The sequence below is a fragment of the Mesorhizobium sp. B2-3-4 genome (assembly GCF_006442315.1).
Classification (GTDB): Bacteria; Pseudomonadota; Alphaproteobacteria; order Rhizobiales; family Rhizobiaceae; genus Mesorhizobium.
In genome coordinates, this window is the sequence record NZ_VFVY01000002.1 from 227,197 (window position 1) to 455,527 (window position 228,331).

205 protein-coding genes and 3 pseudogenes (2 of these 208 running past the window's edge) are annotated in these 228,331 nt (G+C 64.4%); 107 read left to right on the top strand and 101 right to left on the bottom strand.

What is annotated here, in order from left to right:
- Window positions 1-107: the 3' portion of a catalase/peroxidase HPI gene (katG, locus tag FJ967_RS04750; protein ID WP_140730543.1), read on the top strand. The gene continues 2,092 nt to the left of window position 1, outside the view; the window shows 107 of its 2,199 coding nt (coding positions 2,093-2,199); its start codon lies off the left edge, out of view; its stop codon occupies window positions 105-107.
- Between the two features lie 74 nt (window positions 108-181).
- Here the strand turns inward: katG and FJ967_RS04755 are convergent, their stop codons facing one another.
- Window positions 182-859: an MIP family channel protein gene (locus FJ967_RS04755; RefSeq protein WP_140730544.1), complete on the bottom strand. Its 678-nt coding sequence runs from the start codon at window positions 857-859 to the stop codon at window positions 182-184.
- 317 nt (window positions 860-1,176) lie between these two features.
- Between FJ967_RS04755 and FJ967_RS04760 the strand changes: the two genes are divergently transcribed.
- The 7 genes and pseudogenes from FJ967_RS04760 to FJ967_RS33285 all read left to right on the top strand — a co-directional run bounded on the left by FJ967_RS04760 (window position 1,177) and on the right by FJ967_RS33285 (window position 6,984).
- On the top strand, window positions 1,177-2,466 hold the full coding sequence (locus FJ967_RS04760; protein WP_140730545.1) for an RsmB/NOP family class I SAM-dependent RNA methyltransferase: 1,290 nt from the start codon (window positions 1,177-1,179) through the stop codon (window positions 2,464-2,466).
- 72 nt (window positions 2,467-2,538) lie between these two features.
- On the top strand, window positions 2,539-2,991 hold the full coding sequence (locus FJ967_RS04765; RefSeq protein WP_246675173.1) for a TspO/MBR family protein: 453 nt from the start codon (window positions 2,539-2,541) through the stop codon (window positions 2,989-2,991).
- Window positions 2,992-3,089: 98 nt separating this feature from the next.
- Window positions 3,090-3,548 carry a PaaI family thioesterase gene (locus FJ967_RS04770; RefSeq protein WP_027146613.1) on the top strand — a complete coding sequence of 153 codons (459 nt, stop codon included), beginning with the start codon at window positions 3,090-3,092 and terminating at the stop codon, window positions 3,546-3,548.
- Between the two features lie 106 nt (window positions 3,549-3,654).
- A complete protein-coding gene (locus tag FJ967_RS04775) occupies window positions 3,655-4,323 on the top strand; it encodes a 5'-methylthioadenosine/S-adenosylhomocysteine nucleosidase (protein WP_140730546.1) in 669 nt (222 codons plus the stop codon).
- Window positions 4,324-4,378: 55 nt separating this feature from the next.
- Window positions 4,379-5,941, top strand: coding sequence for a glutamine-hydrolyzing GMP synthase (guaA, locus tag FJ967_RS04780; protein WP_140730547.1), 1,563 nt, complete (start codon window positions 4,379-4,381; stop codon window positions 5,939-5,941).
- Window positions 5,942-6,106: 165 nt separating this feature from the next.
- Window positions 6,107-6,421, top strand: a pseudogene (locus tag FJ967_RS04785) (aldehyde dehydrogenase family protein); the annotation flags it as partial.
- A gap of 233 nt (window positions 6,422-6,654) precedes the next feature.
- Window positions 6,655-6,984, top strand: coding sequence for a hypothetical protein (locus tag FJ967_RS33285; RefSeq protein WP_181175669.1), 330 nt, complete (start codon window positions 6,655-6,657; stop codon window positions 6,982-6,984).
- Window positions 6,985-6,991: 7 nt separating this feature from the next.
- Here the strand turns inward: FJ967_RS33285 and FJ967_RS04795 are convergent, their stop codons facing one another.
- The 10 genes from FJ967_RS04795 to FJ967_RS33915 all read right to left on the bottom strand — a co-directional run bounded on the left by FJ967_RS04795 (window position 6,992) and on the right by FJ967_RS33915 (window position 15,904).
- Window positions 6,992-7,807: an IclR family transcriptional regulator gene (locus FJ967_RS04795; protein WP_140730550.1), complete on the bottom strand. Its 816-nt coding sequence runs from the start codon at window positions 7,805-7,807 to the stop codon at window positions 6,992-6,994.
- Window positions 7,808-7,910: 103 nt separating this feature from the next.
- Entirely contained in the window at window positions 7,911-8,942 is a 1,032-nt protein-coding gene (locus tag FJ967_RS04800) for a histone deacetylase family protein (protein ID WP_140730551.1), read from the bottom strand.
- Window positions 8,943-8,982: 40 nt separating this feature from the next.
- Window positions 8,983-9,333: a cupin domain-containing protein gene (locus FJ967_RS04805; protein ID WP_140730552.1), complete on the bottom strand. Its 351-nt coding sequence runs from the start codon at window positions 9,331-9,333 to the stop codon at window positions 8,983-8,985.
- Window positions 9,334-9,382: 49 nt separating this feature from the next.
- Window positions 9,383-10,288, bottom strand: a complete 906-nt coding sequence (locus FJ967_RS04810) for a DUF6282 family protein (protein WP_140730553.1) — start codon at window positions 10,286-10,288, stop codon at window positions 9,383-9,385.
- A gap of 15 nt (window positions 10,289-10,303) precedes the next feature.
- Window positions 10,304-11,362, bottom strand: a complete 1,059-nt coding sequence (locus FJ967_RS04815) for a dihydroorotate dehydrogenase (protein ID WP_140730554.1) — start codon at window positions 11,360-11,362, stop codon at window positions 10,304-10,306.
- Window positions 11,363-11,428: 66 nt separating this feature from the next.
- Entirely contained in the window at window positions 11,429-12,793 is a 1,365-nt protein-coding gene (locus FJ967_RS04820) for an aminotransferase (RefSeq protein WP_140730555.1), read from the bottom strand.
- A 76-nt stretch (window positions 12,794-12,869) separates the two neighbouring features.
- Window positions 12,870-13,226: a nuclear transport factor 2 family protein gene (locus tag FJ967_RS04825; protein WP_140730556.1), complete on the bottom strand. Its 357-nt coding sequence runs from the start codon at window positions 13,224-13,226 to the stop codon at window positions 12,870-12,872.
- A gap of 36 nt (window positions 13,227-13,262) precedes the next feature.
- Window positions 13,263-14,690, bottom strand: coding sequence for an NAD-dependent succinate-semialdehyde dehydrogenase (locus tag FJ967_RS04830; RefSeq protein WP_140730557.1), 1,428 nt, complete (start codon window positions 14,688-14,690; stop codon window positions 13,263-13,265).
- 238 nt (window positions 14,691-14,928) lie between these two features.
- Window positions 14,929-15,759: an IclR family transcriptional regulator gene (locus FJ967_RS04835; RefSeq protein WP_140730558.1), complete on the bottom strand. Its 831-nt coding sequence runs from the start codon at window positions 15,757-15,759 to the stop codon at window positions 14,929-14,931.
- A gap of 10 nt (window positions 15,760-15,769) precedes the next feature.
- Complete coding sequence (locus tag FJ967_RS33915) at window positions 15,770-15,904, bottom strand: hypothetical protein (RefSeq protein WP_281405672.1); 135 nt, start codon at window positions 15,902-15,904, stop codon at window positions 15,770-15,772.
- Window positions 15,905-16,257: 353 nt separating this feature from the next.
- On the opposite strand from FJ967_RS33915, the gene FJ967_RS04840 reads away from it, so the two are divergent.
- From FJ967_RS04840 to FJ967_RS04870, 7 genes and pseudogenes are all read left to right on the top strand, one after another.
- A complete protein-coding gene (locus FJ967_RS04840; RefSeq protein WP_348643064.1) occupies window positions 16,258-17,367 on the top strand; it encodes an ABC transporter ATP-binding protein in 1,110 nt (369 codons plus the stop codon).
- Window positions 17,368-17,421: 54 nt separating this feature from the next.
- On the top strand, window positions 17,422-18,462 hold the full coding sequence (locus FJ967_RS04845; protein ID WP_181175670.1) for an ABC transporter substrate-binding protein: 1,041 nt from the start codon (window positions 17,422-17,424) through the stop codon (window positions 18,460-18,462).
- Window positions 18,463-18,616: 154 nt separating this feature from the next.
- The gene (locus tag FJ967_RS04850) at window positions 18,617-19,777 is read left to right on the top strand and encodes an ABC transporter permease (RefSeq protein WP_181175671.1); all 1,161 of its coding nucleotides are present in this window, start codon (window positions 18,617-18,619) and stop codon (window positions 19,775-19,777) included.
- Window positions 19,778-19,782: 5 nt separating this feature from the next.
- A complete protein-coding gene (locus FJ967_RS04855; protein WP_140730561.1) occupies window positions 19,783-20,604 on the top strand; it encodes an ABC transporter permease in 822 nt (273 codons plus the stop codon).
- Window positions 20,605-20,849: 245 nt separating this feature from the next.
- Entirely contained in the window at window positions 20,850-21,773 is a 924-nt protein-coding gene (locus FJ967_RS04860) for an AraC family transcriptional regulator (protein ID WP_181175672.1), read from the top strand.
- A gap of 303 nt (window positions 21,774-22,076) precedes the next feature.
- A complete protein-coding gene (locus FJ967_RS04865) occupies window positions 22,077-33,446 on the top strand; it encodes an autotransporter-associated beta strand repeat-containing protein (RefSeq protein ID WP_181175673.1) in 11,370 nt (3,789 codons plus the stop codon).
- A gap of 496 nt (window positions 33,447-33,942) precedes the next feature.
- Window positions 33,943-34,707, top strand: a pseudogene (locus FJ967_RS04870) (HlyD family type I secretion periplasmic adaptor subunit); the annotation flags it as partial.
- A gap of 163 nt (window positions 34,708-34,870) precedes the next feature.
- On the opposite strand, the gene FJ967_RS04875 reads toward FJ967_RS04870, so the two are convergent.
- Entirely contained in the window at window positions 34,871-35,860 is a 990-nt protein-coding gene (locus FJ967_RS04875) for a GlxA family transcriptional regulator (protein ID WP_140730564.1), read from the bottom strand.
- 283 nt (window positions 35,861-36,143) lie between these two features.
- Between FJ967_RS04875 and FJ967_RS04880 the strand changes: the two genes are divergently transcribed.
- The gene (locus tag FJ967_RS04880) at window positions 36,144-36,308 is read left to right on the top strand and encodes a hypothetical protein (protein WP_140730565.1); all 165 of its coding nucleotides are present in this window, start codon (window positions 36,144-36,146) and stop codon (window positions 36,306-36,308) included.
- Between the two features lie 20 nt (window positions 36,309-36,328).
- Here the strand turns inward: FJ967_RS04880 and FJ967_RS04885 are convergent, their stop codons facing one another.
- From FJ967_RS04885 to FJ967_RS04910, 6 genes are all read right to left on the bottom strand, one after another.
- Complete coding sequence (locus FJ967_RS04885; protein ID WP_140730566.1) at window positions 36,329-36,610, bottom strand: hypothetical protein; 282 nt, start codon at window positions 36,608-36,610, stop codon at window positions 36,329-36,331.
- 64 nt (window positions 36,611-36,674) lie between these two features.
- Window positions 36,675-36,992 carry a plasmid stabilization protein gene (locus tag FJ967_RS04890; protein WP_140730822.1) on the bottom strand — a complete coding sequence of 106 codons (318 nt, stop codon included), beginning with the start codon at window positions 36,990-36,992 and terminating at the stop codon, window positions 36,675-36,677.
- Between the two features lie 118 nt (window positions 36,993-37,110).
- Complete coding sequence (locus FJ967_RS04895) at window positions 37,111-37,296, bottom strand: hypothetical protein (RefSeq protein WP_140730567.1); 186 nt, start codon at window positions 37,294-37,296, stop codon at window positions 37,111-37,113.
- Between the two features lie 18 nt (window positions 37,297-37,314).
- Window positions 37,315-39,027 carry an HAD-IIB family hydrolase gene (locus FJ967_RS04900; RefSeq protein ID WP_140730568.1) on the bottom strand — a complete coding sequence of 571 codons (1,713 nt, stop codon included), beginning with the start codon at window positions 39,025-39,027 and terminating at the stop codon, window positions 37,315-37,317.
- 10 nt (window positions 39,028-39,037) lie between these two features.
- On the bottom strand, window positions 39,038-40,009 hold the full coding sequence (locus FJ967_RS04905) for an SDR family oxidoreductase (protein WP_140730569.1): 972 nt from the start codon (window positions 40,007-40,009) through the stop codon (window positions 39,038-39,040).
- Window positions 40,010-40,043: 34 nt separating this feature from the next.
- Complete coding sequence (locus FJ967_RS04910) at window positions 40,044-40,364, bottom strand: hypothetical protein (RefSeq protein WP_140730570.1); 321 nt, start codon at window positions 40,362-40,364, stop codon at window positions 40,044-40,046.
- A 161-nt stretch (window positions 40,365-40,525) separates the two neighbouring features.
- Here FJ967_RS04910 and FJ967_RS04915 point away from each other — a divergent pair, with 161 nt between their 5' ends.
- From FJ967_RS04915 to fghA, 6 genes are all read left to right on the top strand, one after another.
- Window positions 40,526-41,245 carry a Crp/Fnr family transcriptional regulator gene (locus FJ967_RS04915; RefSeq protein ID WP_140730571.1) on the top strand — a complete coding sequence of 240 codons (720 nt, stop codon included), beginning with the start codon at window positions 40,526-40,528 and terminating at the stop codon, window positions 41,243-41,245.
- Window positions 41,246-41,406: 161 nt separating this feature from the next.
- The gene (locus FJ967_RS04920; RefSeq protein ID WP_140730572.1) at window positions 41,407-41,697 is read left to right on the top strand and encodes a metalloregulator ArsR/SmtB family transcription factor; all 291 of its coding nucleotides are present in this window, start codon (window positions 41,407-41,409) and stop codon (window positions 41,695-41,697) included.
- 33 nt (window positions 41,698-41,730) lie between these two features.
- Window positions 41,731-42,846, top strand: a complete 1,116-nt coding sequence (locus FJ967_RS04925; protein ID WP_140730573.1) for an alkene reductase — start codon at window positions 41,731-41,733, stop codon at window positions 42,844-42,846.
- Between the two features lie 44 nt (window positions 42,847-42,890).
- Entirely contained in the window at window positions 42,891-44,216 is a 1,326-nt protein-coding gene (locus FJ967_RS04930) for an LLM class flavin-dependent oxidoreductase (protein ID WP_140730574.1), read from the top strand.
- Window positions 44,217-44,411: 195 nt separating this feature from the next.
- Window positions 44,412-44,972, top strand: coding sequence for an FMN reductase (msuE, locus tag FJ967_RS04935; RefSeq protein WP_140730575.1), 561 nt, complete (start codon window positions 44,412-44,414; stop codon window positions 44,970-44,972).
- Between the two features lie 163 nt (window positions 44,973-45,135).
- Window positions 45,136-45,972 (top strand): S-formylglutathione hydrolase, encoded by an 837-nt coding sequence (gene fghA / locus FJ967_RS04940; RefSeq protein ID WP_140730823.1) that lies wholly within the window; start codon window positions 45,136-45,138, stop codon window positions 45,970-45,972.
- A 61-nt stretch (window positions 45,973-46,033) separates the two neighbouring features.
- Here fghA and FJ967_RS04945 read toward each other — a convergent pair whose 3' ends face one another.
- The 6 genes from FJ967_RS04945 to FJ967_RS04970 form a co-directional block, all read right to left on the bottom strand.
- On the bottom strand, window positions 46,034-46,966 hold the full coding sequence (locus FJ967_RS04945; protein WP_140730576.1) for a nucleoside hydrolase: 933 nt from the start codon (window positions 46,964-46,966) through the stop codon (window positions 46,034-46,036).
- Between the two features lie 11 nt (window positions 46,967-46,977).
- Window positions 46,978-47,991: a nucleoside hydrolase gene (locus FJ967_RS04950; protein ID WP_140730577.1), complete on the bottom strand. Its 1,014-nt coding sequence runs from the start codon at window positions 47,989-47,991 to the stop codon at window positions 46,978-46,980.
- A 10-nt stretch (window positions 47,992-48,001) separates the two neighbouring features.
- Window positions 48,002-48,988, bottom strand: coding sequence for an ABC transporter permease (locus FJ967_RS04955; RefSeq protein ID WP_140730578.1), 987 nt, complete (start codon window positions 48,986-48,988; stop codon window positions 48,002-48,004).
- The gene (locus FJ967_RS04960; protein WP_140730579.1) at window positions 48,976-50,016 is read right to left on the bottom strand and encodes an ABC transporter permease; all 1,041 of its coding nucleotides are present in this window, start codon (window positions 50,014-50,016) and stop codon (window positions 48,976-48,978) included. The genes FJ967_RS04955 and FJ967_RS04960 overlap by 13 nt, the downstream gene beginning before the upstream one ends.
- Entirely contained in the window at window positions 50,013-51,533 is a 1,521-nt protein-coding gene (locus FJ967_RS04965) for an ABC transporter ATP-binding protein (RefSeq protein ID WP_246675174.1), read from the bottom strand. The genes FJ967_RS04960 and FJ967_RS04965 overlap by 4 nt, the downstream gene beginning before the upstream one ends.
- A 152-nt stretch (window positions 51,534-51,685) precedes the next feature.
- Window positions 51,686-52,690, bottom strand: a complete 1,005-nt coding sequence (locus FJ967_RS04970; protein ID WP_140730581.1) for a BMP family ABC transporter substrate-binding protein — start codon at window positions 52,688-52,690, stop codon at window positions 51,686-51,688.
- A gap of 254 nt (window positions 52,691-52,944) precedes the next feature.
- Here FJ967_RS04970 and FJ967_RS04975 point away from each other — a divergent pair, with 254 nt between their 5' ends.
- Complete coding sequence (locus tag FJ967_RS04975; protein ID WP_140730582.1) at window positions 52,945-53,529, top strand: amino acid synthesis family protein; 585 nt, start codon at window positions 52,945-52,947, stop codon at window positions 53,527-53,529.
- Window positions 53,526-54,110 (top strand): amino acid synthesis family protein, encoded by a 585-nt coding sequence (locus FJ967_RS04980; RefSeq protein WP_140730583.1) that lies wholly within the window; start codon window positions 53,526-53,528, stop codon window positions 54,108-54,110. The genes FJ967_RS04975 and FJ967_RS04980 overlap by 4 nt, the downstream gene beginning before the upstream one ends.
- Window positions 54,111-54,166: 56 nt before the next feature.
- On the opposite strand, the gene FJ967_RS04985 is transcribed toward FJ967_RS04980, so the two are convergent.
- The 3 genes from FJ967_RS04985 to FJ967_RS04995 are packed head-to-tail and all read right to left on the bottom strand — an operon-like array spanning window position 54,167 to window position 56,634.
- Entirely contained in the window at window positions 54,167-55,360 is a 1,194-nt protein-coding gene (locus tag FJ967_RS04985; RefSeq protein ID WP_140730584.1) for an amidohydrolase family protein, read from the bottom strand.
- Window positions 55,361-55,400: 40 nt separating this feature from the next.
- A complete protein-coding gene (locus FJ967_RS04990; RefSeq protein ID WP_140730585.1) occupies window positions 55,401-55,946 on the bottom strand; it encodes a MarR family winged helix-turn-helix transcriptional regulator in 546 nt (181 codons plus the stop codon).
- A 43-nt stretch (window positions 55,947-55,989) separates the two neighbouring features.
- Complete coding sequence (locus FJ967_RS04995; protein ID WP_140730824.1) at window positions 55,990-56,634, bottom strand: isochorismatase family cysteine hydrolase; 645 nt, start codon at window positions 56,632-56,634, stop codon at window positions 55,990-55,992.
- Between the two features lie 234 nt (window positions 56,635-56,868).
- On the opposite strand from FJ967_RS04995, the gene FJ967_RS05000 reads away from it, so the two are divergent.
- Window positions 56,869-57,723 carry an NAD(P)-dependent oxidoreductase gene (locus FJ967_RS05000; protein ID WP_140730586.1) on the top strand — a complete coding sequence of 285 codons (855 nt, stop codon included), beginning with the start codon at window positions 56,869-56,871 and terminating at the stop codon, window positions 57,721-57,723.
- On the top strand, window positions 57,720-58,526 hold the full coding sequence (locus FJ967_RS05005) for an SDR family NAD(P)-dependent oxidoreductase (RefSeq protein WP_140730587.1): 807 nt from the start codon (window positions 57,720-57,722) through the stop codon (window positions 58,524-58,526). Before FJ967_RS05000 ends, FJ967_RS05005 begins: the two co-directional genes overlap by 4 nt.
- Here FJ967_RS05005 and FJ967_RS05010 read toward each other — a convergent pair.
- The 7 genes from FJ967_RS05010 to FJ967_RS05040 all read right to left on the bottom strand — a co-directional run bounded on the left by FJ967_RS05010 (window position 58,523) and on the right by FJ967_RS05040 (window position 66,544).
- Window positions 58,523-59,593: a Gfo/Idh/MocA family oxidoreductase gene (locus FJ967_RS05010; protein ID WP_140730588.1), complete on the bottom strand. Its 1,071-nt coding sequence runs from the start codon at window positions 59,591-59,593 to the stop codon at window positions 58,523-58,525. The genes FJ967_RS05005 and FJ967_RS05010 overlap by 4 nt on opposite strands.
- A 1-nt stretch (window position 59,594) precedes the next feature.
- Window positions 59,595-60,485, bottom strand: coding sequence for a carbohydrate ABC transporter permease (locus FJ967_RS05015; protein WP_140730589.1), 891 nt, complete (start codon window positions 60,483-60,485; stop codon window positions 59,595-59,597).
- Window positions 60,485-61,417 (bottom strand): sugar ABC transporter permease, encoded by a 933-nt coding sequence (locus FJ967_RS05020; RefSeq protein WP_140730590.1) that lies wholly within the window; start codon window positions 61,415-61,417, stop codon window positions 60,485-60,487. Before FJ967_RS05020 ends, FJ967_RS05015 begins: the two co-directional genes overlap by 1 nt.
- Window positions 61,414-62,352, bottom strand: a complete 939-nt coding sequence (locus FJ967_RS05025; protein WP_140730591.1) for a sugar phosphate isomerase/epimerase — start codon at window positions 62,350-62,352, stop codon at window positions 61,414-61,416. Before FJ967_RS05025 ends, FJ967_RS05020 begins: the two co-directional genes overlap by 4 nt.
- A 94-nt stretch (window positions 62,353-62,446) precedes the next feature.
- Window positions 62,447-63,799: an extracellular solute-binding protein gene (locus tag FJ967_RS05030; RefSeq protein WP_140730592.1), complete on the bottom strand. Its 1,353-nt coding sequence runs from the start codon at window positions 63,797-63,799 to the stop codon at window positions 62,447-62,449.
- Between the two features lie 273 nt (window positions 63,800-64,072).
- On the bottom strand, window positions 64,073-65,350 hold the full coding sequence (locus tag FJ967_RS05035) for an FAD-binding oxidoreductase (RefSeq protein WP_140730593.1): 1,278 nt from the start codon (window positions 65,348-65,350) through the stop codon (window positions 64,073-64,075).
- Window positions 65,351-65,440: 90 nt separating this feature from the next.
- Window positions 65,441-66,544 carry a histidinol-phosphate transaminase gene (locus tag FJ967_RS05040; protein ID WP_140730594.1) on the bottom strand — a complete coding sequence of 368 codons (1,104 nt, stop codon included), beginning with the start codon at window positions 66,542-66,544 and terminating at the stop codon, window positions 65,441-65,443.
- A 162-nt stretch (window positions 66,545-66,706) separates the two neighbouring features.
- Here FJ967_RS05040 and FJ967_RS05045 point away from each other — a divergent pair, with 162 nt between their 5' ends.
- The 8 genes from FJ967_RS05045 to FJ967_RS05080 all read left to right on the top strand — a co-directional run bounded on the left by FJ967_RS05045 (window position 66,707) and on the right by FJ967_RS05080 (window position 75,016).
- Window positions 66,707-67,480, top strand: coding sequence for a glucose 1-dehydrogenase (locus FJ967_RS05045; RefSeq protein ID WP_140730595.1), 774 nt, complete (start codon window positions 66,707-66,709; stop codon window positions 67,478-67,480).
- A gap of 85 nt (window positions 67,481-67,565) precedes the next feature.
- Window positions 67,566-68,888: a histidinol dehydrogenase gene (hisD, locus tag FJ967_RS05050; RefSeq protein WP_140730596.1), complete on the top strand. Its 1,323-nt coding sequence runs from the start codon at window positions 67,566-67,568 to the stop codon at window positions 68,886-68,888.
- Between the two features lie 14 nt (window positions 68,889-68,902).
- On the top strand, window positions 68,903-69,928 hold the full coding sequence (locus tag FJ967_RS05055; protein WP_140730597.1) for a zinc-binding dehydrogenase: 1,026 nt from the start codon (window positions 68,903-68,905) through the stop codon (window positions 69,926-69,928).
- Window positions 69,929-69,960: 32 nt separating this feature from the next.
- A complete protein-coding gene (gene hutC / locus FJ967_RS05060) occupies window positions 69,961-70,692 on the top strand; it encodes a histidine utilization repressor (protein ID WP_140730598.1) in 732 nt (243 codons plus the stop codon).
- Between the two features lie 107 nt (window positions 70,693-70,799).
- Complete coding sequence (locus tag FJ967_RS05065) at window positions 70,800-72,092, top strand: hypothetical protein (RefSeq protein ID WP_140730599.1); 1,293 nt, start codon at window positions 70,800-70,802, stop codon at window positions 72,090-72,092.
- A 238-nt stretch (window positions 72,093-72,330) separates the two neighbouring features.
- Complete coding sequence (locus tag FJ967_RS05070) at window positions 72,331-73,341, top strand: ABC transporter substrate-binding protein (RefSeq protein ID WP_140730600.1); 1,011 nt, start codon at window positions 72,331-72,333, stop codon at window positions 73,339-73,341.
- Window positions 73,342-73,368: 27 nt separating this feature from the next.
- Window positions 73,369-74,223 (top strand): ABC transporter permease, encoded by an 855-nt coding sequence (locus tag FJ967_RS05075; protein ID WP_348643065.1) that lies wholly within the window; start codon window positions 73,369-73,371, stop codon window positions 74,221-74,223.
- Between the two features lie 10 nt (window positions 74,224-74,233).
- Window positions 74,234-75,016 carry an ABC transporter ATP-binding protein gene (locus FJ967_RS05080; RefSeq protein ID WP_140730601.1) on the top strand — a complete coding sequence of 261 codons (783 nt, stop codon included), beginning with the start codon at window positions 74,234-74,236 and terminating at the stop codon, window positions 75,014-75,016.
- Between the two features lie 72 nt (window positions 75,017-75,088).
- Here the strand turns inward: FJ967_RS05080 and FJ967_RS05085 are convergent, their stop codons facing one another.
- Entirely contained in the window at window positions 75,089-75,424 is a 336-nt protein-coding gene (locus FJ967_RS05085; protein WP_140730602.1) for a hypothetical protein, read from the bottom strand.
- A 111-nt stretch (window positions 75,425-75,535) separates the two neighbouring features.
- Window positions 75,536-75,871 carry a hypothetical protein gene (locus FJ967_RS05090; protein WP_140730603.1) on the bottom strand — a complete coding sequence of 112 codons (336 nt, stop codon included), beginning with the start codon at window positions 75,869-75,871 and terminating at the stop codon, window positions 75,536-75,538.
- A gap of 329 nt (window positions 75,872-76,200) precedes the next feature.
- Between FJ967_RS05090 and FJ967_RS05095 the strand changes: the two genes are divergently transcribed.
- A complete protein-coding gene (locus FJ967_RS05095; RefSeq protein WP_246675175.1) occupies window positions 76,201-77,625 on the top strand; it encodes a DHA2 family efflux MFS transporter permease subunit in 1,425 nt (474 codons plus the stop codon).
- Between the two features lie 22 nt (window positions 77,626-77,647).
- On the opposite strand, the gene FJ967_RS05100 is transcribed toward FJ967_RS05095, so the two are convergent.
- On the bottom strand, window positions 77,648-79,540 hold the full coding sequence (locus tag FJ967_RS05100; protein ID WP_140730605.1) for an ABC transporter ATP-binding protein: 1,893 nt from the start codon (window positions 79,538-79,540) through the stop codon (window positions 77,648-77,650).
- The gene (locus FJ967_RS05105; protein ID WP_140730606.1) at window positions 79,540-81,393 is read right to left on the bottom strand and encodes an ABC transporter ATP-binding protein; all 1,854 of its coding nucleotides are present in this window, start codon (window positions 81,391-81,393) and stop codon (window positions 79,540-79,542) included. Before FJ967_RS05105 ends, FJ967_RS05100 begins: the two co-directional genes overlap by 1 nt.
- A gap of 85 nt (window positions 81,394-81,478) precedes the next feature.
- On the opposite strand from FJ967_RS05105, the gene FJ967_RS05110 reads away from it, so the two are divergent.
- Together FJ967_RS05110 and FJ967_RS05115 are read left to right on the top strand one after the other, a co-directional pair.
- The gene (locus tag FJ967_RS05110) at window positions 81,479-81,796 is read left to right on the top strand and encodes an FAD-dependent oxidoreductase (protein ID WP_246675176.1); all 318 of its coding nucleotides are present in this window, start codon (window positions 81,479-81,481) and stop codon (window positions 81,794-81,796) included.
- Between the two features lie 113 nt (window positions 81,797-81,909).
- A pseudogene (locus tag FJ967_RS05115) lies at window positions 81,910-83,085 on the top strand (2-hydroxyacid dehydrogenase); the annotation flags it as partial.
- A 236-nt stretch (window positions 83,086-83,321) separates the two neighbouring features.
- On the opposite strand, the gene FJ967_RS05120 reads toward FJ967_RS05115, so the two are convergent.
- The 6 genes from FJ967_RS05120 to FJ967_RS05145 all read right to left on the bottom strand — a co-directional run bounded on the left by FJ967_RS05120 (window position 83,322) and on the right by FJ967_RS05145 (window position 91,002).
- Window positions 83,322-84,383 carry an alpha/beta hydrolase gene (locus FJ967_RS05120; protein WP_140730608.1) on the bottom strand — a complete coding sequence of 354 codons (1,062 nt, stop codon included), beginning with the start codon at window positions 84,381-84,383 and terminating at the stop codon, window positions 83,322-83,324.
- Between the two features lie 344 nt (window positions 84,384-84,727).
- The gene (gene hutH, locus FJ967_RS05125) at window positions 84,728-86,224 is read right to left on the bottom strand and encodes a histidine ammonia-lyase (RefSeq protein WP_140730609.1); all 1,497 of its coding nucleotides are present in this window, start codon (window positions 86,222-86,224) and stop codon (window positions 84,728-84,730) included.
- A 134-nt stretch (window positions 86,225-86,358) separates the two neighbouring features.
- A complete protein-coding gene (locus FJ967_RS05130; protein ID WP_140730610.1) occupies window positions 86,359-87,462 on the bottom strand; it encodes an alcohol dehydrogenase family protein in 1,104 nt (367 codons plus the stop codon).
- Window positions 87,463-87,471: 9 nt separating this feature from the next.
- Window positions 87,472-88,851, bottom strand: coding sequence for an aspartate aminotransferase family protein (locus tag FJ967_RS05135; RefSeq protein WP_140730611.1), 1,380 nt, complete (start codon window positions 88,849-88,851; stop codon window positions 87,472-87,474).
- Between the two features lie 36 nt (window positions 88,852-88,887).
- Window positions 88,888-90,381, bottom strand: coding sequence for an NAD-dependent succinate-semialdehyde dehydrogenase (locus FJ967_RS05140; RefSeq protein WP_140730612.1), 1,494 nt, complete (start codon window positions 90,379-90,381; stop codon window positions 88,888-88,890).
- A gap of 129 nt (window positions 90,382-90,510) precedes the next feature.
- On the bottom strand, window positions 90,511-91,002 hold the full coding sequence (locus tag FJ967_RS05145; RefSeq protein WP_140730613.1) for an Lrp/AsnC family transcriptional regulator: 492 nt from the start codon (window positions 91,000-91,002) through the stop codon (window positions 90,511-90,513).
- Window positions 91,003-91,085: 83 nt separating this feature from the next.
- Between FJ967_RS05145 and FJ967_RS05150 the strand changes: the two genes are divergently transcribed.
- From FJ967_RS05150 to doeB, 10 genes are all read left to right on the top strand, one after another.
- Complete coding sequence (locus FJ967_RS05150; RefSeq protein WP_140730614.1) at window positions 91,086-92,471, top strand: PLP-dependent aminotransferase family protein; 1,386 nt, start codon at window positions 91,086-91,088, stop codon at window positions 92,469-92,471.
- Between the two features lie 125 nt (window positions 92,472-92,596).
- The gene (gene ehuA, locus FJ967_RS05155; protein ID WP_140730615.1) at window positions 92,597-93,388 is read left to right on the top strand and encodes an ectoine/hydroxyectoine ABC transporter ATP-binding protein EhuA; all 792 of its coding nucleotides are present in this window, start codon (window positions 92,597-92,599) and stop codon (window positions 93,386-93,388) included.
- 70 nt (window positions 93,389-93,458) lie between these two features.
- Window positions 93,459-94,310 (top strand): ectoine/hydroxyectoine ABC transporter substrate-binding protein EhuB, encoded by an 852-nt coding sequence (gene ehuB, locus FJ967_RS05160; RefSeq protein ID WP_140730616.1) that lies wholly within the window; start codon window positions 93,459-93,461, stop codon window positions 94,308-94,310.
- 215 nt (window positions 94,311-94,525) lie between these two features.
- Complete coding sequence (ehuC, locus tag FJ967_RS05165; protein WP_140730617.1) at window positions 94,526-95,185, top strand: ectoine/hydroxyectoine ABC transporter permease subunit EhuC; 660 nt, start codon at window positions 94,526-94,528, stop codon at window positions 95,183-95,185.
- A complete protein-coding gene (gene ehuD, locus FJ967_RS05170; RefSeq protein WP_140730618.1) occupies window positions 95,185-95,844 on the top strand; it encodes an ectoine/hydroxyectoine ABC transporter permease subunit EhuD in 660 nt (219 codons plus the stop codon). Before ehuC ends, ehuD begins: the two co-directional genes overlap by 1 nt.
- 3 nt (window positions 95,845-95,847) lie before the next feature.
- A complete protein-coding gene (gene eutA / locus FJ967_RS05175; RefSeq protein ID WP_140730619.1) occupies window positions 95,848-96,627 on the top strand; it encodes an ectoine utilization protein EutA in 780 nt (259 codons plus the stop codon).
- Between the two features lie 5 nt (window positions 96,628-96,632).
- Window positions 96,633-97,625: a hydroxyectoine utilization dehydratase EutB gene (eutB, locus tag FJ967_RS05180; protein WP_140730620.1), complete on the top strand. Its 993-nt coding sequence runs from the start codon at window positions 96,633-96,635 to the stop codon at window positions 97,623-97,625.
- Window positions 97,622-98,614: a cyclodeaminase gene (locus tag FJ967_RS05185; protein WP_140730621.1), complete on the top strand. Its 993-nt coding sequence runs from the start codon at window positions 97,622-97,624 to the stop codon at window positions 98,612-98,614. Before eutB ends, FJ967_RS05185 begins: the two co-directional genes overlap by 4 nt.
- A 39-nt stretch (window positions 98,615-98,653) precedes the next feature.
- The gene (gene doeA / locus FJ967_RS05190; RefSeq protein ID WP_140730622.1) at window positions 98,654-99,832 is read left to right on the top strand and encodes an ectoine hydrolase DoeA; all 1,179 of its coding nucleotides are present in this window, start codon (window positions 98,654-98,656) and stop codon (window positions 99,830-99,832) included.
- A 5-nt stretch (window positions 99,833-99,837) separates the two neighbouring features.
- The gene (gene doeB, locus FJ967_RS05195) at window positions 99,838-100,842 is read left to right on the top strand and encodes a N(2)-acetyl-L-2,4-diaminobutanoate deacetylase DoeB (protein WP_140730623.1); all 1,005 of its coding nucleotides are present in this window, start codon (window positions 99,838-99,840) and stop codon (window positions 100,840-100,842) included.
- Window positions 100,843-100,849: 7 nt separating this feature from the next.
- On the opposite strand, the gene FJ967_RS05200 is transcribed toward doeB, so the two are convergent.
- Window positions 100,850-101,824 (bottom strand): GlxA family transcriptional regulator, encoded by a 975-nt coding sequence (locus FJ967_RS05200; protein WP_140730624.1) that lies wholly within the window; start codon window positions 101,822-101,824, stop codon window positions 100,850-100,852.
- 117 nt (window positions 101,825-101,941) lie between these two features.
- On the opposite strand from FJ967_RS05200, the gene FJ967_RS05205 reads away from it, so the two are divergent.
- From FJ967_RS05205 to FJ967_RS05220, 4 genes are all read left to right on the top strand, one after another.
- Window positions 101,942-102,580 (top strand): HD domain-containing protein, encoded by a 639-nt coding sequence (locus FJ967_RS05205; protein ID WP_140730625.1) that lies wholly within the window; start codon window positions 101,942-101,944, stop codon window positions 102,578-102,580.
- 96 nt (window positions 102,581-102,676) lie between these two features.
- The gene (locus FJ967_RS05210) at window positions 102,677-103,354 is read left to right on the top strand and encodes a GntR family transcriptional regulator (protein ID WP_246675177.1); all 678 of its coding nucleotides are present in this window, start codon (window positions 102,677-102,679) and stop codon (window positions 103,352-103,354) included.
- A 109-nt stretch (window positions 103,355-103,463) separates the two neighbouring features.
- The gene (locus FJ967_RS05215) at window positions 103,464-104,258 is read left to right on the top strand and encodes a DeoR/GlpR family DNA-binding transcription regulator (protein WP_140730626.1); all 795 of its coding nucleotides are present in this window, start codon (window positions 103,464-103,466) and stop codon (window positions 104,256-104,258) included.
- A 76-nt stretch (window positions 104,259-104,334) separates the two neighbouring features.
- Entirely contained in the window at window positions 104,335-106,812 is a 2,478-nt protein-coding gene (locus tag FJ967_RS05220; RefSeq protein WP_140730627.1) for an FAD-dependent oxidoreductase, read from the top strand.
- On the opposite strand, the gene FJ967_RS05225 is transcribed toward FJ967_RS05220, so the two are convergent.
- Window positions 106,809-107,678, bottom strand: coding sequence for a LysR substrate-binding domain-containing protein (locus tag FJ967_RS05225; RefSeq protein ID WP_140730628.1), 870 nt, complete (start codon window positions 107,676-107,678; stop codon window positions 106,809-106,811). The two genes, FJ967_RS05220 and FJ967_RS05225, sit on opposite strands and share 4 nt — an antisense overlap.
- Before the next feature lie 274 nt (window positions 107,679-107,952).
- Between FJ967_RS05225 and FJ967_RS05230 the strand changes: the two genes are divergently transcribed.
- The 9 genes from FJ967_RS05230 (at window position 107,953) to FJ967_RS05270 (ending at window position 118,671) form a co-directional block, all read left to right on the top strand.
- Window positions 107,953-109,152 (top strand): 2-aminoethylphosphonate--pyruvate transaminase, encoded by a 1,200-nt coding sequence (locus FJ967_RS05230; protein WP_140730827.1) that lies wholly within the window; start codon window positions 107,953-107,955, stop codon window positions 109,150-109,152.
- A gap of 24 nt (window positions 109,153-109,176) precedes the next feature.
- Entirely contained in the window at window positions 109,177-110,436 is a 1,260-nt protein-coding gene (gene phnA, locus FJ967_RS05235; protein ID WP_140730629.1) for a phosphonoacetate hydrolase, read from the top strand.
- A 219-nt stretch (window positions 110,437-110,655) separates the two neighbouring features.
- On the top strand, window positions 110,656-112,113 hold the full coding sequence (phnY, locus tag FJ967_RS05240; RefSeq protein ID WP_140730630.1) for a phosphonoacetaldehyde dehydrogenase: 1,458 nt from the start codon (window positions 110,656-110,658) through the stop codon (window positions 112,111-112,113).
- 70 nt (window positions 112,114-112,183) lie between these two features.
- Entirely contained in the window at window positions 112,184-113,542 is a 1,359-nt protein-coding gene (locus FJ967_RS05245; protein WP_140730631.1) for an aspartate aminotransferase family protein, read from the top strand.
- Window positions 113,543-113,545: 3 nt separating this feature from the next.
- A complete protein-coding gene (locus FJ967_RS05250) occupies window positions 113,546-114,556 on the top strand; it encodes an NAD(P)-dependent oxidoreductase (protein ID WP_140730632.1) in 1,011 nt (336 codons plus the stop codon).
- Between the two features lie 255 nt (window positions 114,557-114,811).
- Window positions 114,812-115,840 (top strand): 2-aminoethylphosphonate ABC transporter substrate-binding protein, encoded by a 1,029-nt coding sequence (locus tag FJ967_RS05255; protein ID WP_140730633.1) that lies wholly within the window; start codon window positions 114,812-114,814, stop codon window positions 115,838-115,840.
- A gap of 32 nt (window positions 115,841-115,872) precedes the next feature.
- Window positions 115,873-117,018, top strand: a complete 1,146-nt coding sequence (locus tag FJ967_RS05260) for an ATP-binding cassette domain-containing protein (protein ID WP_140730634.1) — start codon at window positions 115,873-115,875, stop codon at window positions 117,016-117,018.
- Entirely contained in the window at window positions 117,011-117,871 is an 861-nt protein-coding gene (locus FJ967_RS05265; RefSeq protein ID WP_140730635.1) for a 2-aminoethylphosphonate ABC transporter permease subunit, read from the top strand. Before FJ967_RS05260 ends, FJ967_RS05265 begins: the two co-directional genes overlap by 8 nt.
- Before the next feature lie 2 nt (window positions 117,872-117,873).
- Window positions 117,874-118,671: an ABC transporter permease subunit gene (locus FJ967_RS05270; protein ID WP_140730636.1), complete on the top strand. Its 798-nt coding sequence runs from the start codon at window positions 117,874-117,876 to the stop codon at window positions 118,669-118,671.
- A gap of 1 nt (window position 118,672) precedes the next feature.
- Here FJ967_RS05270 and FJ967_RS05275 read toward each other — a convergent pair whose 3' ends face one another.
- From FJ967_RS05275 to FJ967_RS05310, 8 genes are all read right to left on the bottom strand, one after another.
- Window positions 118,673-119,125 (bottom strand): MaoC/PaaZ C-terminal domain-containing protein, encoded by a 453-nt coding sequence (locus tag FJ967_RS05275; protein ID WP_140730637.1) that lies wholly within the window; start codon window positions 119,123-119,125, stop codon window positions 118,673-118,675.
- Between the two features lie 8 nt (window positions 119,126-119,133).
- Entirely contained in the window at window positions 119,134-120,210 is a 1,077-nt protein-coding gene (locus FJ967_RS05280) for a Gfo/Idh/MocA family oxidoreductase (RefSeq protein ID WP_140730638.1), read from the bottom strand.
- The gene (locus tag FJ967_RS05285) at window positions 120,203-120,532 is read right to left on the bottom strand and encodes an L-rhamnose mutarotase (RefSeq protein WP_140730639.1); all 330 of its coding nucleotides are present in this window, start codon (window positions 120,530-120,532) and stop codon (window positions 120,203-120,205) included. Before FJ967_RS05285 ends, FJ967_RS05280 begins: the two co-directional genes overlap by 8 nt.
- 9 nt (window positions 120,533-120,541) lie before the next feature.
- Window positions 120,542-121,654, bottom strand: a complete 1,113-nt coding sequence (locus FJ967_RS05290) for a mandelate racemase/muconate lactonizing enzyme family protein (RefSeq protein WP_140730640.1) — start codon at window positions 121,652-121,654, stop codon at window positions 120,542-120,544.
- A gap of 5 nt (window positions 121,655-121,659) precedes the next feature.
- On the bottom strand, window positions 121,660-122,757 hold the full coding sequence (ugpC, locus tag FJ967_RS05295) for a sn-glycerol-3-phosphate ABC transporter ATP-binding protein UgpC (protein ID WP_140730641.1): 1,098 nt from the start codon (window positions 122,755-122,757) through the stop codon (window positions 121,660-121,662).
- Between the two features lie 4 nt (window positions 122,758-122,761).
- On the bottom strand, window positions 122,762-123,628 hold the full coding sequence (locus FJ967_RS05300; protein WP_140730642.1) for a carbohydrate ABC transporter permease: 867 nt from the start codon (window positions 123,626-123,628) through the stop codon (window positions 122,762-122,764).
- Window positions 123,628-124,524, bottom strand: a complete 897-nt coding sequence (locus FJ967_RS05305; protein ID WP_140730643.1) for a sugar ABC transporter permease — start codon at window positions 124,522-124,524, stop codon at window positions 123,628-123,630. Before FJ967_RS05305 ends, FJ967_RS05300 begins: the two co-directional genes overlap by 1 nt.
- A 123-nt stretch (window positions 124,525-124,647) precedes the next feature.
- Window positions 124,648-125,967: a sugar ABC transporter substrate-binding protein gene (locus FJ967_RS05310; RefSeq protein ID WP_140730644.1), complete on the bottom strand. Its 1,320-nt coding sequence runs from the start codon at window positions 125,965-125,967 to the stop codon at window positions 124,648-124,650.
- Between the two features lie 168 nt (window positions 125,968-126,135).
- Between FJ967_RS05310 and FJ967_RS05315 the strand changes: the two genes are divergently transcribed.
- Complete coding sequence (locus FJ967_RS05315) at window positions 126,136-126,921, top strand: IclR family transcriptional regulator (RefSeq protein ID WP_140730645.1); 786 nt, start codon at window positions 126,136-126,138, stop codon at window positions 126,919-126,921.
- 65 nt (window positions 126,922-126,986) lie between these two features.
- Window positions 126,987-127,826 (top strand): amidohydrolase, encoded by an 840-nt coding sequence (locus tag FJ967_RS05320; RefSeq protein ID WP_140730646.1) that lies wholly within the window; start codon window positions 126,987-126,989, stop codon window positions 127,824-127,826.
- A gap of 5 nt (window positions 127,827-127,831) precedes the next feature.
- Here FJ967_RS05320 and FJ967_RS05325 read toward each other — a convergent pair whose 3' ends face one another.
- From FJ967_RS05325 to FJ967_RS05335, 3 genes are read right to left on the bottom strand one after another with little or no spacing between them, the layout of a single operon-like run.
- Complete coding sequence (locus FJ967_RS05325; protein WP_140730828.1) at window positions 127,832-128,953, bottom strand: extracellular solute-binding protein; 1,122 nt, start codon at window positions 128,951-128,953, stop codon at window positions 127,832-127,834.
- A 14-nt stretch (window positions 128,954-128,967) separates the two neighbouring features.
- Complete coding sequence (locus tag FJ967_RS05330; RefSeq protein ID WP_140730647.1) at window positions 128,968-130,128, bottom strand: CaiB/BaiF CoA-transferase family protein; 1,161 nt, start codon at window positions 130,126-130,128, stop codon at window positions 128,968-128,970.
- 2 nt (window positions 130,129-130,130) lie between these two features.
- Window positions 130,131-130,682, bottom strand: a complete 552-nt coding sequence (locus FJ967_RS05335; RefSeq protein ID WP_140730648.1) for a MaoC family dehydratase — start codon at window positions 130,680-130,682, stop codon at window positions 130,131-130,133.
- A 201-nt stretch (window positions 130,683-130,883) separates the two neighbouring features.
- Here FJ967_RS05335 and FJ967_RS05340 point away from each other — a divergent pair, with 201 nt between their 5' ends.
- Window positions 130,884-131,981, top strand: coding sequence for a lactonase family protein (locus tag FJ967_RS05340; RefSeq protein WP_140730649.1), 1,098 nt, complete (start codon window positions 130,884-130,886; stop codon window positions 131,979-131,981).
- A gap of 21 nt (window positions 131,982-132,002) precedes the next feature.
- Here FJ967_RS05340 and FJ967_RS05345 read toward each other — a convergent pair whose 3' ends face one another.
- The 3 genes from FJ967_RS05345 to FJ967_RS05355 all read right to left on the bottom strand — a co-directional run bounded on the left by FJ967_RS05345 (window position 132,003) and on the right by FJ967_RS05355 (window position 134,607).
- On the bottom strand, window positions 132,003-132,995 hold the full coding sequence (locus tag FJ967_RS05345) for a Tim44 domain-containing protein (protein ID WP_140730650.1): 993 nt from the start codon (window positions 132,993-132,995) through the stop codon (window positions 132,003-132,005).
- A 65-nt stretch (window positions 132,996-133,060) separates the two neighbouring features.
- The gene (locus FJ967_RS05350) at window positions 133,061-133,360 is read right to left on the bottom strand and encodes a zf-TFIIB domain-containing protein (protein ID WP_140730651.1); all 300 of its coding nucleotides are present in this window, start codon (window positions 133,358-133,360) and stop codon (window positions 133,061-133,063) included.
- A 257-nt stretch (window positions 133,361-133,617) separates the two neighbouring features.
- Window positions 133,618-134,607 (bottom strand): zinc-dependent alcohol dehydrogenase family protein, encoded by a 990-nt coding sequence (locus FJ967_RS05355; RefSeq protein WP_140730652.1) that lies wholly within the window; start codon window positions 134,605-134,607, stop codon window positions 133,618-133,620.
- A 101-nt stretch (window positions 134,608-134,708) separates the two neighbouring features.
- Here FJ967_RS05355 and FJ967_RS05360 point away from each other — a divergent pair, with 101 nt between their 5' ends.
- Window positions 134,709-135,611 carry a LysR family transcriptional regulator gene (locus tag FJ967_RS05360; RefSeq protein ID WP_140730653.1) on the top strand — a complete coding sequence of 301 codons (903 nt, stop codon included), beginning with the start codon at window positions 134,709-134,711 and terminating at the stop codon, window positions 135,609-135,611.
- 17 nt (window positions 135,612-135,628) lie between these two features.
- Here the strand turns inward: FJ967_RS05360 and FJ967_RS05365 are convergent, their stop codons facing one another.
- The 7 genes from FJ967_RS05365 to FJ967_RS05395 form a co-directional block, all read right to left on the bottom strand.
- Window positions 135,629-137,656, bottom strand: a complete 2,028-nt coding sequence (locus FJ967_RS05365) for a CocE/NonD family hydrolase (RefSeq protein WP_140730654.1) — start codon at window positions 137,654-137,656, stop codon at window positions 135,629-135,631.
- 47 nt (window positions 137,657-137,703) lie between these two features.
- The gene (locus tag FJ967_RS05370; RefSeq protein WP_140730655.1) at window positions 137,704-138,681 is read right to left on the bottom strand and encodes an ABC transporter ATP-binding protein; all 978 of its coding nucleotides are present in this window, start codon (window positions 138,679-138,681) and stop codon (window positions 137,704-137,706) included.
- On the bottom strand, window positions 138,678-139,661 hold the full coding sequence (locus tag FJ967_RS05375) for an ABC transporter ATP-binding protein (RefSeq protein ID WP_140730656.1): 984 nt from the start codon (window positions 139,659-139,661) through the stop codon (window positions 138,678-138,680). The genes FJ967_RS05370 and FJ967_RS05375 overlap by 4 nt, the downstream gene beginning before the upstream one ends.
- Window positions 139,658-140,548, bottom strand: coding sequence for an ABC transporter permease (locus tag FJ967_RS05380; protein ID WP_348643067.1), 891 nt, complete (start codon window positions 140,546-140,548; stop codon window positions 139,658-139,660). Before FJ967_RS05380 ends, FJ967_RS05375 begins: the two co-directional genes overlap by 4 nt.
- Window positions 140,526-141,473: an ABC transporter permease gene (locus tag FJ967_RS05385; protein ID WP_140730657.1), complete on the bottom strand. Its 948-nt coding sequence runs from the start codon at window positions 141,471-141,473 to the stop codon at window positions 140,526-140,528. Before FJ967_RS05385 ends, FJ967_RS05380 begins: the two co-directional genes overlap by 23 nt.
- A 52-nt stretch (window positions 141,474-141,525) precedes the next feature.
- Window positions 141,526-143,085 (bottom strand): ABC transporter substrate-binding protein, encoded by a 1,560-nt coding sequence (locus tag FJ967_RS05390; protein ID WP_140730658.1) that lies wholly within the window; start codon window positions 143,083-143,085, stop codon window positions 141,526-141,528.
- Window positions 143,086-143,351: 266 nt separating this feature from the next.
- The gene (locus FJ967_RS05395; protein WP_140730659.1) at window positions 143,352-144,344 is read right to left on the bottom strand and encodes a membrane dipeptidase; all 993 of its coding nucleotides are present in this window, start codon (window positions 144,342-144,344) and stop codon (window positions 143,352-143,354) included.
- Window positions 144,345-144,575: 231 nt separating this feature from the next.
- Here FJ967_RS05395 and FJ967_RS05400 point away from each other — a divergent pair, with 231 nt between their 5' ends.
- Both FJ967_RS05400 and FJ967_RS05405 read left to right on the top strand, forming a co-directional pair.
- Window positions 144,576-146,573, top strand: coding sequence for a S9 family peptidase (locus FJ967_RS05400; RefSeq protein ID WP_140730660.1), 1,998 nt, complete (start codon window positions 144,576-144,578; stop codon window positions 146,571-146,573).
- Window positions 146,573-147,838: an FAD-binding oxidoreductase gene (locus FJ967_RS05405; protein WP_140730661.1), complete on the top strand. Its 1,266-nt coding sequence runs from the start codon at window positions 146,573-146,575 to the stop codon at window positions 147,836-147,838. Before FJ967_RS05400 ends, FJ967_RS05405 begins: the two co-directional genes overlap by 1 nt.
- On the opposite strand, the gene FJ967_RS05410 is transcribed toward FJ967_RS05405, so the two are convergent.
- Window positions 147,839-148,732, bottom strand: coding sequence for a LysR family transcriptional regulator (locus FJ967_RS05410; RefSeq protein ID WP_140730662.1), 894 nt, complete (start codon window positions 148,730-148,732; stop codon window positions 147,839-147,841).
- A gap of 123 nt (window positions 148,733-148,855) precedes the next feature.
- On the opposite strand from FJ967_RS05410, the gene FJ967_RS05415 reads away from it, so the two are divergent.
- The gene (locus FJ967_RS05415; RefSeq protein WP_181175674.1) at window positions 148,856-150,193 is read left to right on the top strand and encodes an aromatic ring-hydroxylating dioxygenase subunit alpha; all 1,338 of its coding nucleotides are present in this window, start codon (window positions 148,856-148,858) and stop codon (window positions 150,191-150,193) included.
- A 90-nt stretch (window positions 150,194-150,283) separates the two neighbouring features.
- On the top strand, window positions 150,284-151,930 hold the full coding sequence (locus tag FJ967_RS05420; protein ID WP_140730664.1) for an acetolactate synthase large subunit: 1,647 nt from the start codon (window positions 150,284-150,286) through the stop codon (window positions 151,928-151,930).
- Window positions 151,931-151,967: 37 nt separating this feature from the next.
- Here the strand turns inward: FJ967_RS05420 and FJ967_RS05425 are convergent, their stop codons facing one another.
- From FJ967_RS05425 to FJ967_RS05460, 8 genes are all read right to left on the bottom strand, one after another.
- Window positions 151,968-153,116: a substrate-binding protein gene (locus FJ967_RS05425; RefSeq protein ID WP_246675180.1), complete on the bottom strand. Its 1,149-nt coding sequence runs from the start codon at window positions 153,114-153,116 to the stop codon at window positions 151,968-151,970.
- Window positions 153,117-153,214: 98 nt separating this feature from the next.
- The gene (locus FJ967_RS05430; RefSeq protein ID WP_140730666.1) at window positions 153,215-153,916 is read right to left on the bottom strand and encodes an ABC transporter ATP-binding protein; all 702 of its coding nucleotides are present in this window, start codon (window positions 153,914-153,916) and stop codon (window positions 153,215-153,217) included.
- A gap of 2 nt (window positions 153,917-153,918) precedes the next feature.
- Window positions 153,919-154,623 carry an ATP-binding cassette domain-containing protein gene (locus tag FJ967_RS05435; RefSeq protein WP_140730667.1) on the bottom strand — a complete coding sequence of 235 codons (705 nt, stop codon included), beginning with the start codon at window positions 154,621-154,623 and terminating at the stop codon, window positions 153,919-153,921.
- The gene (locus tag FJ967_RS05440; RefSeq protein ID WP_140730668.1) at window positions 154,620-155,606 is read right to left on the bottom strand and encodes a branched-chain amino acid ABC transporter permease; all 987 of its coding nucleotides are present in this window, start codon (window positions 155,604-155,606) and stop codon (window positions 154,620-154,622) included. The genes FJ967_RS05435 and FJ967_RS05440 overlap by 4 nt, the downstream gene beginning before the upstream one ends.
- Window positions 155,603-156,520, bottom strand: coding sequence for an urea ABC transporter permease subunit UrtB (gene urtB / locus FJ967_RS05445; RefSeq protein WP_246675181.1), 918 nt, complete (start codon window positions 156,518-156,520; stop codon window positions 155,603-155,605). The genes FJ967_RS05440 and urtB overlap by 4 nt, the downstream gene beginning before the upstream one ends.
- Window positions 156,465-157,586, bottom strand: coding sequence for a class II histone deacetylase (locus tag FJ967_RS05450; protein WP_140730669.1), 1,122 nt, complete (start codon window positions 157,584-157,586; stop codon window positions 156,465-156,467). The genes urtB and FJ967_RS05450 overlap by 56 nt, the downstream gene beginning before the upstream one ends.
- Window positions 157,587-157,669: 83 nt before the next feature.
- The gene (locus FJ967_RS05455) at window positions 157,670-160,384 is read right to left on the bottom strand and encodes a LuxR C-terminal-related transcriptional regulator (protein WP_140730670.1); all 2,715 of its coding nucleotides are present in this window, start codon (window positions 160,382-160,384) and stop codon (window positions 157,670-157,672) included.
- Window positions 160,381-161,028 (bottom strand): GNAT family N-acetyltransferase, encoded by a 648-nt coding sequence (locus FJ967_RS05460; RefSeq protein WP_140730671.1) that lies wholly within the window; start codon window positions 161,026-161,028, stop codon window positions 160,381-160,383. Before FJ967_RS05460 ends, FJ967_RS05455 begins: the two co-directional genes overlap by 4 nt.
- 177 nt (window positions 161,029-161,205) lie before the next feature.
- Between FJ967_RS05460 and FJ967_RS05465 the strand changes: the two genes are divergently transcribed.
- From FJ967_RS05465 to FJ967_RS05485, 5 genes are all read left to right on the top strand, one after another.
- Entirely contained in the window at window positions 161,206-162,507 is a 1,302-nt protein-coding gene (locus FJ967_RS05465; protein WP_181175675.1) for an ArgE/DapE family deacylase, read from the top strand.
- The gene (locus tag FJ967_RS05470; RefSeq protein ID WP_140730672.1) at window positions 162,504-163,562 is read left to right on the top strand and encodes a phosphotransferase; all 1,059 of its coding nucleotides are present in this window, start codon (window positions 162,504-162,506) and stop codon (window positions 163,560-163,562) included. Before FJ967_RS05465 ends, FJ967_RS05470 begins: the two co-directional genes overlap by 4 nt.
- A gap of 84 nt (window positions 163,563-163,646) precedes the next feature.
- Window positions 163,647-164,897, top strand: coding sequence for an aspartate aminotransferase family protein (locus FJ967_RS05475; RefSeq protein ID WP_246675189.1), 1,251 nt, complete (start codon window positions 163,647-163,649; stop codon window positions 164,895-164,897).
- Entirely contained in the window at window positions 164,891-165,544 is a 654-nt protein-coding gene (locus FJ967_RS05480) for a GntR family transcriptional regulator (protein WP_140730674.1), read from the top strand. The genes FJ967_RS05475 and FJ967_RS05480 overlap by 7 nt, the downstream gene beginning before the upstream one ends.
- Before the next feature lie 18 nt (window positions 165,545-165,562).
- Window positions 165,563-166,966, top strand: a complete 1,404-nt coding sequence (locus tag FJ967_RS05485; protein WP_140730675.1) for an FAD-binding oxidoreductase — start codon at window positions 165,563-165,565, stop codon at window positions 166,964-166,966.
- 16 nt (window positions 166,967-166,982) lie between these two features.
- Here FJ967_RS05485 and FJ967_RS05490 read toward each other — a convergent pair whose 3' ends face one another.
- From FJ967_RS05490 to FJ967_RS05525, 8 genes are all read right to left on the bottom strand, one after another.
- A complete protein-coding gene (locus FJ967_RS05490; protein WP_140730676.1) occupies window positions 166,983-167,783 on the bottom strand; it encodes an ABC transporter permease in 801 nt (266 codons plus the stop codon).
- The gene (locus FJ967_RS05495; protein WP_140730677.1) at window positions 167,780-168,652 is read right to left on the bottom strand and encodes an ABC transporter permease; all 873 of its coding nucleotides are present in this window, start codon (window positions 168,650-168,652) and stop codon (window positions 167,780-167,782) included. Before FJ967_RS05495 ends, FJ967_RS05490 begins: the two co-directional genes overlap by 4 nt.
- On the bottom strand, window positions 168,649-169,752 hold the full coding sequence (locus FJ967_RS05500; protein ID WP_140730678.1) for an ABC transporter ATP-binding protein: 1,104 nt from the start codon (window positions 169,750-169,752) through the stop codon (window positions 168,649-168,651). Before FJ967_RS05500 ends, FJ967_RS05495 begins: the two co-directional genes overlap by 4 nt.
- A gap of 74 nt (window positions 169,753-169,826) precedes the next feature.
- Entirely contained in the window at window positions 169,827-170,852 is a 1,026-nt protein-coding gene (locus tag FJ967_RS05505; protein ID WP_140730679.1) for an ABC transporter substrate-binding protein, read from the bottom strand.
- Between the two features lie 53 nt (window positions 170,853-170,905).
- A complete protein-coding gene (gene araD1, locus FJ967_RS05510; protein WP_140730680.1) occupies window positions 170,906-171,904 on the bottom strand; it encodes an AraD1 family protein in 999 nt (332 codons plus the stop codon).
- A 33-nt stretch (window positions 171,905-171,937) separates the two neighbouring features.
- Window positions 171,938-172,717 (bottom strand): SDR family oxidoreductase, encoded by a 780-nt coding sequence (locus FJ967_RS05515; protein WP_140730681.1) that lies wholly within the window; start codon window positions 172,715-172,717, stop codon window positions 171,938-171,940.
- Window positions 172,718-172,728: 11 nt separating this feature from the next.
- Window positions 172,729-174,456, bottom strand: a complete 1,728-nt coding sequence (locus tag FJ967_RS05520) for an IlvD/Edd family dehydratase (protein WP_140730682.1) — start codon at window positions 174,454-174,456, stop codon at window positions 172,729-172,731.
- Window positions 174,453-175,244 (bottom strand): FadR/GntR family transcriptional regulator, encoded by a 792-nt coding sequence (locus FJ967_RS05525; RefSeq protein WP_181175676.1) that lies wholly within the window; start codon window positions 175,242-175,244, stop codon window positions 174,453-174,455. The genes FJ967_RS05520 and FJ967_RS05525 overlap by 4 nt, the downstream gene beginning before the upstream one ends.
- Window positions 175,245-175,305: 61 nt before the next feature.
- On the opposite strand from FJ967_RS05525, the gene FJ967_RS05530 reads away from it, so the two are divergent.
- Complete coding sequence (locus FJ967_RS05530; RefSeq protein ID WP_140730683.1) at window positions 175,306-176,235, top strand: aldose 1-epimerase; 930 nt, start codon at window positions 175,306-175,308, stop codon at window positions 176,233-176,235.
- 31 nt (window positions 176,236-176,266) lie between these two features.
- Here FJ967_RS05530 and FJ967_RS05535 read toward each other — a convergent pair whose 3' ends face one another.
- The 8 genes from FJ967_RS05535 to pcaQ all read right to left on the bottom strand — a co-directional run bounded on the left by FJ967_RS05535 (window position 176,267) and on the right by pcaQ (window position 184,349).
- Window positions 176,267-177,712, bottom strand: coding sequence for an aldehyde dehydrogenase (locus tag FJ967_RS05535; RefSeq protein ID WP_140730684.1), 1,446 nt, complete (start codon window positions 177,710-177,712; stop codon window positions 176,267-176,269).
- A gap of 41 nt (window positions 177,713-177,753) precedes the next feature.
- Entirely contained in the window at window positions 177,754-178,539 is a 786-nt protein-coding gene (locus FJ967_RS05540) for a coniferyl-alcohol dehydrogenase (protein WP_140730685.1), read from the bottom strand.
- 2 nt (window positions 178,540-178,541) lie between these two features.
- Complete coding sequence (locus FJ967_RS05545; RefSeq protein WP_140730686.1) at window positions 178,542-179,603, bottom strand: branched-chain amino acid ABC transporter permease; 1,062 nt, start codon at window positions 179,601-179,603, stop codon at window positions 178,542-178,544.
- The gene (locus FJ967_RS05550; RefSeq protein WP_140730687.1) at window positions 179,600-180,496 is read right to left on the bottom strand and encodes a branched-chain amino acid ABC transporter permease; all 897 of its coding nucleotides are present in this window, start codon (window positions 180,494-180,496) and stop codon (window positions 179,600-179,602) included. The genes FJ967_RS05545 and FJ967_RS05550 overlap by 4 nt, the downstream gene beginning before the upstream one ends.
- Entirely contained in the window at window positions 180,493-181,215 is a 723-nt protein-coding gene (locus FJ967_RS05555; RefSeq protein ID WP_140730688.1) for an ABC transporter ATP-binding protein, read from the bottom strand. The genes FJ967_RS05550 and FJ967_RS05555 overlap by 4 nt, the downstream gene beginning before the upstream one ends.
- Complete coding sequence (locus FJ967_RS05560) at window positions 181,212-181,952, bottom strand: ABC transporter ATP-binding protein (protein WP_140730689.1); 741 nt, start codon at window positions 181,950-181,952, stop codon at window positions 181,212-181,214. The genes FJ967_RS05555 and FJ967_RS05560 overlap by 4 nt, the downstream gene beginning before the upstream one ends.
- Window positions 181,953-181,975: 23 nt before the next feature.
- Window positions 181,976-183,292 carry an ABC transporter substrate-binding protein gene (locus tag FJ967_RS05565; protein WP_246675182.1) on the bottom strand — a complete coding sequence of 439 codons (1,317 nt, stop codon included), beginning with the start codon at window positions 183,290-183,292 and terminating at the stop codon, window positions 181,976-181,978.
- Window positions 183,293-183,431: 139 nt separating this feature from the next.
- A complete protein-coding gene (gene pcaQ, locus FJ967_RS05570) occupies window positions 183,432-184,349 on the bottom strand; it encodes a pca operon transcription factor PcaQ (protein ID WP_140730690.1) in 918 nt (305 codons plus the stop codon).
- A 93-nt stretch (window positions 184,350-184,442) separates the two neighbouring features.
- Between pcaQ and pcaD the strand changes: the two genes are divergently transcribed.
- The 6 genes from pcaD to pobA are packed head-to-tail and all read left to right on the top strand — an operon-like array spanning window position 184,443 to window position 189,250.
- On the top strand, window positions 184,443-185,255 hold the full coding sequence (gene pcaD, locus FJ967_RS05575; RefSeq protein WP_140730691.1) for a 3-oxoadipate enol-lactonase: 813 nt from the start codon (window positions 184,443-184,445) through the stop codon (window positions 185,253-185,255).
- A complete protein-coding gene (gene pcaC, locus FJ967_RS05580; RefSeq protein ID WP_140730692.1) occupies window positions 185,248-185,655 on the top strand; it encodes a 4-carboxymuconolactone decarboxylase in 408 nt (135 codons plus the stop codon). The genes pcaD and pcaC overlap by 8 nt, the downstream gene beginning before the upstream one ends.
- Window positions 185,645-186,400: a protocatechuate 3,4-dioxygenase subunit beta gene (pcaH, locus tag FJ967_RS05585; RefSeq protein WP_140730693.1), complete on the top strand. Its 756-nt coding sequence runs from the start codon at window positions 185,645-185,647 to the stop codon at window positions 186,398-186,400. Before pcaC ends, pcaH begins: the two co-directional genes overlap by 11 nt.
- Window positions 186,400-187,014, top strand: coding sequence for a protocatechuate 3,4-dioxygenase subunit alpha (pcaG, locus tag FJ967_RS05590; protein ID WP_140730694.1), 615 nt, complete (start codon window positions 186,400-186,402; stop codon window positions 187,012-187,014). Before pcaH ends, pcaG begins: the two co-directional genes overlap by 1 nt.
- An 11-nt stretch (window positions 187,015-187,025) precedes the next feature.
- Entirely contained in the window at window positions 187,026-188,078 is a 1,053-nt protein-coding gene (locus FJ967_RS05595) for a 3-carboxy-cis,cis-muconate cycloisomerase (protein WP_140730695.1), read from the top strand.
- Window positions 188,078-189,250: a 4-hydroxybenzoate 3-monooxygenase gene (gene pobA, locus FJ967_RS05600; protein WP_140730696.1), complete on the top strand. Its 1,173-nt coding sequence runs from the start codon at window positions 188,078-188,080 to the stop codon at window positions 189,248-189,250. Before FJ967_RS05595 ends, pobA begins: the two co-directional genes overlap by 1 nt.
- A 97-nt stretch (window positions 189,251-189,347) precedes the next feature.
- On the opposite strand, the gene FJ967_RS05605 is transcribed toward pobA, so the two are convergent.
- Genes FJ967_RS05605 through FJ967_RS05615 form a run of 3 tightly spaced genes read right to left on the bottom strand, consistent with a single transcriptional unit; the run spans window position 189,348 to window position 192,390 of the window.
- Window positions 189,348-190,211, bottom strand: a complete 864-nt coding sequence (locus FJ967_RS05605) for a carbohydrate ABC transporter permease (protein WP_140730697.1) — start codon at window positions 190,209-190,211, stop codon at window positions 189,348-189,350.
- Window positions 190,208-191,098: a sugar ABC transporter permease gene (locus tag FJ967_RS05610; RefSeq protein ID WP_140730698.1), complete on the bottom strand. Its 891-nt coding sequence runs from the start codon at window positions 191,096-191,098 to the stop codon at window positions 190,208-190,210. The genes FJ967_RS05605 and FJ967_RS05610 overlap by 4 nt, the downstream gene beginning before the upstream one ends.
- A complete protein-coding gene (locus FJ967_RS05615) occupies window positions 191,098-192,390 on the bottom strand; it encodes a sugar ABC transporter substrate-binding protein (RefSeq protein ID WP_140730699.1) in 1,293 nt (430 codons plus the stop codon). Before FJ967_RS05615 ends, FJ967_RS05610 begins: the two co-directional genes overlap by 1 nt.
- Window positions 192,391-192,715: 325 nt before the next feature.
- Here FJ967_RS05615 and FJ967_RS05620 point away from each other — a divergent pair, with 325 nt between their 5' ends.
- The 7 genes from FJ967_RS05620 to FJ967_RS05650 are packed head-to-tail and all read left to right on the top strand — an operon-like array spanning window position 192,716 to window position 199,005.
- Window positions 192,716-193,987 (top strand): extracellular solute-binding protein, encoded by a 1,272-nt coding sequence (locus tag FJ967_RS05620; RefSeq protein ID WP_140730700.1) that lies wholly within the window; start codon window positions 192,716-192,718, stop codon window positions 193,985-193,987.
- A gap of 24 nt (window positions 193,988-194,011) precedes the next feature.
- Entirely contained in the window at window positions 194,012-194,944 is a 933-nt protein-coding gene (locus FJ967_RS05625) for a sugar ABC transporter permease (RefSeq protein WP_140730701.1), read from the top strand.
- The gene (locus FJ967_RS05630) at window positions 194,941-195,798 is read left to right on the top strand and encodes a carbohydrate ABC transporter permease (RefSeq protein WP_140730702.1); all 858 of its coding nucleotides are present in this window, start codon (window positions 194,941-194,943) and stop codon (window positions 195,796-195,798) included. The genes FJ967_RS05625 and FJ967_RS05630 overlap by 4 nt, the downstream gene beginning before the upstream one ends.
- The gene (locus tag FJ967_RS05635; protein ID WP_140730703.1) at window positions 195,795-196,535 is read left to right on the top strand and encodes a PIG-L family deacetylase; all 741 of its coding nucleotides are present in this window, start codon (window positions 195,795-195,797) and stop codon (window positions 196,533-196,535) included. Before FJ967_RS05630 ends, FJ967_RS05635 begins: the two co-directional genes overlap by 4 nt.
- Window positions 196,532-197,407 (top strand): ROK family protein, encoded by an 876-nt coding sequence (locus tag FJ967_RS05640; RefSeq protein WP_140730704.1) that lies wholly within the window; start codon window positions 196,532-196,534, stop codon window positions 197,405-197,407. Before FJ967_RS05635 ends, FJ967_RS05640 begins: the two co-directional genes overlap by 4 nt.
- A complete protein-coding gene (locus tag FJ967_RS05645) occupies window positions 197,404-198,174 on the top strand; it encodes a GntR family transcriptional regulator (RefSeq protein WP_140730705.1) in 771 nt (256 codons plus the stop codon). The genes FJ967_RS05640 and FJ967_RS05645 overlap by 4 nt, the downstream gene beginning before the upstream one ends.
- A gap of 39 nt (window positions 198,175-198,213) precedes the next feature.
- Window positions 198,214-199,005 carry an SIS domain-containing protein gene (locus tag FJ967_RS05650; protein WP_140730706.1) on the top strand — a complete coding sequence of 264 codons (792 nt, stop codon included), beginning with the start codon at window positions 198,214-198,216 and terminating at the stop codon, window positions 199,003-199,005.
- Window positions 199,006-199,068: 63 nt separating this feature from the next.
- On the opposite strand, the gene FJ967_RS05655 is transcribed toward FJ967_RS05650, so the two are convergent.
- Window positions 199,069-199,740 carry an FCD domain-containing protein gene (locus FJ967_RS05655; protein WP_140730707.1) on the bottom strand — a complete coding sequence of 224 codons (672 nt, stop codon included), beginning with the start codon at window positions 199,738-199,740 and terminating at the stop codon, window positions 199,069-199,071.
- Window positions 199,741-199,963: 223 nt separating this feature from the next.
- On the opposite strand from FJ967_RS05655, the gene FJ967_RS05660 reads away from it, so the two are divergent.
- The 11 genes from FJ967_RS05660 to FJ967_RS05715 all read left to right on the top strand — a co-directional run bounded on the left by FJ967_RS05660 (window position 199,964) and on the right by FJ967_RS05715 (window position 213,894).
- Window positions 199,964-200,842 carry a fumarylacetoacetate hydrolase family protein gene (locus FJ967_RS05660; RefSeq protein ID WP_140730708.1) on the top strand — a complete coding sequence of 293 codons (879 nt, stop codon included), beginning with the start codon at window positions 199,964-199,966 and terminating at the stop codon, window positions 200,840-200,842.
- A complete protein-coding gene (locus tag FJ967_RS05665) occupies window positions 200,839-201,618 on the top strand; it encodes an alpha/beta fold hydrolase (RefSeq protein WP_140730709.1) in 780 nt (259 codons plus the stop codon). Before FJ967_RS05660 ends, FJ967_RS05665 begins: the two co-directional genes overlap by 4 nt.
- Window positions 201,619-201,671: 53 nt before the next feature.
- Window positions 201,672-203,000, top strand: coding sequence for an amidohydrolase family protein (locus tag FJ967_RS05670; RefSeq protein ID WP_140730710.1), 1,329 nt, complete (start codon window positions 201,672-201,674; stop codon window positions 202,998-203,000).
- 41 nt (window positions 203,001-203,041) lie between these two features.
- Complete coding sequence (locus tag FJ967_RS05675; protein WP_181175684.1) at window positions 203,042-204,043, top strand: branched-chain amino acid ABC transporter permease; 1,002 nt, start codon at window positions 203,042-203,044, stop codon at window positions 204,041-204,043.
- Window positions 204,040-205,065, top strand: coding sequence for a branched-chain amino acid ABC transporter permease (locus FJ967_RS05680; RefSeq protein WP_140730712.1), 1,026 nt, complete (start codon window positions 204,040-204,042; stop codon window positions 205,063-205,065). Before FJ967_RS05675 ends, FJ967_RS05680 begins: the two co-directional genes overlap by 4 nt.
- 49 nt (window positions 205,066-205,114) lie before the next feature.
- Complete coding sequence (locus FJ967_RS05685) at window positions 205,115-206,362, top strand: ABC transporter substrate-binding protein (protein ID WP_140730713.1); 1,248 nt, start codon at window positions 205,115-205,117, stop codon at window positions 206,360-206,362.
- A 25-nt stretch (window positions 206,363-206,387) separates the two neighbouring features.
- Entirely contained in the window at window positions 206,388-207,173 is a 786-nt protein-coding gene (locus FJ967_RS05690; RefSeq protein ID WP_140730714.1) for an ABC transporter ATP-binding protein, read from the top strand.
- Window positions 207,174-207,213: 40 nt separating this feature from the next.
- Window positions 207,214-209,397 (top strand): ABC transporter permease, encoded by a 2,184-nt coding sequence (locus FJ967_RS05695; RefSeq protein WP_181175677.1) that lies wholly within the window; start codon window positions 207,214-207,216, stop codon window positions 209,395-209,397.
- Window positions 209,398-209,486: 89 nt separating this feature from the next.
- Window positions 209,487-211,676 (top strand): flotillin family protein, encoded by a 2,190-nt coding sequence (locus tag FJ967_RS05700; protein WP_140730716.1) that lies wholly within the window; start codon window positions 209,487-209,489, stop codon window positions 211,674-211,676.
- A gap of 252 nt (window positions 211,677-211,928) precedes the next feature.
- Window positions 211,929-212,366, top strand: coding sequence for an SRPBCC family protein (locus FJ967_RS05710; protein WP_140730718.1), 438 nt, complete (start codon window positions 211,929-211,931; stop codon window positions 212,364-212,366).
- Between the two features lie 10 nt (window positions 212,367-212,376).
- Window positions 212,377-213,894: a zinc-binding dehydrogenase gene (locus FJ967_RS05715; RefSeq protein WP_140730719.1), complete on the top strand. Its 1,518-nt coding sequence runs from the start codon at window positions 212,377-212,379 to the stop codon at window positions 213,892-213,894.
- A gap of 8 nt (window positions 213,895-213,902) precedes the next feature.
- On the opposite strand, the gene FJ967_RS05720 is transcribed toward FJ967_RS05715, so the two are convergent.
- Both FJ967_RS05720 and FJ967_RS05725 read right to left on the bottom strand, forming a co-directional pair.
- Entirely contained in the window at window positions 213,903-215,186 is a 1,284-nt protein-coding gene (locus tag FJ967_RS05720; RefSeq protein ID WP_140730720.1) for a D-tagatose-bisphosphate aldolase, class II, non-catalytic subunit, read from the bottom strand.
- On the bottom strand, window positions 215,183-216,136 hold the full coding sequence (locus FJ967_RS05725; protein WP_140730721.1) for a sugar kinase: 954 nt from the start codon (window positions 216,134-216,136) through the stop codon (window positions 215,183-215,185). The genes FJ967_RS05720 and FJ967_RS05725 overlap by 4 nt, the downstream gene beginning before the upstream one ends.
- 242 nt (window positions 216,137-216,378) lie before the next feature.
- Between FJ967_RS05725 and FJ967_RS05730 the strand changes: the two genes are divergently transcribed.
- On the top strand, window positions 216,379-217,413 hold the full coding sequence (locus tag FJ967_RS05730; protein ID WP_140730722.1) for a LacI family DNA-binding transcriptional regulator: 1,035 nt from the start codon (window positions 216,379-216,381) through the stop codon (window positions 217,411-217,413).
- Here FJ967_RS05730 and FJ967_RS05735 read toward each other — a convergent pair.
- From FJ967_RS05735 to FJ967_RS05745, 3 genes are all read right to left on the bottom strand, one after another.
- Window positions 217,401-218,351: an alpha/beta hydrolase gene (locus FJ967_RS05735; protein WP_140730834.1), complete on the bottom strand. Its 951-nt coding sequence runs from the start codon at window positions 218,349-218,351 to the stop codon at window positions 217,401-217,403. The genes FJ967_RS05730 and FJ967_RS05735 overlap by 13 nt on opposite strands.
- 23 nt (window positions 218,352-218,374) lie before the next feature.
- On the bottom strand, window positions 218,375-219,523 hold the full coding sequence (locus FJ967_RS05740; protein ID WP_140730723.1) for a Gfo/Idh/MocA family oxidoreductase: 1,149 nt from the start codon (window positions 219,521-219,523) through the stop codon (window positions 218,375-218,377).
- Between the two features lie 230 nt (window positions 219,524-219,753).
- Window positions 219,754-220,515, bottom strand: coding sequence for a DeoR/GlpR family DNA-binding transcription regulator (locus tag FJ967_RS05745; protein ID WP_140730724.1), 762 nt, complete (start codon window positions 220,513-220,515; stop codon window positions 219,754-219,756).
- Between the two features lie 162 nt (window positions 220,516-220,677).
- Here FJ967_RS05745 and FJ967_RS05750 point away from each other — a divergent pair, with 162 nt between their 5' ends.
- From FJ967_RS05750 to FJ967_RS05785, 8 genes are all read left to right on the top strand, one after another.
- Window positions 220,678-221,478 carry a class I fructose-bisphosphate aldolase gene (locus FJ967_RS05750; RefSeq protein ID WP_140730725.1) on the top strand — a complete coding sequence of 267 codons (801 nt, stop codon included), beginning with the start codon at window positions 220,678-220,680 and terminating at the stop codon, window positions 221,476-221,478.
- A 3-nt stretch (window positions 221,479-221,481) separates the two neighbouring features.
- A complete protein-coding gene (locus tag FJ967_RS05755; protein WP_140730726.1) occupies window positions 221,482-222,465 on the top strand; it encodes a PfkB family carbohydrate kinase in 984 nt (327 codons plus the stop codon).
- Window positions 222,466-222,521: 56 nt separating this feature from the next.
- Entirely contained in the window at window positions 222,522-223,667 is a 1,146-nt protein-coding gene (locus tag FJ967_RS05760; protein ID WP_140730727.1) for an ABC transporter ATP-binding protein, read from the top strand.
- Between the two features lie 113 nt (window positions 223,668-223,780).
- Entirely contained in the window at window positions 223,781-225,028 is a 1,248-nt protein-coding gene (locus tag FJ967_RS05765; RefSeq protein WP_140730728.1) for a sugar ABC transporter substrate-binding protein, read from the top strand.
- 138 nt (window positions 225,029-225,166) lie between these two features.
- Window positions 225,167-226,063, top strand: a complete 897-nt coding sequence (locus FJ967_RS05770) for a sugar ABC transporter permease (RefSeq protein WP_140730729.1) — start codon at window positions 225,167-225,169, stop codon at window positions 226,061-226,063.
- 5 nt (window positions 226,064-226,068) lie between these two features.
- Window positions 226,069-226,911, top strand: a complete 843-nt coding sequence (locus FJ967_RS05775) for a carbohydrate ABC transporter permease (protein ID WP_140730730.1) — start codon at window positions 226,069-226,071, stop codon at window positions 226,909-226,911.
- A gap of 63 nt (window positions 226,912-226,974) precedes the next feature.
- Entirely contained in the window at window positions 226,975-227,796 is an 822-nt protein-coding gene (locus FJ967_RS05780; protein WP_140730731.1) for a sugar phosphate isomerase/epimerase, read from the top strand.
- Between the two features lie 4 nt (window positions 227,797-227,800).
- A protein-coding gene (locus tag FJ967_RS05785; protein WP_140730732.1) for a Gfo/Idh/MocA family oxidoreductase crosses the window boundary here: on the top strand, window positions 227,801-228,331 show its start. Its footprint extends 546 nt past the window's final position; the window shows 531 of its 1,077 coding nt (coding positions 1-531); it begins with the start codon at window positions 227,801-227,803; its stop codon lies off the right edge, out of view.

Consider the following 228,331-nt stretch of genomic DNA (forward strand, 5'->3'; position numbering starts at 1 on the left):
CGCTGGCCGAAGTCTACGGTTCGACCGACGCCAAGGCGAAATTCACCAGGGATTTCGTCGCGGCATGGACCAAGGTGATGAACGCGGATCGCTTCGACATCGCCTGATCGCGGCGAAGCTCCCCACCCAAGAAAAAGGCGCGGGCCTGGCCCGCGCCTTTTTTGCGTGAAGGCTTTCGAGATCAGTCCTTTTCGAAGACGCGCGCCTTGGCGACGACGCCGGCAATGGCGCCGCCGATCAGCGGTGCGACGATGAACAGCCAGAGCTGGCTGATCGCGACGCCGCCCGAAAACAGCGCCGGGCCGATGGAGCGCGCCGGATTGACCGAGGTGCCGGTGACCGGGATCATGGCGAAATGGATGCCGGCCAGCGTCAGGCCGATGACCAGCCCGGCAAACGCCGTCGAGTGCTTCTCGGCGGTAACGCCAAGGATAACCGTGACGAAGGTGAAGGTGCCGATCAGTTCCCACAGGAATGCCGAACTCATGCCCCATTTCGTCTCGTCCCAGCCATTGGCGCCGAAGCCGCCGGTGTGGCCGCCGGCCTGGCCCGATACGATGATCCACAATGCCAGGGAGGCCAGGATGGCGCCGATGATCTGCGCGATCCAGTAGGGGATGACGTCCTTTGCCGGCAGCCGGCCGGCGAGGAACACGCCGAGCGTCACAGCGGGGTTGAGATGGGCGCCCGAAATCGGGCCGATCGCATAGGCCGCCGCGATAAGGCCGATGCCGAATGCCAGGCCGATGCCTTCCTGGCCGAGCGGCAGCGCGCCGCCGAAGCCGCCCGTCACCACGGACGCCGTACCGATGAACACCAACAGAAATGTGCCTAGAACTTCCGCCAGATAAGTCTTCATTGCCCTCTCCTCGTGACGATCCGCCGGTCCACGTTTCCTGTGCCGCGAATCATGGCGGCAAGAGTATTCCCAACGGAAAAGCTTGGAAAGCACAGCTGTAGCGCCACATGCCGTGCTTGCGGTCGCGAGTTTTGAACATTAGAGACCTTTCATCTATTGGTTGATCTGCTTTTCCGGGTCGGGGAGTTTTATTGGTCCGCCAGCTCCACCGCCTGGTCGGCATTGCCTGGCCGTTGTGCGGCGGAGCGGGGTTCAATCCGGACGTGAAAGGCTCTAAGAGCAGGCTCTGGGATGTGCTCGATTTGATGGAATGACGAATGCGACTGGGCGGACGGCTGGCTGCGGCCATCGAAGTGCTGGAGGACATCGGTCGGCGTCACCGGCCGGTGGCCGATGCGCTGAAGGATTGGGGCCTGTCCCACCGCTTCGCCGGCGGCGGTGATCGCGCCGCGATCGGCAACATCGTCTACGACGCGCTGCGCCACAAGCGATCCGCGGGCTGGTTGCTGGGCGAGGATACGCCGCGTGCCATCGGCTTCGGCGCGCTGCTGCTCGAATGGAGCCAGACGGCGCAGTCGCTCAATGCCGCGCTCGAAGGCGACAAGTTCGCGCCGCCGCTTCTCAGCGCCACGGAACTCCAGGCCATCGCCGAACGCCGGCTTGCCGAAGCACCGCTTGCGGTTCGCGCCGACATTCCCGATTGGTGCGAAGCACTTTTCGAACGGGCCTTCGGCGAGACATGGGTCGAGGAGGGCGCCGCGCTCGCCACCCGCCCGCCGCTCGACATCCGGGTCAACACGCTGCAGGCCGATCGCGCCAAAGTGCTGGCCGAACTGGCCCAGACAGGTGCCAACGCCTCGGAGATCGTACCCTACGGCATCCGCATCCCACCGATCGACGGCGACGGCAGGCATCCCAACGTCCAGGCCGAGCCGGCTTTCCAGAAGGGCTGGTTCGAGGTCCAGGACGAGGGCTCGCAAATCGCGGCGGCGCTCGCGGGAGCAACGGCCGGCATGCAGGTGCTCGATTTCTGCGCCGGCGCCGGCGGCAAGACGCTGGCGCTGTCGGCGGCGATGGGCAATCACGGTCAAATCTTCGCCCATGATGCCGAAAAGGCGCGGCTGGCGCCGATCTTCGACCGCATTCGCCGCTCGGAAAACCGCAACGTGCAGATCGCCTCCAAGCCGTCCGAGCTTGCCCCGCTCGTCAATCACATGGACATCGTGCTGGTCGATGCGCCCTGCACCGGCAGCGGCACCTGGCGGCGGCGTCCCGACGCCAAATGGCGTCTGACGCAGAGGCAGCTCGACGCCCGCAAGGGCGAACAGTCGGCGATTCTCGATGCCGCGAAGGCCTATGTCAAACCCGGTGGCCTGCTCGTCTACATCACCTGCTCCGTGTTCGACGAGGAGAATGGTGAACAGGTCGCTGCGTTTGGCCGGAGGCATGGCGATTTTGCCCCGCTCGATCATCGCCAGCTCTGGGACAGTCATTTCCCGGGCCATGCCGCGGCGATGCGGATCGGTGGCCTTGGCGGCATCTCGCTTTCGCCGGCGCTGAGCGGCACTGACGGGTTCTACTTCTGCGCCATGCGCCGGAAGAATTGACGCTGCCGTTGACAGGTGACGGCAGCGCCCCAGTTGCAGATGCGCGGCGTTGCGCCGCCATGGGGCAAATTCTTGCAAAGATATCCGTCGCTTCTGCTTTTTCTGGTGCTGGTGCTGGGTGGCGGCCTGCTGATCGGCTACGCGACGCTGCCGGGCGCCTGGTACGCATCGCTGGCCAAGCCTCCCTTCAATCCGCCCAACTGGGTCTTCGCGCCGGCCTGGACGCTGCTCTATGTGCTGATCGCCGTGGCTGGCTGGCGGACCTGGCAGCGGGAGCCGGCAGGCGTCGCGATGAAGATCTGGGGCGCCCAGCTCGTGCTGAATTTCCTATGGTCGCCGACCTTCTTCGGCGCAAAAATGATGGCGCCGGCCCTGGTCGTCATTTTGCTGCTTCTGGCCGCCATCGCGCTGTTCATCGCCAGCGCCTGGAACCGCGACCGGCTCGCCGCCTTGCTGTTCGTGCCCTACGCGGCATGGGTGGCCTTCGCCACCGTTCTCAATGCCTCGCTGCTTTTGTTGAATTAGGACGTCTCCATGCTGTTTTGTTGCAGTGCAGCAAAAGCATTTGCCTGTCGCCCACGGCTCTGCAATAAGCTTTTCCGGCAAAAATGAAGGCGACGGCGATGGCAGCAAAGATCGTACCGGCTCCAGACTACGAGGATCGCGTCAGAGCGTCGTTCGCGCGCCAGCAGGCAATGGCGACGATCGGTGCCGAACTGACCCTGGTCACCCCTGGCATCATCGAGATCGAGATGCCCTATTCGGCGGCACTGACGCAGCAGCATGGTTTTCTGCATGCCGGCGTCATTTCGACGGCGCTGGACTCGGCTTGTGGCTATGCGGCGTTCTCGCTCATGCCTGAGAATTCCGGGGTGCTGACCATCGAGTTCAAGGTCAACCTGTTGGCGCCGGGCCGGGGCGAGCGTTTTCTCTTTCGCGGCTCGGTCACCAAACCTGGCCGCACCATCATCGTTGCCGACGGCCAGGCCTATGCCTTCGCCGCCGACGGCGAGGCCAAGCTGATCGCGACCATGACCGGGACGATGATGACGATGGTTGGACGCGACGGGATAGCGGGGTGAGTGACCGGTTCGCCACAGACGAATGCATCGTGCCGGTGGCACGATGCAAGGCCACGAACCGGCGGCCCCCCGGCCTGGAGCGTAACGCAAGCAGCAGAGGATCGCCATGACCGGCAACGTGGTGCGCATTGGCGGCAAGGACGTCCTTTTTGTCATGGCGGCGCAGGCTGAATATGGCCCGCATCTGCAGCGGCTGTTCACGCCGCTGATGATGGGCGTCGGCCCGGTCGAAGCGGGGGTCAGGCTCGGTGCGGAGCTTTCCTGGCTGAAGTCGCAAAAGGCGTTGCCGGATCTGGTGGTCTCGCTCGGCTCCGCCGGCAGCCGGACCTTGGAACAGACCGAAATCTACCAGGCTGTCTCGGTGAGTTATCGCGACATCGACGCCTCGCCGCTTGGCTTCGAGAAAGGCGCCACACCGTTTCTCGACCTGCCGGTGACCGTGCCGCTGCCGTTTCGCATTCCCGATATCAAGCAGGCGACGCTGTCGACCGGCGGCGCGGTCATCACCGGCGCGGCCTATGATGCGATTTCAGCAGATATGGTCGACATGGAGACCTTCGCCTGCCTGCGCGCCTGCCACCTCTTCGATGTGCCTCTGATCGGACTGCGCGGTATTTCCGACGGCGCGGCTGATCTCAGGCATGTCGGCGACTGGACCGAATATCTGCATGTCATCGACGAGAAGCTGGCCGATGCCGTGACGCGCCTCGAACAGGCGATCGGGTCGGGGACGCTGCGGGCGGCTTCGTCCAACGATCAGCCCAGGCCTCTGTGAAAGTCAGGCACGGCAACCCATTGCGCCGACTCGTTTCTTTCTCTAAAGGCTCGCCATGACGACAGCCAATCACCCCGATACAGTCCTGATTGTCGATTTCGGCAGCCAGTTTACGCAGCTCATCGCCCGCCGCATCCGCGAAGCCGGCGTGTTTTCCGAGATCGTGCCGTTCCAATCGGCCGAAGCGGCGTTCAAGCGCATCAATCCGAAAGCCGTGATCCTGTCCGGCGGCCCCGCGTCGACCGGCGACGTCGGCAGCCCGCGCGCGCCACAGGTCGTCTTCGACGCCGGCGTACCGGTGCTCGGCATCTGCTACGGCCAGATGGCCATGTGCGTACAGATGGGCGGCGTCGCCGAAAGCTCAAACCACCGCGAATTCGGCCGCGCCTTCGTCGAGATCGAGAAGGACAGCCCGCTGTTCGAGGGCCTCTGGGCGACCGGCCAGCGTCATCAGGTGTGGATGAGCCATGGCGACCGTGTCATCGCCCTGCCGCCGGGTTTTCAGGTGTTCGGCAAGTCGGAAAGCTCGCCCTTCGCCATCTTCGGCAATGTCGAGCGCAAGATGTACGGCATCATGTTCCACCCCGAGGTGGTGCACACGCCCGACGGCGCCAGGTTGCTGAGGAACTTCGTCCACAACATCGCCGGCATCGAAGGCGACTGGACGATGCGCGCCTATCGCGAACACGCGGTCGAGGCGATCCGCAAACAGGTCGGCACGGGCAAGGTCATCTGCGCGCTGTCAGGCGGCGTGGATTCGTCCGTCGCGGCGCTGCTGATCCACGAGGCGGTCGGCGATCAGCTCACCTGCATCCTGGTCGACCATGGCCTGATGCGCAAGGACGAGGCGGCCGGCGTGGTGGCGATGTTCCGCCAGCATTACAATCTGCCGCTGATCCTGGTCGATGCTTCGGACAAGTTCATCTCGCAGCTGGAAGGTGAATCGGATCCCGAGAAGAAGCGCAAGACAATCGGCCGGCTGTTCATCGAGGTCTTCGAGGAAGAGGCGAAGAAACTCGGCGGCGCCGATTTCCTGGCGCAGGGCACGCTCTACCCCGATGTCATCGAGAGCGTCTCTTTCACCGGCGGTCCGTCGGTGACGATCAAGTCGCACCACAATGTCGGCGGCCTGCCCGAGCGCATGAACATGCAACTGGTCGAGCCGCTGCGCGAGCTGTTCAAGGACGAGGTGAGGGCGCTGGGCAAGGAACTCGGCCTGCCCGACAGCTTCATCGGCCGCCATCCCTTCCCGGGTCCTGGCCTTGCCATCCGCTGCCCCGGCGGCATCTCGCGCGAGAAGCTCGACATCCTGCGTGAAGCCGACGCCATCTATCTCGATGAGATCCGCAAGGCCGGCCTCTACGATGCCATCTGGCAGGCCTTCGCCGTGCTTTTGCCGGTGCAGACGGTGGGTGTGATGGGCGATGGCCGCACCTACGAATTCGTCTGCGCGCTGCGCGCCGTGACTTCCGTCGATGGCATGACGGCCGATTTCTACCACTACGACATGGCCTTCCTGGGTGCCGCCGCCACGCGCATCATCAATGAAGTGCGCGGCATCAACCGCGTCGTCTACGACGTGACCTCGAAGCCTCCCGGCACAATAGAGTGGGAGTAGGGGAAGGCGGCGGCAGGCTGCGACGGCGATTTGCTTGCCGTGCCGTTTCTACTCACACTTCGCCAGACGCTTTCCCTCTGAACGGCAGGTTCGATCTGCGCCCAGGTCGCGGTTCATGGAAAGCCGTTTCAAAGGGCGATAGGGCTCTGGCGTAGGACGGCGTGCGAGGGTGTCGTGCTTGGCCCGCTCATCGATGCGCCGGCGCTCGCCAAGGTCGAGGAACATATCGCCGACGCCGTCGCCAAAGGCGCCAGCATTGTCCAGGTGGCCGGCGGCACCTTCTATGAAGCAACCGTCCTGGCAGACGTGCCCCCGACATGTTCGTGGCCAGGGAAGAAACGTTCGGCCCCGCTCGCTCCGCTGTTCCGCCTCAAGGATGAGGCGGATGTCATCGCCCAGGCCAACGACACCGAGTTCGGCCTCGCCTCTTACTTCTGCGCCAAAGACCTGTCGCGAGCGTTCCGCGTCCCCTTGGCGGTCCACGTCGGCACCGGCTGCGAAGATCTGTGTTTGGGTGGCGCCGGCAAGCACCTGAGGCCGTCTGAACGTTGACTTGCTTTGCTCTTAGTTGTATCAGAAAAAACCTCGTTTTGTTATACAAAACGACAGCGTGCCGACCATACGCTGCGGCGTGCCGGAACCCGGACGTATCGGCCAAGGATCGTCGGTCAGGTGACCACTATGTCCGGCTGTTCTCGGGAGCGCTGAGAGGAATGTACATTGATTACCAGCATTTGCTCTCAGGCCACGCGCCGTCGCTGCGGTTTGGACCGCTAACCGCTTCCCGCATCGACGGGCTCCTCGCGCGCGCAAAAGGCTGCGTGGTCGGTCGGCAATGCGGCCGGCCCTTTGTCGACATCAATGTCGATGGCGCGCCGCACCGCGTGGTGTTCGATCGCGACGCGGATCTGGAGCTGCTCCTTGCCGCAATAGAGGCAGGCGCAATCCCGCTGCATCGCGATCGCGAAGTTGTCGCTGCGGTGCTTGGTGTAGGCGCTGTCTTGGTCCTGGCGGTCGCGCTCGCCGTCTGGCTGCGACCCTGACCCGCCTTCACGAGGCGGCCGATTGCACGCGTCTGCGCGCGTCGATGGCGCCGCGGTCGTAGCCAAGATTCCAGGAAATGCGCAGACTGGCCTTGAGCAGAGCCTCGATCTGAGCCTGGTCTGGCGCCGGCTTGATGTTTTGAACCGAGCCGACAATGGCTACCGTGCCTGCAACATCCCCCATGCGATCGAGGATCGGAGCCGCCACCGCATTGATGCCGAACGTCTCCTCGTTGGGCGCGGTGATGAACCCTTGCACCCGCGCTTGCTCCAGCTCGGCCTCCAGTTTCGCCGCATCGATGATGGTGTGATCGGTCAGGCGGGTGAGGCCCTGGCGAAGCACATGCTGAAGCAGCGAACGGTTGCTGAAGGCGAGCGCAACCTTGCCCTGGGCGGTGCCGTGCAGGATCAACTCGCTGCCCTGCCTGACGCCGATCTCAAGATTGGATTTCCCGAACACCGTGCGCAGCACGACCAGCGACCGGTTGCGCAAAGCCGAGACGACGACGGTCTCGCCGATCTCGTCGCGCAAAGCGGCGACCGCGTCGGACGAGGCTGTCAGCAACTCGATGCGGCCGGCGGCAACCTGACCGATGAGATAGGACCGGGTGCCGAGCTTGTAACGGGCCGAGACCGCGTTCTGATCGACATAGCCGCGCTCGACCAGTGTCTGCAGATGCCGGAAGACCGTTCCCTTGGTCGTGCCGAGCAGGGCTGCCAGCTCGCTCACCCCAACTTCGCCAGGCGCCGCGGCTACCGCTTCGAGCACGTCGAAGGCAAGCTGGACCGATTTCACGCCACTGTCAGACCGTGCCGTCGTCATGTCTTTACCGCCTTCAGTCCTGCGCACCGGCTTTGCCGGCTTGAAGTATTCGTCTCCCGTGCTACCGCGACGTCTCCTCTAACACAAGGTTCCGCAACCGGCCCTACTTCACGGTTGCCGCGAACACCGACAACACCGCGCGCAGCGCATTGCCCACCTGGGATACGGTATAGCCGCCTTCCTGGACGAGCACAGTCGGCAGCCGCAGCGCGGCCAGGCGGCGGGCGATCTCGACGAACCCCTCGGAAGTGACGTTCAGCGAACCCAGTATGTCGCTCTCGTGCGCGTCGAGTCCGAGCGAGACGACGAGGAAGCCGGCATCGAACCGCCTTATCCGCTCAATGGCGATGTCGAGCGCGCACAGATAGTCCGTGTCGCCCGAGCCGATCTTCAGCGGCAGGTTGAGGTTGAAACCTTCGCCCTTGCCGCTCCCCACCTCGTCGGCATGGCCGGTGAAGAAGGGGTAGGTCATCTCGGGGTCGCTGTGCAGCGAGGTGAAGAAGACATCGTCGCGGTCGTAGAAGATGTGCTGGGTGCCGTTGCCGTGATGGACGTCGACGTCGATCACCGCGACCCGGGCGTGCCGGGTTCGGCCCACAATGGCGGCGATGGCCGCGTTGTTGAGGAAACAGAAGCCTTGGCCCATATCGGCATGGGCATGGTGCCCAGACGGCCGGCACAGCGCATAGGCGACGGGCTCGCCGGACAGCACCAGGCTTGCCGCATGGGCCGCGCTCGAGGCTGAGCCAAGCGCTGCGCCCCAGGTCTGCGCCGTCAGCGGCGAAACCATGTCGCCCAGATAATATCCGGCCTGGCCGAGATAGTGCTGGGGCAGGCGCGCCGGAAAATGCCGCGTCGGGTAGATGTTGGGCATCAGCGACGTCACGCCCGGCATCATCTGCGGCCAGCGGCCGGGCGCCTCAGTGAGGAACTCGAGATAGCCGGGCTCATGGACGCTTTTCAGGAGCGGGTCGACGACGACAGGCGGCTCGATCAGATCCAGCCCCATCTCAAGCGCCACCGCGATAAACGCTTCCAGCCGCTCCGGCGTGTCCTGGCTTTCGACGAGTTGGCCGCGGAAGAAGACCGGCGCGGATTTGTATCCGCGCTGCAACGAAGAAACGACGGCGCGCATGATCTACCTCTTCGACGAAACGGGCGGCTAGTTGGGGACGTCAGTCGTTCTTCGGCACCGGCGCGTATTGCGGCCGCGCCGGTGTGAAGACGTCGATGTTGATGACCTCTTCGTTTCCGACGACGACGGCGTGGTGCATCACGTTCGGAGGGATGGCGATCAGGCTGCCCGGCCCCAGGCGCTGGACGTCGTCGCCGACATGGAAATCCACAGTCCCGGAGACGATGTAGGCGATCTGCTCGTAGACGTGCTTGTGGGGCCTCGGCTCATGGTCGGGTTGCAGCCGGTGCATGGCGATGGTGGCGCTGTTGCCGGAGAACGCCTTCTGCTCCACGCCGTTGCGGATCGTCTTCCACTCGATCGCGTTCCAATCGATGCCGTGGATGGTCATGTCAGCGTCCTTTCCCTTGTGTGTGCCTGGACCTGCCGGCGGGGTTCGCTCATGCGTCGAGACCGACGAAACGGGCCGCATTGTCGGCCGTCATCTTGCGCACATCAGCTTCGGAGTAGCCGAGCTTGAGCAGCAGTGCTGCGATCTGGCGCATGCCCTCGACCGGCGTCGGATTGTTGTTCTGGCCGAGGTCGGAGCCGAAGAAGGTGTTGTCGACGCCGGCGGCGGATATCACCTGCTTCAGATGATCCTCGTCGAAGAGATAGAAGGTCGAGGGAACGAACATGCAGATGGAATGCTCGATCATCACCCCCATGGCGACGAGGGCGCTGACCTGATCCATGGATGCACTGTTCACATAGGTGGGATGGTTCAGGAAGAGCCGCGTGACGCCACGCTTTTTGGCCTCTTCGTAAAAGGGAAAGGCTTCATCGATGTGATGGTGGCCGGCGGAGACGCATGCGTCGGCTTCCGCGATCAGGTCGAGAATGGCCTTGACCTCGTCCAGCACGACGCCCTGGCCGTCGATCAGGCGCAGGCCTGCCGCCTCGACCGTCTTCTTGGTGTTTTCGGGAAATTTGCCCTTCAGTTCCTTGGCGGTCTTGATGATGTGGTTCTCGGCATGCGCCGTCGGCATCCACACGATCCGTGCGCCCTGCTTCAGCGCGTAGTCGACCGCTGACGGATTGAAGCCGCCCAGCGGGTGGTTGAGCACGATGGCGCTCAGCACTTTCGTGTTCTTGCCCATATTGTTGTTGAGCAACGTCGCGATCGGCATGGTCGGATAGTAGTGATCCTTGAGCAGGATCGCCCGCATCCCGGCTTCGTCGGCGGCGCGCAGCGCTTCGATATGGTCGATCTTGCGTGGATGCAGCGAGGGGCCTGAATGGATGTGGAGGTCGACGGCTCCCTTGATGAGCGCGTCGATCCGCGTCTGGTCAATCTCTGTGGTCATGTCGTTGCTCCTCTATCATTCGCTCGCGAGCGGAGCGGGTATGTAGTCGCGCCAGCGCTCGTCGAGCTCCGGCATGTCGGCAAAGCGCTTGCGGGCGTCGGCGGCACGGCCGACGAGGTCGCGGGCGGATTGCGATTTCGCGTCGCAATAGGCATCGAGATCGGCGACGGCCTGGGACAGCACCTGCCAGCCGCGCAGCATCACTTCCGAGGCCATGCCGACGGCCGAGGCCCCGGCCAGCATCATGCGTGCCACGTCGGCTCCATTGGTGGCGCCGTTGATGCCGATCAGGTCGCGTCCGGCGCCGAGCGCGGCGCGTGAATTGGCAAGCCAGTGACAGGTCAGCGGCAGGTTCCAGCAGCCGCCGATGCCTGCGCTGGTGGAGAGGAGAGGGGCCTGGCTTTCGAGATCCGGCAGCATGCCCAGCGCACGTCCCGCCATGACCACGCTGTCGGCGCCGCTGGCGAAGGCGGAGGCTGCAAGGTCCGGCACGCGCTCGCTTTGGCCGGTGATCTTGATCCAGACCGGAATATCGAGCGCGTCGGTCATCATCTTGGTCAACGCCGCCACCCGCTCTGGCGACAGCACCGTGGAGACCGCGCCTTTCGCGGCCTCGCTGGCGTAAGGCGTTCCGATGTTGAACTCGAGCACGCGCAGCCCCGCCGCTTCGATGCGCCGCGCCATGTCCAGCGCCGGTTCTTCCGCCGCAAGGATGATCGAGGGCACGTAGAGGCAATCGTGCCCGCGCGCCAGCAGATCCATGGCGACGGATTGCGCCAGCCAGGCGTCGAAATCCATCGGCGGCAATCCCGAGCGCGACAGCACCGTGGTACCGGCCGGCGCCGACGGGCCCCATGGCACTTCGGACCAGCCGGGACCGAGGGCGACATATTCGGCGCGGCGCAATTGCGACTTCGCCGGCTGCGACTCGTTGATCGACTTGCCGACCACGGCGCCCGCCCCGGCCAGGATCGCGGAGCGTATTCCCGCCGCCTCGATGAGGTGCTCACCCGGCGCCGCGATGACCGGGTTCTTCAGCGTGGTCCTGCCGACCTGAACGCGAAGGTCCGCCACCGCGTCACCTCGTCCGGCAAGACGCCAGGGCGCGGCGCTGACTGCGTAGGTTGGCTGGTCCGCCGTTCATTGCGCCTGCTCCGGTTCGGTGATGCGGCCGAGCGTCGCTTCCAGCGCGTCGAGCACCTGCGCGAGTTCTGCGTCGCTGACGATCAGCGGCGGTGCGACGACAAGCGTGTCGCCCAGCGCGCGCAACAGAACGCCTTGCGCCTGGAGGTCGGCGGCAATCCTGGCGCCCAGCCTGCCGGGCTTTTCGAACGGCGTCCTGGCGGTCTTGTCGGCGACGAACTCCAGTGCGCCCATCAGTCCGACACCGCGGACCTCGCCGACCAGCGGGTGATCGCGGAAGCGGCGCAGGCCGTCCTGCAACTGCGCCTGGCGGGCACGGACCGTGCCGACAATGTCGATCTCGTCATAGATGGCGAGCGTCTCCAGCGCGACGGCCGCGCCGACCGGATGGCCGCCATAGGTGTAGCCATGGCCGAAACCGCCGAACTCAGCGGTGCGGTCCGCCAGCACCTGGTAGATCCGGTCGCTGATCATCAGCGCGGAAATCGGGAAATAGGAGGCTGAAAGCCCCTTGGCGCAAGTCAGCATGTCGGGTTTCATCCCGACGGTCTGCGAGCCCCAGTAATTGCCGGTGCGGCCAAAGCCGCAGATCACCTCGTCGGCGACCAGCAGGATATCGTGCCTGGCCAGGACGGGCTGGAGCAGCTCGAAATAACCGTCGGGCGGCGGAACGACGCCGCCGGTGCCCATCACCGGCTCGGCGAAGAACGCGGCAATCGTGTCGGCGCCCTCGCGCTCGATCGTCGCCTCGATTTCCGCCACCAGGCGGGCGGCGAAATCCCGTTCGCTCTCGCCGGCGGCCGCGCCCCGCCAATGGTGCGGCCGCGAGACGTGGATGAACGTATCCATCGGCAGCCCGAAGCCGCGATGCATGTTGGGCAGGCCGGTCAGGCTGGCCGAGGCGATCGTGCTGCCGTGGTAGCTTCCCTGCCGGGACAGGATCTTGCGGCGCTGCTCGTTGCCCTTGGCGGCGTGGTAATACCAGGAAAGCTTGATCGCCGTGTCGACGGCCTCGGAGCCTGACGTCTGGAAGATCACCTTCGACATTGGAGACGGCGCCTTCTCGATCAGGCGGCTGGCCAGTTCGATGACCGGCGGCGTCGAACGATGCGCGAAGGTCTGCTGGTAGGGCATCGCCAGAAGCTGACGATGCGCGGCATCGGCCAGGCGTCGGTTCGAGAAACCGAGCGATGCGCACCAAAGCCCCGAGACACCTTCGATGTACCAGCGGCCGTCGGTGTCCTGCACCCGCACGCCATCGCCCTGCTGAATGATCAGCGGCCCGAATTCCTCATGCCGTCGGAAATTGGTCTGCGGATGCAGATGAGTGGCAATGTCACGGTCGCGGAGCAGATTGGTCATCGTTCAATCCTACAAAACGATGTCACTTAATACGAAACATAATATGGCTGCAACTCTTTTCCATAAGGCCAGGTCCTCAGAAGGTCTTGCGGTAGGAATCCTTGAGGGTGATCAGCCCGTCGCGAAACGCATAAAGGTCTATGCCGCGGATCGTCTTGGTCGTGCCGTCCGGCATGCGTTTGTCGATCGACCATTCCATCAATCCGACCTCGCCATGTGGGAAGAAGCGCCCGCACAGCAGGGGGGAGATGGTGGCGTCCGCAAAGATTTCGGCCAGTTTCGCCCGGATCGCCGGCTTGCCGGCATAGGTCGTCCCCGGTTCGGGGCCGATCGCAGCGGCATAGACCGCGTCGTCGGAAAAGCAGTTCATGCAGCCATCGAGGTCTCGCGCCGACCAGCGCTCGCCGAACTGCGTCATCAGGGCCAGGCTCATCCTATCTCCTCGGATTGTGGTTCCGGCGCGCTTGCTTCAGGCGTTCAGCTGGCTGACGAACTTCGTCGTCAGATAGGCCTGGATGCCTTCCGATCCGCCCTCGCTGCCATGGCCGGAATCCTTGATGCCGCCGAACGGCGTCTCCGGCGCAGCGAGCCCGAAATGGTTGATCGAGACCATCCCGGCCTCGATGCCGCGCATCAGCCGGTCGGTGCGGTCCACGCGTCGCGAGAAGGCGAAGGCGGCCAGCCCGAAAGGCAGGCGGTTGGATTCGGCGATAGCCTCATCGACTTCGGAAAAGCGGTTGACGATCGCGATCGGCCCAAACGGCTCGTCGTTCATGATGCGTGCCGAGAGCGGGACATTGGTCAGCACGGTCGGCTCGAAGAAGAAACCTTCATTGCCGATGCGTTTGCCGCCGGCGCGCAGTTGGCCGCCTGCCTCGACCGCATCGCGCACGAAGCCTGCCATGGCGTCGAGCCGGCGTGCGTGGGCGAGCGGCCCCATCTGGACGCCTTCGCTGGCTCCGTCGCCGACCTTCAGCTTGCCGGCGCCGGCGACGAAGGCCTCGACAAAGGCATCGAAAATGCCGTCCTGGACCAGGAAGCGGGTCGGTGCGGCGCAGACCTGCCCGGCATTGCGGAATTTGAGCGCAACGCCGGTGGCGCTGACGGCGCCGGGATCTGCGTCGTCGCAGACGATGAACGGAGCATGGCCGCCCAATTCCATGGTCGTCCGCTTGAGGTGGCGCGCCGACAGTTCGCCCAGATGACGGCCGACAGGCACCGAGCCGGTGAAGGAAACCTTGCGGATGACGGTCGACGCGATCAGGTGCTGCGATATTTCCGCGGGAACGCCAAATACAAGATTGAGCACGCCTGCCGGAACGCCGGCTTCTTCGAAGCACTTGACCAGTTCGATCACGCTGCTCGGCGTCTCTTCGGGCGCCTTGGCGATGATGGAGCAGCCAGCCGCCAGCGCGCCGGCGATCTTGCGCACGATCTGCCCGATGGGAAAATTCCAGGGCGAGAAGGCCGCAACCGGTCCGACCGGCTCCGGCAGCACCATCTGCAAGATGCCGGGTGCGCGCGCCGGGATCACTCGGCCGTAAGCGCGCCGTCCTTCTTCCGCGTACCAGTCGATATGATCTCCGGCGCCCCGGGCCTCCATCAACGCTTCCGGCAGCGGCTTGCCTTGCTCGCGCGTGACGGCGCGGGCGACGGTCTCGGCGCGCTCCCGGGTAAGGGTCGCCGCCCGGCGCAGGATGTTGGCGCGCTCGTATGCCGAAACGCGGCTCCAATTGCGAAAGCCTTGTTCGGCTCCGGCCAGCGCCGCGTCGAGGTCCGCCGTCTCGGCAAAGGTGACCTCGCCGATGGTTTCTCCATTTGCCGGGTTGAGGATTTGTCCCCTGCGGTTGCCCGAGCCTGCGGACCATTTTCCGTTGATGAAGAGATGTGCCGACATGCGATCCGTTCCGCTTGAGATGACATCGTTCGGGAACGGCCGCTCGCGGCCGCGGCAGCGGCCGGAGACCGCGCCGGTTTCCGTCAGTGTGTCCAGGATTGGCGGCGCCAGTCGCCTCCGATGATGGGCCGGACACTAGCCGCGATCACATGGTTCGTCAATATTTTTGGAACGTAATACGAAACGACGTTACGTATTGCGAAATAAACGGCAGTGTTGAAGGATCGTGGTCGGTGCCTCAGCTCGTCCCCTTGTGCGCCGTTGCGCGACCGCCGCGCGTCTCGAAGGGAAGGTGCCCGACATAGCCGAGGTTCCACGAAATCCTTTGTGCCGCGCGCAGCACCGCCTCGATCTGAGCGGGCGTCGGCTCGCGGCCGATATTCTGGATCGAACCGACGATGGCGATCGAGCCGACGGTTTTACCGGAACCGTCCATCACCGGCGCCGCCAGCGCGCTGATGCCGAGCAGCATTTCTTCGGCCGCGGCCGCATAGCCTCGCCCACGCACCAGGTCCAACTGCCGTTCGAGTTCATCGATGTCGGTCACCGTATGCGGCGTCAGGCCGGCAAGGCCCCGTCGCCGCAATTGCTTCATGAGGCCCTGGCTGTCGAAGGCCAGCACCGCCTTGCCCTGGGCCGTGGCGTGGGGTTCGAGCATGCTGCCGACCCTTACGCCGATCTCCAGCGGCGACTTGCCGATCATCGTGTTCATCACGATGTTGCCGCGGTTGCTGAGGCTGGAGATCACCACGGTCTCGCCGGTTTCGTCACGCAGCGACCGCATCGCATCCTGGGAGCCGGCAATGATGTCGACTCGTTCGGCAGCCGCGCGGCCGATCAGATAGGTTCGGGCTCCAACGCGGTAGCGCTGTGTCGACGCGTTCTGGATGAGATAGCCGCGCTCGACCAGCGTCTGCAGATGGCGAAAGACCGTTCCCTTCGTCGTCTGCAGCTTGTTGGCAAGTTCACTGACGCCGATCTCTCCGGTCTCGAAGGCAACCGCCTCAAGCACCTCGAGCGCCAGGTGCACGGATTTCACGCCAAGCTTTTGATCGTCGGATTGGGTCACGGTGTCCCCTTCATTGCGCGGGCATCCGGATTGTTCCCGGTGGCCCTTCAGCTGAAACAGGTCCGGCAAGCGTCACGGCGTTCCAGGAAATATCGGTCGCTTCGCGGTTGCCGGTCGCGCGTGTTTCCGGATCGCCGCGCGCCATGGCAAATCCTTTCAGCCCTGATTTGCAATGGCCGTCGGTGTTTTTCCGTCGCGACATGGGCAATGCTCTCGAAATTCCGCTTACGCACAGTATGGCCGTGGTGCCCGTGGAGCCGCCCGGCCTCTGCAATTCGTCTCGTTGTAAGATACAGTGTTTCTCTTGACAATACGATATGGCCGATCATAGAAAGAGCCTCAACTTGGATTGGAATGGCCCGTCAGGGGAGATCGTGCCTTGATCCCAATGGCTCATCGGTGTGATGGCAGGGCTGATGTCCCGCGGTCGGTGGAGGCGTCGTCGAAGGTGCCGTCAACCGGCGCGACCTGCGAGACTTCTGAAGGGGAGGCGTAAGAGTGGTGCATGCTCGCGGCGATGCCGCCCCGCAAAGGAGTTTCGTCGAATTCGCGGGCGTCCAGAAGAGCTACGGCAGTATGAAGGTCGTGACAGACCTCAACCTTGGTATCGAGCGCGGCGAGTTCGTCACCCTGCTCGGGCCGTCCGGTTCGGGCAAGACGACGTGCCTGATGATGCTGGCCGGTTTCGAAAATCTGTCGGGCGGCGATATCTTGCTGGACGGCGCCTCGATAGGCTCGATGCCGCCGCAGAAGCGCAACATCGGCATGGTGTTCCAGAGCTATGCGCTGTTCCCGCACATGACGATCGCGGAGAACATCGCATTCCCGCTGCAGGCGCGCGGCATCGGCAAGTCCGAGACGGCCGAACGGGTGGCCAAGGCATTGGCGATGATCCGCCTCGATAGTTTCGGCGGGCGCCTGCCGGGGCAGCTCTCGGGCGGCCAGCAGCAGCGAGTGGCGCTCGCCCGCGCGCTGGTGTTCGAGCCGAGCCTGGTGCTGATGGATGAGCCGCTCGGCGCGCTCGACAAGCAGCTGCGCGAGGAGATGCAGTACGAAATCATGCACATCCAGCAGCGGCTTGGGGTCACCGTGGTCTACGTGACCCACGACCAGACCGAAGCGCTGACCATGTCCAGCCGCGTGGCGGTGTTCAATGGCGGCAAGATCCAGCAGCTGGGGCCGCCGAAGCAGATCTACGAGGAGCCGGCCAACAGTTTCGTCGCCCGCTTCATCGGCGAGAACAACAGGCTGAACGGCACGGTGCGGACCATGGACGGCGGCGCCTGCACGGTCGACGTGGGCGACGGCCAGAACATCCGTGCTGCCGCCATCAACGTCTCGGCGGTGGGGGAGCCGACCATGCTGTCCATCCGGCCCGAGCGTGCCGTGATCGGCGCCGCCGCCGCCAATGCGGAGAATTCGTTCGAGGCCACCATCGACGAGATCGTCTTTCATGGCGACCATCTTCGCATGTCGGCGACGCTGTGCGCGCAGCCCGGTTTCATCGTCAAGATTCCGAACGGCGCCGGCGTCAGCGTCGGCTCGCCGGGCGATCGCATCAGAATTGGCTGGGCGGCAAGCGACTGCCGAGCCCTCGACCATGGCTGACAGGCAAGGCAGCCGGACTTCACCTTCACGCTAAAACAAAAAAGGGGAATGGAAATGAAGAAATCGAGCCTGATGAGCGGCCTGCTGGCCGCCGTAGTCCTGGGGGCGGGCATAGGCCATGCCTTTGCGTCTGATGTGACCGTCGCCACCTGGGGCGGCACCTATACAGAGAAGCAGCGCAAATCGATATTCGATCCCTACACGGCGAAGTCTGGAGACGCCGTGCTCGACGCCGTCTATACCGGCGGCCTTGGCCAGATCCAGGCGATGATCGAGTCCGGCAACACCACCTGGGACGTGATCCAGATGGGCGCGCCCGAAATGTTCAACGCCTGCGGCCAGGGCCTGATCGAGGAGCTCGACACCAGCAAGCTCGCCTCGGCGGCCGATTTCAAGGAGCCCGGCATCACCAAATGCGGCATCGGCGCCATCGGCTGGGGCATGGTCATCGCCTACAACTCCAAGCTCACCGGCGACCAGCCCAAGAGCTGGAACGATTTCTGGGACCTGAAGAAATATCCGGGCAAGCGCGCCATGAAGCGCGAGCCGCAGAACAATCTCGAAGGGGCGCTGCTTGCCGACGGCGTCGCCCCGGCTGACGTCTACAAGGTTCTGTCCACCAAGGAAGGCGTCGACCGCGCCTTCAAGAAGCTGGATGAGATCAAGGCGGACATCCAGTGGTGGGAGGCCGGCGCACAGCCGCCCGAATGGCTCGCCAATGGCGGCGTGGCCATGTCCACGACCTTCGTCGGCCGCATTCTGGAAGCGCAGGCCGAAGGTGCTGCCATAAAGTTCGGCTGGCCGGGCTCTCTCTACAACGTCGACTACTGGGCCATCGTCAGCGGCACCAAGAAGAAGGATGCCGCCTATGCCTTCCTGAGCTATGCGACCTCGCCCGAGGCTCAAGCCGAGTTTTCCAAGATCCAGCCGGTGGCGCCGGTCAACCTGAAGGCGTCGGCGCTGCTGACGCCGGAGCGGATCGCGATCATGCCTGTCGGCGACAATCTCAAGGACGCGGTTCCCATCGACAGCAATTTCTGGAACGACAATCTGGAAGCGCTGACCGAAAGGTTCAACGCCTGGGCCTCGAAATGATAAAGCTCGTCCCCGGCGCGGTTCGCCAAACCGGGGACGACGACTGCCTGCAGCGATAGCCGAGCGAGCAAAACCAAGCATGGCCAGCGTATCGATTCCAGCGGATGGCCGGCGAAACGGCCCGTCAGTCCTCATGAGGTTCTGCCGGTCGCTGATGCGACACGGGCTTCTGCTGCCATGCCTGCTGTTCATGGCCTTCATCTTCGTCTGGCCGATCGTGTCGCTGCTGGCCAAGGGCGTCTACAGCCCGGAAGTGCGCGATACCTTGCCGCAGACCGCCGTGGCGGTTCTGACCTGGGATGGCGCCGGCGATCCGCCCGATACCGTCTACGGCGCGCTGGTGGCGGATCTGCGCGCCGCCGACCGCCGGGACGTCGCCAATGCCGGCCGCCGCCTCAACTACGAGATCCCCAGCTATCGCAGCCTGCTCATCAAGACGGCGTCCGCCCTGCAGAAAAGCTCGACCGAGCCGCCGCGCCAGCAACTGATCGAAATCGACGCCAAGTGGCAGGACAGGACGTTCTGGACGGCGATGCGCCGCGCCGCGCCCGCCCTCACGCCTTACTATCTTCTCAAGGCCCTGGACCTCGAGCAGAAGGATGATGGCGGCATCGGCCGGGTGGCGCCGCAGGAAGCGACGTTCGTCGACGTTCTGGGCCGCTCGCTATGGATATCGGCCGTGGTGACGGCCATATGCCTGGTCCTTGCCTTCCCCGTCGCTTTCAGGATCGCGGCTGCTTCGCCGCGCTGGCAAGGCATCCTGCTTCTTCTGGTGCTGCTGCCGTTCTGGACCTCGCTTCTGGTGCGCACCAGCGCCTGGGTGGTGCTGCTGCAGGACAATGGCATCGTCAATTCGCTGCTGTTGTCGAGCGGCATCATCGATCAGCCGGTCCATCTGATCTTCAATCGCGTCGGCGTCTACATCGCCTTCGTGCATGTCATGCTGCCGTTCATGATACTGCCCATCTACAGCGTCATGGTCGGCATCTCGAAGGATTATACGCGCGCCGCCTTCAGCCTCGGCGCCAGCGGACCGCGCACCTTCTACAAAGTGTATTTGCCGCTGGTGTGGCCCGGCATCTGGTCGGGCTGCCTGCTGAGCTACGTCATCGTCGTCGGCTACTACATCACCCCGCTGCTGATCGGCGGCAGCCAGGATCAGATGCTCAGCTACTTCATCGCCTTCTATACCAAGCAGACAGTGAATTGGGGCCTCGCCTCCGCGCTGGCGATCCTGCTGACGACCTGCGTCCTGGTGCTGGTCGGCCTCTACGGCCTGCTCGGCCGCAAATCCCAAATCGTCGTGAAGGCCTGAGCCCGATGTCCGGTCCAACACACAAGCCGAGAGCCGACATCTGGCGCACGCTGGCAAGCGTGGTGACGGTGCTGGTCTTCCTGTTCCTGCTGGTGCCGATCGCGGCAGTGCTGCCGCTGTCCTTCAGTTCCGGCTCGTTCCTTTCCTATCCCATGCCCGGCCTGTCGCTGCGCTGGTACGAGGAACTTTTGACCAATTACAAATGGCTGCTCGCGCTGAAGAACAGCGCGGTCGTCGGTGTGGGCGCCGCTGCGCTGTCCACCGTTCTTGGCCTGTCGGCGGCCATCGCCATGAACGGTCTCGGCAAGCGGGCCCGCAGCATCGTCAACGGCTTCCTGATCGCGCCGCTGGTCATGCCGGTCATCATCATGGCCGTCGGCCTGTATCTGTTCCTTTCCGGCCTTGGTCTCGCAGGAACCATTACCGGCATCATCCTGGCCCATACCGTCATCGGCACGCCCTATGTGGTCATCTCCGCCACCGCGGCGCTTCAGAACTTCGACATGCAATTGATCCGCGCCGCCAAAAGCCTCGGCGCATCGCCCTGGATGGCCTATCGGCGCGTGATGCTGCCGGCGATCCGCCCGGCCATAATCGCCGGCGCGCTTTTCGCCTTCGTCGCCTCGTTCGACGAGGTGGTGATCGTGCTCTTTCTCGCCGGCCCCGGCCAGGTGACGCTGCCGGTGCGGTTGTTCGAGGGCATACGCGACGAACTCACGCCGGTCGTCATCGCCGCCGCGGTGGTGATGATCTCGATTTCGATCGGGCTGATGGCGGTGATCGAGATTCTGCGCCGCAAGTCCGTTGCCCGGCGCGGCATGGCCTGAACGGTACGGAACACATTGCTTGCGCCGGGAGAGGCGTGGTCGAGATGCCGACGAACATGCCGGTGGCGGATGGCCAGTGGCACTCTTGAAACGATCTGGCACAGCGGCACATCCCCAACTGTTGAGCGTGGCTTTGCTTGCCTTGTGCTGTCGCGATGCTCTTCGATGCGCTACGGTTAACGCTTGACCGAGACATCGTTATTGACGAACGTCTGTTCGAATCACGATGGCGTTGGAAGGTTTCGGTGGCCGCTTCCCCGATCGGCGGTTACCGCCGGCATTCTGCTCGTATCCAATCGACCGAGCCCGCACATCGCGCCATTGCTGACTTGCGATCGGCGGCGCCGACGGCGGAAGGCCCTGTAACGGTGACACGCCGCGGATGCATATCCTTTTCGAGGATGCGAGCGGGATCTCATGTCTTCCACGCCCGGCAGCACCTTTTGTATGTCGGACTTGAAGCCGCCTCCGGTGTCCGCGCCAAGGTGGGCGACGGCGCGGATCGCGAATATGATGCGCCCGCGGGAAGCATCCTGTGGAAACCGTCTCACCTCGAAGCCCATCTTCACCTGTCGAAGGCACGCGAAAGCTCGATCGTCGTCTTCACGGACGAGAACCTTTCGGAACTCGCGAAACAACAGTTTGGGGTCGAGGACATCAACTGGGGTGCGCCCCTTTCGGGCGCCCTCGATCTCAACGTTCTGCGCATCGCGCAATTGCTTAGGGACGAACTCACCAATGATCAGGCAAACGGGCTTCTGGTCGAGTCGCTGATCGCGATACTCGGGGTCCATCTTCTTCATGCCTACGCTTCTCCAGGCGTCAGACCGGATACCTTCAAAGGCGGGCTTGCCAAGCCGGCTGCCCGCAAACTGCAGAGCTATCTGCAGGCAAATCTCGGCCAGAAGGTTTCCGTTGGCGAACTCGCGGCCATGGTCAATCTTTCGCCCAAGCATTTCACCCAGGCTTTCAGCCGGACCTTCGGCAAGGCGCCGCACCGCTACCTCCGCGACCTGCGGCTCGACCATGCGGCCGGGTTGCTCGCGCAGCAGCGACTGACCATTGCCGAGGTTGCCTATCTCAGTGGGTTTTCCAGCCAGAGCCACCTGACTGCCGCTCTGCAAAAGCACCGCCAGACAACGCCCACGCGGTTACGATCTTCAACATAAGAAGCTGCTAAAACTTCAATTGTTAAGTCATCATTAGCATTAACGAATTTTCATCTGTGACTATTGAGTAACACTGCTTGCGATACCTTGCATTTTTCCGCCAAGGGATCGAACTTTTGTATAAAACGTCGAACCTTTGTGAAATACGGCTTGACCTTTCCGTGCCTTGTTTACGGTAAGTGGCTTGATTCTATGAGCTTTTATTAGAATTTACTTATGGGGGCGGAGATGGCTGGATCGACCAGGCGTGGAGCAATCCATGGCCAGGGGGAAGCGCCCCAACGGCTGGTCCGCGGCGGCCGGATGACAAAATGGAAGGGCGAAGCGGCGAGCTTTGCCCCTTATGCGGCGCAGCTTGCCCTCTCCGCCGCACGGGCGTCCGCCATCTCGCTGTTGCCCGCGGCCATGCTTATGGCACTGGCCGCCGGCATGGCCGTCGCCGCCGACAGATATTGGGACCCGAACAGCACGGCGACCGGAACAGGCGGCACCGGGACCTGGAACGTCAGCGCCAATCAGTGGAGCCCGAACGCCGACGGCGTCAGCGGCCCCTACACGCCATGGAGCAATGCCGCGCTCGACAACGCCATCTTCGGCGGCGTCAATGGCACGACCGCCACGGTGACGCTGGGCGCGCCGGTCACCGCGAACAGCCTCACCATCAACGCCAACACAACCTACACCGTTACGGGCAACACGCTGACGCTCGCCGGCGCCACGCCGACAATCACGGTCAACGGCGCCGCGACCATCAGCTCGATCATCGCTGGCTCGGCGGGACTGACCAAGACAGGCGCGGGATCGCTGGTGCTGAGCGGCGCCAACACCTTCAGCGGTGGCGTCAATCTCACCGGCGGGTTGCTTCTCCTCAACGACGATTCGTCACTCGGCGCCGCCAGCAACGGCATCACACTCTCCTCGGGCGCTAATCTGCGGACCACCGGCGCGCTCGCCGCGAGCCGCGTCGTTACGCTGCTCTCCGGCACCGCCGGCATTGGCGGCGGCGTCGGCTCGGCCCACTTCACCGGGGCCGGCGGCATTTCCCTGATCGCGCAAACGGTGATGAGCGACGACAGCAACGATTTCACCGGGGCGGTTTCTACCGACAGCTTCAATCTGTACTTCTCATCGATCGGCAATCTGGGCGAGGCAAGCGCACTCGGCGCGGCGACCACTGTCGCCAACGGCACGGTCTTCGTGCGCAACGCCGCCGCCGTTTATACCGGCAGCGGTGATACCTCGAACCGCAGCTGGAACATGGCGCCCAGCGCCGGCTCTTCCGTCCTGACAAATCAGGGAACCGGCACGCTAACCGTGACCGGCGACATGGCAGCGGGCGGCGGATTTGCACAATCTGTCATTTTGAACGCGCAGACCGCGGATCTGGCGGTGCTGGGCGTCATCAGCAGCAACCTTGCAACGCGGCCATTCATTTTCACCGGCGGCGGGACAAGCCGCACCGTCACATTGGGTGGCGCCAACACCTTTGGCGGTCCCGTCACGATCCAGACCGTCACTGTGAAGGCCAACTCGCTGGCAAACCAGGGCGTCGCCAGCGCGCTGGGTTCGGGCTCATTCATCCTCCTCAACACCGGCGTATTGTCCTATACCGGCGCGGCGGCCAGCATGGACCGCGCAATGTCGATCAACGGAGCCAGCGCCATCCTGAACGACGGCACCGGCTCGCTGGCGCTGAGCGGCGCGACCTCGTTCAATACAGCCAATCCCGGCGACACCCTCACGCTTGGCGGCAGCTTCGCGGGCAGCAACACATTCTCCGGCGGGCTTTCTGGCAACGGCAATCTGGTCATGAACGGCGCGGCGGGCAGCACATGGGTGCTCAGCGGCGCCAACAGCTATGTCGGCTCGACCACCGTCACCAGCGGAACGCTGCGTGCCGGCAACGCCACTGCCTTCGGCGCGCCCAATGCGGTGATCGTCAATGGCGGCACGCTCGACCTCAACGGCTTTGACACCACGGCCACCTCGTTTTCCGGCACGGGCGGAAGCGTGACGCTCAACGGCGCCGACCTGACGGTCAACAGCGCCGCCAGCACCAGCTATGCCGGCGTCATCGCCGACGGCGTCACCGGAGGCGGTGGGCTCATCAAGCGCGGCACCAGCACGCTGACGCTGACCGGGGCAAATACCTATAGCGGCGACACCACGGTCAATGGCGGCACGCTGGCGCTGAACTTCGCTGCCCCAGGCGCACCGGCCAGCAACATCATCTCAGGCGCGTCCGGCCTCAACATGGCCGGCGGCGTGGTCACGTTGACCGGCGCGGCGGGCGTGGCAAACAGCCAGACCTTCGATGGCCTCAACGTCAGCGCCGGCAACAATCAGATCGTCACCACGGCTGGCGCCGGCGGCAGCATGACGCTGAATCTCGGCGCCATCACCCACACTGGCGGCCTGCTCGATTTCACCTTGCCGACGAGTGGCACCATCACCACGACCAATGGCGACGGCGCGCTGAGCTGGGCGACCGTCAACGGCACCGATTATGCACAGGTTAGCAGCGGCCTCATCACCGCCTTCACCGCCTATGCCAACAAGGACAATGCCAGCACCTGGCTGACCGGCGACGTCGTCAGCGATGCAGGCGGGGCGCCAAACACGCCGTTCACCAACACCGTCAGCGGCAACGTCCAGCTCGGCGGCCTCAAATACACCGCCGCGGCCAATTCCATCGTCACCGTCGGCGCCGGCAACACGCTCGGGGTCGATGGCACGATCATCATCAGCGCCAGCGTCAACAACGCCAGCCAGACCATCACCGGCGGCTCGATCACCGGCGCGGCCGGCGGTGGCACGCTGGGCGTGCTCGACAACAGCACCGGCACCGGCACCTTCACCATCCAGTCGGCGATCGTCGACAACGGCGGCGCCACAAGCTTCGCCAAGGGCGGCGCCGGCAAGGTCGCGCTGACCGGCGCGAACAGCTATACCGGGGGCACGACAATCAGCGGTGGCACATTGGCGATCGACAACGTCGCCAATGGCGGCAGCGCCAGCAGCATCGGCGCGTCGAGCGCGGATTCGGCGAACCTGGTGCTGGAGAGCGGTACGCTGCAATATACCGGCGTCGGCGCGGGCACGACCGATCGCGGCTTCACCCTGGTCAATGGCGGTGCGCCGCGGACGATCCAGGTCGACAGCGGCAATCTGAGCTTCGGCGGCGTGGTTGTCGGCTCGGACGATGCCGGGTTCAGTAAGACCGGCGCCGGCACGCTGACGCTTGCGAACGCCGCCAACACCTATACCGGCGCCACCACCATCTCGGGCGGCATCCTATCGGTAAACACGCTGGCCAATGGCGGTGTGGCGAGCGGCATCGGCGCATCGTCGTCGGATGCTGCGAACCTCGTGATCCGGACCGGCGGGACGTTGCAATATACCGGGGCGACGACGAGTACCGATCGCGGCCTGACGCTCAGTGGGATCGCAGGCGGTACGATCGATGTCGCCAACGCGGCTACCACCCTTACGGTCGGTGGCACGGTGGTTGGCGCCGTGCCGTTCCATAAAGCCGGTGCCGGCACCCTGGTTTTTTCGGGCACCAATTCCAACACCGGCCCGACATTCATTGACGGCGGCACATTGCGGGCTGGATCGACGCAGGCCTTTGGCGGCCCCGCTGCCATGAATTTGGCGGATGCCGCTGGCGTCACGCTCGACCTCGCCGGTTTCAACAACAAGGTCGGTGGCTTGTCGGGAGGCGGCGCGAATGGCGGCACCGTGCGCCTCGGCGGAGCGACCCTGACGATCGGCGGGACAACCGTCAGCTTCAACGGCGCCATCACCGGCGCCGGCGGTATCACCAAGGACAACACCAGCACGCAGACCTTTGTCGGCTGCAACAACACCTATACCGGCGCGACAAATGTCATTGGCGGCACGCTCAGCGTCGACTGCCTTGCCAATGGCGGGCAGGCGAGCGGCATCGGCGCCTCGACCAGCGCTTCCGCCAATCTTGGCCTGAGCAACGGCATCCTGGCCTATACCGGCGGCAGCGTGGCCATCGACCGGGGGATCACGCTCGTTGGTATCGGCGCAATCAATGTGGTGAATGCCTCCACCGTGCTCGGAATAAGCGGGCCGATCGTGGGCGCCGGCTTGCGCAAAGACGGCGCTGGCACGCTCGTCCTGTCCGGCAACAACACCTATACCGGCATCACTACGGTCACAGGGGGCATTTTGCGCGCCGGCTCCAGCACCGCCATCGGTGCGGGCGGATTTGGCCTGAACAACACCGCCGGTGTCGCGCTCGACCTCAACAATTTCAACACCTCCATCTCCTATCTCAATGGCGGTGGCGCCATAGGCGGCAACATCACGCTTGGCACGGCAACGCTGACGATCGCCTCGAACGTCACCGCAGCCAGTTTTGCCGGCGCGATCAGCGGCAGCGGCGGGCTCATCAAGGGCGGAACCGTCACCCAGGCGCTCACCGGCTGCGCCAGCTCCTATACCGGCACCACCACCGTCAGGGGCGGCGTGCTACAGGTCTCCTGCCTTGCCGATGGCGGCGTCAACAGCACAATCGGCGCGTCGAGCAACGGTGCCGCCAATCTCGTCCTCACCGGCGGCACCCTGCAATATGTCGGGGCCGGCGACAGCACGGATCGCCTGTTCACATTGGGCGCCTCGGCCGGCAGCCGGCTCGAATCCTCCGGCACCGGTGCGATCGCCTTCACGAATACCGGAGCGATCGCGTTCTCGGCTCCCGGCACGAGCCAGGCGCTGGCGCTCGGCGGCACCAACACCGGCAACAACAGCCTTGCCGCGCAGATCACCAACAACGCCGCCGGCGTGACCTCGCTGACCAAGGACGGGGCCGGCACCTGGATCCTCAACAATCAAAACAGCACCTACACCGGCGTCACCACGATCAATGGCGGCGTGCTCGGCGTCAGCAAGCTGGCCAATGGCGGCCAGGCGAGCAGCCTCGGCGCGTCGTCCAACGCGGCCTCGAACCTCGTCATCGGCAACGGCTCGACGCTGCGCTACACCGGTGCCGGCGACACGACGGACCGCCTGTTCACGCTTTCCGCCGGCACCAGCTTCATTGAATCGTCGGGCAGCGGCGCGATCGTCTTCAGCAACACCGGTTCTGCAACTTACTCAGGCACAGGCAACCGTACGCTCGCGCTCGGCGGCACCAATACCGGCCTCAATACGATGGGCGGCACCATCATCGACGGCCCGGGCGGCCAGACCACGCTGGCCAAGAACGATGCCGGCACCTGGGTGCTGACCGGCAACAACACCTTCACCGGCAACACCGTCATCAATGGCGGCAATCTGATGATCGGCAATGGTGGCACCAGCGGCAATGCAGGCGCCGGCAATGTCATCATCACGGATGCCAATTCGACGCTGTCGTTCAACCGCAGCGACATTTTCAACTTCACCGGCACGATCAACCCCGATCCGCAAGCCGCCATCGGAACCATCGCGCAGATCGGCACCGGCACCACCGTGTTGACGGCGACAAACAAGATCGGTGCCACCGCCATCAGCGCCGGCACACTGCAGGTGAACGGCGCGCTGACGACGCCGACCATCGCGATGACCGGGACCGGCGCGCTTACCGTCAACGGTACGGTCGGAGCCGGCGCCGGCGGCTTCTCGGCTATCATCGGCGACGGCGGCGCATCCACGATCACCATCGCTACCGGCGGCACGCTGCGCGGCAATGGTGATCTTGGCGCCGGCAACGACACGGTCAATGTCAGCGGCACGCTCGATACAGGCGCCGCAAAGCTCAATCTCGGCGCCGGCAACGACACGCTCGTGCTCAACGACAGCGCCGTGTTCAGCGGCGCTGGCGTCGATGCCGGCACCGGCGGCGAAACCGGCGCGGGCGACACGCTGCAAGTGGTGACCGCCGCCGGGAGCACGCTTGACGCGGCCAATGTCAGCAATTTCGAAAGCCTCTCCAAACAGGGCGCCGGCACGCTGACGCTGACCGGCAACCACGCTTTCAGCGGCGGCACGACAATCTCGGGCGGCACCCTGCAGATCGGCAACGGCGCCGTCGCCGGCGCGCTGACGACGCCTGGTGTGACCAACAACGGCACGCTCGTCTTCAATCTCAATAACGACTACGTCTTCAACGGAGCCATTTCCGGTACAGGTGCGGTCAACAAGCTCGGCACCGGCGTCACCACGCTGACCGGCAACAACAGCTATGCCGGGGCGACCAACGTCAATGCCGGCACGCTGCTCGTCAACGGCAACCAGTCCGGCGCCACGGGACCGACGACGGTCGCGGCCGGCGCGACGCTGGGTGGCACCGGCACGATCGGCGGCAGCGTCACCGTCGCCGATGGCGGCACGCTGGCGCCTGGCGCTGCCGGCAATTCTCCCGGGACACTGACCATCGCCGGCAACCTGGCGCTCGGCAATTCCAACCTGAAGGTCAATTTCGGCCAGGCAGACGTCGTCGGCGGGCCGCTCAACGACGCCATCAATGTCGGCGGCAACCTCACCCTCGACGGCACGCTCAACGTGACACAAAGCCCGGGCGGCACACTCGGACCCGGCATCTATCGCGTCATCAGCTACAACGGCTCGCTGACAGACAACGGTCTCAATGTCACCGATGCGAACTATTTCGTACAGACATCGGTCGCCAACCAGGTCAATCTGGTCAACTCGACGGGCCTGACGCTGAGCTACTGGGATGGCGACGCCGGTCCGCATTCCGACGGTGTCGTCAATGGCGGCAACGGCTCCTGGCAGGCCGCCGGCGACCAGAACTGGACCGACATCGGGGGCGTCTTCGCCGCGCCTTTCGCCAATGGCAGTTTCGCCGTCTTCCAGGGAACCGCCGGCACCGTCACGGTCGACAACACGAACGGCCAGGTGCAGGCGGCGGGCATGCAGTTCGCCAGCAACGGCTATGTCGTCCAAGGCGCGGGCATCGAGCTGGTGGGAGGATCGAGCACGATCCGCGTTGGCGACGGCACGGCGGCCGGCGCCGGCTATACCGCCACCATCGCGGCAAATCTCGGTGGCAACAGCCAACTGGTAAAGACCGATGCCGGCACGCTCGTGCTTTCCGGCACCAACAGCTATCAGGGCGGCACGGCGATCAACGGCGGAACACTGCGGATTGCGTCGGACACCAACCTCGGCGCCGCCTTGGGCGGCTTGAGCTTCAATGGCGGCACGCTCAACACGACCGCTGATGTCACCAGCACACGCGCGGTTACGCTCGCCGGCGCCGGCACATTCCAGACCAACGCCGGCACGACCACGATCTTGACCGGCAGCATCGCCGGCACGGGGACGCTGACCAAGGCCGGCGCCGGCACGCTGGTGCTCACCGTCAACAGCTACCAGGGCGGCACGGTCATCAATGGCGGCACCGTCGAGATACAAACCGATGCCGGTCTCGGCGATGCGGCCGGCAAGGTCAGCTTCGACGGCGGCACGCTGCACGTGACCGGGACGGTCCCGCTTTCCACGCGCGACACGACGCTCAATGCCGGCGGCGGTACAATCACCGCCGACAATTCCGTGCAATGGGCCGGCACGATAAGCGGGTCCGGCGCCCTCACGGCGGGTGGCTCCGGGTTTCTCACCCTTGACGCCGACAACACCTATGCCGGCGGAACGACCATTGTGGGTGGAGTTCTGCAGCTTGGCTCCGGCGGCACGACGGGATCGATCCTCGGTGATGTCGTCAATAACGGCAGTCTGGGTTTCAAACGCTCCGATCTCTACAGCTTCGACGGTCTGATCTCCGGCAGTGGCCAGGTCATACAGGCCGGCACGGGCATCACGGTGCTCACCGCCGACAACACCTATGCCGGCACGACGGGGGTCGCGGACGGCTCGCTCTACATCGACGGCGACCAGAGCGCTGCGACCGGACTGACCACCGTCAGCAACGCCACGCTGGGCGGCAACGGCACAATTGGCGGCGATGTAAGCCTATCGCCGAACTCCACATTGTCCCCCGGTGGAGTTGGCGCCACTCCCGGCACGCTCACCATCAATGGCAACCTTCGACTTGGTGGCGCCAATCTGGACTATTCGTTCGGCCAGGCCGGCGTGGTCGGCGGCGCCTACAACGACCTGACCGTCGTGCATGGCGATCTAGTGCTCTCCGGGACGATCAACGTCACCGAGGCGCCGGGCGGTAATTTCGGTTTGGGCATCTATCGAGTCATCAGCTACGATGGCCTGCTGACCGACCAAGGGCCCTCGACGACGTCGCCCGACTACAGCGTGCAGACCTCGATCGACCATCAGGTCAACCTCGTCAATACCGGCGGCCAATTGCTCAATTTCTGGGACGGCGCGGCCGGACCGAAAGCCGACGGAACGATCAACGGTGGCGACGGCACATGGCAGAATTCCGCCGGCAACGACAATTGGACCCTCGACGACGGGACCCTGAACGCCCCCTATCAAAACGGCGTCTTCGCCATCTTCGCCGGCACTGCCGGCACGGTAAGCGTCGATAACAGCCTGGGAGACGTTCACTCCGGCGGCATGCAGTTCGCGACCGGCGGCTACACCATCGGCGGCAACGACATCACGCTCGACGGGCCGCAATCGACGATCCGCGTCGGCGACGGCACGCTGCCTGGCGCAGCCTATGTCGCGACGATCAATTCCAACCTCACCGGCGCCAGCCAGTTGGTGAAGACCGATCTCGGCACGCTCGTGCTCGGCGGGGCCAACAGCTACATAGGCGGCACCGCCATCAACCAGGGCACGCTGCAGATTTCAGACGATGCCAATCTTGGCGACGCGGCCGGGGACCTGAGCCTGGACGGCGGCACGACGCTGCACACCACCGCGGCCTTCGCCTCCGCGCGCGACATCGCCCTGACCGCCGGCACCGGCACATTCCAGGCCGATGCGGACCTTACCTTGTCGGGGCTGATCACCGGCGCCGGCGGGCTCGCCAAGACCGGGAATGGCGCGCTGACCCTGACCGGTGCGAACAGCTATGCCGCGGCGACGAATGTGACGGCCGGCGGCCTCTATGTCGATGGCGACAACAGCGCGGCGATAGGGGCCGTCTCCGTCGCCGGCGGCGCCACGCTTGGCGGCAAGGGCACGATCGGCGGCGACGTGACGATCGCCGACGGGGCGACCTTGTCGCCGGGCTCGGCCGACGGCACGCCGGGCACGCTGGCGATCGCCGGCAACCTCAACCTGTCGAGCGGCTCGGTCCTCAACTATTCCTTCGGGCAGGCGGATGTCGCCGGCGGGGCGCTCAACGACCTGACCAAGGTCGGCGGCAATCTCGTGCTCGACGGCACGCTGAACGTAACCGCCAGCGCCGGCGGCACTTTCGGTCCCGGCGTCTACCGCGTCTTCAGCTATGACGGCACGCTGACCAACAATGGGCTGGTTGTCGGAACGATTCCGTCAACGGGCTATTCGATCCAGACCTCGATCGATCATCAGGTCAACCTCGTCAACACCGAGGGGCTGACCTTCAATTATTGGGACGGCGCCGCCGGCCCCAAGAACAATGGCGTCGTTAACGGTGGCGACGGCATCTGGCAGTCCGCCGCCGGCAACGACAACTGGGCCAACGAAGCGGGAACGGCCAATGCCGGCTTCGCCGACCAATCCTTCGCGATCTTTGCCGGCCAGACCGGAACGGTGATGGTGGACGCAAGTGTCGGCCAGGTGACGGCATCGGGCATGCAGTTCATGACCGACGGCTACGTCGTCCAGGGTGACGGCATCGAGCTCGTCGGCCCGTCGAGCAGCATCGTCGTCGGTGACGGCACCGCGGCCGGCGCGGCCATGACGGCAACCATCGCTTCGGTCCTTTCGGGCGACGCGCAACTGGTGAAGTCAGACCGCGGAACGCTGGTTCTGAGCGGCGCCAACAGTTACAAGGGCGGTACGGCGGTCAATGGCGGCACGCTGCAGGTTTCGCAGGACGCCAATCTGGGCGATGCCGCCGGCGCGCTTAGCTTCGACGGCGGCACGCTTGCCACGACCGGCAGCTTCGCCACGTCGCGCGCGGTCAACGTGATGAGCTCGGGCACCATCTCGACGGCGGCCGGTACGACCTTGACCCTGAATGGCGCACTGACCGGCTCGGGCACGTTCAACAAGGCCGGTCAAGGAACGCTTCTCCTGACGGCCGCGGACTCCGTCTTCGCCGGTCCGACCGCTGTCCAGCAAGGCACGCTCCAGGCGGGGGCGGTGAACGTGCTGGGGGCGGGCTCGGCATTCGCCGTGGCTTCCGGCGCGACGCTCGACCTCGGCGGCTTCAACCAGACGGTCGCCTCACTCAACAACAGCGGTTCGGTGCGCCTCGGCAGCGCGCCCGGCACGACGCTGACCGTCAGCGGCAATTATGACGGGGCCGGGGGAACCGTCTTCCTCAATGCCGCGCTCGATGGCGATGGGTCGACCACCGACAAAATGGTCGTCCATGGCAACACGTCGGGCACCGGCATTCTGGCTGTGACCAATGTCGGCGGTGCGGGAGCCCAGACCGTCGAGGGCATCAAGATCGTCGATGTCGACGGGAGCTCGGCCGGCACGTTCACGCTGCAAGGCGACTATGTCTTCCAGGGCGACCAGGCGGTCGTCGGCGGAGCCTATGCGTATCGCCTGTACAAGAACGGCGTCTCGGCGCCGTCGGACGGCGACTGGTACCTTCGCTCGCAATTGATCGATGGATCCACCAATCCGCTCTATTCCCCGGCCGTGCCGATCTATGAGGCTTATCCCGGAGTCCTGCAGAGCCTGAACGAGGTCAGCACGCTGCAGCAGCGCACCGGCAACCGCTCATGGACCGGTGCGAGTCAGGGTGCCGACGAGATCGGCAGCGTTCCCACGCAAAGCGCGATCTGGGCCCGTATCGAGGCGGCCCATACCACGCAGAGCCCCGAGAGCGCGACCACGGTCTCCGGCAGCGACGTGACCACCTGGAAGCTGCAATCCGGCATCGACGGGCTTCTCTATGAGGACGCCACCGGCATCCTTCTGGGCGGGGTCACCTTCCATTACGGGACGGCCTCGTCCGACATCTCGTCGATCTACGGCTCCGGCTCCATCCAGGCGACTGGCTACGGCTTCGGCGGCACGCTCACCTGGTACGGCGACAACGGTTTCTACACCGACGCCCAGGCCGAGGTGACGTGGTATGACAGCGATCTCAAGTCCGGCGCGCTCGGCGATCTGGCAAAGGGCAACAACGGCTTTGGCTATGCGCTGAGCATCGAGGCCGGCCAGAAGTTCGCGCTCGACGGAAAGTGGACGCTGACGCCGCAGGCCCAGCTCGCCTATTCCTCGGTTCGCTTCAGCAGCTTCACCGATCCGTTCGACGCCGCGGTGTCGCTCGGCGGCAGCGATGTCTTGACCGGGCGCGCCGGCCTGTCGCTGGACCATGAGGACGCCTGGACGGGTGCCGAAGGCAAGGTCGGCCGCTCGCACCTCTACGGCATCGCCAACCTCTATTACGATTTCCTGGATGGCAACGACGTCGATGTCTCCGGTACCGCCCTGCACGATAAAGACCAGGCGCTTTGGGGTGGTCTCGGCGTCGGCGGATCGCTGAGCTGGGATGACGATCGCTATGCGGTGTTCGGCGAAGCGTTCGCCAGGTCCAGCCTTCGCGATTTCGGCGACAGCAGGTCGATCGGGGCGAAACTCGGCTTCAACGTGAAATGGTAGCCGGTCCCGGATGAAACGGACGTGAAGGGCCGCTCCGCCATCAGAACTCCGCCAGAATCGGCGCTTGTGCTACAAGTTGGACATAACGCGGCAGCAGCGAGTATCTGTCTCTACTGCCGTTATTTCTTCACCGTGCCGGCTGTCGGCCAAAAAAAATATACTTAAGTGTAAATTAGATTATTCTTATGTAGATAGCGAATATTTTCTTCTCCGGATACCGCCTTAGCCTCTTATCGGACGATCACGGATGTGTTACCGATTTTGCTCCGGGGCGGCGGCAATTGCAGCAATCCCAAAGAGCGGCGGAGATATATGGTGTCGGACACCGCGCTCGGCATTGCTGATGTTGTGCGTGCCTATACGGGGCGAGCCCAAGCCTGGGATCAAGGCTGGCTGGTCGAGGCGGTACCATAACCTCATTTGAAGATTTGGCGATGCAACGACCGCACAGACGATTATGGCGGGGATACTTTTTACTCGGGGACCGCAGCGGCAGGCCAAGAGCCGCGAAATCGATCTGATCGGCACCGAGCTCGACAGCATCCGCAAGCTCTGGCAACGCAAGCTGGTTTCAATCGATCGCCTGACGGCGCTGGAACGCGATGCGGTCCGCCTCGACGGCGAACACGGGCAACTGACCGCATCGATTGCGCAATCCAAAGGCCGCATCGCCGAAACCAGGCTGCAGATCATCCAGGTCGACCAGGATCTGCGCAGCGAGGTCGCCACCGAGTTGCGCGACGTCCAGGGCAAGATATCCGAATTCGTCGAGCGCAAGGTCTCGGCCGAAGACCAGCTCAAGCGCATCGACATCCGCAGCCCGCAGGATGGCGTGATCCATCAGCTGATCGTCCACACGGTCGGCGGCGTCATCTCGCCGGGCGAGGTGGTCATGCTCGTGGTGCCGGTGGCCGACGACCTGACCGTCGAGGCCCGCATCGCGCCGCAGGACATCGACCAGCTTTCTCTGGGCCAGGACGCAGCGTTGAAACTCTCCGCCTTCAACCAGCGCGTGACGCCGGAACTGAACGGGATCGTCAAGGAAATCTCCGCCGATCTCAGCGTCGACGAACGAAGCGGCGCGGGTTTCTACACGGTTCGTGTCAGCCTGCCGCGCAGCGAGCTCAAAAAGCTGAAAGGCTTGACGCTGACGCCGGGCATGCCCGTCGAAGCCTTCTACTCGACCGGCAGCCTCACCATGCTGTCCTATCTCGTAAAGCCGCTGGCCGATCAGATAGCGCGCGCCTTCCGCGAGGAATGAGACAAGGGTGTCGGGCAGGTGCCTTGAGTGAAAGCGCACGCCTTCGGCACGGCCATATCCCGCGACCGATTGCACCACTCAGGGCCGGATGAAGTGGCTTCCTGGCTTTGTCCGAAGCCCCCTGCATCTGCGGCGCCATCATCGGCGCTATCTGTCCCAGGACTCAGCTCGCGGTTGCCGACCTGAGCTTGCTCGGCGGCAGGCCGAAAACCTCGCGAAAAGCCCTGGAGAAATGCGAAGCGTTCTCGAACCCGACTTCGACGGCGATATCGACCATCGGCGTGCTGGTTTCGAGAAGCAGTTGCTTTGCCCGCTCCAGGCGCACCCGCTTGTACACCAGCGCGGGGGAACTTTTCGTCTGCTCCATGAACAGGCGTTCCAGCTGCCTGCGGGACAGTCCGACAGAAGCAGCCAGTTTGGAGATCGAGATCTTGTTCTCGATATGGCTCTCCATGATGATCAGCGCCGCCTGCAGCCGCGGATCGTTGCATTCGATGGAGAGCGGCCTGCGCGGCTGCACATGCAAGGCCGAGCGCGCCTTGTCGATCTGCAGCACTTCGAGCGCGTTTCGCTCCGCCCGTTCGCTGATATGGCGCCGCACGATCGACGCCGCCATGTCGGCCGCGCTGCTGCCGCCGGCACACGACCCCCTGGTGCGGTCGAGGTTGAAGATGCGGTCCGCCCTGACCTCGTGATCGGGGAAGCGCTGACGAAAGGCCTGATAGTGGAGCCAGCTCACGCAGGTCCGGTGGTGTTTCATCAGGCCGGCGTCCGCCAGGATGAACGTTCCGGTGCAGACGCCGATCAACGGCACCTTGCGCACGGCGGCTTTCCTGAGGAAACCGACAGTGTCGCCATCGATGGGAAACTCGGTGTTCAACAGCCCGCCAACGACCACGATATAATCGAACAGGCCGGGATCGACGAAATCCGAAGTTGGCGCGACCTGGACGCCGCAGCTCGACGCTATCAGGTTTCGGGTGCTGGCCAGAACCTGCCAGTCGGCAAAGACCCTGCCGGACCGGTCGGCCTCGTCGCTGGCCAGCCGCAGCGTGTCGACGAACAGGGCAAAAGCGGAAAGCGTGAAGGAACGGGCGAGCACGAAGCCGATTTTCAGCCGGGTGATCTCCGTGACGCCTCCAACTGGCTTCATGACTTGCTTGTGCCTTTGCTCGATCACGGTCGCCATCGTGCCCCGATCAGCTGGAGGCCGGCGCCTGCCGCGCCGTCGAAAACCGCTTGCGCGTTTCCCACTATGCCAGCCGCTGCCGTGGCTTTGTAGTCTACAAACGACTTGCCCGCCTCGGCGAGGTCGCACGCCGGCGGCATGGCGCGAAATATTACGTGAGGGAACGTCTGGGCCGCCAGTTTCTTTGACCATCGAGGCGCTGCGGGTGAATCCAGCCCGCTCGATCCTCCAACGGAGAGACAGATTGATGCCAGATCCCAGAGAACCCGATCCCAACCGCGACGTGCCTATGCCGGCTCCCAACTGGAAGCCCGAGCCGATCGGCGAGCCCGAGCCGGACGAACTGCCCGACGAGGCGCCGTTACCCAATCCCGATGAAAATGAAGAGCCCCCGATGCATGCCACCTTCTGACCGGTCCGCGCGCCGGTCGGTCAGTCTTCGTCGAATCGGCTGCCTTCCCTCGAAGGATCGCGTGAAATGGCTGCCTCCTCGATATCGTCGGGCAACGCCTCGTCGCTGTCCTGGTAGGCGTTGTCGTCGTCTTCCTCAGGCAAGTTGCCCTCCTGCCCAGGCTCGCCTTCCAACGAGCCGCTGTCGGGCAGGATTTTCGCGCCTTCGAGCTCTTCCCAGTCCTGCTGCTCCATGGTCGGACGTTCGGTCCTCGTCGGGTCGTCAGCTTGTACCGCAGGCTGCTCTCTTTTGCGGCTGTCCATTGTCGTTCTCCGAAATCCATTGCGCAATTGCCTGGCACATGCCGGCATTCTGTGCTTGCAAGGGTCAGTGGGCGTGATGCTCGGCATTCCTCTTGCGGGTCGCCGCTGCCTTTTTTGCCGATTCGGACCGGCTTGCGGCTGATCGGGAAGCGGATGCTTTTCCGCCACTCTTGCCACCCTTATGCGCTGCTGGATGACCCGTGTGCTTGCCGCGCCCGGAGCCGCCTTCTTTCTTGCCGCCGCCGTCGTCCTTGTTGACAGTCGCCCATGCGCGTCGTTCGGCTTCCTTGTCGGAGACGCCACGCTTCTCATAGCCTTCGGCAATATGATCGGCCTTGCGCTCCTGCTTGTCGGTGTATTTCGATTTCTCACCTAGGGGCATGATCGTTTCTCCTTCTCGATGAAGGTTGAACGTCAGGTCGGCGCCCGGGTTCCAATCCCGGCCGGCGATCAAGACCGTAGCCGGTGCCGTCTGACAGCGGTTGTCGCAGCCGATCCGCTCAACCGATCGCGAACCTGACCACTGCCGCCAGGATCAGGATGCCGACCAGTCCGGCCACGAAGATGATCCGCGGTGCGCGGGTGCGCAGGATGATCTCGCCTTGCGAGGCCTGGCGTGCTGAAAACACAAGTCCTTCGTCCTGATGTTCGTTCTTGCCATGGTTGCCATGCGGGTCGGTGCTCATACCGCCTCCTGTCCCCTGCTATTCCTCAGGCGCCGTCGCGGGTGCCGTGTAGCGCCGGCGTACGGCATCCAGCACCTGTTTGCGGCTCTCCTCGGCCGAGAGCTTCCTGTCCTTTTCCGCCTCGGCGGTTTCGCGGGCGAGGTCCTTGTCCCTGATCTGCTGTCGGAACCATTTGGAATAGTCGCCCGCGCGCAGATGGAATTCCCAGGTCTTGTCGTCGATGCCTTCGGCGATCTGGGCGAAAATCATCAGATTATGGGCCCTGAGGTTCATGGCATCGTCGGGACCATGGAAATAGAAGCTGCCCGTCTCATCGAGCTGGCCCTCGGCATATTTGCGGCTGTGGCGCTTGAGCGACTGGCGCGGTTCGATCACCTTGACCGTCTTGATTTTCTTGCCTGCTCCCGGCCGCCAGAACAGCACCCGGTCGCCCTTCGGCGTCGGAATGTCCTTCGGCATCTCGATGCCGGTCTCCCGGCAGAAGGCCTTTATAACATCCTTCGCTTTCGGCCCAAGGGCGATGACGGCCGTCATCAGTCGCAGGGCATCGGTCGAAATCGCTTCGGGATGGACAGTGATCAGGATCGTCCCCGGCAGTTCGAGCGAGAGCACGGCACGCGTGTCGTCGCGGCGCTTGGGAAGAAGGTGGTGCGCCTCGTCGATGACCAGCCAATGCGGTCGTGCGGTGCGGCGGCGGAAACTGCCAAGGCCTGGCAGCAAGTCGGCAAAGAAGTCCGGCCGTTCGCTGACACGCAGCGCCAGGCCGTTGACGACGACATTGCTGTCGGCCTTGGCGATCAGATCCAGCACTTGCGCCTTTGTCGGCGCGCTCGATCCATCGCCCAGCCTAACGGCGCCTTCGAGGCCGTCATAGTCGCCCTCAGGGTCGAAGACGCAAAACTGAAACCGGCTCTCGACGAAGCGTTCCGTCAGCGCGGTCGCCAAAGTGGATTTGCCGATGCCCGAGCTGCCGGCGATAAGCACGCTTTCGGTCGGCGACAGATAGATGTCGTCGCCGCCCGCGGTCCCCAGAACCACGCCGCCGTGGCGTTTCGGCACGATCCCGTGGTCGTGCTTGATCAGCTTGGCGATCAGTTCCTCGACGCCTTTGCCGCGCGCCCCGCGCATGACCAGGTCCGCGGTGCTTTTGACCGCGGGAATGGCATTGTCGACGGCAACGCCGCAGCCGCAGGCCTGCAGGAAGGCATGATCGTTCTCGGCGTCGCCCACGCCCACCACATTGTGCGGCGAAAGGCGAAGATCCTCAAGCGCCGCCGCCAGTCCGGTGGCTTTGTTGATGCCACTTGGCAGAACCATCACCGCGCCTTTGTTGAAGATGATTTCCAGTTCCAGCCCCATCTTCTTGATGGTGTCGAGCACGGTGGCCTGATGTGGTTCCCAGGTTGCGACGATCGAACGTCCCACAGAAAGCGGCTTCACACCCTGCTTTTTCAGCCTGGCGACGAATTTCGGCTCGGGCTCGGGCGAGATCGTCCGCTCTTCCTCGCTTGCCGGCGTGTAGATCAAGGCGCCGTTCTCGGCGACGACCTTGTCGAACAGGCCGACATCGGGAAACACCCGTTTGAGGTCGGGCAATTCGCGTCCGGTGACCAGAAGCAGTTTGCGGCCGCTTTTCTTGAAGCGCTCCAGCGCGGCCAGCGTTTTCTTGGAGACCGTCCCATCATGCGCGAGCGTCCCGTCATAGTCGGTCGCGAGCGCGATGAAATACATTGCCTCGACCTCAGTAACCGCCGACGATCGGCAGGATCTCGCCGGTGATGTAGCTGGAGCAATGCGGGGAGGCGAGGAACACGTAGGCCGGAGCCAGTTCCTCCGGCTGAGCCGGCCGTTTCATCGGCGTGTCGGCGCCGAATTTCGAGACGTCTTCGGCTTCCTTGTCCGACGGATTGAGAGGCGTCCACACCGGTCCCGGCGCGACGGCGTTTACCCTGATGCCCTTGCCGATGAGGTTGCCGGACAGAGCGCGGGTGAAGGCGTGGATGCCACCCTTTGTCATCGAATAGTCGACCAGTTGCTTGGAGCCGGCTATGCCGGTAACCGAACCGGTGTTGACGATCGCCGAACCCGGCTTCATGTGCGGCACCGATTCCTGCGCCATGTGGAAATAGCCATAGAGATTGGTCTTCAGCGTCGTGTCGAAATGCTCCTCCGTCAGGTCGCCGAAGTCGCTGGAATGGATCTGGAAGGCGGCGTTGTTGACCAGCACGTCGATACGGCCGAATGCTTTGACCGTGGCCGCCACGGCATCATGACAATCCTGCCTTTCGCTGACGTCGCCCTTGATCAGGATGCAGTGCCGGCCTTCACCTTCGACGGCGGATTTTGTCTCTTCGGCGTCCCTGTCCTCGGACAGATAGACGATCGCGATATCGGCGCCTTCGCGGGCGAACAACACCGCCACCGCGCGGCCGATGCCGGAATCGCCGCCCGTGATGAGAGCCACTTTCTGATCGAGCTTTTTTGATCCGAAATAGTAGGGCGCATCGTAGAGAGGCGCGGGCTCAACCGCCGATTCGTGCCCCGGCTTTTTCTGATGCTGCTTGGGGAAAGGGGGCTCCGGATAGGCGCGCGCGCCAGCCTGCATGGCGTGCTCGACCTTGCCGTTGCGCTTCGATCTATCCTTGGCATCGATGCCCTGCTGGATATGGCGCTGCTTGGCGGCTTCACCGGCGGTGCTGGATTGCGTCATCATTTTGTCTCCACGGCTGCAGAAAAATCCTCCAGTCTCAGTCCCTGGCGCCGACTTGTCGGCCCGATCCTGGAGACGTCCTTGGAGGCGTCGCGTCCTTCGAGTGTTCTAGGATTGCCGGACCCGCGCCGGATGTCTTCTCGGTGGCCGGGCCGGGTGTCGCCTTGCCGGGCGTGTTCTGGCCTTCGGACTGATGCGTTTCTTCATTTGTCTGATCGGCGGGCCGTGTCAGGCCCATTCCGCCCGCCGGCGGCTTGTTGCCGGCTGCATCGAGCGAGAAATCATCGCTCGGATCCGGGCCGGTCCTCGCGGGATATTTCCGCGCGCCGGTTTCATACTCGGTCCTGTCGCGTGCCATGGCTTCCTCCATGCTTGCCTGGACGAAAACATCCGCCGCGCGATGAGGTTCCGAACAAACGCTACGGCATCCCATTCCCGGCCGGTGGTCGCCATCGCGTGCAACGGCTGCAACCACCTGATGGCCTGCACGTTGAGCCCGACTACCGGATCGGAACCAGTATGCTCGAATCGCTTTACCTGAACCTTGGTCAGCACGACGCCCTTTCGGATGGAGAAAAGGCGCTGCTCGCCGACGCCATGTCGGTGGAAAAGAATTTTGCCACCGGCGAAGACATTGTCGTGGAAGGCTCGCGGCCGACGTACAGCACGCTGATCGTCGATGGTCTCGCCGCGCGCTACAAGGTGCTGGAGGATGGTGGCCGGCAATTCACTTCCCTGCAGGTGCCGGGCGATTTCGTCGATCTGCATGCCTTCCTCCTGAAGACGATGGACCACGGCATCGTTGCGCTGTCACCCTGCCATGTGATCGCGGCCGACCACAGCAAGTTGCGCACCATCACCGAGCAGGCGCCGCACCTGACCCGGCTCCTGTGGCTGGACACGCTGGTCGACGGCGCCATCCACCGGGAATGGATCGTGGCCATGGGCCGCCGTTCCAAGACCGCGCATCTGGCGCATCTCCTGTGCGAGCTGTTCGTCAGGCTCCAGGTGGTCAACCACACGAGAGACATGACCTTTCGGCTGCCGCTGTCGCAGGCGGAACTCGCCGACGTACTCGGCCTGTCGGTGGTCCATATGAACCGCGTCATCGGCGCGCTGCGCAATCTTGGCGCCATCGGCTGGGCAAGCCACATGGTCACAATCCTCGATTGGCAGCGGCTGGTGGAGATAGCCGAGTTCGATCCGACCTATCTTAGCATGCGACGCGAGCCCAGGTGACCACGAGACCCCCTTCGGCCTCTCGGATGCGCCAGTGAACTGCCATGCAATGTGGCGCGACAGGGCGAGTCTTCCGCCTCAGGCGGCAAAAACAGAATGCCATTCCTTACGCATCGCACAGTAGCGATATAAATATCGGTCATTGGCGATATAGGGAATTCATGGATCACGATGCCATCCTCAAGGCGCTGGCCCATCCGGTGCGGCGCGAAATGCTGAACTGGCTGAAGGAGCCGGAAAAGCATTTCACCAGCCAGGAGCATCCTCTGGCCATGGGGGTCTGCGCCGGTCAGTTCGAGCGGTGCGGCCTCTCGCAATCGACCGTGTCGGCTCATCTTGCCACCCTTTCGTCGGCGGATCTGGTGACGACGCGCCGCCTTGGCCAATGGGTCTTCTACAAGCGCAACGACGAAACGATCGCCGCCTTCCGCGAATCCCTCTGCGATATCTGAACCCACATTTGCTTGAGTATGAAAGGCATTCCGATGACCACACTTTTCGACCCGATAGCGGTCGGCGACCTCCCTCTCGCCAATCGCATCGTCATGGCGCCGCTGACGCGCAACCGCTCGCCGCATGCGGTTCCCGGCGATCTCTCCGTCACCTACTACCGCCAGCGGGCCACGGCGGGCCTGATCGTGACGGAGGCGACCGCGATCACGCATCAGGGCCAGGGCTATGCGAACGTGCCAGGTCTTTACGCGCCTGAACAGCTCGCGGGGTGGAAGAAAGTCACCGATGCCGTGCACGCCGAGGGCGGCAAGATCGTCGTTCAGCTCTGGCATGTGGGCCGGATTTCTCATACGTCGCTGCAGCCGGGTGGCGGCAAGCCCGTTGCGCCGTCGGCGATCCGCGCCAAGTCGAAGACCTTCCTGGTCGCAGCCGACGGCAGCGGCAGTTTTGCCGAGACATCCGAGCCGCGGGCGCTCGAGCAAAGCGAGATCGCGGGCATTGTGCAGGATTTTCGGCGCGCCGCGAAAGCGGCTATCGAGGTTGCCGGTTTCGACGGCGTCGAGATCCATGGTGCCAATGGCTATCTTCTCGACCAGTTCCTGCGTTCGGGCAGCAACCACCGCACCGACGCCTATGGCGGTTCGATCGAGAACCGCGCTCGCTTCCTGTTCGAGGTGGTGGAGGCGGTCGTCGGTGAAGTCGGCGCCGGCCGGACCGGCATTCGGCTTTCGCCGGTGACGCCGGCCAACGACTCCTCCGACCCCGAGCCTCAGCCCCTGTTCGAACATGTGGCCAGCGAACTCGGCCGCTACGGATTGGCCTATGTCCATGTCATTGAAGGCGCGACCGGTGGAGCGCGCGATTTCCAGCAGGGCGAGCGGCCGTTCGACTACGCCGCCTTCAAGGCGGCCTATCGCGATGCGGGCGGCGAGGGCGCCTGGCTGGTCAACAATGGTTATGACAGGGAACTCGCGGAAGCCGCGGTGAAGACGGGGCGTGCCGACCTGGTTGCTTTCGGCAAATTGTTCATCGCCAACCCCGATCTCGTGCGCAGATTGCAGCAGGGCACGGCGTTGAACGCACCCGACAGCAACACATTCTACGGCGGCAGCTCGAAGGGATATACGGACTATCCGACGGCGGCCTAACAGCCCGCCGACCGAGCCGAAGTTGCAGCCGGGATGCCCAGATCATGACACACAAAAAGCAGTTGCGGCTCGGCGCCTTCATGCGCCCGGTCTCCTTGCACACGGGCGCCTGGCGCTATCCCGGCGCCTACCCTGACGCCAACTTCAACTTCGCCCATCTGAAGCGTTTCGCCCAGACGCTGGAGGCGGCGAAGTTCGACGCCTTCTTCATGGCCGACCATCTGGCCGTGCTCAACATGCCGGTAGAGGCGCTGCGGCGCAGCCACACGGTGACGTCGTTCGAGCCTTTCACCTTGCTGTCGGCGCTGGCCGCTGTCACCGATCATATCGGGCTGGTCGCCACGGCATCGACGACCTTCGACGCGCCCTATCATGTCGCGCGCCGCTTCGCCTCGCTCGACCATATCAGCGGCGGCCGCGCCGGCTGGAACATCGTCACCACGTCCAATCCCGACGCGGCGCTGAACTTCGGTCTCGACGAACATGTCGAGCATGACGAGCGCTACCGGCGGGCGCGCGAGTTCCACGACGTCGTGACCGGACTGTGGGACAGCTTTGCCGACGACGCCTTCATCCGCGATCCCGAAAGCGGCCTCTATTTCGATCCGGCCAGGCTGCATGTGCTGGATCACAAGGGCGAGCATCTTTCGGTGCGAGGCCCGCTCAACATCGCGCGGCCGGTGCAGGGCTGGCCGGTCATCGTCCAGGCAGGTGCGTCCGAAGCCGGACGGCAACTGGCGGCCGAGACGGCGGAGGTCATCTTCGCTGCCCATGCCGACCTCGCCGCCGGCCAGCGTTTCTTTGCCGACGTCAAGGGCCGGGCGCAGAAGTTCGGCCGCTCGCGCGACGACATCAAGATATTGCCCGGAGCTTTCGTCGTCGTCGGCGACAGCGCCGAGGAAGCCGAGGCCAAGCGGGCCAAACTCGACAGCCTCGTCTATTACGAAAGCGGCATCGCCTCGCTGTCGATCGCGCTCGGGCATGATGCATCCGGCTTCGACCCGGACGCGCCCCTGCCGGACATCCCCGAGACCAACGCCAGCAGGAGCGGCCGCGAGCGCGTCATCGAACTGGCGCGCCAGGAGAAGCTCACCGTCAGGCAGCTCGCGCAAAGATTGGGTGGCTATGCCGGCCTTGCCTTTGTCGGCACGCCGGCGACCATCGCCGACGAAATGGAGGAATGGCTCGTCGCCGAAGGTTCCGACGGCTTCAACGTCATGTTTCCCTATCTGCCGGCCGGGCTTGACGATTTTGTCGGCAAGGTCGTGCCCGAACTGCAGCGGCGAGGCCTGTTCAGGCAGCAATATGAAGGATCGACGCTGCGTGAGAATCTCGGCTTGAAGCGCCCCCCCAACCGGTTCTTCGCCTAGAACGCCCTTCCGGAGGTCGTGCAATCCACAATCGGCTCGATCCGTTATGTTCCTTTTCCGATGCAGCATCCGGAAAGAAAAATCTTTTCCGATTCCGACCCGGCGCGACCGTCAATTCCTTTCGTTCCGGGTTAATGTCTATAAAAATTATGGACATTACGGCAACCCGTTCGAACAGATCACAGGGCCTCCATCATGACCAATCCGGCCATTGTCGGCTTTTCCGGCAATTTCACGCGGCCCTCCAAGACCCGCGGCTTCGTCGACCATATCGTGACCGAGATCGCCGGACGATACGGCCTTGCCGCGAGCACGCACGACATCGTCGATCTCGGTCCCAGTCTTGGCACTGCCAAAGGGGCGCGGGACCTCGATGAACCGGCCCGTGCCATCCTCGAGCGGATCCTGGCCGCCGATGTGCTGGTGGTCGGCTCGCCGACCTACAAAGGCAGCTATACCGGGCTGTTCAAGCACTTCTTCGATCTCGTCGATCCGGCGGCCCTCAGGGGCAAGCCGGTGCTGCTGGCGGCGACCGGCGGCGGCGATCGCCATGCGCTGATCGTCGAGCATCAATTGCGGCCGCTGTTCGGCTTCTTCGAAGCCTTTGCCCTGCCAACGGCCGTCTATGCCTCGGAGAAGGATTTCGTCGACGGCGTGCTGGCATCCGAAGTGATCCGAGCCCGCGTCGGTCTCGCGGTGGACGATGTCGGCGTCGCGCTCTTCGGCCGGCAGCGCGCCAGGATCGCCGCCGAGTAACGCCCTCCGCCAGATATCCACTCCGATCCTCGAGGCGCCGGCGATCGATCGCACCCGGCCCGAGACCCGATATCCAATCCGCCAAGGTTGCCGTCGTTACGGCCGATGCCGTAGACAAGCGGCGGTGAGTCCCATGGCGGAGAAGAAACATATGTCGGATCGGATGAAAACCATCTCCACCGCGAGGTCGCATGGCGGCGTGCAGGGCGTTTATTCGCACGCCTCGGATGCCTGCGCCTGCGACATGACTTTTGCCGTCTTCGTGCCGCCGCAGGCCCGTGAAAAGCCGTGCCCTGTCGTCTGGTATCTCTCCGGCCTGACCTGCACCCACGCCAATGTCATGGACAAGGGGGAGTACAGGCGCCTGTCCGCCGAGCTCGGGCTGATCGTCGTCTGTCCCGACACCAGTCCGCGCGGCGCCGACGTTCCCGACGAGAAGGACAATTGGCAGTTCGGCTGTGGCGCCGGTTTCTATCTCGATGCGACGCAAGAACCCTTCGCCCGGAATTATCGCATGTATTCCTATGTCAGTGAGGAATTGCCGGCGCTGATCGCGGCGGAATTCCCGGCCGACATGACGCGCCAGGCGATCTTCGGCCACTCGATGGGCGGCCATGGCGCGTTGACGATAGCGCTGAAAAACCCGGAACGTTTCAAGAGCTGCTCGGCTTTCGCGCCGATCGTGCAGCCCGGCACATCAGGCTGGTCCAGGCCGGCGCTGGAAAAATATCTCGGTGCGGATCAGGCGGCATGGCGCGGCTACGATGCCACCCTGCTCATCGAAGATGGCAACCGCTTCCCGGAACTTCTCGTCGATCAGGGGACAGCCGACGGTTTTCTCGACGACGGGCTGAAACCCTGGCTGCTGGAAGAGGCCTGCGCCAAGGCCGGCATGGCGCTCAAATTGCGCATGCAGGACGGCTATGACCACTCGTATTTCTTTATTTCGACCTTCATGGACGACCATCTGCGATGGCACGCGCAGCGACTGTCCGCGTAAGCGCGGACGATCAGCCGAAGGCCCGGCAATCGCCGAGCCCCTTTCCGCTGCTCGCTGCGGTTTAGTCCCGCAGCAGGTCGAACATCAGCTTGAAGAACCGGTCGGCATCGACTTCGTGGGCAATGCGGGCATTGTCCTTTTCGCCGCGCTCGCCCCAGAAATCGGCGACCGTGGCGCCGAAAGCATAGGTGCCGGACAGGTCGACGCCGATATGGGCCGGACGTGTACGCACCAGAGTCGGGTCGATGGCCAGCGCTAGCGCCAGCGGGTCGTGCATGGCGCCGCCGACGCCCATCGAGTTGCGGTGCAGCTTCTCGTAGAACAGCAGCCAGTCGTTGACGAGCTTGCCGAGCGGCGTGTCGATCGTGGCGAGTTCGGCATATTGCGGCGCCTCGATCAGCACCTGCATGGTGACGTCGAGGCCGACCATCAGGATCGGCACGCCGCTGTCGAGCACGATCTTCAGCGCTTCGGGATCGCAGAAGGCGTTGAATTCCGTCGGCGTGATGATCTCGCTCTTGCGATAGAAGACACCTCCCATCCAGATCAGTTCCTTGATCTTGGGCAGCACGTCGCGGTGCTTGAGGATCAGGAGGCCGATATTGGTGAGGGGTCCGGTGGCGACGACCAGGATCGGTTCGGGTGCGGCGCGCAGCTTGTCGGCGAGGAAATCGACGGCGTGCTTGTCGACAGGTTTGATCGTGGCCTGCGGCAAGTAGGGCGAGCCCTCCAGGCCGCTCGGGCCATCGGCGGTGCCGAGCACCAGCGGGCGCGCCAGCGGGCGGTGGCACCCTTGCGCGACCGGCACGTCGCCGGCGCCGATATATTCCAGGATGCGCAAGGCGTTGGCGGTCGTCTTCTCGACCTCGGCGTTGCCGCAGGTCGTGGTGACGCCGAGAAGCTTGATGGCCGGCGAGCGATGGGCCATCACCAGCGCGATGGCGTCGTCGTGGCCGGGGTCGCAGTCGAACAGGATCGGAGTTGCAATGGTCATTGTGTCGTTCCTCACGCCGCTTGTTCGTAGCGCGCGATGGTTTGCTTGAAGATGTTCAGGAAGCGGCGCCCGTCGAGATCGGTGCAGATGCGCGTCGTCTTCGGTCCGCCGCCCGGCAGCAGCTGCCGGCCGCGATGGGCGACCGTCTGTCCGCGCGCGAGCCGCCCGTCGAGCACCACGTCGACGAAAAGCGGTTCGGTCATGGTGGCGAGGGCCGGGTCGAAAGCCAGCGCCACGGTGATCACGTCGTCCATCGGGAAGCCGACGAGATCGAAGAATTCGCGCCAGATATCGATGTAGATCGGAAAGCTGTCGGCGATCATGTCGAAGACGGCGTTTTTCCGGGCGAGGGCCTGCATGTCGGCGATGTCGTCGCGCGTCAGCATCGAGGCGGCGACGCGGTTGTCCTCGCAGATGTCGAGCGGCACCAGTATCTTGTCGACCTCGGCGTTGAGCACGATGCGCGAGGCTTCCGGATCGGCCCAGATATTGTACTCCGACAGCGGCGTGATGTTGCCGGGCGTCTGGAAGTTGCCGCCGAGCACCAGGAGCCGCTTGAGCGCGCCTGTCAGGCGCGGCTCCTGCAGCAGCGCCATCGCCGCATTGGTCAGCGGCCCGGTCGTCACCAGCGTGATCTCACCGGGATTGGCCATCACCGTATCGATGATGAAGTCGACCGCGTGTCCCGGTGTCGCCTGGCGCGACGGGGTCGGTGCCGGCGGATTGAATTTCTTCAGCCGGTCGCCGAAGCGGGCAACGAGCCGCTTTTCGAAATGGACCGGCGCCTCCATGTCGGCTTTGGAGTTGCCGACGATTGGTCGCCAGGCGCCGGCATGAACCGGTATGTCGTCGCGCCCGGCAAGCGTCAGCGTGTTGAGCACGACATTGGTGACTTGCTCGATCGGGCCCGCGGCGCCGGTCACGGTGGTCACGCCTTCGAGCCGGACATTGGGATTGGCCGCGGCAAACAGCACGGCCAGAATGTCGTCGCCGGCAGAATCCACGTCGAGGATTATGCGTTCCATGAGAGTTCCTTCATTGGGGATTTTTGTCGACCGGGGCGCTGTTCCTGTCCACCGACAAGAGTTTCTGCATCGATGCCAGCGTCTCCTTGATGATCTTTGGCCGTGCCCGGTAAGACAGCGCGAACAGTGCCGTCAGCGCCACGACATAGGGCACGGTGAGCACCAGATAGGACGGGAAACCGAAGGTCTGCAGGCGCAGCGAGAAGGCGTCGGCGAAGCCGAACAGCAGGCAGCCGGCCAGCACCTTGAGCGGATCGCCATTGGAGAAGATCAGGATCGCCACCGCCATGAAACCACGGCCCGAGGACATGTTCTCGGTGAACATGGTGATGTAGCCGAGCGACAGATGCGCGCCGGCGAGCCCCGCCAGCAATCCGCACAGCAGCGAGGCGATGTAGCGGACGCGGGTGATCGAGATGCCGAGCGCTTCAGCCGCCTCGGGTTTCTCGCCGACGACGCGGATATAGAGCCCGAGCCGGGTGCGGTTGTAGAACAGCACCAAGAGCGGCACGGCGATGAAAGCGACATAGACGATCGGCGTGAATCCCGAGATCAGCGGCGCCCAGGAGCCGAGCAGTGCCTGCGCGCCGGGTATCTGCACCTTGGGAAGACCGACGATGCCGTGACCGACGATCGATCCGCGCGTGCCGAAGATCGCTTTCATCAGCGAGATCGTCATGCCGCCGGCAAGGATGTTGAGCGCCAGGCCGACGACCACTTCATTGGCCCGGAATGTCACCACCAGCACGGCGAAGGCAAGCGCGAAGGCAAGTGCCGCTGCGACACCGCAGGCGACACCCGCGAAGGCCGAACCCGTCCAGATCGAGCCGATGACGGCGAAGAAGGCGCCGGCCAGCATCTGCCCCTCGAGACCGATGTTGAAAATGCCGGCCTTGGTGGTGAACGACCCGCCGAGAGCGACCAGGAGAATGGGCGCGGTGGTGCGCAGTGTCGCCGCGATGAGCGCGACATTGACGAGCTTGTCTAGAATTTCCATCGCCGCTCCCCCGCCTGGCTGTCGCCACGGCGCCTGACCAGAACCTGCGCCGATACGCTGAGGATGATCAGCGCCTGGATCACGGTGATGATTTCGCGCGAGGCGCTGGTATCGACCTCAAGCAGTAGCGACCCGCTGCGCAGCGCGCCGAAGAACAGCGCCGTCACGATGGTGGCGACCGGCGAGCCGTTGGCGAGCAGCGCGGCGATCAGTCCGTCGAAGCCGAAGCCGGGAGCAAAGCCTTCCATGAACCGGTGATGCACGCCGAGCGTCTCGACGCCGCCGGCCAGTCCGCCGACGGCGCCCGAAAGCAGAAGCACGATAAAGCCCTGGCGCTTCACGTTCACGCCGCCATATTCGGCGAATTTCGGCGCCGATCCGACCATCGTCACGCCGTAGCCCCAACTGGTGTAGCGGAAGACCAGCGCGACGCCGACCGCCAGCAGCAGGCCGATCGCCAGCCCCCAGTTCAGCCGCGAGAAGGAAAAGATCTCCGGCAGATAGGCTGTCGCAAGGATCGGTGGCGTCTCCGACCAGCCGCCGGGCCGTTTGAACAGGAAGATGGTGAAATAGGAGGTGAGCAGAATGGCGATGTAGTTCGACAGGATCGTCGAGACCACTTCGTTGGTGTTGTAGCGGGCGCGAAAATAGGCGGGGATGGCGACCCAGGCAGCGCCTGCGACGACCGCGAGCGAAAGTGCCGCCAGCGTATGAATGCCAGCGGGCAGGGAAAAGGTGAAGCCGACCCAGGCGGCGGCGAATCCGCCAAGGAAAAGCTGACCTTCGATGCCGACATTGAACATGCCGCCGCGCAGGCCGATGCAGGCGGCGACGCCGCAAATCAGGATCGGTGTCGTCTGCAGCAAGGTGCCGGCAATTTTTTCCTGGTCGCCGAAAGCGCCGCGCAGCAGCGTCATCAAGACACGGACCGGGCTTTCGCCGACCAGGAGGATGATGATCGCCCCTAGCAACAAGGCAACGCCAACCGCGATCACCTGACCGGAAACGGCGCGCAAACGGTCACTCATCGTGCTGGCTCCAGCTCGGGCGACACGCCCGCCATCATCATGCCGATACGATCCTCGTCGGCATCGTCGCCGGCGACTTCGCCCATGATGCGCCCGTTGAACATCACCAGGATGCGGTCGGCGAGCGCCGCCAGTTCGTCAAGCTGCACGGAAATCAGCAAGATGGCACGGCCGGCCGCCCGCTGGCGCATGATCTCGTCATGGATGGCCTCCTGGGCGCCGATGTCGACACCGCGCGTCGGCTGGTCGATCAGCAGGAAGTCGGCGCCATTGGTGAATTCGCGCGCCAGCACGACCTTCTGGATATTGCCGCCCGACAGTCGCTTGACAGGATCTCCCGACCCTTGCGCGCGAATGTCGAAGCTCTTGATCAGCGCTCCGGCGTTCCCGGCGATTGCCTTCCAGTCGAGCATGCCGCCGCGGCTCCACGGCGCCCGATGCTGGCGGCCCATCAGCGTGTTTGCCGCGATCGATGCGTTGCGATCGACCCCGCGCACCATGCGGTCGCCCGGAACATGGGCAAGACCCGCTTCGCGTATCGCGGCGGGGGAAAGCGTGGTGAGATCCTGGCCCTTGAGCCAAGCTTCGCCATGGCTTGCCGGCCGCAGGCCCGAAAGCACCTCCGCCAGTTCCGTCTGCCCATTGCCGGCCACGCCCGCGATCCCCACTACTTCGCCGGCGCGAACCGTGAAACTGGCGCCGCGGACGGCAGGCAGCCGGCGGTCGTCACGCGACCACAGGTTCTTGACCTCGAGGACGGCGTCGCCGTGCAACTGGGCGCGGGGCCGACGGTCGAAACTGACCTCGCGGCCAACCATCATGCGGACAAGTTCATCCTTGCTGAGCTCGGCTGTCGGACGGGTAGCCACTTTCCTGCCGTTGCGCAGCACAGTCACGGTGTCGGACACCTCCATCACCTCTTCCAGATGGTGCGAGATGAAGATCACCGTCATGCCCTCGGCCACGAAACTGCGCAGTGTCTGGAACAGTTCGCGGCTTTCCTGCGGCGTCAGCACGGCGGTCGGCTCGTCGAGGATGATCGTGCGAGCCCCGCGCACCAGGACCTTGAGGATCTCGATGCGCTGCTCGATGCCGACCGAGAGCAGCCCGACCCGCTCGGCCGGGTCGACATGCAGCCCAAAACGCTTCGACAGCTCCCGCGTGCGGGCGATCTGTGCCGCATGGTCGATCAGTCCGTGACGGCGGATTTCCATGCCGAGAAAGACGTTGTCGGCGACCGAAAGCGAAGGCACCAGCTTGAAGTGCTGATGCACCATGCCGAGGCCGGCCTTGATGGCGGCGGCCGGGTCGGCGACCATGATCGTCTCGCCATTCAGCCGGATCGAGCCCTCGTCCGGCTGGAGGAGACCGAACAGGACGTTCATCAGCGTCGTCTTGCCGGCGCCGTTCTCGCCGATGATGGCGTGAATTTCACCCCGGCGCACGGCAAGGTCGATGCCGTCATTGGCAATGAAGGCGCCAAAACGCTTGGTGATGCCGGTCAGCTCGACGGCCATTGCGGCAGTGTTTTGGGGGGTCGCAGACCCCGACGCGTTCGACACCATGCTCTCGCAGATTGAGGGGCTCTCACGGATTGAAGCTGATCCGTCGCGGCGGGCCGCGGCGGATCAGCTTAGCGCTTTCTTGGGAGGGATGCGCTGGTGCTGGCTTATTTCGCCTTGGTGATCGCGATCTTGCCGTCGACGATGCCCTTCTTGATCTCGTCCAGCTTGGCGGTCACGTCAGCCGGGATCTTGGAGGCGATGTCGTCACAGACCTTGAACTCGACACCGCCCGACGCCAGGTCGAACGTGCGGGTGCCCGCAGTCACCTTGTGACCTCCGACTTCGTCCTTGATCAGCGTGTAGACAGCGATGTCGCCGCGCTTGAGCATGCTGCCGAGCACGTTCCCGGGAGCCGAGCCGCACATGTCGATGTCGACGCCGATCGAATATTTGTCGGCGGCCGCGCTAGCCTGCATCACGCCTTCACCGGTCGGACCGGCGACATTGTAGACGATGTCGTTGCCCTGGCCATAGAGCGCCTGGGCAAGTTCGCTGCCCTTGGCCGGGTCGTCGAAAGTTCCGGCGAACACCGAGTTCACCTTCACATCGGGCGCGGCGTGCTTGGCGCCCTGTTCGTAGCCGCCGAGGAAATTGCGGATCACCGGGATATCGCGGCCGCCGACGAAACCGATTGCCTTGCCATCGCCGATCTTGGGAAACTCGCTGCCCTTGGCCTCGATCATGCCGGCCAGCGCGCCGGCGACGAACGAGCCCTGCTCCTCGGCGAAGTTGGCATAGATCATGTTGGGATTGTCGAGCACGCCGTCGATGAAGACGAAGCGCTGGTCGGGATACTCCTTGCTCACCTTCTGCAGCGAGTCGACCAGCTCCCAGCCCATCACGAAGATGAGGTCGTATTGCTTGCCCTTGGCAAGGTTCTCGAACTGCTCCTCATAGTCGAGGGCACGATTGCCGGTGTCGACCAGTTTGAGGTCGATGCCGAAATCGGTCTTGGCCTTGTTGAGGCCGTTGACGATCGAAACACCAAAGCCTTGTGCGAAATATCCGGAGATGGCGGCCACGGAGACCTTGGTTTGTGCCGCGGCCGATCCCAACGAAACGGCCAGCATCGTACCGGCCAGAAATAAACTCTTGAGCGCCCTTGTCATGTCATTCCCCTTCAGCTTTTTTCAGCTTCTTGAAGCCACGCCTTGACCATCCCCCACACCTCGCCGGAAGACTGGCGAGTTCGTTGATGGTCATATGAGTTTATGAGCGGCCTAACAGGCTGTCAATCGTCCTCCAATGCAGTTTTCTTGCCCTGTTTCCGGCCTCCTCCAACGCAGCGCTTGACAAACATCGGTGATGCATAATTGTTGGTACTCTAACGAATTTCGTGAGTTTCGGACGAAGGATACGCGCAATGCCAGCTGTGGTGGTCAGGAAATTTCTGGTTCAGGTCGAAGAGATCTTCCATGAGGGCGGCCCGCTTGCGGCGCGTCCACCCAAGCGCGGCGCCATCGTGGCCGTCATCGCCAATCCTTTTGCCGGGCGTTACGTGGAAGAGATCACCGGATTCATGGAGGATCTGAAGCCGCTCGGCCTCGACATGGCGCGGCGCCTGATCGATGCCATGGGCGAGGGGACCGCGGCAATCGAGGGCTACGGCAAGGGAGCCGTCGTCGGCGCCGCCGGCGAACTCGAACACGGTGCGCTCTGGCACAATCCGGGCGGCTATGCGATGCGCGAGCTTCTCGGCAACGCCAAGGCCATCGTGCCCTCCACCAAGAAGGTTGGCGGCCCCGGAACACGCATCGACATTCCGATCACCCACATCAATGCCTCCTATGTGCGCAGCCATTTCGATGCCATCGAAATCGGCGTCGGCGATGCGCCGCGCAGCGACGAGATGGCGGTCATCCTGGCGATGACCACCGGCGCGCGCGTCCACGCGCGTGTCGGCGGCCTGGCGGCGGCCGACATCAAGGGCCAGGACGGATTGCGATGAGCCCGGAAATCCGCCGCATCATCACCATCGTCGAGGAGACCCGGATCGAAGGCGGCCGCCCCGTCGACCCACCGACGCGGCGTGCCGCGGCGATCGCCGTGATCCGCAATCCCTATGCCGGCACTTTCGTCGAGGATCTGTCGGCACTGAGCGCCGTCGGCGAGGCGCTGGGCGACATCCTGCCCAGGCGTGCAGTCGCCGCTCTCGGCATTGCCGGCGACCAGGTCGAGAGCTTCGGCAAGGCCGCTGCCGTCGGCGCCGACGGCGAGCTTGAACATGCCGCGGCAATCCTCCATCCACAGCTCGGCGCCCCGTTCCGCGATGTGCTGGGCAAGGGTGCGGCGCTCATTCCCTCTTCCAAGAAGCGGGGCGGTCTGGGCGTGCCGCTCGACATTCCGCTCGGCCACAAGGACGCGGCGCGGGTGCGCAGCCATTTCGACGGCATGGAGGTTCGCGTCCCCGATGCGCCGCGTGCCGACGAGATCGTCGTCGCCATCGCCATCACCGATTCAGGCAGGCCGCATCCGCGTGTCGGCGGGCTGACCAAGGACAAGGTCGTCGGCAAGGACGGCGTGAGCTAGCTCGACGCAATCGCGGAAAGCATCTCGACGATTCTCCGCCGGCGCGCCCAACGACGTCAGGCGGCCCTGACTTCCGGCACCCGCATCGCCGGCGGGGTGTTGCGGCTGCGGCCGGTCCGCACCTCGCCGTCGATGACCACCATGCCTATGCCAGGCAAATTGCCGAGCGCCACGCTATCGAGCAGCCCGTCGCCGGCACCGCCGATCGCCTGATCGATGAAGATGAGGTCGGCGGCGCGGCCGACCTCGATGATGCCGCGGTCGGCCAGTCCGCGCACGCGCGCCGTGTTGCCGCTGGCGAAACAGAACGCCACCTCCGGCGCCACCTCTCCCAGCGAAGCCAGCATGGTAAGGATCCTCAGGATGCCGAGCGGCTGTACGCCCGATCCAGCCGGGCTGTCGGTACCGAGGACGACCCGCGAAAGTTCGCCGCGCTGCCTGGCCAGGTCGAGCACGAACAGTCCGGTGCGCAGATTGCCGTTGTGGACGATTTCCAGTGCGCGCGAGCCGTTCTCGCAGATCTGGCGGATCTCGGCTTCGGGAAGCGCCGTCGGTCCGCCATTGACGTGGGCCACGATGTCGGCGTCGACCTCCAGCACGACATCGGCGCCGATGCGGCCGGAGCCCGGCAGGGACGGGCCGCCCGTATGGGTCATCGAGGTCATGCCGTATTTGCGCGCCCAGCCAACCATCTGCCGGCCGGTCGGGCCGTCCTTGACGCCGCCAAGCCCGACCTCGCCGACAAGCGTCACGCCGGCCTCGGCGAGGCTGCGGAAATCCTCCTCGACCAGGCCGGGCTCCAGTATGGGGGCGCCGGCCAGGATCTTCATGCCGTTGGGGCGAAAGTTGGAGAAGGTGCGCTGCGCCGCGATCGCCAGCGCCTTCAACCCGACTAGGTCGCGCGGGCGGCCAGGCGTATGGACCTCTCCGGCTGAAATGATCGACGTGACGCCGCCATGCACGGTCGAATCCATCCAGCCGATCTGGTTCTGCCGCGGCGTCCAGTCGCCCGCGACCGGATGGACATGGTTGTCGATCAGGCCCGGCGCCACGGCGCAGCCCATCGCGTCGATGACCGTCGTTGCATTGCCGCTGTCGACATCGCTTGCCCTGCCAATCGCGGAAATGCGGCCGTCGGTCACGACGATGGTGTCGGCATCGACGATCGGCTGTGCGAGATCACCCGTCAGCATCAGTCCGATGTTGCGGATGACGAGCGTGTTGGCAAACGACTTGGGGTCGGACGACATCGGTTCTCACTTCTGCTGGTATGGAAAGTCTGGACGCGACCTATTTGCCGCTGTCGCCATTCGATGGATCGTCGTCGTTGATGCGCTTCAGCAGACGCAGCAATGTCGCCTGCTCGGCTGGTGAAAGCGGCGACAGGAAGCGCCGCCCCACTTCGACGCTGCGTTCGAGCCGCTCAAGCGTGTATTCGGTTCCCTTTTCGGTCAGCGCGATCATCGACAGCCGCTGATCGGTCTCGGAAGCGCTGCGCGTGATCAGCCCGTGCTTGAGCAGCTTGCGCATCACGATGCTGATGGTCGATGGGTCCATGGCCGTCAGCCGGCCGAGGTGGTTCTGCGAGACCTCGCCGTGTTTGAGGATCGTGGCAAGCGCGGCGAACTGCGTCGGCGAAAGGTCCTCACCCGCCATCACCTGCTGGAAGCGCAGCGTTGCGCGCTGATGCGCCTTGCGGATGACGTGCGCCGGGTGGACGTCCAGCGCGTATCCGGTGTCGGCATATTGCTGCAGCACCTGCTCACGGCTCAGCGGTGCCTTGCCACGCGACCGCGTCGGTGTCCCGTCTTTCTCGGATTTCTTTTCGGTCGTCAAACCGGACTCCTGTTGCCTGTCTTGCATGCTGCTCACTCCAGGCTCAAGCCGCGACTTCAGCCGGTTGCAGTGACGCCCCGTCGCGAAGAGCCGCGACGACGCTCTTCGAATCGCTGACCACGCCGAAATGCGTCGCTATATCGTAGAGCGAGCTTTCCTGCTCGCGCGGTCCCGTCGCTGCGCAGCAATCGCTTGGCACCACCACTTCATAGCCCTGGAAAAACGCGTCGTGGACGGTCGAGCGCACGCAGATGTTGGTGACAACGCCGAAGATGATCAACTGATCGACCTGCATGTCCTTGAGCGTCAGATCGAGGTCGGTCTGAAAGAAGGCGGAGTAGCGCCGCTTGATGACATGGATTTCGTTGTCGCGGGCACCGAGATCCTCGATGATTTCAGGCCCCCAGCTTCCTTCCACGCAATGCGGCGTGCGTTTCACCCATTCGCGCTCGCGGCGCATCCCCGGCCGGTGCGCGTCGTGAACCCAGATCACCGGGACGCCCCCAGCGCGCGCGGCCTCGATGACGGCGAGCTGCGGCGCGACCAGCGTCTCATACCCAGGCAGGACCATGGCTCCGCCGGGCTTGCAGAACTCATTGACCATATCGATGACGATGACCGCCGCACGATGCCGGTCGAGGCGCACCGCATCGTCGTGCCGATGTGAGGAAAAAACGTCCACGGCCATGGCGATCTCCTTGGGTCGATCGTTGATGCTCATACAAAAAACCTTGGCGGATGCCAAGTCAATCCCGTTCGACGCAAAGCTGTGGTCGCCGGTCTTGCGCACGCTGCTCGCACCAGCGTATGCGCTATTTGTCCGGGGCGACATGGTCTTGACAAGGGTTGGCAATCATGTGCTCGATTTGTATGACCATCAATGATATCAAATCGCCGGATTTGGCCGGCCAAGAGCAGTGATATGAAGACAATCGTCACCGGGGCCAGCGGTCTGCTTGGCCGCCATGTGGCCGAGGCCCTGACCGCCGCCGGACACGACGTGCTGGGCATCGACGCGGTGGCACCGGCCGGCGGCGCAGGGCGCCACGCCGTTGCCGATCTGACGGATCTGGGATCGACCCTGCAGTTGGTGCGCGATTGCGATGCGGTGGTGCATGTGGCGGCTATCCCGCGGCCAACCGGGCGAGCCGGCGGCGAGGTATTCAAAACCAATACCGCCACCGCCTACAACGTCGTGGAGGCCGCCACCCTGGCTGGCGTCAGGCGTTTCGTCTATGCCTCGTCCTTCAGCGTCTTCGGCTATCCCTTCTTCGAGAAGACGGTCATTCCACCCTATCTGCCGGTCGACATGAACCACCCGGTCGGCGCGCAGGACCCTTATGCGCTGTCGAAATGGCTGGGCGAGGAGATCGTCGACGCGGCGGTGCGGCGCGGCGCGTTTTCGGCGGTCAGCATTCGCATGCCGTGGATCCAGACGCCGCAGTCTTTCTTCGCCGGCGTCGGCCCGCGCCGCGCCACCGCCGATAGCGCCCGCGACCTGTGGAGCTATCTCGACGCCCGCGATGCGGGACAAGGCTTCCTCCAGGCACTCGAATGGCCAGGTGAAGGCCATCTGCGCATCCTGCTCAGTGCCGCCGATACCTTCATGGAAGAGGAAACCGAGCCGCTCGTGCGCCGGATCTATCCGGGCGTCCCCCTGTCGCGGCCGATCGCCGGTTTCGGTTCGGTGCTCGATACGGATCATGCGCGCCAGACGATCGGCTTCGAGCCCAAGCATTCTTGGCGCTCCTATCCAAAGCCGGAGACCCAGGGATGAAAAGGTTCGATCGGAAGAAGGTCCTCGTCACCGGCGGCGCCGGCGCCATTGGCGGTGCGGCCGTCCGGCGTTTCCTCGACGAGGGCGCCCGCGTCGCCATCGTCGACCGCAACGGCGCGGCGGCGCGGCAACTGGCGGGTTCTCTTGGTGAGGGCACGATCGCGATAGAGGCCGATGTCACCGACGAGAACAGCGTGCGCGGCGCTGTCGAAACGACCGTCGAGGCGTTCGGCGGGCTGGATGTGGTGTTCAACAATGCCGGCATTTCGGGTGTCGTCGCTCCCGTGCACGAGCTGCCGGTGGAGGATTGGGACGCCATCATCCGTATCAATCTGCGCGGCATCTTCCTTGTCCTACAGGCCTCGCTCCAGGCCATGATCAAGGCCGGAACCGGCGGCTCTATCGTCAATATGGGGTCGTCCATGGCCGGTTGGGATGTCCTTTCCGGCGGCGCCGGCTATGTCGCCTCCAAGCATGGCGTGGTCGGGCTGACGCGCGTCGCGGCCCTCGATGCGGCACCTTACAGCATACGCGTCAATGCCATCTGCCCCGGCGTGATCGAGACGACGCTTGGCGTGCCGGCTTCCGGCGACGGCGATTTCAAGAGCAGCGTCCAGCATTTCGCCGACCGCATCCCGCTGCGCCGCATCGGCCAGCCGGACGATGTCGCGGCTGCCGTGGCCTTCCTCGCCTCGGAAGAGGCAAGGCACGTCACCGGCGTCGACTGGCTGATCGACGGCGGCCAGACCTTGCAGAGCTGGGCCAACGCACCGGCCGGCGGCGCTTTTCCGAAGTATCGCTAAAGCCGCTTCGGCGGCATCGCCTGGATGATCCGGACCGCCAGGTCGAGATCGGCGAGGCCGCCTGAAAGCGGCGTGCGCGGTGCCGCCCCGGTCAGGATGCAATCGGCGAAATGCTGCCATTCACGCCGGAACGAAGTATCGGGAACGCCCGGTATGATGCGCTCGGATGCGGCTTCGCCCGTTGCCTCGCGCACGCGAACCGTTGCCGAAGCATTGCGGAAATAAGGGTTCTGGAATTCGATCCGCACCTCGTCGCGCTCGCCATGCACATGGATCCACTCGTCCCACCATTCATATTGGGCGAGCGCCATGTCGAACAGGCAAGGCACGCCGCCATAGTCGAGCACGGCCAGCAATTGGTTCGGGCCGGTCTGCTGCGCGTGGACGACGCGGTCCGGCGTGCCGAAGGCGCCGCGCATGACGGCAAGGTCGTGGCTGCTGAGGCCGAGCAGCAGCAGATAGAGGTCGCGATAGCCGGCGTGATCGGCACCGAGTGCCGCCTCGACGCGCCGGGCAACCGCGTCGCGCCCCACTGCCAGCACGTCGGCGGGCACGTCGGTGATCCGGCTCTGCGTGTAGAGTTTGCCGTAACGATCGAAGCGGCCGGCGAAATCATGGACATGGATCGACTTCGGCCGGCCGATGGCGGCGATACGCTCCAATCCGGCCTCGTAGCCCGGATCGTAGAACTTCATGTAGCCGACAAGGGCGACGAGGCCGCTCCGCTCGGCCTGCTCGACCAGCGGGCGCGCCTCCTGCGGCGTGAAGGCGAGCGGCTTTTCGACGATCAGGTGCTTGCCGGCCCGGAGCGCGTCGGCGACCATTTCGCCATGGTCGTAGGTGCAGATTACCACCGCATCGACATCGGGATCGGCAAGCAAAGCGCGATGGTCGGTATAGCGGGCCGCGACACCGTAATGCTCCCCGACCTTGTCGACCGTGCCAGGCGAGATGTCGCACAGGGCGGCGATGCGAAACGCCGGCAATTCCATGAGATAGGGCAAATGCATCAATTGGGCGATCTCGCCGCAACCGATGACGCCAACGCCGATAACGCGATCCTGCATGTCAACCCTTCACGGCGCCGGCCGTCAGGCCGGCGATGAACTGCCGTTGCATGGCGAGGAAGACGACGATCACCGGCAGTGTCGTGATCGTCAACGCGGCGAAATAGAGGGTCCAGAGCGAATCATATTGCTGGAAGAAGGAGACCAGGCCGAGCGGGATGGTCTGCACCGAGGGGTCGCGCAGCAAAAGGAAAGCGAGGAAGAAATCGTTCCAGATCTCGATGAAGCCGAAGATCACGATCAGCGCGACACCAGGCCGGATCAGCGGCAGCATGATGTGGATCAGGATTTCGAGCCGGCTCGCGCCGTCGACGCGCGCGGCGTCCTCGAGATCGGCCGGCAGCGTGACGAAGAAGCTGCGCAGGATGAAGACCGACAGCGGCAGCGATGTCGCCGCATAGACGAAGGCGACGCCGAGCCGGTTGTTGATCAGGCCGAGGTCGCGGGCCACCATGAAAAGCGGGATCGCCATCACTTGTGGCGGCACCAGCATGGCCGCCACCGCCACCGCCAGCACCAGGCCTCGCCCGGGAAACCGCAGCCGCGCCAAGGCATAGGCGCAGGGTGTCGCCACGGCGACGAGGATGATCAGGGCCGAGCCGGTGACAAGGACGCTGCTTATGATGCGCGATCCCATGCCTGCGATGCGCCAGGCATCGGCATAGTTCTGGAACACCAGACTTGACGGCGGACCCCAGATGTTGCTCAGCATCTCCTCCTTGGTCTTGAGCGAGCCGAACAGCACCCAGAGCAGGGGATAGAGCGTCTCGATGAGCACGAGGGTGAGCGCGGCATAGAGGCCCGCCACTTCGAGCAGGCCGCGCACGCCGAGACGCCGTGGACGGCGTTCGCTGTCGTCGACGACCGGCAAGGATTTGGCCACGCCGCCCATCAGACATCCAGCCTTTGCCGCCGCATCAGGGCAAGCAGGCCGACGCTGGCCAGCCCGACGATCAGGAACAGCACATAGCCGATCGCCGCGGCATAGCTCATGGCGCCGTCCTGGAAGGCCTTGCTCATCATGTAGGTGAGCACCACTTCGGTGGCATGGTTGGGACCGCCCTTGGTCAGCACGTAGACGATGTCGAAGTTGCGCACGAAGGCGCCGGAAAGGCCAAGAATGGTGTTGATGAAGACGATCGGCATCATCATCGGCACGGTGACGTGCCGGAAGCGCTGCAGCGGACCGGCGCCGTCCATTTTGGCCGATTCATAGAGTTCCGACGGGATCGTCTGCAGCCCCGCCAGATAGATCACGGCATGGAAGCCGAGCCATTTCCAGACGTCGACGACGATGATCGAGTAGAGCGCGATGTCGGCGTCGCCCAGCCATGACTGTTTCAGGCCGCCGAGGCCGAACAGGTCGAGCGCGCCGTTGAGCAGGCCGAAGACCGGATTGTAGATCCACGACCAGAGCAGCCCGACGGCGACGAAGGACATCGTCACCGGCACGAAGGCGGCGGCGCGAAAGAAGGCGCGGCCGACCAGCGCCCGGTCGAGAAGCAGCGCCAGGCCGAGGCCCAGTGCGTTCTTCAGGATGACGACGGCGACGACGAAGATCAGATTGTTGCGCAGCGCGCCGAGGAAGACGCGGTCGTGCAGCAGGCGCTGATAGTTGGAAAGGCCGGCCCAGGTCGGATCGGAAAACCCGTCCCAATTGTGCAGGCTGAGCCAGAAACCGTTGACGAAGGGCCAGAGGTAGAAAAGGCAAAACAGGATCGCGGCGGGCAGGATCATCAAGAAGGCCACCGCACCGTCCCCGGCAAGAAAGCGCCAGGGATCGGAACGGCCAGAAGCAGCAGCCTCTTGTGATCGCGCGGTCATGCGACCTTGGCGCCTTGCGGCGTCAGCACCAGCCCGAGCGTGTCCCTGACATAGGCTATGCTTTCCAGCGTGCTCTGCTCGGCCGTTTTCTTCGATGCATCCAGTTCGATGATGGCCAGCCCGTCGTAATTTGCCTCGAGCAGGACATCGACGATGCCGGCGAGGTCGACGACGCCGGCGCCGAGTTCGCAGAAGGCGCCGTAGCGGTCATAGCCGTTCAATGCCGGGTCGACCCTGGTGTCCTTGAAGTGCATGTAGCGCACCGCCGACATATAGGTCCTCACCGCGTCGACGGGATCGGAATTGGTGTGGGCAAGATGCGCGGGATCGATGCAGAGGCCGGCGAGATCGGTATCCAGTTCGTCCATCATGCGGTCGAGCTGGTCGCGGCGCTCGATGAAGGTGTCGAGATGCGGGTGATAGACCGTCTCGATGCCGAGGTCTTTCGTGCGTCGGCCGATATCCTCCAGGGCTCGGCAAAAGGCACGATAGTCGTCTGCGCCATGAGGTCCGGCGATGGCTTCCGAAGGGCCGCCGCCGAGAACCAGCACCGGAGAGCCGAAGCCCTTCAACATCCGGGTCAGCGCCACCAGCACGTCGCGTTCGTAGGGCCAGGCGACAGGGTTGGTGAAGATCGCATTGACGTAGAAGGAGGAAAGCTTGATGCCATATTCGCTCTGGCCTTCCGAAAGCAGTGCGTAGCGCCGCAGGATGTCGGTGTCCGTGGTGGCCCCCATTGGCGCCTGATTGCCGAGCTGCATGTATTTGCGGGCGTACTGGTCGGACAGGCTGGTGAAGGCGAGGATCTCGAACCAGCCGAAACCCTGATCGGCGAGGAATTTGATGGCCGGGCTCAGCGGCAGGCCGGTCAGGTCCCAGCTGTTCAGATGATAGCCGATCGAGAAGCGCTGCCGTTCGGCACGGGTTTGCGTCATGTGTCGTCTCCGATTGAAGAGGCTGCCCGAAACGGGCGGCCTCCAGTTTGTCGAGCCGCGCAAATTGGCCTGGCGGAGGCGGGTGCGGCAGTGCCTATTTGGGCGGCCAGTTGCCCTGCGCCTTGAGGTCGTCGAATGTGGTCTGGATCGAGGCTGCGGCATCCTCGGGCGTCGTCGTGCCGCCAACGATGCCGGCAATGGCCGAAGCCGTGGCGGTCGCCACTTCCGACGGCCAGATCCAGTCGAGGAACTTGATCGTGCTCGGGAAGGCCTGCTTGCGCAGTTCGACGGCATAGGCGTCGTCGACCTGTGGCACGCCCTTGATCGAGGCGGCGATCGGCTGCTCCGGCGCGAGATAGAGCGTCGCCACCTCCGGCCTTGTCAGATATTCGATGAACTTGACCGCCGCATCGAGCTTCTCGGGCGGTATCGACGAGGAGACGCACATGCCGTTGTCGGCGCCGCCGCCATGGCCCGGCGCACCCGGTGTTCCATCCATTTTCGGAAAGGCAAAAACGCCCCATTTGAATGTCTTGACGCTGGTCTGCAGCGATGGGATTTCCCAGGTCCCGCCATAATACATGGCGCTCTTGCCGGCGGCGAAGGCCGCCCGCATGCCGTCCTGGTCGACCGAAAGCGAATCCTTGGACAGGATGCCGTCGTCCACCCACTGCTTGATCAGCTTGAACCCTTCGACATCGGGCGCGTCGGTGAACTTCGCCGTGCCCTCGAGGTTCTTCTGCGTCTTGCCGATGGCGTCGCCGGAGGCCTGCGAGAAGGTTTCGAAATACCACATCGGCCACATGACGGTGTTGGAGCCCTGATGCAGAAGCGGGATCACCCCTTGCGCCTTGAACTTCGGCACGGCTGCCTTGAGGTCGTCATAGGTCGCCGGTGCGGGAATGCCGAGCTTCTGGAAGAGGTCGACATTGTAGAAGATCGTCGATGTCGAGAGCGTCGAGATTGGCACGCCGTAGACCTGGCCGCTGATGGTGAAGGCGCCGAGTGCCGCGGCGTCGATCCGGTCCTGGAAAGGCTTGATCTTGTCGGTGATCGGCATGACCAGCTTGCGCCGGACATAGGCGCCGTTGGTGTAGAAGGCCGGGCAGGCGATCAGGTCCATTTCCTGGTTAGCAAGCTTGGCCGTCATCAGGCGCTGGATCGAGTCGGTCTGCGGCCCCTGCGCGTCCCATTCGACCGCGGCCACGTCGGGGTTGGCCTTAAGGAAACCGTCAATGACCTGCTGCTGGATCTTCTTCTGTTCGTCCGGCGGCTGGCGTGGCGCGAGTTCGTCGAGGGCCGAGCCGCCGAAGATCTTGAGCGTGATGCCGTCGGCATGGCCGATGCCAGGCATCGCGGCCAGGCCGAGGCCTAGCAGCGCGGTGGCAAGGATGGAGTTGGCGGGGCGTTTTTTCGAACGATGGGTCACTCTCTGCTGAATGGGCATCTGGCTCTCCTTTCGCCAATGCCGAGGGGCAACCTCGGGACCAAGATCGTTGATGGTCATATGATCTTGGTCGCCTGTTATGATTTTTGTCAATCGGCAAGTGTGCCTATAATTTGATCGGCTTCGTCAGGGCGCGGCGTGACGCAAAATGGCTCTGCTTGGAGTGCGGACACGAAAGGGCGGGTTGGAAAAATCGCGGCCTCCAGCCCCAGGCCATTTCATGCCCGGGCCTGTTGGTTGGTTCAGCCGACAGCGCGGCGAGGTTCTATGGCGTCAGAGGCCGAACCGGTCCTTCAACCGCCCCGAGAGGATCGCGGCCTTCACACCCAGTGGCCAGAAGCGGTGAAACCGGATCGGCTTGAGTGGCGAGATCGGCATCGGAAATGTCTCGCTGTCTCGCAGGCGCTGCGCCAGGGCCGCGCCCATTGCCGAGGCCATGGCGACGCCACGCCCATTGTAGCCGAGGCAGATCAGCATGCCGTCTTCCGGCTCGTGAACGTGCAGGAGGTGGTCCTTGGTGATCGCGACCCGGCCATTCCAGCCATGTGTCCACGCGGTTCCCGCGAGCTCCGGCCACAGCCGCAGCGCATAGTCGGTGAGGTAGCGGATGGCGGCGGCATCGCCGATGGGCCTCATCGGTCCCCGGCCGCCCATCAGCAAGCGGTTCTGCGCATCGATCCGGTAATAGACGGTGATGTTGCCGGCTTCGTAGAGAACGGGCCTTTGCGGTAGGATCGCTGCCGCGGCCTCCGGCGACAGCGGTTCGCTCGCCGCGATGGCGCTGAACACCGGAACCAGCGATTGCTCCAGGCCCGGCCACAGGGTTCCCGTATAGCCGTTGGTCGCGACAAGGACCTTCTCGGCGCTGAGCGATCCGTTTGCCGTCTTGAGGATCCATCGCCCTGCCTCGCGGCGGAGCGAGAGGACTTCGCTGCCGCCGAATATCCGCGCCCCGGCGTTCTGGGCCGCGGCCGCCAGGCCAAGCGTGTATTTCAGCGGATGGAGGTCACCGCCACGGGCGTCGAACATGCCGGATATGTAACGATCGGTTCCGGTCCGCGCCGCCATCGCCTTTGCGTCGAGCAATGCGACCGGCATGCCCCGCCGCTCGCATTGCGCGGCCGTGGCCCGCACCGCGGCTTCCGGTTTCGGCCGGATGGCCGCGCGTATCGTGCCGTTCTGCCGCGCGTCGCAATCGATCGACAGGCGGCTGATGAGACCAAAGGTGAAGTCCGGCGCGCCATAGGAGAAATCGATCATCCGCTGCCCGAGTTCGGGCCCGAACATCGCCTCGATCGTGTCGGGATCGTATTTGAGGCCGGGATTGACCTGGCCGCCATTCCTGCCCGACGCACCCCAGCCCGGCTGGAAGGCTTCGAGCACGCAGGCGTCGTCGCCGGCTTCCGCCATGTGCAAGGCGGTCGACAGGCCCGTGAAGCCACCGCCGACAATGGCGACCCTTGCCCGTTGCGCGCCGGTAAGGGAAGGGTAGTCGCCGGTGCCGCCGGCCGTTTCGCGGTAGAGGCTCCTGGGCGGGGTGCTTTCGGGCATCTGGCTGGCTCTTACGACAGGGCGGGCGGCTTGAGGGCAATCCGATTTTCGGGCTGGATCGGCCGGCAATTCAGCATGGCTTTCGGGAAATCACAACAGCCGCGACAGAGCGGCCATGAAGTGGTCGTTCTCCGATGGCGAGCCGATGCTGACGCGCACATAGGTGTCGAAGCCGTCCTGCCTCCAGGGCTTGACGATGACACCGTCGCGCAGCAGGCCTTCGACGAAGGTGTTGGCATCTTGCCGGCAGTCGAAGAATAGGAAGTTGCCTCTGGACGGGGCGACTTTAAGCCCCTTGCTTCGCAGAAAACTCTCGACGCGCGCCCGCTCTGTCCTGGCGAGCGCGACGACTTTGGCGAGATGCTCCTCATCCGCGAGCGCCGCCAGCGCGGCGGCCTGGGCAACGCCATTGGCGTTGAAGGGCGTACGAACGCGGTCGAGCAGCGCGCGCAAATGCGGGTCGCCGACGATGCCGAAGCCGATCCGCAGGCCGGCCAGTCCGAACGCCTTGGAAAAGGTCCTGAGCACGATCCAGGGCCGGTCGCGGGGCTTGAGGAACGGCAGCGACGAGACATAGTCGTCGCCCTCGGCATATTCGGCATAGGCTTCATCGACCACGATCAGCGTCTCGTCGCCGACCGCGTCCAGGAGTTTCGACAGGTCGCCACCGGGAAGCCAACTGCCGACCGGGTTCATCGGATTCGAGAACAACAGCATACGAGGGCGCTCACGAACCGCCTCGATCAGCGCGTCGACATCGATGGTGAGATCGTTCCTTACGCCTACGCGATTGACCGTGGCTCCCATCAGCGTCGCGTAATCCTCGTGTAGTGGAAAGGACGGATAAAGCGTGACGACGCTGTCGCCCGGCCGCAACACGGCACGGCTGATGACGGACAGAAGGTCTTCCGAGCCATTGCCGAGGATGACCTGATCCTCGCTGGCCGCATATCTGGCGGCGATGGCCCGGCGCAGCTCGCGCCCGGCCGGATCCGGATAGAGCCGGAACATTTCGGCGCTGCTCTGCATCATCGTGGCCAGGGTCGGGCTTGGGCCGATCGGGTTCTCGTTCGAGCCCAGTTTGGCGATCCTGGCCGGTGCGTATCGCTGCATGACCTCGCCGATGGTCAGCCCGGAATTGTAGGGCGACAGACGCATGACTTCGGCACGGACCATGTCTGAAGTCTTCGACATGCGCGGTCTCCTCCATGGCTGGCCAAGCGCCGGACATGCGTTCTATCCCGCATGTGGACAACATCATCCCTATCGCAGCCGAAGTCGTTTGTATATGCTTGTATATATAAGTCGATCTGGTAGTCTCGCGGCGACGGAAGCGAGGATGCCAGGGAGGATCACATGCGCAACGTTTCTCTTTTTGACCTCGCCGGCAAGAAGGCGCTTGTCACCGGCGCCAGCCGTGGCATTGGTCGCAGCATAGCCGAGGCGCTGAGCGCGGCCGGCGCCGACGTCGCGGTCACGGCGCGTGGCCTGGACTCGCTTGACGAGACGGTGGCGGTGATCCGCGCCGCCGGCGGGGTCGCCCATGCTGTCGCTCTTGACGTGACCGATGTTGGCGGCTGCCGCGCGGCGGTTTCCGAGGCAGCCCGCCTGCTTGGCGGGCTCGACATCCTCGTCAACAATGCCGGGGTGGAAGAGGTCTGCTCCTCGCTCGAAGTCGATGAGGCGCTGTGGGACCGGATCGTCGACACCAATCTCAAGGGAGCGTTCTTCTGCGCCCAGGCGGCGGCGCGGCAGATGCGGGATGCCGGCCGACCCGGCGCCATCATCAATCTCTGTTCGTTGACTTCGGAAGTCGGCATTCCGACGGCGGTGCCGTACGGCTCGTCCAAATCGGGCCTGCTCGGCATGACTCGGGCGCTTGCGGCCGAGTGGGCGCAGCTTGGCATCAGGGTCAATGCCATCGCCCCGGGCTACTTCAGGACCGCTATGACCGATGCGTTCTACGCCAGCGAGGCATGGCAGGAATCCATGCTGGCCAAAATCCCGCAGCGTCGTTTCGGTGATCTGCGCGACCTGCATGGTGTCGCCGTCTTCCTTGCCTCGGATGCCGCCGCTTACATAACCGGCCAATCCATTCCGGTGGATGGCGGTTTCCTTGCATCGATCTGAGGCAGATCGCAGATGTTTCGAATTGAATGTCTTCCCGCAGATGTGACCGGTCGGCACGTCGCGCTCTGAACTGAAGGAAAAATCCATGTCCGGCATCAGTTTCCACGATCTGTCATCCCTCGACGCCGCCCAGCGTGCCGTTCTGCTGAAGCGCGCCGAAAGCGATCTGTCGGCGTTCGTCGAAAAAGTTCGCCCGATCATCCAGGCGGTCAGGGACGAGGGCGATACCGCCCTGATCCGCTTTGCCAGGGAACTCGACAAGGCCAATGTCGCCGAAGGCGGATTGAAGGTCTCGGAAGCGGAATTCGACGCGGCCTTCGACAAGGTCGAGAAGGATGTCGTCGAAAGCATCGGCTTCGGCATCGACAACATCAGGCGCTTCCATGAAGAGCAGAAGCCGGAAACCATGTGGCTGAAGGAGGTGCGTCCGGGCGCCTATGCCGGCGACAGATATACGCCGATCGCCTCCGTTGCGCTTTACGTGCCGCGAGGCAAGGGCGCCTTTCCCTCGGTGACGATGATGACGTCGGTTCCGGCTGTCATTGCCGGTGTGCCGCAGATTGCGATCGTGACGCCGCCGACAGCCGACGGTTCCGTCGATGCGGCCACGCTTGTCGCTGCCCGTCTCGCCGGGGTGGACACCGTCTACAAATGTGGCGGCGCCCAGGCCGTCGCCGCCGTCGCCTACGGCACCGAGACGGTGAAGCCGGCGCTCAAGATCGTCGGCCCCGGCAGCCCCTGGGTGGTCGCTGCCAAGAGCGTGCTCTCGTCGGTCATCAATACGGGTCTGCCGGCGGGGCCGTCCGAAGCCGTCATCTTTGCCGATGACAGCGTCGACGGGGGCCTTGCCGCGCTTGATCTTTTGATCGAGGCAGAGCACGGACCGGATTCCTCGGCCTATCTGGTGACGCATAGCCGCAAGGTCGCCGAGGCCGCCTTGGCCGCGATCCCGCAGCACTGGTCGCGCATGACCGAACAGCGTGTCGAATTCTCGCGCGCGGTGCTGACGGGAAAGCGCGGCGGCATCGTGCTGACCGCGTCGCTGGAAGATTCCTACCGCTTCATCAACGACTACGCGCCCGAACATCTCGAGATCCTGTCGAAGGAGCCGTTCGCGCATCTCGGACACATCACCGAGGCGGCCGAAATCCTGATGGGTCCGCATACGCCGGTGACTCTCGCCAACTTCGTCCTCGGGCCGAACGCCGTGCTGCCGACCAGCCGCTGGGCGCGAACCTATGGGCCGCTTTCGGTGACGGATTTCGTCAAGCGCTCCTCGGTCGGCTATGTCACCTCTGCCGCCTATCCCGAACTGGCCAGGCATGCCCGCAGGCTTGCCCGCTACGAGGGCTTCAGCTCGCACGAGAACGCGGTCTCGGAAATCCGCGACCGCTATCTCGCCGGCTGAGGGAGGCAATCGCGATGAAGGCGGCAAGGCTTTATGGAGCCGGCGATCTGCGCGTGGAGGAGATCGCGACACCGGGCACCCCCGATGCGGGCTGGGTGAAGCTCAGGGTCGATGCCGCCGGCATCTGCGGTTCGGACCTGCACAATTTCCGCACCGGTCAATGGATAAGCCGGTCCCCCTCGACGGCGGGCCATGAACTGACCGGCACGGTGATCGCGCTCGGCGAGGGCGTCGACACCATCGCCGTCGGCGACAGGGTGGTTGCCGATTCCCGTTTCTGGTGCGGAGACTGCGCACAATGCCGTGCCGGCCGGAGGCATCTTTGCGTCGCGCTGGGTTTCGTCGGAGAGATCTGTGACGGCGGATTTGCCGAACAGGCGGTTCTGCCCGCACGGCTGCTGCATGTCGTCGATGCCGGTCTGGACGAGCGGGTCGCGGCGATGGCCGAGCCGCTGGCCGTTGCGTTGCACGCGGTTCGGCGCCTGCCGAAGACGGCGGGCCCGGTGCTTGTCGTCGGCTGCGGACCGATCGGCGGGCTCGCCGCGCTGCTGCTTTCCCGGCGCTCTCCCGGCACCGTGCTTGTTGCCGACCGCAACCAGGCCCGCTGCGCCCGGGTCGCCGAGGTCACGGGTGCGGCGATTGTCGATCTCGGCCGTGATGCCATTGCCGCCGCGACAGCCGACGCGCCGCTGCTGGCGGCGGTTGAGGCGACCGGCAGTGTCGCGGCATTCAATCAGTTGCTTGGCGTGCTCGATTCCGGCGCCGCTGTCGCCATGGTAGGCATCTTCCACGGCCGCCTCGACATTGATCCCAATCTTCTGGTCGAACGCGAAATCGCGTTGCTGGGATGCCATGCCTTCGCCGATGAATTGCCGGAGGCCGTGCGGATGCTGGCGGAACTCAGCGAGCCGCTGCTGGCGCTGATCGACCGCGAGATCGCCCTCGATGAGATACCGGCCGCCTATGAGCGCCTGCTGGCGGGCAAGAGCGATGGCTTGAAAACAATCATCCGCATGCGGCAACCTGCCGGACATCGTTGATTTCCGATAGTTTGCCGGAAAGGACTTTTGACATGATCGATTTGCCCGATACGGCCAGCCCCCTTTACGAGAAGGTAAAGGATTACATCCTGACCAACATCGGAACCGGCCGGTGGGGCAAGGATCGCAAGCTGCCGTCCGAGAACGAGCTGGTGGTTTCGCTGGGTGTGTCGCGCATGACCGTTCACCGGGCCTTGCGGGAGCTGACCGCGGCGGGATTCCTGATCCGGCTGCAAGGCGTCGGAACATTCATCGCGCCGCCCCGGCCGCAATCGACGCTGATCGAGATCAACAACATCGCTGCCGAGATCGTGGAGCGCGGCAACAGGCATCGCTCCGAAGTCCTGGTCCTCGAAACCATCATGCCGACGAAGGAACTCGCTTTGTCGTTCGAGTTTTCAAAGCGCGGCTCGATCTATCACTCGGTCGTGGTCAATTTCGAGAACGACCTGCCGGTGCAGCTGGAGGAGCGCTTCGTCAATCCCGCGCTCATCCCCGATTATGACAAGCAGGACTTCACCAGGACGGCGACCTACGACTATTTGATGCAGAAGACGCCGGTAACCGAGGTCGAGCATATCATCTCCGCCATTCCCGCCGACAAGGAGACGGCGCAGCATCTGGGCATCGATGTCGGCAGTTGCTGCCTTCTCCTTCACCGCCGCACATGGACGGGGGCGGTCGTCGCCACGATCAGCAAGCTGACCTATGCGGGCAGCCGCTACTCGCTCGGCAGCCGCTACTCGCCCTCCAGGACAGGCTGAAGCCAACAAGCGAAAATGCAAGCCGTCGAGGTCTCAGGCATAATGTATATACATGTATTGATAAAGGCGTTTTGGCTGGCGCGTTCGTTCGTTTGTGGAGCTCTGGGATGACGCAGGCGCCAAGCCGCACGGCGCGCATACGGGCTCTCGCGCAGTACGACATCGCCCAGGCGCAACGCGCGCTGTCTGCCTTGCTGGGCGATCTTTTCGCAATGAGCGCCAGCAATGTTCGCATCAATGTCGACAAATACAGCCTCAATTCGCTGAACGGTTTCTTCGACAGCGACGGCGAGGCCTACTTCTTCAAGTTCCACCAGGAGGAGCGGGAAGAGGCCATGGCGGGTGAGTACTACCGCGCCGAAATCCTCTCGCGTGCCGGCCTGCCGGTCGATCAGCCCGTCCATATGTCGGCGCAACCCGGCGAGCAGATCCTTGTCTACCGCCGCCGCACGGATCCGCGGTTTTCGGATGTGTTGTTCGCGCTGGACGCGCGGGACGATCCGGCCAAGCGCCGCGAGGCGGTTCTCGCCGAGCGCGACCTGTCGGACAAGCTGCTCGAAGTCTATCTCGAAACATTGCATCCGGTGACCGTCGCGCAAGTGTCGGCGGAGCCGATCCACCGGCTGTTCCATGAGCGGCTGATCGATGCCGACACGCGCTCGTCGCCCGGCGGCCGCCTGGCCGATTTCTATGTCGGCAAGCCGTTTGCCTTTCCCGGCCTGGAGCTGGATTGGGACCGGTTTTCCCGGCTGAAATTCGTCATCAACGGCCAGCGCTACGGCAGCGGCATCGGCGAGTTATTCGACATGGCCGCGGAGCGCCTGCGGCCGGACAGGCTCGCCAATGCCGGTGGCGTGGTCGCGCATGGCGACGCCCACAACGCCAATGTCTGGTACGTCGAGCAGGCGGGAAGGGCACACCTGTCCTTCTTCGATCCCGCCTTTGCCGGCTCGCACATCCCGACGCTGCTCGCCGAGGTGAAGGCGACGTTCCACAACATCTTCGCCCACCCGTTCTGGCTCTACGATCCGGCCATGGCGACCCAGGCTTTTCAGGCGCAAGCGAGGCTGGACGGCGATCTTCTCCATGTCGACACGGATTGGGATCTCAGCCCCGTCCGTCGCGACCTGCTGGAGGTCAAGGCGATGCATCTTTGGCGGCCATTGCTGCTGGAGCTCAAGCGTCGCGGCATGCTGCCGGCCGATTGGCGAACGGTGCTGCGGTCGGGGTTGTTCCTGTCGCCGACCCTGGTCATGAACCTGCGGGCCGGTGCGCGCAGCCATACGCCGGTCTCGTCTCTCATTGGCTTTGCAGTCGCGGTCATGGTCGGAAGCGCGCCCGATGGCGGAACCGACCGGGTGACCGGTTTTCTCGACCGGATCGATCCTGAAAAAACATGAGCGTGAGGGCCGGGGAACTGGCCCGATCAGTGCAAAATCCGAGTCACTCCAACTTGTATATGCATGTATGTATTTTAGCCTTGACATCCGCTTCCGCTGACGCTGAAATATCCCGGTACTTCAACCATGAAGTGGCGGGCAAGACGCCGAGGCACAGTGCCGCAAGAGCAGAACCCCGCAGTCTCGCCAGACCGGATCCCTGGTTGAAAAAGCGGTCTGATCATCAAGGGGAACGAAGATGACGCTTAACCTAGCAGGACAATTCCGCGCGCTCGTGATGGCTGCCGCCATCGGGCTCGCCGCCGCCCCGGTGGCCCATGCGGCCGATGCGGCCATTCCGGCGACACCTGAAGCCGGGTCGTTCAAGATCGGCATCGAACCCTGGCTCGGCTATGGCCAGTGGCATGTCGCCGACGCCAAGGGCCTGTTCAAGGCAAACGGCCTGTCGGACGTCCAGATCGTCAATTTCGCCGAGGACAAGGACATCAACGCCGCGCTCGCGAGCGGCCAGCTCGACGCTGCCAACATCGCCACCCACACGGCGATGGGCATGGTGGCGGCCGGCCTGCCGGTGAAGATCGTGCTCTTGCTCGATGTCTCCATGACGGCCGACTCCATCATTGCCGGCAAGGACATCACCTCTATCAAGGACCTCAAGGGCAAGCAGGTCGCCTTCGAGGAAGGCACGACGAGCGACATCCTGCTCAAATACGCGCTCGCCAGGAACGGCATGTCGGTCGATGACATCCAGCCGGTTCCAATGCCTGCCGCCGATGCCGGCGGCGCCCTTATCGCCGGTCGCGTGCCGGTCGCGGTCACCTACGAACCGTATCTCACCGTCGCCATGGCGCAGAACAAGGACGTCAAATTGCTGTTCACCGCCGGTGAGGATCCCGGCCTGATCAGCGACGTGCTTGTGGTGCGCGAAGACGTGATCAAGTCGAAGCCCGGCCAGGTGCTGGCCATGATCAAGAGCTGGGACGCCGCGCTCAAGGACTACAATGCCGACACGCCGGGCGGCCGCGCCATCATCGCCAAGGCGGTCGGTTCCGACGTCAAGGACCTCAACACCGCCTTCGACGGCGTGCGCTACTACTCGCTGGCTGAAAACCAGAAGGCGCTCACCGGCGAGTTCACGACCAAGACCTTCGCCGATGTCGAGGCGGCCGCCAAGAACGCCAAGCTGTTGCAGGCCGACGTGACGCCGGAGCAGATGATCGACGCGTCCTTCGTCAAGGCGGCGGAATAAGAAAGCCGGATCGCGGTGGTAGCTGAGATGTCCGGGGAACCTTCCGCGAAAGCCGGCCGCTCCTCATCGGACGCGGTCAAGAAGCAGGCAAGGCGCCGATCCTCAGGGATCGGCGTGCCGATCGCCAGGTCCCGTTTCCTGATGATCGCCGTGGCTGTTTTTGTCGGCCTGGGTCTCGCCTGGTGGGCGGCGACGGGCTTCGGATGGGTGAAGCCCATCTTCCTGCCGTCGCCCGGCAGCGTTGCGGCCCAGATCGGCAAGCTGGTGGCCGACGGCACCTTGTGGCTGGACCTCAAGGCTTCGATCTACCGCATATCCATCGGTTTTCTCATTGCCTCGGTACTCTCCATTCCCATCGGCGTGCTGATCGGCAGTTTCCGCTCCTGGGAGGCGGCCATCGAGCCGCTGGTCGATTTCATCCGCTACATGCCGGTGGTTGCCTTCGTGCCACTGTCCATCCTGTGGGCCGGTACCGGTGACACGCAAAAATTCCTGATCATTTTCATCGGCACCTTCTTCCAGCAGGTGCTGATGATCATGGACAATGTCAAACGCGTTCCCGCTGATTTCATCGGCCTTGGCCGTACGCTCGGCCTGCCGGACCGCAAGATCCTGACGCGCATCGTCGTGCCCAGTGCCTTGCCGGGCATCTGGGACACGCTACGCATCAGTCTCGGCTGGGCATGGACGTGGCTGGTGCTCGCCGAACTCGTCGCGGCGACATCCGGCCTCGGCTATCGCATCACCGTGTCGCAACGCTATTTCCAGACAAACACCATCATCGGCTACATCCTGCTGCTGGGCATGCTGGGCCTCATCACCGACCAGGTCATGAAGGCGCTGGAAAAGGTGCTGTTCCGGCAGGAAGGCCACTCGCAATGAGGAACCGCCGATGACAGTTCCCAAATTGCGGATCGCCGGCCTGCACAAGAGCTTCGGCACCGGCGAGCGCCGCACGGAAGTCCTGCGTGACATCAATCTCGATCTTGCCGACAATGAGTTCGTCTCGCTCGTCGGCGCGTCTGGCTGTGGCAAGAGCACGCTCTTGTCGATCGTCGCGGGACTGCAGGATTTCGACGCCGGCGATCTCAGCATCGACGGCGCGCCGATCCTGCAGCCGGGCCTCGACCGCGGCGTCGTCTTCCAGTCCTATACGTTGCTTCCCTGGCTGACGGCGCGGCAGAACATAGAGTTTGCGCTCAAGGCCGCCGGCTATGACCGCGCGACCTGTCGCGAGATCGCTCTCGAGCATCTCGACCTTGTCAAGCTTTCGCAAAGCGCCGATCGCTTCCCGTCGGAACTTTCGGGCGGCATGAAGCAGCGTGTCGCCATCGCGCGTGCGCTCTCCTACCGACCGAAAATGCTGCTGATGGACGAGCCGTTCGGCGCGCTCGATGCCTTGACCCGGCACCAGATGCAGGAACTGCTGACCCAGATCTGGGAGGAGCATCGGCTCACCGTGCTGTTCGTTACGCACGATGTCGAGGAAGCCGTCTACCTGTCCGACCGCATCGTCGTCATGGGCATCGGACCCGGGCGCATCATGAAGACGTTCAACGTCGACATCGAGCGCCCGCGCCGGGAAGAGGTGATGGAAACACCGGCCTTCATGGATCTGCAGCGCGACGTGCACAAGGCGATCCGCGAGGCGTCGAGGCGGCCTGAAATGGCCTAGCTGCCGGGGCGCGGACATCTGCCGGTCCCGACGCCGCCATGGCGCCCGGGAGGTGCCATGGCGGTGTGGAAATCAAAGGATTCCGAACGGGCCATAATAGGGCCGGTAGGGAACACACAGCCCGAGCGCCAGCTGGACCGGTCCGCAATAGTCATAGTAGCCGCCGTAGTAGCCGCCTCGCCAGCCACCGCCGGCCCAGTGCCGACCATGTCCATACCCGCGGTGAAAGGCGTATCTATGCCCGCCGCGGAAATGCCCGCCACGGAATTGGCCGCCGCGGAAATGGCCCATGGCATGACCGCCGCTATTGTGCCTGACGAACGCGGCGTCGGCCGTGGTGGCGAATGAGGTCATGCCTGCCGCCAGGGCCAGCACGAGCGAGCTTGCGAACACCAATTGTCTTTTCATGATCGTTACTCCCAATTTGTTCCGCGACACTGCGCATGCAAGAAAACGGCCTCTTGGGAGCACACGTTCCTTCACGAAATCGGGACGGGAAGTGCGCGGCCCGGACTGCGGTCAGGGGCCATGGGGACCGCAGCGGTCGAGCGTCCACGCGAGGGTCCCGCAGAAGTCGCCGACATAGCCGTGATAACTGCCGTAGCCGTTGTAGTAGCTGTCCATCCGGCCATCGCCACCGCCCGAATTGTCGCCCGTCCAGCCGCGGTCGAGCCACCTGCCATCATTTGCGCGCTGGCCGTGAGCCGCGTGCGCATGGCTGCTGCCACCGTGGGCGGCGGTGTAGTGGACAAAATGGTGCCTGACGACGGCGGCGTCCGCGACGGCGGCGAACGGTATCGACCCTGCGGTCAAAGCCAGCGCGACAGCGCCGGTGAACATGATTTGCCTTTTCATGAGCCTGTCTCCTTTCATTCGAGACATATGGGAAAGGAAGAGGCGCCTTGCCGGACACGTTCCTTCACGAAATCGGGACAGCACTTGCTGAAGTGCGGGTTTTTGCGTGGCTGTAGCGCCATCGACTGTCCTGCGATGGCGCCGGTCAAGATTTGTTGACTTCCTGCGGAGCGGAAATGACTACCGCTCCTGTGTCCATCGGACCATAAGACGGCCTGCGACCGGGTCCGGCTCGCTGGCGCCTAAGAGGCGATCTTGCCTTTGATCCGGGATGCGCCACTTTGGCCAGAAGCATATAAGCCACCTGCATGACGGAATTGGCCAGAGTATTGGAACAGCCTCAATTTGCCACCGAGCGTGATCCGAGGCTGAGACTGATCATCCCGATCATCGTGGCCATTGCCTTTCTGATGGAGCAGCTCGATTCCACCATCATCACCACCGCGATCCCGGCTATCGCGAGCAGCCTGGACACCACGCCCGTTCGGCTGAACCTTGCCATCACCACCTACATCCTGACGCTCGCCGTGTTCATCCCGGTCAGCGGCTGGTTCGCCGACAGGTTCGGCGCGCGAAAAGTGTTCGCGCTGGCGCTCTTCACCTTCACCCTCGGCTCGGCGTTATGCGGCATGGCCGACAGTTTCGGCATGCTGCTGGCGATGCGTGCGGTGCAGGGGCTGGGCGGCGCCATGATGACGCCGGTCGGGCGGCTGATTTTGCTGCGCAGCTTCCCACGCAGCGGCCTGATAACCGCCATGACCTACATGACCTTGCCTGCCATCATGGGGCCGGTCATCGGCCCGCTGCTTGGCGGCCTGCTGACCACCTACGCGTCCTGGCGCTGGATATTCTACGTCAATGTGCCGTTCGGCTGCATCGGCATCCTGGCCGCGCTGCGCTTCGTCGACGATTTCCATGGCGAAGTGGTGCAACGCTTCGATGTCCCTGGATTCCTGATGGTGGGGTTTGGCGTGGCACTGCTGCAATTCGGACTGGAGAACATCGGCCGGCCGATCATTCCCGGCTCCGCGACAGTGCTGGTGCTGGCCGCTTCCGCGCTGCTGCTGCTCGCCTTCGGGCGCTATGCGCGCCGCGTCGTGGCGCCGGCCGTCGATCTTACACTGTTTCGGTTTCGCTCTTTCTGGGTCGGTACGCTGGCGGGCGGCCTGTGCCGTGTCGGTCTCAACGGCGTGCCGTTCCTCGTGCCCCTGATGCTGCAGGTCGGCTTCGGCATGAGCCCGGTTACCTCGGGCTCGCTGACATTCGTCGGCAGTTTCGGGGCGCTGCTCATGCGGCCGCTGCTGTCGCCGCTGCTGCGCCGCTTTGGCTTCAATGTCGTGCTGATCGGCAGCGCGGTCGTCGGCTCGGCCGCCGTGGCGGGCTTCGCTCTCATGGGGCCTGATACGCCGCACTGGATGATCGGTTTCTACGTCTTCCTGTTCGGCATCGTCCGGTCGGCGCAGTTCATGACCTCCAACACGCTGTCCTATGCCGATCTGCCGGCCGACAAGCTGAGCCGCGCCACGAGCCTTGGCGGCGTGCTGCAGCAGCTCAGCGTCTCGCTCGGCGTTTCGGTCGCCGCCATGCTGCTCGGGCTGATTGCCGGCGAAAGCCACGTCCTGACGCCGGAACGCTTTCACCAGGTGTTCCTGCTGACCGCGATCATCCCGCTGCTTTCAATCCCCGGTTTTCTGTACCTGCGCGCCGAGGACGGCGCGCAGGTCAGCGGCCATGTCAGGGGATCGCGAGAATAAGTCTGCTGGCGACAGGCGCCGCTCAGGTCGCCTTGCCGACCGCCGCGTCCATTTTGATCTCGTCCTCGGAGATGTCGTCGAAGGAAGCGTAGTTCATGTTGTAGAGGCGGGCGTACAGGCCTTTCCTCTGCATCAGCTCTTCGTGGTTGCCGCTTTCGACGATCTCGCCATTCTGCAGGACGATGATGCGGTCGGCGCCGCGGATGGTCGCCAGCCGATGCGCGATGACCAGCCCGGTGCGGCCCTCCAGCAATTTGATCAGCGCCTTCTGGATCAGCATCTCCGTGTAGGAATCGATGCTGGCCGTCGCTTCGTCCAGCACCAGTATCTTAGCGTCGGCCACCAGCGCCCGCGCAAAACTGATCAGCTGGCGCTGGCCGAGCGAGAGATTGCCGCCGCGCTGTTCCAATTCGGTGTCGTAGCCCTGAGGCAATTCCTCGATGAAGTCATGTGCGCCGACGGCAATCGCGGCACGCACCACCTCTTCACGAGACGCTGATGTCTTGTGGTAGCGGATGTTTTCCAGCACCGTGCCGGAAAACAGGAAGGGCTCCTGCAGCACCATGGCCACCTGGTCGCCAAGCGAGTCCTGCGTCAGGTCGCGCACGTCATGGCCGCCGACCAGCACTTCGCCCGACCAGACATCGTAGAAGCGATGCACCAGCGCCATCGAACTGGACTTGCCCGATCCGGTCGGGCCGACAAGCGCGACCGTCTCGCCCGGATTGACCCGAAACGAGATGTTCTTCAGCACCGGCTGGTTCGGCCGGTAGCCGAAGGTGACGTTCCTGAACTCGACCGAGCCGTCCATATCACGCGACAGCGCGATGGCGCCTTCCTTGTCGCTGACGTCGACCGGCACATCGAGCACTTCCGAGATGCGTTGGCCCGACGCCATGGCGCGCTGCATGACGGAATATTGCATGGTCAGCGAGCGGATCGGGTCGAAGAAGCGCTGGATGTAGAACAGGAAGGCCACCATGACGCCGACATCGAGGCTGTGCGACAGCACCATCGAGCCGCCGACGACGATGACGGTCGCCATCGCGATGCCGGTCAATGTGTCGACGATCGGCACCATCACCTGCGCGTATTTGGCCGAGCGCAGATGCGCGTTGAGATTGGCCAGCACCTTCTCGTCATAGAGGTCGAAATTGACGTGCTGGCGCTCCAGGCTCTGCACTGTGCGCACACCATGGATGCCTTCGGCGAGCGCGCCGTTGGCGATCGAGTTGGTCTCGTGCGCGGCCATGAAGGCGACCTTGGCGCGCGGCAGCCAGAACAGGCGCACGATGAACAGCATCGGCATGGTCGAAAGCGTCAGCAGCCCGAGCCGGAAATCCAGCCACAGAAGCACCGTGACGATGCCGAACAGGAGCACGATGTCGCCGACGGACATGACCGAGGTTTCGAGGAACTCCTGCATCGAGTTGACGTCGCCCTGCAGGCGCGACATCAGCCGGCCGACCTCGGTCTTGTCCATGAAGCTCAGCGAAACCCTTTGCAGATGGCTGAACATGGCGCGGCGAAGGTCCGACAGCACGTTCTCGGCGACCTTGCCGACGACGCTTTCCTGCACATGGCTGGCGGCATAGTTGATCAGGATGATCACCGTGAAGGTGACGATCGCGCAGATCATCACCGAACGGTCGAGCCTGCCCGGGGCCATGCCATGGTCAATGGCGTAGCGGATGACCAGCGGGATCGCGAGTTGCGTCAGCGTGAACACCAGCACCGCGGCGACCGAGATGAAAATCCGGCTCTGATACGGCTTCACGAAGCTCCAGATGCGCCTGACGATGCGCGGATCGTAGGCCTTGCCGAAGACCTCTTCCTCGTCGCGGTGCGAGCCGACGACGGCCTTGGTCGGGCGCCCGCTCTTGTCGTCCTTGTCGTCATCGTCCTGCGTCGACATCAGGCGGCTCCCTCGAGCCGATCGTCGTCCGGCCGCAGTTGCAGATCGTAGAGCGCGCGGTAGCGTCCACCGAGCGCCAGCAATTGCTCATGCGTGCCGCGCTCGACGATCCGGCCGCCCTCGACGAACAGGATCTGGTCGGCATGCATGAGCGAGCTCAGCCGGTGCGAGATGATGAGCGTTACACGATCCTTGGCGAAGCGCTTCATCGCCGCGCGTATGCGCTGCTCGGTGCCGGCGTCGACGGCTGCGGTGGAATCGTCGAAGACCAGCACCGATGGCCTGAGCATCAGGCTGCGCGCGATGGTCAGGCGCTGCCTCTGGCCGCCGGAAAGCGAGGCGCCTCGCTCGCCGACGACCGTGGTGTAGCCTGCCGGAAGCCCGATAATGTAATTGTGCAACTGTGCGTATTCGGCGGCTTGGCCGATGCGGGTCTCGCGCGCCCAGGGGTTGCCGTAAGCGATGTTGTTCTCGATCGAGGTGGTGAACAGGAACGCATCCTGCTGCACGACGCCCACCGCTTTGCGCAGCGATTGCAGCGTGACCCCGCGTATGTCCTGTCCGTCGATGGTGATCGCGCCCGATGTGACGTCGTAGAAGCGCGGGATCAGATGCGCGATGGTCGACTTGCCGCTGCCCGGCGGGCCGACGATGCCGACGGTCTCGCCGGGCCTGGCTTCGAAGGAAATGCCGGAAAGCGTCGGGCGTTCGCCCGCGCCCTCATAGCGGAACCCGACATTGTCGAAGCGCAGCAGCCCGTCGGTGATGACGAGTTCACGGGCACCAGGCGCATCCTTGATGTCGAGGTCCGTGTCGAGCAGTTCGAACAGCCGCGTGCCGCAGGTCGAGGCGCGCGCGAAGGAGTTGACCATCAGTCCGAGCTGGCGCACCGGCATCTGCAATATGGTCATGAAGGTGAGGAACTGCGCCAGCGTGCCGACGCTGATCTGGCCCGCGATCACCTTCTGGCCGCCGAACCACAGCACCAGTCCCATCGCGGCGAGGAACGAAAAGTTCATGGCACCGGTGTTGGAGACGCGGATGTCGACGCGCTCATTGGCCAGCTCCAGCGCGGCCTGCTTGGCGCGGTCGAATTTCGCGAGCTCGTGCCGCTGCGCCGCGAAGGCGCGCACGACACGGATGCCGCCGAGGTTCTCGTCCATCACCCGGCTCAGCACCGACAGGCGCTCCTGCAAGGTCAGCCAGGTGCTGCGCAGCCTGAGCTGCGTCACCGATGAGCGCCAGGCAACGAACGGCACGAAGCTCAGGCTGAGCAGCCCAAGCACGAGATCGGTGCTGATCAGGAGATAGGCGCCGACGCCGATCAGCACGCCGAGCAGCACCACGCGCAATATGCCGGTCGAAAAGAACATGCGCACGCCGTCGAGATCGAGCAGCCCGAGCGTGATGAGATCGCCCGTATGGACCTTGTCGTGGTAGGAAAAGCTCAGCCGCTGGATCTTCTCGTAGAAGGCGAGGCGCAATTCGTAGCCGGTTCGGTGCCCGACGGCCTCGCCATAATAGTTCTGCGCCATGGTGAAGAGACCGCGCAGGATGCTGACGACCAGCAGCGTCAGCGCCGTATTCCACAGCGCCTGCTCGGCGGCAGTGCCGGCGCCCGCGGCCATCACGCCTTGCGCCTGGTCGATGGCACGTCCCAACAGGCGCGGAATGAAAAGCTGCAGCGTCGCGGCAATGAAGGTCGAGATCAGCGTGATCGCCACCTGCCAGGGATGGCGCAGCGTCATGCGCACGATACGCAACAAGGTGCTGAGGCCCTTGCCCCAGGAGGCTTCCGCCACATGGGCAAATGATTTGCCGCGCTTGGCCGCGCTGGTTGCATCCGTAAGCAAGGAAAATACCCAGACCGATCCGGGACATTAGCCCGAACGAATGTAGCAGACTCAATCAGATAGCGCGATTTTACGCGCGTCCGACTTGCCCGTTCAAGAGGCCAATGGCGGCATCGCACTGTGCCTGAAAGGCGGTGCCGCCAATGGCCGTCGCCATCGTCGCCAGCTGTGGCCCGGCGCGGTGGTGCCTCACGGCGAGGTCACGCGCTGGATGGGTCATCGCCCCGGTACGCCCGACAGTATTCCGGTCATCGACCGCGTTTCGCGGGCAAAGAACGTCATCTACGCCTTCGGCCATGGCCATCAAGGCCTGATCGGCGGCGCGGTCCCCGGCAAAGATCGTGTCGCAACTCGCTGCTGGTCTGCCGCCGGTGATCGATCTCGCGCCGTTTCGGGCCGATAGGTTCTGATTGTTCGGAACCCCCCGCTGTCGTGGCAGGCCGTGCCGTTCTTGCATGGAGGAATGACGTGATCGCAAACACACAGGCCCAGGACCCAATCGATCCGCAGGCGATCTACACCGTGCTGATCTGTGATCTGATCGGCCTGCGCTTCGGATCAGACGGCAAGCCCGACCCTTCGGAGGTGCGTGCCCATATCGAAGCCAAGGGCGGTCGCTTCCATGTGGCCGGACTTGACGACAAGGCCGCTCTGGAACGCGGGCGCGTTCATTTCTTCTACCAGCCGGATCTCAGCACGCGCGAAGAGCTGATAGAGGCCGCCGGCGACGGGCGCTATGACGCCGTCATCGCTGCGGCGACTTTCCTGCCCGCCGAAACCGTCTTCCCGCTGGCCGGCGTGCGCATCGGTGCCGGCACCGGCAATATGGGCTCGCGCTCCTGGGGCGGCGGCAGCGGCGAGGGCGGCACCGCGGTGCTGATGAACACGCCCGGCATCAACAGCCGCGCCACCGCGCAGATGGCGATGAAGGCGATCCTGAAAGTGCTGCCGGATCTCCCGGTCGACATGCTGCACGATCGGGTGGCGCGCGGTGCCTTCGACACCGGCAGGGAACTGCGCGATTTTCCCACCGAGAAGCTCGAAGGCAAGACCATTGCGATCATCGGTTACGGCAATATCGGCAGGGAGGTGGCCAAGCTTGCCCGTGCCTTCGGCATGCGCGTGGTGATCCATGCACGGCCCCGGCATCGCGACTGGATAGAGGCCGAAGGCTTCGTCTATGCGGCGGACCTTGCCGATGCGGCCAAAGGCGCCGATGTGCTCAGCGTCCATGTCGGCCTCGGCAAGCAGGATGCGCAGACCGGCCGTTACGCCAATGCCGGTCTCGTCGGTGCCGACGTCTTGTCCCGCATGAACAGGGGGGCGGTGCTGGTCAACTACGATCGCGGTGAGCTTGTCGACGTTGCGGCCTTGGCCGACGCGCTGAATAGAGGGCACGTGCGCCACGCAGCGATCGATGCCGACCTGTTCAGCGATGTGTCGACCGGCAAGCTGTCCGGCCCGATGCTGCCTTATCTCGGCCTCGTCGAGAAACACGGCGCCAGGCTTGAACTTCTGCCGCATGCCGCGGCCGATACCGACCATCCTTCGCGCGTCGCCGGCGCCAAACAGGCTGTCGACCAGATCTTCGACGTCATCCGCCGAAAGACGGTGGTGAACGCAAAAGGCATTGTTCCGCCTCAGTACCTCTCCCAAGGTTCTGCCGCACCCCCGGGCATCGGGCCGGTTACATCTGACGATCTTTTGAAATTGAGCGCGGAGGAACGCTCCGAATTGGCTGATCTCTGCGACCGGCAAACCCGACTTTGGAGCATGCTCGCCAATGCCGGGCCGGATGAGCGGGGCAAGATCGTCGCCGAACAAGGCGAGGAGTTCGTCCGGCTGACAAATCGTTTTTGCCTGTTGGCCGAGACGCTAAATCTCAGAGGCCCTTACCAATAGGGTTCAGGTAATCACTCCCCCCGTGCTCAGGGCTCGATCCGGTATCGATGCGGAACACCCGTCGCAGCCCGCTTATGGATTTTGTCGGGTGCCTGGCCCGCCAGAACAGCGACTTCATCGTCGCGCACCGGCGTATAGAGCCGGTAATATTGATGGCTGTTCATATTGAGTTGGGTTGGAACAACCTCGCTCACGTCCACCGCGGTCACCTTGTCGCTGATGGTCGCCATGTTGTCTGGTCCTCCAGCGCCGAGCCGAGGGCCGTTCAGTTCAACTCCAGCGCTCAGGAACGTCAGCACCCAGTCCTTGTGGGTATAATAGACGGTGACCCCACGTCCGAGGTCAGGCAGTGCCTTCAGTTTGTCCTGACGGTCGAATGCGTCGGAGTCTTCGTCGGCGGCGGCAAGAATGATCTGGTTGAATATGGTCGGAAGATGCGTCGCCGGAACGGCGGGCTGCGTCTCACCGGGTTTTGTATCCTGCGGCTGTGCCAGCAATGCCTGAACGCCGAAACGCAGGACATAGTTTCCCATGCTGTGACACAGCAGATGAACGGTCGGACGCGGCGCGGTCGGGGCAAGGCCTGCAAGCTCCGACGCCAGCCTGCGGATCACCCGGGCAAACGCGGGACCGCTTTGCCGGGACGATGCCCGGTCATGCTGGTAGCCGGCAAATGTTCCGGCGGACGGCCAGCTGAAAACGATGATCTCGGCGTCAATTCCGTAGAAGCTGAGGATCGTCGCCGCGCGTTCGACACTGTCGGAAAAGGTGTTGTAGAAACCATGCGCGAACAGGATGACCGTCTTTGCCGCACTGAATGCCGGATGAAGCGTGGCAAACATCTGGTCGCTTCCGCGAATCTGGGCCTTGCCCTTCTCGACCAGTATCTTCTCGTCGTACACGAGCAAGGTGCCGGGCACGATCTTGCCCTGCTTGGGAGCTCCGGTGACCGTCACCTGGACTTCTCCGTAGCGGATATCGACGCCGTTGGCCTGGCTGAGCTTGGGGCCAAAACCGATGATCCGGCCCTGACTGTTGACGATCGGGTTTCGATTGCTGACGAAATGGACCTTGTAGGTGTTGGCCATGGGATTCCTCCAGACAGGATCAGGGGTACCGGATCAGGCAAACGGCCGGCCGTCATTGGCCACTAGATGGACACTCTCATTGTTGCGGGACGCGCACCCCGCCGGCCATGGCCCCGGATACTTTCGAAGTGCTTGCGGCAGGTAAACGTAGGCCTAGTTATTTTAGTGCAAGGGGAAATGTATTCGCCATTTCTAATATGGTCAATTTCTGTCGGCAAGAGATTTCGCAGCATCTCTTCGTTTTGTTTCTTTGCATTTCATGCGACGGCGCACGACACGCGGTATTTCTGCGGGTCGGCGGATCCGGATGTCGGCGACGCCGATCGCTGCAAACAGGCCGCCGGTCAGTCCCGGGGGCCGGCCACCATCCGGGCGACGCGCGTCATGTCGGTGCTCATCTCGCGGTCGTCGTCGAGCGGGCTGACGAGCGCACGCACGGCGGCAAAGGTGCGCCGCGGCCCTTCGCCCATGCTGTCGACGACGCCGCGTAGTTCCACGCCCGTCGCCGCGAAGATCAGCTCCATGGCAACGAGAAAGCGCAGGCGCTCGACGATCTCGCCCGTCTTGGCCACAACGCGTGGCGCCATGGACGACTGGTCCTCGATGCCGTCCGAAACCGCGAGCGGGCTGAGCGACATCGGATTGGCCAGATGCCGGATCTCTGCCTCCAGCGCTGACAATGGCTTTTGCAGTTCCGCGTAGCCTTGGCGGCTGCCGCCCCTGGCCGACAGGAAGCGCGGCAGTTCCGCAATCGTCGGCGACATCAGCTTCATGCAGCGATTGGCGATGCCGACCGCGCAATGCGCGAGCGCCTGGCCGAGATGCTCCCAGGCCAGCGTCATCGCCGTGAGGTCGAAATTGCCGTTCGAGACGACCCGCTCGTCTTCGGGCAGGATCACCGGGTTGTCGCCCGAATGGATGAGTTCGATCTCGGTCGCCAGCCTCGCCTGTTCGAACGCGTGCAGTAGGCCACCCCAGACCTGCGGCACGCAGCGGTAGCTGAGCGGATCCTGGAGGCGGCGCGCCGCCTTGTCCTTCCACAGGCCGCTTCCGGCAAGTTCGGTGCGCAGCCGCGCGCCGATCTCGCGCTGGCCGAAGGCCGGCCGCGCGGCCAGGGCATCCGCGTCGATGGCGGTGAGGGAAGAGCGGAACGCCTCGTAGTTGAGTGCTACCGCCGCCAATCCCCAGTCGATGAGATTGGCGACGTCTTCGAGGCAAAGGCAGGCCGTGCCCGTCGACAGGCTGTTGGCGACGATGAGAGCATGGCCGTCCTTCTCACGCAGGTCGAGCGGCTCCAGCCCGGCGAGAGCAAGTGCCTCCGCCGAGGGCATGATCCGGCCCTGGAACTCTATCTCGCCGTCACCGCGCAGCGCCCTCGCCATGTGACCGAGATGGGCGAGGTCGGCCGCCCCGATCGACCCCCATGTCGGGATCACCGGATGGACGCCGGCGTTGAGCGCCGCGACAAGCCCCGTCACCACGCGTTCCGAAGTGCCGGTACCGCCGGCGGCCATGCCAGAAATGCGCGCGGTCATCAGCGCGCGCACCGCCTCGGTCGGAAGAGCCGGGCCGATGCCCATGCTGTGGCTGAGCGGAACGCTGTGCTGGAAGGCGATCAGGTCGGCCTGTGCGAGCGGCGTGTCGACACAGGCGCCGAGGCCTGTCGTGACGCCGTACATCGGCTTGCCGAGCTGGGTCAGGTGCTCGATCAGCGCGCGGCTCGCACGGATCCGGCGCATCGCCTCCTCGCCCAGCATCAACCGCGCATTGCGCCGCGCGATCTCGGCGACGTCAGCCGCGCTGAGTGGCTTGGCGTCGAGCAGTATCATCCGGGCTGTCATGTCTGGCCTGTATCCTGTGATCGCGTCCCGGCCGCGGTGCGGCGGGCATCACAGTTTGTGGCCACTTGCGGCCCGGACTGCAAGCCATTCCGATTATGGCAGCGGCGTCGAGGAGATGCCAGGATTCCGAAAAACTACGCCGGCTCCTCCGCAACGGCATCGGGCACCACCACCAGCTTGCCGACGAAGTCCTTGGCGACGAAGTCGGCCTGCGCCTGTTGGAAATTCGAAAGCCTGTAGACGCCGCCGACCAGCGGCCGGATCTTGCCCTCCTCGATATAGCGCACGATGCGGCGGAAGTCTGCGCGTGTGCCCTGGCTCGACCCATTGAGTTGCAACTGCTTGAGATACATCGTCCTGAGGTCGAGCTGCACGACCGGACCGGCGATCGCGCCGGCGGTGGTGTAGCGGCCCTCGGGCCTGAGGATCCGCAGCAGATCGTTGAAGATCGCGCCGCCGACGAGATCGGCGACGACATCGATCGGCTGGCCGCCCGTTGCCTCGGCCACGGCTTGCGGCAGGTCGGCGACGCCACGGGTGATCACGGCCTCGGCGCCGATGTCGAGCACAGCCTGCTCCTTGCCCTTGCCAACGACGGCGTAGGGAATGGCGCCGCGCGCCCGGGCCAGTTGCACGATGCCCGAGCCGACGCCGCCGGAGGCGCCGGTGACCAGCACGCGTTCGCCGGCCTTGAGCGCGGCGCGTTCCAGCATCTGTTCCCCGGTGAGGTAGGCGCAGCAGAACGTGGCGAGTTCGACGTCGCTCAACGGCGTGTCGACGACATGCGCGTTTTCCGCCGGCACGGACTGATACTCGGCATAACCGCCATCGCGGCCATGACCCATATAGTCGATGTCGGCAAGCGAATCGTCGTCGCGGTTGTAGATGGAGAAGTCGACCATCACCCGTTCGCCGATACGGTCGGGCGAAACGCCGTCGCCGACGGCGGCGATATGTCCCACCGTGTCGGTCCCCTGGATACGCGGGAAGACAAGCGTGTTGCCCTGGCGGCGCCAGGTCGACACCGCGCCTGCGTCCTCTTCCGTGCCATAGGCGCCCTGGCGCACCCAGACATCGGTGTTGTTCATGCCGCAGGCGCTGACCTTGACCAGCACTTCGCCGGCGGCGGGCGCGGGCACTTTCACATCGGTGCGGTAGACGAGCTTTTCCGGTCCGCCGTGCCCGGTCAGCAGCACGGCGGCCATGGTGGCGGGAACGGTTTTCGTCATGGCATTCATGTCTTTATCTCAGAGGCTGGAAAACACGCTCTTCACTGCATCCGCCGTCTTCGAAACGACGATATCGGCTTCCGCGCGGGTCAGGCAGAGCGGCGGCGCGAAGCCGAGAATGTCGCCCTGCGGCATGGCGCGGCCGATGACACCGCTCGCCGCCAGCGCGGTGGCGACCTGCGGTCCGATCTTCAGCGAGGGATCGAAGAAGACGCGGTCGTCGCGGTCCTTCACGAATTCGATCGCCGCCAGCATGCCGTCGCCGCGCACCTCGCCGACATGTTTGTGGCCGCCAACGGCCTTTGCTAGCTCCGCGCGGAAATAGGCGCCGGTCTCGCCGGCGTTTTTCACCAGGTCCATCTCATCGATCAGTTCGAGATTGGCGACACCGGCGGCAACGCAGATCGGATGCGCCGAATAGGTCCAGCCATGGCCGAGCGAGCCGAGCTTGTCGGAGCCCTGCACCAGCACCTGCCACATCTTGTCGGCGACGATGACACCCGACAGCGGCGCATAGGCCGAGGTGAGACCCTTGGCGATGGTGATCAGGTCGGGTTTGATGCCGTAATGGTCGGAGCCGAACATGGTGCCGAGCCGCCCGAAGCCAGTCACCACCTCGTCGGCGACCAGCAGCACGTCGTATTTTTTCAGCACTGCCTGGATCTTTTCCCAATAGCCGGCGGGCGGCGGCACGATGCCGCCGGTGCCCAGGATCGGCTCGCCGATGAAGGCGGCGACTGTTTCAGGCCCTTCCGCCAGGATCATCTCCTCGAGCTTGTCGGCACAATGCTGCGAAAACTGCTCCTCGCTCATCGAGCGGTCGGCGCGGCGGAAATAATAGGGCGCCTCGGTGTGCAGGACCGGCGCGCGCGGCAGGTCGAAGGCATTGTGGAAGAGCTCGAGCCCGGTCAGCGATCCCGTCATCACGCCCGAGCCGTGATAGCCGCGCCAGCGCGAGATGATCTTCTTCTTCTCCGGCCGGCCGAGCACGTTGTTGTAGTACCAGATCAGCTTGATATTGGTTTCGTTGGCATCCGAACCGGAGAGGCCGAAATAGACGCGTGACATGCCCTTCGGTGCGCGGTCGATGATCATCTTGGCCAGCGTGATCGAGGCCTCGGTGCCGTGACCGACATAGGCGTGGTAATAGGCAAGGTTCTTTGCCTGCGCGGCGATGGCGTCAGCGATCTTTTGGCGGCCGTAGCCGACATTGACGCAATAGAGGCCGGCGAAGGCGTCGATGCTCTTCCTGCCATTATTGTCCCAGACGGTGACGCCTTCGCCGCCGGCCATGATCCGCGTCGGCGATTCACCGCGCGCATGCGTGCCCATATGGGTGGAGGGATGGAAGAAGTGGTCGCGATCCCAGGCGGAAAGTTCGTTGGACTGGTCGAGCATCTTTTTGACTCCTGACGAGAATGAGGCCTGCACAGCTTACGCTACATCGAGGCAGAGATATTTGAGGTCGGTAAAAGCTTCTATCCCGTGGCGTGAGCCTTCGCGGCCGATGCCGGATTGCTTAACGCCACCGAACGGGATCGGCGCGCCGGTGATCTTCACGCGGTTGACGGCGACCATGCCGTAGTCGAGCGCGCGGCCCATGCGCTGCTGGCGCGCGCCATTCTCGGTCACGACATAGGCGACGAGCCCATATTCGGTGGCGTTGGCGCGGGCGATCACCTCGTTCTCGTCGTCGAAAGGTGTAACTGCGGCCACGGGACCAAACGTCTCCTCGCGCATGATCAGCGCGTCGTCGGGCACATCGGCCAGCAGCGTCGGCTGGTAGAAGAGCGGTCCGGCCCGGTGCCGCGTGCCACCGGCGAGGCAATGCGCGCCAAAGGCCATGGCGTCGGCGACCTGTTCCTCGACCTTCTTGACGGCGCGTTCGTGCATCAGCGGCCCGATGTCGGAGTCGTCGGCGAGTCCATTGCCTGTACGCAGCATCTCGATCCGCTTGGCAAAGGCGGCGCAGAAGCGGTCATAAATCGGGCGGTGGACATAGATGCGGTTGGCGGCAAGGCAATCCTGCCCCGACGTGGCGAACTTTGCGTCGATGGCGATGCTCACGGCCTTGTCGAGATCGGCGTCGGCAAAGACGATCAGCGGCGCGTGGCCGCCGAGTTCCATCACCAGCCGCTTCATCGTCGGCGCGCTCTGGGCGGCGATCAGCCGGCCGATCTCGGTCGAGCCGGTGAAACTCATGGCGCGCACGCGCGGGTCTTCGCACAGGCGCCCGACGATCGTCGCGGCCTTGCCGGTGATGATGTTGAAGACGCCGGCAGGCAGGCCGGCGCGCTCGCCGAGTTCGGCCAGCGCCAGCGCCGACAGCGGCGTTTCCGAAGACGGATGCGCCACGATGGTGCAGCCGGCGGCAAGTGCCGCGGCCACCTTGCGCGTCAGCATCGCCGAGGGAAAATTCCACGGCGTGACGACGCCGACGACGCCGAGCGGCTCGCGCCGCACCATCATTTCCGCATTCGGCAGATGGCTGGTGACGCTTTCGGCGTTGAGACGTTTTGCCTCTTCGGCATACCATTCGACGAACGAAGCCGCGTAGTCGATTTCACCGAGCGACTCCTTCAGAGGCTTGCCCTGCTCGAGCGTCATCAGCAGGGCGAGGTCGTCTTTCGCGGCGATGATCAACTCGAACCATTTTCGCAGGATTTTCGAACGCTCCTGCGGCAGCAGCGCCCGCCAAGCCGGCAGGGCGCGGGCGGCGGCATCGATCGCTCTCGTCGTCTGCCCCGCGTCGAGCGCGGCGACGAAGGCGACCGTGGTGCCGGTCGCCGGATCGGTGACTTCAAAACTCTCGGCCGCCTCGCTCGCCGTCCAATGGCCATCGACATAGGCGAGTTCGCGCAGCAACCGGCGGTCGGCGAGCCGGTCGAGCGCTTCGTGGCGATACGAGCGGGCGAAATGCGCGGACATGGTCGAAGCCTCCCGGTTCGGTTTGATCCGGGAAGACTACCCGTCACCGGTAGACAGAGAGGCTGTTTGGACGCCCGGCCATAGAGAGAATCTCTCTATTGCGACGACAGGGCAGCCGATCTCTCCGGTCTATGTCGACGTCGGCAACAGATCGGCTATGGGCAGCGCGATATCATCCTTCACCGTCTTGATGACGATGTAGGTGAAGTAGCGGTCGATGCCGATCTCACGCTCCAACAGGGAATCCACCAGGCGCTGGTAGGCGTCGATGTCGCGCGCCATCACCTTCAGCACATAGTCGACGCCGCCGCCCACCGACCAGCAGGCGACGATCTCGTCGATGTCGCGGATGGCGCGCTCGAAGCGGTCGAAATCGGCCTGACGGTGACTGGCCAGCGTCACTTCCATCAGCACCGTGGCAACCGGAGCCACGAGACGCATGGCGACCCGGGCGTGGTAGCCCGAGACGATGCCGGCCTTCTCCAGCTTGCGCAGCCGCATCCAGCACGGCGTCGGCGACAGTCCGACCTGCTCGGCCAGGGCCAGCTTGGTGATGCGTCCGTCGCGCTGGATGGCGTCGAGGATTTTGAGGTCGATCGGGTCGAGTTTGGCTGGCGTCATCAGGTCTCACTTTTTCGTCCACAGTAGCATGATGGCGCATTATTTCGATTGTCAATTGCACTGATTTCGATCTCTAATAAGTCATGACATTGTGGCAACCTGACCCCGCGCTCATCCGGCGGCCTGCCTATCAGTCGCTTGCCGACCAGTTCGCGCGCGCCATCCATGACGGACGCCTCGCCAATGGCGTGCAACTGCCGACCCATCGCCGGTTGGCCGACGACCTCAAGCTTTCGGTGCAGACGGTCAGCCGCGCCTATGAGGAATTGATCCGGCGCGGCCTGATCTCGGGCGAGATCGGCCGCGGCAGCTTTGTCCAGACACAGCGCCGCGAACCGGAACCGCCCTATCTGCCCGAACGCCTAGGCGAGGTCATCGACCTCTCCATCCTGAAGCCGGTCTGCGAGCCGATGCACCTGGAGCGGATGAAGCAGGCGCTGGGCTGGCTCGCCGAGAACCTGCCGTCGAGTTCGGCGCTGTCGTTTCGGCCCAATATGGTGTTTCCGCGCCACCGCGCGGTCGCCGTCGAATGGCTGAAACTGTGCGGGCTGGACGCCTCGGCGCAGAACATCAGCCTGACCAACGGCGCCACGGCGGGCATGACAGTGGCGTTGATGAGCGTCGCGCCTCCGGGTTCGACCGTGGCCACCGAGGCCATCGGCCACCACACGCTGGTGCCGCTTGCCCGTTATCTCGGCTTCAACCTCGAGGGCCTGCCGATCGACGGCAATGGCCTCATTCCGGAGGCACTCGACGAAGCCTGCCGGCTTTCCGACATTCGTGCGGTGTTCGTCCAGCCGTCCGTCATAAATCCCACGGCAACGCTCATGGATGCCCAGCGCCGTGAGCAGATCGCGGCGGTGGCGCGCAAGCACGACATTGCGATCATCGAAAACGATGTGCTGGGGCCGCTGGTCGAGGACAGGCCGCCGGCTGTCGCCGCTTTCGCCCCGGAGCGTACGCTCTACGTCACCTCCTTCACCAAGATCACCGTGCCCGGCCTGCGGATCGGCTACCTCGCGGCGCCCGACCGATACGTCGCCGCCGTCGCCAACCGGCATCTCGTCTCGAACTGGATGGCGACACCGATGGTGGCCGAGATCGCCACCAAATGGGTGACGGACGGCACCGCGATGGAACTGGTGCGCTGGCAGCGCGCGGCATTGCGCCGCCGCCAGGACATCGCCGCCGAGGTGCTTGCCGGGGTCGACTACCGCGCCCGTCGCGACGGATTGCACATCTGGCTGCAACTGCCCGCCGACCGCGCCGAGGAGAGCTTTGTCGCCCAGGCCCGTCTGCAAGGCGTGGCCATCGCGCCCGGAACCTCTTTCCGCATCTCGGAGGCGCCGTGGCATCCGGCGGTCCGCATCTCGCTGGGTTCGACCACCGAAGGGGAACTGCGCGCCGGCCTCGGCGTTGTCACCAAGCTCTTGCTTGGCGATCCGGAGCATCTTCTGCTTGCGATCTAGGCCCGCAATGCTCCTCAAATTGTGCGGAATGGGAAATATTGTCATGATATTATTTTCCCAATTGACATGATTTGGTGCGTTCCCCATCGTTAAGGGCATAGGCTTCTCCAGCAGGGGAAATTCATTTGTCCGCAACCGCGCCCATCATCAAGGTAGACGCCATTTCGAAGAGCTTCGGTGCCTTCAAGGTGCTGGACGGCCTGTCGATGCAGGTCATGCCGCGCGAGAAGCTGGCGCTGATCGGCCCTTCCGGTTCCGGCAAGACGACGATCCTGCGCATCCTGATGACGCTGGAACGCATCGACGGCGGCCACATCCAGATCGAGGGTGAACAGCTCTACCACATGGAACGCAACGGCCAGTTGCTGCCGGCCGACGAGCGGCATCTGGCGAAGATGCGCCAGAAGATCGGCATGGTCTTCCAGCTGTTCAACCTGTTTCCCCACAAGAGCGTCATCGACAATGTGACGCTGGCGCCGATGCTGACCAAGGGCACGCCGCGCGCCGCCGCGCAGAAGCGGGCGATGGAACTGCTCGACATGGTCGGCATGGCCGACAAGGCCAAGGCCATGCCGGCACAGCTCTCCGGCGGCCAGAAGCAGCGCGTGGCGATCGCCAGGGCGCTGGCCTTGCAACCGAAGATCATGCTGTTCGACGAGGTGACGTCGGCCCTCGATCCGGAACTGGTCGAGGAGGTGCTGAACGTCCTGTGGCGGCTCTGCGCTGAAACCGACATGACCATGCTGCTGGTCACCCACGAAATGGGCTTTGCCCACGACTTCGCCGACCGGGTGCTGTTCTTCGATCGCGGCAGGATCGTCGAGGAAGGCAAGCCCGACGAGATTTTCCGCAATCCCAAGCAGGAACGCACGCAAGGGTTCCTGAAGAAGATCATCGCGGCCGGACACCGTGTCTGACCGCATGCCAAGGCGGCGAATGCCGTCCTGAAATCACGCAAACCAAGACAAGAACAAGGAGTTGGGAACAATGAAGAAACTTGGCATTCTGGCCGGCGTAGCCGGTCTCGCGCTTTCGGCCGTGCTGGCCGCCTCGATCCCGGGTTCGGCCGACGACAGCAAGCTCGAACAGCTGAAGGCGCAGGGCTTCGCCCGCCTCGCCATTGCCAACGAGCCGCCCTATACTGCGGTCGCCGCCGACGGCAAGGTCTCCGGCGCGGCGCCGGACGTGGCGCGCGAGATCTTCAAGCGCCTGGGTGTCGCCGATGTGGCTGCCTCGATCTCGGAATATGGCGCCATGATCCCCGGCCTGCAGGCCGGCCGCTTCGACGTCGTCACCGCCGGCCTGTTCATGAAGCCGGAGCGTTGCGCCGCGGTCGCCTATTCCGAGCCGGTTCTCTGCGACGCCGAGGCGATGCTGGTGAAGAAGGGCAATCCGAAGGGTTTCAAGAGCTACGAGGATGTCGCCAAGGACACCTCCGCCACGATCGGCGCGCCCGGCGGCGGCACCGAGGAGAAGCTGGCGCTCAATGCCGGCGTGCCGCGTGAACGCGTCATCGTCGTGCCGGATGGCCAGAGCGGCTTGAAGATGGTGCAGGACGGTCGCATCGACGCCTATTCGCTGCCGGTGCTTTCCATCAACGATCTGATGAAGAAGGCCAACGATCCGAACCTCGAAGTGATCGCGCCGGTCCAGGGCGCGCCGGTCTATTGCGACGGCGCCGCCTTCAAGAAGGGCGACGAGGCGCTACGCGATGCGTTCGATGTCGAGCTCGCCAAGATGAAGAAGTCGGGTGACTTCGCCAAGATCATCGAGCCCTATGGCTTCTCGGCCGCCGCCGCGATGTCGACGACCCGCGACAAGCTCTGCGCCGCGAAGTGATTTTTGCCTTCTCCCCGTTCACGGGGAGAAGGTGTCACGGAGTGACGGATGAGGGGCGGCGCCGGCATCGGATAGGTCAGCGCTGCCCCTCATCTGCCTGCCGGCTTTCGTCGCTCGAAAAGCCAAGCAATTGGCTTTTCGCCCGCTACGCGGACCGCTTCTCGACCCTCCGTTGAACGGGGAGAAGGAAGCTAACCGCCAACATTGGAACCCAGATGACCCAGTGGTCCGGCTATTTCGGCCTGATATTGCAGGGAGCGCTTGTCACCATCGAGCTGGCGCTGATGGGGTCGGTGCTTGCCCTGATCATGGCCTTCCTCGCCGGCATGGGGCGGCTGTCGCGCTTCTTCGTCCTGCGTGCGCTCGCCACCGCCTATATCGAGTTCTTCCGCGGCACCTCGATCTTCGTGCAACTGTTCTTCGCCTATTTCGTCCTGCCCCTGGTGGGGCTGGAATTGACCCCGCTACAGGCCGGCGTGCTGGCGCTGGGGCTCAATGTCGGCGCCTATGCCGCCGAGGTGGTGCGCGGCGCCGTGCAGTCGATCGGCCGCGAGCAGCACGAGGCCTGCATCGCGCTCAACCTTGGCCGCTGGCATGGCCTGCGCCACGTCATCCTGCCGCAGGCGTTCCTGGTCATGCTGCCGACCTTCGGCAACAATGCCATCGAACTGCTCAAGGCGACATCGGTCGTCTCGCTGATCTCGCTCGCGGACCTGACCTTCCAGGCCCAGGTGGTGCGTGCCCAGACCGGCAACACCATGGTGCCGTTCGCCACCATCCTTGTCATCTACTTTATCCTCGCCCTGCTCATCTCCTGGGGCGTGCGCTCGCTGGAACGCCGCATGGCGCGCGGCCTCGATGGAGTGCGCGTCTGATGGATTGGGATTGGAATTTCGTCCGGGAGATCATGCCGACCCTGATCCAGGGGGTGAAGATCACCATCCTGGCGACGCTGCTCGGTTCGGTGCTGGCCGCGATCGTTGGTCTGGGCATCGCGCTGGCGCGCCGCTCGCCCAACAAGGCCCTGTCGCGCAGCGTTGGCTGGGTGGCCGAATTCATCCGCGGCACACCGCTTCTGGTCCAGCTCTATTTCATCTTCTACGTATTGCCCGACATCGGCATCCTTTTGCCGCCACTGGTCGCCGGCGTCATCGGGCTCGGCCTGCACTACGGCACCTACACGGCGGAGGTCTACCGCGCCGGCATCGACAATGTGCCGCGTGGCCAATGGGAGGCCGCCAAGGCGTGCAATCTCAGCGCCAGGCAGACCTGGTCGCACATCATCATCCCGCAGGCCATTCCACCGATGATCCCGGCATTGGCCAACTACTTCATCGCCATGTTCAAGGAGACGCCGCTGCTCTCGGCGATCACCGTTCTGGAGTTGATGAACCAGGCCAAAAGCGTCGCCAACACCTACTATCGTTATCTCGAACCGATCACGCTGGTCGGTGCTTTCTTCCTCGCCATCAGTCTTTGCTCGGTCGTGCTGCTGCGCTGGCTGGAACGCCGCTACGGCAAGATCGAGAGGTAGCCGATGAAACCCTTGCCCGAGATCAAGCTTGCGACCAGCCGGCCGGCGCTCGATGGCCGCCCGCTGGAGCGGCGCGTCGGCCTCATCATCCTTGCCACCGACCACACGACCGAACCGGACTTTCGTCGCATGGTGGCGAGCGAACGGATCGGCGTCTACGTCGCGCGCATTCCCTATGCCAACCCGACGACGCCGGAGAACCTGCGCAAGATGCAGCCGGCGCTGACAGCGGGCGCCGCCTTGATCCTGCCGGACGAGCCGCTCGATGCCATCTGCTACTCCTGCACGTCGGCTTCGGTGGTGATCGGCGATGCCGAGATCGAAGCGGCGATCCAGGCTGCCAAGCCGGGTGTGTCCGTCGTCACCCCGCCGATGGCCGGCATGCGCGGACTGAACGCCTTTGGCGTACGCCGGATCAGCATCCTGACCCCCTACACGGTCGAAACCTCCAGGCCGATGGCGACCTACTTCGCCGAGCGAGGCTTCGAGATCGCCAGCTTCACCTGTCTCGGCTTCGAGGACGACCGCGAGATGGCGCGCATTCCTCCGCCAGCGCTGGTCGATCTCGGCCGCCAGGCAACGCATCCGCAAGCCGACGCTTTGTTCGTGTCCTGCACGGCATTGCGCGGCGCACTCGCGGTCAGCGGCATGGAACAGGCGATCGGCCGTCCGGTGGTGACCAGCAACCAGGCGACCGCCTGGAATTGTCTGCGGCTCTGCGGCGACGAGACAGCCCATCCCGAATTCGGCCGTCTGATGACGCTGCCCTTGCCGCGCGGCTGACGATCATGGCGATGGTAACCCTTGGCGATATCCGTGCCGCGCGCGAGCGAATTGCCGGCAAGATCGGGAGCACGGCGAGCGTGCTTTCGCCGAGCCTCTCCGAACGGCTGAATGTTCCGGTCCATCTCAAGCTCGAGCATCGCCAGACCACCGGCAGCTTCAAATTGCGTGGCGCCTCCAACGCGGTCGCTTCACTCAGCATGGGGGAGAGGGCGCGTGGGGTCATTGCGGCCTCGACCGGCAATCACGGCCGAGCGCTGGCTTATGCGGCAAAGCTCGAGTGTATGCGCGCGGTTATCTGCATGTCGCGTCTGGTGCCTCAAAACAAGCTGGACGAAATCCGCCGCCTCGGTGCTGAGGTCCGCATTGTCGGCAACAGCCAGGACGACGCCCAGCAGGAAGTCGAGCGGCTGGCGGCGGACGAGGGGCTCATCATGCTGCCGCCCTTCGATCATCCGGCGATCATCGCCGGGCAAGGGACGCTCGGGCTGGAGATTATCGAACAGGTGCCTGACGCGGCTTTGGTGCTGGTGCAGTTGTCCGGAGGCGGGTTGGCCTCCGGCGTTGCTGCCGCGATCAAAGGCGTCAGTCCCGGCACAAAAATCATCGGCGTGTCCATGGCGCGCGGTGCGGCGATGAAGGCCAGCCTCGATGCGGGCCGCCCCGTGCAGGTCGAGGAACTGCCGACGCTGGCGGATTCGCTTGGCGGCGGCATCGGCCTCGACAATCGGCTGACCTTTTCCATGTGTCGCGACCTGCTCGACGACGTCGTCCTGCTCGACGAGGACGAAATCGCGGCCGGCATTCGCCATGCCTATGAACAGGAGCGCGAGATCGTCGAGGGTGCGGGCGCGGTGGGCATCGCCGCACTGCTTGCCGGACAGGTCAAGGCGAGAGGACCGGTGGTGGTTCTGCTGTCCGGCCGCAACATCGACATGGACGTGCACAGGAAGATCGTCTGCGGGGAAATACCATCCATTTCGGAGCGCGCCGCATGAGCCGGATGACGATCATCACCGAGGCTGAGCTGCGCAGGATCGTGACATTGGATCTCGATGCCGTCGCCTGTGTCGAGAACGCCTTTCGCGCGCTCGCTACCTTGCCGGTGGCGATGCCGCCCATCCTGCGGCTCGACATCCCCGAGCATCGCGGCGAGGTCGACGTGAAGACCGCCTATGTGCCCGGCATCGACGGCTTCGCCATCAAGATCAGCCCCGGATTTTTCGACAATCCCAAGCTCGGCCTGGCCAGCGTCAACGGCATGATGGTGCTGCTTTCGGCAAAGACGGGTCTGGTCGAGGCGCTGCTGCTCGACAATGGCTATCTCACCGATATCCGCACGGCCGCCGCCGGAGCGGTCGCGGCCAAACATTTGTCGCGGCAGGACTCGTCCGTCGCCGCGATCTTCGGCGCCGGCGTTCAGGCCGGACTGCAACTGGAAGCGCTGATGCTGATAAGGCCGATCGCAGAGGCCCGCATCTGGGCGCGTGATGCGGCCAAGGCGGAAGCGACAGCGGGCGCCTTGCGTGAAAAACTCGGCATCGCCGTGCGCGCTCAACCGGATGCGGCAAGCGCCACTGCCGGTGCCGACATCATCGTCACCACCACGCCTTCGACCGAGCCGCTGATCAAGGCCGGCTTCGTCTCTGCCGGCCAGCATATCACCGCCATGGGTTCCGACGCCGAGCATAAGAACGAGATCGCGCCGGCCATCCTGCGCATGGCCGATCTCTATGTCGCCGACAGCGCCAGACAGACGCGTCTGCTTGGCGAACTCCACCATGCCATCGCGGCGGGCGTAATGCCGGCCGACAGCGAGGTCGTCGAGCTTGGCCAGATCATCGCCGGCGAACGGCACGGCCGTCGCTCGGCCAGCGACATCACCATCGCCGACCTCACCGGCACCGGCGTGCAGGACACGGCAATTGCCACACTCGCTCGCGACCGGGCGCGGGCGGTCAATGCCGGAACGATTTTCGAAAGCTGATTTTGGCCGCGAGGCCCAACAAAACGAGGACCAAGAACGATGCAGCCAAATTTGAAATTCTCGCGAAGCGAATATGCGGATCGCCTCGCCAAGACGCGCAAGGCGATGGAAGCCAAGGGCGTTGATCTCCTCATCGTCAGCGACCCCTCCAACATGGCCTGGCTGACCGGCTATGACGGCTGGTCGTTCTATGTGCATCAGGCGGTCATTGTGCCGCCTTCGGGTGAGCCCGTGTGGTACGGTCGTGGACAGGACGCCAACGGCGCCAGGCGCACCGCCTACCTCGCCCACGATAACATCGTCGGCTATGCCGACCACTACGTGCAGTCAACCGAGCGTCACCCGATGGATTTCCTGTCCAGCGTGCTTGCCGATCGCGGCTGGGGCAAGCTCACTGTCGGCGTCGAGATGGACAATTACTGGTTCTCGGCCGCTGCCTTCGCATCGCTCCAGAAGCATCTGCCAAATGCCCGCTTCGTTGACGCCACCGCGCTGGTCAACTGGCAACGCGCGGTGAAGAGCCCGACCGAGATCGACTATATGCGCAAGGCCGCCCGTATCGTCGAGGCGATGCACCAGCGCATCTTCGACAAGATCGAGATCGGCATGCGCAAATGCGATCTCGTCGCCGAGATCTACGATGCCGGCACGCGCGGTGTCGCCGGCATCGGCGGCGACTATCCGGCGATCGTGCCGCTGCTGCCGTCGGGCGTCGATGCCTCGGCGCCGCATTTGACCTGGGACGACAAGCCGATGAAGCGGGGCGAGGGCACGTTCTTCGAGATCGCCGGCTGCTACAACAGGTATCACTGCCCGCTCTCGCGCACTGTTTTCCTCGGCAAGCCGACCCAGGAATTCCTCGATGCCGAGAAGGCGACGCTGGAAGGCATGGAAGCAGGCCTTGCCGCCGCCAGGCCCGGCAATGCCTGCGAGGACATCGCCAATGCCTTCTTCGCCGTCTTGAAGAAATACGGCATCGTCAAGGACAACCGCACCGGCTACTCGATCGGTCTGTCCTATCCGCCGGACTGGGGCGAACGGACCATGAGCCTGCGCCCCGGCGACCGCACCGAGCTCAAGCCCGGCATGACCTTCCATTTCATGACCGGTCTCTGGCTGGAGACGATGGGGTTGGAGATCACCGAATCCATCCTGATCACCGATACCGGTGTCGAGTGCCTGGCCAATGTGCCGCGCAAGCTGGTGGTGAAGGATTGAGCCCGATGTCCAGTCTTCGCCCGTCGCCGGTTGCTCCGACCGTCGATTTCGATCGCGACGGTGTCCAGCATGGCTTTCTGCGCCTGCCCTACAGCCGCGACGATTCGGCATGGGGCTCGGTGATGATCCCGATCTGCGTCATCCGCAGCGGCAAGGGCCCGGCGGCGCTGCTGACCGGCGGCAATCATGGCGACGAGTATGAGGGGCCGCTGGCGCTCTACGACCTTGCCCGCACGCTCGATCCAAGCCACGTCAGCGGCACGGTCATCATCGTGCCGTCCATGAACTATCCGGCCTTCCGTGCGGGCACGCGTACCTCGCCGATCGACAAGGGCAACATGAACCGCAGCTTCCCAGGGCGGCCCGACGGCACGGTGACCGAAAAGATCGCCGACTATTTCCAGCGCGAACTGCTGCCGCGCGCGGACATCGTCTTCGACTTCCACTCGGGCGGAAGAACGTTGGATTTCGTACCGTTCTGTGCCGCGCACACGCTGCCCGACAAGTCGCAGGAGCAAAAGGCCTTCGCGGCGGTCGAGGCCTTTTCGGCGCCGTTCTCGATGCGCATGACCGAGATCGATGCCGTTGGCATGTACGATACGGCGGCCGAGGAGATGGGCAAGGTCTTCGTCACCACAGAACTTGGCGGCGGTGGCACATCGCGTGCCGAGACGGTGCGCATTGCGCGGCGTGGCATCCTTAACGTGCTGCGCCATGCCGGTATCGTTGCCGGTGTGGTCGAGAAGAGCAGAACCCGATGGCTCGACATGCCTTCGGGCGATTGCTTCGCCTTCGCCGAGGACGACGGCATGATCGAGACCATGGTCGATCTCGGCGAGCCCATCGCAAAGGGCGAAGTGCTGGCCCGTATCCATCCCACCGGCCGCACCGGCGGCGCGCCTCAGGAGATCCGGGCGAAAATGTCAGGCATGCTGGCGGCGCGCCATTTCGCCGGACTGGTCAAGGCCGGCGACTGCGCCGCGGTGGTTGCCGTCGAGGTCGGGGGTTAGTCGGCCGTCAAGACCCGATCCGCGTCCCGCCGGTGTGCACACGCCGGTAGGCGGCAGGCGTAACGCCGACCTTGCGCTGGAAGGCACGGCGAAACGTGTCGATGTCGCAAAAGCCGCATTGGCCGGCGACGAGCTTCGGCGCCGTCCCCGTTTCCAGCAGGCGTTGCGCCGCTTCCACCCGGATAGCCTCCACCCAAGCCGAAGGCGTGGTGCCGACCTCCTGGCGAAACAGCCGCGCGAAATGGCGCGGGCTCATGCCGGCACGGTGGGCGAGCCGGTCGACGCCATGCTGATCGGCTGGGTTGGCGATCACCCAGCGCTGCACCTGCTGCAGCGCCGAACGTCCGGCCGGGCTTCCCGCACCTCTGCGGCTGTATTGAAGCTGGCCGCCGCCGCGGCGGAAATACATGACGAGCTGGGCCGCCACCCGCCGCGCGATCTCGGTGCCGAGATCCTCTTCGACCAGTGCCAACGCAAGGTCGAGCCCGGCGGTCACGCCGGCGGCGGTCCTGATCCTGCCGTCGCGGACATGAATGGCATCGACATCGAGGATCACCTCGGGAAAACGTTCGGCGAGCTGGTCGGCAACGGCCCAATGCGTGGTGGCACGGCGGCCGTTGAGCAGACCGGCTTGCGCCAGCAGGAAGGCGCCGGTGCACACCGATCCATAACGCCGCACGGCCGCGCTGGCGGCGCGCAGCCATTCGAGGACGGCCTCGTCTCGAACCCATCGTGCCAGATGCGGCGCGCCCGCCGCAAGAAGCGTGTGGAAGCGCGGCATGTCTGCCTGCCCGATGACGGCATCGGGCAGCAGCCTGGCCCCCGACGAGCAATTTATGGCCCCCGCCTTCGAAGCGACGATCGAGATGACATAGACTTGCCTGCCGGCTTGGAGATTGGCCTCGGCGAAGACATCGAGCGGTCCGGAGACATCGAGCAGTTGAGCGCCTTCCATGGCGAGTATGCCGACCCGTAATGCCATCGATCCGTTTCCCTGTCCGCTTCTTCGGTGTTTTGGCCGAATTCGTCGTAGTAAAACAATTCCTGCCATAGCCGTTCACGCCTAGATTGTCACGGCAGATCATCAGGAGACGACATCATGGCAATCATCCCCGAGGGCGCGGCCATCCCCGACAGCAAGCTGGCGAAAGCCATCACGGCTTTCATCCGTGACACCGAGACCGACCTGCTCTTCAACCACTCGAGCCGCGTCTATCATTTCGGCGCGCTGGCCGGCCTGCACCGCGGGCTCGAATTCGATCGCGAACTGCTTTATGCCGGTGCGATGTTCCATGACCTCGGGCTGATGCCCGGCCACAGCAGCCCGCATGAGCGTTTCGAGGTCGATGGCGCGCACGCCGCGCGCGATTTCCTGCGCGGCCACGGCATCTTGGAGGAGGATGCCTACACGGTCTGGACGGCGATCGCGCTGCACACCACGCCGGGGGTGCCGGTTCACATGCATCCCGTGGTGGCCCTGGTGACGGCGGGCGTCGAGATGGATGTCCTCGGTCTCACCCATAGGGAATATTCCGACGAGGAGCGCGAGACGGTGGTGCGAGCCTTCCCGAGGACATCAGACTTCAAGGAAGACATCATCCAGGCCTTCTATGACGGCATCAGGCACAAGCCCGACACCACGTTCGGCAACGTCAAGGCCGATGTGATCGCCGACAAGGAACCGCATTTTCACCGCGGCAACTTCTGCTCGGTGATCCGCAACTCGCCTTGGCGATAGGGGCGCGCGTTCAAACCATCTTGTACACCAGGATACGCATATCCAGTGCGGTGATTTTCCTCTACGCTCGATCCCGCGTGACGGAGGGAGTATCGAGTGCGTGGCTTCACGGAAGGGGTGATCGACAGGCCGCTGACGGTCGCCGAGCAGGTCGCCAATGTCCTGCGCGAGGCGATAGCCAGCGGCGCGCTCAAGGCCGGCACCGCCTTGCGCCAGGATGAACTGGCCGAACGGTTCGGCTTCAGCCGCATGCCGATCCGCGACGCGCTTCGCCAGCTGGAAGCCGAAGGCATCGTTTCCATTCATCCGACAAAGGGTGCGCATGTCGCCGGTATGGACAGCGCCGAAATCGGTGAAATCTACGCCGTGCGCGAACTGCTCGAGTGCGAGGCGCTCCGGCTGTCCGTGCCGGTCTTGTCCGGCGGCAAGCTCGATGAGGCAGGACAGGTTCTCAACCAGATCGACGCGGAACGCGATGTCGGTCGCTGGGGGGCGCTGAACCGTGGCTTTCACCTCGCGCTCTACGATGGTTGCGGCAACCGTCGCCTCCTCGGCCTGATCGAGGCGCATCACAATGCGGCCGACCGTTACGTTCGCATTCTTTTGTCGAATCTCGATTACCGCAACCGCTCGCAGAGCGAGCACCGCGACCTGTTGGCCGCCTGCCGGCGGCATGATGGCAAAACCGCCGTAAGCGCTCTGAGGCAGCATCTTCGCGAAGGGAGCAACACGCTCGTCAAAGCGATAGAAGGCGGCGGGCTGTCACGGAAATAAGTTCGCCACCAGCGAGCGAAATCACCGCCGGTCGGCGAGGGGATATGGTTGCGCCGACGCTGGTTCACTGCCACATATTGCAACATCAATACTCGATACGAGGATCGTCATGTCTCCCGTCAGCCGCCTGCCGGCGCGCGCCCTTGCTCCCAGACGCCATGACGAGATTCTGAAGCGGCTCAGCGCCCAGGGCTCCGTCAGCGTCGCCGAACTGGCCGGATTCTTCGATGTCTCGCGCGAAACCATCCGTCGCGACCTGAAGATGCTTTCGGACCAGAGCATGCTCGGCATCGTGCATGGCGGCGCCGCCCGTTTCGAGCCGAGTGAACCGGCGATGAGCCTGCGCAGCCGGGAGAATGCGGAGGGCAAGACCATGATCGGCAAGGCGGCGGCTGGCCTGATCAAGGACGGCATGGTGGTATTCCTGGATTCCGGGACCACCACTTTGGCCGTCGCGCATGCCATGACCGACCTGCGTGATCTCACCGTCTGCACGGCCAGCCTGAAGATAGCGCTGCATCTGTGCCATGTACCGGGCATGCGGGTGCATATGCTCGGTGGCGAGATCGATCCGGGCGAGGAGGCGGCTTCAGGCATCGACACGCTGGATGCCATGGCGCGCTTCCGCGTCGACATCGCCTTTCTCGGCGGCGGCGCCCTGTCGCCGGACGGCGAAGTGACCGACTTCACCCGCGCTGGCGCCGAGCAGCGCGGCCGCATGATCGCTCTCGCCGGCAAGGCTTTTTTCGTGCTCGACGCCAGCAAGTTCGGCAAGCTGACGCCGCTCAGAGTACCGAATTTCGAACGGGCTGCCGGCGTGATCGTCGACGTGGACCCGGCGCCGGCTCTTGCCGAAGCGCTTTCGCGAAAGGGCCCGAAGCTCATCGTGGCAAACCTGATGTGATATTTTGTGACTTTTTGAGTTGATATTTGGCTTTTTCGTGATAGTGTCCGGCCATCCCTCGAATGGCGGCTCGCTCATGGCTCACGAATTTCCCACACAGGCCCGGATCGTCATTGTCGGCGGCGGCATCATCGGCTGCTCGGTCGCCTACCACCTGACAAAACTCGGCTGGACCGATGTTGTCCTGCTTGAGCAGGGACAGCTCAGCGGCGGTACCACCTGGCATGCCGCCGGCCTCGTTGGGCAGTTGCGCAGCCATTCCAACATGACCAGCCTGATCCGCTATTCCACGCAGCTTTACAGTGAGCTGGAGGCCGAGACCGGGCTGGCGACCGGCTGGAAGAACTGCGGGTCGCTGTCTGTTGCACGCACGGCCGACCGCATGACGGTGCTGAAACGCACGGCCGCGTCTGCCCGCGCCCAAGGTGTCGAGATCGATGTCATTTCGGCGAGGGAGGCCGGCGATCTCTGGCCGGTGATGGCAACCGACGATCTGGTCGGCGCCGTCTGGCTGCCGGGTGACGGCAAGGCCAATCCCACGGATCTGACGCAATCGCTCGCCAAGGGCGCGCGCAATCGCAGTGCGAAAATATTCGAGCGGGTCAAGGTCACCGGCATCACGGTGAAAAACGGCGTTGCCTGCGGTGTCGAAACCGACCGGGGCGACATATCGGCCGAGATCGTCGTCAACTGCGCCGGCCAGTGGGCACGCAAGGTCGGACTGATGTGCGGCGTTTCCGTGCCGCTGCATTCGGCCGAGCATATGTACATCGTCACCGGTCGGATCGAGGGCGTGCATCCGGACCTGCCCGTCATGCGCGATCCCGACGGGTTCATCTACTTCAAGGAAGAGGTCGGCGGCCTGGTCATGGGCGGCTTCGAGCCGCACGCCAAGCCCTGGGGCATGAACGGCATCCCCGACAATTTCGAGTTCGCATTGCTCCCCGACGATTGGGATCAGTTCGAGATATTGATGGAGAACGCGCTCGTGCGCGTGCCGCAATTGGCCGATGCCGAGGTCAAGAAATTCTACAACGGTCCCGAGAGCTTTACGCCGGACAACAACTTCCTGCTCGGCGAGGCGCCCGAGCTGAAGAATTTCTATGTCGGCGCCGGGTTCAACTCGATGGGCATCGCCAGCGCCGGTGGCGCCGGCAGGGCGCTCGCCGAGTGGATCGTCAATGGTGCGCCGACCATGGATCTGTGGCCGGTCGACATCAGGCGTTTCGCCACCTTCAACAACAATCCGCGCTGGCTGCACGACCGGGTGAAGGAGACGCTCGGCCTGCATTACGCCATGCCTTGGCCGAACCGTGAACTGGATACAGCGCGCCCCTTCCGCCGTTCGCCGCTCTATGATCGGCTGGCCGCCAAGGGCGCCTGCTTCGGCTCCAAGATGGGCTGGGAGCGTGCCAACTGGTTCGCCGCGCCGGGAGAGAAGGCCGAGAACGATTACGCCTTCGGCCGCCAGAACTGGCACGAGGCGGTCAAGCGCGAGATGAAGGCGACGCGCGAAGCAGTCGCGATCTTCGACCAGACCTCTTTCGCCAAGCTGCTGGTGCAGGGCAGGGATGCCTGTCCTGTGCTCAACCGTATCTGTGCCGGCGATGTCGATGTACCGGTTGGCACTTCCGTCTATACGGGCGTGCTGAATGCGCGCGGCGGCTACGAAAGCGACCTCACCGTGATGCGGCTCGGCGCGGACAAGTTCCTGATCGTCACCGGTTCCGCGCAGGCGGTCCACGACGCCGACTGGATCGTCAAGAACATCCCGTCCGATGCCCATGCCATCCTGACGGACGTGACTTCGTCATACGCGGTGCTGGCGGTGATGGGGCCGCGCTCACGCGACCTGTTGGGCAAACTGTCCTCGGCGGATCTCTCCAACGCCGGCTTTCCCTTCGCCACGATTCGCGAGATCGATATCGGCTACGCCACCGCGTACGCCAACCGCATGACCTATGTCGGCGAACTCGGCTGGGAACTGATCGTGCCGACCGAATTCGCGGCCGGTGTATACGAGGCGCTGCATGAAGCCGGCCGGGAATTCGGCCTACAAGACGCCGGCTACTACGCGCTCGACGCCTTGCGCATCGAAAAGGGTTTTCGCGCCTGGGGCAGGGAATTGACACCCGACATCGACCCCTGGCAGGCCGGGCTTGGCTTTGCCGTTGCGATGGACAAGCCAGGCGGCTTCATCGGCCGCGATGCGCTCGCCGCCGCCAAGTCGTTGTCGGCACCGTCCAGGCGCATCGTGCTGTTCACGCTGGACGATGCCGAACCGATGCTGTGGGGCGGCGAGCTGATCCTGCGCGACGGCAAGCCGGTCGGCGAGGTGCGCTCGGCAGCCTATGGCCATACGCTGGGCTGTTCGGTGGCGCTCGGGTTGATCGAGCACGAAGCCGCCGTCGACGCGATGTTCCTGAGCGGCGGCCGCTTCGAGATCGACCTCGCCGGCATTCGCCACGCAGCCACGGCGCATCTGCGCACCCCCTACGACCCGAAGTCGGAGCGGGTGAAGGCGGATGCAGTGCAGATGAGCGCGGCCGCCTAATCCGCCGACAGCGAGCGCGCCATGTCGAGAAAGGCGCGCACCAGCTTGCCGCCGCTGCGTTCGCGCAGACAGATCAGCGCCTCATCCATCAGCGTCTCGGGCGCGTCTATTGTGATCGGCACCAGCCGCGAATCCTGGCCGAACTCCGCTGCCGAAACAAAACCGATGCCGGCGCCGGAGGCGACGATCTCGCGCACGGCTTCACGGCCTTCGGCCTCGATCACCGGCCTGAGCTCGACCTTTGAGGCGGCGGCGAGATCTTCGAGCTTCTGGCGCGTCTTCGAACCGCGCTCGCGCATGACCAGCGATTCCTGCGCGAGCTGTTTCAGCGTCAGCGACTTCTTTGCCGACAGCGGATGCTCGATCGAGGTGAAGGCGATGATCGGCGTCGAGTTCAGTTTCAGCACCTCGAAGTCGCGACCGGCGGGCACCTCGCCCAGCACGCCGATGTCGGCATCGTAGCTGTAGAGGCTGCTGATCACCGTCTCGGTGTTTCCGGCGCGCACCGACACCTGCACGCCGGGATAGCGGGCCCGGAAGCTGCCGAGAATGTGGAGCAGATGGTGCGCGGCATCGGCGACGATGCGCAGCGTGCCGGACCGCAAAGCGCGCGACTCCGTCAGCAGCTCGAGCGCCTGCTGCTCGGTGTCGAACATGCGGTGGGTTATCTCGAGCAGCTTCTGGCCCGAATGGGTCAGCGTGACCTGCTTCTTGTTGCGGTTGAACAGAAGCACATCATACTCTTCCTCGAGCTTGCGCACCTGGTCCGATATCGCCGGCTGGGTCAGGAACAGGGCTTCGGCGGCGCGGGAGAAGCCGCCCGATATGGCCACCTGATGGAAGGCTCGCAACTGAACATAGCGCATTTTTCTGTCCCTGAGCGTCTAAGATCCGGCGGGCGGGCCACCACAAGCACGGCTCTCCGAAATACCGAACCAAACGATCTGGCTTGTGCCTGCGAGACGATCGTCACTGCGGGCTTCACAAACGTGTCATGACCGGCATGCAGCATACGGCCCACATTCGCGTTTGACCATCGTGGAAATCGATACTTCGATACAAAATAACGATTTTACAAATATGTCGTCCGGGCCAACAATGGCGTCACACCAAAAAAGCAGCGACCTGTCGGAGGACACCATGCTCGCCGAGACGAAATTTGCCGCCGAGCCGCTGGCCAAGCCGGCATTGGGCGAGCCCTATCTCCTGACCCCCGGGCCGCTCACCACGGCCTATTCGGTCAAGCAGGCGATGCTGCGCGACTGGGGGTCGTGGGATGGCGATTTCCGCGCCATGACATCCGATATGCGCCGCCGCCTGCTGGCGCTGACCGGTGATGCGAAAGGCGAATTCGATTGCGTGCCGATGCAAGGTTCGGGCTCCTTCTGCGTCGAAGCGATGCTTGGCTCTTTCGTCCCCAGGGATGGCAAGGTGCTGGTGCTGGCCAACGGTGCCTATGGCCTGCGCGCCGCGCAGACCATGCAATATCTCGACCGCGCCTATACGCTGATCGACAAGGGCGACTACCTGCCGCCGCGCGGTGACGAGGTCGCGGCCGCGCTCGAGGCAGATCCCGCCATCACCCATGTCATTGCCATTCATTGCGAGACCAGTTCCGGCATTTTGAACCCGGTCGCCGAGATCGCCGATGCCGTCCATGCCAAGGGCCGCAAGCTGCTGGTCGATTCCATGAGCGCCTTCGGTGCCGTGGCGCTCGACGTCAACGAGATCCGCTACGAGGCAATGGTTTCGTCCGCTAACAAATGCATCGAGGGCGTGCCGGGCTTCGGCTTCATCATCGCCCGCAAGAGCGAACTCGAAGCAGCCAAGGGCCGCAGCCATTCGCTGTCCCTCGACGTCCATGCGCAATGGGCGCACATGAACAAGACCGGTCAGTGGCGCTACACGCCGCCGACGCATGTGGTGGCAGCCTTCCTCGAGGCGCTGCGCCAGCATGAGGCCGAAGGTGGCGTCGCCGGCCGTGGCGCCCGCTATGTCAGAAACCGCGACGTCATGGTGGCGGGCATGCGCGAACTCGGCTTCGAGACGCTGCTCAGGGATCGCTGGCTGTCGCCGATCATCGTCACCTTCTTCAATCCGGCCCACGCCAACTTCGCCTTCGATCGTTTCTACGAGCTGATGAAGGAAAAGGGTTTCATCATCTATCCCGGCAAGCTGACGGTCGTGGATTCCTTCCGCGTCGGCTGCATTGGCCAGATGGATGAACATGTCATGCGCCGTGTCGTCGAGGCGGCGGCGCAGTCGCTTCGTGAAATGGGCGTCGACACCGCCGCTCCACCCGCCGCGGCAATCGCCGAGCGTGCCAAACTCGCCGCCTGAAGCGGCCGATTTCGAGGATACAAGATGAACCAGATGTCTCCCATCAATGTCGCGGTCAATGGCCGTACCTACGCCTGGCCGCGCGTGCCGGCGATCGCCATCTGCCTTGACGGCTGCGAGCCGGCCTATCTCGACGAAGCGATCAAGGCCGGGCTGATGCCGGCCCTGGTCAGGATCAAGCAGAAGGGCACGGTGCGTTTCGCGCACTCGGTCATTCCAAGCTTCACCAACCCGAACAATCTGTCGATCGCCACCGGCCGTCCGCCGTCCGTGCACGGCATCTGCGGCAACTATCTCTACGAGCGCGAGACCGGCAAGGAAGTGATGATGAACGATCCGCGCTTCCTGCGCGCGCCGACCATCTTTCAGGCCTTCTACGATGCCGGCGCCAAGGTCGCCGTGGTCACCGCCAAGGACAAGCTGCGTGCACTGCTCGGCAAGGGCCTGGCTTTCGATGAAGGCCGCGCGCTGTGCTTCTCGGCCGAGAAGTCCGATACCACCACCGTGTCCGAGCACGGCATCGACAACGCCTCGAAGCATTTCGGCCTGCCGGTGCCGGAAGTCTATTCGGCCGAACTGTCGGAATTCGTCTTCGCCGCCGGCGTCCAGTTGCTGAAGGAGTTCCGCCCCGACATCATGTACCTGACGACGACGGACTATGTGCAGCACAAATACGCACCCGGCGTGCCGCAGGCCAACGCCTTCTACGAGATGTTCGACAAATATCTGGCCGAGCTCGATGCGCTGGGCGCGGCGATCGTCGTCACCGCCGACCATGGCATGAAGCCCAAGCACAAGGCCGACGGCTCGCCCGACGTGGTCTATGTCCAGGACCTGCTCGACGAATGGCTGGGCAAGGATGCCGCCCGCGTCATCTTGCCGATAACCGATCCCTATGTCGTCCACCACGGCGCGCTTGGTTCCTTCGCCACCGCCTATCTTCCGGCTGACGCCGACCAGGCCGACATCATGGCGCGGCTGGCCAAGGTCGACGGCATCATGGTGGTGCTCGACAGCCCCGATGCCTGCGAGCGCTTCGAATTGCCGGCCGACCGCATCGGCGACATCGTGCTTGTCTCGACCGAGAACAAGACCATCGGCACGTCGGAACATCGCCATGACCTGGCGGCGCTCAATGAGCCTTTACGTTCTCATGGCGGCCTGACCGAGCAGGAAGTGCCGTTCATCGTCAACCGCGTGCTGCCGGACCTGCCCAACGAGCCGACCCTGCGCAATTTCGACGCCTTCTACTACGCCACGCTTGCCGCGGCTTTGGCGGTTTGAGCGTGTCGATCCCCACTCCGTCGAGCTTCGCTCGACACCTCTCCCCGATCGACGGGGGAGAGGGAGGGCGCCAAGATTAGCCATGGCCTAGCCCGGCGACGGCCGCAGACTTTGACTGATTTCCTCTCCCCTTCGATCGGGGGAGAGGTGGCCCGAAGGGCCGGAGTGGGGGTCGATCCTCCGCCGTGACGTACCCAAGAATCTGCTGGAGCAGAGCCTATGACCCAACTTGACCCCTCCATCAAAGTCCGCCACGAGCCGATGCGCATTGCCGGCAGGAAGGTCGATGCCGACGGCGTCGTCGAGGTGCGCTATCCCTGGAACGATACGGTCATCGGTACCGTGCCGGCGGGCCGCGCCGAGCATGCCCGCCAGGCCTTCGAGATCGCGGCCGGCTACAGGTCGAAGCTGACGCGCTATGAGCGCCAGCAGATCCTGTTCCGGACAGCAGAAACTCTGGCGTCGCGCAAGGAGGAAATCTCGGACCTCATCACGCTGGAACTCGGCATCTCCAAGACGGATTCGCTCTACGAAGTCGGCCGCGCCTATGACGTGTTCACGCTTTCGGCGCAGATGTGCATCCAGGATGACGGCCAGATTTTCTCCTGCGACCTCACCCCGCATGGCAAGGCGCGCAAGATCTTCACCACGCGCGAGCCGCTGAAGGCGATTTCGGCGATCACGCCGTTCAACCATCCGCTCAACATGGTCTCGCACAAGGTGGCGCCGGCGATCGCCACCAACAATTGCGTGGTGGTGAAGCCGACCGAACTGACGCCGATGACGGCGCTGCTCCTGGCCGACATACTCTACGAAGCCGGGCTGCCGCCGGAGATGCTGTCTGTCGTGACCGGCTGGCCGGCCGACATCGGCAACGAAATGATCACCAACGACAACATCGATCTCATCACCTTCACCGGCGGCGTGCCCGTCGGCAAGATGATCGCCCGCACCGCCGGCTACAAGCGCCAGGTGCTGGAACTCGGCGGCAACGACCCGCTGATCATCCTCAACGATCTCTCCGACGACGACCTGGCCAAGGCCGCCGATCTCGCGGTGGCGGGCGCGACCAAGAATTCGGGTCAGCGCTGCACGGCGGTCAAGCGCATCCTCGTCCAGGAAAGCATAGCCGACCGCTTCGTGCCGCTAGTGCTGGAGCGCGCGAGGAAGATCCGCTTCGGCGACCCGATGGACCGCTCGACCGATCTCGGCACCGTCGTCCACGAAAAGGCGGCAGCACTGTTCGAAACCCGCGTCCACATGGCCGCCGGGCAGGGCGCGGAAATTCTCTACAATCCGGGCCGGCAGGGCGCGCTGCTGCCGCCGATCGTCGTCGACCGTGTGCCGCACACATCCGAACTGGTGATGGAAGAGACGTTCGGCCCGATCATCCCGATCGTGCGCGCACCCGACGATGACGAGGCGCTGATCAAGCTGTCCAACTCGACCGCCTTCGGCCTGTCGTCGGGGGTCTGCACCAACTCGTTTCCCCGCATGCAGAAATACATTGCCGGGCTGCAGGTCGGCACGGTCAACATCTGGGAAGTGCCGGGCTACCGCATCGAGATGTCTCCCTTCGGCGGCATCAAGGATTCGGGCAATGGCTACAAGGAAGGCGTCATCGAGGCGATGAAGAGCTACACCAATGTGAAGACATTTTCGTTGCCCTGGTCATGACCGGGCGGCATTGACGGGCAGATATCGAGGGGGCGTTCCACGCTCCCTCATTCGCGTTTCGGAGAGGGCTATGGCCGCAATCACTGAGCTTGTGCACACAGAGGGCGATTCCAACACGACGGCGGCGCGTGGCCGCTGGGATGCCGGCCAGGACGATCCTCGCATTCGCGGCCTGCTCGACCGCGACGCGGCTGCCTTCATGCATCAGAGCCTGTCCAGCCCCTGCCTGTCGACGATCGCCAGGGCGCAAGGCATCTGGATCGAGGACACGGCCGGCCGCCGCTTCATGGATTTCCACGGCAACAGCGTGCATCATCTGGGTTACGCTCACCCCAGGCTGGTGACCGCGATCAAGAAGCAGCTCGACGATCTCTGTTTCGCGCCGCGCCGCTTCACCTGCGAGCCCGCTGTAGAACTGGCCGAGAAACTGGCCGCCCTCGCACCGGGCGATCTCGGCAAGGTGCTGTTCACGACGGGCGGCTCCGACGCGATCGAAGTGGCGCTGAAGATCGCGCGCGCCGCGACCGGCCGCTTTAAGACGGTGTCGTTCTGGGATGCGTTTCATGGCGCCGGTTTCGGTGCGGCAAGCGTGGGCGGCGAAGCGACGTTCCGCTCGCACATCGCAGGCCCGATGATGACCGGCACCGAGCATGTCGCGCCCTGGGACGGCTATCGCTGTCCCTACGGCCATGACAGCCTGGAAGCTTCCGGCATCGCCTGCGCCAACATGATCGCCTATGTGCTCGGCCGCGAGCAGGATGTCGCGGCTGTCGTCGCCGAGCCGATGCGCGCGACGCCCAATCCGCCGCCGCCCGGTTTCTGGAAGCGTGTGCGCGAGGCCTGCGACCGGCACGGCACGCTGCTGATCTTCGACGAGATCCCGACCGGCCTCGGCAAGACCGGGAAATTCTTCGCCCATGAGCATGATGGCGTGACGCCTGACATCGTCGTGCTGGGCAAATCTCTCGGCGGCGGCATCCTGCCGATCGCCGCCGTCATCGCGCGCCGCGACCTCGACGTCACCGGCGGCTTCGCCATCGGCCACTACACCCATGAGAAGAACCCGGTGACGACGCGCGCCGCGCTGACGACCATCGACATCATCCTGGAGGAAGGCTTGGTCGAGCGTTCCGCCGAACTCGGCCGTCATATGCTCGGGCGCATGCAGGAGCTGATGGCGCGCTCGTCTCATGTCGGCGATGTCAGGGGCAGGGGGCTGATGGTCGGCGTGGAACTGGTCGAGGATCGCGCCTCACGCCAGCCGGCCCGCGATCTGGCGGAGCGCGTCTTCTATACCTGCCTGGAGCAGGGTCTGAGCTTCAAGATCAGTCACGGCAACGTGCTGACACTATCGCCGCCGCTGGTCATTTCGAAGACCGATCTCGACCGCGCGCTCGACATCGTCGAACGCGCCGTGCTGGCAGCCTGATCCGTGAAGGCCGTCCGCACCGACCGTGAGCTGGAATGCCCTGGCATAGACGCCGGCTTGAGGGCCAGGGGCATTGACTTGGTGACCCTGCCGGATGGCATTCCGGAAGACGATCTCGCCAGGGCGGTCGCCGACGCCGATCTGCTGTTGATGTGCTACACGCCGATCACGGCGCGGGTGATCGAGGCCGCGCCGAAATTGAAGGGCATCGTCAAATATGGTGTCGGCGTCGACGCCATCGACATTCCCGCCGCGATGCCGCGCGGCATTCCTGTCGTCAATGTGCCTGAATATGCCGAGGAAACCGTCGCCGAAGGCGCGTTCGCACTGATGATCGCGTTGGCAAAGCGGCTGCCGGCGATCACGCGGGCAATGGCGAGCGATGGCTGGATCTGGCCCGAGCAGCGCTGGCTGGGGCGCGATATCTCCGGAGCCACACTTGGGCTCGTCGGCTGCGGCAAGATCGGCCGCAGCATGGCGCGCATGGCAGGCCAGGGTTTTCGCGCGCGTGTGCTTGGCTTCGATCCCGGTGTCGATGCCGCGACCATGCACGCCGCCGGCATCGAGAAGGCGCACGATCTCCACGCCATGCTGGGCGCCTGTGACTTCGTTTCCATCCATTGCGTTCTGAACGACCAGACACGCGGCCTGATCGGCAAGCATGAGCTCGCCTGCCTGAAGCCCACCGCCATCATCGTCAATGTCTCGCGCGGTGCGCTGATCGATGAGGCCGCACTTGTCGAGGCAATCCTTGCCGGCAGGATCGGCGGGGCCGGTCTCGATGTCTACTCGCTCGAGCCGCTGGCCAGGGCAGGCCACCCGATGAGCGCTCTGTTCGGTCGCGACAATGTGATCCTGTTTCCGCATCTTACCTTCTTCACGCACTTGGCGATGCGCCGCCTGGAAGACGACACGCTCGCGCGTTGCTTCGAGGTTATCGAGGGCAGGCCAGTGACCGTCCGCTCGCACGATCCGCGGTTGAGGGCGCAGACCTCAGGCGTTTCGTTCGGCTGATAAATCTTATATTTTTCAATTGAATAGCGGCTTTGATCGCAGGAAGAACCGCGCCTGCGACAGCGATGCGACAGTTCCATGACAAGTATCAGAGGAAACTTGTCTGTCATAAAATAAATAGATTTTACTTATCGATCGCCGATCCTCAGAGTTGTCACAACGACGACATCCAACCGGCTCAACGTCCGTCAGAGACCGAAGCCGGCTGGGCCTGGTGCATCGCGCAATGTGCATTCAATCAAAGGGGAACTGGTCATGAAATCACGAAACGCAACCATGGTCGCGGCACTCGCCGCATTGCTCGCTTCGGCCGCCCTCGTCGGCCCGGCGCTCGCCGACGGCGTCGTCACCATCTATTCGGCCGACGGCCTGCATGACGGCAATGGCAGCTGGTACGAGACCGAATTCGCCGCCTTCACCAAGGCGACCGGCATCACCGTACAGTATATCGAGGCAGGTTCGGGCGGCGTCGTCGAGCGTGTCGCCAAGGAAAAGTCGAACCCGCAGGCCGACGTGCTGGTCACCCTGCCGCCCTTCATCCAGCGCGCCGCCGCGGATGGCCTGCTGCAGGATTACAAGCCTGAAGCCGCGTCCCAGATCGACGGCGGCACCGACAAATACCGGCCGCTGGTCAACAACTACATGAACTTCATCTACAACAGCGCCGTGCTGTCGGAAGCGCCGAAGAACTACAGCGACCTGCTCGATCCGAAGTTCAAGGGCAAGATCCAGTACTCTACCCCTGGCCAGGCCGGCGACGGCACCGCCGTGATGCTGCAGATCATCCATGCCTTCGGCGGCGAGGATGCCGGCTTCGAGTTCATGAAGAAGCTGCAGGACAACAATGTCGGTCCTTCCGCCTCGACCGGCAAGCTGACCGCACTGGTCAACAAGGGCGAATTGCATGTCGCCAATGGCGATCTGCAGATGAACATGTCGCAGATGGCCGACAATCCCAATATCAAGGTGTTCTGGCCCGCCGGCCCGGATGGCACCCGCTCCACCTTCGCGCTGCCTTACGAGATCGGCCTGGTGACCGGTGCGCCGAATGGCGACAACGGCAAGAAGCTGATCGACTTCCTGCTGTCCAAGGAGGCCCAGTCGACCGTAAGCTCCGTTGCCCTCGGTATGCCGGCCCGCAAGGACGTGGCGCCATCCGACGCCAACTTTGCCAAGTTGCAGGAGGCGATGAAAGGCCTGACCATCTGGTCGCCGAACTGGGACGAAGCGCTGAGCAAGCTGCCGGACTACGTCAAGAAGTGGAACGAAGCGACCGGAAGCTGAAACCCGAGGGCAGAAATCCGGAGGACCAAGCCATGTCGGCCGTCGCTTTCACAGGTCCCAGTGTCATGGACATCGACGCCGCGAAAATTCGCGGCGCCGGCTCCAATGTCCATTTCGACAAGGTCAGCGTCGCCTATGGCGCCCATGTCGTCCTGCACCCGCTGACGCTGGACATCGCGCCGGGCGAAATCCTGGCGATGATCGGCCCCTCCGGCTCCGGCAAGACAACGGCCTTGCGGGCGGTCGCAGGCTTCGTGCGGCCGGCAAGCGGCCGCATCCGCATCGGTGCCACCGATGTGACCGACCTGCCGCCCTATGAGCGTGGGCTCGGCATGGTGGTGCAGAACTATGCGCTGTTCCCGCATATGCGGGTCGAGGACAATGTCGCCTTCGGGCTCAGGGCACAGGGCGCCGACAAGGCGCTGATCGGCGAACGGGTCAAAGATGCACTCGCCACAGTCGGCATGGCGACGTTTGCCCGGCGCTATCCGCGCGAGCTTTCGGGTGGCCAGCAGCAGCGCGTCGCCATTGCTAGGGCACTCGCGGTGCGGCCACGCGTGCTCCTGCTCGACGAGCCGCTGTCGGCGCTCGACGCGCAGATACGCCGCAACATGGTCGAGGAGATCGCCCGCCTGCATCGCAGCCTGCCGGGCCTGACGATCCTCTATGTCACCCACGACCAGACCGAGGCGCTGACGCTTGCCGACAAGATCGCCATCATGCGCGACGGCAGGGTCTGTTCGCATGGGCCGACAACGGAACTTTACCGCCGCCCGCCGAACCGCTTCACCGCTGAATTCCTCGGCCGCGCCAACCTTCTGCCGGTGACGGTTGCCGAGGCTGCCGGCCCGAAAGGCTTTGCGACGGCCAGACATGGCGACGCCCTGCTCACCAGTGCCGGCCGTGACGAGAAGGCCGGCGACAAGAGCCTGCTGTGCATCAGGCCGCAGCATCTGAGCCTCACGGCCGACAGCGAGCACACCAACCGCATTGTCGGTACGCTGAGGGAAGTGCACTGGCAGGGCGAACTCACGCATCTGGTGCTCGATGTCGATGGCACGCCACTGCGCGTCTCGGCGACGAAACTGCCTATGGCCCTGCCGGAACCGGGCACGAAGGTGCCGCTGTTCTTCGCGCCCGCCGACACATCGCTGCTTCCGGAAGACGCCGGTGTCTGAAGCGCTCGCCATCGCTGCGCCGACGGCCGGGAAGCGAGAGCCGGGCCGGCTGTGGATCGTGCCGCCGGCGGCGCTGCTCGCCCTGCTGTTCTTCTACCCGCTGGCTCTGATTGTACGCCAGGCGTTCCTCGATGACGGCGGCGCCGCCAACGCCGCCGAGATCATCCGTGTCCTGCATTCGCGCTTCTTCCTCAACGCGCTGGTCAACACGGTGACGATCTCGGTCGCTGCGACGGCCGGATGCCTGATCGTCGGCCTCGTGCTGGCGCTGATCCTTGCCTTCGTGCCGTTTCCCGGCAGCGGCTTCATCGCCCGGCTGATCGACACCTTCATCGCGTTGCCGACCTTCCTGGTGACGCTTGCCTTCACCTTTCTCTATGGCTCCGCCGGCATGCTCAATTCCGGGCTGATGGAGGTCTTCTCGTTGCCGCTGCCGCCTGTCGATTTCCTCTATTCGACCTGGGGCGTGGTGCTGGCTGAAGTCACCGTCTACACGCCCTTCATCCTGCGGCCGCTGCTCGCCGCCTTCTCCTTGGTCGATCGCGGCCAGATCGAAGCGGCAAGCGTGCTTGGTGCTCGGCCGTTCCGCATTGTCCGCCAGGTCATCCTGCCGGCGGCCGTGCCCGCGCTCATCGCCGGCGGCAGCCTCTGCCTGCTGCTCACCGTCAACGAATTCGGCATCGTGCTGTTCATCGGCGCCAAGGGCGTCATCACGCTGCCGCTGCTGATCTATGGCAAGGCGATTCAGGAATCGGCCTACCAGGTTGCCTGCATCATCGCCACGATCAACATCGCCTTGTCGCTGGGACTGTTCGGCCTCTACCGGTTCGCCGCCGGCCGCCTGGGAGCCTAGCCATGCTGGTCTGGTCGCGATCCGGTCGCCTGTTGATCTGGGTGCTCTTCGCACTGATCTTCGGCGTGCTGTTCCTGGCGCCTCTGGCCGTTATCTTGCTCTCCAGCCTCGCCGACCAGTGGAACGGGGTGCTGCCCAACGGCTTCACGACGGAGCACTATACTGACGTCGCCAGGGGCGCGGCCTGGAATGCGGTCAAGGCGAGCCTTGTCACCGGCTTTCTCGCCAGCGCACTGGCGCTGGTCAGCGGCACCTGGGCAGCCCTGTCGCTTCGCCTTCAGGGCCATGCCTTGAAGCGGTTGCTCGGCCTGTTGTTCTTCATCCCCAGTGCTGTCCCTTCGGTGTCGGTCGGCCTTGGCCTGCTTGTCGCCTTCAGCCATCCGCCGCTGCTGCTCAACGGCACGATCGCCATTGTCATGATCGCGCATTTCGTGCTGATCTCGGCCTTCACCTTCGGCAATGTCTCGGCCGGGCTGGCGCGGCTGTCGCCCGATTTCGAGCAGGTGGCATCCAGCCTCGGCGCGCGGCCGGCCTACCGGCTCTGGCATGTGACGCTGCCGCTGCTGGCGCCCTACCTGGTCGCTGCCTTCGGCCTCAGCTTTGCCCTGTCGATGGGCGAACTCGGCGCCACCGTCATGGTCTATCCGCCGGGCTGGCTGACGCTGCCGGTCTCGATCTTCAGCCTTACCGATCGCGGCGACATCTTTGCCGGAGCGGCACTCACCATGATCCTGGTGGCGTCAACGCTGGTCCTGCTGCTTGGCCTCGAACGCATCACCGCGCGCGCCACCGGATCGTAGTTCAACCCTGCGCCGCCTTGCGCTCGACGATGTAGATATGGTCGGCCGCCAGCACCACCTCGCCACGCTGGTTGATCACTTCGCAGCGCTCGATCACGCGGCCTGAACCGGGTCGCTTGGGATCGTCTTCCTTGGCCGTGATGGTGGTGCGCGTGCGGATTGTGTCGCCGATGAACACCGGCTTGATGAAGCGCAGCCGGTCATAGCCGTAGGAGAAGGCGACGGGATTGATGACCGTCGCGGTCAACCCGATGCCGACCGAGAACACCAGCGTGCCATGCGCGATGCGCTGGCCGAAGGGCGTCGTCTTCATGAACTCGGCGTCCATATGGTGCGGGAAGAAGTCGCCGGTGTGCCCGGCATGGACGATGAAGTCGGTCTCGGTGATGGTGCGGCCGCTGGTCAGCCGCGTCGAGCCGATCTCATAGTCTTCGAAATAGGTGATCTGTTCCATATCCTGCCTTACGGCTTTTCGGCCAGCGGCGTCGCCGGCGCCGAGCTCGATTTATAAGCGGCTTCGACCAGCGCCATGGTGTTCCAGGCATCCTCGACCGAACTGACCAGTTCGGCGTCTTCGCCCGATGCGAAGCGCTGGACATTGGCCATGCGGCCGACGAAGGCGTCGGGAAACCATTCGCCAGCCAAGGGCACCGCAATCCAGTCCGATCCGCCTTTCGGGTGGATTTCAAGAATGTCCGGCTCGCCCCGGGGATAGTCGAGGTTGAGACCGAGCTTGAGATAGGCGGCGCCCTCCGTGCCGCTGATGCGGAACTCGCAGGCCTGATGCCGCCGGCCGAACTTGTGGTCGTGGTTGATCGACAATGCGCAGCGCACAGTGTCGCCATAGTCGAGAATGGCGCTGGTGCGCGTCTGCGCCACCGTATGGTTGGGATGGCCGAGCGTCTTGGCGTGCACGCCCTTGGGGTCGCCAAGCAATTGCCTGATCAGATCGAGATAGTGGATCGAGTGCATGGCGATCTCGACACGCGGCGCCTTGAGCAGGAACTCCCACAGCTGCCAGGGCGTCGCCAGCGCCAGCCAGGCATCGAAGTCGACGACCTCGCCAAGCCAGCCCTTGGCGATGGCGTCCTTCAGCGCCAGCATCATCGGCGCGAAACGGAGCTGGAAGTTCACCGCCGCCTTGAGCTTCTTGGCGCGGCAGATTTCGAGGATTTCGGTTGCCTCGCCGAGATAGTTGCCCATCGGCTTCTGGATCAGAGCGACCGCGCCGTCGGGCAGGGCCTTCAGGATCTCGGCATGTCGCCCTGGCGGCGTCGCCAGATCGAAGATCGCGCCGCTGACGCCGGCTGCTTCCTCCGCCGAGCGGAACGCCGTCACGCCCCATTTGTCGGCCAGGGCTTGCGCCTTGGCGAGGTCCGGATCGTAGAGACCGGCAATCGGGAACCCGACCTTCCGATAGGCCGGGAAATGCGCGTCGCCGACGATCGAGCCCGCGCCGAAGGTGACGATCGGCCGTGGGGCAGAGGGTTTTGGCCAGGACTGGATGAGCGAGGCTGGGTCGAAACCGGCCTCAGTCATGGTGAAACACCTCGTCCATGGAAGCCCACCACTCGCCGTCCTTGCGGGTCGCCAGCGGCTCCTGGCAAGGCATGCAGACGGACCACCACTCCTGCGTCTTGGGGTCGGCCGCCATCTTGGCCATGTCGGCCGCGTAGTCGGCGCCGTGATATTCGAAATAGGAAAACAACAGGTTCTCCGGCCGTTTCAGGTAGATCGAATAGTTCTTGATGTTGCAGGCCGAGATCATGGTCAGCACGTCGGGCCAGACGGCGGCATGCAGGCGGACATACTCCTCGACCTTCTCCGGCTTCAGCCCCAGAATCATCCCCATCCGCTGCATGTCGTTCCCCTATCTCGTGATTGCCGTTGTGAATTCGGCGATGCTCATGGCCTTGACCGCGTCCCAGTCCCAATCGATGCCGATGCCGGGTTCGTCGGGCGCCAGCGCATGCCCATCCTCGATGCGCATGCGCTTGCCGGTCAACTCATCGAGTTGGGGAATGTACTCGACATAGCGGCCGTTCTGAACAGCGCAGGTCAGGCTGACATGCAATTCCATCAGGAAATGCGGACAGACCGGAATGTCGAAGGCCTCGGCGGCGTGGGCGATTTTCAGCCACGGCGTGATGCCGCCGATACGCCCGACATCGACCTGCACGATCGAGCAAGCGCCCTTCTGCATGTATTCGCGAAAGTGGCGCATGGAGTAGAGTGACTCGCCGATGGCGATCGGCGTCGGCGTCGAGTTCGACAGCCTGATATGCCCGTCTATGTCGTCGGCCGGCAGCGGCTCCTCGATCCAGGCAAGGTCGAGTTCGCGCAGCCTTGCCGCGCGCCGGATCGCCTCGTCGACTGAGAATCCCTGATTGGCGTCGGTCATGATCTCGTAGCCGTCGCCGACCGCCTTGCGCACGGCCGACAGGCGGGCGAGATCCTCCGACCCGTGCGGCCTGCCGATCTTCACCTTCGAGCCGCGAAATCCCTTGGCCTTGGCGGCCAGCGCATCGTCGACCAGCGCCTGCGTCTCGATGTGCAGCCAGCCGCCTTCGGTCGTGTAGAGCGGACAGCGGTCCTTGGCGCCGCCCGCGAGCTTCCAAAGCGGCAGGTTCTGCTTCTTCGCCCTGAGATCCCACAGGGCTGTGTCGATCGCGGCGATGGCAATCGCCGTGATGGCGCCGATCGTGGTCGCGTGCGTGGCGAATTCGAGATCGTGCCAGATCGCCTCGATCATATCGGGGTCGCGTCCGATCAGCCGCGGCGCCAGATGGTCCGACAGAAGCCGCATCACCGAAGAACCACCCGTGCCGATCGTGTAGCTGTAGCCGGTGCCGACCGCGCCGTCGGAATCGGTGATGGTGACAACAGGCGTTTCCTGGCTGACGAAACTCTGGATGGCGTCGGTGCGCTTGACCTTGGGCACAAGGTCCACCATCCGCAATTCGACTTTTTCGATCCTGGCCATGCCGGTCAGCTCCGCAATGTCTTGCCGGTATCGGCGGCGAAAAGGTGCGCCTGCGACAGGTCGAGGCTCATCGCGACCCGCTCGCCCGATCGCAACGGCCTCGGGTTCAGCATGCGCGAGACCCAGTCACTGCCATTGAACTCGACGAACACCAGCGTCTCGTTGCCGAGCGGTTCGGTGACGGTGATAGGCAACTCGATCTGGTGCACATCGGCGGCATCGCCGGAGCTGAGCCCATGTCCGGTCGGATAGATATCGTCAGGCCGCAGGCCGAACACGACCTTGTCGCCTGCGGCGACATTGGCCTTGAACTGCGCGGGCAGGGGCAATCTTGCGCCGCTGGCGAAAACCAGCTGGCCGGCGTCGACCGTTGCCTCGTGGAGGTTCATCGGCGGCGAGCCGATGAAGCCGGCGACGAAGCGGGTCGCCGGCCGCCGGAACACTTCATCGGGCGTGCCGACCTGTTCGATGTAGCCGTCGCGCATGATGACGATCCGGTCTGCAAGCGTCATCGCCTCGACCTGGTCATGGGTGACGTAGATCACCGTCGACTGCACCTTGGCGTGCAGCTTCTTGATCTCGGTGCGCATCTGCGTGCGCAGTTTCGCATCGAGGTTGGAGAGCGGCTCGTCGAACAGGAACACGTCGGGGTCGCGCACGATGGCGCGGCCCATGGCGACGCGCTGGCGCTGACCGCCCGATAGTTGCGAGGGGCGTCGCTCGAGCAGCGTGTCGAGGCCGAGGATTGCCGAGGCCTCGGCGACGCGGCGGTCCATCTCTTCCTTGGCGGCACCGGCGATCTTCAGGGAGAATCCCAGATTCTCGCGCACCGTCATGTGCGGATAGAGCGCGTAGGACTGGAACACCATCGAGATGTTGCGCGAGCGCGGCGGCAGGTCGTTGACGACGCGCCCGCCAATCTCGATCGAGCCGGCGCTGATCTCTTCGAGCCCCGCGATCATGCGCAGGGTTGTCGACTTGCCGCAGCCGGAAGGCCCGACCAGCGCAATGAATTCGCGGTCGGCGATATCGAGGTCGATGCCATGCACGATCTCGATATTGCCGTAGCGCTTGGTTAGCTTTTTGAGGGAAACGGTAGCCATGAGATCAGCCTTTCACCGCGCCGGAGGTCAGGCCGCCGACGAGGTGCTTCTGGACGATAAAGGTAAGCGTGAGCGCCGGGATGATCATAACCACGGCCAGCGCGCACATGCCGCGCCAGTCGATGGTGAACTCGGCCGTATAGTCGAGCAGGCCGACCGGCAGCGTCTTGGCGCTGACAGAACGCGTCAGCTGCGAGGCCAGCGCGAACTCGTTCCAGCAGGTCAGGAAGGCGAAGATCGCGGCCGAGGCGATACCGGGACCGGCGAGCGGGAATTCGACCTGCCAGAAGGCCTGCCAGCGCGTGCAGCCATCGATCTGCGCGGCTTCCGCCAGGTCCTTGGGCACCTGGCGGAAGAAGCCGTCGATGAGCCAGATGGTGAACGGCACGTTGAGCGCGACATAGGCCAGGATCAGCCCGAAATGCGTGTCGATGATGCCGAGCCGCACATAGAGGAAGAACAGAGGCAGCGACAGCGCGATACCAGGCACGGTGCGCGTCAGCATCAAGCCGAGGAACACGCCCGACTTGCCACGGAAGCGGTAACGCGCGAAGGCATAGCCGCCGGCCATGCCGATGGCTACCGCGATCACCGTCGAGGTCACCGAAATGATCAGCGAGTTGCGGAAATATTCGATGACCGGAATGCCGCCCTTGCCGATGCCCGAGAACATCGCGACATAGGCGTCGAACGAGATATCCTGCGGAATCCAGATCGGCGGCTTGGCCATGATCTCGACTGTCGGCCTGAGCGACGACAGCACGATCCAGAGACCCGGCAGGCATATGGTCAGCATCGCCAGGAACAGGCCGATGCAATAGACTATGCGTAGCAGCCGGCGCTTGAGGCGGGCGGAAGAATTCTCGTCCATCACCACTCCGCGCCGATCTGCGTGCGCGCCGCGGCGAGCTTGTTGAAGAAATAGACGGTGAAGGCGATCGACAGCAGGATCGAGAAATAGGCCATGGCGTTGGCCATGCCCATGCGTCCGTCGCTGTAGGCGGTGCGCGCCACCAGCGTCCATAACAACTCGGTGCGCCCGGCCGGCCCGCCATCGGTCATGATCTTGACGATGTCATAGGCGCGCGCGACGTCAAGCGAGCGGATGGTCATGGCGATGTAGGCGAACGGCATGACGAAGGGCCAGGTCACATAGCGGAACGTCTGCCAAGGCGTGCAGCCGTCGACGCGCGCTGCCTCGATCGGCTCCTTGGGCATGGCGAGCAGGCCGGCCAGAATGAGAATGGCGAAGATCGCCGTCGACGACCAGATTTCGGCGATCGAGATGGCGATGAAGGCGAGGTGGCCCTCGATCAGCCACGGAATGGCGTCCTGCGTGAGCCCTAGCGACTGCAGCGCATTGTTCACCAGGCCGATATTGTCGTTGAACATGAACTTGAACTGGAAGCCGACGAGAATCGGCGAGAACATCATGGGAAACATCATCAGTGTGCGCAGCAGGCGCTGGCCGCGCGTCGCCTTCTCGACCAGCATGGCGAGGCCGAGGCCAAGCAGCATTTCGAGATTGAGCGCGATGGTCAAAAGCAGCACCGTGCGGCCGAAGGCCCACCAGAAATCGGCGTTGGCCAGGATCGAGACATAGTTGCGCAGGCCGATGAAGACGAAGAACGTCTCGGGCTTGGTCAGGCGGAAAGGGGTGAAGCTGGAATAGAGAGACAGGATCAGCGGCACCACGACCACCGCTGCCAGCACGATGATGGCTGGAAGCAGCAACAGGAATGGCGCGGATGGCTTGAAGCCCTTCATCGGGATCCTTTGGTGTCTGGCATTCAATTGGGGCCGGGGCCCGACCCGGTGAACGGACAGCACCGGCAAAAACGCGATCGCCTCCCCCATTCACAATGGGGGAGGCAGTCTTGGGAACAGTGCCTAGAGCTTGCCGGCGTCCTGCAGGATCTGCGTCGCCTTGGCAGCGGCTTCATCGAGCGCTTGCTTGGAGGTCTTGTCGCCGAGGATCGCGGCCTGCAGTTCCGGATAGACGGCGTTCGAAATCTCGATCCATTCAGGCGTCTGCGGCACGGCGAAGGCGTGCTTGGCTTCTTCCTGGAAAGCCGACAGAACCTCCTTCTTGTAAGGATCACTGGCAGCCTGATGCAGATCCCAGTCCCAGACCGCGGTGCGAGTCGGCAGCGGGCCGGCGGCGGCCTCGAGCTTCTGGCTGTCCTCGTTGGTCAGCCACCAGACAAGCGATGCCGCGGCCTCCTTGTTCGGGCAGTTCTCGGTCACCGAGAAACCGTGGAAGCCCGACCAGCCGGTACGCTTGCCCGACGACCCCTTCGGCGCGACCTTGACGCCGACATTGCCGGCGACTTTCGACGACTTCGGATCGTTGAAGAAGCCGGCCCAGCCCGGCCAGTCCAGATTGATGGCGACCGTGCCCGAGGCAAAGCCCTGGCCGAGATCGTCCCAGAGATAGTTGGTGGTGCCGGCCGGCACGGCCTTGGCCTTGTAGAGGTTGACGAACCAGTCGAGCGCGCGGACACCTGCCTCGGAGTTGAAGACCGGCTTGCCGTCCTTGTCGAGATACTCGCCACCCTCGGCGACCACCATTTCGTAGAAGCGGCCGTTGATCGCCTCTTCCTTGCCGGCAAACTGCGTGCCGTAGAAATTCGGCGGATTGGCGAAGAACTCGGCCTGGTCGGTCACCTCCTTCCAGGTGTCCGGCGGCACCAGGTCGTAGCCATATTTCGCCTTGAACTTGGCCTTGTTGTCGGCGTTGTCATAGAGGCTCTTCTGGTAGTAGAGCGCCGAGACATCGAACTGCGCGCGCGGCAGCATTTCCAGCTTGCCGTCGATGGTCGCGGCCTTGATGGTCGACGGCACGAAGGCGTCGATCTCCGACTTGGGCAGCAGCTTGCTGAGGTCGGTGTAGAGGCCGGTATATTGCGGCGCGAAGGAGGAATGGTTCCAGCCGACGCACCAGTTGGTGCTGCCCGAGGCGATGTCGGACTTCAGTTCCTTGTCGATATCGAAGCCGTTCTTCTTGGTCAGGATATTGACCTTGGCCCCGGTGGCCTTCTCCCATTCGGGGATGCGCTCGTAGAGCTTTTCATATTGCTGGCCGCCGATCAGCTTCACGTCGACGGTCACGCCTTCGAACTTGCCGGGCAGGTCGCCGGCGAGGGCGGTGCCTGCGCCTGACGCAAGCACCAATGCGCCGGCACACACGCCGGAAAGCAGTCTGTTCATTGGTATCCTCCCTGGGTGCGCCTCGGCGGCGCCCGCAACTCGTCACGTGACAAGAAGTGCTACATTCATATACAAACAAAACATTCATACGTACGTCAAGGCGAAATTTGTTTCCGGCGAGCCCGTTCCTGCGTATATGAAGAATCGAATTCACTGGAGAAATGGCCCATGGATGACAGCGAAGACGAGCGCTACCGCGCGCCGGCGCTCGACAAGGGGCTCGACATCCTCGAACTGCTGGCGGGCGTCGACGGCGGCCTGACACAGGCTGAAATCGCCAAGAAGCTCGACCGCAGCCCCAACGAGTTCTACCGCATGCTCGACCGGCTGGTACGGCGCGGCTATGTCACGCGGCTCGACGGCGATCGCTATTCGCTGACCCTCAAGCTGTTCGGTCTGGCGCAACTTCACGCGCCGGTACGCAGGTTGGTTTCCTACGCGACGCCGCTGATGCGCGAGCTGGCCGAAACGTCACAGCAGGCCAACCAACTCGTTGTTTTTGATCGTGGTTCCGCAGTTGTGATCGGCCAGCAGGAGGCGCCGAACTACTGGGGAATCTCGATCCGTGTCGGTTCCCATATCAGCCTGTTCGACACAGGATCGGGCCATGTCCTGCTGGCTTTCCGTTCGCCCGAAGAGCGGCGGATGATGATTTCGGAACATGTTCGCAGCACCGACAAGACGGCACAGCCGGCGGAGTTCTTCACCAGGCTCGACCAGATCCGCGACCGCGGCTATGAGATGATGGCCTCGATGCAGACCGCGGGCGTCTTCAACCTGTCGGCACCGGTGCGCAGTTCCGACGGCAAGGCGATCGCCGCGCTGTCGATTCCTTACATAACCGTCGTCAACGCGCCTTCGGCGCCCGACATCACCCGGACGATCGAACTCCTCCTGGCAACGTGCGAGAAGCTGTCGCATCTGGCAGGTTCGGCTGTGGGCTCGTCGACATAAATTCTTATTTGAATGAAGAATTCCTCCGTGAGATGATCCGAAAAGCCTTGGAGGAGGAGCCCGCCATGATCGTCGATACCCATCTGCATCTCATTGATCGTTCGGCCCTGCGCTATCCCTGGCTGGCCGGCGTGCCGCCGCTCAACCGCGATTTCTCCTATGAGGAGTATGCCGTCGAAGCGCAGCGTGCCGGTGTCGGGCGCGTGCTGCATATGGAGGTCGATGTCGACCCCTCCGACATCGAGGCTGAGACCGCCCGCGTCGAAAGCCTGTCGCGGCAGGCCGGAAGCATGCTCGCCGGCGCGATTGCGTCCTGCCGTCCAGAAGAAACGGATTTCCAGGCCTATCTCGAACGTCAGCGGGCGAACCCCTTCGTGAAGGGCTTCCGCCGCGTCCTCCATGTCGTGCCGGATGAACTGTCGGAAGGCGCGCTGTTTCGTGACAACATCAAGCGGCTTGGCGGCACCGGCCTGACCTTCGACCTCGTCGTGCTGCCGCACCAGATCCCCAAGGCGATCGCGCTGGCCGACCTGGCACCCGACGTCCAGTTCGTGCTCGACCATTGCGGGGTGCCCGATATCAAGGGCGGTGGCGAACACCCTTGGCGCGAGCACATGAGCGAGATTGCCCGGCGCCCGAACGTGATGGCCAAGATTTCAGGCGTGGTTGCCTATGCCGACCCCGGCAGTTGGGCCGTCGAGACGCTGCGGCCTTACGTCGAACACACGATCCATTCATTCGGCTGGGACCGCGTCGTCTGGGGCAGTGACTGGCCGGTCTGCACGCTGGGCGGCGGGCTCTCGACCTGGGTGGCGGCGACCCATGCGTTGCTTTCGGGCTGCAGCGCTTCGGAGCGCGACGGCCTGCTGTCGGGCAATGCCCGCAACCTATGGCGGTTGACTTAGCCGGGTCAACGCCCAGCCGGAGAGCTCTCGCGGAACAGGCCGACGAGATCGGCGACGACGCCTCGGGCCTGATGCCCCGAGGCAAGGCCGGAATTGACGCGGTCGGACGCCGCCTGCTGGAACGTCATGTAGCCGTCATGGCGCGGCCGCACCCAGGCACCCTCCAGCGTCGCGCGTGTATCCTTGTAGAAACCACCAGTGGCGGCATTGATCCCTTTGTCCTCCCACGCGGCGGCGTGGCCGGGTTGGCCACCTGCGGCGGCATAAGGGCCGCGCTGGACGTTGCCGCTGGCGACCCAATGGGCAAACTCGATCGCGGCGTCCTTCGCTTTGGAGAAGGCCGATACCGCAATTCCAGTGCCGCCGAGCGCGGAACCGGCCGGGCCGCCGGAGCCGACAATTGGCATGTCCGCGAACGCCAGCCGATGGGCGCGAAAACCGGCGACGGCGTAGGGCGCGTAGCCGTAGATAAGCGGCGCGCAGACGAACCGCGAGCCTGCCTGTGCCATCCGTTCGAAAACCGCGATCGGATCCATTTCCAGACAGGCCGGATCGACCAGTGCCGCGATCTCACGCATTCTCTCGAAGACTTCGATGCCCGTCTCGACATCGATGAGATCGTGCAGCGGGTCGGTGCCGCAAGGGCGCCCCAGATTGGCGGCGAGGCTGTAGAAGACCATCAGCGAATGCGGCGGCCGCAGTGGCAGCAACACACGGCCCTGCCGGGCGAGATCGAGCACCTCGCGCCATGTCTGGGCCGGTGCATCCAGCGCTTCCGGCCGCCAGGCCTGGACCTGGCTCGCCGCGTCGATCGGAAACGCCCATTGGCGACCCTGCCAGTTGTAGCTCGGATAGGACTGGCCGACGCTGCCCGCCGCAAGCGCCGCGCGCTCTGCCTCGCGGCCGGCGACGTCCAGCGGTTCGAGACAGCCTTCCGCCGTGATCTGGCCGACATGCGGATGGTCGATGACGATCAGGTCGTAGGCCCGCGCCAGTTCCTCGACCGGATAGGATTCGAAATCCTGCAGCGACCGCTTGTCCCATTGGATCGAGACGCCGGTGCGCTCATGCCACAGCGTCGAACAGGCGACCATCGGATCGTAACCGCGCGGATGGCTCCAGGTCATGCCCTTCAGCGTCGTCAAAGGCCGAACTCCTTGCGGATGTCGGCACTGTGCTCGCCGATGCGCGGCGCTGCCCGGTCGACCTTGGCCCTGACGCCATCGACCCTGAGCGGTGAACGCGTGGTGAGGATCGTGACATCGTCCTCGCGTGTCACCGTCTGCAGCATGTCGAGTGACTGGAAGCCTTCGCTTGCCAGCATCTCGGGCCAGGTCAGCACCTTGGCGCACCAGATGTCGGCCGGTTCGAGAATGGCGAGCCACTCATCGACTGTCTTGCCGGCGATCCGTTGCGCGATAACAGCCTTGATGTCGTCGCGCGCGGTGAACCAGGATGCTGGCTTGTCGCGATAGGGCGCCAATTCATCGAGCGACAACAGGTCGGCGAGCTTCGGTATCGGCGTCATGGCGATGGCGAGATAGCCGTCCTTGGCCTGGTAGACGCCGTAGGGCGCCGACAGATAGGCATGCGCGCTGCGGAAGCTGGAGCGCCTGGGCAGGCGTCGGCCGTCATTGAGATGCGTGGTCAGCACCTCGAACTGGAAGTCGACCAGTGCCTCCAGAAGGCTGGTCTCGATATGGCTGCCATGGCCGGTGATGCCGCGCCGCACCAGTGCCGCCAGAATGCCTTGCGCGCAGGCCGCACCCGCCAGCATGTCGCCGATGGCGAGGCCGAACGGCACTGGCCCCTGGTCCTCGTCGCCGTTCAGCCACATGACGCCCGAACGCGACTGCGCCAGCAGGTCCTGGCCGGGGCGCTTTACCCAGGGGCCGTCCTCGCCATAGCCGCTGATCGAGGCATAGACGAGACGCGGGTTGATCTTGCGGACGGCTTCGTAGTCGAGACCGAGGCGGTCGATGACACCCGGCCGGAAATTCTGGATCAGCACATCGGCCTTGGCCAGTAGGCTGCGCAACGCCCCGAGATCGGCCTCGTTCTTCAAGTCGATGGCAAGGCTTTCCTTGGCCCGGTTGATGGCATGGAAGATGGTGGAATCGCCGCCGATCTCGGTATCGCTGAGATAGAGCCGGCGCGACAGGTCGCCGCCATCCGGGCGCTCGATCTTGATCACGCGGGCGCCGAGATCGAGCAGCCTGAGCGAGCAATAGGGGCCGGACAGGAACTGGCTCATGTCGATGACGACGAGGCCGGCAAGCGGCAATTCGGCTGCTGCCGGCATCTCTATTTCTCCGTCTTGCCGACAAAATCGGCGGGGTTGCGGTATTTCACCGTCTGCAGATGCTCGCAATAGAGTACGAGCTCGCCTTCGCCCTTGAACACCTCGTAGCTGGCGCGGATCAGCCCCATCTCCTTGTAGCGGGGCGTCTTGTCGAGGTTGGAGCGGATCGAATAGATCGTGTCGCCGATGAACACGGGCTTTATGAAGCGCAGCTTGTCATAGCCGTAGGAAAAGGCGTTGACGCAATTGGTGGCGACGAGCCCGAGGCCCGCCGAGAAGACGAACGCACCGGCGATCAGCCGCTTGCCGAAAATGCCTTCGCTCTCGGCGAACATCTGGTCCTGCACATAGGGGTGGATGTCGAGTACCAGCGCGTTGAAAAGGTGGCTGTCGCCTTCCGCCATCGTGCGCCGCAGCGAGCGTATTTTCTGGCCGACCGGCCAGTCCTCATAGAACCAGTTCTCGGCGTTCCACACCGGCAGCGCGGCATGGTCGGTGGGCATGTTGCCGGGATGCGTCGAGGCAACGCCGACAGTCGGCGCGAAATCGTTCATGGTTCAATCCGCCGGTCTCGGGGGAAAGGCCGGGCAATCACCCGAGCTCGCATCATGGTGCCTGGCCGCACGACGGCTCCTCCCGCCAATCTTCTTTTATAAATACTATTTTCACATATGGGGTTGCGTTGCAAGCGACGCCGGGCGAAATTTTGGCTGTTCCCGCGGGCGCTCGGGCGTCGGCGGACAGGGAGGGAAAATATGCGCAATGCCTGTCTGGTCTTCGTCGGCAGTCTGAACCGGGAGGCGCCTTATTTTCAGGGCGCGCGCGGCGTCGGCCTCGGTGTTTACAGCTTCGACGAGCAGACGCTGGAGACGCGGAAGTTGGCCGAGACCGATGACGTCGACAATCCGACTTTCCTGTCGGTGACGCCGGACGGCACGCGCGTCTACGCCAATTCGGAAGTGTTTGCCTGGCGCGAGGGAACGGTCAGCGCCTACCGCTTCGATCGGGACTCGGGCACGCTCGCCTATCTGAACAAGCAGCCGTCGCTCGGCAGCATCACGGCGCACAACACGATCACCCGTGACGGTACGAAATTGCTGGTCGCGAATTACGGTATGGGCGAGGGCGGACCGGACCGCGCCGTGGCGGTGTATGGCTTTGACAAGGACGGTGCGCTGTCGCCGCCGCTGGACGCTGTTTCGCACAGGGGTAGCGGCCCCAACGCAGCGCGGCAGGAGCGCTCGCATGCCCACAGCGTCACCGAGACCATCACCGGCGGAACCGCCATCGTTGCCGATCTCGGCATCGACCGGCTGGTGTCCTACCGGATCGAGCAGGATGGCAATCTGACCAGGCTTGCCGAATCCGTTCTGCCGCCCGGCGCGGGTCCGCGCCATCTCGCCCTGCATCCCAACGGCCGCTTCGTCTTCGTCATGAACGAACTCGATTCGACGATCGTCTCGATGGCGCTGGACGAAGGGACGGGGAAGCTGTCGATCCTCGACATCAAACCGGCGGTGCCGGTCGAAGCGCGCGACGGCAATCATTGCGCCGATATCCAGATCTCGCCGGACGGCCGGTTCATCTACGGGTCCAACAGGGGCCATGACAGCGTGGTCATCATGGCCGTCGGCCAGCAGACGGGTACGTTGAGCCTCGTCGGCCATGTCCCTTGCGGAGGCGCCACGCCGCGCAATCTGGCGTTGACGCCATCGGGAGGCCACCTCTTCTCAGCCAACCAGAATGGCAACCGCATCTCGATCTTCGTGCGCGACGCCGGCAGCGGCATGCTGACCGACAGCGGGCGCGCCATCGAGACCGGAACGCCAATGTGCGTCAGGATCGTCGCTTGACCGCCCGCCAATAGACCGTGCTCAGGCCTCCTGTATGGCCGAGAGCTTCCAGTTCGAGCCGTTCTGGCGCGTGAAGGTCCACAACTCGGTCGTCTCGGTGGGATGATCCTCGTCACCCTCGACGACCTTGCCGCTCGCCCGTTCGCGCATCACGTCACGCGACTCGTAGCGCAGTGCAGCCGTGGCATAGTCGCGGTCATCCTCGCGCCAGCTTTCCGCGATGTCGGCCTGCAGCAGAGCGACATCGGACACTTCGTTGCGAAGGCCCTTCTGGGCGTTGTCGGCCAGTTCCTCGGACAGATAGGACACCATCTCGGGCGTCACTGCCCGGCGCAGGGCCGCGTGATCCTCACGGCCGAATGCTTCCTGAACCTCGGTCAACAATTGCTGGAATGCGTCGAGGTCGCTCTGGGCCAGCGTGATGTCCCTGGAATCGGTTGCCGCGGAACCTCCGTCCGCGCCGCCGCCAAAGCCTGGAATCGTGAAGGAACCCGCTCTGCCCGTCTCGTCCGATGCCGTTGCGCGATTCTCGAACCGTGAACCCCGGGCATTGCCCATTCCGGCGAGCGCGGGCTCGGGGCCACGCGCCGACTGCGACCGGAAGAACCTGATGGCCAGCATGATCGCGCCGCCGATGAGCAAGGCCTGCAGCAGGAAACCGAACATGCCGGCCAGTCCGCCGAAACCCTGCCCCAGGAGCAGCCCGATCAGGCCGCCGATCAGCAGGCCGCGCATCATCGTTCCGCCGAAGCCGCTCATGAAGCCGGGCCGCTGCGGGCCGGCCTGCGGCTGCCGGGCCGCACTGTTCACCCCGGTATTGGGGGTCATGGATCGCTCGACCGGCGCGGTCGGCGCCGGCGCGGTCCGGGTCGGCGGCGCCGACTGGAAGGTGCGCGTACCGCGACTGCCGAAACTACCGCCGCGCCGCGCCTCGGCATGATCGATCGCGACCATGGAGAAGGCAAGGAACAGGCCGGCAAACAGGGTGACGAATCGGCTTGTGCGGGAAAGCATCTGTGTAGACCTTTTATCGATGTGGGTTCGGATATCTCAGCGGGACGCCCGCGAGGCTGCGGGCATCAATCGAACAGCTCTTCGAAGAATGATTTTTTGCGCTTCGGATAGCGCTGGCCATGCGAGCGGGAATAATCGTCGTCACGGTCCCGGCCATGGTGCTGCTGGGAAAACGCCGCCGGCTGTGGCTGCGGCGCGGGCGACGCATCCCTGGCGGACCGTTCGATGATCTTGTCGAGCTCACCTCGATCAAGCCAGACGCCGCGGCACTGCGGGCAGTAGTCGATCTCGATGCCCTGGCGGTCGCTCATCACGAGCGCGACGCGGCAGGAGGGGCAAACCATGCCAAGGAGGGAAGATGTCATGCGGGGCTCCTAACCAGAAAGAAGAGCCCTTGACCGAAAAGAATGGAAACGGGCCCGTTGAAGCGGTCCGACATCACGGTCGCCAAAAGCGACAGTCAGAGGGGCCCGGCCCGCACGGGGGAAGTAGGAATGCGGGACGGCGCTTGCAAGGGCGATATTGCCGGCGGGAATGATTTGTTACTCAAACCATCACCACGATCTCAGATCGTCACCACGATCTCAGATCGTCACCACGATCTCAGATCGTCACCACGATCTCAGATCGTCACCACGATCTTGCCGAACTGGTCGTTCGCTTCGAGATAGCGATGCGCTTCGACGATCTGGTCGAAGGCAAAGCTCCGGTCGATGATGGGCCTCAGCGTCCCGGTTTCCAGGCCTTCGAGAATGAATGCCTTGGCGGCCTCCAGCTTTGCCTGGTCGCCGGTGATCTCGTGGACGAGGTAGCCGCGCAGCGTCAGCGTCTTGCCCAGCACCGCCGGCAAGGGAAACGGCGTCGGGGCCCGGCTGAGGCCGCCATATTCGATCAGGATGCCGCCCCTCGACATCGCCGCCGTCAGCGGTTCGAAGATCGGGCCGCCGATCGCATCGAGAACGACGCGCACGCCTTGCGCTCCCGTGATCGCATTCAGCCGAACGGCCAGGTCCTCCTCGGCCAGGACCACGACTTCAGCCGCGCCGGCGTCGAGCAGGGCCTGCCTCTTCGCCGCTGTCCGCGTCACCGCGATCGCCGTTGCGCCGACGCTGTTGGCGATCTGGATTGCCGCGAGGCCGACGCTGCTCGAAGCCGCGGTGACGACGATGAAATCCTGCCTGCGCAGCCCGGCGATCTCGATCAATGCGCCATAGGCGGTGAGGTACGGCATCCAGATCGCCGCCGCCGTCCGCCAGTCGAGGGATGGTGGATGCTTGACGATGAGTCCGGCGGGGAAGGTGACAAGCTCACCGTAAGCCGGCCAGCGCACCATGGATTGCGGCGGGATGACGCTGACGGCATCGCCAGGCGCCAACCCGGTGACGCCTTCGCCCAGGGTCTCGATGACGCCTGCCGCTTCGAGCCCGAGCCCGGAGGGAAGGACAGGCGTCTCGATATAGCTGCCTGCCCGCAGCAGCGCCTCGGCGCGGTTGAGGCCGAGTGCCTTAACGCGGATTTGCACCTCGCCCGGGCCTGGAGGCGGAAGATCTATATCCTCGATGCGCAGAACCTCGGGACCACCGTGCTGGTGAAAGCGGACGACACGTGTCATTCGGCAACTCCAAATCATATGAACCGAATAAGATATGCTGCGCGCGTCTCAGGCGATAAATGGTGATATGGCTAAAACACTGGAAACCAGGAGTTCCGAATATGGATCGGCTCGAAAGCATGGCCGTATTCGTCAGGGCCGTCGACCTCGGTTCCTTCGCGGCCGCGGCAGCCGCGCTCGAGATGTCCGGGCCGATGGTCGGCAAACATGTCCGATTCCTCGAAGAACGGCTGGGCGTGCGGCTCATCAATCGCACCACGCGCCGCCAGAGCCTGACCGATTTCGGCCGCGCCTACTATGAACGCTGCCGGATCGTGCTGGCCGAAGCCGAGGCCGCGGATGCGCTTGCCGCCGACCAGCTCTCGCAACCACGGGGAAAACTGCGCGTCACCATGCCGGCGCATTTCGGCCGCCACTGCGTCACCCCTGTGCTGCTGCGACTGGCGCGGCGCTATCCGGTGCTGGAACTCGACCTGTCGCTCAGCGATCGCTTTGCCGACCTCGCCGAGGACGGCTACGATCTGGCCATCCGAACCGGTGATCTGGACGACAAGGCCGGCGTGATCGCGCGCCGCGTCGCGCGTCAGGACATGATCGTCTGTGCCGCGCCTTCCTATCTGGCTATTCATGGCGAACCACGGCGGGTCGAAGATCTCGCCGGCCATCAAGCAATCGTCTACCGCCGGCTCGGCATGATCGTGCAACCCTGGTTGTTCGCGCGCGCGGGACAGCCCGTGCTCCAATTTATGCCGAGCGGCCGGTTGCGGCTTGACGATCTCGACGCCATCGCCGATGCCGCGGCTGACGGCATGGGGCTGGCGTGGCTGCCCCACTGGCTGGTTCGCGAGCGCATTCAGGCTGGCGCGCTGGTCGAACTGTTGCCGGACCAACCGCGCTATCCCTACGACTGCCATGCCCTCTGGCTGCAGACGCCGCATCTGCCTCTGAAGGTCCGGCTGGCTGTCGACGCGCTGGCGACAGCCCTGCCGAAAATGATGGCGTGATCGCCAGCCGGCTTGGCTTAGTTGAGGTCGCGTGGATACTCCTTGACCTCGCCGCGATCGACGACCAGCTCGTCGCCGTGATGCGCGATGACATGGGTCTCGATCCGCCAGACATCGCGCAACGCGCGCACCGTCGCCTTGACAGAGACATGTGCCTGCCAGTCGCCGCGGCCATAGGATTTCTCCCAGGTGCAGGTGCCGACCGCAGAGTTCGGATCGTCGGGGTGGATGGTGAACCGGTCGACATGCCTGGCCGAAAGCACCATTCCGGTATGCGGATGCCGAACGGTGCCGCCGTCATTGACGACCTGGTAGACGGTCTCGCCGGTGACCTGGTCCGTCGATACGGAACGCTGGAAGCCGTCGCCCTTGGCCAGAACCTCCTGCTCCATCGGCTCGGCGCTCTCCGCGCCGAGGAAGGCGCCCAACGTATCGTCCAGCGGCTGCGCGGATCGCACCGGCAGGATCAACCGGCTGTCGCCGCAATGGATCGACAGCGTCGCCTGCTCCGCCGTCGGGAACACGATCGGCCAATGCGATGTCGCCAGCGCCAGCCTGATGCGTTCACCGGCCTCGAAACGCTGCCCGCAGCAGCGCAGCTTGATGCGCACCGTTTCCGGCCTGCCCGGCACCATCGGCGCTATGTCCAGATCGTCCTTGCGATGGCTGAGGTTGAGGATGCCGTAGCTGACGCGCGAGGCCGCGCCCTCCGGGAACACTTGCGACAGCGTGGCGGACAGCAGCGCGACAGGCTTGTCGGAGGCCAGCTTCACCTCGAATTCCGGAAAGCCGAGGATTTCGACCGGTTCGCTCAGCGGCGCGGTCTCGAAGATCAGCGCATTGCCTTCCTCGGTGCGCTGGTCGACGGGCAAGGTCGGCATGACGCCATAGCCGCACCAGGCGCCCGACGACAGGCCGGCCGTCTGCGGCGAGGAAATCTCCAGGACCGCGTCCTCGCCCCTGGCCTCGCTCAGCAGGTGCGGGGCAAGATTAAGCACCTTCTCGCCGACGCCGGGTCCGGGCCAGGACGGCTCCGCCACCCATTTGCCCGGGCGCTCGTCATAGATCGCCGCCGGCCGCGCCGGATCCTGAATCCAGGCGCGCAGCATCGGTTCGTCGGCGATGCCGGTGTCGATGCCCTTGAGATACTGATCCCACCAGCGCAGGCATTCCTGCAGGAAGCCCATGCGCGGGCCGGGCATGGCGAAGTGGGGGTATTTGTGGCCCCAGGGGCCGATCAGGCCCTTGCGCGGGCCGGAGAGCTTTTCCAGCATCCGGAAGATCGGGTTGGGGTAGCCGTCGGCCCAGCCGCCCACCGCATAGACCGGGATTTCGACATCGGCATAATCCTCGCAGATCGAGCCGTGCTTGTAGAAGTCGTCGCGGCGCTGGTGTTCGAACCAGTCCTGCATCCAGATGCCGTTGCCGTTCAACCGCTGTTCCCAGAGGTCGCGCCAGCGGTCGCCGACAAGAAGCGGGTCGGGCGGCGTCATCGCGATCGCCCAGGCGGTGGTTCCCCACATCAGATTGTCGCACATCATCGCACCGCCGAGATAATGCACATCGTCATTGTAGCGGTCGTCGGTCGAACACAGCGAGATGACGGCCTTCAGCGCCGGCGGCCGGCGAGCGGCGACCTGCAGTCCGTTGAAGCCGCCCCAACTGATGCCGATCATACCGACGCTTCCCGAACACCACGGTTGCGCCGCCAGCCATTCGATCACGGCCAGGCAGTCATCCTGCTCCTGTTTCAGGTATTCGCCCTTGCACAGTCCCTCGCTGTCGCCCGAACCGCGCATGTCGACGCGTACGCCGGCATAGCCGTGACCGGCGAAATAGGGATGGGTCAGCGCATCGCGCTCCACCGTTCCGTCGCGCTTGCGATAGGGCAGGTATTCGAGGATGGCCGGGACCGGATCGGCGTCGGCGTCTTCCGGCAGCCAGATGCGGGCTGCGAGCTTCACGCCGTCGGGCATGGGGATCCACAAATTCTCGATCTCGCGCACCTTGCGGGGAAAATCGGTGACGACGCGGATGTCTTGCATGGCGGCTCCTCTGGCGCCCCGGTCAAAACTCGTGCCGGCGGCGATCCTTATGCGTTGAGCGGGAAATGGCAGGTCAGGCGGCTGTCGCCCACCTTGGCCGGGATTGGAACGTCGATCGTACAACGGTCCTGCGCTTGCGGGCAGCGTGTGTGGAATTCGCATCCCGAAGGACGCGCCAGCAGGGACGGAACGTCAGCCGGCAGCGTGATGCGCTGATGCACCCGGTCGGGATCGGGCTCGGGATTGGCCGAAAGAAGGGCTGCCGTATAGGGATGATGCGGTGCGCGGAAGATCGCCTCGGTTTGGCCCTGCTCGACGAAGCGGCCGAGATACATCACCGCCATGCGGTCGGCGATCTGGCGCACGACATGCAGATTGTGGGTGATGATCAACATCGACAGGCCCATGCGATCGCGCAGCTCGTTGAGCAGGTTCAGCACCTCGCCCTGCACCGAGACGTCGAGGCCTGCCGTCGGTTCGTCGGCGACCACCAGCACCGGATCGAGCGCGATCGCGCGCGCCACGCCGACGCGGCGCGCCTGGCCGCCGGACAATTGATGCGGGTAGCGGTCGGCGAAATCGCGCGGCAGGCCGACCAGCGAGAGCAAACGCAGGACTTCCGCGTTGAGATCGCGGTTGGAAAGGCCGTGGATGACGAACGGCTCCGACAACAGCGAGCGCACGCTGAGCCGAGGCGACAGCGAGCCGACCGGATCCTGGAACATCATCGGCATGCGCCGCCGCACCGGCTTCATGGCGGTGTCGGAGAGGCCCTGAAGTTCCTGCCCCTCGAACAGGATCGAGCCCGTCTTCACCGGCTGAAGGCCATTGAGCGTGCGCGCCAGCGTGGTCTTGCCCGAACCGGATTCGCCGACCAGCGCGAAGGTGGTGCCGCGCTGCAGATTGAAGCTGACGCCGGAGACGGCTTCGATCTCGCTGGCACGGCCAGCCAGCCTCGCGGCCAGCCCGCCGACCCTGAAAGAGACATGCAGGTCGCTGACCTGAAGCAGGTCTTGTGAACTCATGCGCCTATCCCTTCCAGCGCGACATCCGTGTGCCAGCAGCGGGCGATATGCGATCCGCCGATGGAGGCACTGGGAGGCACATCGAGGCATTGGGTATCGGCGCGGTCGCAGCGCGGCTGGAAGACGCAGCCGCTCGGCCTGCGGCGCAGATCCGGCAAGGTTCCGGCGATGGTCGGCAATCGTGGCACACGCTGTGACAGCCGCGCCGGATCGCAGGCCAGCAGCTTCTGCGTGTAGGGATGGCGCGCATTGTGGAAGATTTCGCGGGTCGTGCCGCTCTCCACCACCTCGCCGGCATACATCACGATCATCTCGTCACAGAGTTCCGCGATGACGCCCAGATGATGCGAGATGAACAGCACCGAGCAGCCGATCTCGCGCTGCAGATCCTTGAGCAGTTCGATGGTGGCCACCTCGAGCGTGGCGTCGAGCGCGGTGGTAGGCTCGTCGGCGATCAACAGTGCCGGCTCCATCATCAGCGCCATGGCGATGGCGATGCGCTGCTTCATGCCGCCGGAGAATTCATGCGGAAACTGCGCCAGCCGGCTTTCCGGATCTGGAATGCGGACCTTGCGAAGCATGGCGACCGAGCGCGCATCCTTGTCCCGCTTCGACAGGTTCGAGCGGTACTGGATGTCGCGCATCTGCCGCCCCACCGACAGCACGGGATTGAGCGCGCCCATCGGGTCCTGGAACACCGTGGCGATGCGCTGCCCGCGCAGGCCGCGCATCGCTGTCGGATCGAGACGCGCAAGGTCCTTGTCGCCCTCGAAGACGATCTCGCCGGCCGATATCTCGCCATTGTCGGCAAGCAGGCCGAGGATGGCGTTGATCAGCGTCGATTTCCCGCAGCCGGATTCGCCGACCACGCCGACGCTGCGGTTGGAAGGCACGGAAAAGCTAACGTCCTTCAGCGCTTCCAGCCGTCCGCTTTCCGTGTGGAAGGCCACGCTGAGGCCCTTGACCGCGAGAACAGTCATGTCCGCCCCTTCAGCCTGGGATCGAACAGATCGCGCAAGGTCTCGCCGAAGAAGGTGAAGCCGAGCGTCGTCAGCACGATCGGCAGGCCGCCGGCGATCACGATCCAGTAGGAATCGCGGATGTTGGCGAAGCCGTCATTGAGGATCGCGCCCCAGCTCGGCGTTGGCGGCCGCACGCCAAGGCCGAGGAAGCTCATGCCGGCCTCGATCGCCACGACGACGGGAATGTCCATCGACACCAGGATCAGGATGGGGCCGATGATGTTGGGCAGGATGTGGACGCGCAGGATGCGGCCCGCGCTTGCCCCCATCGAGCGCGCCGCCATGACATGTTCCGCCGATTTCAGCACCAGCGTCTGGGTCCGGATGATGCGGGCATAGCCCGGCACATTGACCAGCATCACCACAACCACGACGGCATAGAGCGAGGGGCCGAACAGCGTGACCAGGGTCAGCGCCAGCATCACGGTCGGGAAGCTCTTCACGGCGTCGAAGACAAGCAGCAGCACATTGTCGAGCCAGCGCGGGCCGTAACCGGCGATCAGGCCCAGCACGACGCCGACGAGCAGCGACACCGCGGTCGATCCCAGCGCGATCAGCAGGGCGACGCGTCCGCCATAGAGCACGCGGGTAAAAAGGTCGCGGCCGAGATGATCGGTGCCGAGCAGATGCAGCAGGCTTGGCGAGGCGAAGCGTTCGGCCGGCGAAATCTTGCTCGGCGTATAGCCGGTCAGGATACTGGCGAACACGGCTGACAGCACCACCACGGCCACCAGCGTCAGGCCGATGGCGCCGAGCGGCTCGCGCATGATGCGCCGCACGGTGCGCCCTATGCCGCCCAGGCGGCCGCCGCGGAAAGGCAGCTCAGCTGAAACTTGATCTGACACGGGGATCCAGGAGGCCGACCACTATGTCGGCGGCTACGTTGACGAGGACGAAGAACACGGTGGTGACCAGCACGGCGCCGGAGACGATCGGGTAGTTGCGCACCGAAATCGCCTCATAGACCAGCTTGCCGATGCCTGGCCGCGCAAAGACGATCTCGGCGAAGACCGAGGACGACAGCATGTGGCCGATGCCGACGCCGAGCAAGGTGATGGTCGGCAACACGGCGATGCGCAACGCGTAGGTATAGATGATGCGGTGTTCCGGCAGGCCGAAGGCACGTGCCGTGCGGATGTGGCTCGCCTCCAGCGTCTCCAGCATCGAGGCGCGCACCATGCGCGAGATGTAGCCGATCCAGCCGAGGCCGACTGCCAGCGACGGCAGGATCAGGTGCTGGAGCTGGCTGGCGATGTTGCCCGGTTCGCCGGCCCCGATCGCCGGCAGCCATTGCAGCGCAACCGCGAACACCAAGAGCGAATAGATGGCGATGACGAAGGAGGGCACCGCGATCATGGCCACCGACAGCACGCCGATCACCTGGTCGACGAAACCGCCGCGCCGCACCGCGGCGATACAGCCAAGCGGAATGCCCAGCGCCACCGACCAGGTTATGCCGCCGACGATGAGCGCCAGCGTGAACGGCAACTGCTCCATCACCACGTCCAGCACCGGCCGGTTGGACAGGACCTCGGTACCGAGGTCGCCGCGCAGGGCGGAGCCGTAGAAGTTCGTGAATTGCCGCCAGACCGGCTGATCGAGGCCCATGCGCTCACGCAACGCTTCCTTCATCTCCGGTGTCGCGCGCGGTCCGAGCGCCACGGAGGCCGGGTCGCCGGGGATGAGGTAAACCATGGCGAACATCATCATCAGCGCGAAGCTGATGATGATGGCGCCCAGCCACAGACGCTTGAGGGCGTAGCGGATCATTTCAATACCTGTCGGAAGGTCTCCGGCGGGGGCTGGCCCCCGCTGGTCGGTATCATGCCGGTTTGAAATCGGTGAATACCGGCTCTCCATTCGGCTTCAGGCCGGCGGCGACCGAGTCACGGTACATGATGCCGGTGACCTCATGCGTCAGGAAGACGTAGTTGCCGTTCTCCTCCATCAGGTCCTGCAGCTTCTTGTAGATGACGTCGCGCTTGGCCGGGTCGAGTTCGACCATGCCTTCGGCATTGAGCTTGTCGAATTCCTCGCTGGAGAAACGCTCCCAGTTCCACACACCGATCTGGTCGCGTGTGAACCAGGCTGTCGCCCAGCTTGGATCCGGCTGCATGGAGAAACGGCTGATGATCATCTGCAGCTTCTTCCAATAGTCGCCTTCCTTGGCGCCGAGCGTCCAGAAGGTGCCGCTGTCGTTCTGTTTGATCTCGACGTTCAACCCGACATCCGTCAGGTTCGACTGCACCACCTGCGCGGCGGTCAGACGTTCGGTCTTGTTGAGGATGTCGAGCGTGATCGTGGCGCCGGCAGCACCTTCCTTGGCCAGCATGTCGCGGGCGCGGTCCGGGTCGAAGTCATAGAGGTTCTTCTCGCGGTGTCCGGGCAGGCCGGGCGCGATGATGCCGGTGGCGGTTGCGGCCGCGCCGAAATAGGCCGCGTCGACCACGGCCTTGCGGTCCACGGCATACTGAACAGCGCGGCGCACATTCGGGTTGTCGAAGGGCGCGACGTCCTGGTTCATGCCGAGCCAGACGAAGGCCAGCGAAGGCTTCTCCACCACCTTGGTCTTCGGCGGCGGCGTCTGCTTCAGCCGCGAAATCGAAGAGACGGCGGTCCAGGTGTAGTCGAGATCGCCGGCCTCGTAGCCGAGTTCGCCGGTCTTTTCGTCCTCGATCGGATGGATGTGGATTTCGGCGAAGCCGCCCGGCTCGTATTTCCAGTCCGGATTGCGCACCAGCACTGTGCGCTGCTTGGGCAGCCATTCCTTCAAGATGTAGGGACCGGATTGCGCGACCGGCTTGACGCCCAGCTTGCCGCCAAGTTCGGTGATGGCTTTCTTCGACAGGATGGTGCCCGACGGCGTCGGCAGGGTCGATGTCCACAGCGGCGCGAAAGCCTGCTTGAGATGGATGATGCCCGACAGCTTGTCCTTAACCTCGACCTCCTTCAGCGTCGCCCAGTCGCCCGCATAGGGGCTCTTGTTGGCCGGGTCGGCGATGCGTTCGATCGAGAACTTGACGTCCTCCGCCGTCATCTGGCCGTAGCCGTCGGTGAAGCCGATATTGTCGCGCAGTTTGAAGGCGACGGTCAGCGGGTCGAGCTGCGTGATCGTCTCCGCCGCCATCGGCCGCCAGCCCCAGCTGTCGCCAGGCGTGGTGACGACAAGCCCGGCGAAGATGACGCTGGTGATATCGCCTTCGGGGGCTGCAAGCCGGAAGCAAGGGTCGAGCGTCTGGATGTCGGCGTAGGAGCGCACCTTCAGAATCGGGCCATCGGCCGACCAGGAGATTTTCGGATTGACCATCGAGGCAAGGCCGAAGGCTCCGGCGCCAGCCAGCAGGCCGCGACGCGAAACCCGGGCGTCGGTTAAAATGGACATGCTCTACCCCTCTGCTGTTTTCGTTGTCGTGCTTTTTAGCCACGGGCCTTGAGGCCGCGCCGAATTCCTCGGTCGGCTAAAACTGCTAGGGATAGACATATATGTCTAGCGAAAATTTTGCTGGCTTGTCCGAATCTTGGATACTGCCGGCCTTGCGCGAAAGACCATGGTCCGATCCGGCCGCCCCGGCATGTGGCCGGCAGGGCGGCGCGGTGCGACATACGATTGGATCAAGAGCCGGGATGGAGCGGCGGCGCTACTGCCGGTTATTTCCAGATTTCAGTCGCCAGGCGCATGAAATTGCCGCCCATGATGTCACGCACGGCTCTTTCAGTTTGACCGCGACGCAGCAGGACTTCGGCCAGTTCGAGCATCTGGCCAGGAGCGGAGTAGCTTGTTGCGCCCTCCGGATATTGGTCCTTGGGCCAGAATTGCGGATTGTCGGCAATGACGCTGTCTATGCCCTCGACATCGACCGGAAAGGCATAGTCCAGCCCGATGCCGACATGGCGCGGGCCGATCAGATCGGCGAGATACTCGATGTGGTCGGCCAACCTTTCGGAATCCGTCCGACCCTCGCCCAGGAAGCGATTGAGCCCGACGATCGCGACAATGCCGCCGGTGCGCGCACAGGCCTTGATCTGGTCGTCGGTGATGTTGCGGCCATGGCCGCACAGCGCCTTGGGATTGGAGTGCGAGAAGATGACCGGCCGGTTGGAATACTCCATCGCCTCCATCGAGGTGCGGTAACCGGTGTGGGTGACGTCGACGAACATGCCGAGACGGTTCATCTCGTCGATGACCTCGCGGCCGAACGCCGTCAGGCCGGTCTCGACATCGTGGCAGCCGCCGCCGGCGAGGTTGTTCCTGTTGTAGGCGAACAGAATCTGGCGCACGCCGAGCTGGTGATAGAACTCGACCATTTCGATGCGGCCATCGAGCGCGTTCATGCCCTCGATGTCGAAGGTGATCGCGAGCTTGCCCTCGGCCTTGGCCTTGCGGATCTCGGCCACCGATGAGACCAGCGTGTAGTGCTGTGGATTGGAAAGAACCCAGTGGCGGAAGTTCGCCAGCGTCCGGACCGTCTGCTCCCACGGCAGCAGGTCGAACCCGACATCGATCGACAGATAGTCGATGCCGGCATCGCGCCAGATCTTGAGATTGTTGAGGTCCGCCGCCGGATCCGGCATGAAGCCGGAATGGGCATCCCATATGATTTCACTGTCGAAAATGGTCCGGGCGGTCTTCGAAACGTTCACTTTTTTCCTCGCTCTCTCGGCAGCAACAGCATCGTCGAATAGCGGATCAGGCGATGATCCTGGAGCATGATCCAGATGCAGCATGCATCAAGTATCAGGCCACAGACACATGTGTCTAGACAGGTGCGATTGAGCCTGTATGGTCCCCATCACTGACGTCGGGACATCGCGGCGCGGCTCTATTCAAGGGCTGCGCGGCGGGTCTGCAACGCTTTATCGTGAGGGTATCCGATGCAACGGGATTTTCGCTCGTCGGCGGAATTCGAAGCCGCACACGGCTTCTACGGCGACCTTCTGGGTGCCCCTGGTCACGTCTTCGGCGCTCGCTCGCTGTGCGGTCATCAAAGTGCAAGGCAGCTCTATTTCATAGGGCAGAGTTTCGAAGGACCGATCGAGGCCGGACCCGGCAGTAGGCTATACCGGGTCGAGCGCGGCGGCGGCGCACCCGAGCGGCTGGGCGACAGGGAAGCCCGCCAGATTCGGCTGTCTCCGGACGGCAGGTTGCTGGCATTTGCCTGCCAGGGCGACGGTCCGGCGACGGACCTGATCGAGATAAGATCGGACGGCGCTGTCGTCGCCAGCACCACCTTGAGCGGACGCATCGAACAGCTCGACTGGTCGCCCGATGGCGGGAAGCTCCTTCTGGTGGTTGCCGGCACCGGCGCCGATCTTGCCGGCATCCACGGCGGCTATGCCCAGAAGCAACCCAAGGAAGCCGTGGCCTGGCTGCCCGAGGTGAGGCTCGGCGAGGGCGAGGATCTGTGGCGCCGCATATGGATCTGGGATCTCGAGGGTGCCGCCCGCCCGCTCACCGCGCCGCCTCTCAACGTCTGGGAAGCGAGTTGGTCCGGCAATGACGGCATCGCGGCATTGGTCAGCGACGATCACGGCGAAGGCAGTTGGTATAGGGCGCGGCTGGCGCTGGTGGATGCCGGGTCGGGCGCCGCGCGCACCGTTCATACGCCGACGGACCAGATCGGCTGCGTCAGGGGCAGCCCGGACGGAGACAGGATCGCGTTCATCCAGGCCTTCTGCAGCGATCGCGGGCTGGTCGCCGGCGCGCTTTCCATCCTGAACCGGAAGACCGGTTCCGTCACGACCGCCGAAACGTTGGGCGTCGATGTCACGTCGGTCGAATGGCGCTCGGCGACGACGATCCATTTCGCCGGTGCGCGCGGCCACGAAACGGCGATCGGAGATTTCGCGGTCGACCGCTTGCTCGCGACGCAGCTTTGGGCATCGCGCGAACTCACCAATGGCGAATGGGTGCCGGCATCGAGCCCGATAGGTGAAGGGGGCTCGCTGTTCATCGCCGAATCCTGGTCGCGCGCGCCGTTCCTCGCCGAAGTGACCGACGGCAAGATTGTCGAACTGGTCTCATTGGCCGCACCCGCCGCCGCCCGCGCGACGGCCGCTTGCGGTATGGTCGAACCTTTCCAATGGATTGCGCCTGACGGCCTCGCGATTGAGGGCTGGCTGGTGCGGCCAAGCGGCGCGACAGCCCCGACGCCGCTCCTGGTCGACGTGCATGGCGGCCCGGTCTCGGCGCATCGCAACCGCTGGCTCGGCCGGTCGCGCGCCGGCGCCATGCTCGTCAGCCGTGGCTGGACCGTGCTCTTCCCCAACCCGCGCGGCAGCACCGGGCGCGGCGACGGCTTTGCCCGCGCCGTCAAGGGCGACATGGGCGGCGCCGATGCGCAAGACATCCTCAGCGGGGTCGATGCCCTGATCGAACAAGGTCTTGTCGATGCCGGGTGCGTCGCCGTCACCGGAACCAGCTATGGTGGCTTCATGTCGGCATGGCTGCCTTCGCAAAGCGACCGCTTCGCCGCCGCCATACCGATCTCCCCGGTCGGCGACTGGTACAGCCAGCACCGCACGTCGCAGATTCCCGAATTCGACGAGATCATGCTGACGACATCGCCATGGCAGTCCGGCGGCGACTATTTTGCGCGCAGCCCTGCTTTTCACAAACAGAAGAAACCAGTGCCTTCGCTGATAATGGCCGGCGCCATCGACAAGAGTACGCCGCCGGGACAGGCCGAGGAATGTCATTTCGCGGCCCTGAGGTCGGGCGCGCCAAGCGTGCTCGTCATCTATCCGAATGCCGGGCACAGCCTGCGCGGCTACCCCGAATACATCGACAGCGCCGCACGCATCCTGTGGTGGCTGGAAAGGCATATCGGCCCGGCCAAGGGACCCGGACAGAAAGCAGAAGGAGAAGAATGATGAGCGCAAATGGCCACGATGGCGCCAACAGACATATCGCCGTGATCGGCGGCGGCATCATCGGCTGCAGCGCGGCTGTCCACCTGCTGCGGTCGGGCGTGCGCCAGGTGACGATCATCGATGCGGGGCAGCCGGGCGCCGCGACCACCGGTGCCGGCGCTGGCTTCGTCTCGCACTGGTCCGCAGGCATGATCCCGCTCGGCGAGGAAGGTTTTCAGCTACAGCAATATGGCCTCGACTTCTATCGCCGGCTGCACGAGGTCGGCGTCGAGATCGGCTACCGGCCGAACGGCACGCTGATCATGGCGCTCACCGAGGACGGACGCGACCGTTTCGTCCGCCCGGTGCTGGAGTCCCCTCACGCACCTGCGGAAATGCAGGATTTGAACGCCGTCCAGATCGGGCAGAGGATGCAGGGCCTGATCGATCCGGCGCGGGTCCACTCGGCGGCCTACAACCCGCACGGCATCCAGGTCGATACATCGCTGGCGATGAAGGTGCTGACGGGCCAGATCAGCGAGCTTGGCGGTGTCTTCCGCAACGGCACGCGCGTCACCGCCATCCATGATGCCGGCGATCGGGTGACGATCGAAACCGACAAGGGCCGCGTCGAGGCCGATGGCGCGATCGCCGCCGCCGGCGCCTGGAACAACCAGGTGATTTCAGGCCTTGGCTGGCAGCTCCCACTGCTGCGCGTCGTGGCGACACGCATCGTCACCGACGACAGGGGCCTGCCGTCGACGATCCCAACGGTCCAATGCCGCGAATTGCGGCTGTGGCTGCGCGAAACTTTCGGCGCCGTCATGTGGGGCACGGGGCGGCACTACAAGCCGTTGTACAAGACCGCCGACAGCGAGATCGAGCCCGGCCAGCCGCACAATACGGAGCTGATGCGCGAGACCTTCGACGAAGAGCTTGCCGAGTTGCAGGCGATCTTCCCGCCGCTGCGCGGCTCGAAGCTCGCGAGCTGGGCGCAGGGAGTGCCATGCTACACGCCCGACAACGGGCTTGTTGTCGGCAAGGTGCCCGGCAGCGGCAATGTCGTCGTCGCCGGGGGCGACAATGAGAGCGGGGTGACGCACGGTCCGGGCCTCGGCCGTCTGGCCTCGGAACTTGTACTCGGACAGCAGCCCTTCGTTGCCCCGGCGCGGTTCCGCGTCGAGCGTTACGCGTCCGATGCCTTCAAATCGGAGGCCGAGGTCGAGGCTGCCATGCCGGCCTGGGGTGCACGCCACGAAGCCTCGCGCTTTGGCCGCTCGGCTTGATCAATTGGCGCCGACGCTGCCCAGCAGTGCCCGGGCTACCGCCTTGACCGTCGGGCCGGCATTCTTCCTCATCACGATATGGAAGGATCCGGCGTGACGGCGTGAGGCTCTGGTCAGCCGGACAAGCTGGCCAAGCCGAAGCTGCTCGTCGGCGAAACCCGCCCAGGCAAGCGCGGCGCCGCGTCCGGCGATGGTCTCGTGGATCATCGACATGTAGCTCGTGAACCGCGGTCCCTCGAGTTTGCGGTTGGTTCCAATCCAGGACTGCCAGCTGTCGATCGCCCTCGGCGGCGTCGCCTGGTGCAGCAGCGGCACGCCGAGGAACGCTTCGGGTTCCTCCGACGCAAGCGCGGGATACCGCGCCAGGAAAGCCGGCGCGCAGACCGGGAACCACTCGCCGTCGAACAGCTTCTCGGCAACGAGGTCGGGCCATTGTTCGGCCTCGCCGAAGCGGATCGACAGCGCCACCTCCGGCTGGTCGAAATCCCTGTAGTCGCTGGATGTCTGCAGCAGCACCCGGCCGTCGGCGACCAGCGACGTGATGAGGCCGAAGCGCGGCATCAGCCATGCCTGGGCGAGGTCGTGGCTGCAGCCGACGACGAACGTATCGCTGTCATGCTCGGTCAGTTCCTCGACCGCCTGCCGGATGGTCGTCAACCCATCGCGGATCGCCCCCGCCAGGGCGATGCCGGCCCCGGTGATGGCAACGCGGTTGCCTCTGCGGCTGAACAGCTCGACCGACAATTGCCGTTCGAGATTGGCGACATGCCGGCTGACCGCCGATTGCGCGATGTTGAGTTCCTGCGCGGCGGGCGTCAGCCCGCCATGCCGCGCGGCGGCCTCGAAGACGACCATGGCGTTGAGCAGCGGTAGCGATGTCTTGAGCGTCTTCACGGCAGGCTTTCATGCTTTTTCGATATGAAGGTCTACCATTTCGGTATTTGCCGCAAGCACTTCCGCATCGCACACTCTATCCAAACATCATTCTAATGCCAGCGCGCGGAAAGGGTGTTCGCCATGCAGGCCTACACACGAGACAGCCAGCCATCCGACAGAGACGAGATCGTGCGCCTGATCGATCGGCAGCGCCAGGACTGGTCGCTGGAACAGGCTTTCTATACGGACCCGGCGATTTTCGCGCTGGAGCGGGAACTGTGGTTTCCACGCCAATGGGTGCTTGTCGCGCATGCCAGCGAGGTGCCCGAAAAGGGACGCTACATCGTGCGCCAGCTTTTTGACGAAGAGATCATCGTCGTGCGCTTCGGCGACGGCGAGGAGGACATCGCGGCCTACTACAATGTCTGCACCCATCGCGGCTCGCGGCTGTGCACCAAGGACGGACGCGGCAAGCTTCTGGTCTGTCCCTACCATGCCTGGTCGTTCAGGCTGACCGGCGAGTTGCAGTCGCGGCAGGATCTTCCCGAAAGCGTCGATCCCGACGCACTGGGACTGCACCGTGTGCCGTCGAAATGTTTCGGCGGCCTGGTGATGTGCGGTCTCGATGCCAGCTCCCTCCCGGACATCCAGCCTGTCGCGGATGGGCTGACCGGCGGATTGCTGGAAAACGGCCTCGACCGCGCGCGCATCGTGTCGCGCAAGAACTACCTGACCAGGGCGAACTGGAAGCTGGTGCTGGAGAATTTCCTCGAATGCTATCACTGCCGGCCGGCGCATCCCGAATATTACCGGGTCAATGGCCATGTCAAAGTCACCGCGACCCGCGACGCCGACAAGGCGGTCGAATGGCAGGAAGAAATCGAGGCCTGGCACAGCGTCATCGGCGATGCCGAATTCCACAAGGGCGCCTGGCAGGCCGGCGACCTCGATACCATGCCGTTCGCCATGCATCGCAAGCCGATCGGTTCGGGCCGCAAGACGCTGTCCAACACGGGCGAGGGGGTTTCATGCTTGATGGGCGGCCGCAGCGCCTATGATGGTGGCGAAAGCGGCTTCCGCCTCGGGCGCCTGTCCTTCGCCAGTGCCGCCAACGATTATGTCACGCTGTTCCAGATGATACCGCGCAATGCCATGGAGACCGACGTCGTCCTGACCTGGCTTGTCGACAAGGACGCGGAGGCGGGCGTCGACGCCGATGCCATCAGCTGGATGTGGGACGTCACCACGGTGCAGGACAAGAAGATCACCGAGGACAATGCCGACGGCATCCTGTCGCGCGCCTACAGGCCAGGTCCCTACACGCCGCTGGAAAGCCAGACCTCGTTCTTCGTGCAGACCTATCTGTCGGAATTGCGTTCGCTGGTCACCGGCACGCGCGGCGCCCCGCCGAGCCAATGGTCGGCGCCGGCGCAGCTCTTCGCGTCGCCGAAGGCGGCAGGGTGCGATACCCGTCTTTGACGCCTGGTCGCGGGTCGCCTCTTTGAGACGCCGCGTTCCGATGCCATATGAAGATGGCTGGCGGAATGCGCATCGCAGGAGAGACGGTTCATGGTCAAGGGTTCGGATCTGTTCGTGGCGGCCCTCGAGAACGAAGGGGTCGATCGCATCTTCGGTATTCCGGGCGAGGAAAATCTCGACATCGTCGAATCGATCCGCCGCTCGTCGATCCAGCTGATCCTGACCCGTCACGAGCAGGCGGCCGCCTTCATGGCCGCCACCTATGGCAGGCTCACCGGCAAGCCCGGCGTGTGCATCACCACGCTGGGCCCCGGGGCGCTCAACCTGACGACGGGTGCTGCCTACGCACTGCTCGGCGCGATGCCGATGATCATGCTCACCGGCCAGAAGGGGATATTGTCGTCCCGGCAGGCGCGTTTCCAGATCGTCGACATCGTCGCGGCGATGAAGCCGCTGACCAAGCTGTCGCGCCAGATCGTCTCGCCCAGGATGATCCCATCGCTGGTGCGCGAGGCTTTCCGCGTCGCGCAGGAGGAGCGTCCGGGTCCGGTGCATCTGGAACTGCCGGAAGACATTGCCGCGGCGGAATGCGAACCGGTCGCTCTGGTGCCCACGCACCCCGTCGACCTGCCGATCGCCGGCGCGGACGCGCTCGATCGCGCCGCCCGGATGATCACGGAAGCCAAGCGTCCGCTGCTGATGTTCGGCGCGGCGGCGTCGCGTCCACGCGTGACCCCCGACATTGCCCAGTTCGTGCTGCGCACGCAGATCCCCTATTTCACAACGCAGATGGGCAAGGGCACCGTGCCCGGCGGCACCGAGCTCTATATGGGCACGGCGGCGCTTTCGGAGCGCGACTATGTGCACGAGGCCATCGAACAGGCGGACTTGATCATCACCATCGGCCACGACACGGTCGAGAAGCCGCCCTTCATCATGGGGCCCGACGGCCCCAAGGTCATCCATGTCGGCTACCACTCGGCCGATGTCGAGCAGGTCTATTTCCCGCAGGCCGAGATCGTCGGCGACCTCGGTCCGTCTCTGGCGCTCTTGGCGGACCGCGTCGAAGGCAGGATCCCCAACGCGCAGGCCCTGTTGCCTCTGCGCGAAGGCATTCTGAGCCGGATCGCGGCGCGTGCCACCGAGGATCGCTTCACGCCGCAGCGCATCGTGCACGACGTGCGCGCCGTGATGCCGGCCGACGGCATCCTGGCGCTCGACAACGGCATGTACAAGATCTGGTTCGCGCGCAACTACCGCACGCGCATGGCAAACACGCTGCTGCTCGACAATGCGCTCGCCACAATGGGCGCCGGCCTGCCATCGGCGATGATGGCGGCGCTGCTTTATCCCGGGCGCCGTGTCATGGCCATCGCCGGCGATGGCGGTTTTATGATGAACAGCCAGGAACTGGAGACAGCTGTCAGGCTCAAGCTCAACCTCGTCGTCCTGCTGCTCGAAGACAACGCCTATGGCATGATCCGCTGGAAGCAGGCGGTCGACGAATTCCCGGATTTCGGCATGACCTTCGGCAATCCCGATTTCGTCAGATATGCCGAAGCTTACGGCGCCAAAGGGACCAGGGTCAGCGCGATCGGCGACTTGCGGCCGGCGCTGGAACAGGCCTTTGCCGGGGGCGGCGTGCATCTCGTCGTGGTGCCCATCGACTATTCCGAAAACACCAGGGTGCTTGTTGACGAATTGCGCGAGCGATTGCCGGCGCCAAAGGCGTCCTGACGGCAGCGGCGGCGCCGCCGTCAGGATTGCTCGATGCCTACAGCTTGCAGTAAGGCGTCACCGGCGCGATGGTGCCGAAGTCCTTGACGATCTCGTAGCTGATGCCGTCCGCCGCCGCCTTGCCGACATAGGAATGGCAGAGCGTGTGATTGTTGCTGGCATCGACCCGGATCTTGCCCTGCGGCGCGTCGAACTCGATCGTCGGCAGAGCCTTGAGCACGTCGTCGTCCTTCAGCGATCCGGCCTTCTCGGCGGCGAGCGCATAGAGATGCAGGCCGTTATAGCCGGCCTCGCCGATGCCGTTGACCATCTTCTCCTGGCCGAACTTCTCGCGGAAGCTCGCGATGAACTTCTTGTTGACCGGATTGTCGAGCGCCATCCAGTAGGGCTGCGGCGCGTAGGTGCCGGCGGCGACGCCGGGCGGCAGCGCGTCCTTGTTGAAAACCTCGTCGAGCGGCGCGATCAGCGGCTGCTTGATGTCGAAGGAGCGGTACTGCTTGAGCTGGGTGACGGCGTCGTTGCCGACGACCATCGACCAGACGACATCGGGCTTCAGCGACTTGATCTTCTGGAAGGCCGGACCGAAATCCGTGGTGCCGAACGGATAATAGTCGGCGCCGATGATCTTGCCGCCGGCCTTCTCATAAGCAGCGGTGATCGCCTCGGTCATCTTCTGCGGCCAGGCATAGTCCGACGCCATGATGTAGATTGTCTTGCCGAGGTTTTCGGCCACCCACGGCATCATAGGATCGACCTGCTGCATCGGGATCGGCCCGGTGGCGACGAAGTAGCGGTTGCATTCGCCGCCTTCGAAATTGGTCGGGTAAAAGAACAGCTTCTTGGCCTTCGACGTCACCAACAGCGTGGCGCTGCGCTCGGGCGAAATGATCGTGCCCATGATCACGTCGACCTTGTCCTCGTTGAGGAGTTTGCGCGCCTTGTCGATCGAGCCCTTCGTCGTGGTCTGGTTGTCCTCGATGAACAATTCGACCTGGCGCCCGCCAATGCCGTTGGCGGCGTTGAGCTCGGCGGCAGCGAGCTTGTAGCAGTTGAGCAGCGTCTCGCCGAGGATCGCCTGCAGGCCGGTGATCGGGATCGACAACCCGACCTTGACCGTGTCGGCGGCGCGCAGGATCGACGGTGCGCCGACCATGGCGAAGGCGGCAGCCGCGCCGCCGGATTTCAAGACAGTTCTTCTGCTTATCATTGTTGTGTTCCCTTCCAATCCCAGGCGCGCCCCATGCGCGCCTTACAAAGTCAAACCCAGGCGCGCCCGGGCGCGCCTCATAGGGCCAGGAGATCCTTCAGCAGGCTCTCGTCGGCGAATGCTTCGGGTGTGCCTTCGTGGACGATCCTGCCCTTCTCCATCACCAGGCAGCGGTCCGCCGCCTTGAGAACGAGATCGAGGTTCTGTTCCACGAGGATGATCGCGATGCCGCGCTCGCGCGCGATGCGCGGCACCAGTTCCGCGATCGACTGCACGATGTTCGGCTGGATACCTTCCGAGGGCTCGTCGAGCAGCAGCACCGAGGGCAGGCCGCACAGCGCGCGGCCGATCGCCAGCATCTGCTGCTGGCCGCCCGAAAGCGTGCCGGCGACTTGCGCCTCGCGTTCGCGCAGGATCGGAAAATAGCCGAAAATGTCGGTCGGAATGCCGCCATCGCCCCGCTCGCGAGCGGCACGCGTGCCGACCTCCAGATTCTGCCGCACGGTCAGCTGGTTGAAGATGCCGCGTCCTTGCGGCACATGGGCAATCCCGGCTCGCGCACGGCGAAAGGCAGGTGCGCTGGTCAGGTCCTGGTCACCGAGGACCACCGCGCCGCCGCTCGCCTTCAAGGCGCCTGCGATGACACGCAGCAGCGTCGTCTTGCCGGCGCCGTTGCGACCGAGCAGGCCGACGACTTCGCCCGACGCCACGTTGATATCGATGCCGTTCAGCACCGGCAGCAGGCCGTAACCGGCCGAGACGGCCATGGTCCGTAGCATGGTCAGCGCCTCCCCAGATAGACATCGCGAACCATCTCGTCGGCCTCGATGTCGTGGAAAGGACCGCTGCGCAGCCGGCGCCCCTGATGCAGCACCAGCGTCTCGCAGTTCAGCGCCCGCACGAAGCGGATATCGTGCTCGACGGCGACGATCGAGAACTCGCCCTTGAGCCGCAGCAGCATGTCCGCCGTCGCCATCGTCTCTTGCGGCGTCATGCCGGCGGTCGGCTCGTCGAGCAGCAGCAGCCGGGGTTCGATCGCCAGCGCCATGCCGATTTCCAGCCACTGTTTCTGGCCGTGCGCCAGCGCGCCGGCCAGCGTGGCGGCGCGGTTGCCGAGCGCCACCAGTTCCATCAGCTCGCCGACCGGCCGGGCCGGCGAGGGCGCGCCCCCGCGCGCGACCTTGAGGTTGTCCTCCACGGACAGGCTCGGGAAGACCGAAGGAATCTGGAATTTGCGGGCGATGCCGAGCCGGGCGATGCGATGCAGCGGCAGCCCCGCAATGTCGTGGCCGAGGAAGCGCACGCTGCCGCTGGTCGGCCGAAGCGTACCGGTCAGCACGTTGAGGAATGTGCTCTTGCCGGCGCCGTTCGGTCCGATGATGCAGCAGAGCTCCTTGTCGCGCACCGTCAGGTTCAACCCTTCCAGCGCCTGAAGCCCACCGAAGCGGATGCCGACATTCTCGGCCTGGAGCAGGACGTCGCTCACGGTGCGTGCCTCCTCGTCCTGAACAGGCTCTTCAGCCGTGCATAGATCGACAGGATGCCGTCCGGCAGCACGAAGACGATGATGACGAAGACGCAGCCGAGCAGCAGCGGCCACAGGCTCGGATTGAAGCTCGAGATCGTCTGCTGGGCGCGCTGGATGGCAATGGCGCCGAGCACCGGACCAAGCAGGGTCCCGCGCCCGCCGACCGCGACCCAGACGATGACTTCGGTCGACAGAAGCAGGCCGGAGAGATCGGGCGCGACAAGTCCCGCCATGCAGACATAGAGTGCTCCGGCAAGCCCGGCGATCGCCGCTGAAAGGATGAAGGTGACGAGCAGCCGCAGAGGCGCGTTGTGGCCAAGTGCCGCCGCCCGGACCTCGTTGTCCTGGATGGCGGTGAGCACCGTGCCCCAGCGGCCGCGGCTGATCGACCACAGCGCCAGCACGGCCACCGCGACGATGGCGGCGACGAAGATGTAGGAGGGCAGGTCCTGGCTGAGATCGACAGGCAGGCCGCCGAGATCGAATGCGATCGGCGGGATGCCGATCAGCCCGCTGTCGCCGCCGGTGACCGAGCTCCAGGAGACGGCCGCCTGCTGACAAATCACGCCCATCGCCAGTGTGACAATGGTGAAATAGCTGCCGCGTATGCCGCCGAAGAACAGGAAGTAGCCGATGATGGCGGCGACGAAGGCCGCTCCCGATACAGCGCCGATGATGCCGAGCAGGCTGCCGAGAGGAATGGCGTCGTTGAGCGTGACCAGTGCCATGATGTAACCGCCGATGCCGAAGAAGGCGGCGTGGCCGAAGCACAATATGCCGGTGCGGCCCCAGAAGAAGTCGAGGCTCGCCGCGAACAGGCCGAAGATCAGCGCGTCGCGGATGACGGTCAGTTGGTAACCGTCGGCGAAGAAGGGATAGACGACGGCCAGCACCACGCAGGTGGCAAAGACCAGCAGCCAGTTGCGGTCGCGGGCGATCATCGCGACGCTCCGTTGAACAGGCCATTTGGCCGAAGCCGCACGGCAACGATGGCCGCGAGCAGCACGATCGCCTGTGCCAGCGACGGCGAGATCTGGTAGTTGAGCACGCTTGTCAGCCCGCCCACGAAGACGCTGCCGGCCACCAGTCCACCGATCGAGCCGACGCCGCCGACGATGACGACGAAGAAGGCGTTGGCGAGATAGTTCACGCCCATCTGCGGCAGCACGATCGCCAGCGGCGCGACCAGCCCTCCGGCGAGCCCGGCGATCGCCGCACCGAAGGTGAAGGCGATGGCGTAGGTGCGGCGCGTGTTGATGCCGACGCCCTCGGCCATTTCACGGTTCTGGATGACGGTGCGGATGTCGAGGCCGAACGACGTGCGGCTGATGAGCAGGATGACGCCGAGCAGTGTCGCTATGGCGATGCCGATCAGGATCAGCCGGTAGGCCGGGTAGACGGTGAAGAACAGGTCGAACGTGCCTTCGATCGGCGGCGTCACCGGCTTGGCCCCGAGGCCGAAGGTCAGCTCCAGCCCTTGCTGCAGGATCAGGCTGACGCCCCAGGTGGCGAGCACGGTCGAGACCGGCCGCGAATAGAGGTGGCGGATGATGGCGAATTCCAGGACGCAGCCGACCACCGCGCCGGCGATAGGGGCGGCGAGCAGCCCCAGCCAGAACGAGCCGCCGATGCTCTGGACGAAATAGACCGCGAAGGCGCCGACGGTGACGAACTCGCCATGCGCCAGGTTGGTGACGTTCATCAGGCCGAAGCTGATCGCCAGTCCGAGCCCGACCAGCATCAGGATGCTGATCAGCGTCAGCGCGTTGAGGAGCGTGGTGACGATGAAATCCATCGCGTCAGGCAGCACTTGCGAGGCGCTGGCGCAAGCCCGCGAGCAGGCGTTCGGCGGCATCGATCACGGCAGCCTGATGCGGCTGCAGATCCTGGCCGGCCCACTCATCGATATGGTCCGACAACGGATCGACCACTTCGGTGCGGTGATTGGCGAGCGTCTCGATGACGGCGTGGCCACAGAACGGCACATAGCCTTCGGAGTAGCCGCCTTCATGTGTCATCATCAGGCGACCGTCCGAGACTTCGGCGGCCAGCGCCACCATGCGCGCGGCAAGGCGCCGGAAGCATTCGCTGTTGAGCATCATGCGGCCGAGCGGGTCGAAGCCCGACGCGTCGAAACCGGAGGCGACAATGACGAGATCCGGTTTGAAGGCGCGCAGCGCCGGGGCGACAACGCGGTCGAAGGTCGCTTCGTAGGCGCCTGTGCCGCTGCCGGCGGGGAGCGGGATATTGATGTTGTAGCCTTCGCCAGCGCCCTTGCCGTTGTCGGCGAGCGCGCCGCGTCCGGTCGGATAGAGATTGTCCTGATGCAACGAAATCGTCAGCACCGACGGGTCCGAGTAGAACACGGTCTCGGTGCCATTGCCGTGATGAACGTCCCAGTCGACTATCGCCGCGCGGCCGAGCAGGCCTTCATGCTGCAGCCTGCGTATCGCGACGCCGATGTTGGAGAACAGGCAGTTGCCCATCGCCTGGTCGGGCTCGGCATGGTGCCCTGGCGGCCGCGCCAGCGCGTAGGCGTTGTCGACGCGGCCGGTCAGCACCGCGCGCATGGCGGCGTAGGTGGTGCCGGCGGACAACAAGGCGATGTCGAAACTGTTGAGGCCGATCGGCGCCTGCGGACCGGCGAAGCCGGAGCCCCGCTCGCTGAGCATCCTGATATCGTCGACGTGGCGTTGCGTGTGGACGCGCAGCAGATCCTCGACACTCACCGGCTCGGCAATGATCGGCACCAGATGACGCGACAGGCCGCTGACCTGGATGAGATTGTTGAGCCTGCGCTTAGATCCGGGCGATTCGAGATGGCGACCGGGCTCCACGAAGCGGCCGGGAGGCATCATGTCGGCGCTTGAGCCGGTATCATGCCACATCAGCAGTTCGTGAAAAACGTACCCAGTCGCCATCCGCAGCGTCCTCTACCAACCAGATGACGCTAGCAGGCTAACAATCACATGACCCGACCCTAAAGAGGGGTTTGGGCGGATGTCTATGCCCCTCCTTTCGGAGGGGTGCGCAGGTTCAAGGCGGCCGGTGCGGCGCGCACGGCCTGCACGCGGTTCGAGACCGAGAGCTTGCCGAAAATGTTCTTCAGATGCCATTTCACCGTCGTCTCGCTGACCGACAGTGCGAGCGCGATATCGCGGTTGGACATGCCCTCCGACAGGCAGCGCAGCATTTCCGATTCGCGCTTTGTGAGTTCCTCTTTCTCGGCTGTCGGCATGGCCGGTTTGCGCGTCGCGACGGGCATCGTCTGCGCGGCGTCGATAATGCGCGTGGCATAGGCCGACAATGCCGGATCGGCCTTTGCCAGCGCCGCGCGCAGGCGCATCAATCCCTCGACGACAGGCCTGCCCTCGTCGACGAAGGAGCGGATGAAGCCTGAGGGTTGGGCAAGGCGCAGTGCTTCGAGGAGATGCCGGTCGGCCTCGCGCGGGTCATGGCCAGCGCTCTTGGCGCGCAAGATCAGCGCCAGTATGTGGCGGCGCATGCGTCCGCTGCTTCTGGTCCGCTCCAGCAACGCATCGAAGATCGCCGCCGCGGCCGCGTGGGATTTTTCCGCCGTCAGCAGCCGGCCTTCGGCGAAGAACTCGAATTCGTTGGCGACGCTAGGGAGGGTTTCAGCGCTTTCGCGGCGATGCTCATCGAGCAGTGCGCGGGCCTCGGCGGTGCGGCTCTGGTCGATCAACAGCCGGATGCGATCATGCACCAGCACCGAAGCGAGGCGGCGGTAGACCGAGCCGCGCACGCGCTGGTAGACGCGCTCCAGCATATCCAGCGCGACCTGGCCGCGACCGGTCAGTTGCAGCACGCGGGCATAGGTCGGCACGCTGGCAAGGGGATAGACGATGACCGCCGCGCCCTCGATCAGCGGGCCCAGCGTCTCGACCAACGCAAGCGCTTCGCCAGAGGAATTGGTTTCATAGGCGAGTTCGGCAAGCAGCGTTCCGGCGAGCGCCTCTGCGTAGGAGTTGGCGCCGATCCGGGTTCTGGCCTCGATGATCGCGTCGCGCAGCAGACGCTCGGCGGCAGGCAGGCGGCCGGCCGAGCGCTCGATGACGGCCATGTAGCAATTGGCGATGGTGACGCCGAGCAGACTGCCGCTGCGCTCATGCGCCTTGCGCGCGGCCTCGATCGCGGCGCGCGCGCCGTGGAGGTCGCCAAGCGCATAGAGATTGTAGCCGACGACGTTGGCGGTCGCCCCCTCCATGAACCAGGCGTCGGGCGCGATGATGCGCAGGGCGGCAAGCGCGGTGTCGCGTGCCTCAGCGAACTGTTCAAGCGTGCTGTGCACGGCCGCGGCAAGGACCTCGAGTTCGGTCTCGATCGTGGTGCTGGTCAGCGTGCCCGGATCCTTGCCGTCAGCTGGCCCGTTCTCCACCAGCTTGCGCGCATTGGCGAGCGTCTGCTGCGCGATTTCGGGCTGGCTCGAGTGCACAGCCAGCCACAGCACGACGAGCTGCAGCCGGATGCGCTGGTCGATCAGTTTCCTCGGCAGCAGCGCCAGCAACTGGCGCACATAGAGAAGCTGGCACTGAGCGATGAGTTCGAGCGCGTTGTTCTCGACGAACACCGCCGCGCGGGCCTGGTCGCCGGCGGCCAGCGCATGCCCGATCGCCTCGGTCAGCATCTTGCGCTCACCGAACCACTCCGAAGCCGCCAGGTGCAGCGGGGCGATCATCTCCGGTTCGCGCCGCTCCATCTCGCGGCTCAGGAAGTCATGGAACAGATGATGGTAGCGGAACCAGCGCCGTTCCTCGTCGAGCGGCACCAGGAAAAGGTTGCGGGTCTCGATCTCGGTGATGTCGGCCTCGGCGTCCGCCGCGCGCATCACCGCCCGGCAGGCCTCGGCGCTGAAGCGCTCGAAGATCGAGGAGTAGAGCAGGAACTTCGCCAGCGCCGGCGGCAGCCCCAGGAACACCTCCCCCATCAGGAAGTCGGCGACGTTGCGGTTGGCGCCGGTAAAATTGCCGATCACGGCTTCTGGCGCATGCGCGGCGCTGAGCGACAGGGAGGCGAGCTGCAGGCCGGCGGCCCAGCCTTCCGTCCGTGAGCACAGGGTCTCCACCGTGCCGCTGGAGACCGACAGGCCGAGCTTGTCGTTGAAGAAGGCTTCCGCCTCCGACGAGGCGAAGCGCAGGTCGTCCGGGCCGATCTCGAAGACATCGCCGAGCACCCTGAGCTTGCCGAGCTGCAGGTCGGGCAGGCTGCGCGAGCCGATGACGAAGGCGACATTGGCCGGCGCCTGCCGCGTCAGCCGTTCCATGAAGCGCTTCACCGAAGGCGCTTCGATGACGTGATAATCGTCGAAGAACAGCGTGATGTCGGCGTCGCGCGCCGCCAGACCCGCCACAAGGGCGCTCGCCACGACGTCGAGCTGCGGGATTGGGCTCGACTGGAAGGCAAGATCGAGTTCCGCCGGGTTCTGGACGAGATGGCGTAGCGCCGCCACGAGATGCGACAGGAAGGCGCCTTCGTCATTGTCGGTCGCCTCGCAGGAGAACCACGCGGTCAGCCGGCCGCCGCGGGCCGCTTCCGCCATCCATTGCGCCATCGTCGTCGACTTGCCGAAGCCGGCGGGCGCGGCGAACAGCACGATGCGCGTCTCGACATGCTGGTTCAGCTTTGAAAGGATGCTTTCGCGCCGTACCCACCGGCGATGGTGAGGCGATGCCTGGCCGACGGATCGCGAGGACGGTCTCATCTTATGCCGGGCGCCCATTCCGTTTCGATCAGCGGGATCTGCGGCGCCGCATCGCGCGGCAGGGTTCCCTTGACGCGCGGATCGTCGGTGACTTCGAAACCCGCTGCGAAGGGCTCGAACCCGCAAGCCCTGTAGAAGCCGATGACGCTGGGATGATCGATGCTGCTTGTGTGCAGCCAGATACGCCCCGGCGCGAGGCGCCATGCCTGATCGAGCGCCCCGGCCATCAGCCGCTTGCCAAGGCCCCGGCCGGTGAGAGAAGGGAACAGGCCGAAATAGGTGATCTCGATCTCGTTGCTGTCGGCGACCGTGAATTCGACCATGCCGACATGGCGGCCGCCGTCGTCATGGCCATAATAGAGATGATGGCGAGGATCGGCGAAATGCGCCGCGATATCGGCGTCCGACATCTCGGCTGCGCGATCCCACAGCCAGGGAGCCCCGATCTCGAGAAAGGTGGCGCGGTAGGCGGCGCTGTCTGGCCGGGCGACGCGGGTCATCGTCAATGGCCGCGCAAGGCCCGGCATCGGCGCGCGCGTCTCCATCCACGTTACCGCATTGACGATCTTGCCGGCCGGGATGCGACGGTAACCCGATGCCAGATCGGTGATTTCATCGGGCAATCCGCCTTCGGTGACTTGCATCTGTCCTCGATCTCCGCCGCGCGGCCTTGCCGGCATGCCAGGAAGCTGATGCCAATTCCGCGACCGCCTGCCAAGAGGCTCCAGGGGTGGGCCATAATTTTGGCTCGCCTGTCTTCTTGCCTTTTCGGAGAATGGCATATGAGATATGATACACCATTCACAGGAAAGCGGAATATCATGCCCGAGCGAATTGCCGACGAAGCCATTTTGCGGGCGGTCGACGACGGCTTCGACCGTCAGCTCGCCTTCCTGGCCGATCTCGTGCGCTTTCCTTCCCAACGCGGCGAGGAACACGAAGCGCAATCCTTCATGGCCGCGGCCTATGAAGCTGATGGCTATGCGGTCGATATGTGGCGTGTCGATGTCGACGCGATCCGCGACCTGCCCGGATTTTCGCCGGTGGCGGTTTCCTACGACGATGCCTTCAACGTCGTCGCCACCCACAAGCCGAGAAATGCCACCGGCCGCTCGCTGATCCTCAACGGTCATATCGATGTCGTGCCGACGGGGCCGCTCGATCGCTGGGTGCGCGATCCCTACGATCCGGCGATCGAGGATGGCTGGATGCATGGCCGTGGCGCCGGCGACATGAAGGCCGGCCTGTCGGCTTGCCTTTACGCGCTGACCGCCTTGCGGAGCCTCGGCTACCAGCCGGCCGCCAACGTATTCCTGCAATCGGTGGTCGAGGAGGAGTGCACCGGCAATGGCGCGCTCGCCTGCCTGCAGCGCGGCTACCGCGCCGACGCCGCTTTCATTCCCGAGCCGCTGGAGCCGCGCCTGATGCGGGCGCAGGTCGGTCCGATCTGGTTCCGGGTCGAAGTCGATGGCGATCCGCAGCATGCGTCGGGTGCCTTTTCAGCCGGCGCCAACGCCATCGAAAAGGCCTTCCTCATCATCCAGGCGCTGAAGCAGCTCGAAATCGTCTGGAATGCGCGCAAGGTCGACGACAAGCATTTCTGCGACCACCCGCATCCGATCCGCTTCAACCTCGGCAAGATCGAGGGCGGCGAATGGACGTCGAGCGTTCCGGCGCGCTGCGTCTTCGAGATGCGTGTCGCGACCTATCCCGGCCAGAAGCTGGAGGATGCCAGGGCCGAGCTGGAAGCCTGCATCGCCGATGCGGCCCGCGCCGATCCGTTCCTCGCCAATCGCCCGCCCAGGATGACCTATAATGGCTTCATGGCCGAGGGTTATGTGCTGGAAGGCGCCGAAGAGATGGAGGCCGTGCTGCGGCGCAGCCACACCTCGGTGTGGGGCGAACCGCTGAAGGAACACGTTACCTCGGCGACGACCGATGCGCGCTTCTTCGGCCTCTATGCCGACACGCCGGCGATCGTCTACGGCCCGATCTGCCGCATGCCGCATGGCTATGACGAGGCCGTCGACCTCGATTCGGTGCGCAAGGTCACCCAGACCATCGCCCTGTTCATCGCCGACTGGTGCGGTCTCGAACCCATAGATGCCGGGGCCAGGCCGTGAGTGCGGCCGTAGCGGACGCTTTTGGCGAGACGCTGGCCGAAGACGCGCCGGCCGTTTCGTGCGCCGAAGCGCTGGCCATATTGCTTGGGCATTACGGGCTGACCGGCAGCGCGCGTCCCTTGCCGGGTGAACGCGACCACAATTTCCACATCGAAACCGCGGGCGCGGGCGAGTTCGTCCTGAAGATCTCGCATCCGGCGGAAGAGGCCGGCTTCACAGATTTCCAGAACAAGGCGCTCGACCATATTCTTGCGGTCGACCCGACCTTGCCGGTTCCCTCGCTGCACAAAAGCCTTCAAGGCGAAGCGCAGTTCACGGTCGGCATCGGCGGATCGGCGCCGCGCATCGTCCGCCTCGTGACCTATCTGCCCGGCCAGTTGCTTGCGCGCTCGCCCACGTCACCGGCGCAGGACCGCAACCTCGGCATCTTCCTCGCACGCCTTGGCCGGGCGCTGCGCGGCTTCTTCCATCCGGCGGCCGGCAGCGACCTTTTGTGGGACATCCGCAAGGTCGCCAAGACGCGGCCGATGGCGACGCATATTGCTGACGCCGCTCGTCGCGCCATGGTCGAGCGCGCCATCGACGCTTTCGAGAAGCATGCGGCGCCGGTTATTCCCGGCCTGCGCGCCCAGATCGTTCACAACGACATGAACTCCTACAATGTGGTGATGGACGCCGCACGGCCGGAAGTGGTGAGCGGCATCCTCGATTTCGGCGACATGATCCATTCGCCGCTGATCTGCGATCTCGCCATCGGCGCCGTCTATCGCTGGCCGGCTGAAGGTCATCCGCTGGCGCCGGCCGCGCGCTTCGTCGCCGGCTACCAGTCGGTGCAGCCGCTCGAGATCGAGGAGATCGAAATCCTCGTCCACCTCATTCGCGCCCGCCTTGCCCTCATCGTCAACATCGCCAACTGGCAGGCCGAGCGCTTTCCCGCCAAGCGCGACTACGTGCTTCGCCTCAGCACCGAAGTCTGGAATTCCATGGAGCGGCTGGACGCACTGTCGCACAGCGATGCCCGCCGCTATTTTCTCGACCATTCCAATCCGGAGTAAATGCCCGTGTCCCCGTCTCCATCAGCCAATACCTCATCCGCGAATGCTTCCGCCGACGCAGACGTTTCGGCACAGGAGCGCGCGCTGCTCGAACGCCGCGCCAGGCTGCTTGGGCCGACTTATCGCGCCTTCTACCGCAACCCGATCCATCTGGTGCGCGGCAGCGGCGTCTGGCTCTACGATGCGCAGGGGCGCAAATTCCTGGACGCCTACAACAATGTCGCCTCGGTCGGGCACTGCCATCCACGCGTGGTCGAAGCGCTGTCGGGGCAGGCCGCCACGCTCAACACGCACACGCGCTATTTGAGCGAAATCATCCTCGACTACGCGGAAAAGCTGCTCGGCACGCTGCCGTCCCATCTCGGCCATGCTATGTTCACCTGCACCGGCAGCGAGGCCAACGATCTCGCCATCCGCATTGCCCAGCATGCGACCGGCAATAGCGGCGTGATCATCACCGATTTTGCCTATCACGGCGCCACGATCGCGACGGCGCAACTGTCGCCGGCGGCGGTCGGCGCCAAGGGCGTCCCCGCGCAACACCTCACCGTGGCGGCGCCGGACACGTTTCGTGACCATGGCCGTGCCGCGAAGGACTTCGCCAGAAATGTCGCCGCCGCCATCGACGATATGCGCGCGCAAGACATCCGCCCGGCGGCTCTGCTTGTCGATTCGGCCTTTTCCAGCGACGGTATCTTCTTTCCCGAGGCCGCCGTCATGCGCGAGGCCGCGGATCATGTCAGGAAAGCGGGTGGCATCCTCATCGCCGATGAGGTCCAGTCCGGCTTTGGCCGGCTTGGCCAAGGCATGTGGGGCTTCGCCAATTATGGCCTCGAGCCTGATATCGTCACCATGGGCAAGCCGATCGGCGACGGACATCCGATGGGCGCGGTCATCGTGCGGCCACGGCTTGTCAGTTCGTTCGGTTCGAACACCGGCTACTTCAACACCTTCGGCGGCAATCCGGTCGCAGCCGCCGTCGGCATCGCCGTGCTCGAGGTGATCGAGGGCGAGGGGCTGATCGAGAATGCGCGCACGGTCGGCGCTTACACCGCAGAACTGCTGGACGCCTTGAAAGGCCGCCACGGCATGGTCGCCGACGTCAGGCAGAACGGTCTCTATTTCGGCGTCGAGCTGACGGCGCAAGACGAGGCCACCGCCGCTGCTAGGACCTCTGCGGTGGTGGAGGCCATGCGCGAGGACGGCGTGCTGATCTCGTCCTGCGGTCCGCGCGGCAATGTGCTGAAGATCCGGCCGCCGCTGCCATTCGCCCGGGACAATGCCGAGCAACTGGCCGAGACGCTCGATCGCGCGCTGAGCGGCCGCGCATGCTGAAGCTCGAACATCAAACCCTCAATGATCGCGCCTATGGCGCGCTCAAGCAGGAATTGATTTCTGGCGCCTTCAGCCCCGGTCAGTCGCTGGTCATCCGCAAGCTTGCCGAAACCTTCGGCATTTCGACCACGCCGATCCGCGAGGCGCTGCAAAGGCTTGTCGCAGAGCGGCTTCTGGAAATGCAGAACAACCGCTCCATCATCGTGCCCCTGCTGTCCGAACCCGCCTTCGAGGAACTGACGCGCATCCGTATCGCCGTCGAGGGATTGGCCGGAGAGATGGCCGCCACCCGGATGGGCGAAAGCGGGCTGGCGGAAATACGGGCCGCGCTTGCCGGCATGCAGCATGCCATCGAGGCGCGGGACGCCAGGAGCTATCTCTCCCTGAACGAGGCTTTCCACTTCGCCATCTACCGGCATGCCGGCGCGCCGATCCTGCTCAACATGATCAGGGATCTCTGGGGCCGTGTCGGACCCTATCTGAAGCTGCTGATGCAGGCCGACGGCTACATTCCGCAGTCCAATGACGCCCATCGCGGGATCGTCGCCGCTCTGGAGCAGCGCAACGGTCAAGCCGTTCGTGTATCCTTGGAGCAGGACATCGCAGCGGCGGCCGCTATTCTGTCGGAAAATCTTCGCGCCGGCTGACACAGACAGGGATGCTCAATGTCGCCTGAAACACAACAGCTTCTCTCTGCTCTTGGCGACAGGCTCGGCACGGGCGGCGTGCTGGCCGGCTCCGACGTCGATCAACGCTACCGCGACGATCCCGACGGCAGGTTCGGCGTGCTTCCCGAACTGGTGTTGCGCCCGCGCGATACCATTGGTGTCGCGGCGGCGCTCGCCGGCTGCAACGCGCTCGGCCAGCGGGTCGTCGTCCAGGGCGGCCGCACCGGCCTCGCCGGCGGCGGGCGCGTCCAGCCCGGCGAGATCGTGCTGTCGCTGGAGCGTATGAACGGGCTTGGCGCTCCGGATACTCAGGCCGCTACCATCATTGCCGAAGCCGGCGCGACGTTGCAGGCGGTGCAGGAGGCGGCCGACGGAGCGGGGCTGATGTTCGGTGTCGATATCGGCGCGCGGGGCTCGGCCACGGTCGGCGGCAACATCGCCACCAATGCCGGCGGCATCCGCGTGCTGCGCTACGGCATGTACCGGGCGCAGGTGCTGGGGCTGGAGGCGGTGCTGGCGGACGGCAGCGTGTTGAGCTCGCTGAAAGGCCTGCCCAAGGACAATTCCGGCTACGATTTGAGCCAGCTCTTCATCGGCGCGGAGGGGACGCTTGGCGTCGTCACCCGCGCCGCGCTCAGGCTGCATCCCAAGCCCGCATCCGAAGTCAACGCCTTTTGCGCGCTGCCTTCGCTCGATGCGGCGATTGCCCTGCTTGGTCTGCTGCGACACAGGCTTGGGCCGTTGCTGTCAGCCTATGAGGTCAATTTCGCGCCGCTCTATGATGTCATGGTGGCCTCCATGGCGATGTCCGCTCCGCTGCCTGCCGGTTCGCCCGTCTATGTGCTGGCCGAAATCCAGGGAAGCGAGCCTGAGCGCGACAGCGAGCGCTTCGCCGAGGTTCTGATGCAGGCGGTCGAGGACGGCATCGTCGACGATGTGGTCGTCTCGCAATCGCCGCGTGAATTCCGGGCGCTGTGGGATGTACGCGAGGACGCAAATCGCGTCCTGTTTGCGATGAAAGGCCTGATCGGCGTCGACATCAGCATCCCGCTGGCGCGCATGGGCGCGTTCCTGCAGGAAGCGGATGCCGCCATCCATGCCGTCGATGGCGGCGCCGACATCTATGTCTTCGGTCATCTCGGCGACGGCAATCTGCATTATCAGGTCCTGACGGCGAACCCGCAGGCGGCCTATGGCATCATCTATCGCGGCGTGGCGGCGGCCGGCGGCGGCGTGTCGGCCGAGCACGGCATCGGCCTCGACAAGAAGCAATGGTTGCATCTGGTGCGCAGCGACGCCGAGATCGCCACGATGCGTCGGCTGAAATCCGCGCTCGACCCGAAGAACATCCTCAATCCGGGGCGGGTCTTCGACCTCGGCCCGGCTGCTTCCGCCGGATGATCGCTGCGGCCTGAATTCAATTCCGTTCCGTCGCCATCTGCCTGGGGATGAGAAAACGGGCCGCGAGCACGCACAGCAGCACGGTGAACATCAGGATCAGCGCCACCAGCGCGTTGATGTCGGGCGAAAAGCCGAGCCGCATCATCGCCCACAACCTGACCGGCAAGGTGCTCTGCGTGCCGGTGACCAGGATGGTGATCATCGTCTCGTCGAACGACAGCGCGAAGGCCAGGATGGCGCCGCCGACCATCGCGCTCGACAGGTTCGGCAGGATGATGCGCCAGAACGTCTGCCAGCCGGTGGCGCCGAGATCGTAGGACGCCTCTACCAGCGTGCGGCTCATTGACTGCAGGCGCATCAGCACGGTGCGGTAGACGATCGCCAGCACGAACACCGTATGGCCTATGACGACGGTCAGCAGCGAACGCTCGAGGCCGATTTCGCGAAAGAAGATCAGCAGCGCCAGGCCGCTGATGATCGGTGGCATCAGGAACGGCAGGAAGATGATGAACTGGAGGAAGGAGCGTCCGGCGCGGCGGCCGTGATAGTAGAGCGCCAGCAGCGTTCCGCTGACCACCGACAGCACCACCGTGCACACGCCGACGATCAGCGTTGTGCGCAGTGCGGCCAGGATATCGGTGTTGCCGGCGAGCGCCCGGTAAGTCGAAAGCGTCGGCGACGACCAGTCGACATCGCCATGCGAGACCGTGAAGAACGACGATACGATCGGCACGAACAGCGGGCTGTAGAGCAGCACGGCGACCAGCGTGGTGATCGCGGCCAGCAAGATCGTGGAGGGCCGGGGCAGGGTGCTCATACCGTGGTTCCCCGGCTGCGTCCGAACCGTTCGCCGACGAGAATGGCGGCGATCACCACGATCGCCAGCGCCACCGACAGCGCCGCGCCGAACGGCCAGTTATAGGCCGTGCCGAACTGGCTGTAGAGGATGCGCCCGAAGGTGAAGCCGCTGACCCCGCCGACCATCTGCGGCGTCAGGAAGTCACCGATCGCCAGCACGAAGACGAAGCTCGCCGCCGAGGCGACGCCGGGCAGGCTGAGCGGCAAGGTGATGCGCAGGAATGTCTGCAAGCCGCTCGCGCCCAGATCGTCCGAGGCGCGCAGCAAAGTCTGGGGGATGCGCTCCAGAGACAGGAAGATCGGCAGGATGGCAAAGGGGATCAAAAGCAGGCTCAGCGTCAGCAGGATGGCGTTCATGTTGAACACGAACAGCGTCGACGGATGATCGAGGATACCGAGTGCCACCAGCGCCTTGTTGAGAAAGCCGTTGAGGCCGAGGATGCTGCGTATCGCGTAGATCTTGATGACGTAGCTCATCAGCAGCGGCACCAGCAGCAGCATCAGCAAGGCATAGCGCCACCGCCCCTTCAGCGTCGTCAGGAAATAGGCGGCGGGATAGGCAAGCAGGATGCAGATGGCGGCCACCGACACACATAGCACGATGGTGTTCCAGAACACCGGCAGGAAGATCGGATCGGTGAAGAACCTGATATAGTTGCCGAGCGTTGGTACATGGACGATCGTGCCCTGGTCGACGCTGAAGAAACTGTAGACCAGGAAGATCGCCAGCGGCACCAGCACGAAGATGATAGGCAGGCTGAAGGCAAGCACCGTCACCAGCAGCGACAAGCGCCTCTCGCCGGGAAGTGTCGAGCTGGTACCGCTCATGCCAGCACCAGATGGCCTTCATGCGGTGCAAAGCAGAGCGAAACCGCGGCGCCGGGTTTCAGCGCGCTGCCGTCGATCCGGCTCGGCATGCGCAGCCGCAGGCGCTGCGCCGGATCGACCGTTCCCGCTGTGATCGTGGCGACGGTCGACGAGCCGGCAAAGGCCAGGTCGGCGATGGTACCGGAAAAGCGATTGCTGCTGTCCTTGGCGTCCGCAAGATGCAAGGCCTCGGGCCGGAATGCCGCAAAGGCACTCGCACCGTCTGGCGCGGTCTTCAGATGAGGCTGGCCGCTGATCGAGCAGACAAGGCGTCCAAGTGCCGTCTCGATCGGCCGCTGCTCACCTTGCACGGGTCCGAGCTTTCCGGCGACCAGATTGTTCTCACCGAAGAAGCGCGCCACGAACTCGCAATTCGGCTTGTAGTAAAGATCGTGCGGCGTGCCGAGCTGGCGGATATGCCCGGCTTGCATGACGCAGATCCGGTCGGCCATGCCGATCGCTTCTTCCTGATCGTGGGTGACGAACAGGAAGGTGGTCTTGATCTCGCGCTGGATGGATTTCAGGAATTCCTGCATCTGCCGGCGCAGCTCCAGGTCGAGGGCCGCGAGCGGTTCATCGAGCAGGATCAGGCGCGGCTGGCAGATCAGCGCCCGGGCGAGCGCGACGCGCTGGCGTTGGCCACCCGAAAGCTGCGCCGGGAAGCGGTCGGCGAAACGGCCGAGCTGGACCAGCTCCAGGGCTTGTGCGACACGGCTTGCAATCTCCTTGCGCCTGATATGGCGCACCGAAAGCCCATAGCCGACATTGCCGGAAACGGTCATATGCGGGAACAGCGCATAGTCCTGGAATACGGTGTTGAACGGCCGCTTGTTGATCGGCATGCGGCTGATCTCCTGGCCGTCCAGCCGGATCTCGCCTGACGTCAGCGGCTCCAGCCCGCCGATCAGCCGCAGCACCGTGGTCTTGCCGGAGCCCGATGGCCCAAGCACGGTGAGGAACTCGCCGTCCCGGATCGACAGGTCGATGTCGTGCAGCACGGGAACCGTGCCATAGGATTTCGAGACGGACCGCAGCGTCAGCAGGTCTGTATTCTGGTTCATGGACTATTCTCGCATACGCTTCGGCGGTCCGGAATGTCCGGACCGCCGGGTCCTTCGAAATCAGCAACCGTTGATCAGGGCGTCGCCTTGATCTCGTTCCACAGGTCGGAGCGCTTGGTCGGGTCCTCGACATTGTTGAGCCAGACCAGCTTGTCGTTGCTGCCGGCGCTGCCGGACTCGACCACGGTGTTGCCGAAGCCGGTGCGCTCGGAAAGTTCGCCGCTGACCTTCTTCGTCAGCATGAAGTCGATCCATTTCTCGGCCGCCGCATTGTCGCGCACGCCCTTGGAGATCACCCAGTTGTCGAGCCAGGCCAGCGCGCCCTCGCTCGGGTTGATATAGGCGACATGAGCGCCGATCTTCTGCAGCGCCTTGACCTGCTGCTGGCCGTAATTGGCCCAGATCAGTGCGACGTCATTGTTCTGGTAGATCTGCTGCGCCTCGTCGGCGGTGGTGTAGAAGCTCAGCACATTGCGCTTGAGATCGACCAGCTTGGCCTTGACCGCCGCCATCTGCTCCGCGTCGAGATTGAACGGATCCTTGTAGCCGAGCGTCAGTGCGGTGAACGAGAAATTGTGCTCGCCATTGTCGTAGGCCAGGATCTTGCCCTTGTAGGCCGGGTCCCACAGCACCGACATCGATGTCGGCGCCGGCTTGACCTTGTCGGTGTCGTAGATCAACCCGATGGAATCGAAGCAGAACGGAATGCCGTAGACCTTGCCGTCCTTGGTGTCGCCGCTGACCTGCGACAGGTCGCGGAAGCGCGGCAGCACCTCTTTCTGGTTCGGCAGCTTGGTGATGTCGATCGGCGACACCAGATCGGCCTTGATATAGCGCTGCAGCTGGGCGGTATTGACGGCGAAGACATCGAAATCCTGGCCTTCGCTGCCCTTGATCTTTGCCCAGATCTCGTCATCGCTGCCGATGAAGACGACATCGACGCCGATGCCCGTGGCCGCCGTGAAGTCCTTCACCCAGTCCGGGTCGGCGTAGCCGTCCCAGGCCAGCACGCGAAGGTTCGCCGCCAGCGCCGCCGATGTCATCAGGCCGATGCCGAGCCCGATCGTCGCTAATTTCAGGAATGCTTTCTTCAGTCCCATTTTTAATCTCCCATTGTCGTTCTGGTGGACCGTGATTTCCGGGGCTATCGCCGTCACAGCTGGGTGACGGTGACCAGTCCCTCGTCCGGCACCGACACCATCCGGTTGCGCAGCGGCTTGCCGAATGCCCGTGCCTGGATTTCATATTCGTCGCCGGCAGCCGTCTGGACGCCGGAGGCGTAGCTCATCACCGCCGCGCCGAAGAAATAGGCATGCAGGTCGCCCGCCCTGCGGTGCATCGGGTAGCGGAAGTGGAAGTGTTCGAGATTGGCGATCGAATGCGACATGTGCGCTTCGCCCGAGAGAAATTCCTGCTCCCAGACGACGGCGCCGTCGCGCAGGATGCGGGAATGGCCGCGCACTTCGTTCGGCAGATCTCCGATCAGCAATTCGGGTCCGATCGAACAGGAGCGCAGCTTGGAATGGGCGAGATAGAGGTAGTTCTCGCCCTCGGTCACGTGGTCGGAATACTCGTTTCCGAGCGCGTAGCCGATGCGATAGGGATGGCCGTCCGGACCGTTGAGATAAAGCCCGACGATCTCGGCTTCCTCTGCCCCGGCCTTCGCGAATGCCGGCATCGGCAGCGGCGCGCCAGGCGGCACGACGCAGGTGCCGACGCCTTTGAAGAACCATTCGGGCTGGATGCCGATCTTGCCGGCGCCGGGCTTGCCGCCCTCCAGCCCCATCTTGAAGATCTTCAGCGAATCCGATTCCTCGGCGTCCTCGCCATGTGTCAGCAAGTGCATCTGGTTGCGCGCGGCCGCGCTTCCGGTATGGGTCAGGCCGGTGCCGGTGACCAGGAAGCGGGCCGGTTCGGGATGGTCGACAGGAGCGAGCACGCGGCCATCGCGCAACAGCGCATCATAGTCGACCGTGGCAGTGCCTGTTCGCTTTTCGACCAGCGCCGCGATGGAAACGCGCTCGGCGATTGCCGCCTCGGCAAGCTCGAGCACACTGCCGGTGTTCTCGAGTGGATGCAGGTGATTGCCATCGTCGGAGACACGGCCCACCCGCCGGCTGCCATCGGTCATCGTGTACTGAACAAGACGCATGAAACTAACCTTCTTCCCTTGGTGCGGTGCGGGTCACACCCAGCCCGCGTCGACAATGAACTGCTGGCTCGTGCACATGCGGCTGTCATCGGCGGCGAGGAACAGTGCCATGCGCGCGATGTCAGAGGGCTGCAGCCGGTCGGGCAGGCACTGCCTCTCCTTGATCTGGCGCTCGCCGGCCGGGTTCAGCCACAGCCGCATCTGGCGCTCGGTCATAACCCAGCCCGGCACCATGCAGTTGACACGGATACGCTCGGGGCCGAGCTCGCGCGCCAGCGCCCGCGTCATGCCGTAGACGGCGGCCTTCGCGGTGACATAGGCCGGGCAATCGGGATCGCCGACCATCCAGGTGATGGAACCGAAATTGATGATCGAGCCGCCGCCCAGCGAACCCATCTGCGGACGCACCGCTTGCGCGGCGAAGAACTGATGGCGCAGATTGACCGCCATGCGGTCGTCCCAATAGGCCGGCGTGACGTCTTTGGTCTGATGGCGGTCGTCATTGCCGGCATTGTTGCACAGCACCTCGATCGGGCCGTTCCGCAGCATTGCCTCGACGGTTGCCGCCTGCAACTCCTCGACATTGCGCAGGTCGCAGGCAATGAACAGTGGGGCGGGATGTCCCTCGGCCGCGATCGCCTCGACCAGGCGGCGCGAAGGCTCTTCGGCCAGATCGACGAAGGCGACGCGGCTGCCCTGCGCGCAGAAATGGCGCACCAGGCTTTCGCCGATGCCGCTGCCCCCGCCGGTTATGAAGACGCTGCGGCCCTTGAGGCTGGGGTAGGTCGCGTAGTCGCCGATCTGGTCCGTCATCACGCCTCTCCCTAGTGAGAATGCCGGGGAATGCCGGCGTCGCGCCGGCCGACGAGAAAGTCGAAGTCGCATCCCTTGTCGGCCTGCAGCACGCGCTCGACATAGAGGCTCTGGTAGCCGCCCTGAGGCGGCGCCGGAGGCTTCCAGTCGCGGCGGCGGATCGCCAGTTCCTCATCCGACACCAAAAGCTCCAGCCGGCGACCGGCGACGTCGAGCTCGATGAGATCGCCGTCGCGCACCAGCGCGAGTGTGCCGCCGGCCGCGGCCTCCGGCGCCACATGCAGCACCACCGTGCCGTAGGCGGTGCCGCTCATGCGCGCGTCGGAAATGCGCACCATGTCGGAGACGCCTTGCCTGAGGAGTTTGGCCGGTAGGGGCATGTTGCCGACCTCGGCCATTCCCGGGTAGCCGCGCGGCCCGCAATTCTTCAGCACCATCACAGAGGAGGCATCGATATCCAGTTCCGGATCGTCGATGCGGGCGTGGTAATGCTCGATGTTCTCGAAGACGACGGCTTTGCCGCGATGCTGCATCAGCTCCGGCGTCGCCGCCGACGGCTTGATCACCGCGCCGTTGGGCGCCAGATTGCCGCGCAGGATCGAAATGCCGCCCTCCTTGGTCAGCGGCTCGCTCAACGGCCGGATGACTTCGCGGTTGTAGTTGGGTGCTCCGTCGATCAGTTCACCGATCGTCTGGGCGCTGACGGTCATGACGTCGCGATGAAGAAGCCCAACTTCATCAAGCGACGCCATGACCGCAGCTAGCCCCCCGGCATAGTAGAAATCTTCCATCAGGAACCGGCCCGACGGCATCAGATCGACGATGGTAGGAACGTCGCGGCCAAGGCGGTCCCAGTCATCGAGGCTGAGATCGACGCCGACCCGGTTGGCGATGGCGATCAGATGCAGCACCGCATTGGTCGAGCCGCCGATGGCGCCATTGACGCGAATGGCGTTCTCGAAGGCTTGCCGGGTGAGGATCTGCGCAATCGTCACGTCCCGGTGGACCAGGTCGACGATCTGCCGTCCCGCCAACTGGGCGAGCACGCCGCGGCGCGAATCCACCGCCGGAATAGCGGCATTGTCCGGCATGCCGATGCCGAGCGCTTCCACCATGCTGGCCATGGTCGAGGCCGTGCCCATCGTCATGCAACTGCCCGCCGACCGGCTCTGGCCCTGCTCGGCGGCAAGGAAGTCGGCGACCGGCATGCGGCCTGCCTTGACCTCCTCGGCGAATTTCCAGACATGCGTGCCGGAACCGATATCCTGTCCGCGGAACTTGCCGTTGAGCATCGGTCCGCCGGACACGGCGATGGTCGGCAGGTTGCACGAGGCAGCCCCCATCAGCAGCGCCGGCGTGGTCTTGTCGCAGCCGACCAGCAGGATGACGCCATCGATCGGATTGCCCCGGATCGATTCCTCGACGTCCATGCTGGCGAGGTTGCGGAACAGCATGGCGGTGGGGCGCATGTTGCTTTCGCCCAGCGACATCACCGGAAACTCCAGCGGCAGGCCGCCGGCTTCATAGACGCCGCGCTTGACGTGATCGGCGAGCGCGCGCAGATGCGCGTTGCAAGGGGTCAGTTCCGACCAGGTGTTGCAGATGCCGATCACCGGCCGGCCATCGAAAGCATCCGCCGGTATGCCCTGGTTCTTCATCCAGCTGCGATGCATGAAGGCATTCTTGCCTTCGCCGCCGAACCAGGCTTCGGACCGCAGTTTGCGTTTGGTCTCGGTCACGATTGCTGGCCCCGATCGTTGCGGCGTCTGTTGCGGTTCTCGACGCTGCGGCGCACGTCGTCCTCGGCATTGTCGATCAGCACCAGCAGCGCTTTTTGCGCACCGATGGCGTCGCCGGCGGCGATCTTTTCGGCCACCTGCCGATGCAGCGGCAAGGAGTGGCGCTGCCCTTCCGGGTTGTCGTTGGAGAGGCGGAAGCTCATGACCAGTGCGGTCTCGACCAGCGCCGCCAGCGAACCGATCAGCTCGTTGCCGGTCATGCGCAGGATGGTCTGGTGGAACACGAGGTCGGGCTTGGCGAAGCGGTCGCCATCGTCGACAACCGCTTCCATCTCCGTCAGCGCAGCGTTGATCTCGGCGATCTGCTCTGGCGTGGCGCGTTGTGCGGCAAGCGCGGCCGACATCGGCTCGATGGCGCGGCGCAGTTCAAACAGCGCGCGCACATCGTCGGCGCTGACACCGCCGGCGTAACGCCATGACAGGACGTCGGGGTCGAGGAAGTTCCAGTCGGAGCGTGGGCGCACCCGCGTTCCAGTCCTTGGCCGCGATTCGACCAGTCCCTTGCCGGCCAGGACCTTGATCGCCTCGCGCAACACGGTGCGGCTGACGCCCAACATCTCGCTGGAATCATCGGCATTGGGCAGGGCTTCGCCGGGCAGGAAGTCGCCCTGCACGATGCGCAAGCCGATCTGTTCGACGACGGTGGCGTGCAGCGCGGTGGACCCGCTGGAGACCGCCACCGCGACCCTCGACGTGCGTGCGGTGCTGAACGTTTTGGTATTCTTCATACTATTCATATGATATGTCTTATAGCCATGGCGACTGGAGTCAAGGGATTGGGGAATGCCAATGACAAAGAATTCCGCTGTGGCCGTCGCGCGGCACACGGAGCTGGTGTCGATCAGTGACGGCACCGCGACGGTAGAGATCGCTCCGGCCGCTGGCGGGGCGCTTGCGTCGTATCGCTGGTGGCCGAATGGCGTTGCCGTGGATTGGCTGCGGCCGGCCGATCCGGCGGCGATCGGCCGCCGCGATGCCGGTGCCATGGCTTGCTTTCCGCTCGTTCCCTATTCGAACCGCATAAGGGATGGCCGCTTCGAATTCGCGGGACGTTCCGTCCAACTGCCGACAGGCCCTGGCGATCCACATCATGAGCATGGCCATGGCTGGCGTCACCCGTGGGCGGTGAAGCGGCACGAAGCCGCCATGGTCGTCCTTGGCTATCGCCACGCCGGCGATTCCTGGCCATGGGCCTATGAGGCCGAGCAAGAGATCTCTCTGGCCGACGGCAGGCTTTGCATCACCATCGCGGTGCGCAACCTGTCGGACACGGCGATGCCGGTCGGCTTCGGCCTCCATCCCCATCTTCCGGCGACACCGTGGACGCATGTCCAGGCCAAGGTATCGGGCATGTGGGAGACCGACGCGGAGGTTCTGCCCGTCCGGCATGTTCAGCCGCCCAAGGGGGCGGATCCGTCCATCGGCTTCGACGTGTCGGAAGTGGATTTCGACACCGTCTTCACCGGATGGACGCGTCGCGCCCGGATCACCTGGGCCGAATACGGGCGGCAACTGGACATCGAGGCGGAAGCGCCGCTCGATTATCTCGTCCTCTACATGCCGCCGGGCGAGGCGTTCTTTTGCGCCGAGCCGGTCAGCAACATCACCGACGCTTTCAACCGGATGGGCAACGGGAGCGCCGACACGGGATGTATGGTCCTGGCGCCCGGCGAGACGCGATCCGCGAGCGTCCGCTTCATGCCATCGCTGGTGGTCTGAGCGCCAGGGAGGCGCTCAACGCAGGATCGGTTCAGAACGGATAGTGCTGGCCCGGGTCTTCGATCGTCACCCAGCGCAGATCGGTGAATTCGGCGATCGAGGCCTTGCCGCCGAAGCGGCCATAGCCCGATCCCTTGACGCCGCCGAACGGCATCTGCGCCTCATCTCCGACAGTCGGTCCGTTGATGTGGCAGATGCCCGCCTGGATGCGGGCGGCGACCGCCATGGCCCTTTTGATGTCGCGGCTGAAGACGGCTGACGACAAGCCGTATTCGGTGTCGTTGGCGATCCTGACGGCCTCGTCTTCCCCCTTCACGCGGATCACCGGCTTGACCGGGCCGAAGGATTCTTCCGCATAGACACGCATCGCCGGCGTCACATGGTCGAGCAGCGTCGCCTCCACCACGGTACCCCGGCGTTTGCCGCCGGCGACAAGGCTGGCGCCCTTGGCGACTGCGTCGGCAACGAGCTCCTCCATCTTGTCGGCGGCCTGGCTGCTGATCAGCGAGCCCAGCACGACATGGCCGCGCGGATCGCCCGCCGGCAGCTGCGAGGCACGAGCGGCGAGCTTCGTCACGAACGCATCGGCGATCTTTTCGTCGACGATCAGCCGCTCGGTCGACATGCAGATCTGACCCTGATGCATGAAGGCGCCGAAGGTTGCCGCATTGACCGCGGCGTCGATGTCGGCGTCTTCGAGCACAAGCAGCGGCGCCTTGCCGCCGAGTTCGAGCAGGGCCGGCTTCAGGTGCCGTCCTGCAAGTTCCGCGATGATCCGGCCGACCTTGGTCGAGCCGGTGAAGTTGACGCGCTTGACCGAGGCATGCGCGACCAGCCTTTCGACAATCCCGGCGGCATCCTTGGGATCGTTGGTGACGACGTTGATGACGCCCTTGGGCAGCCCGGCCTCGACCAGCACCTGGCCGATCAGCCGGTGCGTGCCGGGGCACATTTCGGAGGCCTTCAGCACCACCGTGTTGCCGCAGGCGATCGGCATCGCCACGGCGCGGGTGCCCAGAATGACCGGCGCATTCCAGGGCGCGATGCCGAGGCAGACGCCGGCGGGCTGGCGGATCGCCATGGCGAGCGTGCCCGGCTTGTCGGAGGGAATGATCTCGCCCGAAATCTGTGTCGTCATAGCCGCCGCCTCGCGCAGCATGTTGGCCGCCAGCATGACGTTGAAGCCGGCCCACGGACCGGTGGCGCCGGTCTCTTCCATCATCAGCTTCGTGAACGCGCCGACCTTCGAGGCCATCACCTCGGCCGCCTTCAGGAGCAGCAAACGGCGCTCGCCCGGGCCGGTCCGCGACCAGGCGGGAAAGGCAGCGGCGGCGGCGTCGACGGCCGCATCGGCATCGGCGATGCTGGCTGCCGCCGCGCGCGTCGCAAGCTTGCCCGTTAAGGGGTCGAGCCGATCATAGGAAGCCTTGCCGGTGGCCGCCCGTTCATCGCCGTCGATCAGAAGTCCGATATCCATTGATCTTTCCCTCACTCCCGATGGAGCCTTTGAATTGGATGTTAGAAGCCGAACATCTCGGCATTGATCGATGCTTCGAGGCCGCCGTCAACGGGTACGTTGGCGCCGTTGATCCAGCGGGCACCGTCCGAACACAGGAATAGCACGACCGGGGCGATATCCCCCGACGTGCCCGCGCGTCCAACCCGGGCGATGTCGCTGTCGACGCGCGCATCGCCCAGCACGGTGCGGAACTGTTTCAGGATCGGCGTCTCGACCGGGCCGGGGCTCACCGCATTGACGCGGATGCCACGGCGTTTGAACAGGTCCTGATGCGCGGCGCGAAAGGTCCATAGCAGCAGCAATTCCTTGGAGACGGGATAGCTTTCCTCGTTTCTGACGACATGGGTGCAGACAACTTCCTCGACATTGGGAAAGCCCTCGATGGCGACCATCGAGGTGGCGCGGTTGAGATTGGCGCGCCAGCCATAGCCCGCGATCGAGGCAACGTTGACGATGGCGCCGCCCTCGCGAAGTTTTGGCGCCAGGCCCTCCGAGAGCGCCCGCAGCCCGAAGAAATTCACCGCCAGCGTCGGCGCCGCGCCGGTGTTGCCGGACAGTCCGGCGACATTGCACAATGCGTCGATGCGCTGCGGCAGGCGCGCGATGAGGTCATCGACGCCGGCCTTCGACGATATGTCGGCCTTGACGAAACTGCCGGCCGGCGCGGCTGGCTCGCGCATGTCGACGCCGATTACGTCGGCGCCAAGCTGGCCGGCGAGCTCTGCCGTGCGCGCGCCGATGCCTGAGGCGGCACCGGTGATGAGGATGGTCTTGCCGAAAAGCATGGTTATGCCTTCTCCTGAAGCTGTGTGGTGCCCTCGAGCGAGGGCGCGGTGCCATCATTGGCCGGCGTGTTTCCTGGAAACGTGACGCGGTAGCCGACCGGCAGCAGGCGCAGGCCAAAGCGCTCCTCGATCGTCCCCCACAGGCCGCGCGGCAGGAACAGCGAGAACAGCACTGCGATAGCGCCAAGCCCGACCAGGTACCAGACGCCGGTGCCGCCGAACCACGTCTCGATGAGGAAGAACACCACCGCGCCCAGGATGGCGCCCTCGAACGTGCCGATACCGCCGACCAGCACCATGAAGATCATGTAGGCGGTCCACTGCACGTTGAAATAGGTTTTCGGCTGGAAGGTGATCGACGTCGCCAGCCACAGCGCGCCGGCAATGCCGATGCCGAAGGCGGCGAGCACGAACAGGAGCCGCTTGGTGCCGGTGACGCGCACGCCGACCGAGGCCGCGGCATCCTCATTGTCGCGGATGGCGCGGATGGCGGCGCCAGTGCTGCCGCGCAGCAGGCCGAACAGTATGGCGAGCAGGGCGCTCATCGAGGCCAGCGCCAGCCAGTAGATCGTAACCCGTCTGGTGCCGGCGTCGTAGACATTGAGCGAGATCAGGGACGTGCCGGTCTCGCCCTGCACCAGTCGGTCAAGATTGACCAAGAGATGCGTCAGCGCCGCGATCACCCACATGCCGATGGCGAACTCGCCGTTCCTGAGCCGCAGCATCACCAGCGAGAGCGGCCAGGAGACCAGGCCGACGATGATGCCGGAGGCAAACAGCGCCAGGAACGGATTGAGGCCGGCATCGGCCAGCCGGATGGCGAGATAGGCGCCGAGCCCGAAGAACACCTGCTGGCCGACCGAGACCAGGCCGCCGAAGCCGGCGAGCGCGTTCCACATCGCCGCCAGGATCACATAGATGAAAAGCGCCGTCATGCGATCGATCGCGCCGGCCGACAGGGCTTGTGGTGCGATCGCCAGCAGGGCGATGATGACGGCGACCGCGATCGCAGCGATCCGCGATATCGCGGTGCCGCGCTCGATGACTGGTGAGACCGGGCTCATGGTGCGCTCCGCGAAGGCGGCTTGAGCAGGCTGCGCAGGCTGAGGCCGGCCATGGAAAGCCGCACGAACAGCACGATGAGGAACACGGCGTGACCGCCGATGAGGAAGCCTTGCGGATGCACCTGCGCGCCGAGCGTCTGCGCCAGCGCCAGCACGATGCCGCCGATCAGCGTACCCCACAGCGACCCGGCGCCGCCGATGACCGCGGCCTCGAAGGCGAACAGCAATTGCGGCGCGCCGGCATAGGGATCGAAGGTGGCGCGCATGCCGAGAAAGGCGCCGGCCAGGCCGACGGTGACCATGGCGATTGCCGCGGCAACCGCATTGGCCCGGCGCGCGTCGACACCCACCAGTCCTGACGTGTCGGGGTCTTCCGAGGTGGCGCGGATGGCGCGGCCGAGCCCGGTGCGGCTGAGGAACAGCTGCAGCCCGCCAAGCAGCACCACGGCGGTGGCGAACATGATCACCGCCAGCTTGCCTACATAGATGCTTCCGGGCCATTCCCAGGAATCGTAGGAGAGGCTGCCGATATAGGGCGCCAGCGAGCGCGTATTGGCGCCGAACTGCTCGAACAGCATGTTGTCGATGACGATGGCGAGGCCGAAGGTCGTCAGGATGGGCAGCAGCGCTCCGCCGCGCGCGCTGCGCTCGAGCAGGAAGCGCTGCAGCGCCCAGCCAATCGCGGCCATCAGCGGCAACACGACGAGCAGGCCGACAAACGGTGAGACATGAAGCCGCAAGGCCAAGAACCACAGCGCATAGGCGGCAAGCACGGCAAGGCTGCCATGGGCGAGGTTGATGATGCGCATCACTGAAAACATGAAGGACAGGCCGCAGGCGATCAGCGCGTAATAGCCGCCAAGCAGGATGCCCTGGATGATCTGGTTGCTCATGCCGGCTCGGCTTTCTGCCTGTGCAGGCCGAAATAGGCTTTCGTCACATCATCGCGCGAGACGCTCTTGCTGTCGGCCGCGAGCGCGATACGCCCTTCCAGCATGCAGATGACCTTGTCGGAGACCGACAGCGCCCGGCTGAGATCCTGCTCGACCAGGATGATGGTGGTTCCAGAGGCGATCAGGCCTTGCAGCGCGTCATAGACGCGCTCGACGATTGCCGGCGACAGGCCGAGTGAAACCTCGTCGAGCAAAAGCACGTCCGGATTGCTCATCAGCGCCCGGCCGATCGCCGTCGCCTGCTGTTCGCCGCCCGAGAGATGGCCCGTCTTGGCATGACGGCGCGGCTTCAGATTGGGAAACATCTCGAGCACCTTGTCGACGCTCCAGTCACCAGGCCGCCCGGCGGTCCGGCCAAGCAGTAGGTTTTCCTCGACGCTCATGCGCACGAACAGTTTTCGCCCCTCCGGCACCAGCGCGATGCCCATGCCGACGCGTTTGTGCGAAGGCACATTGGTGAGATCGGCATCGCCCAGCAGCACACGGCCGGCAGCCGGCTGGTGCGCGCCGGCGATGGCCCTGAGCAGCGTCGTCTTGCCGGCGCCGTTGGCGCCGACCAGCGCCAGCGTCTCGCCGCGCTCGACGCCGAACGTGACGCCGCGCACCGCTTGCAGCAGGCCATGCCTGACAACCAGGTCCTCGACAGCGAGAAAGCTCATTTCGGGCCTCCGCCGAGATAGGCGCGGATTACCTGCGGATCGGCCATGACCGCATGCGGCTCGCCGTCAGCAATGATTTTTCCGGCGTCCATGCAGATCAGCCGCTCGGCCACCTGCAGCAGGATGTGGACGATATGTTCGATCCAGACGATGCCGATCTTGCGGCGGCGCAGTTCCTTGATGGTGCCGACGAGTTCGCTCGCCTCGCCGTCGGTCAGGCCGCCGCCGATCTCGTCCAGCAGCAGCAATGTCGGCCGCGCCGCCAGTGCCCGTGCCAGTTCCAGCCGCTTGCGATCGAGCAGGCCGAGCGTTTCAGCCCGCCGGTTGGCGATGCCGAGCATGCCGCAGAGGTTCAGCGACCCGAGCGCCTCCTCATAGGCCTCGTCGCGCTGTAGCCCGGCGCCATGCGAGGCGGCGACGAAGACGTTTTCGAACGCCGTCATGCCGCTGAACGGCTTCGGCACCTGGTGGGTGCGCACCAGGCCGAGCCGGCATCGCTGCGTTGCCGACAACGCCGTCACGTCGCCACCCTTGAAGGCGACGGTGCCGGCGCTCGGCGGATAGGCGCCGGAAAGCACGCTGAGCAGCGTCGTCTTGCCGGCACCGTTCGGGCCGACGATGCCGACCGCTTCATCGGCGCCCATGGTGAAGTCGACTCCATCCAGCACCACGAGCGCGCCGAAACGCTTGTCGATGCCGGCGGCTCTGAGGATCGCAGCCTTTGCTGAACCGTTCACGTTGCGATCCCCGTATGCGCCCGTCAGCCGTTATAGGGCTGAAGCTTGGCTTCCACCGGCACCTTCGGATCGGTGGCGTTCTCGGTCACCACATAGTCGAGCGGGAATTTACTGCCTTCCTTGGCGGCCACCCATTGCGTGCCGATGATCGGGCCGGGCGAGACATTGGCGACAGGACCGCTGGTGAAGTCGACCTTGCCGCTCATGGTCTCGGTCTTGAGCGTGCTCAGCGCCTTGGCGACGGCTGCCTTGTCCTTGGCGTCGGTGCTTGCCTTCAGCGCCTCGAAGCCGGCATCGAGCAGCGACATGGAGGCGCCGAGCTGCTGCGTCCACTGCTTGCCGCTCGCCGCCTCATAGCCATCGGCGAGTTCCGTACCCGAGACACCGGTGAGCGGCGACTTGTAGGGAAACGCCTTGTGCCAGTAGGCGGCGCTGGAGATCTTCATGCCGAGATCGCCGAGCGCTTCGATGTCGGATGGAAACAGGCCGGTCTTGGCGACCTGGCAGATCTTGATCTGCCTGATCAGCCCTTGCTGCGCGGCCTGGCGCCAGAAGGCGGCGAAATCAGGTGGGATCGGGAAGGAATTGAAGATCTCGACGCCTTCCTGCTTGAACAGCGCGATCTGCGAGGAATAGTCGGTGGTGCCTGTTTCATAGGCGCCGGGATCGACGATCGTAAAACCCTGCTTGGCCAGCAGCGGCGCCAGGTTGGCGCGGATGGCGTTGCCGTCGGCGTCGTTGGGATACATGACTCCGACCTTCTTGTTGGTCTCGATCAAGTTCCACTGCGAGATATAGGCCTTGAAGAATTCGCCGACGCCGAAGCCGAAATGGTAGGTCCATTTGAACGGCGAGGGCGCGCCGGGCTTGGCGCCGCGGCCGAAATACCAGGCCTCCCAGGGCATGACGGTCGACAGGCACGGCACGCCGGCCGCCTCGCAGGCGTCCGCCACCGGATTGATTACCTCGGGCGTCGACACCGCCAGCATCAGGTCGATCGCCTGGTTGTTGATCAGGTCCTTGGCGAGCTGGCCCGCGCGGGAGGGATCCGATTGCGTGTCCTGGTCGAGGATTTCGACACTGTATTTCTTGCCGCCTAGCTCGATGCCTCCGGCCAGCGCCTTGCGGGCAAGATCGAGCACATAGCCGTCGGTTTCGCCGAAGCCGCCGAGCGGACCGGTGCGCGGGCTGACGAAGCCGACCTTGAGCGTGTCGGCGGCCTGTGCGAAGGCCTTATTGCCGCCAAGTGCCAAGGCGGTGCCGCCGGCAATCGAGGTGGCGATGAACTGGCGTCGCGACATACCGCGAATGCCGGATTTGCTGCCGATGGAATGGGTCATGTTTTCCTCCCTCTGTGGCTCCTCCATCACCACAGTGCACCAGCGTTTTGGTTCGGTAAAATGATATTTTGCGGCGTTTCATTAACCGCTGGGTTAGCAGATTCTGGATGAGGCCGAGGCTTGCGGGCCGTCAAGCGTCTCAGTTACCCGGCCTTGCCGCCTCGCGAATGGTTTGCAGCAGGATCGAGAAGGCAGGCGAGAGGGCGGTGTCGGTGCGCATCGTCAGCCCGACCGGCCCCTTGGTTTCCTCGGTGTCGACCGGCAAGGCGACGAAAGCACCGCTTGCGATCTCGTTGGCGACCACGCCGGCTGAAATGATCCACACCGCATTGCTCTGGCGCATGAAGGAGCGGCCGAACGAATCCGAGACGGTCTCGATCTCGGTGGCCGGCGCCGTCATGCCGTTGGTGATGAACAGGCGGTCGACGAAGGGACGGATGACGGACTCCCGCGTCGGCATCAGCACCGGGAAGTCGTCGAGGTTGGCGAAAATGTCAGCCTCCGGCTCCAGCAGCGGATGGCCGGCCCGCACCACGAACAGGACCTGTTCGGAATAGAGATGTTCGAAGAAGAAGCCGGTCATGTTCTCCGGCGCCGCCAGCCGTCCGACAACGAGATCGAGCGCGCCGGTGCGCAATTGTTCGAGCAGCACGGCATTCTCGCCGGTGACGATCTTGAGGGCGGCGCCTGTGTTCTCCCCGAGGAAGAGGCTCATGGCCCGAGGCATCACCCTTGCCGACACGGTCGGCAGCGCGCCGATGCGGATCGGGTGGCGATTGACGGCGCCGTCCTGGCGAACGGAATCGACGCCGCGCTTCAAGGCGGTGATCGCCGAGCCGGCATGGCCGAGGAAAATCTCGCCGAGCCTGGTGACACGAATACCGCGCCCGTCACGCTCGACGACAGCGACACCGAGCGCTTCTTCCAGCTCGCGCAGGGTCTTGGTCACCGCCGGTGCGCTGACATGCAGAAAATCGGCGGCCCGGGCCACGCTTCCTTGCCGCGCCACTTCCAGGAAAGCCTGCAGGTGGCGGAACCGGATTCGGCTTTCGGACATAAGTTTGATAACCCCTGAGTTAATGAAACGGCGCAAAATATCATTTTACCGAACCAAATGCCTTGTGCAATGTGAAGCCGGAGGATCGAAATCGTGCCATTCGTCACCCTAGGCGGCACCACGCTGCACCACCGATATGTCGAGGCGAACGGCAAGGCGTCTCCGGTCGTGTTCATCAATTCGCTCGGTACCGACTTCCGCATCTGGGACGATGTGGCCGCGCGTCTGGCCGGCGAAATGCCTCTGCTTGTCTATGACAAGCGCGGCCACGGCCTCTCCGGTAACGGCAGCGGCGTGCGCTCCATCGACGACCATGCCGATGATTTGGGCGCGCTCATCGATCATTTTGGTTTCAGCAGGGTTGTTCTGGTCGGCCTGTCGGTCGGCGGCATGGTCGCGCAACGGCTCTACGCCCGCCGGCCCGAGATCGTCCGGGCACTGGTCCTCAGCGACACGGCCCACAAGATCGGCACCGCCGAGAGCTGGAACGGCCGCATTGCGACCGTCGAACGCGAGGGCATCGAGGCGATCGCCGACGGCGTGATGAAAGTGTGGTTCACGCCGGATTTCCATGCCGCGCGCGCAGCCGACCTTTCCGGCTGCCGCAACATGCTGGTCAGGCAGCCGCTGCCCGGCTATATCGGCACCTGCATGGCGGTCCGCGATGCCGACTTCACCGAGACGGCGCGCCGCATCGCGGTGCCGACGCTGTGCATGGCCGGCGACCAGGACGGCTCGACGCCTCCCGACCTCGTCCGCTCACTCGCCGCTCTGATCCCCGGCGCGCGTTTCGAGATCATCGGCAGCGCCGGACATATTCCCTGCATCGAACAGCCTGAGGCAATGGTCGCGCTGATCCGCGACTTTGTCGCATCGCTTGCCCCTGGAGCAGAAACCCATGGATGAAGTCCCCGGCAACACAGCCAGATATCGTACCGGACTCGCGGTACGGCGCTCGGTCCTTGGCGATCCGCATGTCGATCGTGCCGAGACTGGCGCCACCGATTTCGACCAGCCGTTCCAGGAACTGATAACCGAAGCCGCCTGGGGAACCGTCTGGGCGCGGCCTGGCTTCAGCAAGCGCGAACGTTCGATCGTCACGCTGGCGCTGCTGGCAGCCCTTGGCCATGATGAGGAAGTGGCCTTGCATGTGCGCGCCACCGCCAACACCGGCGCCTCGCGCGAGGATATTTGCGAGGCGTTCCTGCATGTCGCCATTTATGCCGGCGTGCCGGCAGCCAACCGCGCCTTCAGGATCGCCAAGGAGGTGTTCTCGGAAATGGATGGAGCCAGGAATGTCCGCTGATCCCGGTTCGAACCGGAGGCCCGAGGCCGGCGCGTTCTTCCAGCGCGACCGCACGTGGCATCCGCCGGCACTGACGCCGGGCTATAAGAGTTCGGTGTTGCGCTCGCCGCAAAAGGCGCTGCTGTCCTTCGACAACACGCTGTCGGAAATATCAGGTCCGGTCTTCGGCCATGCCATGCTGGGCGAACTCGACAACGACCTGATTCACAATTTCGCTCGACCGGGGGAGAGCGCCATCGGCGAGCGCATCATCGTCCACGGGCGCGTGCTCGACGAACGCGGCGTCGGCGTGGCCGGTGCGCTGCTCGAATTCTGGCAGGCCAATGCCGGCGGCCGCTACCGCCACAAGAAGGACGGCTATCTCGCCCCGCTCGACCCGAATTTCGGCGGCTGCGGCCGCGCCATCACGGGCGAGGACGGCTCCTATGCCTTTCGCACCGTCAAACCCGGCCCCTATCCCTGGCCGAACGGACCCAATGACTGGCGCCCCGCGCATATCCACTTCTCGGTGTTCGGCCATGGCTTCGCCCAGCGGCTGATCACGCAGATGTATTTCGAGGGCGATCCGCTGATCTGGAAATGCCCGATCGTGCGCGGCATCGCCGACAGGGCGGCCATCGAAGCTTTGACGGCGCTCCTCGATACGCAGGCGACGATCCCGATGGATGCGCTTGCCTACAAGTTCGACATCGTGCTGCGCGGACGCCGCTCCTCGCTGTTCGAGAACCGGCTGGAGGGCAATTGATGGCCCAGTCGCTCGATCGCCTGAAGGAGAGTCCGTCGCAGACCGCCGGGCCTTACGTCCACATAGGGCTGACACCCAATTTCTGCGGCATCGCCGGCGTCTACGCGAGCGATCTTGGCGCGACAATGGTCAATGATCGGACCAAGGGCGAACGGATAAAGCTCAACATCCGCGTGCTCGACGGCACCGGCACGCCGCTAAAGGACGCGCTGGTCGAGATATGGCAGGCCGATGCGGCCGGGCTCTACAATTCGCCCGCCGAGATGCGCGGCGCCGCCGATCCGAATTTCCTCGGCTGGGGCCGCTGTCCGACCGACATGGAAACCGGCCTCTGCGTCTTCGAGACGATCAAGCCCGGCCGCGTGCCGTTCCGCGACGGTCGCCTGATGGCGCCGCACATCACGCTCTGGATCGTTGCGCGCGGCATCAATCTCGGCCTCCACACCAGGCTCTATTTCTCCGACGAGGAGAAGGCCAATGGCGAGGATCCGATCCTGGCGCGCATCGAGCATCGTGTGCGCGTGCCGACCCTGGTCGCCGAGCGCCAGGGCGACGACTACGTCTTCGATGTCCATCTCCAGGGGGAGAAGGAAACGGTCTTCTTCGACAGCTAGGCGACCATGACATGACCGTATCGCCCTTCGACCATCCGCTGCTTTCCGGCCTGCTCGGCGACGAGGGCGCGGCGCGGTGTTTTTCGCTGGAGGCCGACATTGCCGCCATGCTCGCCTTCGAGCGCGCGCTGATCGAGGCCGAAGCCGAATGCGGTGTCGTTCCCGGTGAAGCAGCAGCCGCGATCGTCAAGGCGCTTGCGTCGTTCCGGCCGGATACCGGCAAGCTGCGCGCCGGCGTCGCCAGGGATGGCGTCGTGGTGCCGGAGCTGGTGCGTCAGATCAAGGCGGCGGTTGGCGACGAGCATGGCGGCTTCGTTCATTTCGGCGCCACCAGTCAGGACGTCATCGACACCAGTCTTGTGCTCCGTCTGAAATCCGCCGTCGAGCATCTCGGCCTGCTGCTCACCGAGACCATCATACGGTTCGCCTTTCTCGCGGAGCGTTTCGGGGGTCGGGCGCTGACCGGGGTGACCCGCATGCAACCAGCGATCCCGATCACCGTGGCGGATCGTGTCAGCGCCTGGCGGGCGCCGCTGCAGCGGCATCAGGCGAGGCTGTCTGAACAGTCGGAACGCCTGCTGGTGATCCAATTCGGCGGTGCTGCCGGTACGCTGGAAAAGCTTGGCGACCGAGGGTTCGCGGTACGCGCGGCACTCGCCGCGAAACTTGGTCTTGCCGACGCGCCGCAATGGCATAGCCAGCGCGACGCGCTCGCCGATTTCGCCGGATGGCTGTCGCTCGTGACTGGCAGCCTCGGCAAGTTCGGCCAGGACATCGCGCTGATGGCGCAGGGCGGCGCAGGCATCGCATTGTCGGGCGGCGGCGGCTCGTCGGCCATGCCGCACAAGCAGAATCCGGTGAAGGCAGAGGCGCTGGTGGCGCTGGCCCGCTTCAACGCAACGCAGCTCTCCGGCATGCATCAGGCGCTGGTGCACGAGCAGGAGCGCTCGGGCGCTGCCTGGACCCTGGAGTGGCTGTTGCTGCCGCAGGTGGTCGTCGCCACCACGGCGTCGTTGCGCCTCGCCGCCGAACTCATCGCGCAGATCGAAAGTCTCGGTCACTGATGCGCACGCAGATCGTCATCGTCGGGTCGGGGCCTTCCGGCCTGCTGCTCGGCCAGTTGCTCGCCGCCATCGGCGTCGAGACCGTGATCCTCGAGCGATCGAGCCGCGAGCATGTGCTTGGCCGTGTGCGCGCCGGCGTGCTCGAACAGGGCACGGTCGACCTGCTTGGCGCGGCAGGCGCGGCGGATCGCCTGCATGCGGAAGGCCTGCCGCACTCCGGCATCTCGCTCGCCTTCGGCGGACAGTTGCGCCGTATCGATCTCACGGCGCTCACCGGGGGCAAGCATGTCACGGTCTACGGCCAGACCGAAGTGACGCACGATCTCATGGACAAGCGCGAAGCGGCCGGGCTGACCACGGTCTACGAGGCGGCCGATGTCGCGCTGCACGATTTCGACGGCACAGCTCCGTTCGTCACCTATGACAAGGACGGCATCCCCCACCGCATCGATTGCGACTTCATAGCCGGTTGCGATGGCTATCATGGCGTCAGTCGAAAGTCGGTGCCGGAGGGCTCGCTGAGAACCTTCGAGCGGCAGTATCCGTTCGGCTGGCTCGGCGTGCTCGCCGAAGTGCCGCCGGCCGATCACGAACTGGTCTACGCCAACCATGAGCGCGGCTTCGCGCTCTGCTCGATGCGCTCGACCCACCGCAGCCGCTACTATGTCCAGTGCCCGCAGGACGATCGTGTCGAGGCATGGTCCGACGACCGTTTCTGGGATGAGCTGCGCCGCCGGCTGCCTGACCAGATCGCGGCGAGCGTCACCACCGGTCCGTCCTTCGAAAAATCCATCGCGCCGCTGCGCTCCTTCGTCGCCGAGCCGATGCGCTTCGGCCGGCTGTTCCTGGTCGGCGACGCCGCCCACATCGTGCCGCCGACCGGCGCCAAGGGTCTCAACCTCGCCGCCAGCGATGTGCGCTATCTCTTCAGCGGGCTTCGGGACTTCTACGCCGAGAAATCGCATGCAGGCATCGACGCCTATTCGCAGAAAGCGCTGGCGCGGGTGTGGAAGGCGGTGCGCTTTTCCTGGTGGATGACGACCATGATGCATCGCTTCCCCGACACCGGCGACTTCGGCCAGCGCATCCAGGAGGCCGAACTAGACTATCTCGTGCATTCACGCGCGGCCTCGGCCGCGCTTGCCGAGAATTATGTCGGCTTGCCCTATTAGAGCCTGTTCCATCCCGATGGATCGGGATGGGCTCTATCTCAGTTTGAGCATGATCTTGTCCGAAAACCGGTATCCACTTTTCGGGATCATGCTTTGGCTATCCCTTGATCGCCGAGCCGACGATGGAATCGACGAAGAAGCGTTGCAGGAAAACGAACAGGATGAGCGGCGGCAGCACCGCAAGCGTGGCGCCGGCCATCACCAGGCCGGTATTCATCGCCCCCCTGTTGTAGCTGAGCAGCCGGCTCAGGCTGATGACGATCGGATAGGCGTCGGCATTGCCCTGCAGCACGGTCAGCGGCCACAGATAGCTGTTCCAGTGATAGACGAAGGCGAACAGCGCCAGCGCCGCGATCGCGGGCGCCACGCTCGGCGCCACGATCTTGTAGAGGATCAGCAGTTCGGAGGCGCCGTCCATGCGCGCGGCGTCGATCAGGTCGTCGGGCACGCCTGCTATGAACTGGCGCATCAGGAAGATGCCGAACGCATTGGCGAGATTGGGCACGATGATGCCGGCGAGGCTGGCATTGAGGCCGATCGAGCCGACCAGGCGATAGAGCGGGATCAGCGTCACGATCGGCGGCAGGAACATGGCGGCGATCAGCACCGAGAACAGAAGCGAGCGGCCGGGGAAATGGTATTTGGCGAAGGCGTAGCCGGCCATCATGCTGGTGACGAGAATGCCGGTGGTGGTGATCGACGCGATGACCAGCGAATTCCACATCGAGCGGCCGACATTGACCACCCCCGAGACTTTCTCGTAGGCGTCGAGACCTGGCGTGCGGGGAATCCACACCGGCGGCACCTGCATGCTCTCGGCCGGCGTCTTGAGGCTGGACAGCACCATCCACACCAGCGGAAAGGCCGATGCCACGGCGACGACCAGCATCAATGTGGCGAGCAGCGCCTTGCGGCCGGATGGCCGCTTGCGCGGCAGGCGGCTTGAGGAGCCGGCGCTCATTCCTGGTCCTTCCGATTGGCGAGTGCGAAGAGTGCGCAGACGACGACGATCAGCGACAGCATCAGCATGACGGCCATGGCCGACCCCAGCCCGCCCTGCGCCCGTTCGATACCGACGCGGCGGATGTGGTAGGTCAAGACATTGGTCGAGCCGACCGGCCCGCCCTGCGTGATCAGTGCCACCGGCTCGAACACCTGCACGGCGTTGATGATGGCGATGACGGCGCTGAACAAAAGCGTGCGTCGCATCAGCGGCAGGGTTATGAAACGGAATTGCTCGAAGCGGTTGGCGCCATCGAGTCTGGCCGCCTCGTAGAGGCTGCCGGGGATCTGTGTCAGCCCGGCGATCGCCAGCACGGTGAAATAACCGACCTGTTGCCAGACATTGAGGACGACGATCGAAATCAGCGCCGAGCGCGGCGACGACAGCCACGGCTGCGGCCCAATGCCGACCAGACCGAGCATCTGGTTGAACGGCCCCTCGCTCGGCGAATAGAGCTTCGACCAGACCAGCGCCACCGCGATCATCGGCACCATGTAGGTGGAGAACAGCACGGTGCGCAGTGCCGTGCCGCCGGCCACGTCATCTTGATAGACCATCAGCCCGAAAGCCACCGACAACGGCAGGATGAGGATGACCGACAGCGCGGTATAGATCGCGGTGTTGACGAGCGCGCCCTTGAAGTCGCGTCCAACCGAGGTCGGTCCAAAGATTTCGCGGAAATTGTCGAGGCCGATGAAGGACGCGCTGGCAAACGGCGTCTGCGTCGACCAGTCCTGGAAGGACAACCAGACGGTGAGCAGCATCGGCAAAAGGATGAAGATGCCGATCAGCGTCACGGCGGGCGTAAGCATGATGCCCGCCGAGGCACGGTACCTCTGGATCATTATTTGGCGGCGCGCTCCAGGATCGATGCGGCGTCGGCCTGGGCCGTCGCCCGCGCATCCTTGGCCGAGACCTGGCCATACTGCAACGCCTCCAGCGTCTGCTGCAGGGATTCGGAGAATTCCTGTCCGCCCAGCACGACCGGGAAGGGCTTTGCGTCGGCGAGCACGCTGACATAGCCGGACAGGAATTCGGAGCCGAGCTTGTCCTTGTGCGCCTCGATGTCGGAGCTGCGCGATGGCAGGATGCCCATCGACATCAATATGTCCGACATGGCGGAAGCGCCGTTCTTGCCGGATTTCGGATTGTTGAGCCAGGCGAGGAAATCCCAGGCGGCCTTCTGCTCGGCTTCTCCTGCATTGGCGTTGACCACGGTCATCCAGGAATAGGAGATCGAATGGGGCTTGTCGCCGCTCGGGCCGACCGGGATGGGGGCCGTGGCGATGTCGGCGAACTTGTCGCCCATGCCGGTCTTCAGCGCGCTCTCCCACCAATTGGCCATGATGATCATGCCGGTCTTGCCGGAGACGAAATTGTCGAGGAACGGCCCGGTGGTGTTGGCGTCCGCCGTCGCCATCGCCGGCACGCTGGCGCCGGACTTGATGAGATCTTCATAAAGCTGGAACGCCTCGCCGGCCTGCTTGCTGTCCAGAGCCGGCTTGCCGTCCTTGACCAACTCGCCGCCATTGGAAACCAGCAGCGAGGCGAAGGGATGGACGACGCCCGCCGCCCAGGAATTGATCATGCCGAAGCCCTGCTGGCCGGCCTCCTTGTTGGTCAGCTTCTTGGCCGCGTCCCTGAATTCGTCCCAGGTCTTGGGCGGAGCCGCGATGCCGGCCTCTCTGAACAGCGCCTTGTTGTAGTTGAGCGCGTAGACATCGATCTCGTTGGGAATACCGTAGAGCTTGCCGCCCACCGAAGCGGCGCTGACGACACCCGCGGGCCAGCCGCCCTTGACCTCATCAGCCACCGCGTTGGGCGCGGGCGCCACCAGCTTGTCGCGGGCGAGTTCCGGCAGCCAGAGGTCATAGATGCCGCCGATCGTCGGCCCGTCCGCGCCGCCGCCCTGGGAGCGGAGCGTGGTCAGGAGATCGCCGAAGGGAACGGCGCGCACGGTGACGCTGACGTCGGGATTGGTCTTGGCGTAATCCTTGGCCGCTGCTTCCAGCAGCGACACCGTCTCGGGCGACCAGTGCGTCAGGTAGGAGATGTTGACCGATTGCGCCCAGCCGCTGGCGGGCAGGATGGCAAGGCCGGCGGCCAGTGCCAGTTTCGACGTCCAGGCAAACGACATCCTCATCCTCCACTTGAGCATAGCGATCACGATGACGTTATGACAACATCAAGCGACGATGCAAGGCCCAGTTTGGCAAAAAGCTGGATGAAGGGTCTATGGAAATTTTCTCGTGGATATCGATTGAAATAAATTTATATTTCAAAACATAATGTTGAGCCGTTTTCTTGAATCGTGTTGCTCGACGGTTCTGCTCCGGTGGGAAAATGACACCTCTTGCGAATGACACTATGTCGTTATAATGACTTTAGTCGAGCGAATGACTCTCCTTGCGGCATCGGAGCGCCGCGGGACGCCAAGGACAGAGAAAAACGGGAGACTGGCAATGAGCATGCTTTCAATTCACCGGCGCGCCGCGCTTGGCCTGATCGGCGGCCTCGCCGCCGTTTGTGCCGGCATCTTCACGGCGGTGCCGGCCAGGGCCGACAGCACAGTGACGCTGTGGAGCTGGCGCACCGAGGACGAGGCGGCGATGCGCCGCATCTTCGATGCCTTCGAGGCCAAGAATCCGGACATCAAGGTCGCCATCCAGTTTACTCCGGATGCCGACTACCAGAACCGGCTGAGCACGGCGCTGCGCGGCGGGCGCGGGCCTGACATCGCCCAGCTCAAGGCCTATGGCGAATTGCAGCCCTTCGTCGATGCCGGCTATCTCGACGTGCTCGACGACAGCGTGCCGGAACTGAAGAACATGCCCGACGCCGCCCTCGGCGGCGCGCGCGGTCGTACCGACGGCAAGGTCTACGGCGTACCCTATTCGGTGCCGATGATGGGCGTGTTCTACAATCAGGACATCTTCGCCGCGCAAGGCATTGAAATTCCTAAGACCTATAAGGATTTCCTCGCCGCCTGCGACAAGCTCAAGGCGGCAGGCATCACGCCGATCGCCACTGGCGGTGCGAACGGCTCTGCCTGGGAATTGGAGATCGGCGTCGGCGTCGTCGGCCCGACCGTCTACGGCCCGGGATTCTACGACGAGATGATGACCGGCAAGGCGACCTTCGAGGACCCGCGCTATGTCGCGGCGCTGAAGCGCTTCGCAGATCTGAAGCCCTATTTCCCCGACGGTTTCGCCGGCATCGACTACACCACCGCCACGCAGCAGTTCATCGGCGGCAAGGCGGCGATGTTCCTCGGCGGCTCGTTCGAGAACGGCAGCTTCAAGGCGCAGAACCCGAAGCTGAAATTCTCGATCTTCCCGTTCCCCGCCGATGACGCCGGCGCGACGCTCTACACCTCGGCCTTCTCCGACGGCTCCTATGGTCTTGTTTCCGAAGGTCAAAACAAGGAGGCCGCGACCAAGGTGCTGAACTTCATGGCCTCGGCCGAGTTCGCGCAGATGTTCGCCGACGAGCTCGGCTGGCCGCCGGCCCGCACCGATGTCACCGTGAAGGACCCGGTGCTGTCGGAGATGATGGCGATGGCGAAGAACTCGACGCCGTATTTGACGCTGGTCGGCTTCCGCTGGCAGTCGCCGACAGCGTCCTCGGTGCTGCAGTCCGAGATCATCGACATGGTCGAAGGCAACATAGCGCCGGAGAAGCTCGCCGCCGACATGCAGGCCGCCGTCGCCACCTGGTTCAAGCCCAAGCAGTAACAGCCGGGCCGGACAGAACAACGCATGGCCACCCACCGCCGCACCAGCAGCCTGAAGCGCACGCAACAGCGCATGGCCGTGCTTTTCATCCTGCCGGCGCTGGCGGTCTACGCGCTGTTCGTCCTCTATCCCCTGGCGATGTCTTTGTGGGGCAGCTTCTTCCTCTGGAAGGGGCTGCGCATGACCGAATTCGCCGGCCTTTCGAATTTCGCGCGGCTGTTCGTCTTCCCGAGCGATGCGCGGCTCTACGGTGCGCTCTGGCACAACACCGCCTGGTTCTTCGGCATCATGGTCTTCCAGAACGGCATCGGCCTTTTGTTCGCCTGGTTGCTGTTCCTGCGCGACAGGGGCGCCGCCTTCTTCCAGTCGGTGTTCTTCTTCCCGGCGGTGCTGAGCCCGGTCATCGTCGGCGCGCTCTGGCGCCTGCTGCTGGCGCCGGGCGGCGTTGTCGAATGGGCGCTGAACGGGATCGGCCTGCATCAGGGCAGCCTGACCGTGCTCGGCAGCAGCCACACCGCGCTCGGCGTGCTGATCGCCGTTGACGCCTGGAACTGGATGGGACTGCCGGTGCTGATTTACACGGCCGGCCTCAGGCAGATTTCCAGCCAGATATTCGAGGCCGCCAGGCTCGACGGCGCCGGCAATGCGCGCATGCTGTTCTCCGTCGCTTTGCCTTTGTTGATGCCGGCGCTGGGCACGCTGACCACGCTGTCCTTCATCAACACCTTCAACCAGTTCGACATCGTCTATGTCATGCAAGGCGTGCAAGGCAATCCGAGCTATTCGACCGACACGCTGGTGACCTATTTCTACCGGCTGGCCTTCGGCGCGGAAGGGGCCGTCGGCATCACCGATATCGGCCTGGCGCTGGCGCTCGGCACCTTGCTGTTCCTGATCCTCAGTGTCGGCACGTTGTTGGTGCTGCGCTTCTTCGATCGCCGCACGGTGGAGCTATGAGCGCGCTGGCGATGTCCCGCGGTCCGGCGATCTCGCGGCGGCTCGCGCGGCTGCCGGGCTGGACCGTGCTGTGCCTGTGGACGGCGGCGGTTCTCCTGCCGCTCTATATCCTCGTCGTCTCCTGCTTCAAAACGACCGCCGAGATCTACGACAACCGGCTTGGCCTGCCGGCACGCTGGGCCTTCGACAATTTCATCAATGCCTGGACGCGCGCCGACCTCGGCCACAACTTCCTCAACAGCCTGATCGTCACCGGCGGCGCGGTCATCCTCACCATCGTCGTCTCGGCCATGGCCGCCTATCCGCTCAGCCGCTACCGCCTTGGCTGGAACGCCATCATGCTCGGCCTGTTCCTGTCGGGCATCATGCTGCCCATTAGGCTGGCCTCTGTCGAACTGTTCACGCTGATGCGCAATCTCGGCCTGCTCGATTCGCTGACCGGCCTGATCCTCGTCTATTCGGCGATCCGCATCCCCTTCGCCGTCTTCATCTTCGCCAATTTCATGCGCGTCTTGCCCTCCGAACTCGACGAGGCGGCGCGCATGGACGGCGCCGGCGAGGTCCGCATCCTGTTCCAGATCATCCTGCCGATGGTGAAGCCGGCGGTGTCGATCGTCGCGATCTTCACCGCCATTGCCGTGTGGAACGACTTCTTCTTCCCGCTGATCTTCATCTTCGACGACCGCTACAAGACCGTGCCGCTGGCGATCAGCGTCTTCGTCGGCCAGTTTCGCACCGACTGGGGCCTGGTCTTCGCCTCGCTTGCGATCTCCATGGCGCCGATCCTGATCATGTATTGTCTGCTCGCCCGCCAGATTCGCGAGGGTGTCGGCGCCCAGGGAGGCATGAAATGATCGAGGACCGGATCTACGCCGCCAAGTCCATCCTGGTGGTCGGGGCACACGCCTTCGATGCCGAAGTGATCGCCGGACCGCTTGCTGCCTCCGCCGTGAAGCGCGGCGCCTCGGTGACCTTCCTGCATCTGACCATGGGCGAGCAGGGGCATCCCTGCCTGATCCCCGCGCACTATTGCGTCCAGAAGGAAGAGGAAGCGGGCAGGGCGGCCGAACGGCTCGGCGTTACGGTGCGCAGCCTTGGCCTGCGCGACGCCTTCCTGCCCTCGGACGACGAGACGGCGCTCGAGGTTTGCGACGTCATTCGCGAGCTCAAACCCGAGATCGTCATCACCCATTGGCATGGCAGCTGGCACAAGGACCATCGCGCCGCCGCGCATCTGACGCAGACCGGCATCTTCTTCGCCGCGCTGCCGACCGTTGCCAGCGACTATGCCGCGCACACGCCGCAATTGCTGCTGTTCGGTGAGAACTGGGAGGACGATGACGGCTTTCGCCCGGAACATCTCGTCGATGTCAGCGACGGGTTCGAGGCCTGGAGCGAAGCGGTCAAGGAATATGAGCTGGCGCGCGGGCTGAGCAGCTTCCCCTATGTCGACTATTACAACGCGCTCTACCGGCTGCGCGGCTGCCTGCGCGGCACGCGCCATGCGCAGGCCTTCGCGGCGGCGTCGCATTCATGGAATGCCGGCAGCGGCCTGTTCGCGCCGCCAGCCAGCCGGGGGCGCGGCCGATGACGCGGGTTCTGGCCATCGATCTCGGCGGCACCAATCTGCGTGCCGCGATCTTCACCGGCGACGTTGGCGCGCTCGATGTGTTGAGCCTCGAACCGGCACCCGCAAGCCTTGATGCCTTCGTCGACCGCATCCAGGCGCTGCGCGCCGAGGCCGGAGCGGTCGAAGCGCTCGGCCTCGCGGTGCCCGGGCTCGTCGAAGGTGCCGTTTGCCGCTGGATTCCAAACCTGCCTTTCCTCGACGGCGTCGACCTCCAGGCGCTGTTTGCGGACCTGCCAGTCGCGCTCGGCAATGACGCGCAGATCGCCCTGCTGGCGGAAGCCGCGGAGGGCAGCGCGAAGGGTATGTCGGACGCGATCCTGCTTGCGATCGGCACCGGCATCGGTTCGGCGGTGCTGGCCAATGGCCGCATCGTCGCCGGCGCACATGGCGGCGCCTGCTCGTTCGGCTGGGCCTGCGCCGACATCAAGGACCATGGCGAGGAACGCAGCGGCTGGCTGGAGCGCATGGCGTCGGGACGGGCGCTCGATGCACTCGCCGGCGAGATCGGTCTTGCCGATGGCCGCCAACTGGTCGCCGCCGCCCAGGCGGGAGAACTCGCCGCTCAGACCTTGCTTGAAGTACCGGCGCGCCGGCTGGGCACGGCGCTTGCCGGGGCCGTGGCGTTGCTCGATCCGCAGGCGGTTCTGATGTCGGGAGGGCTGGCCGAGGCGCTGGACGTGATGCGGCCACCGCTGCTCGCCGCACTGCGGCGCCAGTTGCCGCCGCATCTGCGCGGCATCGAGATCCAGTCCGGCCGGTTTGGTCCCGGCGCCGGTCTTGTCGGCGCGGCGCTGGCTGGTCGCGCGGGGAAAGAGTGGAGACAGGTGCGATGAGCCAAGCGAGCTTTCAGCAACCCGACCGCAGACGGCCGGAGCCACTCTGGTACCAGGTCGAGGAGGCGATCCGCGCCATCGTCAAGAGCGGTGAATGGGCGACCGGCGACCAGATGCCGGCCGAGGACAGGCTGTGCGCTCTGTTCGGCGTCAGCCGCATCACGCTGCGCCACGCCTTGCGCAATCTGGAGGAAGGCGGGCTGCTCAGGCGCGAGCATGGCCGCGGCACCTTCGTGCGCTCCACCACGCTGGTCGCCGGAACGCGCGAGCTGACCAGCTTCACCCAGGAAATGGGCAATATGGGTGTCGTCGCCGGCTCGCGCCTGCTCGACTGCAGCCTGAACACGGCCAATGCGGCGGCGGCCGGCGCGCTGGAGATCGAGGAGGGGGACCCGGTGGTGCGCATCCGGCGGCTCAGATTGGGCAACAACGAGCCCATCGGCATCCAGACGGCACAGCTTTCGGCGGCACGCGTGCCGGGTTTCCTCGATGCCGGCTTGCTGCAGGGCTCGCTCTATGAGGCGCTGGAGCGCCATTACGGCATCGTGCCGGTCGCCGCGCGCGAGAACTACCGCGTCGGTGCCGTCGGCGCGGCGGATGCCGAACTGCTCGACCTGCCCGCCGGCAGCCCCGCCTTCATCGTCGAGCGCATCACCACCGACGAGCGCGGCCCGTTCGAATTCACCGTCTCCATCATGCGCGGCGACCGCTACGAAATCCGCTCGACGCTGCGCGCCGGACGCGTGCCGGCGAATCCGCGAAGCTGATCCACCATCCCAAGCAGACACTTAAACAGGAGTATCCACGTGTCCGATCTCTATATTCACCGTCTCGCCGCCCTCATCGATCAGGCCGCCAAGACCAATGAAGAGGCCTTCGGCCAGGCGGCCAGCCGCTTTGCCGACTCGCTCCAGGGCGGCGGGCTGGTCCACCTCTTTGGCTCGGGCCATTCGGTGCTGCCGGTGCAGGAAGTGTTCCCGCGCTATGGCAGCTATGTCGGCTTCAACCCGCTGACCGACCCGCGCGTGATGTGGCACAACGTGCTGGGCGCAGGCGGCGTGCGCGAATTGCTTTGGCTGGAACGGACGGAAAAGTACGCCGAGAAATTCCTGGACCACCAGCCGCTCAACAAGGGCGATTCCATCATCATCTTCGGCCATAGCGGCCGCAACGCGTCCGGCATCGACACCGCCCTCTATGCCAGGAAGCGCGGCATCTTCGTCGTCGCAGTGACCAGCAAGAACAATCTCGACAAGCCGGCCACGCACTCCTCCGGCAAGCGACTGGCCGATGCGGCCGACCTCGTCATCGACACCTGCTCGCCCATCGAGGACGCCATCGTGCCGGTCGAAGGCTGGAGCCGTCCGGTCTCCGGCTCGTCCACCGTGCTCGCCATGATCATGGCGCATGAACTGATCGCCCGCACCGCCGAGCAGCTCGCCAAGCGCGGCATCGAACTGCCGGTCTTCGCCTCGCCGACGATCGCGGGCGTGACCTTGCACGACACCGACGTCATTTACGGCGTCTATCGCGAGCGCATGCTGGAAGCGCAGAAGAAGCACCTGCCGGCCTTCCAGGCGACCATGCGCGGCGAATAATGCCGATATCGGGGAGGCGCCGCGGCGCCTTCCCGAAGCGACTACCGTCGCTTCCCCAAGCGACTATCGTCCCAGCAGATTGCGCTCGACGGTCTTCAGATGCGCCAGCATGGCCTGGCTGGCGCTCTCGGGGTCGCGGCGCAGCAGTGCGTCGAGAACCATCTGGTGCTCGCTGCAGTAGATGCTGCGGCGCTCCTCGGAAAAGGAGCGCTTCTTCATTTCGAACCACGGCGCCTGATTGCGCAGGATGCGCATCAGATTGTGGATCTCCTTGAGGAATTCGTTGCGCGAGCAGGCGAAGATGCGGTGGTGGAACTCCGCGTCCCAATGCTCGAAAGTCGGCATGTCCTGAGACTCGCAGGCAATCCTGTGTGCCTCGCGCACCGCGTTGAGCTCCATGGCGCTGGCATTGGTGGCCGCGAAGGAGGCCGCGGCCGGCTCCAGCAATTGCCTGATTTCCATCATGTCGGCCGGGCTGGTGCCTTCCATGCGGCCGACGACGGCCGTCATCGAGGCGGGATTGGGGGCAGTCAGGAAGGTGCCGCGCCCGACATGGCGTACTACCGTGCCGTCATCCTCCAGGAAGGAGACGGCGCGTCGCATCGTGTTGCGCGCGACGCCGAATTCGCTGGCCAGATCGCGCTCCGGCGGGATGCGGCCATTCTCGATCCATTCGCCGGAAGATATCCGCTTCTTCAGCGCGGTGGCGATGTCGCTGGCGACAAGCTTCGGCATTTCTGGTCGCTTTTATCTGATCCAATATTGAGCCATTGATAGCAGCTTCCGGCGCCGCCGTCCACAACCGGCTTTGGCGGCTCTGCAAGGCGGATTGTCGTGCCGGTCTCGCATTTCTTTTTGGTAAGGCCAGTTCAGATTCTGCTTGCGGCCTAAACCAATCGGCGCTAGCGTGTAACAAAAGAGCGATAAATTGGCTCAATATTGGTTCAGGGAGGACTGGATGCGGGTCGCGACTTTCTCGATATCAGGCGAACGTCGCGTCGGCCTCGTCGACCTGGGCGCGCAGACCGTCGCTCCTTTCGATTTTTCCGTCGAACAGGCCAGGTCCGGCATCCTGGCGCTGATCGAGCGCAACGGCGCCGGCATTCCGCGCACCCTGTCGCCGATCCCGCTGGCGCAGGTCGAGATCGAAGCGCCGATCCCGCAACCGCGCCGCAACATCTTCTGCGTCGGCAAGAACTATCACGAGCATGCCCACGAGTTCGCTCGCTCGGGCTTCGATTCCAGCGCCGGCGCCGGTGCGATCCCCAAGCATCCGATCATCTTTTCCAAAGTGCCGGAATCGGTCGTCGCCAACCATGCCAGCGTGCTGATCGATCCCTCGGTCTCGACAGCCATCGACTACGAGGCGGAACTCGCCGTCATCATCGGCAAGGGCGGTCGCGGCATTTCGCGGGAAAATGCGCTCGACCATGTCTGGGGCTACACCATCGTCAACGACGTCACCGCCCGCGACCTGCAGGGCAAATACAGCCAGTGGCTGATCGGCAAGTCGCAGGACACGTTCTGCCCGATGGGGCCATGGGCGGTGACCAGGGACGAACTCGACCTGGCGACCGCCGGCATCAGGTGTTTCGTCAATGAGGATCTGCGCCAGGATTCCCGCATTTCGTTGCTGATCTTCGACATCCCGACCATCATCGCCACCCTGTCGCAAGGCATCACGCTGAAGCCCGGCGACATCATCGCCACCGGCACGCCGGTCGGCGTCGGCATTGGTTTCGATCCGCCGAAATATCTCAAGGCCGGCGACGTCGTGCGCATCGAGATCGACGGCATCGGCACGCTGGAAAACCGCTTCGCGGAGCTCGCACGATGACCACGGTGACTGTTGGCCAGGTCGTTGCCGAAACCGTGGGCGCGGGCGCCGCCGTGGTAATGATCCACGGCCTTGGCGGCACCTCGAACATGTTCCAGCCGCAGATGGCGGCGCTGTCGGCCCATCGCGTCATCCGGCTCGACCTGCCGGGTTCGGGCCGCTCGCCGCGCCCGATCGAACCGCTGACCATCGAAGGCATGAGCGAGGCCGTGATCCGCGCCATGGCCGGCATGGGCGTTGCCTCGGCGCATTTCGTCGGCCACTCCATGGGCACCATCGCCTGCCAGCAGATCGCGGCGACGCAGCCCGCGCTGGTCAGGTCGCTCGTCCTGTTCGGGGCTTTGGCCGAGCCGGCGGAGGCGACGCGGCAAGGACTGGGCAAGCGGGCGCAACTGGCGCGATCCGGCGGCATGTCCGATATTGCCGACCAGATTGTCGCAAATGCGATCTCGGCGCACAGCAGGGAGACTTCGCCGGCGGCCGTCGCCTTCGTTCGGGAATCCATCACCCGCCAGGATCCGGAATCCTATGCCCGCACTTGCGAGGCGCTGGCCAAGGCGACCGCCGTCGATGCGCGCAAAATTTCAGCGCCGACGCTGCTGGTCACCGGCGACGCCGACACCGTCAATCCGCCCGGCGTCGCCCAGGCGCTTGCCGACAAGATCAAGGGCGCCGTATTCTCGTCGATGGATCGGTGCGGGCATTGGGCGACGGTCGAGAGCCCGCGCGAAAGCAGCCAGAAACTGGCCGATTTTTTGAGACGGGTTGATAGGTGAGGAATACTGATCGGGCGTAGAACTCATGCGCTCGGCAAGTTGGGAGGCTTGTGATGGCAGACGACAGCTGGAACGGAAACGGTTCGACCGGCACGCTGTTCACCAATGTGCGCGTGCTCGACGCCACGGGTGAATACCCCTACACCGGCGAGGTGCTGGTGCAAGGCAACCGCATCAAGCAGATCACCAAGGGCTCGTCGCGCTTCGGCTCGTCTTCGTCGTCTTCCTACAGCGGCGGCGCGACGGTTATCGACGGCATGGGCGCGACGCTGATGCCGGGCATGATCGACGCGCATCTGCACCTGTCCTGGAACAATGCGCCGGGCATCGACCCCATCCAGATGATGGAGGTCGAGGAGCACATGCTGGTCACCATGGAGATGGCCAAGCTCGTGCTCGACGCCGGCTTCACCGCCGGCCGGGGTGCCGCCGCCGCCAAGCCGCGCCTCGATGTCGTGGCCAAGAAATTCATCAACCAGGGCCGCTTCCCCGGACCTCGCTATCTCGCGGCCGGTCCCGAGATCACCACCGTCGGCGGCCTCGGCGATTCCGCGCCCTCGCATATTCCGCATGAGGGCCTGAACCTCGGCCTTGTCGTCTCCGGGCCTGAGGAAATCCGTCGCACCGTGCGCCAGCTGATCAAATACGGCGTCGACTCCATCAAGCTGAACCTGTCGGGTGAAAGCATCACCGGCATGGGCGCCGAGGAGACGCCGATGTCGGAGGAGGAGGTCGCCATGGCCGCTTCCGAGGCGCGCTGCCGCAACAAGGTGCTGTCGGCGCATGCGCGCTCGTCCGGCTCGGTCAAGCAGTGCGTGCGCCACGGCATCCAGAACATCTACCACGCCTCCTTCGCCGACGAGGAAGCGCTCGACATGCTGGAGGCGGTAAAGGACAAGCACTTCGTCGCGCCCGGCATCGCCTGGCTGATCAATACCGCGCGCTATGCCGAGCAATGGGGCATCAAGCCGGGCTCGCCGCTGTCGCTCGAATATGAGCGCGAACTCGAAATGTGCATCGACACGATGAAGAAGATGCACCGGCGCGGCATCCGCGTCTGCATCGGCGGCGATTACGGCTTTGCCTGGACGCCGCAGGGCACCAATGCCAAAGACATCCAGACCTTCGTCGAAATGCTCGGCTTCTCGCCGATGGAAGCGATCCAGGCCGGCACCAAATATGGCGGCCAGATCATGAACATGGGCGACGAGCTCGGCCTGATCAAGGAAGGCTACCTTGCCGATATGCTGCTCATCGACGGCGATCCGATCTCCGACGTGCGCATCCTGCAGGACAAGAACCGCATCCTCGCGATCATGAAGGACGGCAAGTTCCACAAGGCGCCGCGCATCAATGAGCAGCGCCGGCGGCTGACCGCATGAGCCTGCTCGACCGGCCATCTCAGACGCTTTCGAGCGGCGGCATGACACTGCGGCAAGCCTGGGGTGTCGTCGGCCTGCTTGCGGCTGCGATCCTCGCATGGCTGGTCTTCGCCGTCTGGCCGGATTGGCTGAACGCGATCCTGATTTCCAAGAAGGCCTTCGTCAGCGCCATCCTCAACGGCATTACGCTGGCCGGCCTCTATTTCCTGGTCGCAAGCGGTTTCACGCTGATCTTCGGGCTGATGCGCAACGTCAACCTGGCGCATGGCTCGCTCTATCTGCTCGGCGCCTATATCGGCTACGAGGTCACCAATCGAACCGGCTACTGGCTGCTCGGCGTCGCTGCCGGCTTTGCCGTGCTCGCCATCGTCGGCGTCGTCATGCAGGTCTTCGTCTTCCGCCGCCTGGAAGGCGACGACCTGCGCCAGACCCTGGTCTCTATCGGCATCTCCATCGTTGCCGCCGACCTGATGCTGGCGGTATGGGCGGGCGGCACCTATCAGATCACCACGCCTGAATGGCTCGACGGCGCCTTGACCTTGCCCGTCATCACAGCCGTGCGCTCCAACGGCGCCTCGGTCTTCCTCACCTATCCACTCTACCGCGTCGTGGTGCTAGCGGCGGCGATCGTCATCGGCGTCGGCCTCTGGCTGATGCTGCACAAGACCCGCGTCGGCATGATGATCCGCGCCGGCGTCGACGACCGCGCCATGCTGCAGGCCTCCGGCGTCAACGTGCACGCTGTCTTTGCCATTGTCTTTGCCGTCGGTGCAGGGCTCGCCGGCTTTGCCGGCGTCGTCGGAGGGTCGGCGCTGTCGGTCGCTCCCGGCGAGGATGTGCGCTACCTCCTGGCTTCGCTGGTGGTGGTCATCGTCGGCGGCATGGGCTCGATCACTGGCGCGGCCATCGGCGCGCTGCTGATCGGGTTGGCCGAGCAGATCGGCCTCGTCTACTTCCCCACCTACGGCATCGTGCTCACCTTCGTCATCATGGTGGTGACGCTGGCGGTTCGGCCGCAAGGCATCATGGGGAAGGCAAGATGAGCCTTGCCATTGCTACCGGCGCCACGACACAGCGAAACTGGCTGGAGAAGCTCGGGCCCGGCCACATCATCCTTGGCACGGCACTGGTGCTCTATCCGCTGGTGGCCTCGGATTTCTTCCTCACCCAGATCGGTGGTTATTCGCTGATCTTCGGCATGCTCGGCCTGTCGCTGATGCTGCTCGCGGGCTATGGCGGCATGGTCAGCCTGGCGCAGATCACCGTCGCCGGCATAGCGGCCTATGCCATCGCCATCCTCGGCAACGCCAATTCCAACATCCTTGGTCTCGGCTGGCCGTGGTGGCTGGCGGTGATAGCGGCCGTTTTCGCGGCGGCATTGGCTTCGGCCCTGATCGGCTGGATCTCGGTGCGCACCGAGGGCATCTACACGATCATGATCACGCTGGCGATCGCCACCGCGACCTACTATTTCGCGCAGCAGAACTACGCCATCTTCAACGGCCATTCCGGCTATGCCGGCATCCGTGCACCGGCCTTCTGGGGCATAGGCTGGCGTGACGCCAAGCCCTTCTACTATCTCTGCCTCGGTCTGGCCGCGCTGACCTACGCGGCGGTGCTCTACGGCTCGCGCTCGACCTTCGGCATGACCTTGCAGGCGATCCGCGACAATCCGCGCCGCATGCGTGCGCTCGGCTACCACGTCACCGCGCACAAGGTTTTCGCCTGGCTTCTTTCCGGGGTCATCGCCGGACTGGCCGGCGTGCTGCTGGTCTGGTTCAACGGCCGCGTCTCGCCCGGCACCATCGGTGTCGATGCGGCGATCGACGTGCTGATCATTGCCGTCATCGGTGGCTTGCGCCACCCGATCGGGCCGTTTCTTGGCGCGCTCGTCGTCGTTCTGATGCAGACCTTCGCCATCGACATCGTCGGCGCCGAGCGGTTCAACACGCTGATCGGCATGGTGTTCCTGGTGATCGTCTTCGTCTCGCCGGATGGAATTCTTGGGTTGTGGGGGAGGATAAAACCGCATCTTGCCCAGGAGTCCTTGCGTCCCGGACCTTAGGAGCCGGGACGGATGAACCACTGCAAAACCAAATCAACGGGAGGAAATCATGAGGATGCATAGACGGACATTACTGGCGCTGGCGGTGTTCACCGGGCTCACCGCGCCGTCGATGGCGCTGGCCGCCGACGACACCATCAAGATCGGCCTGCTCGCCACCTTCGAGGGACCGTTCACGGTGCTGGGCGAGGACGGCGAACGTGGTGCCATGACGGCGATTGCCGAGATGAACGGCACCGTCGCCGGCAAGAAGATCGAGATCGTCAAGGGATCGTCCGACGCTTCGCCCGACAGCGCCGTGCGCGCCGCGCGCAAGCTGGTCGAGCAGGATGGCGTCAAGGTGCTCGTCGGTCCGCTGTCGGGCGACGAAGGCATCGCCGTCAAGGACTACGCCAAGACCCAACCCACCGTGACCTTCATCAACGGCACCTCGGCCGCGCAGGACACGACTTTGCGCGATCCGGCGGAAAACTTCTTCCGCTTCTCGACCGACGGCGCCCAGTGGATGGCCGGCCTCGGCACCTACGCCTTCAAGGACAAGGGCTACAAGAAGGTCGCCACCGTCGCCGAGGACTATTCATTCCCCTACACGCAGGTGTTCGGCTTCATGGCCGAGTTCTGCAAGGCCGGCGGCCACGTACCGTCCAAATCCTGGGTGCCGATCGGCAACAAGGATTTCTCCTCGGTCATCGCCGCCATCCCCGAGGATGTCGACGCGATCTATGTCGCGCTCGGTGGCGCCGATGCCGTCAATTTCCTGACCCAGTACCAGCAGGGTGGCGGCACCGCGCCGCTGATCGGCGGCTCGATCACCGTCGACCAGACCGTGCTGACCTCGAAAGGCAAGCTGAAGGACGTGCTGAAGGGCACGCCGTCCGCCGGCCCGACCGCCGACACCAATGACGCGCCGGCATGGAAGGCCTTCGTCGAAGCCTACAAGAAGCAGCCCGGCGCCTTTCCGTCGCCCTCGCTCTTCGCCCATGGCTACTATGTCGACATGAAGGCGACGCTGCTCGGTCTCGACAAGGTTGGCGGCGATGTCTCCGACGGCGGCAAGAAGCTGCGCGAGGCGCTGTCGACGCTGTCCTTCGACACGCCGACCGGCAAGGTGTCGCTCGACAAGAACCGCAACGCCATCGCCGACATCTTCCTGACCGAAGTCACCGAGGGTTCGGACGGCAATCTCCTCAACAAGCTGGTCAAGGTCGTGCCGCAGGTCAACCAGACGCTCGGCATTCCCGAAGACGAGTTCATGAAGCTCGGCGCGGTCAACCGCGACAATCCGAGCTGCCCGTAACAGCTGATCCGAAGTGAAGCCGCCAGTGACCGAAAGCCTCGCAGCAAACCGCCTCCAGAGCACCGGCGCCTATGCGCTGGAGCTCGATGGCGTGGCGCGGCATTTCGGGGCGCTGGTGGCGCTCTCGGGCATCACCATGAGGATCGCGGCCGGCGAACGGCGCGCGGTCCTCGGCTCCAACGGCGCCGGCAAGACGACGCTCTTCAACGCGGTGACCGGTGACTTCATGCCGACGGCCGGACGCATCCGCTTTTTCGGCGAGGACATCACCGACCTGCCGCCGCATGAGCGCATCCGGCGCGGCCTGCGCCGCACCTACCAGATATCGCAATTGTTCAAGGGCCTCTCGGTCCTCGATTCCATCTTTCTCGCCTGTCGCGGCGTCTCGCGCAGCCGGTTCTCGCTGCTGCGGCCGTCGCCGTCGGACGTCAACATGGCGCAGGCCGAATCGATCCTCAACGCGGTGCATCTGGAAACCTATCGCGACATGCTGGTGGCGACGCTGAGCCATGGCCAGCAGCGCCAGCTGGAGATCGCGCTGGCGCTGGCCGGCGCGCCGCGCTTCATCCTGTTCGACGAGCCGGCGGCGGGCCTGTCGCCGACGGAACGCCGCGACCTCGTCGCCATCCTCAACGCGTTGCCGAAGCACATCGGCTACATCATCATCGAGCACGATCTCGATGTCGCGCTGCGCGTCTCGGAATATGTCTCGATGATGCACAATGGCCGCCTGTTCAAGGAAGGCACGCCGCAGGAGATCGAGGCCGATCCGGAAGTCCAGGAGATCTATCTCGGGGGCAAGCATGGCTGAGCGTCCCTCTCGCCAAACGTCCGGGAAGACGGCCAGGGCAATGCTGCGCATAGACGATCTGCAGGTCTTCTACGGCGAAAGCCATGCGCTGCAGGGCGTCTCGCTGGCGCTGGAAAGCGGCGTGCTGTCGGTGGTTGGCCGCAACGGCATGGGCAAGTCGACGCTCTGCAACACCATCGTCGGCCTGAAACGGGCGAAGTCCGGTTCGATCCGTGTCGATGGCCGCGAGATCACGGCGCTCGAGCCGCACGAAATCCACCGCCTCGGCGTCGGCTATGTACCGCAAGGGCGCCGCGTCTGGCCGAGCCTGACGGTTGATGAGCATCTGCGGCTTGCCGCCGGCACAAGGCGCGATGCGAGTTGGACGGTCGAGCGCGTCTACCAGACTTTTCCGCGCCTGGCCGAGCGCCGCGCCAATGGCGGCTCGCAACTGTCGGGCGGCGAGCAGCAGATGCTGGCGATTTCGCGCGCGCTGCTCAGCGACCCGAAGCTGCTGGTCATGGACGAGCCGACGGAGGGACTGGCGCCGGTCATCGTCGACCAGGTCGAGCGGATGCTGATCGATCTCGCCGCCGAAGGCGAGATGGCGGTGCTGGTCATCGAGCAGAATATCGGCGTCGCGACCGCCGTGTCCGACCAGGTCGCCATCATGGTCAACGGCCGCATCAACCGGCTGATGGACGCCAAGGCGCTTGCCGCCGACCGCGATCTGCAGCAGCGGCTGCTGGGCGTCGGCCGCCACGCCGAGGACGCGCCTGTCACGCCGGCGGAAGCCGCACAGGCCAGGGAGCAACTGGCGGAAGTCTATCGTGTCGACAGGGCTGGCGCCGGCTCGGCCGAGCCGACGCCGCAGAACGGCGTCTACCGTCCGGTCACCGAACTGCCCAACCGCTGGAACGTACCGGTCACCGAATTGCGGCAGGCGGCGGTCGACAAGGCCGCACCCCGGGACGATGCAAAAAAGATCTTTGCCATTCCCTTTGCCGAGCGCATCGGCCGCACCGTGCTGGTCGCCGGTACCTTCGATACCAAGGGCAAGGAGCTGCGCTTCGTCGCCGACCGGCTGAAGGCGCTCGGCCTGACGGTCCGCACCGTTGACCTCTCGACATCTGGAAAACCGACGAGCGCCGATGTCCCAGCCATGCAAGTGGCGGGCATGCACGCGCGCGGCTCGTCCGCCGTCTTCACGAACGATCGCGGCGGCTCGGTCAGCGCCATGGCGGAAGCCTTCGCGCGCTGGATCGAGCGCGAGCCGCGCATTGGCGGCGTCATTTCCGCCGGTGGCTCCGGCGGCACCACGCTGGCAACGGCGGGCATGCGCGTGCTGCCGGTAGGCATTCCCAAGCTGATGGTCTCCACGGTAGCGGCCGGCGACGTCGCCAAATATGTCGGCGGCGCCGACATCATGATGTTCCATTCGGTCGCCGATGTGCAGGGGCTGAACTCGATCACCGAACAGGTTCTGTCCAATGCCGCGCACGCCATGGCCGGCATGGTCGCGCAATTGCCCAATGCCGAAGCCTGGGAAGTGAAACGTAAGCTCGCACGGCCAGCGGTCGGCATCACCATGTTCGGGGTCACCACGCCTCTGGTGCAAGCGGTCACGAAGCGGCTCGAAGCCGACTATGACTGCCTGGTCTTCCATGCCACCGGCATTGGTGGGCGGGCCATGGAGACCCTTGGCGATTCCCGGCTGCTTTCCGCTTTTCTCGACCTCACCACGACCGAAGTGGCCGACAAGATCGTCGGCGGCGTCTTCCCGGCGACCGAGGATCGTTTCGGCGCGGCGATCCGAACCGGGCTGCCCTATGTCGGCTCGGTCGGCGCGCTCGACATGGTCAATTTCGGGCCGCGCGACAGCGTTCCGGAGAAATTCCGGAGCCGCAAATTCGTCATCCACAATCCCAACGTGACTTTGATGCGCACCACGCGCGACGAGAACCGAGCCTTCGGCGAATGGATCGGCGCGCGGCTCAACGCCATGAACGGGCCGGTGCGCTTCCTTCTGCCGGAAGGCGGCGTCTCGATGCTCGACGCGCCGGGCCAGCCCTTCCATGACCCCGAAGCGGACAACGCCCTGTTCGAGGCCATCGAGAGGACCGTTCGCCGCACGCCGTTGCGCATCGTCGAGCGGGTCGCTGCGAACATCAACGACACGCCATTCGTCGATGCGGTGATCGCGGCGTTCCATGCGATCGCGCCGAAGCTGCAGAGGCGGGCATGAAGAATTGGACTTCGCCACCTCATGGGTGGATGTTTGAATTTGCGGCCGGTCGCCTCGCGCCGACCGCATTGTCTTGGGGAGGATAGATCATGGACGCGCAGACCTTTGGCGCTTTCCTGTTGTGGCTGATCGTTGCCGCGGTCGTCGTGGTGATCGCCGTCTACATCTTGCGCTGGCTCTATCGCCGCTCGACCAAGGAGACGGCGTTCGTGCGCACCGGCTTCATGGGTGAGAAAGTGGTGGTGAATGGCGGCGCGTTCGTCATCCCCGTTCTGCATGAGATCACCCCGGTCAACATGAACGTGTTGCGCATCGAGGTGCGCCGCGAGGATGCGCTGGCGCTGATCACCAGGAACCGCATGCGCGTCGACCTGATCGCCGAATTCTTCGTGCGCGTCGGCGCGCACCGTGAACTGGTCGCGGCCGCCGCGCAGACGCTCGGCCGCCGTACGCTGCAGCCCGACAGCCTGCGCGAATTGCTGGAAGGCAAGTTCGCCGGCGCGTTGCGCACCGTCGCCGCGCAGATGACGCTGGAGGAAATGCACGAATTGCGCGGCGACTACGCCGCCAAGGTGCGCAGGCTTGCGGAGGAGTCGCTCGCCGCCAACGGGCTTGAGCTGGAAAGCGTCGCCATCGTCGACCTCGACCAGACCAGCCTCGAATATTTCGATCCGTCCAATGCGTTCGACGCCGAAGGCCTGACGCAACTCACGGAATCGATCGAGACCCGGCGCCGTATGCGCAACGAGATCGAGCAGCGCACCCTGGTCGATATCCGCAACCAGAACCTCGACACCCAGCGCAAGGTGCTGGAGATCGACCGTGACACCGAATACGCCCGCCTCGAACAGGAGCGCGAGGTCGAGATCCGTCGTGCCGCGCAGCGTTCGGAGCTTGCCATAGAGCGCGCGCTGCGCGACCAGGAGTCCGAACAGGCGCAGCTTTCATCGCGCGAAGCTGTCGAGAAGTCACGCCTCAACCAGGAGCGCAACATCACGCAGGAGCGCATCAACAGCGAGGAAGAGACTCAACGCCGCGAGATCGCGCGCCGCCGCTCGCTCGACGAAACCGAGATGAAGATGCGCGAATTGACCGAGCGCGAACAGATCGCGCTCGAACTGTCGCTTGAGAAAGCCCGTATCGAGCGTGAAGGCGCGCAGCGCGAACTCGAAATCCAGCGCAAGAAGCTGCTCGAAGTCGCCGAACTGGAGCGGCAGATCGCACTCGCCGAAAAGGCGCTCGAGGTGACGAAGGCCGAGGCCGAGAAGCGGCGCGCGGAAATTTCCGAGAACCAGGCGACCGAGACCGCGCGCATCGCGCAGGAGCGTGCCGTCGACGAGGTGCGGATCGCCCGGGAGCGTCATCTCGAAGCGCTGCAGATCGCCAAGCGGCAAGCCTTCGAGGAGGCCGAGATTTCGGCCGGCGAAGAGGTCGAACGCGCCCGCATCACCACCGAACGCGGCATCGAGGAAGCGCGGCTGATCAAGGAGCGCGACATCAGGCAGCTTGGCGTCGACCGCGACCAGAAGGTCGAAATCGCCGAGATCCAGAAGGCGATCGACATCGCCAAGAAGACGCAGGAGCGTTCCTCCGCCATCGCCGCTTCCGAAGCCGTCCGCGCCAAGGCGATCCAGGCCGAGGAACAGGCGCTGACAGCGCGCGAACGTGAGATCGCGGAGCGCCGCAAGCTGACCGACCTGATCGGCGCGAGCCGAGAGGCCGAGCGCGAGGCGTTGCGCATTACCGCTGCCGCCGAGGCCGAGATGAAGGCGGCGAAAAGTCTGGCCGAAGCGCAGAAGATCGCCGCACTGGCCGCGGCTGAAGCGGAGAAGATCCATGCGCTTGCGGCCGCCCAGCGCTATGAGGTCGACGCCGCCGGCAACCGCCAGCTCAACGAGGCCGAGAATCTCCTGTCCAGCGAGGCCCGCGCCGGCCGCCTGCGCGGCAAGCTGCTCGATCACATGGAAGGCATCATCCGCGAGAGCGTCAAACCGATGGAGAAGATCGACGGCATCAAGATCCTGCATGTCGACGGCATCAATGGCGGGCAGGGCGGCAGTAACCGCAATGTCACCGACGAGGTGATCGATTCCGCGCTGCGCTACCGCGTGCAGGCGCCGATGATCGACAATCTGATGAAGGAGATCGGCATCGAGGGCGGCTCGCTCGGCCGCATGACCGACGTGTTGCGCGACGCCAAGGACATTTCCAGCCTGACCCGCGACAAGAAAGGCAAGGGCAAGACCACCAAGGACGACGATGACGACCGCGACCATTGAGGGGAACGACTGCGCCGCCCCTCACCTGCCTGCCGGGATCCTCTCCCGGTATAGGGACGGGGAGAGGGGCGCGGTCGTTGATGGTTTCGCAAATCGCCAGCGTTGCAAGGTTGGCGCCGAGGTTTCGGCCAGCCCCTTTCTCCCCGTCACTATACGGGGAGAAATGTCCGGCAGGACAATGAGGGGCGGCGCTGACGGCGACAGGAATATCCCTCAGCGCAACCTTCACAGCATCATCCTCGGCGAGCAAGCATGACGAAGGTCTACGTCTCCTCGGTGATCCCCGCGCCGGCGGCGGAAGTATGGAAGCTCATCCGCGACTTCAACGGCCTGCCGGGCTGGGCGCCGTTCGTCGCCGAGAGCCGCATCGAACAGAATGCGCAGGCAGACCAGATCGGCTGCATCAGGAGTTTCACGCTCAAGGATGGCGGCCGCATCCGCGAAAGGCTGCTGGCGCTGTCCGACTACGACCTGTCCTGCAGCTACGCCATCCTGGAAAGCCCGATGGCGGTCGAGAACTATGTCGCCACCCTGTCGCTGACACCGGTCACCGACGGCAACCTGACGCTCGCAGAGTGGCAGGCCGAGTTCGACTGCGCGCCGGATCGCGAGGCGGCTCTCATGAACCAGATCGGCGCCGGCGTGTTCCAGACCGCTCTGAGCGCGCTCAAGCACCGCTTCGGGCGCTGACGCCCCTCCGATGGTCAAGGTTTGCCAGAGCACGATCATCGACGCACCGGTCGACGAGGTCTGGGCGATATTGCGCGATTTCAACGGGCATGACCGTTGGCATCCGGCGATCGCCTTCAGTGAGATCGAGGGCGGCGAAACGGTCGATGCGGTTGGTTCGGTGCGCCACTTCCGGCTGAACGACGGCGGTGAGTTGCGCGAGCAATTGCTGGCGCTGTCCGACAAGGACCGGCGGCTGAGCTATTGCCTGCTGGAAGCGCCGCTGCCGCTGATGGGTTATGTCGCCTCGCTTCGGCTGAAGCCGGTGACCGACACCAATGCCACCTTCTGGGAGTGGCGCTCCGAATTCCATCCGCCGGCGCATCGTCGCGACGAACTGGTCAGGCTGGTCACTGAAGGCATTTATCAGGCCGGCTTCGCGGCGGTGCGCGATCTTCTGCGCGGGCGAACCGGAAGCATGCGGGTCGAAACAAGACCGCCGCGGACCGCCGCGCCGTCCACAAGCGCGCCGCCCATTGTGTCAAAGGTCCCGGCAAGCCGGGCCGAAACGACCCGCGCGATCGTCGTCGGGCGCTACGGCGGACCGCAGGAGCTGCGGCTCGGGGAGATCGCGCTGCCGCCGCCGGCATCGGACGAGGTTCGGATCCGTCATACGGTGATCGGGGTTAATTTCATCGACGTCTACTGCCGCACCGGTTTCTTCGATCTGTTGCGGCTACCGGGTGTGCCTGGCATGGAAGCTGCCGGCATCATCGAGGCGCTCGGTCCGGCGGTATCGGGTTTCTCGGTCGGCGACCGCGTCGCCTATGCCTGTCCGCCGGTCGGCGCCTACAGCGAACGGCGCAACATGGCGCCAGATCTGCTGGTCCGCCTGTCCGGCGACATCCCGGACGAGACCGCCGCCGCCGGCCTGCTCAAGGGCGTCACCGCGAGTTTCCTGCTGCATGATGTTCACGCCGTGAAGCGCGGCGACATCGTGCTCATCCATGCGGCGGCCGGCGGCATCGGCCAGTTGCTGGTGCAGTGGGCGTGTCATCTCGGCGCGACTGTCATTGCCACCGTGTCGAGCGACGACAAGGCGCGTATCGTCGAGCGGCTCGGCGCGCATCATGTCATCGTCTATTCGCGTGAAAATTTCGCTGAAGCCGTCGTGCGGCTGACAGCCGGCAGGGGCGCCGACGTTGCCTATGACGCCGTCGGCAACGACACCTTCGCCGGCTCGCTCGCCTCTCTCGCGGTGCGCGGCCATCTCGTCAGTTTCGGCCAGGCGTCGGGTCCGGTCGGCGATTGGGATATCGGCCGCTTCGCTTCCAAGTCGCTGACCATCTCGCGGCCGAATTATGCCCACTACACCGACACGCCAGAAAAACTAGCGCCGCACGTCACCAGCTTCTTCCAGGCGCTGCGGCAGGGCGTGGTCAGGATCGAGACTCCGACCCGCTACGATCTTGCCAATGCGGCCGACGCGCACCGCGATCTGGAAGCGCGCCGCACCACCGGCGCCCTGGTCCTCGTGCCGCAGGCTTGACGGTACGGTCAGCCGGTCGCCGAGGCGTAGATGTCGAGAACATCCGTCACGCTGGCGATCAGCAGCTCCCGTGCTTTTGGCTCGACCGATCCGCTCGCCGCCGCGCCGTCGAGGCGGCCGAGATACTGGCTGACGAGGGGCAGGGGAATCTCGCGCTCGCCAAGCGCCCGCATCAATGCGTCGACAGCCTGCTGCGCCTCCGGCGCCGGCCAGTAGTAGCGGATGCGGTCGCTGTAGGAGAAGTGCCGCTCGATCCGCTGCTCGGCCTGCGAGCCATGATAATAGTTCTTCCAGTTGCCGGGCGCCGCCAGCATGGCGCGCTCCATCGCAGCCGGCAGGCTTTCCCGGGTTGGGTCGGGAGAAAGAATATCGGCGATGTGGCTCAGCCCGTAGAGCGCTTCGCGCAGCGCGAAGGTCAGCCACGGCCCGACCTTGAGGATGGCAAAGCCGTCGTCGACCAGCGCGCTCAACGCCGCTGTCGGCTGGTAGTCGGTCGAATGGGCTTCGAAGACGAACTGCGGCAGGTCGCGCAATGCGCCCGCCAATGCCCGGGCGTTTTCGGGCCGGTAAGTGATCACATCGGCATTGCCGAATTCGACGCCAGGCTGCACGACGACACCGATCGCCCGCGAAAAAGCCTCGTCAAGGCCGCGTAGGCTGAAGGCTTGTTGGTGGATGCGCACCGTCTCGCCTGCCGCTTGCGGCGTCGTCACCGCCAGATGGTCCATAGCCTCCAGCGCGCCGCCGGGAACGGGCACTTCCGTGCCGATGACGTAGATAGGCCTGGCGCCGCCTGTTCGTTCGACCGCGGCTTCGGCCGCGGCCGCAAGTTCGGCGGCGCGCGCGGCGATCGTGGCGTCGGGCGGCGCGGCGCCTTCGCCGGCGCAGCCCATGCTGGCATCCAGATGAATCTTGGTGAAGCCAGCCTCGGCATAGGCCTCGACCATGCGCGCGGCTTTTGCCATCGCCTCGGACCCCGGCAGATGCTTCCAGGGATTGGGGCCGAGATGGTCACCGCCAAGCACCAGCCTGTCCAGCGGGAAGCCGGCCCTGCCGGCAATTGTCTCGACGAAGCGGCGGAAATCGCCCGGCGTCATGCCGGTGTAGCCGCCCTCATGGTTCACCTGGTTGCAGGTGGCCTCGATCAGCACATCGGCGCCGCGCACCTTGCCATGGCGCAGTGCTGCCTCGATGACCAGCGGATGGGCCGAACAGATCGACGCGATGCCGGCGCGCTCGCCGCCCGTCCGCCGTGTCGCGATAGCCGCCAGCCTGTCGGTCGCCTGGCTCATACCGCCGCTCCGGTCCGGGCGGACTTGATGAACGCCTCGACTTGCGCCAGCGATGCAATGCCTTCCATCGGACCTTTCTTCGTCACCGCCAGGGCGCCGCAGCCATTGGCGATATCGAGCGCTTTGCGCGGCGCCTCTCCACGCAGCCAGAAGGCGACGAAGGCGGCCGCGAAACAATCGCCGGCGCCGGTCGGATCGATCTCGTCGACGACGAAGCCCGGCGCTGCGGTCCGTCCAGCCCGATCGTAATGGACGGCGCCCTGCGCGCCCTTCTTGATGACCACCGTCGAGATGCCGCGGTCCAGCATTTCGCGCACCGCGCTCTCCTCCTCGGTTGCCTCCGCGAAGGTGAAGAGTTCCGGCCCGCTGGGCAGGAATACGTCGGTCTTGGAGAGCACGAAGTGCAAGGCGTCGCGCATGCCAGGCAGGTCGAGCATCTCCTTGCGGATATTGGGGTCGAAGGAGACGGTGCCGCCGCGCGCCTTGACCGCTTCGATCCCGTTGCGGGCAACCTCGATCACTTCGGGCGAGAACAGCGACGTGCCCATGACATGGAAATGGTCGGCACCGGCCAGCAGCGCGTGCGCTTCCGCGCCGATCTCGATCAGCCCTGCCGCGCTCTGCTTGATGTTGTAGACGAAGTGCCGGCTGCCATCGGCCTCATAGGTGACGAAAGCGCTTCCCGTTGCGGCACCCCGATGGATCTTGATGGCCGAAATGTCGGCGCCGTCGGCGCGCAGGCGCTCGATGTTCAAATGTCCGAAATCGTCGTCGCCCACGGCCGCGATCAGCCCCGCCGGCTGGCCGAGCCGCGCCGCCTGGTCGATGAAGATGGCGGGAGCGCCTGACGGAAACGGGCCGACAAGCGGGCCGGGCGCGCGAAAACTCTGGCCGATCCGCTCGGCCATGATCTCGACCAGGATCTCGCCGGCGCAAACCAGTTTCTTCATGTCCTCACCATTCGCCGAATGCCTGCATCAGTTGCCGAGCGCTCTCCGCGAAACCTAAGTTGCTGCTTTCAGAGCGTCAATAAATAATTTGACGCGCGCAATCCTTTTGCGTTGTATTGGAAATGCGGAAATTTGACTGAACAAGTTCGGTCAAGCAATGCTGCCTCGCGGCAATGGCTGCAAGACTGATTCTGGCCAGAGTGCGAAGACTGGCAGGCGAGGGTAAGGGGCCTGGAATATCGATGGCGGAGAAGACGCACCGCACGATGGATGACTTCGCCAGGGCGTCCGGCGTATCGCGCCCGACCCTGTCGAAATATTTCGATGATCCGGCGAGCGTGAAGCCGGCGACGCGGGCGCGCATCGAGGCCGCGCTGCGGTCGTCGGACTATCAGCCGAACGTTTTCGCGCGCAACCTGAACCGCAAGCGCACCCGCAATGTCGGCATCGTCGTGCCGACGATCACCGATCCGTTCTACGCAGAGATGGTCAGCCGCATCGAACTGCGCTGCCGCGACGAAGGGTTTTGGCCGATCGTCATCTCTTCGCACGGCTCGCCGAAACTGGAGGCGGAATCGGTCAGGACGCTGATGTCGCTGAAGGTTGCCGGCGCCATCGTCGCGCCGCTGGGAAAGGTCTCGGAACCCGGCGTTTTCGAGCGGATGAGCGAGGACATCCCGATCGTCTATTTCGACACCTACATCGAGGGCGACACGCCTTTCGTCGGCAATGACAATCACCAGAGCACCTCGACCATCGTCGACTATCTCTGTCGGTCCGGCGAGCCGCCGGTCTATGTCGACATCCCGCACGTGAACCACAATTCGGCCGAACGGCTGCAGAGCTATATCGACACCATGCAGGCCGCGGGCCTGGAGCCCGTCGTTCTCAAATCGGCGGGCGACTACAGCTGGGATTTCGAGCGCATCGGTCACGAATGGATGGACAGGACGCTCGACAAGGGCGGCCTGCCGGCCCGCACGCTGCTCTGCGCCAATGACCGTCTCGCCTTCGGCGTGATGTCGGCCGCATTCTCGCGCGGGCTGAAGATCGGCCGCCGGCCGGATTGCGATTTCCGCGTCGCCGCCCACGACGATCATCCGTTGAGCCGCTACACCTGTCCGGCGCTGACCACCATGGCGCAGGATTTCGCCGCCATGGCCGGCCGCAGCGTCGAGATCTTGCTGGCGTTGCTGGACGAGGCCGATCCGCCCGGCCAGGATCTGGCGCGTAACGTCAAGCTTGGCGCGACGCTGGTGATGCGTCAGTCGGCCTGAACACGCGTCTGCAACTGGAGCCAGGCTGCGGCCTCACTCACCGCTTGCCGCGCCGCCAGCATGTGGCGGCCCATCGAGGCGAAACCGTGGATCTGCCCCGGCCAGCGCCGCAGCACCAGTGGCACCCCTTCGGCGCGCAACCGTTCGGCATAGGCGGTGCCTTCGTCGGCGAGGATGTCATGGCTGGCGATCACGACAAAGGCCGGCGCCACGCCGGCAAGGCTTGAGGCCAGCAGCGGCGACACGCGCCAGTCGGTCATGTCGTGCGGCGTTCGCACATAATGATCGCGGAACCAGGCCATGGTGGCGGCGGTGAGACCGAAGCCGTCACCGAAGCGCCGGTAGCTGTCCGTTGTCTGGCGGGCATCGGTGTTGGGGTAGAGCAGGATCTGGGCGGCAAGCGGCGCCGCCCGCCCGTCGCGGGAAAGCAGCGCCAGGACGGCGGCAAGGTTGCCGCCGGCACTGTCGCCGGCGACGGCGATGCGGGCCGGATCGACGCCGAGTTCTTCGGCGTTGTCGGCCATGAAGCGCAGCGTCGCGGTGCAATCCTCGAGACCGGCGGGGAATTTGTGCTCGGGCGCCAGCCGGTAATCGGGGCAGACAACCACGGCATTGCCGAGATTGGCCAGCCAGCGGCAGATCTCGTCATGCGAGGAGAGATTGCCGATCACCCAGCCGCCGCCATGCAGGTAGAGAAGCGCACGCGCGCCGGCCACCGCTGCGCCGATGCCGCGATGGATGCGGACCGTGACTGGGCCGTTCGGCCCGTCGATCTGCCGTTCCGAAGTCGACACGACCGGCTCATGCTCGCCCTGCTGTGCCGGGAACGAAGCGTCGTAGGCGGCCCGTGCCGCCGCCACGCTGCCTTTCTCGAACGGCTCGCCACCCGCTTCGCGGCCGATTTCGAGGACGCGCAGCGCATCCGGGTCGAGTGTCATCATCGTCTCTGCCATGGCTGCACCTAAGCGAGCAGGCCGCGCGCCTCGTCCTCGGTCAGCAGCGGCGGCTGCACCACATCGCCGGCAATGGCGACCGAGCTTTTCGTCTCGCCCGAACGCAGGATCGCTTCCATGATCTCCAGCACGTGCAGCGCCAGATTGCCGGAAGCGCGGGGCGTTGCCCCCGTCTGCAGCGAGCGCACGAGGTCGGCGACGCCGAGCATGCGGTAATTGGCCCGGTCGGGCGCGGCATAGGGCCAGTTGCGGGCGCCGTAGAGTTCGCCCTCGCTGGCGAAGTCCTTCCACTCGGCACCGCGTTCAGAGAGCGAAACGGTGCCGCCGAACGTGTCGGGATCGGGCAGGCGCAGCGAGCCTTCCGTGCCATGCAGTTCGATCGGATGGTTCGAGTGCCTGAAGACATCCCACGAGGCGCCGAAGGTGACGGTCGCGCCCGAACGGAATTCCAGCAGCGACAGCACATTGGTCGGCGTGCCGACCTTGAATGTCGTGTCCTTGAACGGCCCCTCGGCCGTGATCAGCCGCTCCTCCTGTCCCTTGGTCGCCATCGCCATCACGCGCCCCACCGGGCCGAGCAGATTGACCAGCATGGTCAGGTAATAGGGCCCCATGTCGAACACCGGGCCACCGCCCGGCTGGTAGTAGAATTGCGGATTGGGATGCCAGTGTTCCATGCCGCGCCCCATCATGAAGGCGGTTCCGCTCACCGGCCGGCCGATGGCGCCTTCGTCCATCAGGCGGCGCGCTCGCCGCCCGGCAGCCCCCAGGAAGGTGTCGGGCGCCGAACCGAGTAGCAGGCCGCGCTTGGCCGCCTCCGCGACAAGCTTGCGGCCGTCGCTGGCCGAGGTGGCCAGCGGCTTTTCCGTGAAGACATGCTTGCCGGCGGAAAGGGCGGAAAAGGAAATGTCGAAATGCGCCGCCGGAATAGTCAGGTTGAGCACGAGATCGATCTCAGGATCGGCGAGCAGCGCGTCGACGCCAAGCGCCCGGATGCCATACTCCTTGGCGCGCAAGGCGGCCATGTCGGCCGAAATGTCGGCACAGGCGCGCAATTCGACGCCGCCGAAGAGCGCTGCATTGCGCAGGTAGGTCATGGAGATGTTGCCGCATCCGATGACGCCGATGCCGAGCCTGGTCTGTGATTTTGCCTGCATGTCCTGTCGTCCCTCCCAATGCGGTCACGGTCTGCCTGATCCGCCGCAACCGGCGACGGATCGATTTCGAAAAGCGCTATACAACATTTTAAATCTTGACGCGCGTAAAATTTTTATAGACCATGCGAAAACGATGACGAAGGCCGCTTCACACTTTTCGTCATCATGCTCTGGGAGGAGAAGATGACAGACATGGAAAAACGGCCGGGCGCCGGCCCCGGGCCTGCCGGTCAGGCATAGATCACCTTGGCCCCGGTCTTATCGAGCTGACTGCGTATGGCGCCGGGCAGGCCATCATCGGTGACCACCACATCGACGCCCGATAACGAAAATGCCTTGGAGGTTCCGCTGACACCCCACTTGCTCGAATCCGCAAGCAGCACAACGCGCCGGGCCATGCGCACGAGGTTTCGCTTCGTTCGCGCCATGTCTTCGTTCACGTCGACCACATCCAGTGAGGAGTCGATCGCATGCGCTCCGACAAACACCTGATGCGCGACCAGGCCGCCGAGAGCCGTGTCGGCATCGGTGATAAGCGTGCTCACCGTGTCCGGGTAGACACGGCCGCCGATCATATGAACGTCGAGCCCGGGCCGGTGCATCAGATGCTGCACGATGTTCATCGCCGTGGCTGCGAGCACGACATTGTTGAGTGGCGGTAACTGCATGGCAACCTGCATCAACGTCGAGCCGCCGTCGAAGATGACCGATTGGTTGTCCTCGAACAGCTCCACCGCTGCCCGGGCGATGCGTTTCTTGGCATCGAGGTTCGTCTGCATCCGCCGGGCGAACGCGGCCGTGGTCGAATCCGTGGTCCGGGTCACCGCCCCGCCACGGGTCTTGGTCAGCAGTCCCTTGCGATCCAGTATCTCGAGATCGGAGCGTACGGTGACTTCCGACACGCCAAAATCGTCCGACAGATCCTTGGTGCGAACCTCTCCGCTGCGTTGCACCTCACCCAGGATCGCCTGGCGTCTCTGCTCTGACAACATTTCCCTGCTCTGCCTCCATGCGCCGGGCAACCACCCCGGCTTTGGCTCACTCTACGAGAAAATACGCAAAACCGAAAGCTTTCGAAAGATTGCAATTGTCATTTCCTTCGCAAACACTGGGTTTGGAAGTTTGAAACCAAACAATTGGGAAATTTTGCAGTCATGAGCCTAGGAACCAAAGTGCGCCTTGCGCGCCTCTTTTCGCATCCATCGGGAAATCTTTTCGGCGGCGCGGTCGACCATTTCGTCGGCTATGGCGACGTGCGCAAAGGCGGCCTTGCCGACCTGCCGGGCGCGCTCGCCCGCGTCATGGCGGGCAAGCCCGACTACGTCAGCATCCAGCCCGGCACGGCACGCCATCTGTGGCCGCAATATGCGGGCAAGGCTTCCCTGGTCATCCAGGCCGGCTGTTTCACTCCCGACGATCGCATCAGCGAGCTGATTGCGACGCCCGAGGATGCGGTGCGCGCCGGCGCCGATGCGTTGGCCGTGGCCATTCCGGTGCGCGGCGCGACCGAAGGAAAATACATACGCTGGCTGACCGATTCGGTGAATGCGGCGGCCCGCTACGGCATGCCGGTCGTCGCCCATGTCTATCCGCGCGATTTCACCGACGGCACAAAAATCGTCTTCACCCCTGACGAGATCGCCTATGCGGCGCGCATCGGCTACGAGTCCGGCGTCGACGTGATCAAGATCGGCTACACCGGCGATTTCGAATCCTTCCGGGAAACCGTCCGCACCTGCCCGGTGCCGGTCGTGATCGCGGGTGGTCCCAAGACCGACACGCTGCTCGGCGCCCTGCAGCAGACCGCGGACGCCATCCGTGCCGGCGCGCGCGGCGCCGTGGTGGGCCGCAATCTCTGGGGCCATGGCGATCCGCAGAAGGCGGCGACCGCTTTCCGGGGCGTCATCCATGACGGGCTTTCGGCGCAGGATGCCTTGGCCAAGGCGGGTGCCTGAACCATGCCCACCGTCCCCTCAATCCTCGGCTTCGGAGCGATTGCGATCGACGATATCGTCTATGTCGATCAACCGTTGTCGGCGGGCAAGGGGAAGGTTGTGCAAAGCGCCAGGGCTTTCGGTGGAAATGTCGCGACGGCGCTTGCCGCCGTCGCGCGGCTCGGCGGAAGCGCCGGGTTCATCGGCTGGCTGGGCAGTGCCGCCGACGACGCCGTGCTGGGCGATCTCGTTGCGAGCGGCGTTGAAACCGCGTTCGCGCCGCGCCACGCCGACGCGCGCCCGGTGCGCTCGCGGATCACCGTCGGTTCGGATGGCGACAGGTTCATCGCCTATGACGACGAAGCGATGCTGGGCACCGCTGCGGACTTCCCGGACGAGGTTCTCGGCCGCGCCGCTGTCCTGATCGTCGACAGCTACGCGATCGGGTCGCTGGATGTCGTGGCGCGGGCTCAGGGTCTCGGCCTTGCGATCCTCGGCGATATCGAATGGAGCGGCGGTCCAGCCACAGAGAGGCTGATCGCGCTCTGCGACCATCTCATCCTCCCGCTTGGCTTTGCGCGGGCCGCAACCGGCCGCCACGCGCCGGCCGAGATACTCGATGCATTGTGGTCGCCGTCGCGGTCAGCGGTGGTTGTGACGGATGGCGGCAGGGGCGTCTACTATCGCGGTCGCGAAGAGGCAGGGCTCTGGCACCTGCCGCCGCACCGGGTTGAAGTCGTCGATTCGACCGGCGCCGGCGACTGCTTTCATGGCGCCTATGCCCAGGCATTGACGCGCGGCGCCGACACCGCGGGCTGCGTCGCATTCGCTGCTACTGCTGCTGCTCTTTCGATAACGGGGCGCGGCGGGCGCGAAGCACTTCCGACTGACGACCAGGTCACGCAACTGCTGGCATCGCCGAACGCGCCGTCGGCGGTCGAACTGAAATATGCCGGGCTCGATGCCACGACAGAGCCCAAACGATCCGAGGAAATATCTCACAGGTGACTCCAAGCCGAGGATAATTATAAAAATCAATGGCTTAGACTTGTGGAGGGAGGAAGATGGCAGAAGTCGTTCTTGAGAATATCTGCAAGACATACGGAAACAATTTCAACGCGATCGACCAGTTGAACCTGTCGGTCAAGGACGGTGAGTTCTTGATTCTCGTCGGCCCGTCCGGCTGCGGCAAATCCACCGCGTTGCGGATGATCGCGGGATTGGAGGATATCACCAGTGGCAGCCTTCGGATCGGCGGCACCGACGTCGTCGACATGCCGCCAAAGGATCGCGACATCGCGATGGTCTTCCAGAGCTACGCGCTCTACCCGCATATGACGGTGTTCGAAAACATCGCCTTTTCGATGCGCCTGGCAGGCAAGTCGAAGGCCGAGCGCAAGAAGCGCGTGGACGAGATCGCCAAAACCCTGCAGTTGACCTCGCTGCTGGACAGCAAGCCCGCGAACCTTTCGGGCGGACAGCGTCAACGGGTTGCCATGGGGCGCGCCATGGTGCGCGAACCGGCCGCCTTTCTCATGGACGAACCGCTTTCCAACCTCGACGCGAAGCTGCGTGTTCAGATGCGCGCCGAAATCACCAGCCTGCAAAAGCAGCTCGGTGTCACGACCATATACGTGACCCACGACCAGACCGAAGCGATGACGATGGGAGACAGGGTCGCCGTGTTGAAAGGCGGCGTGCTGCAGCAGGTCGACACCCCCAAGAAGCTCTATGAATCGCCGGTCAACGCCTTCGTTGCCGGCTTCATCGGTTCCCCTTCGATGAGCCTTTTCGAGGCGACCCTGACGGGCAACGAACTGATCTGTGGAGCCTTCGGCATCCGGCTGCAGGATGCGGCTTTCGCGCGCAGGCCAAGCTTGAGATCGTATGCGGGGCGCAAGGTGGTGTTCGGGATCCGGCCGGAGCATCTCTATGACAGCAGCCTCGAATCCGGCCGCAAATATCAGACGATACCGGCAAGGGTGACCTCGATCGAAGAACTTGGGTCCGAGCATATCGTCCATCTGAACATCGACGCGGTCCGGGTGGATTCCGGCGATCCGGACGCGGTGCAGGATTTCGGCCGGACGTCGAACGCGGTGGCGAAATTCGAACCGGTGAGCGAAGTCCGCGCCGATTCGGAAATCCAGTTGGCGCTGGATGACGCCAAGCTCCATTTCTTCGATCCCGAGACGCATCTGGCGATCTGAGGATGTGCGGCAATGCCCGCAGGCGAAGGCGAGGCGCCTGCGTAGGAAGACTTCTGAATAACCAGACGATCGCCCGCATTGTGCGGTCGATCCCTAGAGAAGGAGGAGAGAAAATGACGTTTCGTATTAAATCCGCGATGCTGAAAATGGCCGCGGCCGCATGGTTGCTCGGCGCAACCGGCGCCATGGCCGACACGACGCTGGAATTCACCCAATGGTGGGAGCCCGAACTGCCGGCCGGCTCGCTCCGGGCGATCATGAATGATTTCGAGGCCGCCAACCCCGGCATCAAAGTGACGTTGGTCAGCGGCCCCTACGCGACGACGCGCGACCAGATCTCGGTCGGCGCCGCGACCGGAACGCTCAGCGATGTCGTCGGTCTCGACGGCGCCTGGGTGAACAATCTGAACGCGCAGGGCGCGCTCGCCGACATGAACCCGATGATGGATGCGAGCAAGTTCGACAAAGCCCAGGTCGCCGATATCATCAAGGTGGACGGCAAGGCGGTGATGTTCCCGGTCGCTTCGTTCGTCTATCCTGTCTTCGTCAATCTGGACCTCGCTGCCAAGGCAGGCGTGACCACGCTGCCCTCGACCCGTGCGGAGTTCCTCGAAGCCGCCAAGAAGATGACCCATGCCGACAAGAACCAGTATGGCTGGGTATTGCCGCTGTCGCTGCAAACGCCGTCCGGCGTCCAGAACGACATGATGTCCTGGGTCTGGGCTTCGGGTCAGTCGATGATGGCGGACGGCAAGCCCGCCCTCGAGGGCAAGCCGGTGGTGGATATGCTCACCTTCGTCAAGTCGCTCAATGACGCCGGCACCATCTCGCCCGGCATCGCCACCAAGACCGAGCAGGAAAAGGTCGAGGAATTCGTCAACGACCGCGTCGGGATGATGATCGACTCGCTCGCGCATGTGAACCTCATCCGGAAGCGCAATCCCAATCTGAACTTCGACCTGATCCCGGTTCCGGTCGTGGAGGGCTATACGGGCAAGCGCGGCCTTCCATATGCCTCCTGGGGCATCGGCATCTCCGCGAGCTCGAAACATCAGGAAGAGGCATGGAAACTCGTCCAGTACCTGATGAGCGAGAAGGTCAACGCCAAGCTGGTGTCGCTGGCCAACGCCTTCCCCGGCAACGTCAACGCCAAGCCCGATTTCGTGACCTCGGACAAGGCTTTCGCCAAGGCTTTCGAGATCTTCAAGACCGGTTATCTCGCCAATGAGTTCACGGGCCTGCCGGTGGCTGAAGACCTGATGACCCAGTTCGACGTTCAGGCTCAAAAGATGCTTGCCGGCGAGCAGACGCCGGAAGAAGCCGCCGCGGCTGCTCAGAAGGGCTGGATGGCGAAATTCTGAGCGGCCTGCTCCCGTCTGCTATCTTCAACCGGGCAGCCTGGCTTCGGCCAGGCTGCCCGGCAACAACGGATCGGCAATCTGAGATGGACCTGTTTGCAAAGCTCACCTTCTCTTGAAGGCGTATCCCAAGGTTAGCACATGACCCGGCAAAAGCGCTCCCGCCACAGACTGAAACGAGCAGTCGCACCCTATTTGTATCTGTCGCCCTCGCTCGTGATCATCGGCCTGCTGATGCTGCTGCCGATGGTCACGGTGATCGGCTATTCGTTCCAGAACAGCGCGGTGCTGCGTCGCGACCCGTCCTTTGCCGGGCTGAAACACTACCAGGCGATCTTTGCCGATCCCGTGTTCTGGGCTTCGCTGTGGCACACGCTCTACTTCACATGCATGAGCGTGGTGTTCCACATGACCATCGGCATGATCTTCGCGCTCATGCTGAACAGCGACCGCATCAATCCGACGCTGCGCAACATCCTGCGCGTGCTTTACATCCTGCCCTGGCTGTTCACCGCGGTGATCATCGCGGTGATCTGGCGCCTGCTGCTCGAGCCGAACGGTGTCGTGAACAGCATTCTCATGCAGCTCGGCATCATAGGTTCCAAGATCGAGTGGTTTTCCTCGCCCGAGACCGCGCTGCACGCCGTCACCTTCGCCAATATCTGGGCCGGCTACCCGCTCTTCATGGTCAGCCTGCTGGCAGGTTTGCAGGGGATTCCCAAGGATCTCTACGAGGCCGCCGACATAGACGGGGCGAAGGCCTACCAGAAGCTGATATTCATCACCATTCCGCAGCTGATGCCGATCATCATCAGCATCTCGCTGCTTGACTTCATCTGGACCATGCAGGTCTTCCCGTTGATCTGGATAACGACGGGAGGTGGCCCGATCTACTCGACCGAAGTGCTGAGCACCTACACCTACAAGCTGGCGTTTTCGAGCTACAACCTGTCCCAGGCGTCGGCGAGCGCCGTGGTCATCCTGCTTATCTCTCTCGGTCTGACGCTGTTCTATATCCGCTATCAGAAGGCTCGGTAGTCACCATGAGGAAAAGGCACACGCCGAAAGACAGGCTGATCACCGTCGCGCTGCATGTCGCTCTTGCGGCAGGGCTGTTCTTCGCGGCCTTCCCGATCTACTGGATGCTGAGCAGTTCGTTCAAGTCGAACACCGAGATCTTTGCCCTGCCGCCGACCATCCTGCCCAAGGCTTTCACGCTGGAAGCGTATGCAGCCATCCTCGGCGATCCGGTAAAGCTGCGCTTCTTCTTCAACAGCTACTTCGTGGCCGGAGCGGTGACCGTGCTGACGGTGCTGATCGCCTTGCTGGCGGCCTATGGGTTCAGCCGCTTCAATTTTCGCGGTAAGGGCAGCCTGAACACACTCATCATCAGCACGCAGACGATCCCGCCGATCACGCTTCTGATCCCCTTCTTCGGGCTCGTCGTCTCGTATCGCATCTTCGACACCTATATCGCGCTGATCGTGACCTATCTGGTGTTTACTCTGCCCTACGCAATCCTGCTGATGACCGGATATCTGAACACCTTGCCCCGCGATCTCGATGAGGCTGTCGCCGTCGATGGCGGCTCCAGCTGGACGGCGCTGTGGCGGGTGATCGTGCCGATCTCGCTGCCCGGTATCGTGGCGACGTCGGTCTACACCTTCCTGTTGTGCTGGAACGAGTTTCTCTTTGCGCTGACGCTGACGAAATCGACCTCGATGCGCACCGTTCCGATCGGCATCCAGCTGTTGATGGGGCAGCACGCCTTCGAATGGAACCAGATGATGGCGATGAGCGTGCTCGGCTCGCTGCCGCTGCTGATCATCTACCTCATTGCCCAGAGGTATTTCCTCGCCGGCATGACAGCGGGCTCGGTCAAATAGCATGTCCATCCCACAGAGCTTCAGAACGGCATCAAGGAATGGGCGATATCAAGGATTGAAAGGATGAACGTGAAAGACCTTAAAGTCGGCTGCCAGACTTTTACCTGGGAAATGCTCGGCGACCGTTTTGCCGGCGGTCCGGACGATCTGCTGAAGGCGATCGGCGATGGCGGCTATGCCGGGATCGAGATCACCGACACCATGATCGGCCGCTACGGCGACCGGCCATCCGAGTTTGCCGCCGCGCTGAAGTCGTCCGGCCTGGCGCTCGTCTCCTTTGCCTTCGGCTCGAAGAGCGGCTTCACGCTCAAGGACAAGATCGGCGCCGACCTCGACACCGCCAAGCGCTGGATCGATTTCGCCGCCGCATTCCCCGGCGCGCTGGTTTCGATGGGCTCGGCGACCGTCGTCTCCAACGGGCCGCGCGACGGCAAGTTCGCCATCGCGGCGGAACTCTACAACAAGGCCGGCGAGCTCGGGCGCAAGGCCGGCGTGCAGGTAGCGGTGCATCCAAGCTCGCACCACAACACGCTGCTCTTCGACCGGCCCGACTACGACGCGATCTTCGCGCTCCTCGATCCCGACCTGGTCGGCTGGGTGCCGGATACCGGCCACATCCTGCGCGGCCACAGGGACATGGCAGACACGCTCATCACCTATCGCGACCGCATCCGCTACGTCCACCTGAAGGATGTCGACGCCAACGGCACCTGGGCTATGCTGGGCAAGGGCGTCTGCGATACCGCCGAGGTGATCGAGATCGCCGGTAGCGCGCCGAACTTCAACGGCTGGCTGGTGCTGGAGGAGGAATCCGAAACGGCCGCCGCCGATCCGGCGGGCGCGGTCAAGACCAACCGCCAGACGATGCGCGGCTACGGAGCTTGAGACGATGATCAGGAAACAGGACAGGCGCCTCAGGGTCGGTGTGCTCGGCTGCGGCCCGATCGCGCAGTTCGCGCATCTGGAATCCTGCGTGAAATCAGGCAATGCCGACCTCTACGCGATCTGCGACGCGGCACCCGATCTGCTCGCCCGCATGGGCGCCACCTACGAGCCGCAGAAGATGTATGCCGACTATGACGCCATGCTCGCCGATCCGGACCTGGAGGCGGTGATCGTCGCGACGTCGGACGCCTATCACGTACCGATGTCGATCAAGGCGCTCGACGCTGGCAAGCATGTTCTGTGCGAAAAGCCGATCGGCACCTCGGTCGAGGAAGGCGAGGCGCTGGCCGCGGCGGTCAGGCGATCCGGCAAGGTGCTGCAGGTCGGACACATGAAGCGCTTCGATCCGGCGCTGGAGGCGGCGCGCGACTTCGTACGCGACGAGATGGGCGAGATACTGGCGCTGAAGGCCTGGTATTGCGATTCCACCCACCGCTACACCAACACCGATGCCGTGCAGCCGCTGCCGGTCACC

What these genes read in the sequence shown, in the direction of transcription:
- FJ967_RS04755 (WP_140730544.1), bottom strand. Translation starts at nt 859, where the DNA reads ATGAAGACTTATCTGGCGGAAGTTCTAGGCACATTTCTGTTGGTGTTC.
- FJ967_RS04760 (WP_140730545.1), top strand. Translation starts at nt 1,177, where the DNA reads ATGCGACTGGGCGGACGGCTGGCTGCGGCCATCGAAGTGCTGGAGGAC.
- FJ967_RS04770 (WP_027146613.1), top strand. Translation starts at nt 3,090, where the DNA reads ATGGCAGCAAAGATCGTACCGGCTCCAGACTACGAGGATCGCGTCAGA.
- FJ967_RS04775 (WP_140730546.1), top strand. Translation starts at nt 3,655, where the DNA reads ATGACCGGCAACGTGGTGCGCATTGGCGGCAAGGACGTCCTTTTTGTC.
- guaA (WP_140730547.1), top strand. Translation starts at nt 4,379, where the DNA reads ATGACGACAGCCAATCACCCCGATACAGTCCTGATTGTCGATTTCGGC.
- FJ967_RS33285 (WP_181175669.1), top strand. Translation starts at nt 6,655, where the DNA reads ATGTACATTGATTACCAGCATTTGCTCTCAGGCCACGCGCCGTCGCTG.
- FJ967_RS04795 (WP_140730550.1), bottom strand. Translation starts at nt 7,807, where the DNA reads ATGACGACGGCACGGTCTGACAGTGGCGTGAAATCGGTCCAGCTTGCC.
- FJ967_RS04800 (WP_140730551.1), bottom strand. Translation starts at nt 8,942, where the DNA reads ATGCGCGCCGTCGTTTCTTCGTTGCAGCGCGGATACAAATCCGCGCCG.
- FJ967_RS04805 (WP_140730552.1), bottom strand. Translation starts at nt 9,333, where the DNA reads ATGACCATCCACGGCATCGATTGGAACGCGATCGAGTGGAAGACGATC.
- FJ967_RS04810 (WP_140730553.1), bottom strand. Translation starts at nt 10,288, where the DNA reads ATGACCACAGAGATTGACCAGACGCGGATCGACGCGCTCATCAAGGGA.
- FJ967_RS04820 (WP_140730555.1), bottom strand. Translation starts at nt 12,793, where the DNA reads ATGACCAATCTGCTCCGCGACCGTGACATTGCCACTCATCTGCATCCG.
- FJ967_RS04825 (WP_140730556.1), bottom strand. Translation starts at nt 13,226, where the DNA reads ATGAGCCTGGCCCTGATGACGCAGTTCGGCGAGCGCTGGTCGGCGCGA.
- FJ967_RS04830 (WP_140730557.1), bottom strand. Translation starts at nt 14,690, where the DNA reads ATGTCGGCACATCTCTTCATCAACGGAAAATGGTCCGCAGGCTCGGGC.
- FJ967_RS33915 (WP_281405672.1), bottom strand. Translation starts at nt 15,904, where the DNA reads ATGGCGCGCGGCGATCCGGAAACACGCGCGACCGGCAACCGCGAAGCG.
- FJ967_RS04845 (WP_181175670.1), top strand. Translation starts at nt 17,422, where the DNA reads ATGAAGAAATCGAGCCTGATGAGCGGCCTGCTGGCCGCCGTAGTCCTG.
- FJ967_RS04850 (WP_181175671.1), top strand. Translation starts at nt 18,617, where the DNA reads ATGCGACACGGGCTTCTGCTGCCATGCCTGCTGTTCATGGCCTTCATC.
- FJ967_RS04855 (WP_140730561.1), top strand. Translation starts at nt 19,783, where the DNA reads ATGTCCGGTCCAACACACAAGCCGAGAGCCGACATCTGGCGCACGCTG.
- FJ967_RS04865 (WP_181175673.1), top strand. Translation starts at nt 22,077, where the DNA reads ATGACAAAATGGAAGGGCGAAGCGGCGAGCTTTGCCCCTTATGCGGCG.
- FJ967_RS04875 (WP_140730564.1), bottom strand. Translation starts at nt 35,860, where the DNA reads ATGAAGCCAGTTGGAGGCGTCACGGAGATCACCCGGCTGAAAATCGGC.
- FJ967_RS04880 (WP_140730565.1), top strand. Translation starts at nt 36,144, where the DNA reads ATGCCAGATCCCAGAGAACCCGATCCCAACCGCGACGTGCCTATGCCG.
- FJ967_RS04885 (WP_140730566.1), bottom strand. Translation starts at nt 36,610, where the DNA reads ATGGACAGCCGCAAAAGAGAGCAGCCTGCGGTACAAGCTGACGACCCG.
- FJ967_RS04890 (WP_140730822.1), bottom strand. Translation starts at nt 36,992, where the DNA reads ATGCCCCTAGGTGAGAAATCGAAATACACCGACAAGCAGGAGCGCAAG.
- FJ967_RS04895 (WP_140730567.1), bottom strand. Translation starts at nt 37,296, where the DNA reads ATGAGCACCGACCCGCATGGCAACCATGGCAAGAACGAACATCAGGAC.
- FJ967_RS04900 (WP_140730568.1), bottom strand. Translation starts at nt 39,027, where the DNA reads ATGTATTTCATCGCGCTCGCGACCGACTATGACGGGACGCTCGCGCAT.
- FJ967_RS04905 (WP_140730569.1), bottom strand. Translation starts at nt 40,009, where the DNA reads ATGATGACGCAATCCAGCACCGCCGGTGAAGCCGCCAAGCAGCGCCAT.
- FJ967_RS04910 (WP_140730570.1), bottom strand. Translation starts at nt 40,364, where the DNA reads ATGGCACGCGACAGGACCGAGTATGAAACCGGCGCGCGGAAATATCCC.
- FJ967_RS04915 (WP_140730571.1), top strand. Translation starts at nt 40,526, where the DNA reads ATGCTCGAATCGCTTTACCTGAACCTTGGTCAGCACGACGCCCTTTCG.
- FJ967_RS04920 (WP_140730572.1), top strand. Translation starts at nt 41,407, where the DNA reads ATGGATCACGATGCCATCCTCAAGGCGCTGGCCCATCCGGTGCGGCGC.
- FJ967_RS04925 (WP_140730573.1), top strand. Translation starts at nt 41,731, where the DNA reads ATGACCACACTTTTCGACCCGATAGCGGTCGGCGACCTCCCTCTCGCC.
- FJ967_RS04930 (WP_140730574.1), top strand. Translation starts at nt 42,891, where the DNA reads ATGACACACAAAAAGCAGTTGCGGCTCGGCGCCTTCATGCGCCCGGTC.
- msuE (WP_140730575.1), top strand. Translation starts at nt 44,412, where the DNA reads ATGACCAATCCGGCCATTGTCGGCTTTTCCGGCAATTTCACGCGGCCC.
- fghA (WP_140730823.1), top strand. Translation starts at nt 45,136, where the DNA reads ATGAAAACCATCTCCACCGCGAGGTCGCATGGCGGCGTGCAGGGCGTT.
- FJ967_RS04945 (WP_140730576.1), bottom strand. Translation starts at nt 46,966, where the DNA reads ATGACCATTGCAACTCCGATCCTGTTCGACTGCGACCCCGGCCACGAC.
- FJ967_RS04950 (WP_140730577.1), bottom strand. Translation starts at nt 47,991, where the DNA reads ATGGAACGCATAATCCTCGACGTGGATTCTGCCGGCGACGACATTCTG.
- FJ967_RS04955 (WP_140730578.1), bottom strand. Translation starts at nt 48,988, where the DNA reads ATGGAAATTCTAGACAAGCTCGTCAATGTCGCGCTCATCGCGGCGACA.
- FJ967_RS04960 (WP_140730579.1), bottom strand. Translation starts at nt 50,016, where the DNA reads ATGAGTGACCGTTTGCGCGCCGTTTCCGGTCAGGTGATCGCGGTTGGC.
- FJ967_RS04965 (WP_246675174.1), bottom strand. Translation starts at nt 51,533, where the DNA reads ATGGCCGTCGAGCTGACCGGCATCACCAAGCGTTTTGGCGCCTTCATT.
- FJ967_RS04970 (WP_140730581.1), bottom strand. Translation starts at nt 52,690, where the DNA reads ATGACAAGGGCGCTCAAGAGTTTATTTCTGGCCGGTACGATGCTGGCC.
- FJ967_RS04975 (WP_140730582.1), top strand. Translation starts at nt 52,945, where the DNA reads ATGCCAGCTGTGGTGGTCAGGAAATTTCTGGTTCAGGTCGAAGAGATC.
- FJ967_RS04980 (WP_140730583.1), top strand. Translation starts at nt 53,526, where the DNA reads ATGAGCCCGGAAATCCGCCGCATCATCACCATCGTCGAGGAGACCCGG.
- FJ967_RS04985 (WP_140730584.1), bottom strand. Translation starts at nt 55,360, where the DNA reads ATGTCGTCCGACCCCAAGTCGTTTGCCAACACGCTCGTCATCCGCAAC.
- FJ967_RS04995 (WP_140730824.1), bottom strand. Translation starts at nt 56,634, where the DNA reads ATGGCCGTGGACGTTTTTTCCTCACATCGGCACGACGATGCGGTGCGC.
- FJ967_RS05000 (WP_140730586.1), top strand. Translation starts at nt 56,869, where the DNA reads ATGAAGACAATCGTCACCGGGGCCAGCGGTCTGCTTGGCCGCCATGTG.
- FJ967_RS05005 (WP_140730587.1), top strand. Translation starts at nt 57,720, where the DNA reads ATGAAAAGGTTCGATCGGAAGAAGGTCCTCGTCACCGGCGGCGCCGGC.
- FJ967_RS05010 (WP_140730588.1), bottom strand. Translation starts at nt 59,593, where the DNA reads ATGCAGGATCGCGTTATCGGCGTTGGCGTCATCGGTTGCGGCGAGATC.
- FJ967_RS05015 (WP_140730589.1), bottom strand. Translation starts at nt 60,485, where the DNA reads ATGGGCGGCGTGGCCAAATCCTTGCCGGTCGTCGACGACAGCGAACGC.
- FJ967_RS05020 (WP_140730590.1), bottom strand. Translation starts at nt 61,417, where the DNA reads ATGACCGCGCGATCACAAGAGGCTGCTGCTTCTGGCCGTTCCGATCCC.
- FJ967_RS05025 (WP_140730591.1), bottom strand. Translation starts at nt 62,352, where the DNA reads ATGACGCAAACCCGTGCCGAACGGCAGCGCTTCTCGATCGGCTATCAT.
- FJ967_RS05030 (WP_140730592.1), bottom strand. Translation starts at nt 63,799, where the DNA reads ATGCCCATTCAGCAGAGAGTGACCCATCGTTCGAAAAAACGCCCCGCC.
- FJ967_RS05035 (WP_140730593.1), bottom strand. Translation starts at nt 65,350, where the DNA reads ATGCCCGAAAGCACCCCGCCCAGGAGCCTCTACCGCGAAACGGCCGGC.
- FJ967_RS05040 (WP_140730594.1), bottom strand. Translation starts at nt 66,544, where the DNA reads ATGTCGAAGACTTCAGACATGGTCCGTGCCGAAGTCATGCGTCTGTCG.
- FJ967_RS05045 (WP_140730595.1), top strand. Translation starts at nt 66,707, where the DNA reads ATGCGCAACGTTTCTCTTTTTGACCTCGCCGGCAAGAAGGCGCTTGTC.
- hisD (WP_140730596.1), top strand. Translation starts at nt 67,566, where the DNA reads ATGTCCGGCATCAGTTTCCACGATCTGTCATCCCTCGACGCCGCCCAG.
- FJ967_RS05055 (WP_140730597.1), top strand. Translation starts at nt 68,903, where the DNA reads ATGAAGGCGGCAAGGCTTTATGGAGCCGGCGATCTGCGCGTGGAGGAG.
- hutC (WP_140730598.1), top strand. Translation starts at nt 69,961, where the DNA reads ATGATCGATTTGCCCGATACGGCCAGCCCCCTTTACGAGAAGGTAAAG.
- FJ967_RS05065 (WP_140730599.1), top strand. Translation starts at nt 70,800, where the DNA reads ATGACGCAGGCGCCAAGCCGCACGGCGCGCATACGGGCTCTCGCGCAG.
- FJ967_RS05070 (WP_140730600.1), top strand. Translation starts at nt 72,331, where the DNA reads ATGACGCTTAACCTAGCAGGACAATTCCGCGCGCTCGTGATGGCTGCC.
- FJ967_RS05075 (WP_348643065.1), top strand. Translation starts at nt 73,369, where the DNA reads ATGTCCGGGGAACCTTCCGCGAAAGCCGGCCGCTCCTCATCGGACGCG.
- FJ967_RS05080 (WP_140730601.1), top strand. Translation starts at nt 74,234, where the DNA reads ATGACAGTTCCCAAATTGCGGATCGCCGGCCTGCACAAGAGCTTCGGC.
- FJ967_RS05085 (WP_140730602.1), bottom strand. Translation starts at nt 75,424, where the DNA reads ATGAAAAGACAATTGGTGTTCGCAAGCTCGCTCGTGCTGGCCCTGGCG.
- FJ967_RS05090 (WP_140730603.1), bottom strand. Translation starts at nt 75,871, where the DNA reads ATGAAAAGGCAAATCATGTTCACCGGCGCTGTCGCGCTGGCTTTGACC.
- FJ967_RS05100 (WP_140730605.1), bottom strand. Translation starts at nt 79,540, where the DNA reads ATGTCGACGCAGGACGATGACGACAAGGACGACAAGAGCGGGCGCCCG.
- FJ967_RS05120 (WP_140730608.1), bottom strand. Translation starts at nt 84,383, where the DNA reads ATGGCCAACACCTACAAGGTCCATTTCGTCAGCAATCGAAACCCGATC.
- hutH (WP_140730609.1), bottom strand. Translation starts at nt 86,224, where the DNA reads ATGACAGCCCGGATGATACTGCTCGACGCCAAGCCACTCAGCGCGGCT.
- FJ967_RS05130 (WP_140730610.1), bottom strand. Translation starts at nt 87,462, where the DNA reads ATGAATGCCATGACGAAAACCGTTCCCGCCACCATGGCCGCCGTGCTG.
- FJ967_RS05135 (WP_140730611.1), bottom strand. Translation starts at nt 88,851, where the DNA reads ATGCTCGACCAGTCCAACGAACTTTCCGCCTGGGATCGCGACCACTTC.
- FJ967_RS05140 (WP_140730612.1), bottom strand. Translation starts at nt 90,381, where the DNA reads ATGTCCGCGCATTTCGCCCGCTCGTATCGCCACGAAGCGCTCGACCGG.
- FJ967_RS05145 (WP_140730613.1), bottom strand. Translation starts at nt 91,002, where the DNA reads ATGACGCCAGCCAAACTCGACCCGATCGACCTCAAAATCCTCGACGCC.
- FJ967_RS05150 (WP_140730614.1), top strand. Translation starts at nt 91,086, where the DNA reads ATGACATTGTGGCAACCTGACCCCGCGCTCATCCGGCGGCCTGCCTAT.
- ehuB (WP_140730616.1), top strand. Translation starts at nt 93,459, where the DNA reads ATGAAGAAACTTGGCATTCTGGCCGGCGTAGCCGGTCTCGCGCTTTCG.
- ehuC (WP_140730617.1), top strand. Translation starts at nt 94,526, where the DNA reads ATGACCCAGTGGTCCGGCTATTTCGGCCTGATATTGCAGGGAGCGCTT.
- ehuD (WP_140730618.1), top strand. Translation starts at nt 95,185, where the DNA reads ATGGATTGGGATTGGAATTTCGTCCGGGAGATCATGCCGACCCTGATC.
- eutA (WP_140730619.1), top strand. Translation starts at nt 95,848, where the DNA reads ATGAAACCCTTGCCCGAGATCAAGCTTGCGACCAGCCGGCCGGCGCTC.
- eutB (WP_140730620.1), top strand. Translation starts at nt 96,633, where the DNA reads ATGGCGATGGTAACCCTTGGCGATATCCGTGCCGCGCGCGAGCGAATT.
- FJ967_RS05185 (WP_140730621.1), top strand. Translation starts at nt 97,622, where the DNA reads ATGAGCCGGATGACGATCATCACCGAGGCTGAGCTGCGCAGGATCGTG.
- doeA (WP_140730622.1), top strand. Translation starts at nt 98,654, where the DNA reads ATGCAGCCAAATTTGAAATTCTCGCGAAGCGAATATGCGGATCGCCTC.
- doeB (WP_140730623.1), top strand. Translation starts at nt 99,838, where the DNA reads ATGTCCAGTCTTCGCCCGTCGCCGGTTGCTCCGACCGTCGATTTCGAT.
- FJ967_RS05200 (WP_140730624.1), bottom strand. Translation starts at nt 101,824, where the DNA reads ATGGCATTACGGGTCGGCATACTCGCCATGGAAGGCGCTCAACTGCTC.
- FJ967_RS05205 (WP_140730625.1), top strand. Translation starts at nt 101,942, where the DNA reads ATGGCAATCATCCCCGAGGGCGCGGCCATCCCCGACAGCAAGCTGGCG.
- FJ967_RS05215 (WP_140730626.1), top strand. Translation starts at nt 103,464, where the DNA reads ATGTCTCCCGTCAGCCGCCTGCCGGCGCGCGCCCTTGCTCCCAGACGC.
- FJ967_RS05220 (WP_140730627.1), top strand. Translation starts at nt 104,335, where the DNA reads ATGGCTCACGAATTTCCCACACAGGCCCGGATCGTCATTGTCGGCGGC.
- FJ967_RS05225 (WP_140730628.1), bottom strand. Translation starts at nt 107,678, where the DNA reads ATGCGCTATGTTCAGTTGCGAGCCTTCCATCAGGTGGCCATATCGGGC.
- FJ967_RS05230 (WP_140730827.1), top strand. Translation starts at nt 107,953, where the DNA reads ATGCTCGCCGAGACGAAATTTGCCGCCGAGCCGCTGGCCAAGCCGGCA.
- phnA (WP_140730629.1), top strand. Translation starts at nt 109,177, where the DNA reads ATGAACCAGATGTCTCCCATCAATGTCGCGGTCAATGGCCGTACCTAC.
- phnY (WP_140730630.1), top strand. Translation starts at nt 110,656, where the DNA reads ATGACCCAACTTGACCCCTCCATCAAAGTCCGCCACGAGCCGATGCGC.
- FJ967_RS05245 (WP_140730631.1), top strand. Translation starts at nt 112,184, where the DNA reads ATGGCCGCAATCACTGAGCTTGTGCACACAGAGGGCGATTCCAACACG.
- FJ967_RS05255 (WP_140730633.1), top strand. Translation starts at nt 114,812, where the DNA reads ATGAAATCACGAAACGCAACCATGGTCGCGGCACTCGCCGCATTGCTC.
- FJ967_RS05260 (WP_140730634.1), top strand. Translation starts at nt 115,873, where the DNA reads ATGTCGGCCGTCGCTTTCACAGGTCCCAGTGTCATGGACATCGACGCC.
- FJ967_RS05270 (WP_140730636.1), top strand. Translation starts at nt 117,874, where the DNA reads ATGCTGGTCTGGTCGCGATCCGGTCGCCTGTTGATCTGGGTGCTCTTC.
- FJ967_RS05275 (WP_140730637.1), bottom strand. Translation starts at nt 119,125, where the DNA reads ATGGAACAGATCACCTATTTCGAAGACTATGAGATCGGCTCGACGCGG.
- FJ967_RS05280 (WP_140730638.1), bottom strand. Translation starts at nt 120,210, where the DNA reads ATGACTGAGGCCGGTTTCGACCCAGCCTCGCTCATCCAGTCCTGGCCA.
- FJ967_RS05285 (WP_140730639.1), bottom strand. Translation starts at nt 120,532, where the DNA reads ATGCAGCGGATGGGGATGATTCTGGGGCTGAAGCCGGAGAAGGTCGAG.
- FJ967_RS05290 (WP_140730640.1), bottom strand. Translation starts at nt 121,654, where the DNA reads ATGGCCAGGATCGAAAAAGTCGAATTGCGGATGGTGGACCTTGTGCCC.
- ugpC (WP_140730641.1), bottom strand. Translation starts at nt 122,757, where the DNA reads ATGGCTACCGTTTCCCTCAAAAAGCTAACCAAGCGCTACGGCAATATC.
- FJ967_RS05300 (WP_140730642.1), bottom strand. Translation starts at nt 123,628, where the DNA reads ATGGACGAGAATTCTTCCGCCCGCCTCAAGCGCCGGCTGCTACGCATA.
- FJ967_RS05305 (WP_140730643.1), bottom strand. Translation starts at nt 124,524, where the DNA reads ATGAAGGGCTTCAAGCCATCCGCGCCATTCCTGTTGCTGCTTCCAGCC.
- FJ967_RS05310 (WP_140730644.1), bottom strand. Translation starts at nt 125,967, where the DNA reads ATGAACAGACTGCTTTCCGGCGTGTGTGCCGGCGCATTGGTGCTTGCG.
- FJ967_RS05315 (WP_140730645.1), top strand. Translation starts at nt 126,136, where the DNA reads ATGGATGACAGCGAAGACGAGCGCTACCGCGCGCCGGCGCTCGACAAG.
- FJ967_RS05320 (WP_140730646.1), top strand. Translation starts at nt 126,987, where the DNA reads ATGATCGTCGATACCCATCTGCATCTCATTGATCGTTCGGCCCTGCGC.
- FJ967_RS05325 (WP_140730828.1), bottom strand. Translation starts at nt 128,953, where the DNA reads ATGACCTGGAGCCATCCGCGCGGTTACGATCCGATGGTCGCCTGTTCG.
- FJ967_RS05330 (WP_140730647.1), bottom strand. Translation starts at nt 130,128, where the DNA reads ATGCCGGCAGCAGCCGAATTGCCGCTTGCCGGCCTCGTCGTCATCGAC.
- FJ967_RS05335 (WP_140730648.1), bottom strand. Translation starts at nt 130,682, where the DNA reads ATGAACGATTTCGCGCCGACTGTCGGCGTTGCCTCGACGCATCCCGGC.
- FJ967_RS05340 (WP_140730649.1), top strand. Translation starts at nt 130,884, where the DNA reads ATGCGCAATGCCTGTCTGGTCTTCGTCGGCAGTCTGAACCGGGAGGCG.
- FJ967_RS05345 (WP_140730650.1), bottom strand. Translation starts at nt 132,995, where the DNA reads ATGCTTTCCCGCACAAGCCGATTCGTCACCCTGTTTGCCGGCCTGTTC.
- FJ967_RS05350 (WP_140730651.1), bottom strand. Translation starts at nt 133,360, where the DNA reads ATGACATCTTCCCTCCTTGGCATGGTTTGCCCCTCCTGCCGCGTCGCG.
- FJ967_RS05355 (WP_140730652.1), bottom strand. Translation starts at nt 134,607, where the DNA reads ATGACACGTGTCGTCCGCTTTCACCAGCACGGTGGTCCCGAGGTTCTG.
- FJ967_RS05360 (WP_140730653.1), top strand. Translation starts at nt 134,709, where the DNA reads ATGGATCGGCTCGAAAGCATGGCCGTATTCGTCAGGGCCGTCGACCTC.
- FJ967_RS05365 (WP_140730654.1), bottom strand. Translation starts at nt 137,656, where the DNA reads ATGCAAGACATCCGCGTCGTCACCGATTTTCCCCGCAAGGTGCGCGAG.
- FJ967_RS05370 (WP_140730655.1), bottom strand. Translation starts at nt 138,681, where the DNA reads ATGAGTTCACAAGACCTGCTTCAGGTCAGCGACCTGCATGTCTCTTTC.
- FJ967_RS05375 (WP_140730656.1), bottom strand. Translation starts at nt 139,661, where the DNA reads ATGACTGTTCTCGCGGTCAAGGGCCTCAGCGTGGCCTTCCACACGGAA.
- FJ967_RS05385 (WP_140730657.1), bottom strand. Translation starts at nt 141,473, where the DNA reads ATGATCCGCTACGCCCTCAAGCGTCTGTGGCTGGGCGCCATCATCATC.
- FJ967_RS05390 (WP_140730658.1), bottom strand. Translation starts at nt 143,085, where the DNA reads ATGTCCATTTTAACCGACGCCCGGGTTTCGCGTCGCGGCCTGCTGGCT.
- FJ967_RS05400 (WP_140730660.1), top strand. Translation starts at nt 144,576, where the DNA reads ATGCAACGGGATTTTCGCTCGTCGGCGGAATTCGAAGCCGCACACGGC.
- FJ967_RS05405 (WP_140730661.1), top strand. Translation starts at nt 146,573, where the DNA reads ATGAGCGCAAATGGCCACGATGGCGCCAACAGACATATCGCCGTGATC.
- FJ967_RS05415 (WP_181175674.1), top strand. Translation starts at nt 148,856, where the DNA reads ATGCAGGCCTACACACGAGACAGCCAGCCATCCGACAGAGACGAGATC.
- FJ967_RS05420 (WP_140730664.1), top strand. Translation starts at nt 150,284, where the DNA reads ATGGTCAAGGGTTCGGATCTGTTCGTGGCGGCCCTCGAGAACGAAGGG.
- FJ967_RS05430 (WP_140730666.1), bottom strand. Translation starts at nt 153,916, where the DNA reads ATGCTACGGACCATGGCCGTCTCGGCCGGTTACGGCCTGCTGCCGGTG.
- FJ967_RS05440 (WP_140730668.1), bottom strand. Translation starts at nt 155,606, where the DNA reads ATGATCGCCCGCGACCGCAACTGGCTGCTGGTCTTTGCCACCTGCGTG.
- urtB (WP_246675181.1), bottom strand. Translation starts at nt 156,520, where the DNA reads ATGCCGCCGAACGCCTGCTCGCGGGCTTGCGCCAGCGCCTCGCAAGTG.
- FJ967_RS05450 (WP_140730669.1), bottom strand. Translation starts at nt 157,586, where the DNA reads ATGGCGACTGGGTACGTTTTTCACGAACTGCTGATGTGGCATGATACC.
- FJ967_RS05455 (WP_140730670.1), bottom strand. Translation starts at nt 160,384, where the DNA reads ATGAGACCGTCCTCGCGATCCGTCGGCCAGGCATCGCCTCACCATCGC.
- FJ967_RS05460 (WP_140730671.1), bottom strand. Translation starts at nt 161,028, where the DNA reads ATGCAAGTCACCGAAGGCGGATTGCCCGATGAAATCACCGATCTGGCA.
- FJ967_RS05465 (WP_181175675.1), top strand. Translation starts at nt 161,206, where the DNA reads ATGCCCGAGCGAATTGCCGACGAAGCCATTTTGCGGGCGGTCGACGAC.
- FJ967_RS05480 (WP_140730674.1), top strand. Translation starts at nt 164,891, where the DNA reads ATGCTGAAGCTCGAACATCAAACCCTCAATGATCGCGCCTATGGCGCG.
- FJ967_RS05485 (WP_140730675.1), top strand. Translation starts at nt 165,563, where the DNA reads ATGTCGCCTGAAACACAACAGCTTCTCTCTGCTCTTGGCGACAGGCTC.
- FJ967_RS05490 (WP_140730676.1), bottom strand. Translation starts at nt 167,783, where the DNA reads ATGAGCACCCTGCCCCGGCCCTCCACGATCTTGCTGGCCGCGATCACC.
- FJ967_RS05495 (WP_140730677.1), bottom strand. Translation starts at nt 168,652, where the DNA reads ATGAGCGGTACCAGCTCGACACTTCCCGGCGAGAGGCGCTTGTCGCTG.
- FJ967_RS05500 (WP_140730678.1), bottom strand. Translation starts at nt 169,752, where the DNA reads ATGAACCAGAATACAGACCTGCTGACGCTGCGGTCCGTCTCGAAATCC.
- FJ967_RS05505 (WP_140730679.1), bottom strand. Translation starts at nt 170,852, where the DNA reads ATGGGACTGAAGAAAGCATTCCTGAAATTAGCGACGATCGGGCTCGGC.
- araD1 (WP_140730680.1), bottom strand. Translation starts at nt 171,904, where the DNA reads ATGCGTCTTGTTCAGTACACGATGACCGATGGCAGCCGGCGGGTGGGC.
- FJ967_RS05515 (WP_140730681.1), bottom strand. Translation starts at nt 172,717, where the DNA reads ATGACGGACCAGATCGGCGACTACGCGACCTACCCCAGCCTCAAGGGC.
- FJ967_RS05525 (WP_181175676.1), bottom strand. Translation starts at nt 175,244, where the DNA reads ATGAAGAATACCAAAACGTTCAGCACCGCACGCACGTCGAGGGTCGCG.
- FJ967_RS05530 (WP_140730683.1), top strand. Translation starts at nt 175,306, where the DNA reads ATGACAAAGAATTCCGCTGTGGCCGTCGCGCGGCACACGGAGCTGGTG.
- FJ967_RS05535 (WP_140730684.1), bottom strand. Translation starts at nt 177,712, where the DNA reads ATGGATATCGGACTTCTGATCGACGGCGATGAACGGGCGGCCACCGGC.
- FJ967_RS05540 (WP_140730685.1), bottom strand. Translation starts at nt 178,539, where the DNA reads ATGCTTTTCGGCAAGACCATCCTCATCACCGGTGCCGCCTCAGGCATC.
- FJ967_RS05545 (WP_140730686.1), bottom strand. Translation starts at nt 179,603, where the DNA reads ATGAGCCCGGTCTCACCAGTCATCGAGCGCGGCACCGCGATATCGCGG.
- FJ967_RS05550 (WP_140730687.1), bottom strand. Translation starts at nt 180,496, where the DNA reads ATGAGCAACCAGATCATCCAGGGCATCCTGCTTGGCGGCTATTACGCG.
- FJ967_RS05555 (WP_140730688.1), bottom strand. Translation starts at nt 181,215, where the DNA reads ATGAGCTTTCTCGCTGTCGAGGACCTGGTTGTCAGGCATGGCCTGCTG.
- FJ967_RS05565 (WP_246675182.1), bottom strand. Translation starts at nt 183,292, where the DNA reads ATGACCCATTCCATCGGCAGCAAATCCGGCATTCGCGGTATGTCGCGA.
- pcaQ (WP_140730690.1), bottom strand. Translation starts at nt 184,349, where the DNA reads ATGTCCGAAAGCCGAATCCGGTTCCGCCACCTGCAGGCTTTCCTGGAA.
- pcaC (WP_140730692.1), top strand. Translation starts at nt 185,248, where the DNA reads ATGGATGAAGTCCCCGGCAACACAGCCAGATATCGTACCGGACTCGCG.
- pcaH (WP_140730693.1), top strand. Translation starts at nt 185,645, where the DNA reads ATGTCCGCTGATCCCGGTTCGAACCGGAGGCCCGAGGCCGGCGCGTTC.
- pcaG (WP_140730694.1), top strand. Translation starts at nt 186,400, where the DNA reads ATGGCCCAGTCGCTCGATCGCCTGAAGGAGAGTCCGTCGCAGACCGCC.
- FJ967_RS05595 (WP_140730695.1), top strand. Translation starts at nt 187,026, where the DNA reads ATGACCGTATCGCCCTTCGACCATCCGCTGCTTTCCGGCCTGCTCGGC.
- pobA (WP_140730696.1), top strand. Translation starts at nt 188,078, where the DNA reads ATGCGCACGCAGATCGTCATCGTCGGGTCGGGGCCTTCCGGCCTGCTG.
- FJ967_RS05605 (WP_140730697.1), bottom strand. Translation starts at nt 190,211, where the DNA reads ATGAGCGCCGGCTCCTCAAGCCGCCTGCCGCGCAAGCGGCCATCCGGC.
- FJ967_RS05610 (WP_140730698.1), bottom strand. Translation starts at nt 191,098, where the DNA reads ATGATCCAGAGGTACCGTGCCTCGGCGGGCATCATGCTTACGCCCGCC.
- FJ967_RS05615 (WP_140730699.1), bottom strand. Translation starts at nt 192,390, where the DNA reads ATGTCGTTTGCCTGGACGTCGAAACTGGCACTGGCCGCCGGCCTTGCC.
- FJ967_RS05620 (WP_140730700.1), top strand. Translation starts at nt 192,716, where the DNA reads ATGAGCATGCTTTCAATTCACCGGCGCGCCGCGCTTGGCCTGATCGGC.
- FJ967_RS05625 (WP_140730701.1), top strand. Translation starts at nt 194,012, where the DNA reads ATGGCCACCCACCGCCGCACCAGCAGCCTGAAGCGCACGCAACAGCGC.
- FJ967_RS05630 (WP_140730702.1), top strand. Translation starts at nt 194,941, where the DNA reads ATGAGCGCGCTGGCGATGTCCCGCGGTCCGGCGATCTCGCGGCGGCTC.
- FJ967_RS05635 (WP_140730703.1), top strand. Translation starts at nt 195,795, where the DNA reads ATGATCGAGGACCGGATCTACGCCGCCAAGTCCATCCTGGTGGTCGGG.
- FJ967_RS05640 (WP_140730704.1), top strand. Translation starts at nt 196,532, where the DNA reads ATGACGCGGGTTCTGGCCATCGATCTCGGCGGCACCAATCTGCGTGCC.
- FJ967_RS05645 (WP_140730705.1), top strand. Translation starts at nt 197,404, where the DNA reads ATGAGCCAAGCGAGCTTTCAGCAACCCGACCGCAGACGGCCGGAGCCA.
- FJ967_RS05655 (WP_140730707.1), bottom strand. Translation starts at nt 199,740, where the DNA reads ATGCCGAAGCTTGTCGCCAGCGACATCGCCACCGCGCTGAAGAAGCGG.
- FJ967_RS05660 (WP_140730708.1), top strand. Translation starts at nt 199,964, where the DNA reads ATGCGGGTCGCGACTTTCTCGATATCAGGCGAACGTCGCGTCGGCCTC.
- FJ967_RS05665 (WP_140730709.1), top strand. Translation starts at nt 200,839, where the DNA reads ATGACCACGGTGACTGTTGGCCAGGTCGTTGCCGAAACCGTGGGCGCG.
- FJ967_RS05670 (WP_140730710.1), top strand. Translation starts at nt 201,672, where the DNA reads ATGGCAGACGACAGCTGGAACGGAAACGGTTCGACCGGCACGCTGTTC.
- FJ967_RS05675 (WP_181175684.1), top strand. Translation starts at nt 203,042, where the DNA reads ATGACACTGCGGCAAGCCTGGGGTGTCGTCGGCCTGCTTGCGGCTGCG.
- FJ967_RS05680 (WP_140730712.1), top strand. Translation starts at nt 204,040, where the DNA reads ATGAGCCTTGCCATTGCTACCGGCGCCACGACACAGCGAAACTGGCTG.
- FJ967_RS05685 (WP_140730713.1), top strand. Translation starts at nt 205,115, where the DNA reads ATGAGGATGCATAGACGGACATTACTGGCGCTGGCGGTGTTCACCGGG.
- FJ967_RS05695 (WP_181175677.1), top strand. Translation starts at nt 207,214, where the DNA reads ATGCTGCGCATAGACGATCTGCAGGTCTTCTACGGCGAAAGCCATGCG.
- FJ967_RS05700 (WP_140730716.1), top strand. Translation starts at nt 209,487, where the DNA reads ATGGACGCGCAGACCTTTGGCGCTTTCCTGTTGTGGCTGATCGTTGCC.
- FJ967_RS05710 (WP_140730718.1), top strand. Translation starts at nt 211,929, where the DNA reads ATGACGAAGGTCTACGTCTCCTCGGTGATCCCCGCGCCGGCGGCGGAA.
- FJ967_RS05715 (WP_140730719.1), top strand. Translation starts at nt 212,377, where the DNA reads ATGGTCAAGGTTTGCCAGAGCACGATCATCGACGCACCGGTCGACGAG.
- FJ967_RS05720 (WP_140730720.1), bottom strand. Translation starts at nt 215,186, where the DNA reads ATGAGCCAGGCGACCGACAGGCTGGCGGCTATCGCGACACGGCGGACG.
- FJ967_RS05725 (WP_140730721.1), bottom strand. Translation starts at nt 216,136, where the DNA reads ATGAAGAAACTGGTTTGCGCCGGCGAGATCCTGGTCGAGATCATGGCC.
- FJ967_RS05730 (WP_140730722.1), top strand. Translation starts at nt 216,379, where the DNA reads ATGGCGGAGAAGACGCACCGCACGATGGATGACTTCGCCAGGGCGTCC.
- FJ967_RS05735 (WP_140730834.1), bottom strand. Translation starts at nt 218,351, where the DNA reads ATGACACTCGACCCGGATGCGCTGCGCGTCCTCGAAATCGGCCGCGAA.
- FJ967_RS05740 (WP_140730723.1), bottom strand. Translation starts at nt 219,523, where the DNA reads ATGCAGGCAAAATCACAGACCAGGCTCGGCATCGGCGTCATCGGATGC.
- FJ967_RS05745 (WP_140730724.1), bottom strand. Translation starts at nt 220,515, where the DNA reads ATGTTGTCAGAGCAGAGACGCCAGGCGATCCTGGGTGAGGTGCAACGC.
- FJ967_RS05750 (WP_140730725.1), top strand. Translation starts at nt 220,678, where the DNA reads ATGAGCCTAGGAACCAAAGTGCGCCTTGCGCGCCTCTTTTCGCATCCA.
- FJ967_RS05755 (WP_140730726.1), top strand. Translation starts at nt 221,482, where the DNA reads ATGCCCACCGTCCCCTCAATCCTCGGCTTCGGAGCGATTGCGATCGAC.
- FJ967_RS05760 (WP_140730727.1), top strand. Translation starts at nt 222,522, where the DNA reads ATGGCAGAAGTCGTTCTTGAGAATATCTGCAAGACATACGGAAACAAT.
- FJ967_RS05765 (WP_140730728.1), top strand. Translation starts at nt 223,781, where the DNA reads ATGACGTTTCGTATTAAATCCGCGATGCTGAAAATGGCCGCGGCCGCA.
- FJ967_RS05770 (WP_140730729.1), top strand. Translation starts at nt 225,167, where the DNA reads ATGACCCGGCAAAAGCGCTCCCGCCACAGACTGAAACGAGCAGTCGCA.
- FJ967_RS05775 (WP_140730730.1), top strand. Translation starts at nt 226,069, where the DNA reads ATGAGGAAAAGGCACACGCCGAAAGACAGGCTGATCACCGTCGCGCTG.
- FJ967_RS05780 (WP_140730731.1), top strand. Translation starts at nt 226,975, where the DNA reads ATGAACGTGAAAGACCTTAAAGTCGGCTGCCAGACTTTTACCTGGGAA.